At 61.1% G+C, this 225,986-nt stretch carries 224 protein-coding genes, 1 tRNA gene, 1 pseudogene and 1 riboswitch (2 of these 227 only partly in view); of the genes and pseudogenes, 125 read left to right on the top strand and 101 right to left on the bottom strand.

What is annotated here, in order from left to right; translation table 11 throughout:
- The 5 genes from uvrA to DWU99_RS04995 all read left to right on the top strand — a co-directional run.
- A protein-coding gene (uvrA, locus tag DWU99_RS04975) for an excinuclease ABC subunit UvrA (RefSeq protein ID WP_115476857.1) crosses the window boundary here: on the top strand, window positions 1-2,820 show its 3' portion. Its footprint begins 72 nt before the window's first position; 2,820 of the gene's 2,892 nt are visible here — the last part of the coding sequence; its start codon lies beyond the left edge, outside the window; it ends in the stop codon at window positions 2,818-2,820.
- Window positions 2,817-3,245 (top strand): acyl-CoA thioesterase, encoded by a 429-nt coding sequence (locus tag DWU99_RS04980; protein WP_115476858.1) that lies wholly within the window; start codon window positions 2,817-2,819, stop codon window positions 3,243-3,245. The genes uvrA and DWU99_RS04980 overlap by 4 nt, the downstream gene beginning before the upstream one ends.
- Window positions 3,246-3,304: 59 nt before the next feature.
- Complete coding sequence (gene yjdN, locus DWU99_RS04985) at window positions 3,305-3,730, top strand: VOC family metalloprotein YjdN (protein ID WP_115476859.1); 426 nt, start codon at window positions 3,305-3,307, stop codon at window positions 3,728-3,730.
- A 90-nt stretch (window positions 3,731-3,820) separates the two neighbouring features.
- A complete protein-coding gene (locus tag DWU99_RS04990) occupies window positions 3,821-5,281 on the top strand; it encodes a DUF4139 domain-containing protein (RefSeq protein WP_115476860.1) in 1,461 nt (486 codons plus the stop codon).
- 47 nt (window positions 5,282-5,328) lie between these two features.
- Window positions 5,329-6,084 (top strand): enoyl-CoA hydratase/isomerase family protein, encoded by a 756-nt coding sequence (locus tag DWU99_RS04995; RefSeq protein WP_115476861.1) that lies wholly within the window; start codon window positions 5,329-5,331, stop codon window positions 6,082-6,084.
- A 27-nt stretch (window positions 6,085-6,111) separates the two neighbouring features.
- On the opposite strand, the gene DWU99_RS05000 is transcribed toward DWU99_RS04995, so the two are convergent.
- From DWU99_RS05000 to bamJ, 3 genes and pseudogenes are all read right to left on the bottom strand, one after another.
- Window positions 6,112-6,960, bottom strand: coding sequence for a sulfurtransferase (locus tag DWU99_RS05000; RefSeq protein WP_115476862.1), 849 nt, complete (start codon window positions 6,958-6,960; stop codon window positions 6,112-6,114).
- Window positions 6,957-7,738: pseudogene (locus DWU99_RS05005) on the bottom strand (NUDIX hydrolase). Before DWU99_RS05005 ends, DWU99_RS05000 begins: the two are co-directional and overlap by 4 nt.
- Window positions 7,739-7,773: 35 nt before the next feature.
- Window positions 7,774-8,526: a BamJ family beta-barrel-assembly machinery protein gene (bamJ, locus tag DWU99_RS05015; protein ID WP_233510874.1), complete on the bottom strand. Its 753-nt coding sequence runs from the start codon at window positions 8,524-8,526 to the stop codon at window positions 7,774-7,776.
- A 174-nt stretch (window positions 8,527-8,700) separates the two neighbouring features.
- Here bamJ and DWU99_RS05020 point away from each other — a divergent pair, with 174 nt between their 5' ends.
- A complete protein-coding gene (locus tag DWU99_RS05020; RefSeq protein ID WP_115476865.1) occupies window positions 8,701-9,483 on the top strand; it encodes an enoyl-CoA hydratase/isomerase family protein in 783 nt (260 codons plus the stop codon).
- Window positions 9,484-9,534: 51 nt separating this feature from the next.
- Here DWU99_RS05020 and DWU99_RS05025 read toward each other — a convergent pair whose 3' ends face one another.
- From DWU99_RS05025 to DWU99_RS05045, 5 genes are all read right to left on the bottom strand, one after another.
- The gene (locus DWU99_RS05025) at window positions 9,535-10,458 is read right to left on the bottom strand and encodes a DUF1684 domain-containing protein (protein ID WP_115476866.1); all 924 of its coding nucleotides are present in this window, start codon (window positions 10,456-10,458) and stop codon (window positions 9,535-9,537) included.
- A gap of 70 nt (window positions 10,459-10,528) precedes the next feature.
- A complete protein-coding gene (mutL, locus tag DWU99_RS05030) occupies window positions 10,529-12,349 on the bottom strand; it encodes a DNA mismatch repair endonuclease MutL (protein ID WP_115476867.1) in 1,821 nt (606 codons plus the stop codon).
- A gap of 28 nt (window positions 12,350-12,377) precedes the next feature.
- Window positions 12,378-13,976 carry an N-acetylmuramoyl-L-alanine amidase gene (locus tag DWU99_RS05035; RefSeq protein ID WP_115476868.1) on the bottom strand — a complete coding sequence of 533 codons (1,599 nt, stop codon included), beginning with the start codon at window positions 13,974-13,976 and terminating at the stop codon, window positions 12,378-12,380.
- A 200-nt stretch (window positions 13,977-14,176) separates the two neighbouring features.
- Window positions 14,177-14,635, bottom strand: coding sequence for a tRNA (adenosine(37)-N6)-threonylcarbamoyltransferase complex ATPase subunit type 1 TsaE (gene tsaE / locus DWU99_RS05040; RefSeq protein WP_115476869.1), 459 nt, complete (start codon window positions 14,633-14,635; stop codon window positions 14,177-14,179).
- Window positions 14,628-16,109 carry an NAD(P)H-hydrate dehydratase gene (locus DWU99_RS05045; RefSeq protein WP_115476870.1) on the bottom strand — a complete coding sequence of 494 codons (1,482 nt, stop codon included), beginning with the start codon at window positions 16,107-16,109 and terminating at the stop codon, window positions 14,628-14,630. Before DWU99_RS05045 ends, tsaE begins: the two co-directional genes overlap by 8 nt.
- Before the next feature lie 33 nt (window positions 16,110-16,142).
- Between DWU99_RS05045 and queG the strand changes: the two genes are divergently transcribed.
- The gene (gene queG / locus DWU99_RS05050; protein ID WP_233510875.1) at window positions 16,143-17,222 is read left to right on the top strand and encodes a tRNA epoxyqueuosine(34) reductase QueG; all 1,080 of its coding nucleotides are present in this window, start codon (window positions 16,143-16,145) and stop codon (window positions 17,220-17,222) included.
- A 9-nt stretch (window positions 17,223-17,231) separates the two neighbouring features.
- On the opposite strand, the gene panD is transcribed toward queG, so the two are convergent.
- The 5 genes from panD to pcnB form a co-directional block, all read right to left on the bottom strand.
- Complete coding sequence (gene panD, locus DWU99_RS05055; RefSeq protein WP_115476872.1) at window positions 17,232-17,618, bottom strand: aspartate 1-decarboxylase; 387 nt, start codon at window positions 17,616-17,618, stop codon at window positions 17,232-17,234.
- Window positions 17,619-17,717: 99 nt separating this feature from the next.
- A complete protein-coding gene (gene panC, locus DWU99_RS05060; RefSeq protein ID WP_115476873.1) occupies window positions 17,718-18,563 on the bottom strand; it encodes a pantoate--beta-alanine ligase in 846 nt (281 codons plus the stop codon).
- A gap of 11 nt (window positions 18,564-18,574) precedes the next feature.
- Complete coding sequence (gene panB, locus DWU99_RS05065; RefSeq protein ID WP_115476874.1) at window positions 18,575-19,405, bottom strand: 3-methyl-2-oxobutanoate hydroxymethyltransferase; 831 nt, start codon at window positions 19,403-19,405, stop codon at window positions 18,575-18,577.
- Window positions 19,406-19,459: 54 nt separating this feature from the next.
- The gene (gene folK, locus DWU99_RS05070; protein ID WP_115476875.1) at window positions 19,460-19,942 is read right to left on the bottom strand and encodes a 2-amino-4-hydroxy-6-hydroxymethyldihydropteridine diphosphokinase; all 483 of its coding nucleotides are present in this window, start codon (window positions 19,940-19,942) and stop codon (window positions 19,460-19,462) included.
- Window positions 19,939-21,285 carry a polynucleotide adenylyltransferase PcnB gene (gene pcnB, locus DWU99_RS05075; RefSeq protein WP_233510876.1) on the bottom strand — a complete coding sequence of 449 codons (1,347 nt, stop codon included), beginning with the start codon at window positions 21,283-21,285 and terminating at the stop codon, window positions 19,939-19,941. The genes folK and pcnB overlap by 4 nt, the downstream gene beginning before the upstream one ends.
- Window positions 21,286-21,468: 183 nt before the next feature.
- On the opposite strand from pcnB, the gene DWU99_RS05080 reads away from it, so the two are divergent.
- A tRNA-Glu gene (locus tag DWU99_RS05080) sits at window positions 21,469-21,544 on the top strand.
- Window positions 21,545-21,592: 48 nt separating this feature from the next.
- Window positions 21,593-21,916, top strand: coding sequence for a ferredoxin FdxA (fdxA, locus tag DWU99_RS05085; RefSeq protein WP_115476876.1), 324 nt, complete (start codon window positions 21,593-21,595; stop codon window positions 21,914-21,916).
- 90 nt (window positions 21,917-22,006) lie between these two features.
- Here the strand turns inward: fdxA and DWU99_RS05090 are convergent, their stop codons facing one another.
- Both DWU99_RS05090 and dapA read right to left on the bottom strand, forming a co-directional pair.
- Entirely contained in the window at window positions 22,007-22,597 is a 591-nt protein-coding gene (locus DWU99_RS05090) for a hypothetical protein (protein ID WP_115476877.1), read from the bottom strand.
- A 52-nt stretch (window positions 22,598-22,649) separates the two neighbouring features.
- Entirely contained in the window at window positions 22,650-23,543 is an 894-nt protein-coding gene (gene dapA / locus DWU99_RS05095) for a 4-hydroxy-tetrahydrodipicolinate synthase (RefSeq protein WP_115476878.1), read from the bottom strand.
- Window positions 23,544-23,656: 113 nt separating this feature from the next.
- On the opposite strand from dapA, the gene DWU99_RS05100 reads away from it, so the two are divergent.
- The 8 genes from DWU99_RS05100 to DWU99_RS05135 all read left to right on the top strand — a co-directional run bounded on the left by DWU99_RS05100 (window position 23,657) and on the right by DWU99_RS05135 (window position 30,181).
- Window positions 23,657-24,220: a glycine cleavage system transcriptional repressor gene (locus tag DWU99_RS05100; RefSeq protein WP_199535696.1), complete on the top strand. Its 564-nt coding sequence runs from the start codon at window positions 23,657-23,659 to the stop codon at window positions 24,218-24,220.
- 376 nt (window positions 24,221-24,596) lie between these two features.
- A complete protein-coding gene (locus DWU99_RS05105) occupies window positions 24,597-25,058 on the top strand; it encodes a peroxiredoxin (RefSeq protein ID WP_115476879.1) in 462 nt (153 codons plus the stop codon).
- Window positions 25,059-25,128: 70 nt separating this feature from the next.
- Window positions 25,129-26,508, top strand: a complete 1,380-nt coding sequence (locus tag DWU99_RS05110; RefSeq protein ID WP_115476880.1) for a PhoH family protein — start codon at window positions 25,129-25,131, stop codon at window positions 26,506-26,508.
- A gap of 78 nt (window positions 26,509-26,586) precedes the next feature.
- On the top strand, window positions 26,587-26,853 hold the full coding sequence (locus DWU99_RS05115) for a GIY-YIG nuclease family protein (protein ID WP_325048460.1): 267 nt from the start codon (window positions 26,587-26,589) through the stop codon (window positions 26,851-26,853).
- A gap of 38 nt (window positions 26,854-26,891) precedes the next feature.
- A complete protein-coding gene (thiD, locus tag DWU99_RS05120; protein ID WP_115476882.1) occupies window positions 26,892-27,680 on the top strand; it encodes a bifunctional hydroxymethylpyrimidine kinase/phosphomethylpyrimidine kinase in 789 nt (262 codons plus the stop codon).
- 114 nt (window positions 27,681-27,794) lie between these two features.
- Entirely contained in the window at window positions 27,795-28,718 is a 924-nt protein-coding gene (locus tag DWU99_RS05125; RefSeq protein ID WP_325048461.1) for an aspartyl/asparaginyl beta-hydroxylase domain-containing protein, read from the top strand.
- A gap of 57 nt (window positions 28,719-28,775) precedes the next feature.
- Window positions 28,776-29,675, top strand: a complete 900-nt coding sequence (sigJ, locus tag DWU99_RS05130; protein WP_115476884.1) for an RNA polymerase sigma factor SigJ — start codon at window positions 28,776-28,778, stop codon at window positions 29,673-29,675.
- A 38-nt stretch (window positions 29,676-29,713) separates the two neighbouring features.
- Window positions 29,714-30,181: a carboxymuconolactone decarboxylase family protein gene (locus DWU99_RS05135; RefSeq protein ID WP_115476885.1), complete on the top strand. Its 468-nt coding sequence runs from the start codon at window positions 29,714-29,716 to the stop codon at window positions 30,179-30,181.
- Between the two features lie 112 nt (window positions 30,182-30,293).
- Here DWU99_RS05135 and DWU99_RS05140 read toward each other — a convergent pair whose 3' ends face one another.
- From DWU99_RS05140 to grxC, 3 genes are all read right to left on the bottom strand, one after another.
- Window positions 30,294-31,307, bottom strand: coding sequence for an isocitrate dehydrogenase (locus tag DWU99_RS05140; RefSeq protein WP_115476886.1), 1,014 nt, complete (start codon window positions 31,305-31,307; stop codon window positions 30,294-30,296).
- Window positions 31,308-31,499: 192 nt separating this feature from the next.
- A complete protein-coding gene (locus DWU99_RS05145; RefSeq protein ID WP_115476887.1) occupies window positions 31,500-31,892 on the bottom strand; it encodes a carboxymuconolactone decarboxylase family protein in 393 nt (130 codons plus the stop codon).
- Window positions 31,889-32,152, bottom strand: coding sequence for a glutaredoxin 3 (grxC, locus tag DWU99_RS05150; RefSeq protein ID WP_115476888.1), 264 nt, complete (start codon window positions 32,150-32,152; stop codon window positions 31,889-31,891). The genes DWU99_RS05145 and grxC overlap by 4 nt, the downstream gene beginning before the upstream one ends.
- Before the next feature lie 403 nt (window positions 32,153-32,555).
- On the opposite strand from grxC, the gene DWU99_RS05155 reads away from it, so the two are divergent.
- The 9 genes from DWU99_RS05155 (at window position 32,556) to DWU99_RS05195 (ending at window position 43,360) form a co-directional block, all read left to right on the top strand.
- Window positions 32,556-34,256, top strand: coding sequence for a M48 family metalloprotease (locus DWU99_RS05155; protein WP_115476889.1), 1,701 nt, complete (start codon window positions 32,556-32,558; stop codon window positions 34,254-34,256).
- A gap of 110 nt (window positions 34,257-34,366) precedes the next feature.
- Window positions 34,367-35,056, top strand: a complete 690-nt coding sequence (gene phoB, locus DWU99_RS05160; RefSeq protein ID WP_115476890.1) for a phosphate regulon transcriptional regulator PhoB — start codon at window positions 34,367-34,369, stop codon at window positions 35,054-35,056.
- 13 nt (window positions 35,057-35,069) lie between these two features.
- Window positions 35,070-36,368, top strand: a complete 1,299-nt coding sequence (gene phoR / locus DWU99_RS05165) for a phosphate regulon sensor histidine kinase PhoR (RefSeq protein ID WP_115476891.1) — start codon at window positions 35,070-35,072, stop codon at window positions 36,366-36,368.
- Window positions 36,369-36,404: 36 nt separating this feature from the next.
- Window positions 36,405-38,531, top strand: a complete 2,127-nt coding sequence (ppk1, locus tag DWU99_RS05170; protein ID WP_199535697.1) for a polyphosphate kinase 1 — start codon at window positions 36,405-36,407, stop codon at window positions 38,529-38,531.
- 72 nt (window positions 38,532-38,603) lie between these two features.
- The gene (locus DWU99_RS05175; protein ID WP_115476893.1) at window positions 38,604-40,121 is read left to right on the top strand and encodes a Ppx/GppA phosphatase family protein; all 1,518 of its coding nucleotides are present in this window, start codon (window positions 38,604-38,606) and stop codon (window positions 40,119-40,121) included.
- Window positions 40,122-40,199: 78 nt separating this feature from the next.
- The gene (locus tag DWU99_RS05180) at window positions 40,200-40,892 is read left to right on the top strand and encodes a peptidylprolyl isomerase (protein WP_115476894.1); all 693 of its coding nucleotides are present in this window, start codon (window positions 40,200-40,202) and stop codon (window positions 40,890-40,892) included.
- On the top strand, window positions 40,889-41,614 hold the full coding sequence (gene lpxH / locus DWU99_RS05185; RefSeq protein WP_115476895.1) for a UDP-2,3-diacylglucosamine diphosphatase: 726 nt from the start codon (window positions 40,889-40,891) through the stop codon (window positions 41,612-41,614). Before DWU99_RS05180 ends, lpxH begins: the two co-directional genes overlap by 4 nt.
- 277 nt (window positions 41,615-41,891) lie before the next feature.
- The gene (locus DWU99_RS05190; RefSeq protein WP_115476896.1) at window positions 41,892-42,644 is read left to right on the top strand and encodes a VOC family protein; all 753 of its coding nucleotides are present in this window, start codon (window positions 41,892-41,894) and stop codon (window positions 42,642-42,644) included.
- Window positions 42,645-42,742: 98 nt separating this feature from the next.
- Complete coding sequence (locus tag DWU99_RS05195; RefSeq protein ID WP_115476897.1) at window positions 42,743-43,360, top strand: glutathione S-transferase family protein; 618 nt, start codon at window positions 42,743-42,745, stop codon at window positions 43,358-43,360.
- Between the two features lie 82 nt (window positions 43,361-43,442).
- On the opposite strand, the gene DWU99_RS05200 is transcribed toward DWU99_RS05195, so the two are convergent.
- Window positions 43,443-44,429, bottom strand: a complete 987-nt coding sequence (locus DWU99_RS05200) for a malate dehydrogenase (protein ID WP_115476898.1) — start codon at window positions 44,427-44,429, stop codon at window positions 43,443-43,445.
- A 63-nt stretch (window positions 44,430-44,492) separates the two neighbouring features.
- Window positions 44,493-45,692 carry an aminotransferase class I/II-fold pyridoxal phosphate-dependent enzyme gene (locus tag DWU99_RS05205; RefSeq protein WP_115476899.1) on the bottom strand — a complete coding sequence of 400 codons (1,200 nt, stop codon included), beginning with the start codon at window positions 45,690-45,692 and terminating at the stop codon, window positions 44,493-44,495.
- Between the two features lie 204 nt (window positions 45,693-45,896).
- Between DWU99_RS05205 and DWU99_RS05210 the strand changes: the two genes are divergently transcribed.
- Complete coding sequence (locus DWU99_RS05210) at window positions 45,897-46,151, top strand: GlsB/YeaQ/YmgE family stress response membrane protein (protein WP_115476900.1); 255 nt, start codon at window positions 45,897-45,899, stop codon at window positions 46,149-46,151.
- An 85-nt stretch (window positions 46,152-46,236) separates the two neighbouring features.
- Here DWU99_RS05210 and DWU99_RS05215 read toward each other — a convergent pair whose 3' ends face one another.
- The 3 genes from DWU99_RS05215 to DWU99_RS05225 form a co-directional block, all read right to left on the bottom strand.
- Complete coding sequence (locus DWU99_RS05215) at window positions 46,237-46,668, bottom strand: YidB family protein (protein WP_115476901.1); 432 nt, start codon at window positions 46,666-46,668, stop codon at window positions 46,237-46,239.
- Between the two features lie 139 nt (window positions 46,669-46,807).
- Window positions 46,808-47,317: a peptidylprolyl isomerase gene (locus DWU99_RS05220; protein ID WP_115476902.1), complete on the bottom strand. Its 510-nt coding sequence runs from the start codon at window positions 47,315-47,317 to the stop codon at window positions 46,808-46,810.
- Between the two features lie 91 nt (window positions 47,318-47,408).
- Window positions 47,409-49,160, bottom strand: coding sequence for a 3-hydroxybutyrate oligomer hydrolase family protein (locus tag DWU99_RS05225; RefSeq protein WP_199535698.1), 1,752 nt, complete (start codon window positions 49,158-49,160; stop codon window positions 47,409-47,411).
- Between the two features lie 177 nt (window positions 49,161-49,337).
- Between DWU99_RS05225 and DWU99_RS05230 the strand changes: the two genes are divergently transcribed.
- The 3 genes from DWU99_RS05230 (at window position 49,338) to DWU99_RS05240 (ending at window position 53,241) form a co-directional block, all read left to right on the top strand.
- Window positions 49,338-49,625 carry a hypothetical protein gene (locus DWU99_RS05230; RefSeq protein ID WP_115476903.1) on the top strand — a complete coding sequence of 96 codons (288 nt, stop codon included), beginning with the start codon at window positions 49,338-49,340 and terminating at the stop codon, window positions 49,623-49,625.
- Between the two features lie 273 nt (window positions 49,626-49,898).
- The gene (gene typA, locus DWU99_RS05235; protein WP_115476904.1) at window positions 49,899-51,728 is read left to right on the top strand and encodes a translational GTPase TypA; all 1,830 of its coding nucleotides are present in this window, start codon (window positions 49,899-49,901) and stop codon (window positions 51,726-51,728) included.
- A 166-nt stretch (window positions 51,729-51,894) separates the two neighbouring features.
- Window positions 51,895-53,241 (top strand): carbohydrate porin, encoded by a 1,347-nt coding sequence (locus DWU99_RS05240; protein ID WP_115476905.1) that lies wholly within the window; start codon window positions 51,895-51,897, stop codon window positions 53,239-53,241.
- Window positions 53,242-53,285: 44 nt separating this feature from the next.
- Here DWU99_RS05240 and DWU99_RS05245 read toward each other — a convergent pair whose 3' ends face one another.
- From DWU99_RS05245 to DWU99_RS05265, 5 genes are all read right to left on the bottom strand, one after another.
- Window positions 53,286-55,157, bottom strand: a complete 1,872-nt coding sequence (locus DWU99_RS05245; RefSeq protein WP_115476906.1) for a beta-galactosidase — start codon at window positions 55,155-55,157, stop codon at window positions 53,286-53,288.
- Between the two features lie 142 nt (window positions 55,158-55,299).
- Window positions 55,300-57,294, bottom strand: coding sequence for an alpha-galactosidase (locus DWU99_RS05250; protein WP_233510877.1), 1,995 nt, complete (start codon window positions 57,292-57,294; stop codon window positions 55,300-55,302).
- A 118-nt stretch (window positions 57,295-57,412) separates the two neighbouring features.
- Window positions 57,413-58,342: a 1-phosphofructokinase family hexose kinase gene (locus DWU99_RS05255; RefSeq protein WP_115476907.1), complete on the bottom strand. Its 930-nt coding sequence runs from the start codon at window positions 58,340-58,342 to the stop codon at window positions 57,413-57,415.
- Window positions 58,339-59,280 (bottom strand): carbohydrate kinase family protein, encoded by a 942-nt coding sequence (locus tag DWU99_RS05260; protein ID WP_115476908.1) that lies wholly within the window; start codon window positions 59,278-59,280, stop codon window positions 58,339-58,341. Before DWU99_RS05260 ends, DWU99_RS05255 begins: the two co-directional genes overlap by 4 nt.
- Window positions 59,277-60,479: an AgaS family sugar isomerase gene (locus DWU99_RS05265; RefSeq protein ID WP_233510878.1), complete on the bottom strand. Its 1,203-nt coding sequence runs from the start codon at window positions 60,477-60,479 to the stop codon at window positions 59,277-59,279. Before DWU99_RS05265 ends, DWU99_RS05260 begins: the two co-directional genes overlap by 4 nt.
- A gap of 56 nt (window positions 60,480-60,535) precedes the next feature.
- Between DWU99_RS05265 and DWU99_RS05270 the strand changes: the two genes are divergently transcribed.
- The 3 genes from DWU99_RS05270 to agaR all read left to right on the top strand — a co-directional run bounded on the left by DWU99_RS05270 (window position 60,536) and on the right by agaR (window position 63,734).
- Window positions 60,536-61,453, top strand: a complete 918-nt coding sequence (locus DWU99_RS05270; protein WP_115476909.1) for a class I fructose-bisphosphate aldolase — start codon at window positions 60,536-60,538, stop codon at window positions 61,451-61,453.
- A 210-nt stretch (window positions 61,454-61,663) separates the two neighbouring features.
- A complete protein-coding gene (locus DWU99_RS05275) occupies window positions 61,664-62,935 on the top strand; it encodes an amidohydrolase family protein (RefSeq protein ID WP_115476910.1) in 1,272 nt (423 codons plus the stop codon).
- Window positions 62,928-63,734: a transcriptional repressor AgaR gene (gene agaR / locus DWU99_RS05280; protein WP_115476911.1), complete on the top strand. Its 807-nt coding sequence runs from the start codon at window positions 62,928-62,930 to the stop codon at window positions 63,732-63,734. The genes DWU99_RS05275 and agaR overlap by 8 nt, the downstream gene beginning before the upstream one ends.
- 12 nt (window positions 63,735-63,746) lie before the next feature.
- On the opposite strand, the gene DWU99_RS05285 is transcribed toward agaR, so the two are convergent.
- A complete protein-coding gene (locus DWU99_RS05285) occupies window positions 63,747-64,364 on the bottom strand; it encodes a class I SAM-dependent DNA methyltransferase (protein WP_115476912.1) in 618 nt (205 codons plus the stop codon).
- 161 nt (window positions 64,365-64,525) lie between these two features.
- Between DWU99_RS05285 and DWU99_RS05290 the strand changes: the two genes are divergently transcribed.
- From DWU99_RS05290 to DWU99_RS05300, 3 genes are all read left to right on the top strand, one after another.
- A complete protein-coding gene (locus tag DWU99_RS05290) occupies window positions 64,526-66,103 on the top strand; it encodes a DUF1800 domain-containing protein (protein ID WP_115476913.1) in 1,578 nt (525 codons plus the stop codon).
- Between the two features lie 9 nt (window positions 66,104-66,112).
- Window positions 66,113-67,315, top strand: coding sequence for a DUF1501 domain-containing protein (locus DWU99_RS05295; protein WP_115476914.1), 1,203 nt, complete (start codon window positions 66,113-66,115; stop codon window positions 67,313-67,315).
- A gap of 188 nt (window positions 67,316-67,503) precedes the next feature.
- Window positions 67,504-69,033: a DUF1800 domain-containing protein gene (locus DWU99_RS05300; protein ID WP_115476915.1), complete on the top strand. Its 1,530-nt coding sequence runs from the start codon at window positions 67,504-67,506 to the stop codon at window positions 69,031-69,033.
- A gap of 7 nt (window positions 69,034-69,040) precedes the next feature.
- On the opposite strand, the gene DWU99_RS05305 is transcribed toward DWU99_RS05300, so the two are convergent.
- The 5 genes from DWU99_RS05305 to DWU99_RS05325 form a co-directional block, all read right to left on the bottom strand.
- Window positions 69,041-69,508: a DUF1579 family protein gene (locus tag DWU99_RS05305; RefSeq protein WP_115476916.1), complete on the bottom strand. Its 468-nt coding sequence runs from the start codon at window positions 69,506-69,508 to the stop codon at window positions 69,041-69,043.
- 6 nt (window positions 69,509-69,514) lie between these two features.
- On the bottom strand, window positions 69,515-70,447 hold the full coding sequence (locus DWU99_RS05310) for a sensor domain-containing protein (RefSeq protein ID WP_115476917.1): 933 nt from the start codon (window positions 70,445-70,447) through the stop codon (window positions 69,515-69,517).
- Window positions 70,444-70,809, bottom strand: a complete 366-nt coding sequence (locus DWU99_RS05315; RefSeq protein WP_115476918.1) for a PadR family transcriptional regulator — start codon at window positions 70,807-70,809, stop codon at window positions 70,444-70,446. The genes DWU99_RS05310 and DWU99_RS05315 overlap by 4 nt, the downstream gene beginning before the upstream one ends.
- Before the next feature lie 422 nt (window positions 70,810-71,231).
- Window positions 71,232-72,797, bottom strand: a complete 1,566-nt coding sequence (locus tag DWU99_RS05320; RefSeq protein WP_147292890.1) for a HEAT repeat domain-containing protein — start codon at window positions 72,795-72,797, stop codon at window positions 71,232-71,234.
- Window positions 72,798-73,201: 404 nt separating this feature from the next.
- Window positions 73,202-73,675 carry a hypothetical protein gene (locus DWU99_RS05325; protein WP_147292891.1) on the bottom strand — a complete coding sequence of 158 codons (474 nt, stop codon included), beginning with the start codon at window positions 73,673-73,675 and terminating at the stop codon, window positions 73,202-73,204.
- A 219-nt stretch (window positions 73,676-73,894) separates the two neighbouring features.
- Between DWU99_RS05325 and DWU99_RS05330 the strand changes: the two genes are divergently transcribed.
- Entirely contained in the window at window positions 73,895-74,485 is a 591-nt protein-coding gene (locus tag DWU99_RS05330) for a hypothetical protein (protein ID WP_115476921.1), read from the top strand.
- A gap of 290 nt (window positions 74,486-74,775) precedes the next feature.
- Window positions 74,776-75,459 (top strand): phytanoyl-CoA dioxygenase family protein, encoded by a 684-nt coding sequence (locus DWU99_RS21430; RefSeq protein WP_158543233.1) that lies wholly within the window; start codon window positions 74,776-74,778, stop codon window positions 75,457-75,459.
- Between the two features lie 412 nt (window positions 75,460-75,871).
- Here DWU99_RS21430 and DWU99_RS05340 read toward each other — a convergent pair whose 3' ends face one another.
- The 5 genes from DWU99_RS05340 to DWU99_RS05360 form a co-directional block, all read right to left on the bottom strand.
- Window positions 75,872-76,732 (bottom strand): SDR family NAD(P)-dependent oxidoreductase, encoded by an 861-nt coding sequence (locus DWU99_RS05340; RefSeq protein WP_115476923.1) that lies wholly within the window; start codon window positions 76,730-76,732, stop codon window positions 75,872-75,874.
- Window positions 76,733-76,762: 30 nt separating this feature from the next.
- The gene (locus DWU99_RS05345) at window positions 76,763-77,143 is read right to left on the bottom strand and encodes a hypothetical protein (RefSeq protein WP_115476924.1); all 381 of its coding nucleotides are present in this window, start codon (window positions 77,141-77,143) and stop codon (window positions 76,763-76,765) included.
- Between the two features lie 41 nt (window positions 77,144-77,184).
- On the bottom strand, window positions 77,185-78,204 hold the full coding sequence (locus DWU99_RS05350) for an alpha/beta fold hydrolase (RefSeq protein WP_115476925.1): 1,020 nt from the start codon (window positions 78,202-78,204) through the stop codon (window positions 77,185-77,187).
- Window positions 78,205-78,757: 553 nt separating this feature from the next.
- Window positions 78,758-80,215, bottom strand: coding sequence for a nitrilase-related carbon-nitrogen hydrolase (locus DWU99_RS05355; RefSeq protein WP_115476926.1), 1,458 nt, complete (start codon window positions 80,213-80,215; stop codon window positions 78,758-78,760).
- Window positions 80,199-80,780, bottom strand: coding sequence for a TetR/AcrR family transcriptional regulator (locus tag DWU99_RS05360; RefSeq protein ID WP_115476927.1), 582 nt, complete (start codon window positions 80,778-80,780; stop codon window positions 80,199-80,201). Before DWU99_RS05360 ends, DWU99_RS05355 begins: the two co-directional genes overlap by 17 nt.
- 275 nt (window positions 80,781-81,055) lie before the next feature.
- Here DWU99_RS05360 and DWU99_RS05365 point away from each other — a divergent pair, with 275 nt between their 5' ends.
- The 7 genes from DWU99_RS05365 (at window position 81,056) to DWU99_RS05395 (ending at window position 86,242) form a co-directional block, all read left to right on the top strand.
- On the top strand, window positions 81,056-81,529 hold the full coding sequence (locus DWU99_RS05365; RefSeq protein WP_199535699.1) for a MarR family winged helix-turn-helix transcriptional regulator: 474 nt from the start codon (window positions 81,056-81,058) through the stop codon (window positions 81,527-81,529).
- A 51-nt stretch (window positions 81,530-81,580) separates the two neighbouring features.
- Complete coding sequence (locus tag DWU99_RS05370) at window positions 81,581-82,576, top strand: carbon-nitrogen hydrolase family protein (RefSeq protein ID WP_115476929.1); 996 nt, start codon at window positions 81,581-81,583, stop codon at window positions 82,574-82,576.
- Between the two features lie 51 nt (window positions 82,577-82,627).
- Window positions 82,628-83,545 carry an NmrA family NAD(P)-binding protein gene (locus DWU99_RS05375; protein WP_115476930.1) on the top strand — a complete coding sequence of 306 codons (918 nt, stop codon included), beginning with the start codon at window positions 82,628-82,630 and terminating at the stop codon, window positions 83,543-83,545.
- Window positions 83,546-83,900: 355 nt separating this feature from the next.
- Window positions 83,901-84,539 (top strand): FMN-dependent NADH-azoreductase, encoded by a 639-nt coding sequence (locus DWU99_RS05380; RefSeq protein ID WP_115476931.1) that lies wholly within the window; start codon window positions 83,901-83,903, stop codon window positions 84,537-84,539.
- Between the two features lie 139 nt (window positions 84,540-84,678).
- The gene (locus DWU99_RS05385) at window positions 84,679-85,083 is read left to right on the top strand and encodes a cupin domain-containing protein (RefSeq protein ID WP_115476932.1); all 405 of its coding nucleotides are present in this window, start codon (window positions 84,679-84,681) and stop codon (window positions 85,081-85,083) included.
- A 75-nt stretch (window positions 85,084-85,158) separates the two neighbouring features.
- The gene (locus DWU99_RS05390; RefSeq protein ID WP_115476933.1) at window positions 85,159-85,596 is read left to right on the top strand and encodes a hypothetical protein; all 438 of its coding nucleotides are present in this window, start codon (window positions 85,159-85,161) and stop codon (window positions 85,594-85,596) included.
- A gap of 133 nt (window positions 85,597-85,729) precedes the next feature.
- On the top strand, window positions 85,730-86,242 hold the full coding sequence (locus DWU99_RS05395; protein WP_115476934.1) for a tautomerase family protein: 513 nt from the start codon (window positions 85,730-85,732) through the stop codon (window positions 86,240-86,242).
- A gap of 32 nt (window positions 86,243-86,274) precedes the next feature.
- Here the strand turns inward: DWU99_RS05395 and DWU99_RS20965 are convergent, their stop codons facing one another.
- Window positions 86,275-86,445 (bottom strand): hypothetical protein, encoded by a 171-nt coding sequence (locus DWU99_RS20965; RefSeq protein ID WP_158543234.1) that lies wholly within the window; start codon window positions 86,443-86,445, stop codon window positions 86,275-86,277.
- A 444-nt stretch (window positions 86,446-86,889) separates the two neighbouring features.
- Between DWU99_RS20965 and DWU99_RS05400 the strand changes: the two genes are divergently transcribed.
- Complete coding sequence (locus DWU99_RS05400) at window positions 86,890-88,614, top strand: alpha-keto acid decarboxylase family protein (RefSeq protein ID WP_115476935.1); 1,725 nt, start codon at window positions 86,890-86,892, stop codon at window positions 88,612-88,614.
- Between the two features lie 158 nt (window positions 88,615-88,772).
- Here the strand turns inward: DWU99_RS05400 and DWU99_RS05405 are convergent, their stop codons facing one another.
- Window positions 88,773-89,171: a winged helix-turn-helix transcriptional regulator gene (locus DWU99_RS05405; protein WP_115476936.1), complete on the bottom strand. Its 399-nt coding sequence runs from the start codon at window positions 89,169-89,171 to the stop codon at window positions 88,773-88,775.
- A gap of 104 nt (window positions 89,172-89,275) precedes the next feature.
- Between DWU99_RS05405 and DWU99_RS05410 the strand changes: the two genes are divergently transcribed.
- On the top strand, window positions 89,276-90,136 hold the full coding sequence (locus tag DWU99_RS05410; protein WP_158543235.1) for an alpha/beta fold hydrolase: 861 nt from the start codon (window positions 89,276-89,278) through the stop codon (window positions 90,134-90,136).
- A 169-nt stretch (window positions 90,137-90,305) separates the two neighbouring features.
- Here the strand turns inward: DWU99_RS05410 and DWU99_RS05415 are convergent, their stop codons facing one another.
- Window positions 90,306-91,202, bottom strand: a complete 897-nt coding sequence (locus DWU99_RS05415; RefSeq protein ID WP_115477198.1) for an SDR family oxidoreductase — start codon at window positions 91,200-91,202, stop codon at window positions 90,306-90,308.
- A 93-nt stretch (window positions 91,203-91,295) separates the two neighbouring features.
- Between DWU99_RS05415 and DWU99_RS05420 the strand changes: the two genes are divergently transcribed.
- Window positions 91,296-92,141 carry a helix-turn-helix transcriptional regulator gene (locus DWU99_RS05420; RefSeq protein ID WP_115476938.1) on the top strand — a complete coding sequence of 282 codons (846 nt, stop codon included), beginning with the start codon at window positions 91,296-91,298 and terminating at the stop codon, window positions 92,139-92,141.
- Between the two features lie 1,088 nt (window positions 92,142-93,229).
- On the opposite strand, the gene DWU99_RS05425 is transcribed toward DWU99_RS05420, so the two are convergent.
- The 3 genes from DWU99_RS05425 to DWU99_RS05440 all read right to left on the bottom strand — a co-directional run bounded on the left by DWU99_RS05425 (window position 93,230) and on the right by DWU99_RS05440 (window position 94,804).
- Window positions 93,230-93,442 (bottom strand): cold-shock protein, encoded by a 213-nt coding sequence (locus tag DWU99_RS05425; RefSeq protein WP_115476939.1) that lies wholly within the window; start codon window positions 93,440-93,442, stop codon window positions 93,230-93,232.
- 243 nt (window positions 93,443-93,685) lie between these two features.
- Entirely contained in the window at window positions 93,686-94,225 is a 540-nt protein-coding gene (locus DWU99_RS05430) for a 2'-5' RNA ligase family protein (RefSeq protein ID WP_158543236.1), read from the bottom strand.
- 393 nt (window positions 94,226-94,618) lie between these two features.
- The gene (locus DWU99_RS05440; RefSeq protein WP_115476942.1) at window positions 94,619-94,804 is read right to left on the bottom strand and encodes a hypothetical protein; all 186 of its coding nucleotides are present in this window, start codon (window positions 94,802-94,804) and stop codon (window positions 94,619-94,621) included.
- 635 nt (window positions 94,805-95,439) lie between these two features.
- Here DWU99_RS05440 and DWU99_RS21170 point away from each other — a divergent pair.
- From DWU99_RS21170 to DWU99_RS05450, 4 genes are all read left to right on the top strand, one after another.
- On the top strand, window positions 95,440-95,610 hold the full coding sequence (locus tag DWU99_RS21170; RefSeq protein WP_233510879.1) for a hypothetical protein: 171 nt from the start codon (window positions 95,440-95,442) through the stop codon (window positions 95,608-95,610).
- An 89-nt stretch (window positions 95,611-95,699) separates the two neighbouring features.
- Window positions 95,700-95,963 carry a hypothetical protein gene (locus DWU99_RS21395; protein WP_115476943.1) on the top strand — a complete coding sequence of 88 codons (264 nt, stop codon included), beginning with the start codon at window positions 95,700-95,702 and terminating at the stop codon, window positions 95,961-95,963.
- A 37-nt stretch (window positions 95,964-96,000) separates the two neighbouring features.
- Entirely contained in the window at window positions 96,001-96,216 is a 216-nt protein-coding gene (locus DWU99_RS20780; RefSeq protein WP_147292892.1) for a hypothetical protein, read from the top strand.
- 244 nt (window positions 96,217-96,460) lie between these two features.
- Window positions 96,461-96,685, top strand: a complete 225-nt coding sequence (locus tag DWU99_RS05450; protein WP_115476944.1) for a hypothetical protein — start codon at window positions 96,461-96,463, stop codon at window positions 96,683-96,685.
- 58 nt (window positions 96,686-96,743) lie between these two features.
- Here DWU99_RS05450 and DWU99_RS05455 read toward each other — a convergent pair whose 3' ends face one another.
- From DWU99_RS05455 to DWU99_RS05470, 4 genes are all read right to left on the bottom strand, one after another.
- Window positions 96,744-98,342: a GH39 family glycosyl hydrolase gene (locus DWU99_RS05455; RefSeq protein WP_425476797.1), complete on the bottom strand. Its 1,599-nt coding sequence runs from the start codon at window positions 98,340-98,342 to the stop codon at window positions 96,744-96,746.
- On the bottom strand, window positions 98,342-99,904 hold the full coding sequence (locus DWU99_RS05460) for an alpha-N-arabinofuranosidase (protein ID WP_115476946.1): 1,563 nt from the start codon (window positions 99,902-99,904) through the stop codon (window positions 98,342-98,344). Before DWU99_RS05460 ends, DWU99_RS05455 begins: the two co-directional genes overlap by 1 nt.
- Before the next feature lie 167 nt (window positions 99,905-100,071).
- The gene (locus DWU99_RS05465; protein ID WP_115476947.1) at window positions 100,072-100,983 is read right to left on the bottom strand and encodes an SDR family oxidoreductase; all 912 of its coding nucleotides are present in this window, start codon (window positions 100,981-100,983) and stop codon (window positions 100,072-100,074) included.
- A 65-nt stretch (window positions 100,984-101,048) separates the two neighbouring features.
- The gene (locus tag DWU99_RS05470; RefSeq protein WP_115476948.1) at window positions 101,049-101,789 is read right to left on the bottom strand and encodes an SDR family oxidoreductase; all 741 of its coding nucleotides are present in this window, start codon (window positions 101,787-101,789) and stop codon (window positions 101,049-101,051) included.
- Window positions 101,790-101,907: 118 nt separating this feature from the next.
- On the opposite strand from DWU99_RS05470, the gene DWU99_RS05475 reads away from it, so the two are divergent.
- A complete protein-coding gene (locus DWU99_RS05475; RefSeq protein ID WP_115476949.1) occupies window positions 101,908-102,795 on the top strand; it encodes a LysR family transcriptional regulator in 888 nt (295 codons plus the stop codon).
- A 113-nt stretch (window positions 102,796-102,908) separates the two neighbouring features.
- Here DWU99_RS05475 and DWU99_RS05480 read toward each other — a convergent pair whose 3' ends face one another.
- Window positions 102,909-103,775 (bottom strand): NmrA family NAD(P)-binding protein, encoded by an 867-nt coding sequence (locus tag DWU99_RS05480; protein ID WP_115476950.1) that lies wholly within the window; start codon window positions 103,773-103,775, stop codon window positions 102,909-102,911.
- Window positions 103,776-103,910: 135 nt separating this feature from the next.
- Here DWU99_RS05480 and DWU99_RS05485 point away from each other — a divergent pair, with 135 nt between their 5' ends.
- On the top strand, window positions 103,911-104,828 hold the full coding sequence (locus DWU99_RS05485; protein ID WP_115476951.1) for a LysR family transcriptional regulator: 918 nt from the start codon (window positions 103,911-103,913) through the stop codon (window positions 104,826-104,828).
- A 35-nt stretch (window positions 104,829-104,863) separates the two neighbouring features.
- Here DWU99_RS05485 and DWU99_RS05490 read toward each other — a convergent pair whose 3' ends face one another.
- From DWU99_RS05490 to DWU99_RS05505, 4 genes are read right to left on the bottom strand one after another with little or no spacing between them, the layout of a single operon-like run.
- Complete coding sequence (locus tag DWU99_RS05490) at window positions 104,864-105,424, bottom strand: MarR family winged helix-turn-helix transcriptional regulator (protein ID WP_115476952.1); 561 nt, start codon at window positions 105,422-105,424, stop codon at window positions 104,864-104,866.
- Between the two features lie 32 nt (window positions 105,425-105,456).
- Window positions 105,457-106,155, bottom strand: coding sequence for a potassium channel family protein (locus DWU99_RS05495; RefSeq protein ID WP_115476953.1), 699 nt, complete (start codon window positions 106,153-106,155; stop codon window positions 105,457-105,459).
- The gene (locus tag DWU99_RS05500; RefSeq protein ID WP_147292893.1) at window positions 106,146-106,562 is read right to left on the bottom strand and encodes a response regulator; all 417 of its coding nucleotides are present in this window, start codon (window positions 106,560-106,562) and stop codon (window positions 106,146-106,148) included. The genes DWU99_RS05495 and DWU99_RS05500 overlap by 10 nt, the downstream gene beginning before the upstream one ends.
- A 29-nt stretch (window positions 106,563-106,591) precedes the next feature.
- On the bottom strand, window positions 106,592-107,218 hold the full coding sequence (locus tag DWU99_RS05505) for a TetR/AcrR family transcriptional regulator (RefSeq protein ID WP_199535700.1): 627 nt from the start codon (window positions 107,216-107,218) through the stop codon (window positions 106,592-106,594).
- 381 nt (window positions 107,219-107,599) lie between these two features.
- Here DWU99_RS05505 and DWU99_RS05510 point away from each other — a divergent pair, with 381 nt between their 5' ends.
- From DWU99_RS05510 to phbB, 7 genes are all read left to right on the top strand, one after another.
- Entirely contained in the window at window positions 107,600-109,162 is a 1,563-nt protein-coding gene (locus DWU99_RS05510) for a DHA2 family efflux MFS transporter permease subunit (RefSeq protein WP_115476956.1), read from the top strand.
- Between the two features lie 39 nt (window positions 109,163-109,201).
- A complete protein-coding gene (locus DWU99_RS05515) occupies window positions 109,202-109,645 on the top strand; it encodes a MarR family winged helix-turn-helix transcriptional regulator (protein ID WP_115476957.1) in 444 nt (147 codons plus the stop codon).
- Window positions 109,646-109,755: 110 nt separating this feature from the next.
- Window positions 109,756-111,237: an efflux transporter outer membrane subunit gene (locus DWU99_RS05520; protein ID WP_115476958.1), complete on the top strand. Its 1,482-nt coding sequence runs from the start codon at window positions 109,756-109,758 to the stop codon at window positions 111,235-111,237.
- Window positions 111,238-111,247: 10 nt separating this feature from the next.
- Window positions 111,248-112,438 carry an HlyD/EmrA/EmrK family protein gene (locus DWU99_RS05525; protein WP_115476959.1) on the top strand — a complete coding sequence of 397 codons (1,191 nt, stop codon included), beginning with the start codon at window positions 111,248-111,250 and terminating at the stop codon, window positions 112,436-112,438.
- Window positions 112,439-112,520: 82 nt separating this feature from the next.
- Complete coding sequence (locus DWU99_RS05530; RefSeq protein ID WP_233510880.1) at window positions 112,521-112,778, top strand: antitoxin Xre/MbcA/ParS toxin-binding domain-containing protein; 258 nt, start codon at window positions 112,521-112,523, stop codon at window positions 112,776-112,778.
- Window positions 112,779-113,098: 320 nt separating this feature from the next.
- The gene (locus DWU99_RS05535; protein ID WP_115476961.1) at window positions 113,099-113,551 is read left to right on the top strand and encodes a hypothetical protein; all 453 of its coding nucleotides are present in this window, start codon (window positions 113,099-113,101) and stop codon (window positions 113,549-113,551) included.
- Window positions 113,541-114,287, top strand: coding sequence for an acetoacetyl-CoA reductase (gene phbB, locus DWU99_RS05540; protein ID WP_115476962.1), 747 nt, complete (start codon window positions 113,541-113,543; stop codon window positions 114,285-114,287). The genes DWU99_RS05535 and phbB overlap by 11 nt, the downstream gene beginning before the upstream one ends.
- A 105-nt stretch (window positions 114,288-114,392) precedes the next feature.
- Here phbB and DWU99_RS05545 read toward each other — a convergent pair whose 3' ends face one another.
- Window positions 114,393-114,776 carry a VOC family protein gene (locus DWU99_RS05545; protein WP_115476963.1) on the bottom strand — a complete coding sequence of 128 codons (384 nt, stop codon included), beginning with the start codon at window positions 114,774-114,776 and terminating at the stop codon, window positions 114,393-114,395.
- 454 nt (window positions 114,777-115,230) lie between these two features.
- Here DWU99_RS05545 and DWU99_RS05550 point away from each other — a divergent pair, with 454 nt between their 5' ends.
- From DWU99_RS05550 to DWU99_RS05560, 3 genes are all read left to right on the top strand, one after another.
- On the top strand, window positions 115,231-115,761 hold the full coding sequence (locus DWU99_RS05550; RefSeq protein ID WP_115476964.1) for a VOC family protein: 531 nt from the start codon (window positions 115,231-115,233) through the stop codon (window positions 115,759-115,761).
- Between the two features lie 220 nt (window positions 115,762-115,981).
- Complete coding sequence (locus tag DWU99_RS05555; RefSeq protein WP_115476965.1) at window positions 115,982-116,824, top strand: CPBP family intramembrane glutamic endopeptidase; 843 nt, start codon at window positions 115,982-115,984, stop codon at window positions 116,822-116,824.
- 72 nt (window positions 116,825-116,896) lie between these two features.
- Window positions 116,897-117,298 carry a nuclear transport factor 2 family protein gene (locus DWU99_RS05560; protein WP_115476966.1) on the top strand — a complete coding sequence of 134 codons (402 nt, stop codon included), beginning with the start codon at window positions 116,897-116,899 and terminating at the stop codon, window positions 117,296-117,298.
- A gap of 45 nt (window positions 117,299-117,343) precedes the next feature.
- Here DWU99_RS05560 and DWU99_RS05565 read toward each other — a convergent pair whose 3' ends face one another.
- The 6 genes from DWU99_RS05565 to DWU99_RS05590 form a co-directional block, all read right to left on the bottom strand.
- Entirely contained in the window at window positions 117,344-117,988 is a 645-nt protein-coding gene (locus tag DWU99_RS05565) for a DNA-3-methyladenine glycosylase (RefSeq protein WP_115476967.1), read from the bottom strand.
- 136 nt (window positions 117,989-118,124) lie between these two features.
- Window positions 118,125-118,706 (bottom strand): hypothetical protein, encoded by a 582-nt coding sequence (locus DWU99_RS05570; RefSeq protein WP_115476968.1) that lies wholly within the window; start codon window positions 118,704-118,706, stop codon window positions 118,125-118,127.
- 203 nt (window positions 118,707-118,909) lie between these two features.
- Window positions 118,910-119,851, bottom strand: a complete 942-nt coding sequence (locus tag DWU99_RS05575; RefSeq protein WP_115476969.1) for an aldo/keto reductase — start codon at window positions 119,849-119,851, stop codon at window positions 118,910-118,912.
- Window positions 119,852-119,888: 37 nt separating this feature from the next.
- Entirely contained in the window at window positions 119,889-121,352 is a 1,464-nt protein-coding gene (locus tag DWU99_RS05580; protein ID WP_233510881.1) for an efflux transporter outer membrane subunit, read from the bottom strand.
- Between the two features lie 18 nt (window positions 121,353-121,370).
- Window positions 121,371-122,867, bottom strand: a complete 1,497-nt coding sequence (locus DWU99_RS05585; RefSeq protein WP_233510882.1) for a DHA2 family efflux MFS transporter permease subunit — start codon at window positions 122,865-122,867, stop codon at window positions 121,371-121,373.
- Complete coding sequence (locus DWU99_RS05590) at window positions 122,864-123,964, bottom strand: HlyD family secretion protein (protein ID WP_233510883.1); 1,101 nt, start codon at window positions 123,962-123,964, stop codon at window positions 122,864-122,866. Before DWU99_RS05590 ends, DWU99_RS05585 begins: the two co-directional genes overlap by 4 nt.
- A gap of 147 nt (window positions 123,965-124,111) precedes the next feature.
- Between DWU99_RS05590 and DWU99_RS05595 the strand changes: the two genes are divergently transcribed.
- The gene (locus DWU99_RS05595) at window positions 124,112-124,741 is read left to right on the top strand and encodes a TetR/AcrR family transcriptional regulator (RefSeq protein WP_115476971.1); all 630 of its coding nucleotides are present in this window, start codon (window positions 124,112-124,114) and stop codon (window positions 124,739-124,741) included.
- A 76-nt stretch (window positions 124,742-124,817) separates the two neighbouring features.
- Here DWU99_RS05595 and DWU99_RS05600 read toward each other — a convergent pair whose 3' ends face one another.
- Window positions 124,818-125,234 carry a hypothetical protein gene (locus DWU99_RS05600; protein ID WP_158543237.1) on the bottom strand — a complete coding sequence of 139 codons (417 nt, stop codon included), beginning with the start codon at window positions 125,232-125,234 and terminating at the stop codon, window positions 124,818-124,820.
- Window positions 125,235-125,618: 384 nt separating this feature from the next.
- On the opposite strand from DWU99_RS05600, the gene DWU99_RS05605 reads away from it, so the two are divergent.
- A complete protein-coding gene (locus tag DWU99_RS05605) occupies window positions 125,619-126,167 on the top strand; it encodes a hypothetical protein (RefSeq protein ID WP_115476973.1) in 549 nt (182 codons plus the stop codon).
- Window positions 126,168-126,183: 16 nt separating this feature from the next.
- Here DWU99_RS05605 and pdxR read toward each other — a convergent pair whose 3' ends face one another.
- Complete coding sequence (gene pdxR / locus DWU99_RS21490; protein ID WP_484488885.1) at window positions 126,184-127,803, bottom strand: MocR-like pyridoxine biosynthesis transcription factor PdxR; 1,620 nt, start codon at window positions 127,801-127,803, stop codon at window positions 126,184-126,186.
- Window positions 127,804-128,069: 266 nt separating this feature from the next.
- On the opposite strand from pdxR, the gene DWU99_RS05615 reads away from it, so the two are divergent.
- The 3 genes from DWU99_RS05615 (at window position 128,070) to DWU99_RS05625 (ending at window position 130,049) form a co-directional block, all read left to right on the top strand.
- The gene (locus DWU99_RS05615; RefSeq protein WP_115476975.1) at window positions 128,070-128,621 is read left to right on the top strand and encodes a carboxymuconolactone decarboxylase family protein; all 552 of its coding nucleotides are present in this window, start codon (window positions 128,070-128,072) and stop codon (window positions 128,619-128,621) included.
- Between the two features lie 38 nt (window positions 128,622-128,659).
- A complete protein-coding gene (locus DWU99_RS05620; RefSeq protein ID WP_115476976.1) occupies window positions 128,660-129,499 on the top strand; it encodes a helix-turn-helix domain-containing protein in 840 nt (279 codons plus the stop codon).
- Between the two features lie 115 nt (window positions 129,500-129,614).
- Window positions 129,615-130,049: an RrF2 family transcriptional regulator gene (locus tag DWU99_RS05625; protein ID WP_115476977.1), complete on the top strand. Its 435-nt coding sequence runs from the start codon at window positions 129,615-129,617 to the stop codon at window positions 130,047-130,049.
- A 13-nt stretch (window positions 130,050-130,062) separates the two neighbouring features.
- Here DWU99_RS05625 and hmpA read toward each other — a convergent pair whose 3' ends face one another.
- The 6 genes from hmpA to DWU99_RS05660 all read right to left on the bottom strand — a co-directional run bounded on the left by hmpA (window position 130,063) and on the right by DWU99_RS05660 (window position 137,464).
- Window positions 130,063-131,271, bottom strand: coding sequence for an NO-inducible flavohemoprotein (hmpA, locus tag DWU99_RS05630; RefSeq protein ID WP_115476978.1), 1,209 nt, complete (start codon window positions 131,269-131,271; stop codon window positions 130,063-130,065).
- 289 nt (window positions 131,272-131,560) lie between these two features.
- A complete protein-coding gene (locus tag DWU99_RS05635) occupies window positions 131,561-134,740 on the bottom strand; it encodes a TonB-dependent receptor plug domain-containing protein (RefSeq protein ID WP_115476979.1) in 3,180 nt (1,059 codons plus the stop codon).
- Window positions 134,741-135,388: 648 nt separating this feature from the next.
- Window positions 135,389-135,724, bottom strand: coding sequence for an ArsR/SmtB family transcription factor (locus DWU99_RS05645; RefSeq protein WP_233510885.1), 336 nt, complete (start codon window positions 135,722-135,724; stop codon window positions 135,389-135,391).
- Between the two features lie 8 nt (window positions 135,725-135,732).
- A complete protein-coding gene (locus DWU99_RS05650) occupies window positions 135,733-136,599 on the bottom strand; it encodes an MBL fold metallo-hydrolase (protein ID WP_115476981.1) in 867 nt (288 codons plus the stop codon).
- A 2-nt stretch (window positions 136,600-136,601) separates the two neighbouring features.
- Complete coding sequence (locus DWU99_RS05655) at window positions 136,602-137,036, bottom strand: YeeE/YedE family protein (protein ID WP_115476982.1); 435 nt, start codon at window positions 137,034-137,036, stop codon at window positions 136,602-136,604.
- Entirely contained in the window at window positions 137,033-137,464 is a 432-nt protein-coding gene (locus tag DWU99_RS05660; RefSeq protein WP_115476983.1) for a YeeE/YedE family protein, read from the bottom strand. Before DWU99_RS05660 ends, DWU99_RS05655 begins: the two co-directional genes overlap by 4 nt.
- A 761-nt stretch (window positions 137,465-138,225) precedes the next feature.
- Here DWU99_RS05660 and DWU99_RS05665 point away from each other — a divergent pair.
- On the top strand, window positions 138,226-139,248 hold the full coding sequence (locus DWU99_RS05665) for a glycosyltransferase family 9 protein (RefSeq protein ID WP_115476984.1): 1,023 nt from the start codon (window positions 138,226-138,228) through the stop codon (window positions 139,246-139,248).
- Window positions 139,249-139,386: 138 nt separating this feature from the next.
- Entirely contained in the window at window positions 139,387-140,013 is a 627-nt protein-coding gene (locus DWU99_RS05670; RefSeq protein ID WP_115476985.1) for a phosphatase PAP2 family protein, read from the top strand.
- Between the two features lie 73 nt (window positions 140,014-140,086).
- Here the strand turns inward: DWU99_RS05670 and DWU99_RS05675 are convergent, their stop codons facing one another.
- The 5 genes from DWU99_RS05675 to DWU99_RS05695 form a co-directional block, all read right to left on the bottom strand.
- Window positions 140,087-141,592, bottom strand: a complete 1,506-nt coding sequence (locus DWU99_RS05675) for a CehA/McbA family metallohydrolase (protein ID WP_115476986.1) — start codon at window positions 141,590-141,592, stop codon at window positions 140,087-140,089.
- A 56-nt stretch (window positions 141,593-141,648) separates the two neighbouring features.
- On the bottom strand, window positions 141,649-141,909 hold the full coding sequence (locus DWU99_RS05680; protein ID WP_115476987.1) for a hypothetical protein: 261 nt from the start codon (window positions 141,907-141,909) through the stop codon (window positions 141,649-141,651).
- A 136-nt stretch (window positions 141,910-142,045) separates the two neighbouring features.
- Window positions 142,046-143,173, bottom strand: coding sequence for a FecR family protein (locus DWU99_RS05685; RefSeq protein WP_115476988.1), 1,128 nt, complete (start codon window positions 143,171-143,173; stop codon window positions 142,046-142,048).
- Window positions 143,166-143,681 (bottom strand): RNA polymerase sigma factor, encoded by a 516-nt coding sequence (locus tag DWU99_RS05690; RefSeq protein ID WP_115476989.1) that lies wholly within the window; start codon window positions 143,679-143,681, stop codon window positions 143,166-143,168. Before DWU99_RS05690 ends, DWU99_RS05685 begins: the two co-directional genes overlap by 8 nt.
- Before the next feature lie 133 nt (window positions 143,682-143,814).
- Window positions 143,815-144,969 (bottom strand): lipase family protein, encoded by a 1,155-nt coding sequence (locus DWU99_RS05695; protein WP_158543239.1) that lies wholly within the window; start codon window positions 144,967-144,969, stop codon window positions 143,815-143,817.
- 491 nt (window positions 144,970-145,460) lie between these two features.
- Here DWU99_RS05695 and DWU99_RS05700 point away from each other — a divergent pair, with 491 nt between their 5' ends.
- The 8 genes from DWU99_RS05700 (at window position 145,461) to DWU99_RS05735 (ending at window position 154,360) form a co-directional block, all read left to right on the top strand.
- Window positions 145,461-146,051: an RNA polymerase sigma factor gene (locus tag DWU99_RS05700; RefSeq protein ID WP_115476991.1), complete on the top strand. Its 591-nt coding sequence runs from the start codon at window positions 145,461-145,463 to the stop codon at window positions 146,049-146,051.
- On the top strand, window positions 146,048-146,686 hold the full coding sequence (locus tag DWU99_RS05705) for a zf-HC2 domain-containing protein (protein ID WP_115476992.1): 639 nt from the start codon (window positions 146,048-146,050) through the stop codon (window positions 146,684-146,686). Before DWU99_RS05700 ends, DWU99_RS05705 begins: the two co-directional genes overlap by 4 nt.
- Window positions 146,687-146,754: 68 nt before the next feature.
- Window positions 146,755-147,963: a S8 family peptidase gene (locus DWU99_RS05710; protein WP_158543240.1), complete on the top strand. Its 1,209-nt coding sequence runs from the start codon at window positions 146,755-146,757 to the stop codon at window positions 147,961-147,963.
- A 24-nt stretch (window positions 147,964-147,987) separates the two neighbouring features.
- Window positions 147,988-148,668, top strand: coding sequence for a TorF family putative porin (locus DWU99_RS05715; protein ID WP_147292894.1), 681 nt, complete (start codon window positions 147,988-147,990; stop codon window positions 148,666-148,668).
- A gap of 242 nt (window positions 148,669-148,910) precedes the next feature.
- On the top strand, window positions 148,911-149,993 hold the full coding sequence (locus DWU99_RS05720) for an NHL repeat-containing protein (protein ID WP_115476995.1): 1,083 nt from the start codon (window positions 148,911-148,913) through the stop codon (window positions 149,991-149,993).
- Between the two features lie 103 nt (window positions 149,994-150,096).
- A complete protein-coding gene (locus DWU99_RS05725) occupies window positions 150,097-151,041 on the top strand; it encodes a peptidylprolyl isomerase (RefSeq protein ID WP_115476996.1) in 945 nt (314 codons plus the stop codon).
- Window positions 151,042-151,188: 147 nt separating this feature from the next.
- Entirely contained in the window at window positions 151,189-153,303 is a 2,115-nt protein-coding gene (locus DWU99_RS05730; RefSeq protein ID WP_115476997.1) for an AsmA family protein, read from the top strand.
- A 127-nt stretch (window positions 153,304-153,430) separates the two neighbouring features.
- Window positions 153,431-154,360, top strand: coding sequence for a DMT family transporter (locus DWU99_RS05735; protein ID WP_115476998.1), 930 nt, complete (start codon window positions 153,431-153,433; stop codon window positions 154,358-154,360).
- A gap of 4 nt (window positions 154,361-154,364) precedes the next feature.
- Here the strand turns inward: DWU99_RS05735 and DWU99_RS05740 are convergent, their stop codons facing one another.
- The gene (locus DWU99_RS05740; protein ID WP_115476999.1) at window positions 154,365-155,261 is read right to left on the bottom strand and encodes a LysR family transcriptional regulator; all 897 of its coding nucleotides are present in this window, start codon (window positions 155,259-155,261) and stop codon (window positions 154,365-154,367) included.
- 112 nt (window positions 155,262-155,373) lie between these two features.
- Between DWU99_RS05740 and DWU99_RS05745 the strand changes: the two genes are divergently transcribed.
- The 6 genes from DWU99_RS05745 (at window position 155,374) to mfd (ending at window position 162,817) form a co-directional block, all read left to right on the top strand.
- The gene (locus DWU99_RS05745; RefSeq protein ID WP_115477000.1) at window positions 155,374-156,015 is read left to right on the top strand and encodes an NAD(P)-dependent oxidoreductase; all 642 of its coding nucleotides are present in this window, start codon (window positions 155,374-155,376) and stop codon (window positions 156,013-156,015) included.
- Window positions 156,016-156,072: 57 nt separating this feature from the next.
- Window positions 156,073-157,014: a 23S rRNA (adenine(2030)-N(6))-methyltransferase RlmJ gene (locus tag DWU99_RS05750; protein WP_115477001.1), complete on the top strand. Its 942-nt coding sequence runs from the start codon at window positions 156,073-156,075 to the stop codon at window positions 157,012-157,014.
- Between the two features lie 38 nt (window positions 157,015-157,052).
- Window positions 157,053-157,568 carry a Slp family lipoprotein gene (locus DWU99_RS05755; RefSeq protein WP_115477002.1) on the top strand — a complete coding sequence of 172 codons (516 nt, stop codon included), beginning with the start codon at window positions 157,053-157,055 and terminating at the stop codon, window positions 157,566-157,568.
- A gap of 25 nt (window positions 157,569-157,593) precedes the next feature.
- Window positions 157,594-158,502: a cation diffusion facilitator family transporter gene (locus DWU99_RS05760; protein WP_115477003.1), complete on the top strand. Its 909-nt coding sequence runs from the start codon at window positions 157,594-157,596 to the stop codon at window positions 158,500-158,502.
- 142 nt (window positions 158,503-158,644) lie between these two features.
- Entirely contained in the window at window positions 158,645-159,259 is a 615-nt protein-coding gene (locus DWU99_RS05765) for a GNAT family N-acetyltransferase (RefSeq protein ID WP_199535702.1), read from the top strand.
- 102 nt (window positions 159,260-159,361) lie between these two features.
- Complete coding sequence (gene mfd / locus DWU99_RS05770) at window positions 159,362-162,817, top strand: transcription-repair coupling factor (RefSeq protein ID WP_115477004.1); 3,456 nt, start codon at window positions 159,362-159,364, stop codon at window positions 162,815-162,817.
- 16 nt (window positions 162,818-162,833) lie between these two features.
- On the opposite strand, the gene egtD is transcribed toward mfd, so the two are convergent.
- Window positions 162,834-163,811 carry an L-histidine N(alpha)-methyltransferase gene (egtD, locus tag DWU99_RS05775; RefSeq protein ID WP_115477005.1) on the bottom strand — a complete coding sequence of 326 codons (978 nt, stop codon included), beginning with the start codon at window positions 163,809-163,811 and terminating at the stop codon, window positions 162,834-162,836.
- On the bottom strand, window positions 163,808-165,064 hold the full coding sequence (gene egtB, locus DWU99_RS05780; protein WP_115477006.1) for an ergothioneine biosynthesis protein EgtB: 1,257 nt from the start codon (window positions 165,062-165,064) through the stop codon (window positions 163,808-163,810). The genes egtD and egtB overlap by 4 nt, the downstream gene beginning before the upstream one ends.
- Window positions 165,065-165,249: 185 nt before the next feature.
- Here egtB and DWU99_RS05785 point away from each other — a divergent pair, with 185 nt between their 5' ends.
- Entirely contained in the window at window positions 165,250-165,720 is a 471-nt protein-coding gene (locus DWU99_RS05785; RefSeq protein WP_115477007.1) for a DUF6491 family protein, read from the top strand.
- A gap of 65 nt (window positions 165,721-165,785) precedes the next feature.
- On the opposite strand, the gene DWU99_RS05790 is transcribed toward DWU99_RS05785, so the two are convergent.
- The 3 genes from DWU99_RS05790 to DWU99_RS05800 all read right to left on the bottom strand — a co-directional run bounded on the left by DWU99_RS05790 (window position 165,786) and on the right by DWU99_RS05800 (window position 168,956).
- Window positions 165,786-166,181 carry a hypothetical protein gene (locus tag DWU99_RS05790; protein WP_115477008.1) on the bottom strand — a complete coding sequence of 132 codons (396 nt, stop codon included), beginning with the start codon at window positions 166,179-166,181 and terminating at the stop codon, window positions 165,786-165,788.
- Window positions 166,182-166,245: 64 nt separating this feature from the next.
- Complete coding sequence (gene rlmKL / locus DWU99_RS05795) at window positions 166,246-168,432, bottom strand: bifunctional 23S rRNA (guanine(2069)-N(7))-methyltransferase RlmK/23S rRNA (guanine(2445)-N(2))-methyltransferase RlmL (RefSeq protein ID WP_115477009.1); 2,187 nt, start codon at window positions 168,430-168,432, stop codon at window positions 166,246-166,248.
- Complete coding sequence (locus DWU99_RS05800; protein WP_115477203.1) at window positions 168,429-168,956, bottom strand: alpha/beta hydrolase; 528 nt, start codon at window positions 168,954-168,956, stop codon at window positions 168,429-168,431. The genes rlmKL and DWU99_RS05800 overlap by 4 nt, the downstream gene beginning before the upstream one ends.
- Window positions 168,957-169,021: 65 nt before the next feature.
- Between DWU99_RS05800 and DWU99_RS05805 the strand changes: the two genes are divergently transcribed.
- From DWU99_RS05805 to DWU99_RS05820, 4 genes are all read left to right on the top strand, one after another.
- Window positions 169,022-169,588: an N-acetylmuramoyl-L-alanine amidase gene (locus DWU99_RS05805; protein WP_115477010.1), complete on the top strand. Its 567-nt coding sequence runs from the start codon at window positions 169,022-169,024 to the stop codon at window positions 169,586-169,588.
- A 61-nt stretch (window positions 169,589-169,649) separates the two neighbouring features.
- A complete protein-coding gene (locus tag DWU99_RS05810; protein ID WP_115477011.1) occupies window positions 169,650-170,516 on the top strand; it encodes an acyl-CoA thioesterase in 867 nt (288 codons plus the stop codon).
- 14 nt (window positions 170,517-170,530) lie between these two features.
- Entirely contained in the window at window positions 170,531-170,929 is a 399-nt protein-coding gene (locus tag DWU99_RS05815) for a hypothetical protein (protein WP_115477012.1), read from the top strand.
- A gap of 57 nt (window positions 170,930-170,986) precedes the next feature.
- Window positions 170,987-171,697, top strand: a complete 711-nt coding sequence (locus DWU99_RS05820) for an arginyltransferase (RefSeq protein ID WP_115477013.1) — start codon at window positions 170,987-170,989, stop codon at window positions 171,695-171,697.
- Between the two features lie 5 nt (window positions 171,698-171,702).
- Here the strand turns inward: DWU99_RS05820 and DWU99_RS05825 are convergent, their stop codons facing one another.
- The 3 genes from DWU99_RS05825 to DWU99_RS05835 form a co-directional block, all read right to left on the bottom strand.
- Entirely contained in the window at window positions 171,703-173,238 is a 1,536-nt protein-coding gene (locus DWU99_RS05825; protein WP_115477014.1) for an FMN-binding glutamate synthase family protein, read from the bottom strand.
- 67 nt (window positions 173,239-173,305) lie between these two features.
- Window positions 173,306-174,487, bottom strand: a complete 1,182-nt coding sequence (gene purT, locus DWU99_RS05830; RefSeq protein WP_115477015.1) for a formate-dependent phosphoribosylglycinamide formyltransferase — start codon at window positions 174,485-174,487, stop codon at window positions 173,306-173,308.
- 78 nt (window positions 174,488-174,565) lie between these two features.
- Window positions 174,566-174,952, bottom strand: coding sequence for a DUF423 domain-containing protein (locus tag DWU99_RS05835; RefSeq protein ID WP_233510887.1), 387 nt, complete (start codon window positions 174,950-174,952; stop codon window positions 174,566-174,568).
- Window positions 174,953-175,033: 81 nt separating this feature from the next.
- Between DWU99_RS05835 and DWU99_RS05840 the strand changes: the two genes are divergently transcribed.
- Genes DWU99_RS05840 through DWU99_RS05850 form a run of 3 tightly spaced genes read left to right on the top strand, consistent with a single transcriptional unit; the run spans window position 175,034 to window position 176,897 of the window.
- Window positions 175,034-175,651 carry an SCO family protein gene (locus DWU99_RS05840; protein ID WP_115477017.1) on the top strand — a complete coding sequence of 206 codons (618 nt, stop codon included), beginning with the start codon at window positions 175,034-175,036 and terminating at the stop codon, window positions 175,649-175,651.
- On the top strand, window positions 175,651-176,103 hold the full coding sequence (locus DWU99_RS05845) for a copper chaperone PCu(A)C (protein WP_115477018.1): 453 nt from the start codon (window positions 175,651-175,653) through the stop codon (window positions 176,101-176,103). The genes DWU99_RS05840 and DWU99_RS05845 overlap by 1 nt, the downstream gene beginning before the upstream one ends.
- A 23-nt stretch (window positions 176,104-176,126) precedes the next feature.
- A complete protein-coding gene (locus DWU99_RS05850) occupies window positions 176,127-176,897 on the top strand; it encodes a metallophosphoesterase (protein ID WP_115477019.1) in 771 nt (256 codons plus the stop codon).
- 7 nt (window positions 176,898-176,904) lie between these two features.
- Here DWU99_RS05850 and DWU99_RS05855 read toward each other — a convergent pair whose 3' ends face one another.
- From DWU99_RS05855 to DWU99_RS05885, 7 genes are all read right to left on the bottom strand, one after another.
- Complete coding sequence (locus DWU99_RS05855; RefSeq protein WP_115477204.1) at window positions 176,905-177,780, bottom strand: cytochrome c oxidase assembly protein; 876 nt, start codon at window positions 177,778-177,780, stop codon at window positions 176,905-176,907.
- A gap of 94 nt (window positions 177,781-177,874) precedes the next feature.
- Window positions 177,875-179,797, bottom strand: coding sequence for a GldG family protein (locus DWU99_RS05860; protein ID WP_199535720.1), 1,923 nt, complete (start codon window positions 179,795-179,797; stop codon window positions 177,875-177,877).
- 3 nt (window positions 179,798-179,800) lie between these two features.
- A complete protein-coding gene (locus tag DWU99_RS05865; RefSeq protein WP_115477021.1) occupies window positions 179,801-180,535 on the bottom strand; it encodes an ABC transporter permease subunit in 735 nt (244 codons plus the stop codon).
- Window positions 180,532-181,470 carry an ABC transporter ATP-binding protein gene (locus tag DWU99_RS05870; protein WP_115477022.1) on the bottom strand — a complete coding sequence of 313 codons (939 nt, stop codon included), beginning with the start codon at window positions 181,468-181,470 and terminating at the stop codon, window positions 180,532-180,534. The genes DWU99_RS05865 and DWU99_RS05870 overlap by 4 nt, the downstream gene beginning before the upstream one ends.
- 135 nt (window positions 181,471-181,605) lie before the next feature.
- On the bottom strand, window positions 181,606-182,979 hold the full coding sequence (locus tag DWU99_RS05875) for an SRPBCC family protein (RefSeq protein WP_115477023.1): 1,374 nt from the start codon (window positions 182,977-182,979) through the stop codon (window positions 181,606-181,608).
- A 223-nt stretch (window positions 182,980-183,202) separates the two neighbouring features.
- The gene (locus DWU99_RS05880) at window positions 183,203-183,844 is read right to left on the bottom strand and encodes a response regulator (RefSeq protein WP_115477024.1); all 642 of its coding nucleotides are present in this window, start codon (window positions 183,842-183,844) and stop codon (window positions 183,203-183,205) included.
- Window positions 183,845-183,926: 82 nt separating this feature from the next.
- Entirely contained in the window at window positions 183,927-185,150 is a 1,224-nt protein-coding gene (locus DWU99_RS05885) for a sensor histidine kinase (RefSeq protein ID WP_115477205.1), read from the bottom strand.
- A 250-nt stretch (window positions 185,151-185,400) separates the two neighbouring features.
- Here DWU99_RS05885 and DWU99_RS05890 point away from each other — a divergent pair, with 250 nt between their 5' ends.
- The 10 genes from DWU99_RS05890 to DWU99_RS05935 all read left to right on the top strand — a co-directional run bounded on the left by DWU99_RS05890 (window position 185,401) and on the right by DWU99_RS05935 (window position 192,539).
- Entirely contained in the window at window positions 185,401-186,024 is a 624-nt protein-coding gene (locus DWU99_RS05890; protein WP_115477025.1) for a GNAT family N-acetyltransferase, read from the top strand.
- Window positions 186,021-186,794, top strand: coding sequence for a septum site-determining protein MinC (gene minC, locus DWU99_RS05895; protein WP_115477026.1), 774 nt, complete (start codon window positions 186,021-186,023; stop codon window positions 186,792-186,794). The genes DWU99_RS05890 and minC overlap by 4 nt, the downstream gene beginning before the upstream one ends.
- Before the next feature lie 51 nt (window positions 186,795-186,845).
- The gene (gene minD / locus DWU99_RS05900; protein WP_115477027.1) at window positions 186,846-187,661 is read left to right on the top strand and encodes a septum site-determining protein MinD; all 816 of its coding nucleotides are present in this window, start codon (window positions 186,846-186,848) and stop codon (window positions 187,659-187,661) included.
- 5 nt (window positions 187,662-187,666) lie between these two features.
- Window positions 187,667-187,942: a cell division topological specificity factor MinE gene (gene minE / locus DWU99_RS05905; RefSeq protein WP_115477028.1), complete on the top strand. Its 276-nt coding sequence runs from the start codon at window positions 187,667-187,669 to the stop codon at window positions 187,940-187,942.
- Between the two features lie 44 nt (window positions 187,943-187,986).
- Complete coding sequence (locus DWU99_RS05910; protein WP_115477029.1) at window positions 187,987-188,466, top strand: hypothetical protein; 480 nt, start codon at window positions 187,987-187,989, stop codon at window positions 188,464-188,466.
- A gap of 32 nt (window positions 188,467-188,498) precedes the next feature.
- Window positions 188,499-189,602, top strand: coding sequence for a glycosyltransferase family 9 protein (locus DWU99_RS05915; RefSeq protein ID WP_158543241.1), 1,104 nt, complete (start codon window positions 188,499-188,501; stop codon window positions 189,600-189,602).
- A 31-nt stretch (window positions 189,603-189,633) separates the two neighbouring features.
- Window positions 189,634-189,709: riboswitch (Fluoride riboswitch) on the top strand.
- Between the two features lie 74 nt (window positions 189,710-189,783).
- Complete coding sequence (crcB, locus tag DWU99_RS05920; RefSeq protein ID WP_425476800.1) at window positions 189,784-190,164, top strand: fluoride efflux transporter CrcB; 381 nt, start codon at window positions 189,784-189,786, stop codon at window positions 190,162-190,164.
- Between the two features lie 18 nt (window positions 190,165-190,182).
- Window positions 190,183-190,545, top strand: coding sequence for a DUF190 domain-containing protein (locus DWU99_RS05925; RefSeq protein WP_115477032.1), 363 nt, complete (start codon window positions 190,183-190,185; stop codon window positions 190,543-190,545).
- Entirely contained in the window at window positions 190,542-191,660 is a 1,119-nt protein-coding gene (gene cfa / locus DWU99_RS05930; RefSeq protein ID WP_115477033.1) for a cyclopropane fatty acyl phospholipid synthase, read from the top strand. Before DWU99_RS05925 ends, cfa begins: the two co-directional genes overlap by 4 nt.
- Window positions 191,661-191,666: 6 nt before the next feature.
- A complete protein-coding gene (locus DWU99_RS05935) occupies window positions 191,667-192,539 on the top strand; it encodes a TraB/GumN family protein (RefSeq protein WP_115477034.1) in 873 nt (290 codons plus the stop codon).
- A 9-nt stretch (window positions 192,540-192,548) separates the two neighbouring features.
- Here DWU99_RS05935 and DWU99_RS05940 read toward each other — a convergent pair whose 3' ends face one another.
- The gene (locus tag DWU99_RS05940) at window positions 192,549-192,947 is read right to left on the bottom strand and encodes a hypothetical protein (protein ID WP_115477035.1); all 399 of its coding nucleotides are present in this window, start codon (window positions 192,945-192,947) and stop codon (window positions 192,549-192,551) included.
- A 172-nt stretch (window positions 192,948-193,119) separates the two neighbouring features.
- Between DWU99_RS05940 and parC the strand changes: the two genes are divergently transcribed.
- From parC to DWU99_RS05975, 7 genes are all read left to right on the top strand, one after another.
- On the top strand, window positions 193,120-195,360 hold the full coding sequence (parC, locus tag DWU99_RS05945) for a DNA topoisomerase IV subunit A (RefSeq protein ID WP_115477036.1): 2,241 nt from the start codon (window positions 193,120-193,122) through the stop codon (window positions 195,358-195,360).
- Between the two features lie 114 nt (window positions 195,361-195,474).
- Complete coding sequence (locus tag DWU99_RS05950) at window positions 195,475-195,960, top strand: hypothetical protein (protein WP_115477037.1); 486 nt, start codon at window positions 195,475-195,477, stop codon at window positions 195,958-195,960.
- A gap of 138 nt (window positions 195,961-196,098) precedes the next feature.
- Window positions 196,099-196,938, top strand: coding sequence for an alpha/beta hydrolase (locus DWU99_RS05955; RefSeq protein ID WP_115477038.1), 840 nt, complete (start codon window positions 196,099-196,101; stop codon window positions 196,936-196,938).
- A gap of 9 nt (window positions 196,939-196,947) precedes the next feature.
- Window positions 196,948-197,307 (top strand): EamA family transporter, encoded by a 360-nt coding sequence (locus DWU99_RS05960; protein ID WP_115477039.1) that lies wholly within the window; start codon window positions 196,948-196,950, stop codon window positions 197,305-197,307.
- Window positions 197,304-197,753 carry a DMT family transporter gene (locus DWU99_RS05965; protein WP_115477040.1) on the top strand — a complete coding sequence of 150 codons (450 nt, stop codon included), beginning with the start codon at window positions 197,304-197,306 and terminating at the stop codon, window positions 197,751-197,753. Before DWU99_RS05960 ends, DWU99_RS05965 begins: the two co-directional genes overlap by 4 nt.
- 256 nt (window positions 197,754-198,009) lie before the next feature.
- Window positions 198,010-198,264, top strand: a complete 255-nt coding sequence (locus tag DWU99_RS05970; protein WP_115477041.1) for an acyl carrier protein — start codon at window positions 198,010-198,012, stop codon at window positions 198,262-198,264.
- A 4-nt stretch (window positions 198,265-198,268) separates the two neighbouring features.
- Window positions 198,269-199,483, top strand: coding sequence for a beta-ketoacyl-[acyl-carrier-protein] synthase family protein (locus tag DWU99_RS05975; RefSeq protein WP_115477042.1), 1,215 nt, complete (start codon window positions 198,269-198,271; stop codon window positions 199,481-199,483).
- A 12-nt stretch (window positions 199,484-199,495) separates the two neighbouring features.
- On the opposite strand, the gene DWU99_RS05980 is transcribed toward DWU99_RS05975, so the two are convergent.
- Window positions 199,496-199,984 carry an NUDIX hydrolase gene (locus DWU99_RS05980; protein WP_115477043.1) on the bottom strand — a complete coding sequence of 163 codons (489 nt, stop codon included), beginning with the start codon at window positions 199,982-199,984 and terminating at the stop codon, window positions 199,496-199,498.
- A 94-nt stretch (window positions 199,985-200,078) separates the two neighbouring features.
- Between DWU99_RS05980 and DWU99_RS05985 the strand changes: the two genes are divergently transcribed.
- Together DWU99_RS05985 and DWU99_RS05990 are read left to right on the top strand one after the other, a co-directional pair.
- Window positions 200,079-200,891: a phosphodiester glycosidase family protein gene (locus tag DWU99_RS05985; RefSeq protein WP_233510889.1), complete on the top strand. Its 813-nt coding sequence runs from the start codon at window positions 200,079-200,081 to the stop codon at window positions 200,889-200,891.
- Window positions 200,888-203,302: a penicillin acylase family protein gene (locus DWU99_RS05990; RefSeq protein WP_115477045.1), complete on the top strand. Its 2,415-nt coding sequence runs from the start codon at window positions 200,888-200,890 to the stop codon at window positions 203,300-203,302. The genes DWU99_RS05985 and DWU99_RS05990 overlap by 4 nt, the downstream gene beginning before the upstream one ends.
- Before the next feature lie 50 nt (window positions 203,303-203,352).
- On the opposite strand, the gene DWU99_RS05995 is transcribed toward DWU99_RS05990, so the two are convergent.
- From DWU99_RS05995 to map, 8 genes are all read right to left on the bottom strand, one after another.
- On the bottom strand, window positions 203,353-204,003 hold the full coding sequence (locus DWU99_RS05995) for an MAPEG family protein (RefSeq protein WP_115477046.1): 651 nt from the start codon (window positions 204,001-204,003) through the stop codon (window positions 203,353-203,355).
- A gap of 29 nt (window positions 204,004-204,032) precedes the next feature.
- Window positions 204,033-205,184 (bottom strand): succinyl-diaminopimelate desuccinylase, encoded by a 1,152-nt coding sequence (dapE, locus tag DWU99_RS06000; RefSeq protein WP_115477047.1) that lies wholly within the window; start codon window positions 205,182-205,184, stop codon window positions 204,033-204,035.
- Window positions 205,185-205,189: 5 nt separating this feature from the next.
- On the bottom strand, window positions 205,190-205,549 hold the full coding sequence (locus tag DWU99_RS06005) for a Spx/MgsR family RNA polymerase-binding regulatory protein (protein ID WP_115477048.1): 360 nt from the start codon (window positions 205,547-205,549) through the stop codon (window positions 205,190-205,192).
- Window positions 205,546-206,319, bottom strand: a complete 774-nt coding sequence (locus DWU99_RS06010; RefSeq protein ID WP_115477049.1) for a ceramidase domain-containing protein — start codon at window positions 206,317-206,319, stop codon at window positions 205,546-205,548. The genes DWU99_RS06005 and DWU99_RS06010 overlap by 4 nt, the downstream gene beginning before the upstream one ends.
- 11 nt (window positions 206,320-206,330) lie before the next feature.
- Window positions 206,331-207,158 (bottom strand): 2,3,4,5-tetrahydropyridine-2,6-dicarboxylate N-succinyltransferase, encoded by an 828-nt coding sequence (dapD, locus tag DWU99_RS06015; RefSeq protein ID WP_115477050.1) that lies wholly within the window; start codon window positions 207,156-207,158, stop codon window positions 206,331-206,333.
- Window positions 207,159-207,240: 82 nt separating this feature from the next.
- Entirely contained in the window at window positions 207,241-207,744 is a 504-nt protein-coding gene (locus DWU99_RS06020) for a PepSY domain-containing protein (RefSeq protein WP_115477051.1), read from the bottom strand.
- 85 nt (window positions 207,745-207,829) lie between these two features.
- A complete protein-coding gene (gene glnD / locus DWU99_RS06025; RefSeq protein ID WP_115477052.1) occupies window positions 207,830-210,472 on the bottom strand; it encodes a [protein-PII] uridylyltransferase in 2,643 nt (880 codons plus the stop codon).
- A gap of 86 nt (window positions 210,473-210,558) precedes the next feature.
- Window positions 210,559-211,323: a type I methionyl aminopeptidase gene (map, locus tag DWU99_RS06030; RefSeq protein WP_115477053.1), complete on the bottom strand. Its 765-nt coding sequence runs from the start codon at window positions 211,321-211,323 to the stop codon at window positions 210,559-210,561.
- Between the two features lie 309 nt (window positions 211,324-211,632).
- Between map and rpsB the strand changes: the two genes are divergently transcribed.
- Window positions 211,633-212,526 carry a 30S ribosomal protein S2 gene (gene rpsB / locus DWU99_RS06035; RefSeq protein ID WP_115477054.1) on the top strand — a complete coding sequence of 298 codons (894 nt, stop codon included), beginning with the start codon at window positions 211,633-211,635 and terminating at the stop codon, window positions 212,524-212,526.
- Window positions 212,527-212,588: 62 nt separating this feature from the next.
- Window positions 212,589-213,470 (top strand): translation elongation factor Ts, encoded by an 882-nt coding sequence (tsf, locus tag DWU99_RS06040; RefSeq protein ID WP_115477055.1) that lies wholly within the window; start codon window positions 212,589-212,591, stop codon window positions 213,468-213,470.
- Window positions 213,471-213,543: 73 nt separating this feature from the next.
- Here tsf and DWU99_RS06045 read toward each other — a convergent pair whose 3' ends face one another.
- On the bottom strand, window positions 213,544-213,966 hold the full coding sequence (locus DWU99_RS06045) for a VOC family protein (protein ID WP_115477056.1): 423 nt from the start codon (window positions 213,964-213,966) through the stop codon (window positions 213,544-213,546).
- A gap of 384 nt (window positions 213,967-214,350) precedes the next feature.
- Here DWU99_RS06045 and pyrH point away from each other — a divergent pair, with 384 nt between their 5' ends.
- The 11 genes from pyrH to lpxB all read left to right on the top strand — a co-directional run.
- Window positions 214,351-215,073: a UMP kinase gene (gene pyrH, locus DWU99_RS06050; RefSeq protein ID WP_115477057.1), complete on the top strand. Its 723-nt coding sequence runs from the start codon at window positions 214,351-214,353 to the stop codon at window positions 215,071-215,073.
- A 170-nt stretch (window positions 215,074-215,243) separates the two neighbouring features.
- A complete protein-coding gene (gene frr, locus DWU99_RS06055; protein WP_115477058.1) occupies window positions 215,244-215,801 on the top strand; it encodes a ribosome recycling factor in 558 nt (185 codons plus the stop codon).
- A gap of 268 nt (window positions 215,802-216,069) precedes the next feature.
- Window positions 216,070-216,807: a polyprenyl diphosphate synthase gene (gene uppS / locus DWU99_RS06065; RefSeq protein WP_115477060.1), complete on the top strand. Its 738-nt coding sequence runs from the start codon at window positions 216,070-216,072 to the stop codon at window positions 216,805-216,807.
- 16 nt (window positions 216,808-216,823) lie between these two features.
- Window positions 216,824-217,645: a phosphatidate cytidylyltransferase gene (locus DWU99_RS06070; RefSeq protein WP_115477061.1), complete on the top strand. Its 822-nt coding sequence runs from the start codon at window positions 216,824-216,826 to the stop codon at window positions 217,643-217,645.
- Window positions 217,646-217,655: 10 nt separating this feature from the next.
- Window positions 217,656-218,831 carry a 1-deoxy-D-xylulose-5-phosphate reductoisomerase gene (locus DWU99_RS06075; RefSeq protein ID WP_115477062.1) on the top strand — a complete coding sequence of 392 codons (1,176 nt, stop codon included), beginning with the start codon at window positions 217,656-217,658 and terminating at the stop codon, window positions 218,829-218,831.
- Between the two features lie 36 nt (window positions 218,832-218,867).
- A complete protein-coding gene (rseP, locus tag DWU99_RS06080; protein WP_115477063.1) occupies window positions 218,868-220,217 on the top strand; it encodes an RIP metalloprotease RseP in 1,350 nt (449 codons plus the stop codon).
- A 224-nt stretch (window positions 220,218-220,441) separates the two neighbouring features.
- Complete coding sequence (gene bamA / locus DWU99_RS06085) at window positions 220,442-222,874, top strand: outer membrane protein assembly factor BamA (RefSeq protein WP_115477064.1); 2,433 nt, start codon at window positions 220,442-220,444, stop codon at window positions 222,872-222,874.
- A 144-nt stretch (window positions 222,875-223,018) separates the two neighbouring features.
- Window positions 223,019-224,047 (top strand): UDP-3-O-(3-hydroxymyristoyl)glucosamine N-acyltransferase, encoded by a 1,029-nt coding sequence (lpxD, locus tag DWU99_RS06090; protein ID WP_115477065.1) that lies wholly within the window; start codon window positions 223,019-223,021, stop codon window positions 224,045-224,047.
- Complete coding sequence (gene fabZ / locus DWU99_RS06095) at window positions 224,040-224,513, top strand: 3-hydroxyacyl-ACP dehydratase FabZ (RefSeq protein ID WP_115477066.1); 474 nt, start codon at window positions 224,040-224,042, stop codon at window positions 224,511-224,513. The genes lpxD and fabZ overlap by 8 nt, the downstream gene beginning before the upstream one ends.
- On the top strand, window positions 224,510-225,283 hold the full coding sequence (gene lpxA, locus DWU99_RS06100; RefSeq protein ID WP_115477067.1) for an acyl-ACP--UDP-N-acetylglucosamine O-acyltransferase: 774 nt from the start codon (window positions 224,510-224,512) through the stop codon (window positions 225,281-225,283). The genes fabZ and lpxA overlap by 4 nt, the downstream gene beginning before the upstream one ends.
- A 59-nt stretch (window positions 225,284-225,342) precedes the next feature.
- Window positions 225,343-225,986, top strand: partial view of a lipid-A-disaccharide synthase gene (gene lpxB, locus DWU99_RS06105; protein ID WP_115477068.1) — the 5' portion only. The gene runs 595 nt beyond the window's last position; the window shows 644 of its 1,239 coding nt (coding positions 1-644); it begins with the start codon at window positions 225,343-225,345; the stop codon falls past the right edge of the window.

The following is a 225,986-nucleotide window of genomic DNA, read 5'->3' on the forward strand; positions in this document are numbered from 1 at the left end:
CGTCTGATCGTGATTACCGGTCTGTCGGGTTCGGGCAAGTCGTCGCTGGCGTTCGACACCATCTACGCCGAAGGGCAGCGTCGTTACGTCGAGTCGCTATCCTCCTACGCGCGGCAATTCCTCTCGATGATGGAGAAGCCGGACGTCGACCATATCGAAGGTCTGTCGCCCGCCATCTCGATCGAGCAGAAATCCACCTCGCACAACCCTCGTTCCACGGTGGGCACGATCACCGAGGTATACGACTACCTGCGTCTGCTCTATGCCCGCGTGGGCACGCCCCGCTGCCCCGACCACGGCATTCCGCTGGAGGCGCAGACGGTCAGCCAGATGGTCGACACCACGTTGGCCCTGAACCCCGAAAAACGTTTCATGCTGCTGGCGCCGGTGATCCGCGAACGCAAGGGCGAGCATGTGCAGGTGTTCGAGCAGTTGCGCGCGCAGGGTTTCGTGCGTGCGCGCGTCGATGGCGCGGTGTACGACCTCGATGCGGTGCCGCCGCTGACCTTGCGTCAAAAGCATACGATCGAAGCGGTCATCGACCGATTCCGTCCGCGCGACGACATCAAGCAGCGGTTGGCCGAATCGTTCGAAACGGCACTCCGGCTGGGCGATGGCCTGGTGATCGTGGTGGACATGGACGATCCCAAGGCCAGCGAGCAGCTCTACTCGTCGCGCTACTCCTGCCCGGTGTGCGATTACTCGCTGCCCGAACTCGAGCCGCGCCTGTTCTCGTTCAATTCGCCGGTCGGCGCCTGCCCGGCCTGCGATGGCCTGGGCGTGACCCAGGTGTTTTCGCCGGAGCGCGTCGTCAGCCATCCGGAACTGTCGCTCGCCAGCGGTGCCGTGCGCGGCTGGGACCGTCGCAACGCGCATTATTTCCAGCTGATCCTGTCGCTGGCGAACCATTACGGTTTCGATGTCGATACGCCGTGGGAGAAGCTGTCCAAGACGGTGCAACAAGCGGTGATGTACGGCAGCGGCAAGGAAAAGATAGCGTTCCGCTATCTCACCGAACGCGGCGGCAAGGTGACGCGCGAGCATGCCTTCGAAGGCATCCTGCCGAACCTGGAACGGCGCTACAAAGAAACCGAATCCCCGGCGGTGCGCGAGGAACTGGCGAAGTACATCAGCGATCATCCCTGCCCCGATTGCGGTGGCCAGCGTTTGAACCGCTCGGCGCGCAACGTATTCGTCGCCGATCACGCGCTGCCTGTGCTTACGGCACGTTCCATCGACGATGCACTCGCGTTCTTCGACACGCTGAAGCTGTCCGGTTGGCGCGGCGAAATCGCGGTGAAGATCGTCAAGGAAATTCGCGAGCGTCTGAGCTTCCTCAACGATGTCGGCTTGAATTACCTCACGCTCGATCGCCAGGCCGATACGCTGTCCGGCGGCGAAGCGCAGCGCATCCGCCTCGCCTCGCAGATCGGCGCGGGCCTGGTCGGCGTGATGTATGTGCTGGACGAGCCTTCCATCGGCCTGCATCAGCGCGACAACGAACGACTGCTCGGAACGCTCACGCGTCTGCGCGATCTCGGCAACACGGTGATCGTGGTCGAACACGACGAAGATGCGATTCGCGCGGCCGATCACGTCCTGGACATCGGCCCCGGCGCCGGCGTTCACGGAGGCGAGATCGTGGCGCAGGGCACGCTGAAAGACATCCTTTCCTCGTCGCGTTCGCTGACCGGCCAATACCTGTCCGGCAAACGCGAGATCAAGGTTCCCACGGAACGCCGCGAACAGCTCGACAAGGATTCGTGGCTTTATCTCAAGGGCGCGAACGGCAACAACCTCAAGCATGTGGATCTGGCCGTTCCTGCAGGCTTGTTCACGTGCGTCACCGGTGTTTCGGGCTCGGGCAAATCCACCCTGATCAACGATACGCTGTTTGCTCTCGCAGCCGCCGAGTTGAACGGCTCGACGACGCAAGCGGCACCGTACAAATCCGTCGAAGGACTCGAACTGTTCGACAAGGTTGTCGATATCGACCAATCCCCGATCGGTCGCACGCCGCGTTCGAATCCCGCCACCTACACGGGCTTGTTCACGCCGCTGCGCGAACTGTTTGCCCAGGTGCCCGAAGCGCGTTCGCGCGGCTACACGCCGGGACGTTTCAGCTTCAACGTTCGCGGCGGACGTTGCGAAGCCTGCGAAGGCGACGGCATGATCAAGGTGGAAATGCACTTCCTGCCGGACGTGTACGTGCCCTGCGACGTCTGCCACGGCAAGCGCTACAACCGCGAGACGCTGGAGATTCTCTACAAGGGACACACCATCGCGGACGTGCTCGGCATGACGGTGGAGGATGCCTCCAAGTTGTTCGAGAACGTACCCGTCATCGCGCGCAAGCTCGATACATTGCGCGCGGTCGGTCTCGATTACATCAAGCTCGGACAAAGCGCGACCACACTTTCGGGCGGCGAAGCGCAGCGCGTGAAACTTTCCAAGGAGTTGTCCAAGCGCGACACCGGCCGCACGCTCTACATCCTCGACGAACCCACCACCGGCCTGCACTTCCACGACATCGAGCAGCTGCTCGACGTGCTGCACCAGCTGGTCGACCAGGGCAATACCGTGGTGGTGATCGAACACAATCTCGACGTCATCAAGACGGCCGACTGGATCGTCGATCTCGGTCCGGAAGGCGGCGCCGGTGGCGGACGGATTCTGGTCACCGGTACGCCGGAAACCGTGGCGGCGACGTCGGGTTCGCACACCGGCCGCTTCCTGGCTCCGCATCTGAAGCCAGCCAAGACGGCGCGCACCAATATCGAGAACGGTAAAGTCAAGGCCAAACGCAAAGTAGCTTCATGAATACGGCATCCGACTCCCTCCCCGCAAACATGCCCTTGTTGTGCATCGCCGATATCAGCGTGCGCTGGCGCGATCTCGACGCGTTCAATCACGTCAACAACTCGACCTACCTCACCTATCTGGAAGAAGCGCGCGTGCAGTGGCTGCAGCGCATTCCGGGACGCTGGGCTTCCGAACATGCCGTGCCGGTGATGGTGGCCAGCGAACTCAACTATCGCCTGCCGATCGAATGGCCGGGACAACTGCGCGTCGAACTGACTTGCGCGCGGCAGGGAAATAGCTCCATGACGATCGCTCATCGGATCGTCGATGCGTCCGGCGACAAGCTTTATTGCGACGGTCACGTCGTGATGGTGTGGATGGATCCGACCACCGGCAAATCCGTGCCGTTGCCGCAGGCAGTCAGAGACGCCGCGTCAGGTTGATCCAAGACCCTCGTGTTCTGCTTGCACAGAACACTTCTCAACCCTCAGGAGCCAAGCATATGGAAATTCAGCCCTATCTCTTCTTTGACGGTCGTTGCGAGGAAGCTATCGCGTTTTACCGCGATGCGCTCGGCGCGCAGGAATTGATGAAAATGCGCTTCAAGGACGCACCGCCTGGCGATGGATATCAGGCATCGCCCGAGGTTGCCGACAAGATCATGCACGCCGCCCTGGCCATCGGCAGCACGCACTTGCTCATGTCCGACGGTCAGGCGGGCGAGGAGAAGGTTTCGCACTCGGGTTTCAGCCTCTCGGTAACTGCGAACGACGTCGCTTCGGGCGAAAAGTATTTCAACGCCCTGAGGCAAGGCGGCAAGGTCACCATGCCGTTCCAGAAAACATTCTGGACCGATGGCTTCGGCATGTTGGTGGACAAGTTCGGCGTGCCGTGGATGGTCAACGTGCAGCACCAGAACAAGTCCTGAAGCGCGAAGGAACGGTCAACTGCGGCGGCACATACGCCGCCGCATCCTGCTCGTTATGATCGGCTGCATCATCCGCCAAGGGAGTGCACCATGACGATCAGGCATCGAACCGTTCTGGCTTTCGCCCTCGCTACGTTGTGTAGCGCGCCGTATGCCTGGGCTGCCGATGGCGCATCGATCACGCTGTATCGCAGCGACAGCCCGGGGTTATACGCGAGCAGCGGAGACAGCGATGCCAACGAGGGCTATGCCGTCGTGCGCGAACAACGCGGTGTCACGCTCGAATCGGGTCTTCACGACCTGGTGCTGAGCGATCTGCCGAACTATCTGGATGCCGAGGCGATGGCACTTGGTTTTCCGGGCGGCGAAGCCAAGGTCGTTTCACAACGCTTGTTGCTTGGCCAAGGCCCCAATGCGGCACTGACGGGTCTCACAGGCAGCAACATCAGCGTCCTCGGTGACAATGGCCAGCCGCTGGCAAATGGCACGCTGCTGCGCGCCGGCGGAGACGGACTCGTCGTTCGCGGCAGTAACGGCACAACGCTGATTCGCCAGTATGCCGCCGTGAATACGGAAGGCGGAAACTTCCCTACCGGTTCGAGTTTGCGCCTGCGCGTCGATGCATCGCGCAGCGGCCAGGCCAATGCCGTGCTGAGCTACCCCACCTCGGGTATCGGCTGGCGTGCGGCCTATGTCGCGACGTTGCAGCCGGGCAACGCATGCAACATGCAATTCGAATCGCGTGCGAGCATCGCGAACCGCAGCGGTCGCGACTGGAACGGCGCCAAGCTCACCCTGATCGCAGGCGAGCCGAATTTCGCGAAGGCGACGGGACCGCGCCCCATGTCGATGGCGTTTGCCGCCAAGGCGCTTGCCGCACCGGCGGCATTGCCTGAGCAATCCTCGATGGCCGATTACCGCAGCTATGCCCTGCCCGCGCCCGTCGACCTGCCCGATGGCAGCATCAGCCAGGTACCGCTGTACGCAGCGCGCACGATGGGTTGCGAACGCACCGCGCTTTACGAAAACGGCGGCAACTGGATGCCGCCGCAGCCGATGCTCAACCTCGATTTCAATACCGACAGCAACAACACCATCATCAGCACGCTGCGATTCACGGCCTTCGACAGCCTGCCTGCCGGATATCTTCGCGTGCTGACGGCCGATCGCAACGGCGTACCGCAATTCATCGGCGAAGGCCGCATCAACGACACGCCCAAAGGCAGCGATGCCACCATCACGCTGGGCACAGCCTTCGACCTGCGCGGCACCCGCGAACGCACCAGCTTCCATGCCGACCGGAACGGACGCACCATGGACGAAGCGTTTCGCATCACGCTGACCAACGCCGGCGATACGGCGCGCACGGTTACCGTGCGCGAGCATCCGAATCGCTGGCGGGAGTGGACGGTCGCATCGTCGAGCGTGAAGCCCAGCAAACAGACCACGGATTCTCTTGAATTCCGCGTCGACGTGCCCGCCAACGGCAAGGCCGTGCTCGACTACGGCGTGCGCTACACCTGGACCGCCGACGTCCAACCGCAACCCTGATCACCGGACATCGTTCGCGGTACGCTGTCCACTTTTTGGAGCCCGAAATGCTCAACCTCGTCAAGCACGACGCCGCCGCCGAAATTCAGCTGGCGCGTCCGCCCGTCAACGCACTGAATCTGGATTTGTTGCGTGCGCTGCAGGGTGCACTCGCGGACGCCGTGCGTGACGGTGCACGCGGCATCGTGCTGTCGGGTACGCCGGGCATGTTTTCCGCGGGCGTGGACGTACCGGAGTTGCTCACGAAAGATCGTGCCGACGTGCGCGAGTTCTGGCGCGAATTCTTCGTGACATGCGCAGCACTCGCGCATTCGCCCGTACCCGTTGTGGCGGCAATCACCGGCCATAGTCCTGCCGGCGGCGCGGTGCTGTCGCTGTTCTGCGATTACCGCGTGATGGCCCATGGGGCCTATCGCATCGGTTTGAACGAAGTGCAGGTAGGCCTGGTCGCACCCGACTGTATTCAGATGGCACTGCGACGCATCGTGGGCGCATACCGCGCCGAACGCTTACTGGTTGCCGGCTCGCTGATCGACGCCGAACAGGCGCTGGCCTGCGGTTTCGTGGACGAACTCGCCGCCGTGGACCAGGTCGTCACACGCGCATTGCATTGGCTCAACGAGACACTGGCGCTACCCGCGCACTCCATGCTGGCAACGCGCCAGATCGCGCGTGCCGATCTCATGAGCACGTATGCCAATGTCGATGCGTTGCCGATCGATACCTTCGTTGATGCCTTCTTCCATGCAGATACGCAGGCGACGCTACGGCAGTTGGTGGCACGCCTCAAGAAGAAGGATTGATGATTGCGACTGGACGGGCGGCCGGCTTCACCCGGCGCTCGTTTCCACGGGGCGCGACGGATCGCTGATCCATCCGCTCCACGACGGCGCATAAAGACGCGAACCCGCGAGCCCCGCGTATTCCATCGCCAACTGGTTATGGCAAGCGGTAACGCCGGACCCGCACATATGCACCACATGGTCCGGCTGGCGGTTTCCGATCACAGCGAGGAATTCTTGCCGCAACACGTCCGCTGGCTTGAAGCGGCCGTCAGCCTGCATGTTGTCAGTGAAAGGACGATTCGCCGCTCCCGGAACATGACCGGGCACCCGATCGAGCGGCTCGACTTCGCCGCGGTAACGCGGAGTCGCGCGCGCGTCGAGCAGCAGATCCGTTTTCAGTCCTCCAACGACCGCGTGGTCGAGCAACACCTGGTTTGCGTCATAGTGCAACGCCACCTGCGTCGCCTCGCGCCGTGGTGTTTCTTGCGACACCGGCTTGCCCGCGGCCGTCCACGCCGCATAACCGCCATCGAGCACGGCGACTTCGCGCGCACCCGTCAATCGCAACAACCACCACAGTCGCGACGCGGCCAGCGCGCCGTTGCCCGCGTCGTAGCACACGACTTGCAGACCCGGACGCCAGCCCCACCGCCCCAACAACGCCGAAAAGTTCTCTTCTAACGGCAAGGGATGGCGCCCCAGGCCCAGCGGCACGCGGCTGAGATCGGATAGATCGCGATCCAGGCTGGCGAATACCGCTCCGGGGATATGGCCTTCGCGATAATCGCGCTCGCCTTTGTCCGCATCGGACAGGTCATGACGACAGTCGGCGATCAATACATCGCCTGGCGAAAGCGCAGCCAGTTCATCGACCGAAATCAGCGTATTTTTCATGCGCTTTCCATCCTCTGCACCAGGTTCAGCAGTATCGCGGCGGTGGCGCCCCAGATGCGATGACCGGTGCGCTCGAACTCCACCATTTCGCGGCGATGGCCGCGGTATTCCATCACATAGCGTTTCAGGTTCGCTGGTTCAAGGAAGTGCGCCAGGGGTACTTCGAACACTTCGGCCACCTCATCGGGTGCCGGACGATAGCTCGCCTCGGGCGCGATGCGGGCGACCACGGGCGTGATGCAGAAGCCGCTGATGGTTTCGAAGCAATCCAGATAGCCGAGTGGCGTCACGAGCGCACGATCCAGGCCGATTTCTTCTTCGCTTTCGCGTAACGCCGTCGTCACGGCATCGCCATCGGCAGGATCGGTACGACCGCCCGGAAAGGAAACCTGTCCCGCGTGCGAACTCAAGTGATCCGTGCGCACGGTAAACACCAGCCGCAGTTGCTCGGCATCGCGAAAACCCATCAACACCGCCGCAGGGCGAAGCGGCGTATCGCCAAGCAGTTCGACCATCTGGGCGTGATTCCATCCCGGCGCTGTCGGCGGTTGCGACAGCGGCCGCAGCGCGCGCAACAGGGCATCCATCATGCGGACTCGCGTGCAGGCAACACTTCGTTCAGGTAATGGGAGCGCTCGGCATCGCTCATGCCGCGCCAGCGGGCGATTTCATCGCCCGTGCGATAGCAGCCGAGACAGTATCCGCGCGGATCAAGTTGGCAAACGCCGACGCACGGGCTCAAGATGGCTAGGAGAGGAAGCTGGGAATCGTTTGACATGCACCCGACATGCTAGCGCAGGCGCTATCGCCGCGTCAGGGGCCCGACACCTGCGGATTCGGCGGCTTGATGTCCAGAAGCTCGATATCGAACACCAGCGCCTGATTGGGCCCGATGCGTGGCAACGCGCCCTGCTCGCCGTACGCCAGCTGCGGCGGAATCACCACCTTCCAGCGATCCCCCACGTGCATGCGCGGAATCACGTATTGCCAGCCGCGGATGACCTTGTCCACGGGGAAGCTCGCCGGCTTGCCATGCGCATAAGTGCTGTCGAACTCCGTGCCATCGACCAGCATGCCGCGGTAATTCACCGTCACGAAACTATCGATACCGGGATTGATGGTGCCGTCACCCTGCTTGATGACCGAATACTGAATACCCGACGGCAACTGCACCACGCCCGGCTGCGCGGCGTTGTGCTGCATGTACTCGTTGCTCTTGCGCTGGTTGTCGGCGGCGATGCGTTTAAACTCGGCCATCGCCTGGTCGTGTATGCGCTCGCCCAGGCTCACCAGCTGGTCGAACATGTCCTGCTTGGACACCGCAGGAGCTCGCTTGGCGTAGGCGTCCGCGATGGCCTTCTGCAGCACAGCCATATCCACCGGAACATCCCCGTCGGAAAACTGGGTTCCGATGCGATATCCGATGGCGTACGAAAGTTTGTACTTGTCCAGCTTGACCGTGGGCGGTTGCTGCGGCGGCGAACTGGGTGCAGCCGGCCCCTGTGCCTGTGCCGCGAACGCAGCAAGCAACATGATGCCTGGGACCAGCCTACGCGTGTGTGCCATTACATTCTCCATGGCGGCAAGCATACGGCCAAAGCCGCCATCCTAAGCGGTTCCGCCGCTTCCTGCAGCTGTGCCGACCGATTGTCACTGTCAAGAGTCTGTCTGAGAACGCCTGGAGGCAGAAAAGGTTCCCGCTGCTAAAATCAGTGCTTTATCTTCAATACGGAGTCGAGCATGGCCTACCGCAATCTTGAAATCGGCAACCGCGATGCCGTGCGTACGATCACCGTCAACCGGCCCGATAAGCTCAATGCGCTCAATCGCGACACGTTGAACGAGCTGACCCTGGCGTTCACGCAGGCGGCGCAGGACGACGCGGTTCGTGCCGTTGTGCTGGCTGGCGCAGGCGAGAAGGCGTTCGTCGCCGGCGCGGACATCAGCGAGATGAACGGCTATACGCCGGTCCAGGCGCAAGGTTTTTCGCGCACCGGACAAAAGCTCATGAGCACGATCGAGCGGCTGGGAAAACCCGTAATCGCACGCATTCAGGGATTCGCTCTGGGCGGCGGCATGGAACTGGCCATGGCATGCCACCTGCGCGTGGCAAGCGAAAAAGCCAAGTTCGGCCAGCCTGAAATCAATCTTGGCCTGATTCCGGGGTTCGGCGGCACGCAGCGCTTGCTGCGTCTGGCTGGGCGCAGCGCCGCGCTGGAACTTTGCCTGCTCGGTAGCACGATCACCGCGCAGCGCGCTTACGAACTGGGCGTGGTCACCCGCATCGTGGCGCCCGAGGCGCTGGACGAGACGGTCAATGCGCTAGCCGACCAGCTTGCCGCGGCCGCGCCGCTGGCTGCCGCCGGCATCCTGGATACCGTGTTGCAAGGTGGCGAGACGTCCATCGACCAGGGCCTGGAATTCGAGACGCAGGCATTCGCGCTGGCCTTTGCGACAGAGGACATGCGCGAAGGCACCAGCGCCTTCCTAGAGAAGCGCAAAGGCGTGTTCAAAGGAAAATGATCTCGCGAGGGGTGGGTGCGTCATCGCGCCCCACCCTTCTTTATGCGGCCATCAATGTGCGCCGCGATATTTCTTCTCGCCGGCGGTGATGCGCAGATCCAGCCGGTTTTCCGGCGGCGCCAACGGACAGGTTGCGAATGACGTGAATGCGCACGGCGGGTTGTAGGCCTTGTTGAAGTCCAGCACGACCTTGCCATTCACCGGCAGCGCGGCGTAGAGGAAACGTGCCGCGCCATAGGTCTCGTGACCCGACGTACGGTCGGCGAGCACAAAGAACAACTCTCCGCCCGGCTCTTCCTGGTACGGCAGCAATTCGTAAGTGTGCCCATCGCGCTGGAACACAGCCTTGCCCGGCACCTTCACCGTATCGATGGTGCCGATCACCGAACCCATCTGCAGATCGTGCGGCGGGTTGAAGGGCACCCAGTCGGCCACGATGCGCCACGAAGCGTCGATCGGGAAGTAATCGATCCCGAGGAAATGTTGCCGCGCCGGAGCCGTGCTGTCTTTCACGCGCAGCGCCTTGCGGCCCTCGCGGTCGATCACGTAGAAGTTCGCGGTACCGAACGTCACCGTCGTAGGCGCGGCGTCGCCGGTGACGTGCATATCGTCGACCAGCGCCGCTTCGTGCACGGATTTGCCATCGACTTTCGCATCGCTGCCATCGGCCAGCGTGATGTGCAACTGCCCTTTTTTGTCCAGCGTCACGACACCCAGATGCGCGGGCCCTGCCTGCAACACGACGTCATTGTCGGAGGCGCTGCCCACGCGATTGGCGCCTTCCTGCAACCACTCCAGCCCGATCAGGCTGAGCCAGCCCGTCGGCCCGGTAAGGTTTGCAACGCGCTGTGCACGCCATTGCTCGATGCTTTGCTGATAAGCATCCGGCGCAGTCGTCTGGTTGGGGGTATCGGCATGCACGAGGGCGACTCCAGTACTCAGTATCAATCCGGCAAGAACAACATGACGCCACATGGGGGTTTGCTCCGCGCGATGCAAGGAGCATCCAGTATGGACGTCTCTTTGAAGGCGGTACAAGCGCCGCCTAACGACCACGCAGAAATAGCTTATCCAGTTCGCTCATGTTGACCTGCACCCAGGTCGGACGGCCATGGTTGCATTGGCCAGAGCGTTCGGTGGCTTCCATCTCGCGCAGCAATGCGTTCATTTCCGGCAGCGTGAGCCGCCGCCCCGCGCGCACGGAACCATGGCAGGCCATCGTCGACAGCAACTCGTTTTCCACTTCCTGCAATTGACGGGAGCTGCCGTGCTGGGCAAGTTCCGCCAGGACGCTGCGCGTGAGTTCGGCGACATCGGCGCCTTCGAGCAAGGCGGGAATGCGCCGCACCACCACGGCCGACGGCCCGCTGCGCGAAATTTCCAACCCCCAGTCGGCCAACGCCTCGCCATGCTCCTCGGCGGCCGCGGCCTCTTTGGCGCTTACCGCTACCGACAAAGGCACCAGCAGCATCTGCGAACGAAGATTGCTGCACACGCGACCGGACTTGAGCTTTTCGTAGGTGATGCGCTCATGCGCCGCATGCATGTCGACGAGCACAAGTCCGTGTGCATTTTCGGCCAGGATGTAGATCGTCTTGAGTTGCGCTATGGCATAGCCGAGCGGCGGCACGTCGCCGTCGTTGGCAGACGCCATGGACGGCAACGGTTCGGGCTGGCTGGCGGCAACATTCCCCAACAGGTTGGCGTAATCGGCCAGAGGCTCCTCTCGCACGCCAAGCTGCAGGTGACTTTGCGCAAATGCGCCGCGCCACCCCATCGATTGGCCGCCTGCCGACTGCGCTGCAGGCACGACTTGCACCGGTGCATTCGTCCACGCTGCGCTTTCAGTTTGAACACTTTGTCCGGCGCGCGTCTCCGCCAGCGCTTCATGCAAGGTGCGGAACAGGAAATCGTGCACCAGGCGCTGCTCGCGAAAGCGCACCTCATGCTTGGCCGGATGCACGTTGACATCCACGCCGGCGGGATCCAGCTCCAGATACAGCACGAATGCCGGATGCCGCCCATGGAAAAGCACGTCGGCATACGCCTGGCGCACGGCGTGCGCCACGACGCGATCACGCACCAGCCGGCCGTTGACGTAGAAATACTGCGCATCCGCTTGCGGACGCGATGCCGTGGGCAAACCCACCCAACCCGACAGGCGCATGCCTGCCGTGGCGTGATCGATGCGCAGGCTCTGCTGCGGAAATTCATCGCCCAGCACGTCGGCCACGCGCATCAACATGGCATGCTCATCGCGAGCTGCCTTCCACACGCGTACCGACTTGCCGTTATGACTCAAACGGAATTCGACATTGCTGCGCGCCAGAGACAGCGACTTGAGCAGATCGTCGATATGCGCGAATTCCGTGCGCTCGGCGCGAAGAAATTTACGTCGCGCGGGAACGTTGTAAAAAAGATCGCGCAGCTCCACGCTGGTGCCTTGCGGATGCTGCGCAGGACGCGCTGCCTGCATGCGCCCGCTGTCGACCTCAATGCGGAACGCGCTATCCGATCCGCGCAGACGCGAGGTCATGGCGAAACGCGCCACCGACGACATCGATGCGAGCGCTTCGCCGCGAAAGCCCATGCTCGCGACGTGTTCCAGATCGTCGAAACTGCCGATCTTGCTGGTGGCATGCGAGGCGATCGCCAGAGGGAGATCGTCCGGAGCAATGCCATCGCCATCGTCGCGCACGCGAATCAGCCGTGCGCCGCCGAGTTCGATGTCGACTTCGATACGCGTTGCACCGGCGTCGAGGCTGTTTTCGACCAGTTCCTTCACGACCGACGACGGCCGTTCGATGACCTCGCCGGCGGCGATCTGGTTGACGAGCTCGGGGGGAAGCGGGCGGATCCGGGGCATGCTGCAAGCTTAACAGCCGGCGCCTGCGTCAACTATCCGGAATCTCCAGCATCATGCCGGCGTGGACGCTGTCGCTGCTGATGCCGTTGATGCTCTTGAGCGAATCCACGCTTACGCCGTATTGCTTGGCGATGCTGCGCAGGCTCTCGCCTGCGGTGACACGATGCATATCGCGCACATCGGCATCGGCCGGCGCCGACGATCCATCCATGGCGACCTTGTTCTTAGCTTTGCCGACCGCGGCGATTTCGGTGCCTGCATCGACCACGACGCCCTTGCGGCGCGCGGCTTCCGCTGCGAACCAGGTGCCGGGCGGAGGGTTGCTCATGAAATAACCTTTCACGCCGTCCATCACCGCCGTGGCCAGCTGCTCCTGATGCGCCGGATCGTGCAGCTTGTGTTCTTCCACCGGATTGCTGATGAACGCGGTCTCCACCAGGATCGATGGCACATCCGGCGAGCGCAGCACAACGAAGTTGGCGTGCTCGACATAGCCCCGATGGGTCGGGCCTAGCGCGGATAGTGCGTTGAGCACGTTCTGGGCCACGGTTTCGCTGGCCTGTACCGCCCATCCTTGCTGCATGTCCAGCAGCACGGAGGCGAGGCTGTCGTTTTCGGCCGCCAGCGACACGCCACCGATCAAGTCCGAACTGTTTTCACGGTCCGCCAGCATCTGCGCCGCCACCGAGCTCTTGCCGCGCGAGGAAAGCACCCATACGGACGAACCACGCGCGTCGCTGCTGCTGTAGGAGTCGGCATGGATGGCGACGAAGAGATCCGCCTGGTTCTGCCGCGCGATCTCATAACGCTGCTTGAGCGGGATGAAGTAGTCGCCATCGCGGGTCAGGATGGCCTTCATGCCCGGCTGGCGATTGATCTGGGCAGCGAGGTCGCGAGCGACGGCCAGGGTCACGTCCTTCTCCAGCAGTCCGTCAGGACCGTGCGCGCCCTGGTCCTTGCCGCCGTGACCGGCATCGACCGCCACAACGACCTGGCGCTGGCTGTTCAGGAGCACGGCCGCCTGGCGAGTCGTCACGCCCTTGCGGGTGGTGAGCTTGCTAGCCGCATTGATGGTGACGGGGGCAGGAGCAGCAGCCTGTTCGTCGGCGCCACTGTCTGTCGCATCGTCGTGCGCGGGAGCCGTCGAGGCCGCCGGCGCGGGCGTTGCAACATGCTCGCGTGTTGCAACTGTATCCACCGCAGCCGGCTTGTCCGCTTTGGTCGCCGTCGTGGCACTGCCCGGATACAGATCGAGCACCAGGCGATAGCCGGACTGTCCCGAGGGACCAAGCATGAAGGTCTTGGGCTGGCTGTTGGGTGCCACGGAAGCCGTGAAACGCACGGAACCGCCCTGGCGCGTGCTGCTAAGGCCCTTGAACAAGCCCTGCGAAGCTGGCGCGAATTGGCCGGTGATGCGGCTGTCGCTCATCTCAAGGACGACCTGATCGCCTTCCTGGGTGAGCTTGTACTTGGCCGGACCAGAGAGATCGAAAACCACACGGGTGTATTCGGACCCCGCCCAAACGCGGGCATTCTTCACGTCGGCGGCGTGCAGCACGCCACTGGGCACCGCGGTGATGATCGCGGCGCCAGTCAGACAGATAACGCGGGTCAGGAATCCCCTCATGGCGGTGCATTGAAGCGCACGGCCTTCTTGAATGCAATAGGTTTTCCTTTAAATTTCCATAACCTGCAGGCCTTTTGTCACAGCGGCTCAAGCTATCGGCCCTAAGCCCCGCATTTCGCAGGCAAGCTGACCGACCGCAGGTCGTTCAGTTTTCCCAGGCGGGACGAATACTTAGCGCGATTCGGCCGATCGAAGGCGTTTCAGCGCAGACGAGCCAGCAGTCGTTCCCCCCGCTGCGTGCGCGACCGCAACTGCGCGCGGCGCCCCAGCCCCTGATAAGCGAGTTCCAGCTCAAGATCGGCTGCCGGCAGGGCGCCAGCTCCCCGTTCGGGCCATTCGACCAGCACCAGCGCTGCCGGATCGGCAAGCGCATCCAGACCCAGCCATTCCAATTCGCCTGGATCGGCGATGCGGTAGAGATCCAGGTGCCAGGCCGCTCGATCCCTGGCTTGGTAACCCTCGATCAGGCTGTAGGTGGGACTTTTGATGCGCTCTCCCACGCCCAGGGCAGTGAGCAACGCACGGGCGAAGCTGGTTTTGCCGGCCCCCAGTTCGCCACGCAGATACACCACCAATCCGTCGTCCAGCGCGCCAGCGAGCTGTGCGCCCAAGGCGCGCGTGGCGTCTTCGTCGACAAGCTCCCACTGCTGCTCAGACATGCTCAAGTCCGTTGCCGAGAGTGCGCAAGGGCTCCAGCAAATCGCTCGCCAGCAGGCCACGCTCACCGAGACGCGCAGCCAGATCGCCGGCACGTGCATGCAGCCCCACGCCCATGCGAGCGGCGTCCCATGCGGAACACCCCTGTGCCATCAGTGCCGCGACGATACCGGTCAGCAAATCCCCCATACCACCGCTCCCCATGCCTGGATTGCCCCATGTACAGACGTCCAGACGTCCATCCGGATGAGCAATGAGACTACCCGCGCCCTTCAAGACGACCACGGCGTGATAGCGCTGCGCCAGTGCGCGCGCCGCAGCGAATCTGTCACGTTGAATAGCCGCGGTCGTAGTATCGAGCAAGCGCGCCGCTTCGCCCGGATGCGGCGTCAACACGGCCGGGACGGTGAAGCTCCGCGTTTCACGCGCAAGCAAATTGAGCCCATCGGCATCCAGCACCAAAGGCTTGCCGCTATCGAGCGCCGTCAACCACAACGCGTGCCCCCAAGCGCCCTGCCCCAGTCCGGGACCCACGCCAAGCACCGTAGCGCGTTCCAGCAACGGCTGAAGCTCCTGTGGGCCGTGAACGGCGTGCGCCATCAATTCCGGGCGCGCACTGTTGAGCGCAATAAGGTTGTCGCCGCGCGTGGCGACGCTGACCAGTCCCGCCCCCGAACGCAACGCCGCCTCGCCGCAGAGGCGAATGGCTCCCGCCGTGCCGTGATCGCCGCCGATGGCCAGCACATGTCCGCTATCGCCCTTGTGGGCATCGCGCGTGCGCGGCGGCAGATGCATCGCTTCGAGCAACGTCGCATCGGTAGGCATGCCCTGCCAAAGGATGTCCGGCAAACCGAGAGTATCGATCTGCAACGCTCCGACTTTGGTCGCCGCGTGCCCGGTGTACAGCCCTCGCTTGGCAGCGATAAAACTCACCGTGAGCTGCGCATTGATCGCTGCACCGGGACAATCACCGGTGTCCGCATTCAATCCCGACGGTACGTCCAGCGCCAGCACGGGTACGCCTGATGCGTTGATCTGTTCGATCAATGCCGCCGCCGATTCGGGCGCACGATTCAACCCGGTGCCGTAGAGTGCATCGACATACACATCCGCATGAGGCAGCGATCCCTCCTGATGCCAGTGATGCGTATTGTCCGCGCTTCGCTGCCAGGTATCCCGCGCCGCAGCGGCATCACCGCGAGATGCATCGCTCAGTTCGATCACGTCGACCAGCATGCCCGAGCCGTGCGCAAGACTGGCCAGCAGGTATCCGTCGCCACCGTTGTTGCCGGGGCCGCAGAACACGACAATGCGCCGCGCCTGCGGCCAATGACGGCACAGGGCAGCGAACGCGGCGGTTGCCGCGCGGCTCATAAGCTCGAAACCGCTGATGCCAAGATCGTGGATAGCCCGCCGATCGAGCGCGCGAACTTGCTCGACGGTATAAAGATCGCGGTGATGCGCCTGTGCCTGCATCGGCCGATTATAGGCAGCGATTACAATAGACGCATGCCCGCCCACGCACAGCCCGATTACGCCGCACTCGCCCGCGATATCAAGCGCTGGGCGCGCGAACTCGGTTTTGCCGAGGCCGGTATCAGTGGCGTCGCGCTGGGCCAGGACGAACAACATCTCCAGAATTGGCTGGAAGTCGGCTATCACGGCGAGATGGAGTACATGGCCCGCCACGGCAGCAAGCGCAGTCGACCGGACGAACTCGAACCGGGTACGCAGCGCGTGATCTCCGTGCGCATGGATTACATGCCTCCCGGCATGACGCACGCATGGGATGTGATCAACGACGCCGAAGCCGGATATGTCGCGCGCTACGCGCTCGGCCGCGACTATCACAAGTTGATGCGCAACCGCCTGCAGAAGCTGGCCGAACGCATTCGCGGCTCCGTCGGCGACTTCGGTTACCGCGCTTATGTCGATTCGGCACCCGTGCTGGAAAAGGCGCTGGCGCGCAACGCCGGACTTGGCTGGATCGGCAAGCACACGGTATTGATCAATCGCCAGGCCGGCTCGTATTTCTTCCTCGGCGAGCTGTATACGAATCTGCCGCTGCCGATCGACGAACCCGCCGGCGCGCACTGCGGCACCTGCCGGAAATGCATCGACATTTGCCCGACGCAGGCCATCGTCGGCCCCTACCGGCTCGATGCGCGCCGCTGCATTTCCTATCTCACGATCGAACTGAAAGGTTCGATTCCCGAAGAGCTGCGCGCGCCGATGGGCAACCGCATCTTCGGCTGCGACGATTGTCAGCTGATCTGCCCCTGGAACAAGTTCGCGCAGGAAACCGTGGAGCCGGATTTCGCGCCTCGGCATCGGCTCGATGGCGCGAAGCTGGTGGAACTGTTTGCGTGGAGCGAAGCGGAGTTCCTGCAGCGCACGGAAGGCATGGCCATACGCCGTGCGGGCTACGAAGGCTGGCTGCGCAACATAGCCGTTGCGCTGGGCAATGCGCCGCCATCGATGGAAATTCTGCGCGCGCTCCAGGCTCGCAGCGACCATCCTTCAGAGATCGTGCGAGAACACGTTATGTGGGCACTGCGGCGTCAACAGGCTGCCGCACCGGCAGCCTGAGCATGCAGCTTAGGCAGCCGCCATCTGCTTCGGAATCGAGCGATTCGTGTGGCTGATGCGATTGCCTTCCTTGACGTAAACGAGCGTCGGCTGAAACTTCTCCGCTTCAGCCTCGTTGAGGTGCACAAACGCGGCGATGATGATCAGGTCGCCAGGCTGCGCACGATGCGCGGCGCTGCCGTTCACCGAGATGATGCCGGAACCTTCTTCAGCGCGCAGCGCGTAGGTCACGAAGCGCTTGCCGTTGTTGATGTTCCACGCATGGATCTGTTCGTACTCGCGGATGCCCGACGCATCGAGCAGCAAGCCGTCGATGGCGATCGAACCTTCATAGTGCAGCTCCGCGTGGGTCACGGTCGCACGGTGGATCTTCGCCTTCAGCATGTTGAGGTGCATGACTTCAATTCCAGCAGGAACTGCCTGCAGAGATTCGTATTATCGAACTGCCGCCGCTGCGTCGCAACATCGGCTATTGAGCGGCAACGTGGGGCCGGCTCAATCGAATAACAAGTTGTCGATCAGGCGCGTGCTGCCGAGCCGTGCGGCGATCAAGGCCACCAGACCGTCGGTATCGCCGTCGGTAGGCTCGGACAGGTCCTCGGCACGCCGGATCGCGGCGTAATCGGGGACGAAGCCTGCGCGTTCCAGCCTGGATGCCGCCGCCTGCTCCACCACCTTCCGGGCGTGTCCCTTGGCGATCAGGTCGCGCATCTGCTGCAGGGTCTGATAAATCATCACCGATTCCGCCCGCTCGTCGGCGGAGAGGTACTGATTGCGGGAGCTGAGCGCCAGGCCGTCGTCCGCACGCTGGGTGGGCGCGCTCATCACCTTCACCGGCAGGGACAGGTCGCGCACCATGCGCTCGATCACCTTCAGCTGCTGGAAATCCTTCTGTCCGAATATCGCGATATCCGGCTGCACCAGGTTGAACAGCTTGCAGACCACCGTCGCGACACCGTCGAAGTGGCCAGGGCGATGGGTACCCTCCAGGGTGTCGGTGATGTCCGGCACGTGCAGGCTCACGCTGCTGGCCGGCCCGAAGGGGTAGATGGTTGCCACATCCGGGGTGAAGAGCAGATCGCAACCGGCTTCGGCCAGCCCGGCCTGATCTTGCGCCAGCGTGCGGGGATAGCGTTCGAAGTCCTCATGGGGCCCGAATTGTGTCGGGTTGACGAACACGCTCGCCACCACGCGATCCGTGCGGGCCTTTGCCAGCTTGACCAGCGAGTAATGACCGGCGTGCAGGTTGCCCATCGTCGGCACGAAACCGACTGTCTGCCCTTGCGAGCGCCAGCCGCGGATCGTGGCTCGCAGCCCGGCTGCGTCTTGCACCATTTGCATGAACGTTTGCTCTAGTTGAAACCGTGTTCGGCGGCCGGGAATGCACCGCTGCGCACATCGGCGACGTAGGCTTGGATTGCCTCGGCCACCGAATGGCGCCCAGCGAGAAAATCCTTGCTGAACTTGGGACGCTTGCCAGGCGTGATGCCCAGCATGTCATAGATCACCAGCACCTGGCCGTCGCAATGGGGACCGGCTCCGATGCCGATCACCGGAATATGAAGCGCCTTGGTCACCCGCTCGCCCAGCACCGTGGGCACGCCTTCGAGCACCAGCAGATCCGCGCCGGCCTGTTGCACGGCCAAGGCCTCGCTGACCACGCGATCGGCCGCATCCTGGGCGCGCCCCTGGATCTTGAAACCGCCGAACTTGTGCACGGACTGCGGCGTCAGCCCCAGATGTGCGCAAACCGGTATCGCGCGTTCGGTCAGGGCATGGATCGATTCGAGAATATGCGGTGCCGCGCCTTCGATTTTCACCATCGCCGCACCGCCTTCGCCAACCAGACGCGCCCCTGCTTCCAACGCATGGGAAACGTCGCGATCGGCCATGAAGGGCATGTCTGTGACGAGCAAGGTCGCTGACAAACCGCGCGCAACGGCGGCCGTGTGGTAGACCATCTGATCGAGCGTCACCGGCAACGTGCTGCGGTGACCTTGAACCACCATGCCGAGCGAATCGCCCACCAGTGCGATATCGACGCCGGCCTGCTCCACTTGGGAAGCGAAGCTGGCGTCATACGCCGTGAGCATCACGATCTTGCGCCCTTCCGCCTTCATCGCATGCAGACCCGGCACGGTGACCGACTTGCGGGCGGGAGCGCTGGCGTTTTCCACGTACACGGCAGTTCCTTCAATGCTGCGGTGAACAATTATCCGGCGCGAAGTGGCAAAGGCTCAAGCGATGGCTTCGCAGCCTTGTGTATCAACGGCTCGCAGCAGTTCATCCACCCGCCCTTGACCCGGGATGTCGAGATCGGGGGCCACATCGCTCAACGGAAGCAGCACGAAAGCCCGCTCCGCGATGTGCGGATGAGGCAAGGTGAGTTTTTCGTCGCTGATCGCTTGACCGGCGACATGCAGGAGATCGAGATCGAGCGTGCGAGGCCCCCAGCGCAAACCGCCGCGCTGGCGACCCGCGGCGCGCTCGATATCCAGTAGCGCATCGAGCAATGCATGCGGTGGCAGCGGCGTTTCAAGTGCCACGACGGCATTCAGAAAATCCGGCTGATCGTGCACGCCCCACGGTGGCGTGCGATAAAAACGCGAGCGCGCCAGAAGACGCGTGTCCGGCAGGTTCGCCAATGCGTCGATGGCATGGAGCAACTGTTGCCGCGAATCGCCGATATTGCTGCCCAGCGCAACGTATGCGCGCATCAAGTCGCCCCGGATCTTCCGGCTGGCTTGCGACGGCGTTTGCGCTTGCGCGGCGTAACGGCACGGAGCGCGTCCATATTGACTGACGAAGCGGCGTGCTGCAGCGGCAAGGCCGCTGCCAGGCTTTCATGCGGCAACTGCTGGGCGTGCGCCCACCACTGCCCCAGTTCAGCGATCCCCGGCGATTCGGTCGCGCGCAGCAACAGGAAATCGAACGCGGCGCGGAAACGCGGATGCGCCAGCAATCGGAACACCTTTTTGCGCTGGATCTGCTCGAAGCGCGGCTGTAGCGACCAGATTTCTTCCATGGTGATGGTGAAGCGCCGCGGGATCGCCACACGCCGGCACTGTTCGTCCACGACGTGCGCGGCTGCGCGCGACCAGGCCTCGCCGGCGTCTTTGCCGTGCGTCGTCCAGGTGTACGCAAGATCGCGTACTTCGCCCCACAGCAGGACGGCGAACAGAAACGCCGGCGTCACCGATTTGCCTTCGGAGATACGCGCATCCGTATTTTCCAGCCCATGCTCGATCAGCTCGCGCAACGCCTCGTCGCCACGCTTCAGCGCGCGCGCCGTAGCCGGGAACATGAATTTGAGCAAGCCGCACTGCTCGAGCATGCGGAAACTCTTCAAGCCGTGTCCCGTCAGGAACAGCTTCAACGATTCATCGAACAGGCGCGCAGGCGCCACGCCGCTCAACAAAGGTCCAAGCTCGGCGAAGGGTGCCGCGGCTTCGGGGCCGATACGAAAATCGAGCTTCGCCGCCAATCGCGCCGCACGCAGCATGCGTACCGGATCTTCGCGGTAGCGCGTGGCGGGATCGCCGATCAGGTGCAGGACGCGATCGTGCAGGTCCTTCATGCCGCCCACGTAGTCGCGCACGGAGAAGTCGCTGATGCCGTAGTACATCGCGTTGACGCGGAAGTCGCGACGATGAGCGTCTTCCTCGATCGAACCCCACACGTTGTCGCGCACGATGCGACCGTCCACGACGTGACGATCGCCTTCACCCTGTTCCTCACTGGTGCCGCGGAAGGTCGCGACCTCGATGATTTCGTTGCCGTAGACCACGTGAGCGAGGCGGAAGCGGCGGCCGATCAGTCGGCAGTTGCGGAACAATTTCTTGACTTCGTCGGGTGTCGCATTGGTCGCGACGTCGAAATCCTTCGGATGACCGCCCAACAACAAATCGCGCACGGCACCGCCCACCAGATACGCGTCGTACCCGGCTTCGTTCAGGCGATAAAGCACGCGCAGGGCAGCTTTGCTGATGTTCTTGCGCGAAATCGTGTGCTGTTCGCGCGGAATGACGCTTAGCGCGTGACCAGTGCTGGCTTTTGGATTCAAGCGATTGAAGTCCTTTGGAGCATTCAACTTCCGATGGCACGGCCGAAAACACCGGGGTGCCGTGGCCTGATGTTCGACGGCCGCAAGCATCATCCTGAAGGCGTTCCGGCCCATCCGGGCCGCCGTCCGTCCGCGTTGCCGGACAGGACAATTCCGCTATACTACCGCGCCTCGCAGCAATACGCTCCCATCGTCTAGTGGTCTAGGACACCGCCCTCTCAAGGCGGGAACACGAGTTCGAACCTCGTTGGGAGCGCCACCATCCCATTATGATCGGCTTTCCGATCCCAAGCAGGCACACGGCAGCATGACCTTTGTCGTCACCGATAACTGCATCAAATGCAAATACACCGATTGCGTTGAAGTCTGTCCCGTCGACGCATTCCACGAAGGCCCCAACTTCCTGGCGATCAATCCCGACGAGTGCATCGACTGCACCCTCTGCGAGCCGGAGTGCCCCATCAACGCCATCTATCCCGAAGATGACGTGCCGGCCGGTCAGGAGCAGTTCACCGCGCTGAACAAGGAGCTGGCCAAGTCGTGGCCGGTCATCACCGTCCGCAAGGACGCCTTGCCCGATGCGAAGGAATGGGAAAACAAGCCGGACAAGCTCAAGCTGCTGGAGCGCTGAGCCAGCCCATTTCGTTCATGCATGCAAACAAAAACGCCGCCCGATGGGCGGCGTTTTTTTGTTCAGGCTCCGACAAAGCCGAGCAAATGCTCAGCCCTTGCCGCCCAGGCGCGACTTCAGGCTGTCGATCACCTTCGCGACGGCAGCCGCTTCGCCCTGCGCACGAACTGCGCTCGAACCCTCACCGCTGCCGCTGATGGTGACCATCACCGTGCGCGGCGCAACATTCGGACCGGGCGAGCCGCCGCTCTTGCCGAGCATACGGCTGAAGAAGCCGGGCTTCTCGGTCGGCTGGTCGGAAGCCAGCACGCTCAGGTTGTAGGTATGCGCAGCGTCGTCATGAGCCTGCAGCGTACCAATTTCGCCATTGCTGAGCGCCTCGCCGACGCGGCGATAGGTCTCGTCCACGCTATCGGCCAGGATGAAACCGTCGGTAATCGTGCCCGGCGTGCTGCCAACACGCGCCGTGGCGCCATTGGGAGTCGGCTGGTTACTACCCTGCGGCGGGATCACCAGGGCCGCGCTTGCGGAAGGCGTATCCATGCCCGGAGGGATTTCCAGCGGCGCCTGCTGTTTGGCGTTCTGCCAGGCACGTTCGGAACGGAACATGCCGCAGCCCGAAAGCAGCAGGCCAGTGAGAGCCAAGGCCGGCAGGGCAACGGCGAGGGAAGATTTCTTCATGTAGTGAGGTTCCGTAATGTTCCGTAGTTGAGTCGAGACAGCAGCCAGCCGGTCAGGCGGCGTCCGCCAAGGATGCCAGAGTCGCCAAGGCCTTGCGCAACTGTTCGCGCGCCGGCCCGTGTTCCAATTCCACCAAGGGCAGCCGGGGCGCGGCCGTTCCCAGTCCCAGATCCGGCAGACCTGCCTTCACCGCAATCGGATTGGGTGCGCAATTGAGCGCCTGCACCAACGGATCGAGCGCGGCATGGCAACGTGCGGCAGCGGCGCGGTCGCCCGCGGTAGCCGCGTCGCACAGTGCACGGAAAGCCCTGGGGACGAGATTCACCACCACCGAGATCGTGCCGGCGGCACCCGCCAGCATGGCCTCGGCCGCGCTGGCATCGTCGCCGGACAGATAGACGAAATCCGAGCGCACAAGTTCCGCAGTGCGCCTGATGCGCTCGGCATCGCCGCGCGCTTCCTTGATGCCGACGATGGCCGGGTGGTCGCGCAGGATGGCGGTGGTTTCCGGCGCGATGTCGCAGCCCGTGCGGGTGGGCACGTTGTACAGAAGCACCGGAAGCCCGCCGTGCTCGGCCACTTCGGTGAAGTGGCGGCGCAGCCCTTCCTGCGTAGGACGCACGTAATAAGGTGCGACGACCAGCGCCGCATCGGCGCCGAGTTCGCGCGCGCGTTTCGTCGCGGCCACCGTCTTGGCCGTACCTGCCTCGCCGGTACCGGCGATCACTGGAATACGACGGGCGACGTGCTCGACCGCAAAGGCCAGCAAACGGTCGTATTCATCGTGTTCGAGCATGTGGGCCTCACCGGTAGAACCGGCAACGACCACTGCCTGGGTGCCCCCTGCGATCTGGAAGTCGAGCAAACGGCCGAAGGCCGCCAGATCGAGCGCCCCATCCGAGGAGAACGGGGTAACCAGCGCGCAGATGCTTCCGCGAATGTTCATGGCGCAATCCGCACAAAACCAAGCCCAGCATGTTACTTGCGGGCCCGCTGGACGGGCAAGTAAGCTGGGGGTTCGCTCGTCGTCATCCCGCACGACGCGGGGTCGCACCGTCCATGTCCACGAACCCTTTTTCCGCGCGATCCAGCAACGACCACCAACTGCTGATCCAGACGCTGACGCCGGCGGCGCGCACGCCGCTGCTCGCGCTGGCGAGGCGCATCGCCGACGCGGGCTGCAATCTCTCCGACGCGCGCGTGTCCACCATCGGCACGGATACCTCCCTGACCCTGCTCGCCACCGGCGCATGGGACGCTGTTGCGAAGCTCGAAACAGCATTGACCAAGCTGGCGCGCGAAGAAGAGCTGCGCCTGACGCACTACCGCACCAGTCCGCGCGAGCCCAGCGGCCACCTGCTGCCTTATCTGGTGGAAGTGGTGTCGTCGGACCGTCCCGGCATCCTGGTGAAGATCGTGGATTTCTTCAGCCGCCATGAAATCAGCGTCGAACAGTTGAGTTCGATGCGCTACCAGGCCATGCAGACGGGCGCCGCGATGTTCCAGGCGCAATTCACCATCGGGGTACCGGACAAGCTCCACATCGCCGCGTTGCGTGACGATTTTCTCGAGTTTTGCGACGGCCTGAATCTGGACGCCATCATGGATCCGGTGAAGTTTTAGGGATGCGCTAACCCATTTTTCGCGGGCGGCATGATGTCCAGAAGGCTCGCAGGATGTGTTGCGCGGCGCAGGGAAGACTGGCCGTCTTTTCAAGGCGCGCGGCGCAGCATGCGAGCCTTCTGGACATCACCCTTCGGGCCAGCCCTGCCGGTCCACATCCCTTCGGTCCATCGGCTCGACAGACAGCCAGTCTGCCTTCGCCGATGCCCCTGCGGTCTGCGGACCGGCAGGGCTGGTGACGCCCGCGAAAAATGGGTTAGCGCATCCCTGAGGATGCTCCGCTCAGAGTGATCTGACAAGGCTGTTTTCCACCGCCCGACACGCGCTAGTCTCCGTTCCAGCAAGCGCAGAACTCAGTCAGGCTTCCGGAGAACTCATGCCCGACCTAGGTAAGAAAGTCCCCAAGCTGCAAGGCATCACCGGCGACGGCAGCACCCTGAAACTCGATGCACTGAAGGGCCAATGGGTAGTCGTCTACTTCTACCCGAAAGACAGCACACCAGGTTGCACCAACGAGGCGAAAGACTTTCGCGACCTGTATTCGAAATTCCGCAAGCGCCATGCTGAAATCGTCGGCGTTTCGCGCGACTCCGTTAAATCCCACGCCAACTTCGCCGGCAAGCAGGAACTGCCCTTCCCGCTCGTTTCCGACGCCGACGAAACCTGGTGCAACGCCTTCGATGTGATCCATGAAAAGGTGCTGTACGGGAAACGTCACATGGGCGTGGTACGCAGTACTTTTCTGATCGACCCCGACGGCAAGCTCGTCGCGGAGTGGCGGGGCGTGAAGGTGCCCGGCCATGCCCAGGCGGTGCTCGACGCCATACCAACCCGGTGATTTCCACGTCATACCCTCACGCAAACGTGCTACGTCCCTTCCACCTCCAGCCTCATGAGGTTCCTTCCGCATGACCGGAAGCAAGCGCATCTACGCTCTCGATACCAACGTGCTGTTGCATGACCCCACGTCGCTGTTTCGCTTCGAGGAACACGACATCTTCATCCCGATGACGGTGCTGGAGGAGCTCGACGAAAAGAAGAAAGGCGCGTCGGAAGTGTCGCGCAACGGTCGCCAAGTGAGCCGTTTTCTCAACGAGTTGATCGAACGCGGCAATGGCCACGGCATCAGCAACGGACTCGAACTCTCCAGTCCGGAAGGCATCAAGCTCAGGCGCGGCACGGGGGTGGGCCGCCTGTATTTCCAGCAACGCACCAGCAACGGTCACGGCAAGGCGGACAACCTCATCCTTTCGTCGGTGATCGAACTGCGCGACCAGAATCCGGGTCGCGCGGTGATCCTGGTCACCAAGGACATCAACCTTCGCATCAAGGCCAAGATCTACGGCATCGATGCGGAAGACTACGAGAACGATCGCGCCCTCGACGACTTCGCCCTGCTCTACACGGGCGTCATGGAATTGCCGGAAGACTTCTGGGACAAGCATCCGGAAGTGCAATCGTGGAACGAGCGTGGCCGCACCTTCTACAAGGTCGATCGTCACGATGACGAAGACTGGTATCCCAATCAATGCCTGTTCCTGCCAGGTGAAAACAGCGTCGAACTGCGTATCCTGCATGTCGATGAACAACGCGCGACCTTGGTGCTGTTGGACGATCACAGCCACAGCAACCACAGCGTGTGGGGTATCGCCGCACGCAATCGCGAACAGAACTTCGCACTGAATGTGCTGATGGACCCCGACGTCGACTTCATCACCCTGCTCGGAACCGCAGGTACCGGCAAAACGCTGCTCGCGCTTGCGGCCGGGTTGGCCCAGGTGATGGACCAGCAGCGCTATCGCGAAATCATCATGACGCGCGCAACGGTGTCGGTAGGCGAAGACATCGGCTTCCTGCCTGGCACGGAAGAGGAAAAGATGACGCCGTGGATGGGTGCGCTCACCGACAACCTCGAAGTGCTTGCCAACCCTGAAGAAGGCGGAAGCTGGGGTCGCCAGGCGACGAACGACCTGCTGGCTTCGCGTATCAAGATCCGTTCGCTCAACTTCATGCGTGGGCGCACGTTCCTGTCGCGTTATCTGATCATCGACGAGGCACAGAACCTCACGCCGAAACAGATGAAGACGCTGATCACGCGTGCAGGTCCCGGCACAAAGATTGTCTGTCTTGGCAACGTGGAGCAGATCGATACGCCCTACCTCACCGAAACGACGTCCGGCCTCACGTACGCCGTGGATCGCTTCAAGCACTGGGCGCATTCGGCGCATATCACGCTGCGGCGCGGTGAACGTTCGCGTCTGGCGGACTTCGCCTCCGAAGCCATGTAGTGCTTTTGATCGTCATTCCGGCGCAGGCCGGAATCCAGTGGAGACAACGCCATGGATTGGCGACAACCTTGCGTATATATGCTTGCGAGCTGCAAGAACGGCACCTTGTACATCGGTGTCACAAGTGACTTACTTAGGCGTGTCTGGCAACACAAAACCCGTGCTGTAGAAGGTTTTACTCATCGCTATAACGTTCATTTGCTCGTCTGGTACGAACTGCACCCGACCATGGAATCCGCCATACTTCGCGAAAAGACTCTGAAGGGGTGGAAGCGCGCTTGGAAAAATCGCCTTATCGAAGGCGAAAACCCTGAGTGGTGTGACCTTTACCCAGCGTTGTCGTAACTGGATTCCGGCCTACGCCGGAATGACGAGCGAAAAGCGTGGCGAATACGTTAACTCCACCCATTGCCCTCACCATCGCCGGATCCGATTCCGGCGGTGGCGCGGGCATTCAAGCCGATCTCAAAACCTTCCATGCGCATGGAGTGCACGGCCTCTCGGCCATCGCCGCCATCACATCGCAGAATACGCGTGGTGTAACTGCGGTGCACGCCGTACCACTCGCTCATATCCGCAGTCAGCTCAACGCACTCTTCGATGATTTCCCCATTGCCGCGGTAAAAACTGGCATGCTCGGCAACGCCGCCACCGTACGTCTGGTCGCGCGCGAACTGCGCAAACGCAAACCCGCATGGCTGGTCGTCGATCCCGTGATGATCTCCACCAGCGGCTCGCGCCTGCTCGATGAGGACGCTGTCGATGCCATGGTCAACGAATTGATTCCACTGGCCGACGTGCTGACGCCGAACCTGCCCGAAGCCGAAGCGCTGATCGGCGCCTCGCTACGCAACGCCAACCAGATGATCAAGGCGGGAGAGACCCTGCGCGCATTAGGCGCCGATTCCGTGTTGCTGAAGGGCGGCCATGCGTCCGGTGGTGAGATCGTCGATCGCTTCTTCGACGAGCGTGGCATGATGGAAATCCGTCACGCCCGTCTCCCGCGCGAAGGCCACGGCACCGGCTGCACCCTGGCGTCAGCCATCGCCGCCGAATTGGCCAACGGGCTCTCTCCGCGACAAGCCGTGCGGCGCGCCACCGCCTATGTGCTTCGCGCGCTCAAGCAGGGCTATCGACCGGGTGGTGGCGCCATCCATGTACTGCGTCACTGAGTGCCGGAATAGCCGTAAAATCCTTGACTTGCTGCCGTCCGGCCACATACTTCGGTACTGTCCCTGGCGCTATCCGAGCCGCTTTTCACGATGGATTTCCTCAGCCCCCGCTTTATCGCCCTCTACGTGCTGCTGGCCTTCACGCTATGCGTGTTGCTGGTACATCTGCGCGGGCGTGCGCGGCTGCGCTTCGATCGTCAGCTGGTCGATCACTCGGCGATCTTCGCGCCCTACAACCTGCTGATGTACGCGTTCTCCGCCGTGCCGGCACGGCCGATCCTCGATCGCCGCGGCTTTCCGCAGCTCGATCTCTTGCAGGCCAACTGGCAGACCATTCGCGACGAAGCGCTGCAATTGTTCGACGAAGGACATATCCGCGCTGCGCAGAACAACAACGACGCCAGCTTCAACAGCTTCTTCAAGCAAGGCTGGAAGCGCTTCTACCTGAAGTGGTACGGCGAACCGCTCGCCTCGGCCGAAGCGCTTTGCCCGCAAACGGTGGCACTGCTGAAATCCATACCCAGCGTCAAGGCGGCGATGTTCGCCACGCTGGCGCCGAACAGCAAACTCAATCCGCATCGCGATCCCTTCGCGGGGTCCTTGCGTTATCACCTTGGCCTGATCACGCCCAATTCGCGCGACTGCCGCATTTTCGTCGATGGCGAGGAGCACGCCTGGGGCGATGGCAAAGACGTCGTCTTCGACGAAACCTACGTGCACTGGGTCGAGAACAAGACCGACCAGACCCGGGTGATCCTGTTTGCCGACGTCGAACGTCCCTTGCGCACGCGTGTCATGAATGCGATCAACCATCGCGTCGGTGCGTTCATGGGCAAGATCACCGCGTCGCCGAATACCGAGTCGCCGGAAGAAAAAACCGGCTTCGTCAATCGCATGTTCGCGCTCAACCAGCGCAACCGCGAACGCAACCGGGTCCTCAAGCGGAAATATCCGCGACTGTTCCGCACGGTGAAATACATCGGCATGCTGATCTTCATCTGGCTGGTGTTTCTCGCTCCCTGGCCGTTCGTGCGCTAAGCCTGTCACGTTCGGAGAGCGTGGAACGTCCTGGTTCAAAGCGATCGGAAACCCGCCATGGACCTAGACACCGACTTTTTCCAACAACGCCGCTCGCGCCTGCTCGGACTCGCCTATCGCATGCTGGGCACGCCCGCCGATGCGGAAGATGTGCTGCACGACGCCTGGCTTCGCTGGCACGCCCAGGACAAAAGCGCCCTGGACGATCCGGAGGCATGGCTGGTCACGGTCACCACCCGGCTTGCACTGGACCGCCTGCGCCACGCCAAGGTGGAGCGCGAGCACTACACCGGCCCCTGGCTTCCCGAGCCGCTGATCGAAACCGGTGAGCAGCCCGAGGCCGAAGCCGAACGCGCTGAAACGCTCACGGTATCTTTTCTTCTGCTGCTGGAACGGCTCAGCGCCGAAGAGCGCGCCGCGTTTCTGTTGAACGAGGTGTTCGACTACAGCCACGCCGAAACCGCCGCAATGCTCGGCATCACCGAGGAAACCTGCCGCCAGCGCGTGCATCGTGCCCGGCAGCGGTTGCGGCAGGATCGCCCGCGCTTCCACAGCGACGCCGCGATGCAACGTCAGTTGCTTGAACGGTTTGCGACGGCGCTGGAGCACCCTACCGAACAGAATCTGCACGCATTGCTCGCCGCGGATGCCATACATGTCGCCGACGGCGGCGGTGTGGTCAGCGCAACGTTGCGTCCGCTGCATGGCGCCGAGAGGATTGCACGTCTTTACCTGCAGATCGCCCTCCATGAACAAGGCCATAGGATTCAGCGCGAACTCTGCGTACTGAACGGCGAACCCGCCCTGCTGACCTGGGCCGACGGCAAGCTGGTCACCGCGATCTGGATCGAGTGCGACGACCGGCAGATCGTCTCTCTCCAGGTCTTGCGCAACCCGGCCAAACTGGCCCGTCTGGCGGCAGTCACGAAATCGTCGGCTGGCACGTCCTTGCATTGAACGGCCAACAACGGCCGGCAATCCAAGAGGAAATCCCCATGTCAGCCCGTTTTTCGTATCAAGACAATCCCGAAGCCCTGAAACCGCTGTTTGCCATGAAGGCGTATATCGATCGCTCCGGCCTGGAGAAGGGCCTGGTGCATCTGATCACGATGCGCGCCTCCCAGCTCAACGGCTGCGCCTATTGCATGGACATGCATAGCAAGGAAGCACGCGCGGATGGCGAAACCGAGCAGCGCCTGTATTTGTTGCAAGCGTGGCGTGAAGCACCGTTCTACAGCGCGCGCGAACGCGCAGCGTTGGCCTGGTGCGAAGCCGTGACGCGACTCGATCCGGTTCACGGCGTGCCGGATGATGTCTACGAGCAGGTGCGTGCCCAATTCAGCGAACGCGAACTCATGGACCTCAACATGCTCGTGATCATGATCAACAGCTGGAACCGCATTGCGGTACCGTCGAAGACGGAAGCAGGTAGCTTCCAGCCCCCGAGCCGCAAAGTCGCCTGACGTTCTATCGCTGGCCAATGACGACTAAGACACTTCGTGTCGAATATAGGCAAGGCTGCATAAAGAAAAAGGCCGCCCATCGGCGGCCTTTTTTTGTTCGCAAACTGGCCGATCAGGCCTTGACGCGCTCGGCGATCGCCTCGCCAAAACTCTGCGTGGAACCTTTGCCGCCGAGATCCGGCGTAACGTGATCGCGATCGTTCGTCATCGTGTCGCGGATGGCCTGACGCAGCTTGTTGCCCTTGTCCACCATGCCCAGGTGATCGAGCATGTCGGCCGCCGCCAGCAGCAGCGCGCACGGATTGGCGATGCCCTTGCCTGCGATATCCGGCGCGGAACCATGTACGGCTTCGAAAATCGCCGCGTGCTCGCCAATGTTGTCGCCCGGCGCCAGACCAAGACCGCCGACCAGGCCGGCGCAAAGGTCGGAAAGAATGTCGCCAAACAAGTTGGTGGTGACGATCACGTCGAACTGTTCGGGACGCATCACCAGCTGCATGCAGGCGTTGTCCACGATCATTTCGTTGAATTCGATCTGCGGGTATTCCTTGGCGATCTCGCGTGCCACGTTGAGGAACAGGCCCGAAGCGGTCTTGATGATGTTCGCCTTGTGAACCGCGGTGACTTTCTTGCGGCCTTTCTTCACCGCCATCTCGAACGCATAACGCACGATGCGCGCGCTGCCCTTGCGGGTGTTGCGGATCATCGACGTGGCGACTTCACCGTCCTCGGACAAAGTCTGACCTTCGGCGAGATAGGCACCTTCGGTGTTCTCGCGCACGGTGATGATGTCGATGTTCTCGTAACGCGCCTTGGTACCGGGAAAGCTGATCGCCGGGCGCACGTTCGCGTACAGGTCGAAGTGACGACGCAGCGTGACGTTGATGGATGTAAAGCCACCACCCACCGGCGTGGTCAACGGCCCCTTCAACGCCACCTCGTGCTTGGCGATGGTCTCGAGCGTGGCCTTGGGCAGCAGGTCGCCGTGCTTTTCCAGCGCAATCATGCCGGCTTCGACGGTGTCGTAGCTCAGGCCGCAATTCAGTGCATCGAGCACGTGCAGCGTGGCGGACATGATCTCCGGGCCGATACCGTCGCCCGGGATCACCGCGATGGTCTTGCTCATGGGGGAACTCCTTGAAGTGAAGCAGATAAGCGGCGCGCGGGGGGAAGCAGCGCCAGGCTGAAATCTTTTCAATTATCGCCGATGAGCGTGTCGGCGAACAGCCCGAAAGGGCTGCGGAGCGTTGCAAATCCTCGCATGGAGCGTTGCATGAACTCGCATGAGGAAGCCCGACCGAGGTGGCCGGGCTGGGAGCTAGGCGTGGTCCTTACAGCTTTCGCCTTGGGCGTCCGAGTCCCCCGACTCAAGTCGATCGAGAAAATCCACCGCGCGGCGCAGATGCGGAATGACGATCGAGCCGCCCACGACCAGTCCGACGCCGAACACCTCGAAGAATTCCTCGCGCGTCACGCCGACGTCCTTGCATTGCGCCACGTGATAACTGATGCAGTCGTCGCAGCGCAGCACCATGGATGCCACCAGACCAAGCATTTCCTTGGTCTTCACATCCAGCGCGCCGGCCTTGTAGGTCTGCGTGTCGAGTGCAAAGAAGCGGCGCACGACCTGATTGTCCTCGGACAGGATGCGCTCGTTCATGCGATGGCGAAAAGCCGTGAATTCGGCGACACGATCTTTTTCGCTGCTCATGCCACTTCCCCCAGCAACTGCGCCAGCTTGCCGCTGCGGTCGGCGGCGACCAGGTCGTCGTAGCCGCCCACAAGCTGATCGTTGATGAAGATCTGCGGCACGGTGCGGCGACCGCCGCTGCGTGCAAGCATGGCGTCTCGCTCGGCCGGATCGGTATCCACGCGCACTTCCTCCCAGGCAAGGCCCTTGGCCTTGAGAAAGTTTTTGGCGGCCACGCAGTAAGGGCATACCGCGGTGGAATAAACTTCGATCTTGGGCATTGCGAAACTCCGAAATTACCTGCGCCGTAAGTGGCGGTAGCGACTTTCAAAAACAACCCATTTGGTGCTGAACTGCGACCTATGGGAAAGGTCTCTAAGGGTGCGCTGAACCATTCTACGCAGGCGGCATGATGTCCAGAAGGCTCGCAGGGTGTGTTGCGTGGCGCAGGGAAAGCCGGGCGCCTTTTCAAGCCGCGCGGCACGCCCTGCGAGCCTTCTGGACATCACCCCTTCATTAAAATTTGAGCGGTGGGGCCGGCTCTGTCCGTTCGCATCCCTTCGGCCCATCGTCTCAACAGACAGCCAGTCTGCCTTCGCCGATGGTCCTGTGGTCTGCGAACGGACAGAGTCGGTGACGCCTGCGTAGAATGGTTCAGCGCACCCTAAGTATTGTCGTTCATCTATGACCATGGCACCACGACATCTACGTAAACGCTTGCTGACCGCGCTGGTCCTGGGCGGCCTGACCCTGACCGCAGGCGCCCAGGACAAGCCCGACGACGTGCGCCTGCCCGACCTCGGCAGCTCGGCCAATGCGCTGATTTCGCCCCAGGAGGCGCAGGACTACGGCGCCATGATGCTGCAGCAGATGCGCGCCATGGACATGACCGTCAACGACCCGCTGCTGGACGATTACATCAACAACCTGGGCTTCCGCCTGGTCGCGAACTCGGCCAAGCCGAAGGACCACTTCGCGTTCTTTATCGCCAAGGATCCGGTGATCAATGCGTTCTCCGCACCCGGCGGTTACATCGGCATCGACTCCGGGCTGATCGTCATCACGCGTACGGAAGATGAACTGGCCGCCGTGATGGCGCACGAAATCGGCCATATCACCCAGAATCACCTGCAGCGCGCCTACGAACAGGCGAAGAAAGACACGCCGCTGATGGCGCTCGTCGCATTGGGCGCCATCGCCGCTGGCGGCGCGGCGGGCGGCCAGGCCGCCGCCGCCGCCCTGCTGGGCGGCCAGGGCGCCCTGATGCAGAAGGAAATCAACTTCACCCGCAAAGACGAAGCGGAAGCCGATCGGACCGGCATCATGACGCTCGCCAAGGCGGGCTTCGATCCGAATGCGATGGCGGAATTCTTCCAGCGCATGGAAGACGTGATGAGTGCCGACTCCGGCGGCATCAATGTTCCTTCGCTGCTCGAGGATCACCCCGTCACCGCCCAGCGCATCAGCGACGCGAAGGCTCGCGCCACCTCGCTGATCGCGGAAGAGAAGCAGAAACCCAGCGGCAACCTGCTCGACAAGTCCACGTGGGCTCAGAAGACCGCGCCCATCGCCTACGTGAAGGATCCCACCACGCTGCTCGCTGCCAATAACAGCGATCCATCCCCCAGCACTTATCTGCTGATGCGCGAGCGCGTGCGCGTGCTTTCCGACGACGCCTATCGCATGAGCACGTTCTACGGCTCGTTGATCGGTCAAAAACCCGGCTACGACACCCCGGAAAATCGCTACGGCTACGCGCTGGCGCTGACTCGCACCGGCCAGGGCGCCAAGGCCATCGCCGAATTGCAGCCGGTGCTGACGAAATATCCGGACAACCTGGTACTGCGGCTGGCCATGGCCGATGCCCGCCTGCAGGCAGGCGAGCGCGCCGCAGCGTTGGATATCTACGCTGCGTTGAATACCCAATCGCCTCGCAACAAGGCGATCGGGCTGGCTTACGCCAATGCCCTCACCCAAGGGGGCACCGCCAAACAGGCCGCCCAGGCAGCCGACATGCTGCGCCCGATGCTGGACAACACCGACGAGCCGGAGATCTTCACGGCTTACGCCCACGCGAGCGAGAAAGCCGGCGACACCGTCCGTGCCGGCGAGGCCTATGCCCAGGCCAGCTACCTGTCCGGGCGCCCCTTCGATGCCATGGAACAGCTCAAGACCCTGCTCAAGCGTCCGGACCTCGATTACTACGCCCGCGCCCGTATCCAGGCCCATATCTCCGAGCTCACCCCGCTGGTGATGGAGCTGCGCAAACGGCGCGTCGCCACGGACGACAACCCCGACGGAACCAGCCAGACCCCGCAGCAACTGAGCTCCAACGCGGCATGCGCCGGTAAGCTTTGTTTCAGCCTAGGTAACGGTCGCCCCTGAAAACACGTTAGATTGTGGCCATTGAGACCCCGTTTTTAAGCGGTGTCATCGGCACGTAACATTGCACCGCTGCAATATTTGCGTCATAGGCCACCCCCAACGGACTCCGCGTGCACAAACGCATCCTTATTGTCGAAGACGAAGCCTCCATCCGCGACATGGTCGCTTTCGCCCTGCGCAAGGCCGGTATGGATACCGCTCAGGCTGCCGATGCACGTACGGCGCAAATGTCCATCGCGGAGCAAGTGCCCGACCTGATCCTGCTCGACTGGATGCTTCCCGGCACCAGCGGACTGGATCTCGCCCGCCGCCTGCGCAAGGAAGAACTGAGCCGCGAAGTGCCGATCATCATGCTCACCGCACGCGGCGAGGAGATGGATCGCGTCAACGGCCTGGAAGCCGGCGTCGACGACTATGTCGTCAAGCCCTTCTCCACGCGTGAACTCATCGCGCGCATCAAAGCCGTGCTGCGCCGCAGCCAGGGCGACGATGGCTCGGGCATGGTCGAGCTTGGCCGCCTGCGCATCGATGGTCCGGCGCACCGCGTTTTCGCGGGCGACGAGCCAGTGCCGATCGGCCCCACCGAATACCGCCTGCTGTACTTCTTCATGACGCACCCCGAACGCGTCTATTCCCGCGCGCAGTTGCTCGACCATGTGTGGGGCGGCAGCGTGTATGTGGAAGAACGCACCGTGGACGTGCACATCCGCCGCCTGCGCAAGACGCTCGAACCCTGGAAGCTCGAAGACATGGTGCAGACGGTGCGAGGTGCAGGCTATCGATTCTCGGCCAGCCCCTGACGCGGTCCTTCCCATGAATCGCCCGGTCGAAAGCGCCTCGAAACTTCCCTTGGCGCTGACCGGCGGCTTGGTGGTGGGCGGTCTGGCGGGCTGGTTGGCAGGCGGACATGTCGCCACCGGCGTGGCGCTTGTTGCTATCGCCGAGATTGTCTTGCTACTGACGCACTTGCGTCACATTGCTCAGCCCATGATGAGTTCGTCCACGCCCTCCCCCAGCCACGACCCCGATCAACCCCGGCACGACCGATTCATGATGCGCTCCCGACGCCTAGCCGCCAACTTGCATGATCTGCGCCGCGCCGCCGGCAATTTGCCGGATGCGATCGTGTTGCTCGATCAGGACCAACACGTACGTTGGTTCAATCACGCCGCAGAAAATCTGCTTGGTTTGCGTCGCCCGCAGGATCGCGGTGTCGTGCTGCGCGAAAAACTGCACAATTCCGAGCTCGCCGGCTGGCTGGAAGAGCCCTCGCCGGAACCGCTGAACGATGTCAGCGCACCGGGTCAGCCCAGCCGCCATATCAACGTGACACTGCTGCCCTTCGGTCAGCGCCAGCGACTGCTGCTTGCGCGCGATATCAGCCACATGTCGCGCCTGGAACAGATTCGCCGCGACTTCGTCGCGAATGTCTCGCACGAACTGCGCACGCCGCTCACCGTAATCCACGGTTATCTCGAACTGCTCGATCCGGAAGACGTACCGCATCTCGCGCCGGTGCTGGGCGAAATGCGCGCGCAATCCAAGCGCATGGGGCAGATCGTGGAAGACCTGCTCATGCTCTCGCGCCTCGAAACGCAGGATCATGTCACCGACGAACGTGTGCCGATGGCCCCGTTGCTGGCGACGCTGCGCAAGGAAGCCGAAGCACTGAGCCAGGGACGTCACAGCATCACCGTCGAGTCGACGGCAGAACTGGACCTGCTCGGCTCGCCGAAGGATCTGCACAGCGCGCTGTCCAACCTGGTGAGCAACGCCGTGCGCTACACGCCCACCGGCGGCCGCATCACGGTCCGCTGGGAACGCACTGCGGAAGGCGCCAACTACTCGGTCATCGACACCGGCTACGGCATTCCCGCCGATCACCTGTCCCGGCTTACCGAGCGCTTCTACCGCGTGTCGTCGAGCCGTTCGCGCGACAGCGGCGGCACGGGCCTGGGGCTATCCATCGTCAAGCACGTGCTGGGGCTGCATCAGGCGCGCCTGGATATCCGCAGCACGCCGGGCCAAGGGTCCACCTTCACCTGCTGCTTCGGCCGCGAGCGTCTGCTGACGCCGGAAATACACGACAGCAAGAATATGGACGGCAACTGAGCAAAGCCCGGGAAACGATAGGCGCAACCGTGCCTGATGAGTAAGAATGGGCGGATGCCACGCCGCCAAGCCAATCAGCCCGTCGTCAAAGAAATGCCCCAGCCCGAGCTATTCCTGAATCGTGAGCTGGCCGCCCTCGAATTCAACTTCCGCGTGCTTGCGCAAGCACGCGACACCAGCATTCCGCTGCTCGAACGCCTGCGCTTCCTGAGCATCGTCGCGAACAACCTCGACGAATTTTTCGAGGTGCGCGTCGCCATGCTCAAGCAGCGCCACCAGTTCGGCTCGGCCCAACCGGGCCCGGACGGTATGACGTCCGCGGAACTGCTGCCGCGTATCCGTGAACGCGTGCTTGAACTGGTGCGCGCGCAATACAGCACCTGGCAAGACGAACTCGGCCCCGCGCTTGCCGCCGAGGACATTCATTTCCTCACGCGCAAACAGTGGACTCCGCATCAGCGGCGTTGGCTGCAAGGGTATTTCGAGAACGAAGTGCTGCCGGTGCTTTCGCCGCTCGGCCTCGATCCCGCACACCCGTTCCCGCGCATTCTCAACAAGACGCTGAACATCGCCGTGGTGCTGCAGGGACGCGATGCCTTCGGTCACGAAGGCCACATGGCACTGGTGCGCGCACCGCGCTCGTTGCCGCGCATCATCCGCATTCCCGAGGAAGTGAGCGGCAAGGGCGACAACTACGTCTTCCTGGCGGAGCTGCTGCAGTCTTTCGTCGACATGATGTTCCCCGGCTTCAAGGTGGCCGGCTCGTACCAGTTCCGCGTGACGCGCAACAGCGAACTGATCGTCGAGGAAGAGGAAGTCGAAAACCTGGCCCTGGCGCTCAGCGAGGAATTGCTCGGCCGCGGTTACGCGCGCCCCGTGCGATTGGAAATCGGCAGCGACTGTCCGCAATCGATCGTCTCGATGTTGATCAGTAACTTCGAGCTGGAAGAAACCGACGTCTATCGCTGCGATGGCCCGGTGAACATCATCCGCGCGGGACTGGTGTACGACGAACTCGAACGCCCTGCCCTGAAATTTCCGCGCTTCGTACCCACCTTGCCTACAGCGCTGGGCAACGGTAGAAAGATGTTCGAAACGCTCAGCCAGCGCGATATTCTGCTGCATCATCCCTACGAGTCGTTCGGCGCGGTGGTCGATCTGCTGCGCGAAGCCGTGCAGGACACGGACGTGCTGGCGATCAAGCAGACGCTGTATCGCGCCGGCAAGGACACCCCGCTGGTCGACCTGCTGGTGGAAGCCGCGCGTAACGGCAAGGACGTCACCGTCGTGATCGAGCTGCGCGCGCGATTCGACGAGGAAGCCAACATCCGTCTCGCCACGCGCCTGCAGGAAGCGGGGGTTCAAGTCGTTTACGGTGTGGTCGGCTTCAAGACACACGCCAAGATGATGCTGATCGTGCGCCGCGAAAGTGGCCATCTGCGTCGCTATGTGCATCTGTCGACCGGCAACTACCACCAGGCAAACAGCCGTCTTTATACCGATATCGGCTTGATGACCTCGCATCCGGAAATCGGCGAGGACATCCACAAGGTGTTCCAGCAGCTGTCGGGGTTGGGGCCGATGATCAGCCTCAAGCGGCTGCTGCATTCCCCATTCACGCTCTACAAGAGCGTGCTCGAGAAGATCGAACGCGAAGCCGAGCATGCCCGCCAGGGTCGCCCCGCACGCATCGTCGCCAAGCTCAATGCGCTGAATGAATCGCACGTGGTCGAGGCGCTTTATGCGGCGGCGCAGGCTGGCGTCGAAATCGATCTGATCGTTCGCGGCGCCTGCGCGCTGCGTCCGGGATTGCCTGGCATTTCCGAGCGCATTCGCGTGCGTTCCATCGTTGGGCGCTTTCTAGAGCACAGCCGCGTCTATTGGTTCGCCAACGATGATGCGCCTGAGATCTACTGCGCGAGTGCCGACTGGATGGAGCGCAACCTGATGCGGCGGATCGAGATCGGCTTTCCGATTCTCGATCCGGCACTCGCCGCACGCGTCTACGACGAAACGCTGGCCAACTATCTCGCCGACAACACGCAGGCATGGCTGCTCGACAGCGATGGCCACTACACGCGCGCCACGCCCGGCGCCGACGCACCGCACAGCGCACAGCAGACGCTGCTGGAACGCCTGTGCGGTGCGACATCGTCCAACTGATTCATCGCACAACTTGCTGGCCGACCACTTACACATGCGAGAATCCGCCCCAGTCCCGATCAGAGTATTCCCATGAGTCTCGGCGACCAGATGCAGATCAAGGATGGCGAGCTGATGGCTGCCGTCGACATCGGCTCCAACAGCTTCCACATGGTGGTGGCGCGCATGGAACACGGCGAGCCGCGGGTGATCGATCGCCTGCGCGAGACCGTTCGCATGGCCGCTGGCCTGCGCGCTGACGGCACGCTTGACGCCGAGCACCGCGCACGCGCGCTGAACTGCCTGGCGAAATTCGGTCAGCGTATTGCCGGCATTCCCACGGTTCGCGTGCGTGCCGTGGCCACCAACACCGTGCGCCGCCTGGCCTCGCCGCATGCCTTTCTCACTTCGGCGGAAACGGCATTGGGTCATCCGGTGGAAGTCGTGTCGGGTCGCGAAGAAGGTCGCCTGATCTTTCTTGGTGTTGCGCACGATCTGTCTGCGTCGCGCGAGCCGCGCCTGGTGATCGATATCGGCGGCGGCAGTACCGAATTTATCATCGGCCGCGGTCTGGCGCCGATGCATACGGAAAGCGTGCAGGTCGGTTGCATCGCGTCCACGCAGCGCTTCTTCCCCGGCGGCAAGCTCACGCGCAAGCGCTGGCAGCGTGCGCGTGGCGAGATCGGCGTCTTGCTTCAGCAATTCTCCGAGGAATATCTCGAAGCCGGTTGGACAGATGCTTACGGTTCCTCCGGCAGCGCCAAGGCGATTGGCGCGGTGGTGCAGGCGATGAAGCTCTCCGATCACGGGGTGACGCCAGCATCGATCGCCACGCTGCGCGACGCCATGCTCGATCAGGGCCAGATCAGCACGCTCAAGCTGCCGAGTCTGGCGGAAGAACGTGCGCCGGTCTTCGCCGGCGCCGTGGTGATCTTCGAGGCGGCCTTCGCGGCGCTGGGCATTCAGCGCCTGCAGGTCTGCGAAAGCTCGATGCGCGAAGGCCTGCTGTGGGACCTGATCGGCCGCGCCGGCGGCAGCGACCCGCGTACGGCCAGCATCGACGCCTTGGCCAACCGCTACGGTGTCGACCGCGCCCAGGCACGGCGCGTCGAATCGACCGCGCTGATGTTGTTCGACCAGGTCGCGGCCAGTTGGAAACTCGACACCGAAGCCCGCGAATGGCTCTCCTGGGCTTCGCGCGTGCATGAGATCGGCCTGGCGATCGCGCACAGCCAGTATCACCACCACGGCGCGTATATCCTCCGCAATGCCGACCTGGCCGGCTTCTCGCGGGAGGAGCAGCAACTGCTGGCCGCCATCATCCAGGCGCATCGCCGCAAACCGGACAAGGCGATCTTCTCCGCCCTGCCCCAGCGCTACCGTCAGCTGGCCAAGCACATCACCGCCCTCCTGCGCCTGGCCGTGCTGTTCCGCCGCGCACGGCGCGCGGAGTCGATACCGCCTCTGCGCCTTGCAGCGACCACGCAGCGCCTTAGCGTGCAGCTGCCGGCGGCGTGGCTGGAGCAACACCCACTCACTGAAGCGGACCTGGAGCAGGAAATCGCGCCGATGACCGAGCTGGGCCTTACGCTGGCCCTGTCCACGATCTGAGGCTTATTCAGGACAAGTGAGCCATATCCGCTCCCGGCCGCGTATCATGCGCGGATATTTCTGCCGCGTCCGACCGACATGCCCAAGTTCCTGCTGAGAGCTTCGTCTTTTCTGCTGGCCATCCTGCTCGCCGCTCCGCTCGCCATCGCGCAGACCGCCAAACCCGCTGCGCCGCCAGCGGCAGCACCGGCTGCCGACAATCCCAGCGTGATCATCCATACGTCGGAAGGGGACATCACGCTGCAGCTGTTCGCCGACAAGTCGCCCAAGAGCGTCGCCAACTTTCTGCGCTACGTGCACGAAGGCTTTTATGCCGGCACAATTTTTCACCGCGCCATTCCTGGTTATCTGATTCAGGGCGGCCTCTACACCAAGGAACTGCAGCCACGCCGCACGCATTCGCCGGTGCAGAGCGAAGCGGACAACGGGCTGTCCAACCTTCGCGGCACGATTGCCGTGGCGCGCGGCGCCGATCCGAATTCAGGTACGGCGCAGTTCTTCGTCAATCTGGTCGACGATCGCCGCCTGGACTACGTCGGCAGCCAAAGTGGCCTGACCTGGGGCTATACCGTCTTCGGCAAGGTCATCAAAGGCATGGATGTGGTGGATAAGATCGCCGGCCTGCCCACGCGCGCACTGGGTCCGTTCGCCGCCGATGTTCCCAATCCCCTGGTGGTGATCGAAGGCGTCGACGTGGTGGGCGAAGCATCGCCTGCGCCGGCCAGCTCCCCCGCGACACCGGCCGGCGGCGCCAAGCACAAATCTCCATGAGCTCGCTGTTCATCGCCGACCTTCATCTCGACGACAGCCGTCCGCAGATCACGCAGTTGTTCGAGCAGTATCTGGCCGGCGACGAAGTTCGCGGTGCCGATGCGTTATATATCCTGGGTGATCTCGTCGAGGCTTGGATCGGCGACGATGACGACGCCGAACTGCCCCGCCGTATCGCCCTGGCCACGCGCGCGGTACGCGATGCGGGTGTGCCGGTGTATTTCATGGTGGGCAACCGCGATTTCCTGCTCGGCGAAGCGTTCGCCGAACGCGCAGGTCTCACGTTGCTGGACGACGGCACCGTGCACGACCTTTACGGCACCCCCACCCTGCTCATGCACGGCGACGTGCTTTGTACCGACGATGTCGCGTATCAGGCAGTGCGGCGCAGCGTGCGCACTCCCGAATGGAAATCACAGGTGCTGGCCATGTCGCTGGACGCCCGCCGCGCCTTCGCGGCCAAAGCGCGCCAGGACAGTCGCGCACACACGGGCAGTACTCACGAAACCATCATGGACGTAAACGCCGGTGCGGTTGCCGAAGCCCTGCGTACGGCAGGTGTCCGACACCTCATTCACGGCCATACGCACCGCCCCGCCATTCACCACTTCGATTTGGACGGCCAGACGGCCGAGCGGATCGTCCTCGGTGATTGGTACGAACAGGGCTCGGTATTGCGGGTGACCCCGGAAAAGCGCGAATTGCGGGCATTGCAGAGCTAAAGCTAAAGAATGAATCGCGCCAAGCTGGGCGCGCTGCAAAAAAGCACCTGCTCGTTTGGCCGAGCTCGTCACATTCGGTGCGTCGATCCTGGACACTTCAGCCACGAGGCATTCACACCGCCATCGCATATCGGCTGCGCGCAAAAGAGACGATTCCGTCGAAATTTTAGGAATAGACCTATCGCATTTCGACCCCATGACCGTTTCTCATAGGGCAATGACGCGCTAGCAAATCAAAGAAAGCGCTCTCACTGCACTTATCGCGGAAGGATCCGTCATGCACTACGCCCACGGGAAATTTGTCTGGTTCGAACACCACTCGAACCAACGCACTGAAGCACAAGCGTTTTACCGCGCACTCTTCGGCTGGCATTTTGAAGAGAATCCCATGCCGGATGGCTCGCTTTACACCATGGCCAAACACGGCGACCACGGCATCGGCGGCCTGCGCGTCTCGGCGCAAGAACGTGGCCATTGGCTGGGTTATGTCTCGGTGCCGGACGTCGACGCCGCCACGCACACGGCCGTGAAACACGGCGGTAACGTTCTGACGCAGCCCATGGACTATGGCCCGATGGGGCGCGCCTCCGTGATCGCCGACCCGCAAGGCGCCGTCTTCGTTCTCTGGAAATCCGCTGGGGGCGACGCGCCCGATGCGCCAATGCCTGCAATAGGGAGTTGGTGCTGGATGGAGTTATTGACCACTCACGACAAGGCCGCACTCACGTTTTATTCCGCCGTAGCCGGCTACGCGCACGACGTGAAGGACATGGGGCCGATGGGCACCTACTACGTGCTCAAGCACGATGGCGTGCAACGCGCCGGTGTGTTCCAACCCAGGGACATCCCGATGGCCATCTGGGTGCCTTACGTCAACGTGCCCGACTGCGATGCCGCGGCTGCCAAGGCCGGGCAGCTTGGCGCAACGATCACGCTGCCGCCGACGGACATTCCCGCCGTGGGCCGCTTTGCCCTGCTGACCGATCCGACTGGCGCATCGCTTGGCGTCATCGCATTCGCGGGCGCGTGATCTCCCTCACCCCATAGCGAAACAGTTTGCCGGGGCCTGGCGCGGCGAGCGACGCCCGCCGCATACCCCGCGTACTTCACCCTTGTTCGAGAGCCATCATGAAACTTCACTGTGTTGCTGCTTCCCCCAACGCTCGCAAAGCTATCGCAGTCGCGAAGGAACTGGGCGTTCCACTCGATATCGTTCCCTTGAACATACCTGCCGGCGATACCAAAAAGCCGGACTATCTCGCACTCAACCCGAACGGCAAATTCCCGACCCTCACCGATGGCGACTTTTCGCTATGGGAATCCAATGCCATCATGAAATACATCGCTTCGAAAAAGCCCAACACCTTGTGGCCCGACGATGCTCGTGAGCAAGCCGATGTCGATCGTTGGCTGTTCTGGGAAGCGGCGCACTTTACGCCTGCCTGCAGCCCGCTGGTGTACGAGCGCTTCGTCAAATCCGTCATTTTCAACCGTGGTCCGGCCGACCTGGATGTCATCGCCAAAGCGGAAGGCACCTTCCATCAGTATATGAAGGTTCTGGAACATCGACTGGCCGCGCACGACTATCTGGTCGGCAACCATCTCACGTTGGCCGATCTGGCCATCGCCCCGATCCTCGATTACGCGGAAATGTGCCAGTACCCCATGGCCGACTATCCTCATACGATGCGATGGTTGAACCGCATGCGCGAGACGGCGATCTTCGCGAACAGCAAAGCCGCCTGATCAAAAACATCGACTCCACGCAAAACAAAACGGCCATCCAATCGGATGGCCGTTTGCTTCGCACGATGGCGACAAAGAGGACTTACTTCTTCGCGAACAGATGCTCGACGCCAGCGCGCTCTTCGCGCAGTTCCTTGTCGGTGGCGTCCATGCGGGCGCGCGAGAAGTCGTTGATCGCCAGACCCTGCACGATCTCGTACTTGCCGTTCTTCACCGTCACCGGGTAGCCGTAGATCACGCCCGGCTCGATGCCGTAGGAGCCATCGGACGGAATGCCCATCGACACCCAATCGCCCTCGGCCGTACCCAACGCCCAGTTGCGCATGTGATCGATCGCGGCCGAAGCGGCCGACGCCGCGGAGGATGCGCCGCGCGCCTTGATGATCGCCGCGCCGCGCTGCTGCACGGTCGGGATGAAATCCTTCTCGTACCACGTCTGATCGACCAGGCTCAGCGCTGCCTTGCCGTCGACGGTGGCGTGATGCAGATCCGGGTACTGCGTGGAGCTGTGGTTGCCCCAGATGGTGACCTTCTTGATGTCGGTGGTGTGCTTGCCGGTCTTTTCGGCGAGCTGCGACAACGCACGGTTGTGGTCGAGGCGCACCATCGCGGTGAAGCATTTCGGATCGAGATCCGGCGCGTTCTGCTGTGCGATCAGCGAATTGGTGTTGGCCGGATTGCCGACCACCAGCACCTTCACGTCGCGCTTGGCGTGATCGTTCAGCGCCTTGCCCTGCGGCGAGAAGATGGCGCCGTTGGCTTCGAGCAGGTCCTTGCGCTCCATGCCCGGGCCACGCGGACGCGCACCGACCAGCAGCGCGTAATCGACATCCTTGAAGGCGACGTTCACGTCGTCCGTGGCGACCACGCCAGCCAGCGTCGGGAATGCGCAGTCGTTGAGTTCCATCACCACGCCCTGCAACGCAGGCAGTGCCGGGGTGATTTCGAGCAAATGCAGGATCACCGGCTGGTCCGGACCGAGCATGTCGCCGGCGGCGATACGGAACAGCAGGGCGTAACCGATCTGGCCGGCAGCGCCGGTCACGGCAACACGAACGGGGGCTTTCATCGTGGCAACTCCTTCAGGTGCACAAAACAAGGCCCGCATCCTCGACGCGGGCCGGTAAAGGGATTAGCTCAGTTCAGTAAAAAATTCGGTAATGCGTGCGAGACCCGGTTCGAGCTGAGCGGTGGGACAGGTGTAGGAAATGCGCATCGCGCGCGGTTCGCCGAAAGCCGATCCCGGCACGCAAGCCACGCCCTTGGCGCCGAGCAGTGCTGCGCAGAAATCGACGTCGTTCTCGATGCGCGTGCCGCTATGGCTCTTTCCAAAAGCGACCGAGATATCCGGGAACGCATAGAACGCGCCCTGCGGACGCGGGCAGACCACGCCGGGAATTTTCCCGAGCACGGCGAGCACGATGTCGCGCTTGGCCGCGAATTCCTTGCACTTGGCCTGCGGAACGTCTTGCGGACCGCCGAACGCGGCAACCGCCGCGGCCGTGATCACTTCCGGCACGCTGGTGATGTGATTGGAATTGAGCGTGGTGACGGCCTTCGCCACCGACTCCGGCCCCGCGATCAGACCCACGCGCCAGCCCGGCATGCCGTACGTTTTGGACACCGAATCGACGAAGATCAACCGATCGCGCAATTCAGGCCGCGCGAACACGAAATTGTGGTAGCCGATTCCGTCGAACACCATCGAGTTGTAGATGTCGTCGGTGACGATCCAGGTGTCCGGATACTGCACCAGCACCTCGGCAAGCGCGGCGATTTCTTCGCGCGTATAAACCATGCCGGTCGGATTCGACGGATTGTTGAACAGGAACACCTTGGGCTTGCGCGCCAAGGCATTTTCCAACTGTTCGGGTGTGAGCTTGTAGTTCTGCGACGGTCCGCAGTGCAAAACGTTGGCTTTGGCGCCCACGATGTCGGCGATGTCGTGGTACGTGGTCCAGTACGGCGCCGCAAAGCAGATTTCGTCGCCTTCGTTGAGCAGCGCTTCGGCCAGGTTGTACAGCACCTGCTTGGCGCCGATGCCGACCGAAAGATTCATGCGCGTGTAGCCGGCAAAACCGAGCGCTTCGATGTGCTTGAGGAAGGCGTCCAGCAGCGCATCGGAACCGCGGTTGCTGCCGTACTGGCCGCTGTCATGCGAGAGCGCCTCGCGGGCCGCGGCATAAACGTGCTCGCCAGGCAGGAAGTTGGGGACACCGATGGAAAAACTGATGATGTCGCGGCCGGCAGCCTTGAGCTGCTTTGCCGTTTCGGCAATGACCATGATCGCGCTGGGTTTGGCGCGGCCGACACGCTGGGCAAGCTGGGGCATGGCTTCCTCGGGTGGGGGATGGAAACAGCAAACTCGCGAATTTTAGCATGCGGCGCTGCGTCATCAGCCTATCTTCACCCCAGGCCGAAAAACTCCTATTGATCCGTCACGTTCCGCTGGCATGATGCGGATGCCGCCGCATGGCCGGGCGGAGGAACGTCATCCGAACACCAGTCTCGACACAGACTCAAGGAGTAGACGCCTATGTTCCACATCATCTGGTCCATCATCGTTGGTTTCATCGTCGGCGTTATCGCGCGCTGGATCGTGCCAGGAGCCGAACATTACGGATTCATCATGACCACCGTGGTGGGCATCGTGGGTTCCATCATCGGCGGTTTCATCGGAACGCTGTTCAATAAACCGGCCCCCGGCCAGAAATTCCACACCGCAGGCTTCCTGATGTCGATCGTGGGTGCCGTCATCCTCTTGTTCTTGCTGCGTTTTATCGTGCACTGAAAGCGGCACGCATTGCACAAAAAAGCACGGCGGGTCGCCCCGCCGTGCTTTTTTATAACTAACGTGTTTTGGCTGACGTGCGCGCTCAGGCGCTTTTGGCGGCAAGCAGCTTTTCGGCCAGCCCGCCCAGCATGGAAAGGTCCAATCCGCCACCCGACGGCGCCTGCCCGTCCGGCGTCAGGTGATCGACCGCATGGGGCAATACCTGTGCGAGCTGGCCCATCAGCTGACCCGGGTCCACGCCCAGCTTGCCGGCGGCGTTGTTCACCACCGAATCCAGGCCGGACTTCTGCAACACCTGGTTGAGCTGGTCGCTGGAAATGGCCTGGTTCGCGCCATTGCCGATCCATGACTGGACCGCATCGCCCAGACCGTGCTGCTGCAGCGTGCTGGCCAGTCCCTGCACACCACCTGCCTGCTGGATCAATTGGCCTGCCACGGACACCAGCGAGGACGCTCCGCCCGCATCGCCCTGACCGCCGCCAAACAGACTGCCCAGATTGCTGAGTAAGGACATCATTGCACTCCTTTGAAGAGGGGGATCCAACCGCTTGATCTTACGTCCGCGTCGGCTACACGGTGGTAACAAACTCGTGAAAAAAAGGCCGCCAGGGCGAACCGTGGCGGCCTCTCGTTTTCGCTGCGGAATGCGTCGATCAGCCGCGCTCGTCGAGCACGCCGTTCCACTCTTTCACGCGATCGGCCTGCTTGGCCAGCAGCGCATCCACGTCGCCTTCCACGGTGACTTTTTCGATCGCGTCGCCCTGCTGGATAGCATTGACCACGGCCAGGTCTTCGGCGCCGATCACTTCGCCGAACACGCTGTGCTTGCCGTCCAGCCACGGCGTGGCGCCGTGGGTGATGAAGAACTGGCTGCCGTTGGTGCGCGGGCCGGCATTGGCCATCGACAGCACGCCCGGTTTGTCATGGCGCAACGAGCCGTGGAATTCATCTTCGAACCGGTAGCCAGGACCGCCGCGGCCGCTACCCTCGGGGCAACCGCCCTGGATCATGAAGTCGGCGATCACGCGATGGAACGAGAGACCATCGTAGTAACCACGGCGCGCCAAGTTGACGAAGCTCGCCACCGTCACCGGTGTCTTGTCGTCATGCAGGCGCAGGTGGATCGGGCCGCGGTTGGTGGTGATTGTTACGTTGATGGCCATGGATATTCCTTGTCTGTACCGAAACGAGGCGCCCGGACAACGGGCACACTGAATCGGTAAGAATACCCCCAGCCTGCCCTCTGCAACAGGATCACTGCAGACCGAGCATCCCTGGCTGCAGCGCTCCGGCGCCGCGTGGCGTACCGGCCGGCGTCGGGAGATCGGCCGGCCAAGGCTGGCCCTGGTAGAGGTGAGCCCAGAGGCGGTCCAGTGCCGCATAGCCATAAGGCAGCAGCGGCAGATGCCTGTCGCCGAAGCCCGGAAGCATCAGGAAGGCATCGAAGTGCTGCGCATGCGGTACCTTCCAGTACAGCGGCCGACACCCTTCGGCGCGCAGCCAGTCGATATAGGGTTCCGACGTAAACGCCGTCGGAAGCAGGCCGTCGTCCGCCCCATGCAGCACCCACAGAGGCAGATCCTTGCGCGGCAGCCGGGCGGCAAGTGCCTGGACGGACGCATGCAACTCGCGTGCATTCGCGTCGTCGCCGGTCCACAGACGGCGCAAGCATTCGGAGCCGGCCAGCTGCGGATCGGCACTGTCATTCGTCCCGCCTAACAACCCCACGCCGTTGCCGGGAGGAATACCTGATGCATCCGCCCACCAGCTTGCGCGCGTTGCCTCGTCGGCGACACCGGGCTTGCCGTCTGCAAGCAGCGCCTCGTAACGATAGCCGCAGGGCATGTCGTCGGCACCACGTCGCAGATAAGCCGATGCGTAGGCTGCACCGATGACACGCCAGAGATCGAATGCGGTGGTCGATGCCGCAGTGGCCATCGCCTGATCGGTCCAGCCGGACTTGCGCAAGCGTTCGTATGCCTCTGTCGCCTGCGCTTCGGGTGTCGTCGCTTTCAACAAGCCTTGCTCATGCAAACTTGCGCAGCGTTTCACCCACGCGGCATGCGGCGCGCCATGCGCATCGCGTGCGAACGGTACGGATGCAAAGCGCGCATCCGTCAACGCACAAGGCAACCACACGGCAGCTTCGGTCACATAGTCGTACAGCGCACGCCCTCGACCGGGCGTATGCACATTAGGCTCAAGCGCCACGACGCCCGCGAGCATGTGCTGATCGTCGATGCCCGCAGCCTGCAGCACCGCACCGCCACCGTTGGAAAGGCCCGTTGCGATGATCCGCGTGTTCTGCGGCGTGAAAGGCGCCTGATCGGGGAATGCGCGATCCAGCATCGCCAAACCGAATTGCGCGGCCTGCAGCACATGGCGTCCCCAGTCGGCTTCGGGGTTGTCGCCCGAATGTGCGTGCTTGATCGCAATGCCCTCGCCCTTCGGAGCCGTGGGTTCGAATTCGAGCATGGCAGTTCCGCGCTTTGCGCGTTCGCCATTCAATGTCACGCCGCTGTCGTCGGAGAAATCGAAATAGCCCGAGCCCGCACCCTTGTCGGTGTAGGCCACGGCACAACCACGCGGCAACCCCCACGCCCCGGCCAGCGCAATGGCGCCGTAAATGCCACGCGAACCGGATGAGGCCGTCACGACCAGGCAGCGATGCGCCTGGTCGAAGTTGTCGGGCACCTGCACCAGTACGCGGTGCGGTGCATGTGCCCGGGGAAGTTTTGCGAACGCCTGATATTCGACGCCAGGAATATTCGGAACCGCGCCGTACACCGCGCCATAACCGCCGAGCGGGCCCAGATCGGCGATCCCTTTCCAACTCGTCTGAATGGCGCGTCGACGCAACTCCTGCTCAGTCGGATGCTTCGAGTCTGCGAAAGGCGCGAGCGAGTCTTTCAATCCCGTCAGACCAAGCCCTCCGCTAAGCAGATCGTCGTGATCGCGATGCGTGGTGACGCTGACCTCGCCTTGCACGACATGAATTTCCTGCATGAAAAACTCCCTTAAAGACGCCGGTACGAGACGGTTGCAAGGATCGGTATCTCAACACTAGCGCGGCGTGCGCGGATATTCATCTGCTCGCCAACAACGTTACGAATGTGAGCACACGCGCTTGCGATCGTCACGAACGCCGTGCAAGCTTCCGCGTTTCCACTACGCGGAACCGTCATGTCCAAGCAAACGAATATCCTGCAGATTCTTCCCGCCACAGGCTGGGTGGCTGTCTATGACGAAAGCGGCGAGGAAAGCGCCGCGAGCCTGGTCTGTTTCGCCCTGGTGGAAACGCTCGACAACGGCAACAGGCAGCAGGAAGTCCGTCCGATGCACGCCAACGGCAAGCGCATCGCCTTTGCCGACGAAGCTGCCAACTTCCTGCGCGTCGAAGAGCTGGCCGAATTCACGGGCGACGAAGAGGACGACGAAGAAGAGGAAGCCGAGGACGAAGTCGACGCCTGATGACCGTCGCGGCGTTTGCCACAGGCTGCTTGCCTACACGGCGAGCATCCTGAACGGTATTCGTTTGGAGCTCGTCATCCCGGCATAAACCTGATTCGGGGACTTTCGAGCCAAAACCGCCAAGCCCCGGCCCGCGCTGGGGCCTCGGACAGGCTGCCATCGAGGCTTGGCGTAAGCCGGGCAAGCAAGATGTCACATTACCCCGTATAATCCGTAAGTTAACCCTACCGAAACCTGCGCGGCGGCCCTACGGCTCGCCCAAGTCCTTTATCCATGTCCATCGAAAATCTGCGCAACATCGCCATCGTCGCTCACGTCGACCATGGCAAAACCACTCTCGTCGACCAGCTTCTGAAGCAGTCGGGCACCCTGTCCGAGCGCACCGTGCTGGCCGAACGCGTGATGGACAGCAACGACCAGGAGAAGGAACGCGGCATCACCATCCTGGCCAAGAACACCGCCATCACCTGGCGCGGAAACCGCATCAACATCGTCGACACCCCAGGCCACGCCGACTTCGGCGGCGAGGTGGAGCGCGTGCTGTCGATGGTGGATACCGTGCTGATCCTCGTCGACGCGATGGACGGCCCGATGCCGCAAACGCGCTTCGTGACGCAGAAGGCATTCGCGATGGGCTTCAAGCCGATCGTGGTGATCAACAAGATCGACCGTCCGGGCTCCCGTCCGGAATGGGTGGTGGAACAGGTGTGGGATCTGTTCGACCGCCTCGGCGCCACGCCGGAACAGATGGATTTCCCGATCGTCTATGCCTCGGCGCTAAACGGTTATGCCTCGCTCGACGAGAATGCTCGCGAAGGCGACATGACTCCGCTGTACCAGGCCATCATGGATCACGCGCCGAAGCCGGAAGTCGATCCGACCGGCCCCTTCCAGATGCGCATCAGCCAGCTGGACTACAACAACTTCGTCGGCGTCATCGGCATCGGCCGCATCCAGCGCGGCACGCTGAAGAAGAACATGCCGGTGGCGGTGATCGATCGCCACGGCAAGAAGCGTCAGGGCAAGGTGCTGCAGGTGCTGGGCTTCCTCGGCCTTGAGCGCATCGAGCAGGACACCGCCGAAGCGGGTGACATCGTCGCCATCTCCGGCATCCAGGAACTCACCATTTCCGACACCGTCTGCGCGCTGGACACCCCCGAAGCGCTGCCGGCGCTGACCGTCGACGAACCGACGATCAGCATGACCTTCCAGGTGAACAACTCTCCGTTCGCCGGCAACAAGGATTTGTCGGGCGGCAAATTCCTCACCAGCCGCCAGCTGAAGGATCGCCTGGATCGCGAGCAAGTGCACAACGTGGCGCTGCGCGTCGAGCAGGGCTCGGATGCCGACAAATTCCTCGTTTCCGGACGCGGCGAATTGCACTTGTCGGTGCTGATCGAGAACATGCGCCGCGAAGGTTATGAGCTCGCCGTGTCGCGTCCGGAAGTGATCATCAAGGACATCGAAGGCCAGAAGATGGAGCCGATCGAGCAGCTGGTGGTCGATGTGGAAGAAAACCACCAGGGCCCGATCATGGAGCGCCTTGGCGTGCGCAAGGGCCAGCTCAAGAACATGGAGCCGGACGGCAAGGGTCGCGTTCGCCTCGAATACATGATCCCTGCGCGCGGCCTGATCGGCTTCCAGAACCAGTTCAAGACCCTTACCCAGGGTTCGGGCCTGCTGTTCCATGTGTTCGATCACTACGGTCCGAAGGAAGAAGGCCAGATCGCCAAGCGCCTCAACGGCGTGATGATCGCCAACGCCGCCGGCACCACGCCCGCCTACTCGCTCGGGCCGCTGCAGGAACGCGGCAAGCTGTTCGCGGCGGAAGGCGACTCCGTCTATGAAGGCCAGCTGGTGGGCATCCACGCCAAGGACAACGACCTCACCGTCAACGCGATCAAGCCCAAGCCGCTGACCAACATGCGCGCCTCGGGCAAGGACGATGCGATCCAGCTGACGCCGGCGACCAAGTTCTCGCTGGAACAGGCGCTGGACTTCATCGACGATGACGAGTTGGTTGAAGTGACGCCGAGGGAAATCCGTTTGCGCAAGAAGCATCTGACGGAGAATGACCGCAAGAAGGCTTCGCGCAGCGCTTGATCGTTGCACGGCGCGATAAACGAAAGGCCACCGCAAGGTGGCCTTTTTCTTTTCTGCATCTGGTTTTATGAGATGAAAGTAAAGACGGCTGGACGGTCGTTGACAGATCCTGCGTCAGCCTGCAGCATCACCGACGCACTAGCGGTGGGCGCCCTTTATTTCCCTCATGATCAGAACGCAAGAACGTCGCGCCTTTCGCAAGCTTTTATCGTGCCTGCTGATCGCCGGAATACCTCTGGTTTCGCACGCCGATGACGCCCCGTTATTTGTGCCGCAGTGGCTGGGCGCGCAGTACACATTCGTAGATCAGAATCAGTCGCGTGTGCATTCGCCTTATCGAGGGCCGCTCAGCCTGAATCCGAATGGATCGACGGCGCGCTCGCACACCTTCGGCGCCTATTTCGGCGTCGCCCTTCCCTGGCACTTTCAGTATTACTTCGACGTGGAGATGTTCAAGGGCGAAGGCGTGAGCAACGCCACCGGCCTGGGTGGACTCACCAATGGCGACATCATTCGTTCCGGCGTGGCCAGTCTTGGCAAGCGTCCTTACGTGGCACGCAACTACGTACGCTGGGTATTGCCGCTAGGCGACCAGACCACGTCGCTGGAGCGCGGACAGGACCAACTGCCCGGCAGCGAGGCCATCGAACACATCGAAGTCAAAGTCGGATTCATGGCGGTCAACGACGACTTCGACAAGAATCGCTACGCCAATTCCACGCGCACGCAGTTCATGAACTGGTCGTTGTGGAACAACACCACGTGGGATTTCGCGGCGGATACGCGCGGCTACACCGATGGCGTCATGGTCGGCTGGATGATGCCCGGATGGGCTCTGCGTTATGGCATCTATCGCATGCCGGTCGAAGCCAACGGGCAAGCGCTGGTGAAATCCCTCAGCGCATCCAGCGGACAACAACTGGAATTGACCCTGCAACCGCAGCCGGACGGATGGGCGCTGCGTTTCCTGGGTTTCTACAACAAGGGAAACCTGGGCATCTACCAGCAAGCGATCGATATCGCCGCGATGACCGGGCAACCGCCCGACATCCACGCCGACGATGCTCCCGGTCGCCACAAGTTCGGTTTTGGCATCAACGGCGAACTGCCCGTGGCCGACAACGGCGACACCGGTTTCTTCATGCGTGCCGGCTGGAACGACGGACACACGGAGTCTTTCATCTTCGCGGAAGTCGATCGCTTGCTGAGCGGCGGTTTTCAGCTGTCGGGTACGCACTGGAATCGGCCCGACGATCGCCTTGGCGTGGGTATCGCCATCGATGGTTTGTCGCGCGTCCACGCCCAGTATCTGGAGATGGGCGGCGATGGCTTTCTACTCGGTGACGGCACGTTGCGCTATGGCCCCGAGCAGATCGCCGAGGTTTATTACAACATCGCGGTGATCGATCACCTTTCGATCAGCCCGGACCTGCAGTTCATTCGCGATCCGGGATACAACCGCGATCGCGGGCCAGCGCGTTTCGCAGGGTTACGCGCGCACGTGCAGTTCTGACTATGGCGCCCTTCCCGGTTTGCAGGGAAGGGCGTTGCTCAATCTCACCACTTCAAACGATCGCTGCTGCGAATTGCCGTCGGCGTGACGCGATGCATGTCGAACACGAGCAATTCGTTGCGTCCGCGAGAAAACCATGACGCCGGGCAATACAAGCGCTGCTGCGGCCCGATGCGCCAGTAGCGGCCGAGCAGCTTGCCGTTCACCCACACGTAGCCCTTGTCCCAATCGCTCATGTCGATATAGCAATCGCCGAGCTTGTCTAGCATGACGATCGCCTTGAAGAACATGCCGGGCCGAATCGTCGAATTCTCATTCATCGGCGGAAGGCCCGCCACGTAGGCTTCGTCGATCGGCAAGCTGTGCGCCTGCCAGCCATGCAACTCCTCGCCATCGAGCGTCACCGCGCCGACGATGCCTTTGAAGTCGTACATCGCCTGTCCATAACCCACGTGGCCGAAGCTGTCGACAAGAATATCCACCGTCGTGCCCGCGCCATTGGCCGGCTGCGGAATGTCCACGTAATGCTGCACGTGCAAGCCGGGCTTGTTCACGCGCGAGACGTAATCGAGATACTTGCCGTCGCTGAACACCGTGCCGTAATCGCGCAGGCCTTCCATGTTCAGCATTCCGCCGCGGAGCAGCGTCTTGCGATACAGCACCATGCCGTGATCCTGCGCGAACAGGATTTCGTTCGGGTCGGGCTTCTTCACTGTGTGCGCAGGCACCGGCAAGTTGTCCCAGATCGACGCAAAGGGACGCGCGATCACCTGGGTGAAAGCCATGGTCGGTGGCGGGGGCGGTGGCTCGGGAAGGGGATGAGATACGTGCGCGGCAAGCAATGCGCGGAACCTGCGATAGTCAGGCGTCGCTTCGCCACGCTCGTTGATCGGCGCACCGTAGTCGTAGCTGGTAATCACCGGTTCGAAATTGGCGTAATCGTCACGCGCATTGGCGCCGGCGGTGAACCCGAAATTGGTGCCGCCATGCACGACGTACATGTTGAACGAACGCCCTTCGGCCAGAAGCTTGCGCAAGGTCGCCGTGAAATTGCCGATCTGGAAGTCCGGATCGCCCCAATGCGTCAGCCAGCCGGGATAACCCTCGCCCATCCATACCGGCGCTTCGCCGGCAATCGCCTGCGCGGCCTCGAAGTCGGTGTCGCCATCCAGGCCGAGTGCCGCACCCGGCACATATGTTTTTTGTTTCTGGATCTGTCCCAAGCCATCGGAAATCGAGAAGGGCCCCTCGATTCCGTGCGCCTGCCACATCGTACGAAGGCGCAACAGATAGTCGAGATCGTGACCGAACGAGGCGTACTCGTTTTCGATCTGCATCATCAGGATGGGACCGCCACGGTTTGCCATCAACGGCGCGATCTTTGGCGCGATCGCATCCATGTAGCGCTGCACCGCCTGCATATAGCGCGGGTCGTCCTTGGTGCGCACGCGAATGGACGGATCGCGCAGCAGGTACGCCGGCAACCCGCCCAAATCCCATTCGGCGCACACGTAAGGACCGGGGCGCAGATACACCCACATGCCTTCCTGCTGGCAAAGCCTGATGAAGCGAACGAAATCGCGACGCTCCGTCGTGAAGTCGAACACGCCGGGCTCGCTCTCCAGGTAGTTCCACATCACATAGATGGCGATGGTATTGAGCCCCATCGCCTTGGCCATGCGAATGCGGTGCAACCAGTATTCGGCGGGGATGCGCGCCGGATGCATTTCGCCGCTGCGAATCTGGAACGGCGTGCCGTCGAGCAGAAAGTGCTGATGGCTGAGTTCGAAACGATGCGGCTTTCCGTCAGGAATCGGTTCAGTGCCTGATGGCTTGGCGGTTTCGCCATAGGCAAGCGGAATGCTTGCTGCCAACGGTGTCAAAAGCGCAAATCGAAGAAAGTCGCGTCGCTGCATGGAACCCTCACCCAATCGCCATACCTAACCGTCGACATGCCCTACCCCCTCGCCTACGTGCAGCAGGAGAGGGAGTGAAGTCAGCACGATGGCGGCGCCCACGATTGCGCAGTCCACCATGCAACGGACGGCGGAGGGTACATCAAGGCGTCAATTCAAGGGTCAATACTTCAAACGGCGCGAGCGTGACTGTGCTCACATGATCGGCATCCAAATGCCGGGGCACGTCGCCTCCGGTGTTCCACGCATCGCGCACGCTGAATTGACGGGCCGCACCGGCAGGCAATTCGAGCTGCCGCTGCAGGTCGATCACCGCGGCCTGCGGATGCGCATCGGGGTTGCGCAAGGTAATGATCGACTTGGCCGGCGACCACGCCGCCCAACCGTAGACATCGAGCCGGCCCGGATCGCCGCCGACCCAGTGCGAATCCCGCAGCACATCGGCATTGGCACGCGACCACTTGGCTGCATCGGCCAACGTATCCCAATCCTGCCTGGTCAGCAGCGAGGGCGTGATGTACATCTCCTGCAACTGCGTGCCCGTGGCGAAGTAGGAATGCACTTCGTTGGCGAAGTCGTGCCCCGGGTCAGTGTTCAGGCGCTTGTTCATCTGCGCGTAGATGATGCCGTGAAGCATCAGCGAGTTGATCGGGAACAGCGGCCCCTGGACCACGATGTTTTCGTAAGTCTGCTGGTCGCGATAAGTGATCCACTGTTCGCGCTCCGTGCCTACGCCTGCATGCCAGTCGTCTTCGCCACCGCGCCAGATCGAATCGGCATAGCGCAGCCAGAACGGCGAAGCCCACGTGCCGGTGGTGAGATTGATGTAGGTGTCCGGCTTGTCAGCGCGTATGTCCTTGATCAATTCGATGGCCGCCGCAAAGTCGCTGTCGAAGCGACTGCCCGGAAACACCTTGTCGGCATTGCCGGTACCGTCGAACTTGAACTGGTTGATGCCGTCCTTGTCCACCAGGTCCATCACCACATCGTGGAAACGCTGGTAATATTTTGGACCGGAGAGCGCCAGCCCACCGTCGATGATTTCGTAACCGGCCGCCGTGCCGTTCTTGACGCGCTCCTCCTTGGGCTTGCTGTAACCGCCCCACGGCGACAGCCACATCCCCGGCGCCGCATCGTACCTGGCTGCTGCTTCGCGCAGCGGAACAAAGCCATGCGGGAAATCCTTGCTGAAACGCCAACTGCCGGAACGATCGTCCCAACCGTCGTCGAACAGGAAGGAATCAAGCTTGACGCCACGCTTGACGCTGAGCTCCTGACCGAAGGCGTTGATGCGGTCCAGTGCCTGGGTTTCGTTGTACGGCGTGAAATAGCCGATGTCGTACCACGAGTTGTAGTGCAGGAACGGACGATAGGGATGCGCGCGTTCGCGCTCGACATAAGTCGCAAAATCGCGACGCAGCTGGCCGGCACGAACGACGCCGGCCACGGCGGAATACGTGATCGACTGCCCCTTACGCAACGGAAGGCTGCGCGCCATCGTCAGCGTAATATGCCCCCATGCATTGCTATCGGAGAGCGGGTCTTCGAAGCCAAGGTACATCTGGCCCGCAACCACCGGCGAACCTTTCACCGTGCCGTCCACTTCGGCGTGATCGGCGGTGGAAGGCAGCAAGGAAACGCTGGTCAACGGCTCGTCCTGCTTCAGCGCCGTGATCGTGACGATCTCGCGCAAATAGGCCGAACCGTCGCGCTGCACCAGTCGCCAGTCAACACGAAAACGCCCATCGGCATCGTTGAACGTCGCGCTGATTTCCTTGCCCGGCAAGCGCTCCGCGAGATTCGATGCATGCGCATCCACCGGCAACGCGTGCATCGCCGGCGCAGCGGTCAGATGCATGTCGCTTGACTGGATGGTCCGTTTGCCCGGCAGATCCAGGACAAACAGTGCATCCACTTTCAATACCTGATGGTTATCGCGATCGGTGACGGTCAAGCCCGAAAGTTTTCCATCCAGGACATTCCAGTTGCCGACGATGGCAGCATTGCCGAAGTTGGCCTGTCCATCGTGCGCGGCGTATACCGGCGAACCCGGATCGACGATCGTGGCATCGCTGGCGCAAGTCACGCCGGCACTTCCCAGCCAGATACCGAACATGCCCAGGGCAAGGCTCTTCATGCGTACACGCGAGCGAGATGGAATACGCGTCTTATCCAGCGAAAAGCGGTGCCGATGGAGCATTGAGAACCTCTTGAGCAGGGGGTGGGAGGCGCCCGAAAAGGAACGCACTCCTCGATTACATGAGACGGCGCACCTCTACCGCGGCGAGCAGCGCATCCACGCTGCTTCGCTCCACGAAACCCGTTTCTTCCGACTGCGCGTTGGCGACACCGCAGGCCACGCCAAGCCGCAACGCATGTTCCAGCGGCATATGCCGTTGCATCGCCACCGCCATGCCGGCGAGGAAACAATCGCCCGAGCCGACGCTGTTTCGCACCTGCGCCGCTTCGAGACGCGCGTGCCAGACACCACTGTCGTCTGCCGCGACCGCACCCATCCCGCCCAAGGTCACCACGGGCATGGCTATACCCTGATCGCGAAGCGCGAGAGCAGCCTCTTTGGCCGCGCCAAGATCCTCGACGGCACGGCCTATCCACTCGCTGATTTCGTCGCGGTTGGGTTTGACGAGAAAAGGCTTCGCAGCGACCGCATGCCGCATGACATCGCCGCTGGCATCGACCAGGCAGCGCTTGCCCGCGCTTTTGACGTGATCGATCAGTTCCGCATACACGGTCGTCGCAAAACCGCGCGGCACGCTACCGGAAAGAATCACCAGTTCGCTGTCTTCGACGCTGCGCCGGAAACTCAGCAACAACGCATCGTGTTCCGCCTGCCCCAGCAACGGCCCCTGCCCCAGCACTTCGGTGATGGTGCCTTCGGCGTCCTGCAGGGCCAGGCAATGACGCAGCTCGCCAGCGACCTCGACACCATGGAACAGCACGCCGCGTTCGCTCATGCGCCGCTGGATCAGATTGCGATGCGGTGCGTCGATCAATCCCACCAGCTGCACGCGCTCGCCGAGCGCCGCAATGGTCTGCGCCACATGCACGCCCTTGCCGCCCGGATACACCTGTTCCCCGCGTGCGCGGTGAACCTGGCCTGGAATCAGCGCATCGAGATGGATGAAGCGATCGATCGCAGTGTTGAAACCGGCGACCGTGATCATGACTCGCCTGCCACCAACGCAAGCGCTTCGCTTGCCGTCGCCTGGCTGGTCGTACCACCGATGCCTCGCGTCGACAGACTGCCGCACGCACTGCCCCAGCGCATGCAATCGTGCAACGGCATGTCGCGCAGCCACGCATGCAGGAAGCCTGCATCGAAGGAGTCGCCCGCGCCGGTGCTGTCGATGGCGTCGACGACATAGGCCGGCACATCGAGCCATTGGTCCTGGTGCAGCGTGGTGCATCCTTCACGACCACGCTTGACGATGGTCTGGGTGCGCCCGTTCTGCAGGAACGCCAAGGCATCGCGCACATCGCTGCGACCGGTAATGGCCTGCAGTTCCTGTTCGTTCGGCAGAAAGATGTCGACCTCGCGCAAGGCATCGAAGAGATCGTCTTCCCATCGCTGCTCGGGATCGAAGCCCGGATCGAGCGACGTGGTCAGGCCCGCCGCCGCGGCACGCGCGAACAGATCGCGACAACCCGGGCGCAATGCCTTTTGCAAATAGTAGGAGGACACGTGCAGATGATCGGCCGCCGCCAGCCACTCGTCCTTGACATCCTCGGCGCGCAATTCGGCGATGGCACCGGCGAAGGTCACCAAAGCCCGATCCTGCGGCGTCGACAAGGAAGCCGTCACTCCCGTGCGCAACGCACTATCGGGATGCAAGGTCGCCACGTCGATACCCGCTTCGCGCAACGCCTGCAGACAGAACTGGCCCGATGCATCCACGCCAAGCAGCCCATGGAAAGCGACCCGATTGCCCAGACGCGCAAGCCCCATGGCGCAGATCATCGACGAACTGCCCGGCGTCATCACGAAATCATCGGCCAGCACTTCTCTGCCCGGCATCGGCAAGGCATGACAGCCCTTGAAAACGAAATCGACGTTGATCTCGCCGACGACCAGGATGCGTGGCGGACGATCGAGCGAGGTCACTGGCTCACCCCGTGGATGGCGAAGTCTTCAACGACACGCGTCAGCACGCCTTGCGAAGGTGCGTCAGGTCGGCCACCCAGTGCCAGGCAACGGAAAAAGGCCAGCGATTGCGCAACGACGACACCCGCCAATATCGATGGCATCTCCGTATCGGAGCGCGAGACCGATGGCGTGATGCAGACGTCCGTGGCACCAGGCACGTCGGCTGGCACGTCATCGCCGACCACGATCTTCGCCATGCCGAGCTGCTTGCGCGAAAGCTCGCGCAGCACGTCGCATTCGTACTGACGTACCGCAGGATCGGGGGAAAGCAGCGCCACGATCACGGTCGAAGGCTGGATGAAGGACATGGGCCCATGACGCAGCCCGAGGAACGTCTCGGCCAGGGTGACGACCTTGCCGCCGGTCATCTCCAGCATTTTCAGCGCGCCTTCGCGCGCCGCGCCGAAGGCGGCGCCACTGCCGAGATAAACCGCCGACGTAATATCGCGCTGCGCCAGCGAGGCCAGCGCGTCGGATTGCGTATCGAAAATCCGCTGTACGCCGGATGCGGCACGAGTTACATCGTTTGCCGTCAACGCCGCGCGCGTGTCGTTGAGCAATCCCATACCGCCCAACAACAGATTGGTGAAACTGCTGGTCATGACCAGGCTGCGATCGTTGGTGCGCTCATCGAGCACCAGCACGGTGACGCGCGGGTCGTCGCGATAAAGCGTGGCCAGCTTGCCGTTGGCATTGCAGGTGATCACCAGATGCCGCCACGCCGGCGCGTGCGCCAGCAAGGCGCTCACCACGCCGGCACTTTCCGGGCTGTCGCCGGAACGGGCGAGCGACACCAGCAAACCCGGCCCCGGCGGCAGTACGCTGGACCCATGCGTGAGCAAGGTGCCGGCGGCAATCGCCTGAACCGGCACTCCGAGGCCCGACTGCAACAAGGGCGCCAGGGTTTCACCGATGTACATCGAGCTGCCCGACCCGGTCAGCACCACGTGGCCGGGCTGGGAGCCGAGGGCTTTCGCCAGCCGCTGCCGCGCCGCCGCGCCGCGCAACAAATCGAAAGTGCCCTGCCAGGTGGCCGGTTGCTGCAAGATTTCCTGCAAGGTGTCGGCATAACCCGCATCCTGTTGTACTTCGGCCGGCTGCCCCTTGAGTGCATCCAGCATCGATTCGTCTTTCGTTTTCTTATGAAGTATTGACATTTTGCTCAATTCGAACGAATGTGAAACCATCCGATGACGCTCTCAGAGTATTCGAAATGAAAGATCACTTACAACACCTTTCGAAAGCTTCCGAAAAGTTTTCGCGCCTCTCCCTGTCCCACGGCAAACGTACCCGCCTGTGGCGCTTGATGTACGGACACGGCCCGCGCAACGGCAGTCTGCTGGTATTGCCGCTGGACCAGGGCCTGGAGCACGGCCCGACCGACTTCTTTCCCAACCCTCCGGCCATCGATCCGGAGTATCAGTTCCGGCTCGCCGTGGAGGGTAATTTCTCCGCGATCGCATTGGGTGTCGGGCTGGCCGAAAAATACATGGGCGAATGGTGCGGACAGGTTCCGCTGATTCTCAAGCTCAACGGCAAGACCAACATTCCCAGCGACGCCGAGGCCACCTCGCCCCTGTTCGCATCCGTCGAAGATGCCGTGCGCCTCGGCGCCGATGCCGTCGGCTACACCATGTATGTCGGCTCGCCGCGCCAGCACGATGAATTCCGCCAGTTCGAGAAGGTGCGCCAGGATTGCGAGCGCTTCGGCATGCCGCTGGTGTTGTGGTCGTATCCGCGTGGCGCAGCCATCGATGCCAAGGGCGGCAAGGGCAGCCTGTACGCCCAGGATTACGCCGCACGCGTGGCACTCGAGCTGGGTGCCGACATCGTCAAGCTGCATGAGCCGGACGACAACCGCACCAACGTCCCGGCACCCTACAACCAGCTGCAGGAAGACGCTTCCGCCCGCACCCAGCGCGTCGTGCGCTCGGCGGGACGCACGATGGTGCTGTTCTCCGGCGGCGAGAAGAACGACGACGACGCAGCGGTGTTGCGCAAAGTCGAGTTCTACATGGCTTCGGGCGCGAACGGCGTGATGTTCGGCCGCAACATGTGGCTGCGACCGCTCGACCAGGCCATCGCGCTGGTGCAGCAAGTGCATCAGATCATGGCCAAGTATCCGCGCTGAACTACAGCCCCCTTACTGTAGTTGCATCGGCGCGGCGCCACTCCCTCTCCCCGGCGGGCCACCCCCAAGCCCCCGCCGGGGAGAGGGCCAGGGCGTTGGTGCACGATGCAGCGCTTCAATCGCGGCGCGCCTGGATCGACACTATCGCAGGCCCTGCCCTCGTTCCGATCCTTTACCTTGTTGCCAAGGTGAAGAGGAAAACACCAAGCGATGACGCACAGCAAACGCAAACCGCAAACTACCCGGCACGAGCCCTGGTCGTTCCGTCAGCAGACTCGCGCCGGCTGCTTCTGCTGCGCGCCGCCTGCCGGCGCGGGCACCATCCAGGCCGGCAGCGGCAAGAATCCGCTGCAGACGGCGCCGGATCGAAGCAAATCCGATCTGCCTCTCAAGGACTTCAAGCCGCGCAGCATGCTGCGCGTTCCGAAGACGCGCATCGAGCGTCCGCGATTTCCAGTGATCGACGCGCATACGCATCTCACCTGGTCGAGCAGGGTCCGCAACGGCGTGTCGGTAGGTGAAGAAATCACCGTGTTCGCCAAGCCCGAAGACCTGCTGCCGGTGATGGATCGCAAGGGCGTCCGCACGCTGGTCAATCTCACGGGCGGCGTCGGTGCCGGTCTTGAACAGACGATACGCATGTTCGACCAGGCGGCGCCGGGGCGCTTCATCACGCTCACCGAGCCCTCGTACGAACATTTTCCCGAACCGAACTATCCGCAGTTGCAGGCCGATGCGATGGCGCACGCCCATCGGGTTGGCGCACGCGGCTTGAAGCTGCTGAAGACGCTGGGCCTGTATTTGCGCGAGCACATCGATGCCGGCCCGCTGGTGGCCGTGGACGACAAGCGCTTCGATCCGATGTGGGAGGCCTGCGCCGCGTACAACATGCCGGTCTTCCTGCACGTATCCGATCCGGAGGCGTTTTTCCTGCCCACCGACGCATACAACGAGCGCTACGAGGAACTGGCCAAGCACCCCGACTGGTCGTTCTACGGCCCCGAGTTTCCCAGCAACGAGGAGATCCTGGCCGCGCGCGATCGCCTGATCGCTCGCCACCCCAAGACCACCTTCGCGCTCATGCATGTGGGCAACTGGGCGGAAAACCTCGACGCGGTGGCCGATACCCTGGACCGCTTCCCCAATACCCTGGTGGATATCAGCGCCCGCATCGGCGAACTGGGGCGCCAGCCGCGCACGGCCAAGCGCTTTTTCGACCGCTACCAGGACCGCATCCTGTTCGGCACCGACGCAGTGCCCTCGCCCTATGGCGACGATGTGCCCCAGCAGCTGTTCGGCGACGAGCTCTACGAGATCTACTACCGCTTCCTCGAAACCGAGGACGAATACTTCGACTATGCCCCGGCCGAAACGCCTCCCCAGGGGCGGTGGTCCATCTACGGCCTGGGTCTGACAGACAGTATTCTGCGCAAGATATACCATGACAACGCCGCCAGACTGCTAAGCATCCGATATGAATGAACCCCGCGCCTCCGTCCCCTCCCAGCGCCTACTGGTCGAGGAGCGTCGACGCCTGATCGTCGAATACGTCGAGAGCAACGGCCGCGCCACGGTCGAAGAGCTGGCTGCGCGTTTCGGTACATCCTCGGTCACCATCCGCAACGATCTGGAAACGCTGGCGCGCAACGCCATCATCGCGCGCTCGCATGGTGGTGCGCTGCCGGTCACGCAGGCCACGGCCACCGACATCCCGCTGAACATCAAGGAGACGCGCTCGCATCCGCAGAAAGTGCGCATCGGGCAGGCCGCCGCCAAGATGATCCGCGACGGCGAAACGATCATCCTCGACTCCGGCTCCACCACGGTGGAGATCGCCCGTCAGATCCGCCAGATGAAATTCGAATCGCTGACGGTGGTGACCAATGCGCTCAATATCGCGCTCGAATTGTCCGGCCTGCCGCATGTGCGCGTGATGATGCTCGGCGGCATGCTGCGTCAAACATCGTATTCGCTGGTGGGACCCGATGCGGAACAAGCCTTGTCGCGCATTTCCGCCGATCGCCTGTTCCTCGGCGTCGACGGTCTCGATCCGGTCGTGGGCGTCACGACACCCGATCCGCTGGAAGCGTCGCTCAATGCGCTGATGATTCGCGTATCGCGCGAAACCGTCGCGGTGTTCGACGCCAGCAAGCTCGGCCAGCGCAGCCTCTCGGTCATCACGCCCGTGCAAACGCTCAACACGGTGATTACCGACAGCAGTGCAGCGCCTGACATGGTCGAAGCGCTGCAAGAAGCCGGCGTCACGGTGATGCTCGTCTAGCTAAAGCGCGGCCTACTTATCACCTTTGTAAAGCTGCGCACGCTCCAGCGCAGCGATGTGCCGCTCCAGTCGCGGCCCCAGGTAACAATGCGATCCGCATGGCAGCAGCCCCACTTCGCGGAATGCTTGCAGGTACCAGGACGGTGAACGCAGATACAGATCCTGGTGATCGCCGTCCACGTCGTCGCGACGGGTGAACACTTCGAGAAACGCCACGCCTTCCAGCATTTCGCCGATGCCGATAAGCCCCGCGCGTATTTCCGCCGGGCGCAGGTAATGCAACACATCGGTGCAGACGATCAGATCGAAACGCGTATCGAAGCGAAGCTCCGCCAGTTGGTTGAAACGCGCCAGGCCGATATTGCGGCTGCGACCGAAACGGCGCACCACATATTCGCTGGCGTCCAGGCCGCGATAGTGGACATCCGGCCGTAACGCGCGAAGCGGCGCACGCCACACGCCTTCGCCACAGCCGACGTCGAGCACGCTGCGAATCGGCCGCCCCAGGTAATACTCCGCCTGCGCCACCACCATGGCCACCTTGCGTTTCAACACCGCCGCCGATGTCACGGCGTGCTTGGGGTCGCGGTACCACTTGTCGAAATAGGCCTGGTCGTAAGTTTTGCGCATGCTTGGGCTCCACCGGACCCTGCATGGTAACCGTGTCTTAACTCTCCGGCCGTAATTTTGTGAATCACAGCGGAATATTTGCGTTTTGCAGAGGTGCCCGCGTCAGCGTCTTGCACATCCGGACGTTGAGGCGGTAAGACACACAACAGGGGAACCTCGTCATGCAAGCAGATGGAAACCAGCACAAGCGCAGGCGACCCGCCCGATGGCTGGGGCTTCTGCTGCTCGCCGCACCGCTCGCCTGCCCCATGCTGGCCCAGGCCCAAGGCGGCAAACCGCTGACCGCCGATGACATTGCCTGGCTGCGCCGCGACGGCTTCGGCCTGGATACCGCGACTATCCAGCGCTACCAGGAACTGGGCCGTACACGCTTTCTCGACGAACAGCTGGCAGGCGGCGACGACCCGCTGCCACCGGCTGTCGCCCCGCTGATCAACAGCTACGAAGTCTTCAACACCTCGCCGGCCAAACTCGTCGCGGATTACCGCGATGAGCAGCAAAAAGTGAAAGATGTCGACGCCGCCGACGCGAACGCCAAGGAGATGGCGAAGAAAGACTTCCAGAAATATCGACGCGACCTCTATAAGCAGAGCGCCGAAGTCGAATTGCTGCGCGCCATCTACGGCCGGAATCAGCTGAAGGAGCAGATGGTGTGGTTCTGGCTCAACCACTTCAGCGTCTACGCGCCCAAAGGCGGCGTGGGACTGTTCACCACGGATTACGAGGAAAATGTGATCCGTCCGCATGCGCTCGGCAAGTTCAAGGATCTCGTCATGGCCACGCTGGAAAGCCCGGCCATGCAGCTGTACCTGGACAACGCTCATAACGTGCGCGGCAAAACCAACGAAAACTACGCGCGCGAGCTGATGGAATTGCACACGCTCGGCGTCAATTCCGGTTACACGCAACAGGATGTTCAGCAGCTCTCCTTGATCCTCACCGGTGCGGGCGTGATTCCGCAGCGCGGCCCCAACGTGGTCGACGGCATCGATGGAAGCTTCCTCAATCAACGACCGGGCGTGATACGCAACGGCCTGTTCGTGTTTCTGCCCGGACGGCACGATTTTTCCGACAAGCAGTTCCTTGGGCACGACATCAAGGGCAGCGGGTTCGACGAGATCGCGCAAGCCGTAAATCTGATCGTGCAACAACCGGCCTGCGCAACATTCGTATCGCGCCAGATCGCACAGTACTTCGTCTCGGACGATCCGCCCCCGGCGCTGGTCGATGCGATGGCTAAAACGTTCCAGCGCACCGACGGCGATATCGCTGCGGTGCTGCGCACCATGTTCCTGTCGAAATACATCACGGTCGGCAATGGCAAGAAGTTCAAGGACCCCACTCAATTCCTTGTTTCCGCCATGCGCCTTTCCTACGACGGCAAGCCCATCACCGACGCCGATCCCTTGGTGAACTGGCTCAATCAGATGACCGAACTGGTGTACGGCCATATCACGCCGGACGGCTGGGCATTGGACAGCACAAGCTGGTCCAGCTCGGGACAGATGGCCAAACGCTTCGACGTCGCCCGCGCCATCGGCAGCGGACGCAATCGATTGTTCGCCGACGGCGACGGTCAAGTCACGCGTGCCGATCCGCCCATGCTCAACTCCGCGTTGTTCCAACAGACGATCGAACCGACCTTGTCGGACGCCACGCGCGATGCGCTCGGCAAAGCCACCTCGCAAGTGGAATGGAATACCTTTCTGCTGTCTTCGCCCGATTTCAACTATCGCTGAGGTGATCTCATGAACCGCCGCGAATTTCTTCTAGCCGCCGCCACCTCCGCCGTGGCAGCACCTGCGCTCTCATTCTCAGGTCGACTCTTTGCCGCACCAGCAAACTCACCGCGGTTCCTGTTCGTGTTCCTGCGCGGCGGCTACGACTGCAACAACTTCCTGGTGCCCTACAGCAGCGACTTCTATTACGAGTCGCGCCCGACCATCGCCATCGCCAAGCCCGATGCCAACAATCCCAATACGACGATACCGCTCGACGCCAATTGGGGCATGAATCCGGTGCTGCGCGACTCGATCTACCCGCTGTGGCAGAAAAAGCAGATCGCATTCATTCCGTTCGCCGGCACGGACGATCTCTCCCGCAGTCACTTTGAAACGCAGGACAACATCGAGCGCGGCGATCCATCCGATCAGGGCAGCAACTATCGTTCGGGCTTCCTTGCACGCCTGTCCGGCCTGCTCACCGGCGTGCCCGCCATCGCGTTCACCAACAGCCTGCCGCTCAGCTTCCAGGGGGCCGGCAAGGACGTCCCCAACATCTCGCTCAAGGGCGACACCAAGGCGCACTTCGACGAACGCCAGTCCGCGATTCTCGCAGGCATGTACAAGAACACATCGCTGGCGTCCGCGGCCGCGGACGGTCTCAGCCTTCGCTCCACCGTGTCGATGGATCTGCAGAACGAGATGGTGGCCGCCAGCCGCGGCGCGCCGAACGCGTCGGGCTTCGCGCAGGAAACGCAGCGCATCGCCACCTTGATGCGCGATCAATATCGACTCGGCTTTGTCGACGTCGGAGGCTGGGACACGCACGTCAACCAGGGCAATGTCACGGGTGGCCTTGCCAACAACTTGCGCAATCTCGGCGAGGGTCTCGCCGCTTATGCGGCGGCGCTCGGCAACGAATGGAACAACACGACCGTTGTCGTCGTATCCGAATTCGGCCGCACGTTCCGCGAAAACGGCGACCGCGGCACCGACCACGGGCACGGCACCGTGCACTGGGTATTGGGCGGCAAAGTCAACGGCGGCCGCATCGCCGGCGAACAAGTCGCGGTCAACCAGCAGAACCTGTTGCAGAACCGTGACTACAAGGTGCTGAACAATTACCGCGATGTGTACAGCGGCCTGCTGGCTCGTGTCTGGGGCTTGCGCGGCGATCAACTGCAGACTGTGTTCCCACAGGCGCGACCGCGCGATCTGCAACTGGTCTGACAAGCACAGCGATTACCTTTTGACCGTGCGCGACGCGATTCCGAACATTCTCGGATCGGAGTGAAGCGATGTTTCAGCGCCATGCCTGTCGCTTCGTTTGCCCTCGCTCGAACGAACCTGCTCTAATCAAAACCAAACCTGTTCAAGCCCTGCGCACCCGACCACCGACCCGCCGTGGAATCCATCGTATGCGTCCATTCGCCGTGACTGCGCTGTCGTTGACGTTAGCCTTGCTGATGACCCCAGCAGTAAGCAGGGCATCCGGCAAAACCAGCTTCAGCCAGGAAGACGCTGCATGGTTAAGGCGCGACGGCTTCGGACTGGATACGGCAACCGTGACGAGATATCGCGCGCTCGGCCGCAAGGCGTTATTGGAGAAACAACTCGACGATAGCCTCGGCGATACGCTTCCACCCGCCATCACCGCGCAACTGGCGTCCTACGAATCGTTCTCCACGCCGCTGGAACAACTGCTCACGTCGATACAACAGCAACAGCAGCAAATCAAAGCCATGCCCGACGGCCCTGAAAAAGCGGCCGTCAACAAGGCGCTGCAAGCGCACGGGAATCAGATCGGGCTGGAAGCGCAACAGGCCGAGCTGCTGCACGCGATTTACGGCCCCAATCAACTGAAGGAACAACTGGTCTGGTTCTGGCTGAACCACTTCAGCGTCTATGCGCCCAAGGGGCGTGTGCGATGGGAACTGGCCGACTATGAAGAAAACGTGATCCGTCCGCATGCGCTCGGCAAATTCCGCGATTTGGTCATGGCCACGCTGCAGAGCCCGGCCATGCTTGAGTATCTCGACAATGCACAAAACGCCAAGGGGCATGTCAACGAAAATTACGCCCGTGAACTGATGGAACTGCATACGCTTGGCGTCAACTCGGGCTACACGCAGCAGGACGTTCAACAACTTGCCCTGATCTTGACGGGGGTCGGCATCGCACCCGTCAACGGCCAACCGGAAAAGTTCGGCCCGAAAATGGCGCCGCTGGTCGTTCGCAACGGACTGTTCGAATTCAATCCGCAACGGCACGACTTCGGCGACAAGGTATTGCTCGGCAAAACGATTACGGGCAGCGGTTTTGACGAAGTCAGACAAGCCGTTGACCTGATTGTGCGCCAACCCGCCTGCGCTCAATTCGTCTCGCGGAAATTGGCGGAGTATTTTGTTTCCGACAATCCACCGCCTGCGCTGGTCGCGAAGATGGCCGCCACCTTCCGTCGCACGGACGGCGATATCGCGCAGGTCGTTCGCACGATGTTCGAGTCGCGCGAATTGCTTGCCGGCTCGGGAAAGAAGTTCAAGGACCCCATGCAATTCGTGGTGTCGTCGGTACGCCTGGCTTACGACGGCACGCCTATCGCCAATGCGCAACCGCTGGTGGGCTGGCTCAACCAGCTCGACGAGCCGCTGTTTGGCCGCATCACGCCCGACGGCTGGCCGCTCGACAATGAAAGCTGGTCCAGCTCCGGGCAGATGGCCAAACGCTTCGATATTGCGCGAGCCATTGGCACCGGCAACAACCAGCTGTTCACGCCCTTGGGCAGCACAGCGCGCGGCGCGGGCTTTCCGATGCTGACAACGCGCCTGTATTACGACGCCATCGAGCCCACCTTGTCGCAAGCGACACACGACGCGCTGGTCAAGGCAACCTCGCAACAGGAATGGAACACCTTCCTGTTGTCGTCGCCGGATCTCAATTACCGCTGAGCAGATTTCAACCGACGTGATCCACGCGACGATATTCGCCGCGCATCACCTGCTCCCAGTTCACTCCGCCATCGAAGGAGCTTTCCAGCCTCAGGCGATAACTTCCATCGCCGGGAACGTCGTAGGTATGCCTGGTCTGCCCTCGTGACGAAGTTCGAAGGAACACCAACCGGTTTCCGTCCCAATGGCCAAGCGCCGGCTGCGCCGGCGCGTAACCGTAACTGTCGAACCAATACAGCGCATATTCGCCAGGCTCAGGACCCGCCATGAACACCGCATGCGCTTGCAACGATGAAGCACCATCGCGTTCCTCGCGATAATCCTGCAACAGCACCTTCCCGCACAGATCGAAATGGGCATTGACGCGTGCGGTCGCCGCGCCACCTTGTCCCCACCGCGTGGTGGCGATCAGTTCGTCGCCCGCCCAATCGCCGGCCAGCGCGGCGAGCACATCGTTTCCTTCCAGAGACGTCATGGGCCACTACTCCTTCGTGGCGTCGGCAACCAACAAGTGCCTTGCAATCTGTCCGTGCAGATAGCCGAGAGCGCGCACCATGTGCAAGGTCACAAACAGCAGCACCACACCCAGGGCACACACGAAGAAAGCACCCGGCCACCCGTTGAGCCAATTCACGGAGTTGCAGATCCAGACCGAGGCGTCGCACGTGTTGTTGTAGTCGAAATGGTAAGTTTCCGCTGCCAGCTTCACGATCGGCGCAGCCGCAAAACCGATCGAGATGCTCAACATCGTGATGGTGAGGGTGAAATAAACGATGCCCAGCGGCAGCATCATCAGCATGTAGAACAACGTGCCCCATGTGCGCGGATCGCTGAACATCGTACCGATGCGCTTCCAGAACGACATCCCGTGCGTGGAAAACGACGGCCTGCGCGGCATGCGCACGCCAAGCATGGTTTCCACGATGCGCCCTTCCACCAGCGATAGCACCCGCACCGAGCCAAAAAACAGCACGATGAACGGGATGCCGATAATCAGCACCGCCAATCCAAAAGACAGCGAAATGCCCGTAACCGCCCAGGTGAAATAGAAGATGCCGGTCGCCAACGCCAGCACCATGTAAAACAAGGCACCGTAGGTTCGCGGATCCGCACCAACACCGAAGAAGCGCCCGAAGGCGGAACGATGCTTCCGCGGCAATGGCGGACGCAGCGCGCGCTGGATCTTGATCTCCTGATCGCGATAAATGGCCGCGACTTCTTCCGGAGCGCCATAGCTGCCCACTACTTTGGCGAGCATGTCGGCTTCGCTACGGCCCGGCTGTTCGGCCAGCTCGGCACGCAGATGTTCCTCCGCGTCGTACAACGCATCCTGGATCAGTGCAGGATCGGCGCCGCGCAGAGCCGCCCGCAGCTGATCCAGATATTCCGTAATCGTTCGCGGTGTGTCTGTCATCGCAACTCTCCTTGCAAAACCATGTCGACCGAATCGCGTGTGGCCTCCCACGCTGCGATCCACTCACGCAGTACTTCACGTCCAAACTTCGTGATCCGGTAATAGCGGCGCGGCGGTCCGCTCACCGACGGCTCCACCTCGCTACCCAGCAATCCGTTGGCTTCGAGATTTCGCAGCACCGGATACAACGCACTCTGCTTGCCGGCCAGCGCCCCTTCCCCAAGCTCCTCCAGCCGCTTGGCAATCTGGTAGCCGTACAACGGCTGCCGCGACTGCCCAAGCACGGCCAGCAGCACCAGGGAAACCGTGCCGGTCGAAAGCTCTTTCTGAAACTTCTTGAGTTGGCCCGCGCTATCGTCCACGGCTGACCCGCTCTTCCGCTTATGTTGGAGTGCACTGTAGTGTGAAGTAAATACTAGTGCATGGGCCTGAAGTCATGGCTGGCACGGCCCAGGTGTATGGGCATGACACCAATGTATGTACACGTTGTACAAACATTGGTGTCAGAGGGGGTGCCTTATAACCATAATGGCAATCCATCACCGTCAACGTCGGTGCGCTCGGCGCTACCACATATCCCGACTCTGTTGCTTTGAGCGCCATATCTTCAGAAACGCCCCGACGTTTCATGACGTCAACAAACTCCGTGGCCAGCTCTTTTAACATCGCCCCCCTTATGTGTAGTTACTGGGCTACCACTTGGCGTGGCTTGCTGTATTACTCGGCACAATCGACATCGCCCCGAAGTTGAACAGCACAAAGCTTCAGAACCTCTTGTCCCGCCTTAGAGGCGGCTAATCGATTCCTGAATTGCCTGAAATGTTTGACTGTCCATTTCAGCACGACGACTTTGAAGTAGATCTAAGAGGCGTGTCCGCGTACTAGATCCTAGGGGCGCATAACGGTTGCTATCCACAACCCAATCGCCTAGCAATGTCACGAACCATAGGAGTTCAGATTCTTTGGAAGGATGGAAATCCAAAATCAAGCTCAGCCTATCCCAATGGTTCAGTTCTCGAAGCAGGCCTCGTAGATGATCATGTGTCGTGGATGTTGCCGCATCGGAAGTAACTGTGGCCAACAAGCGGCGCTTGTCCAACGGAAGTGCACCCTGCCTTACCGCAATAGCAATTGCGCGCTGCACTCGTAAGCCTTTGCTGGTTACGAGTCGCAAGAACTCTTCGTCGGAAAGCGTCCCTCCTGCTTTGGTAATACCGTTTAAGCAGAGCATCCGAACGATGCCTTTGGGATAAGCAAGCCATCGCTTGAGCCGCACGACGTCTTCGGCTTGCGCGTTGTCCGCGACCCCTGCCAAGGCACCAAGCGTCGGTCGCTCTATGTCGCCATCGATGACTGAGCGCCAATAGTCGATTGCCTGTTCGCCGCACCTTTCGCGCAACAGAAAAGCTGCAAAGGACCGCACACCTGCTGATGGGTCACATAGCATTCGGTGGAGCAGCTCTCTGGGCACGTCTGAGTCAAGTGTTGCCAGCGCACGAAGCGATTCACGCCTAACTACAGGATGGGGCGCCTCTACACCAAAATTAGCTAACGCCTTTGTTCGCGCTTCATCGCAGCGATGCAACGAGTAACGAAGCGCATGAAACGCGATCCGAGGATTAGGATCCCTGATTGCCGAATCCAATAGATCGATCGATAGCGAGACATTACCCTCGATCGATTTTTCGTACGCCCATGCCCTGACGGATGTATTCGGGCTATGAAGAAGACTCAGCAACCATGGCAATGAATCCTGCCGCAGCATCCACCCCTCGATGTGCTCGCTAAACCAATCCTTGGCAACCCGGCCGCGGGATTGGAGTCGGATCGCGAGCGGCCAAACCGCTACAACATCACTATCCGTGCAACGATCAAGAAGTTGGCTGGCGACCCATTGCGCGGCCTTCCTAACTTCAGGAACCCAGTCCGCGCATCGAATCAGTGCGGCAGCCAAAGTCAATCGCCCCGAATACTTTGGGAGTGATTCAAGCACCTCTTGTCGAACTCGCCCATTGCTATGACTGGCAGCAACAAAGAGCAAAGACTGCCTCAGCGATGAGGTCATATTCGACGAGGTGATATCCGCCACTGCGGTAGATGGCCAATTACGAAACGGCGTGCCGTAGTAAGACCTTAGTCGCTCATCGATATCGAAAAGCCGTTCGGCTGGTAGATCTTCCAGGAAGGCAAGTACTTGAACCCGGTCTCCCTGGGCATCAGCAGGCAACATAAATCGAAGCGCCTGGTCCAAGAGCACTCCGGGTAAGAAATTCCCGGTATCCAAGTGCTCGCCCTTCGGCACCTGTGGATCAAGGAATTTAAAGAATCGCTTCCAGTTCATCGATGACACACGCTCTCCCAACGGCGACTCCAATTCCCGACTCCTAAGTTAGCTATCGGAAGGAATTCCGGAAAGCGGCACACCGCAATGCATGCACCTTCGCGCGAACCCATTGGACCACCAAGAAACAAAGAATAGATGTCTGCATCGCGGACAGGAGCTATAGCCATAGGCGATACCTGTCAATGCGAAGAGGCCCATGTACGTCAGCGCGACATATTTCAATATTTGCTCAGATCGAAGCGTGACTGACGCGATTGCCATGAACGGCAGCCACGCGGCGAACATCCCAAACGCAATTCGGCGTCGCAACCGAATACGCCGGAGCCCTTCCTCCACGGCGGGCGAAATCGCGTCGCCATTTATATATTTTCCGTTCATACGCGCTCCCCACTTCACGTACTGATCAATGTCTATTGAGCCTTTAACCGCTCAATGAAGTATTCACGACCTGAAAGGTTGGGGTAAATGACAAGCTTACGCCCCTGATAGAAGTGAAGAATCATCTGCCGACCTTTCGCCTCCATCGACTGGAGTTGGTCCAGGCCATATTCCACTGTGCTCAGCGGCCACCGTCTTATTTCAATGGTTCGCGCTCTCAGTATCACTCGATAACTACTGAAGTAGGTCGACATGACGAAGCAGAGGATCGCGATCGCGATGGGGGTGTAAGAAAGTATCTCTAAGTTGCCGGCATAGCGGTGGTTGCGCGGCTCAAACCACTCGTAAACGCCAACGCCTAGAAAAATTAGCCCCATGATCGGCATGAGAAACTTTGGCGCCACGTAACGGAGAGTGGGATTGCCATCTGCGTCTTCCTCTCTTTCTCGGCCCCAAACAGCCAGCCACATCAGGAAAGAGAACAAAGCCGATCCGATGGCGCTCAATAGAATTGCTCGTAGCACTGGTCCCCCTCCCTGTCCTTAACTTGGACACAAAATCGGCACACAGGCCGTATAACCCGCCGCCGTACGTCGCCTGCCTCTCCCGGTCAAAAGCGGACTGCATGAGATTGCCGTTTGGCCGCCTTGGACGCAATGGCCACGAGGCGCCCAAGGCAAATATTCCTGTATTCTCGGCAAATTAACAGGATGGGGAGTTATCCAATGACGGTTCGGGAACTTGTTTCGGTTGGGCTGCGATTCTTTGCGCTCTGGTTGCTACTCGCCGCGTTCCAGACATTTGAAATGCTGATGTCCGTGCAGAGAACAATGCACGCGGAAGCGAACTTAGTAGGCATTCGAACAGTCGTGAGCAGCATTGGACTGGGGATTGCTTTACTCGTTGCCACGGCAGCACTGTTATGGATTACGTGTCGCCCGTTGGGGTACGTGATCACGCGAGGCGCAGTGTCACCTCAGAACATACATTTGACGCCCCACGGCATCGTTACCGCAGGCTGCGCCCTATTGGGCCTTTGGGGACTGAAAGAATCCTTGATTCCGCTTATAAAAATTTGGGTATTGGGCGCACTTAACAGTCAGCTGTCCGACACATCAATCTTAGGCACGCTCTCAATAGAACAAAAAATCAACGCAACTTCTCAGCTAGCAGAACTGGGCTTATCTTTGTTCTTTCTCTGCCGCCCTTATCAAATCAGTGCGCTTGTGCTCCGTGCCGGGAGCAAAAAAAACCCACTTGCGCCTGCCAATGCACCTCTGCATGACACTTCTCATCCTTCTGAATCGCAGGAATAAGGTCTGAGACAAGGCAAACACAGTCGCCCGTCGAAGCGACTCAATAAGAAATTAGTTGAGATCCGTCGAGACCATGGAAGAACAGATCCCCTATAAAAATCGATCTCCCTACGGCTGGTGGATAGCTACGTATGTGCTTAGAGCAGCGTGGGACGACCAGGAGCCGCCCGCAGACGACAGCAAATGCTGCGCGTGGGAGAACACAATCGTCTTGCAGGCTTCGGATAGCGTTGTCGATTGAGCATGGACCTAAAGTCTAGTCACAAACCATATAAGGGCAGCACCTGCGAGTGAATGAAGCGGAATCAACTTCAGCTGCGCTTGAGTCCGATGGATTTGCGATCCTTTCATCGCTCGTATCTCACGCCGAGTGCGACAAACTCATCGAAGCTATAGCTGCGAACCCCGTTCGCGGGCCTGGTTCGCGAAGCCTGCTCGGCATCGAACCTGTCTTACGCACTGGCGTCACGATTAAACGACATTCGTCGATAGAGGCCATTCTCAGTCCTCACTCGCAGCTCGTTCAATGCTCATTGTTCGCCAAAGAGACGACAACCAACTGGTCTGTTACCCCACACCAAGACTTAAGCATCCCAGTGCGGGAGCGTGTAGATAGTCCAGGCTGGACGGGATGGTCGAGAAAAGAAGGGGTGTGGTACGTCCAGCCACCTGAGTATGTTTTGGAGCAGCTCGTAGCTGTAAGACTTCAGCTTGATGATCACTCGTCGGAAACAGGGCCGCTTGAAGTCGTCCCGAAGACCCATTCACAAGGTCGGCTTTCAAACCCGGACATTCTTAAAAGCGCGTTGAGTGGAAAATGTAGTTGCGTTGTTCCACGCGGCGGCGCAGTAGTCATGCGCCCATTGCTAATCCACTCGTCGGGTAGGAGCCGCTCAGTTCGACCTAGGCGGGTATTGCACTTTCTGTTTGGCCCGCCTCTACCATCCAACTTAGCGTGGGCCAACGCGTTCTAGAGAGCAGCTCGTCAACGGCAGCTTCGATTGGACGAAGCTGCTTTGACACGTACTGGCATCTCGGTTTGCGATTGATCTGACACATACTTTGGTTGTCAAACGGCTAAATTTGCCAAAATTTGAACTTCCTAACCAATTGTTTTTCCTACCCCTGCACATACTTTGCTGTCAAACAGCAAGCAAAGTATGTGCACAGACGCTCAAACTGCACACACTTTGGTTATCAAAAGTGCACATACTTTGATGTCATGCCCATGAGTGGGCATGGCACCAATGTTTGTACCCGGTGTACAAACATTGGTGCCAGCCAAACTGACGCAGTTGCGACGTTCTGCGCTGATCGGCGCGGCCATTTCACAGGAGCCATCGCCACGCGGACAGCACCTGAGAAGCACGGCGGCCACAATCAGCGTCAGGCGGCAGGAACCGGCGGAATAGGTCCGGCGTTGAAATCTGCTGAGTGACTGATGTCCCGCCAACGCTCGGCCTCGCTGGAGCGATGTGCCTCCACCATGGCGTAGTAGTCGCAAGCGCTGGTGCCGATGAGAAGATGTGCAGGTACCTGCCCTGCATCGGCAAGGCGCAGCACAATCTGCGCGATGCGCGCGGGATCGATGGGTTCGTTACCCCACAGGCCTTCCATGGACTTGATGGCCGCCCCAACAGAGGGTTCATAGTCCGGCATGATCGCCGGCCGCTGCTGTGTCGCACGCGTACCCCAGTTTGTTCGAATGGCCGCGGGCTCCAGTGCAACCACCTTGACTCCGAAGGGTGCCGTCTCTTGCGCCAGACTCTCGGTGAATCCACTGACCGCCCATTTCGCCGCGTGATACGACGCCGAGCCGGCGGTGGCGAGGCGCCCACCCACGGAGGAGATCTGCATGATCGTTCCGCTACGCTGCGTGCGCATGATCGGCAGCGCAGCACGCGTCAGATTGACGACACCATAGAAGACGGTGTCGACCAGGGTTTTGAAATCCGCCGAACTGGTTTCCTCAAAGGGGCGAACGTCGCCGTAGCCGGCGTTGTTCACCAGAACATCAAGACGTCCAAAGCGCTCAACCGCCAAGGCGACGGCCGCCTGCGCCTGGGCTTCATTCGTGACGTCGAGCTGCGTGGTAAAGATGTTCTCCCCGTATTGCTCGCACAACTCAGCGAGCGGGTCCGTGTTTCGCGCGGTGGCGAGAACCTTGTGGCCGCTCGCGCAGGCCACCTCGACGATGTCACGACCCAAGCCGCTTGCGCTTCCTGTTACCAACCAAACTTTCGACATGAAATGCTCCACTACAGACTGACTAGGCAGTCATTTAATGATGTTTAAAAAAAGCCATTGGCTGATGGCTTTCCAGAAGGTCTCGAAGCCTGCTTCACGATAGTGCGCCGCATGTTTGGGCTCGCGAATCATGAAGTCCATTGTGGTGGCGGCCATGGCCTCGACGATGGCGCCAACGAAAGCCAAACTCCTGCTTTTCAAAACGCCTTGTTGTCGTACTTGATCAATAACACCCAGCGTCGGCGCGACAGCCTTCAATGCGCGCTCTCGCGATGCCGCAGAGATCTCAACGGAAACGGTAAGCTGTGCCAGGACCTGTTGCTTTTCAGAAAACGCGACACCCCAGTCGCTCCATCGCGTCCAGACGTGATGGAGCTGTTTTTTGGGATCTTTCTCGGGCAGTTGGGCCAATACCTCCGCCTCTCCCCAGGGAGTCGACAGTTCGATCTGTATTACAGGTGATCGGCATCGATGACGGCCTGCGTGAACGCCTGCGGTGCTTCTTCCGGCAGGTTATGGCCGATGCCACCGGTAATCAGGCGGAACTCATACTTGCCCACAAATTTTTTGGCATACGCCTCTGGCTGCGGGTGCGGTGCGCCATTCGCATCACCTTCCATGGCGATCGTGGGTACCGTGATGGCAGGGAATTGAGCCAGCTGCTTTTCCTGGGCTTCGTATTTCGCTTCGCCCTTGGCCAGGTTCAACCGCCAGCGATAGTTATGGACGGTGATGGCAACCTGATCCGGATTGTTCAGCGCGGCCGCACTGCGCTCGAAGGTGGCGTCGTCAAAGCCCCATTTCGGTGAGGCCTGCTGCCAGATCAATTTGGCGAAGTCATGGCGGTATTTGTCGTAGCCGATTCGGCCACGCTCGGTGGCGAAGTAATACTGATACCACCATTGCAGCTCGGCCTTAGGCGGTAGCGGGGTTTCGCCGGATTCCTGGCTGCCGATGAGATAACCGCTCACGGTCACCAACGCCTTCACGCGCTCCGGCCACAGCGTCGCGACAATGTCCGCCGAGCGCGCACCCCAGTCAAAGCCGCCAAGCACCGCACGCTTGATATGCAACGCATCCATGAAGTCGACAACATCCCTGGCCACCGCGACGGGCTCGCCGTTGCGCACGGTGCTATCGGACAGGAAGTGGGTGTCGCCGTACCCACGCGTGTAGGGGACAAGCACTCGATAACCCTTTGCCGCCAGCGCGGGCGCGACCGCTTCATAGCTATGGATGTCATAGGGCCACCCATGCAAAAGAATCACGACTGGACCATTGGCCGGTCCCATCTCCGCGTAAGCGACGTCCAGAACGCCGGCGTGGACATGCTTCAGCGGCCCCCAGGGGTCCTGTGATGTAACGGGTGTCGTAGCCGGCTGAGGTGATAGGCCTTCGGCATGTGCAACCGACGTGAGGCCGGCCAAGCTGAGGGTAATGGCGGCCGTGAGTGCCAAGTACGTGTGCTTCATGGTGATCTCCGGAATGCGTGCGTGGTTGCAAGGGCAGATTTAAGAAGTGCTTCCCTGTGCACATAGGAAACCGCGGCGACGTATCCCGACTATGTCCGGGAGAGGCCAAAAGCCATCAGAACGTGTCTCAGGCAGGCTCTGAAACATTTCGATACAAAACTCACAGCCGAAATTACGGACACTACTTGCCTGGACTGCCCCGGAAATGACGGTGCTTCCAGCCTAGGATTGGACTGCCAGCGTTGATGGTCGTACCAGGCCACCCGAGCCTGAGTGGCCAGTTCGACATCCTAGATGCGTGGCCAGGAGCGGGGATGGGTGAGCTCGGCCTTGTAGAGTCCATTGATGGTCTCGCCCAGCACGTTGCCGTTGCAGACGCGCACGGGCGTAAAGGACTCCATAGTCTCTACCTAGCCTGCTTCGATACCGGCTAGAAGAAGTGAACGGCTGGATCAGGATGCGCGTTGCGCGCATCCTGATCTTTCATATGACCAACGTTCCACAAAAATTGCTCGAACGCTTGAATCCCGAGTCAGTGCCGACTCTGACTCGTTCAAGCGCGAGCCGGATGCGTTTGACCGAGGCTTTCTACCGGTGCTTTGTGCGGAACGAAAGCCAATACCAGCCATGCCGTCAGCGCGATCAAGTCCAACCATGCCAGCCAGTCTCCCCATTGCGCATAGAGCGTGTGCGTTTCGTGCAGCGGAAGATCGCCCACCAATTCGGCATCGGCGCCTTCGCTGGAAGCCTCTGCCACGACACGGCCGCGGTCGTCGCTGAGCGTGAGCCGGCCGGCATGCGCGGCGCGCGCGACGGCGAAGCCGCTTTCCACGCCGCGCATGATCGCAATGCGACTGTGTAGCCAGCCATCCACCGTAAAATCCGACGCAGGCACCAGCAACAGTTGCGCGCGGCGTGCGGCGTAAGCGTCGCCAATGTCATGGAAATCCATGTCCTTGCAGATCGCCAACCCGATGCGCGGACCGCCTTGAAGCATGGTGTAGTTGTCGCCCGGTATAAAAGGGTCCATGCCGGGGAGCAAATGGTGTTTGTTGTAGGTGGCCGGAGATGTGGCGCCAGGTTGAAACACCATCAGCATGTTGCGATGTCCGTGCGGATCGCCGTAGAAATCAACGCCGGAAGCCACGATCAGATCGCGCTGTTTCGACATTTGAGAAAAGGCGGGAATGCTCGTATCCGCGGCGGCGAATGTCGTTTCCGTATCCAGCACGATATGTGCGCCGTCGTTGGCGAGACGACCGAATGCTTCCATGTAACGTGCTTCGAGAGCTTGCCCCTTCGGCTCGCTCAATGCCGCATCGGTCGGCTTTTGCAGCGATACCAGGCCAATGCGCATCGTTCCGGTCGCCGGAGCCTGAAGTCGCCAGCCGCCATACGCCACAGTGCCGGCCACCAAAATAGCCGCAAGTACGGCCACCGTGACACAACTGCGTTTGGAAGCGTGCGGCGTCGCCTGCAACGCGATGGCCGTGGGCACTAGCAGCAACAGAAAACCGATGCCCCAAATGCCGGTTATCGCCGCAATTTGAATGACGGCCAGCGCATCCATTTGCGTGTAGCTGATATTGGAAAACGTGGCGTGCGGCGAAAGCAGATTGGTAACGTATTCGATGGCTACCCACATCGTCGGCACCGCCAATGCGGCGGCCAGCGTATGACCGCGCAGCAGCAATCGCCGATACAGCAGCACGCACAGCATCAACATGACGCCCGATGCGCTAATCGCATACACATCGAAAAGCCAGGGCAGGCCGATATACGTGTGGAGATAAGTCCAGACGCTAAACGAGCCTGCGGTATACGCGACAAAAGCCGACAAGGCGGCCGAACGCGCTCGAACCCGTGGTGCGAGCCATAGCACAGGCAACGGTGCGAGCCATGTCAGCCACCACCGCGGATGTATACCGCTACCGAACCACCAGCACAGCGCGGAGAGGGCGGTCGCCGCAAACCAGGTCTGCAGCGCGGAGTAATCATGCTTTGATGCCATCGAGCAACCTCCTCAAGGATTGCAAGTAGAAGGCGCGAAACTGCGCCTCGTCATAGCTGAAACGTCCGGCGCGATAGAGCGCGATCAAGCCGTGTTGATGCGCCCAGATCGTCATCGTGACGTCGTGCGGATCGTCTTGCTTCAACAAGCCTTGGGCCATGCCTTCGATCACGGCGTCAAGTGCGACATTGAAGGTGGGTGAAAGGCGCGCATGAAAATCTTCCGGGTAACGCCGCGCATCGTCGCGACGCACCGAAAAGGCGTGATCGAATAAATGCGGATGCGTCAGCGCGTAATCCAGATAGGGTTCCATTAACGCGTTCAGCCGCTTGAGCACGTCCCGGCTTCGCGCGCGCGATTTCCATTCGTGCGCGACGCTTTGGAAGCTGTCGTCGGAAAGCTTTTTCAGCAGCGCGTCCCGATTCGGAAAATGGCGATAGATCGCCATGGGCGTAATGCCCACCGCATCGGCTACCCGGCGCATGGTCACCGCGTCGGCGCCTTCGCGTTCAAACAGCGCGTGCGCAGCCTTGAGAATCTTTTCGGGGGTCGTCAGGCGGGTCATGTATACACTGTATACATGATGGCCGCGACGCGGCAATACTTACTAATGGGCTAGTCGGGTCGGGTCACAAAGCGACCGCTGGGGAAAGGCGAGCCGCGACTTTGGAGGCAGTTTGTTGGCCGCTAGAGGCGGTTTTTTGTTCGCTCGGGCGTTCCAGGCCAGGTACGCCCCGAATCGGTAGATACGTGAAGGTGCGCGCGCCTTGAGGGGACTGGAAATAACCTCCTTTAAGTAGGGTGTTGACAATATGGTGTATATGCACCATAGTTCTGTGCATGAAGACCAAAGCACCCGTTAAGTCCGAGACTCTCACCTCCATGGTCAGCGAGGTAACGGAGTACTGCCTGATGACGCGCAGCCGTCGTATTTCGCGCGTTGTGACGAGCATTTATGACGAGGAACTTCGACCGTTCGGCTTGAGTTCCTCGCAGTTTTCTCTGCTCGTACTGATTGCCAGGTTGAGCGGCGCAAGCCGCGCCGAAATCGGCCGCGCCAACTTCCAGGAGCGCTCCACATCCACCCGCAATCTGCAATTGGTGCTGGATGAGGGATGGGCAGAAGAAGTGATGCCTGAAAAGGGCCGCAGCCGCCCTATCGTGATTTCCAAAGCCGGACGCGATCTGCTTGCCGTGGCCATGCCCGCGTGGCGAAGCGCACAGGCGCAGGCTCGGCAGTTACTGGGCGATAACGGCGCTTCTGCCATAGTCCAGCTATCCGCCCGCTTGCCGGTTGAAGAACTGGCTGGCTAATTTTTTTCCTGATATTGATGTATCTACAACATACCATTTTCGAGATATCCCATGACCCTCATTAAAGCCGCCGCCGTACAAATCAGCCCCGTCCTCTATAGCCGCGAGGCGACCGTCGAAAAAGTCGTGCGGAAGATCCACGAACTCGGTCAGAAAGGCGTGCAGTTCGCCACCTTCCCGGAAACCGTGGTGCCTTACTACCCGTACTTTGCGGCCGTCCAGACGCCTCTGTCGCAACTGATGGGCGATGAGTATCTGAGACTGCTCGAACAGTCCGTGACAGTACCCTCGCCCACCACCGACGCCATTGGCGCGGCTGCCCGGAAAGCCGGCATGGTGGTGTCCATCGGCGTGAATGAGCGCGATGGCGGCACCATCTACAACACGCAGTTGCTGTTCGACGCCGATGGCACCTTGATCCAGCGTCGCCGCAAGATCACGCCCACGCATTTCGAGCGCATGATCTGGGGCCAGGGCGACGGATCGGGCCTGCGCGCGGTCGACAGCAAGGTGGGCCGCATCGGCCAGCTTGCTTGTTTCGAGCACAACAATCCATTGGCGCGCTACGCGCTGATGGCCGATGGCGAACAGATCCATTCGGCCATGTACCCGGGCTCCGCCTTTGGCGACGGGTTTGCGATGCGGATGGAAATCAACATTCGTCAACACGCGCTGGAATCCGGCGCGTTTGTCGTGAATGCGACCGCCTGTCTGGATGCCGAACAGCAGGCGCAGATCATGAAGGACACGGGCTGCCAGATCGGCCCGATCTCGGGCGGTTGTTTCACCGCGATCATCGCACCCGATGGCACGATTCTGGGTGAACCCCTCCGCTCTGGCGAAGGTGAAGTCATCGCCGATCTCGATTTCTCCCTGATCTATCGCCGCAAGCAGCAAATGGACTCGCGCGGTCACTACGCGCGTCCGGAACTGCTGAGCCTCCTGATCGACCGCACGCCGACGTCGCCGATGCAAGAGCGTGGAGCACGCCCCGTTGTCGATGTCGCGCGAGCTGCAGATGCCGCGCGCACCATCGAGATCGTGTAACGCGTCGCCACCGAGCCCTCCTCCCACTTTCAAAACTTGTACGAGATATCCATGACAACCGCGCATAACGCTCCCATCCTGGTCACCGGCGCAGCCGGCGCCGTCGGCGGCATCGGCCCCAACGTCGTCGCCATGTTGATCGCCAAGGGACACAAGGTACGCGCTCTTGTTCGTCGCGATGACGAACGCGCGCAAAGTCTCCGCCAGCTCGGCGCCAAAGTCGTCGTTGGCGATCTTACTGATCTGCCATCGCTGCATCGCGCCATCGAAGGCTGCAAACGCATCTACTTCGGCATGTCGATCTCGCCGGCCTATTTGGAAGCCACGGTGAATTTTGCCGCTGTAGCGCGCCACCATGGCGTAGAAGCCATTGTGAACATCTCGCAGATGACCGTGTCGGAGATGGGCATCCATGACACCACGGATAGCCCGCAACACAAGCTGCACTGGCTCGCGGAACAGGTACTTGAATGGTCGGGACTGCCGGTGGTCACGGTGCGTCCCACCGCCTTCATCGAAGGCTTCTTCCTGCGCCTTGCTGCCAACGGGGTGCGCGAATCCGACGAACTACTGTTGCCGCTCGGCAAGGCCAAAACCTCGCCCATCGCGGCGTTCGACGTAGCACGCGTGGTAGCCGCGATTCTCGATAACCCAGCGCCGCACATTGGCCAGATCTACAACCTCACGGGCCCCGAGTCGGCCGGTGTCGATCACTACGCACGTGCATTCTCCGAAGCGCTTGGCCGCACGATTCGTTACCGCAACGTGCCGGTCGCACCGTGGTCCGAAAAGCTCCGAGAGCTCGGCGTGCCGGCGCATCTGATCGGCCACCTTTCGGTGATGGCCGAGCTGCACGCGCAGGGGCGGTACGACCGCATGACCGACGACGTGTTCAAGCTCACCGGCCAGAAACCCATGGGCATGACTGAATGGGTGAAGCGACACGCTACCGAGTTCACCAGGGCCTGACATCGCAGTTCGACGGGCGCCGCCTCTCGTCTTTTCCAGACATCAAACGAGCGGTCGCGACAGCATGAAAGTGCGACCGCGCAGTCATCTCATTACTCGATTAATCCAGTTATTACCAACGTGAAATTGCCTTCACCCATCAGTTCCATCGCGATCGCGCTCGTCGTCTTGGTGGACGTTCCACAAAATCATGCTCGCGTAACGCATCAACGATAAGCACCCCTGCCGAGTACGCGGCCGCGCCTCCGGACTTGGCAGAACCACGTTTGAAAAAGGCGCGCACGAACCACTACCCAACATCTACCCAGGTCGCAACACGACCACGTAACCCTAAGTACATTTCAGGAGCTCATCCATGGCCAAGTTACTATTTGTCATCGCGTCGCCCCGGGGCGACGAATCGAAGTCGACTCAGGTCGCCAACACCTATGTGGCGACTTTCAGGGAGCTCAATCCGGGATTCGACGTCGATATCCTGGATTTGTGGAAGGAAAACCTCCCGGCCTTCGACGGCGACAAAAATGCGGCAAAACTAAAGGTGTTGCTGGGCCAGGACCTGAATGCCGCGCAAAAAACGCACTGGGATGAGGTCCTGGAAGTGGCCGATCGCTTCATCTCGGCGGATCGCTATGTGTTCTCCGCGCCGATGTGGAACGACGGCATCCCTTACCGTCTCAAGCAATTCATCGATATCGTCCATCAACCCGGCATAACGTATCGCCTGTCGCCAGAAAATGGCTATTCCGGCCTCCTCCAGAACAAACACGCCACCCTTGTGCTGACATCAGGTGCCTATGCCGGACATTTTCCGTCGCCTAATTTTGGCACCGATCATCAATCGACGTATCTTCGTTCGTGGCTCAACCTGACGGGCGTATCGGAGGTGGAGGAAGTGCTGTTCCAACCCACATTCCTTACTGCCGACCGGGAGGGTGATTTCGCGCGCGCAAAGAGTCGAGCCGTAGAGCTGGCGAAGAAACATGGACGTATTTGACCCGCTGGGTTCTTGATGACAAACGTCCGGTGTCCCGTCATGCAGCCGAGGACATCGGGCTATCAGGTTGCGAATGAAGGTGGCCCTGGCGTAATCGACTCCGATAACTCCACCCACGCCGATCAGCGAGGAATATCACGTGAAAGCATCGATCATCGGGGCCGCTGCCCTGCTCACCTTCGCAAGCACCTTGGCGCCCATCGCGGTACAAGCGCAACAGCTGCAAGGCACGCACCGCAAGGAACTATCCCGCAACCATCTCAGCATACCGGGATGGGAAGAAGTACAGCTGCGCGTCGATATCGATCCGGGCAAGACGGCTCCGAATCATAAGCACCCTGGCGAAGAAATCATCTACGTCATCGAAGGCACCCTGGAGTATCGGCTCGAAGGCAAGCCTCCGGTCACGCTGAAGGCCGGCGATGTGTTGTTTGTGCCGGCCGGCGTCGTCCACAGCGCCAGGAACGTCGGCGCGACCAATGCGGCGGAACTGGGTACGTACATCGTTCCCATCGGCAAGCCGCTGGTCGAGGTGGTGAAGTAGTCGAGCGAGCTTCATCGCTCCCAGGATTTCATTTGTTATTAGCTGCAACACACTCAATCAGATCAAATTTTAGTCATGAAATTCATTAACACCGCACCAATACTTCCGCGCCCCAGTGGACCACCGCCATGGCTTGCAAAGCTCGCGCCGGATGCAACGCTCGAAGGCGCTGTACTGAAGCGCGCCGTGCATGGCAAGGAAAACATCCTTGCGCTCATTTCGCATGCGCGCACGTTGTATCAATTCCAGGACTACACCTACTACGGCAACGTGGGCAATCAATTTTTTCTGGAATCTTATCGGTCGAGCGTAAACGACGTTCCCATCGAATGCTCCCTCATCGTCCACATGAACGATGCCGGCGAAGCCGATTCCATCCTGATACATCACTATCCGCTCGAAGGCACGCTGGAGTTCTCCCGTCTGATGTGGGAGAAATTCGGCGATCGATTCGGCGACCTGTATCTAAGCCAAGCCCAAGCGGACGGCGTAGCCAAAGCATCACGCAAGTAATCCCACGTATCGCGCGCAAGGCGGCTTAAGTTGCTCACTGCCCTGGCGCGCACTCTCCCACGTCAACTTTTATGGCGGCTCCATACCCATGGATGCGCGCCAGACCCCATTACTTAAAATCAGGAGTGGCGCCATGCCCATGATCGATGCACTCATCCCCGAAAATGCCCTGACCCCCGAAGCGGAACGACGTCTTCTCAAAGAGATGACCGATATTCTGATCCGGGCGGAGGGATACGATCCCGGTAACCAGAATGCACAACGGGTGTCCGTGCTTCATCTGCACCGGCCCGCCGCGGTCTTCGTCGGTGGAGAGCCGTCGAAATTCCCGCGCTACCGGATCATTCCTTCGGCCCCCGAAGGGCAATATACGGACGAAGCACGCGCCACGCTGGTGAGAGAAATCACCGAAGCGGTGGCGCGCGCCGAAAACACGCCGTTCAAAGACATCGCTCCGCGAGTGTGGGTATTTCCATCCGAGATTCCGGACGGCGAGTGGGGTGCGAATGGTGTCATCAATAGGTTGCCCGACATTCATGCCATGCTCGTCGGCGAGCCCGAGCGGAGCGTCGGCGCAGAGCGACTTGCGCGGAGTCGGCGCGAAAAAGCACGCATCACACTGGAAGCCGCTCTCGACGCCGCATGACCGCACGACGACCGCGGCGGATAAGGTACGGACTACCCCAGCTCGGCGAGCCCGAAAGCATTGCGCGCAAGGCTCGCGATCACGATTGTCAAAATCGCAAAGACAAGCCGATGCGGGAAATACGCATCAAGCAGAATGGCCGCTGCTGCCGAAGGCAAGAGTGACCATAAGCGGCGGCGGCTCGCCCAGACACCCTGCGACATTGCTGATCTCGTATCGATCGCTGCCCTTCTCCCCTCGGTGCAACTTTCTCTCACGCGTGTAACGAAGAGCATCCAGCTATGAAAGCGGCGCCAGACCATACGCGCAGCTATGCCGGTGGCACTCAATGCAACCGTCGTGCCACGCAAGGTATGTCGAAAAGATTTATACAGTTTCGCGCCAAACCGTCAGCGTTCAACTTGAACACCATCCTGATGTTCGTATAGTCCCTGAGAGTGGAGTCTTAGGATCGGCGTTGGCCCGGCCAGCCACCATCGACATTGGATTGATCCAATGATGAAAATCGTCAGCAATGACGGCGATTTTCTCGGAGTTGCCCCGATACGCCGTTGGCTCGGTAAGTCACCGATACCTTCGTGCATGGGATTCCCCCGGCCCGCGGACTAATTATTCGCCGCATTCCTCCAACGGCCCAGGAGTCTCCCATGGCAAGCAACATCCAACGAATGAAGATTGGCGACTTCCTTCTTCGCCGTCTTGAAGAGGCCGGCATTCGGCATCTGTTCGGCCTTCCCGGTGACTACAACCTCACCATGCTGCAGCAACTGCACGACGCGGGGAGAATGAAATGGATCGGCACCACCGGCGAGCTGACTGCCTCTTATGCGGCGGATGGTTATGCACGATTGAACGGATTGGGCGCGCTCCTCGTCACGAACGGGGTCGGCCCCTTAAGCGCGATCAACGGGGTGGGTGGCGCTTATGCCGAACACGTTCCAGTGATTTGTATCGCCGGCTCGATCCCGCTGAGATCCATCGACCGTGGTTTGGGGATGCACCACACCATGGCGGATGGGAATTTTGATCACTTTCTCAATGCATACAAGCCGGTGACGGTGGCGCAGGCGCGGATTACGCCACGCAATGCGGTCACCGAGATCGATCGCCTTATCCTCACTGCGTGGCGTGAGAAGCTTCCGGTGTACATGGAGTTTCCGTCCGACATCGCCTACCTCGATATCGAAGTGCCTGAAGCACCGCTTGTGCTCGCCGAACCGCCAAGCGATCCGGAGCGGCTGCGTTCGTGCGTCGCTGCGGTTGCGGAACGTCTGTCTGCGGCAAAGTCGCCGGCGATCCTGGTCGATACGGACGCGGATCGGTTTGGTGTTGCTTCCGAACTCATGGATCTGGCCAACAAGCTGCAGGCTCCGGTGGCGGTGATCAACGCAGCCAAAGGTGTGATCGATGAATCGTTCCCGCATTACGTTGGCATGTACGCCGGCAAGGCCAGCGAGCCGGGTGTGTGCGAGACGATCGAGAGCAGTGATTGCCTGCTCGCTATCGCTTACCGACCGATCGAAGTGACCACGGGTGATTTCTCGGCGTCGCTGCCTGCCAACACGATCCATGCCCGCGCACACTCGTTGGATATTGGCCATGACAATTATCAAGCGGTGACGCTCAAAGAAATACTTCGTGGCGTCATCAATGCCGTTCCCGAGGTCAGTCATCGCGCTCCGCGACATGTCGTGGCAGCGGCAATGCCGAGCACAGACATCGACGCCAATGCCAAGCTGACTCAGGCTTTTTACTGGCCTGCCATTCAACGCTATCTGCGACCCGGTGATGTTCTGTATGTCGACAACGGCACGTCATTTTCTCTTCTAGGCCTCAAGCTTCCGCCGGGCTGCACGTTCATTGGCTCGATCAACTGGGGTTCGATCGGCTATTCGGTCGGAGCGTTGCTTGGTGCGCTGACCGCGGCGCCCGAGCGTCGTCATATCCTGTTGATTGGCGACGGTTCATTCCAGGTCACGGCGCAGGAGCTATCGACCATTCTGCGACACGACTACAAGCCGGTGATCATGTTGATCAACAACGGCGGATACACCATCGAACGCGGTTACCTCGGCAAGACCGAACCGTACAACGACGTCGCCAATTGGTCCTACGCCAATTTGCCGAAAGTGCTTCGGCCTGACACTTCGGCGCGATCGTTCGTAGCCAGAACCGGTGCGGATCTGCAAAAGGCCCTCGATGCACCGAACGACACGTTGATCTTCGTCGAATCGATCATGGATTCCTGCGACGCCCCCGCCCTGGTCACTCGAAGCAGCAACCTGGGAGCCGAGCTTGACTACGGTCCTACAGGTCCACAACACCGTGAAGGTTTGCAGCTTCGGCCCGCGACATCGCAAATGACGGCATGATCGATGCGAAGAGTATGCCCCGCGTTGCTGACATCCGTGCAAGATGGCATCACGACGCCCCAAAGCAGCCGCTGGCGTCACGCAGAAGGCACGCCTTGGCTCGTTATTCGGAACTGCGGGTCGCTATGAGGTGGCGCAGGACAATCTAAACAGGCTATTTATTTCGCCGACGATGTTTCTTTATGGGGGTCTCGTGCGTCCGCCCAGTCGAGGAGAGATAGAAAGACCGTCCTCAATCCTTTCCCCTGATCGGTCAGGCGATATTCGACCCTTGGGGGAACCTGCGGGTATATCGTCCGTGCAATGATCCCGTCTCGTTCCAGTTCACGAAGATGCTGTGTGAGCATTTTCTGCGAGGCTTGTGGAATCGCTCGCTCGAGATCCGAAAATCTCATGGTCTCTTCTGCACTCAGATGGGCCAGGATAGGCATCTTCCAGCGGCCATCGATAGAGCGAAGCACATCCGCCAAACGGGATGCGCAGAGCATTCGGTACCTGCAAAGCTCCGGGTCTTTTGCGTCTTCCGGATTTTCCACTTTGATTGTCGTGCTTACCATTTCGTGGGTACCCCACTTAAAAGTGCGTACTTCTCTTCTGTTCGATGGACATCTACGTTAGCCACTTAGCCGATTCTTTCTATCGGCACAGAATCGAGAAGACAATGAAATTCACACTGGCGATTTTACTCTTGTACGCTTTGAGTGTGCCTAATGCCTTTGCTCAGGCTATGAAAAGTGGGTTTATCAAAACCTCCGATGGCGTTCGTATCCATTATGTTGAGGCGGGAAAAGGAAGGGCCATCGTCTTTATCCCCGGATGGATGATGCCTGCCTGGATTTGGCAGAAGCAAATCGACGAGCTGTCCAAGAAGTATCAGGTGATTGCCGTCGATCCGCGCTCGCAGGGCGACAGCGACAAGCCGAACTATGGGCACCTCCCCGAGACTCGCGCCCGCGACTATAAGGAGCTCGTGGATCAGCTCGGGTTAAAGCAGCCAGTACTGGTCGGTTGGTCGATGGGATGCGGTGAACTACTGAGCTACGTCGAACAATTCGGTGAGGGTGGAATCAGTGGCTTGGTGTTGGTAGATGGCATGCTTCCGGCGAAGCAGAATCCAGCCGTGCTTTCGGTGCTGGCGGATTGGACCGACCAGCTTCAGCAGGATCGGCAGAAAGAGGCCGATGTATTCGTGCGAGCCATGTTCACGAAGCCTGAGCCAGAGAACTACATTCAAAGACTTAAGCAGGCAACGTTGGAGGTTCCGACCGATACCGCGGTCGCGCTTATCTACAACATGATGTCGGTAACGGATTTCTCCAACGCGCTCACCAAGATCGATCGCCCCATGCTCTTTGCGTATGAGCCAGCGTTGCAGCCAAGTGCGGACTTCCTGGAGGCAAAGCTTGGCGACAAAGTTCGATTTGAGCGGTTCGACGAGGATGGACACGCGCTGTTTGTCGACGATCCGGTGAAGTTCAATCGCATGATTGACGACTTCGTACAAAGCTTGCCAAAGCGATGAGCTCCAACGCGCGCGCAGCCTGCACGGCCGCGCGTGCGTCCATGTTGTTTGAGCGGAAACAGGGCAAGACTCGAAGTCGATGCAACACACTTCCGCCCAGGCCGTGCATGCAGAATTGCCAGCACGATGAGATCGTTAGCTGTCTACAGCGCAGTAATTCTCAGAAAGATCAGGTTTCAGAAACGCGCAGCTGTTGAAGATCGGCAATCAACCCGGGTCCGTTCGGATGCCATCCCAGCTTTTGCCGCGTTTGCTCGCTGGATGCGGGAGAATCGCGCCCGGCAAACATGGCGAGCCATCCGAAAAAGGCTTCAGCTTCGTCTGCTGCGATGGATTTGACCGGCAGGTTGAGGCGTGCACCAATGGTTTGTGCGATATCGCGCATCGATACGCCCTCTTCCGCAACGGCGTGATACTTCGCGTTCGGCTCGGCTTTTTCAATCGCCAGTCTGTATAGGCGAGCTACATCGAGAACATGTGCTGCTGGCCAGCGGTTGTGCCCTTCTCCGATATAGGCACATGCACCCTTTTCACGAAATACCGTAATTGCATAGGTGATGAGGCCCTGCTTGACCCGGTCGTGAACTTGCGGAAGGCGCACCACCGACACATTGACGCCGTCCGCAGCGACAGCGGCAGCCGCTTCTTCTGACGCCGCACGCGGAATGACGTTTGAGGCGATCGTCGCATTGTCTTCCTTGGCCGGCCGACCGGGCACCGTGTTGGCCAATCCGCTTCCGGAAGTCACAATCAACGGACGGTTAGAGCCAGCGAGAACCGAGCCGAGTGCCTTGATCACACGTCGGTCATTTTCGCAATTCGCGACGAATGTCGAGAAATCGTGCTTGAAGGCAAGATGGATGACGCCATCGCATTGGGCGGCACCCTTCTTGAGGCTATCCAAGTCCTCAAGCGATCCGTGATAAACCTCTGCGCCGGCAGCAGCCAGATCCGCAGCCTTGTCATTCGAACGACAGAGACCGAGCACCTGATGGCCTGCCTCAATCAACTCGTTGACGACGGGCATACCGATAAATCCCGTAGCACCTGTGACGAATACACGCATGATCAACATCTCCAGAGTTCTGTGGAGACAAATCTCCATGCTTGATCTATGCTAGTAAAGTAGTGAGATTATCCTGTTATAACGGTTAATAGGATGAACACGCAGGTCACGCACGAAAACCAGCTCGGCATCTATCTGAAGAACCGGCGCCTGAGGCTCGATCCGGCCGCATTCGGTTTTTCCGCTGAGCGACGCCGTACGCCAGGGCTGCGTCGCGAGGAAGTGGCGCAGCGCGCCAACATCAGTTCGACCTGGTACACATGGCTGGAGCAAGGCCGAGGCGGCGCGCCGTCGGCCGATGTGCTCGATCGAATCGCTCATGCCTTGATGCTCACCGACGTCGAGCGCGAGCACCTGTTCCTGATCGGGCTCGGTCGCCCGCCGGATGTGCGCTATCAAAAGAATGAAGGCGTCACGCCGCGACTGCAGCGCGTTCTCGACGCGTTGAACCCCGTACCCGCCATCATCAGGACCGCCACGTGGTACGTCGTTGCGTGGAATCGCGCAGCCACCACGATGATCATGGACTATGGATCGTTGCCGCCCGAAGAGCGAAACATCCTGCGCTTCATTTTCCTCGATCCGCGTCCTCGCGCATCGCAGTACGACTGGGAAAGCGTGGCGCGGTTCGTATTAGGTGCGTTCCGAGTGGATGCAGCCCGCGCGGGAGCCGCGGAGGAAGTGGAACCGCTTGTCGAAGAACTCTGCCGGCTTAGCCCGGAGTTCAGAGCGATGTGGCGCGAGAATGACGTTCAAGGCCCGCATGGCGAGAGAGTCAAGCACATGCGGCACCCGGTACTCGGCCCGATCTCTTTTGAATATTCGGCTTTCGCAGTGGACGGCCGACCAGATCTCAGCATGGTGGTCTATAACCCCGCAACGCCTGCGGATGCCGAGCGGATTGCGTCACTGATGGACGCGCAGTCATCCGCGAGTTAGCGAATGTGCTCCTCCTAGCCGCACCGAACGGTGACATCGCCCGAACTCACCGAGGCATCCATGCCCTCTTCGGAGACTCCTTCCCAGTGAGGGCGTCCCTGCCTAACCGAGACGCATCACGTACAGGGAGAAAGTCCCACTGAACAATCGGCGATCAATACCTTTTCTTCCTGTTCAACAAATCGGAGCGTTGCGTCGAACGTTCTGAATGCGCCGGTTCGCGTACATAAGCAGAAGTCCTCGAATATCGAACTGCCTCTGTAACAGCCTCCCTACTCTTGGACGCCCCATCGGATGCATAGACAGCATGAATCTGCGCCGCTGAAAGCGGCTCACTATTACGGGGCATGATCGACCTACCTGAAAAAGACAGTCGCGAAAGTGCGCGACGGCACTGGAGAGGGCCCGTGCATAGCAAGAAGCAGGGCAAGACTCAAAGGCGATAGCATGCGGTCGCAGGTGAGATGCTGGGCTCGATACGCTCCCAACATGGTTTGATCATGCGCCCCCGTAGCTTAAATAGCAATTTTTGGAATTCGCTACGGATTCAACAACATCCTAGTTTTTGCAGATAGAAGTCGCGTGCCTGATAGCCATCGACAGTGAGACATATGCACGCAACAAACGCATCCGCCGATTAACCATCTACGAAAGCGGGGCGTACCACATAACACTATAAAAGTAACATTTGATATCGAGCAAAGGAGTATGGTGATGGTTGAATTTGGTCATTACCCATCCCAGTAGCGTGCACGGATGCGCGTCGTGCATCAAAGTCATGCAAACTCATCCATTTGACGGTTTGACGTGTGGACAGTGGACGCTGTTGCGAGAAGTTGCACGAAGCTGCCCGTTGTCGCTAAGCACCATAAGTTGCTTTATCGACCTCCGCCACCTCGTCGAAAATGACTTCGTCATAGTGAGGCGCGCCAGAGTATTTGCGACGCGTTCCGGCATAGAGGCGCTTTGGTATCACCGCCTCCACTAATCCATTCGCCAATGAGTTCGATGACTGGCTGCCGGAACGACGAGAGCAGAAATGAAAAAGCCCGGCTCAAGACCGGGCTTTTTCCACACACCAAATGAACTCAGATGACTTGCACCTGGTCAGCCTGCAGGCCTCTTTGGCCTTGGGACACGGTGAAGGACACCTTTTGACCTTCCTGGAGGCTCTTGAAGCCCGAGGATTGAATCGAGCGGAAGTGAACGAACACGTCGTCGCCACCCTTATCTCGACTGATGAAGCCAAAGCCTTTGGCGTCGTTGAACCACTTCACAGTACCGGTTTCAGCTTGGGACATGATTATTTCTCCTTGGAGCAGATGAGGCCGCATCGCGGCAAAAGCTGGTTACAAGGAGGAAGCGGGTACAACGGTGTAGGGAAACTTCTATCTACAGCATCGGGCCACAATTCAAGGTGACCCTTGAAACTCAGCTCATGCACAGTAATGGTCATTGTCCTAAAAAGCAAATGAAAGTCAGCTTTTTGTTCAGATTGGCACATAACGCGCATTACTTTTATCGCAAAAAGCGCCGCTGACTCGTCAATGGCGAGGTATGTAACCCAACGCGAAGCTTTGAGCCGTCATCCACTGACCATCTTCGAATGCCATGAGTGACAACTCACTGCATACGGTAGTTAATACATTGCGCTGCTTAATCCGTTGTTCCAAGGCCGCGCCTAACGCTACTGCCTGATCGGGTAGCAATCCTTTCGCCATCGACACCTGAGGCATGAATGGTTGTGCCTCTGAGCGGTCAGATGGAAAGCGTTTCGATACCCGCATTTCCAGCCTGGAGATGGGGGCCGTAGGCTCCGGTGCCAGATAGACCGTCCTGTGGAAATAGCCAACCCGTGCCAGTGCGATTTCAAAGGGCGCTGTAAACCTGCAGACCGAAGCCAGGAATTGCAGGCTTTCTTCAGTCCCTCCGCTGGGCGGAGGCCAGTTGGGGTGAATGGCAATATGGGCTCCAAACGAGCGCTCTGGCGACGTGTTGTAGCGATTGCGTAAGTCACCGAACAGCAAGTCGACTTCTGGAAGACGCAGCGCCAGCAAATGACGGGCGGCGGGAAGGCTATGCATGGCGGCTTCCGGTGGAGATCGGGCTGGCAGTTGTCTGCTCCACGTATTCGGTGCCGTGGGCATATGAGTATGGCTTGAGTCGATGAAGTCGCGACGGATGAATAGTCATCCGCGGCTTCAATTCATCTCTGCCAGAGGGTCCGGACGGCCGGTTTCACACGTTGGGGAGATGCGCTAAAGCGTCGCCGATGCGAACTTGACGCCGAGCGTCGTGAGTCTCCAGTGCCCGCTCTCGCGAACGATAATGCCTTTCTGTTGTAGCCCGAACATTCGCGCTGCCGTCATGTTTTCGCGATCCCAACTGGTCAGGGCGTGCCTCATGAGCGAACGCACAACACGACGCTCCAAAGCCGTTAGATCCGAGCTATCTATAGCCATTGCCCACTCTTGCCCCTACGCATCCTGTTCGGGAGTCTCGACAATCGTCAGGGTTGGCGGCACGTTGCCGGGCGCCTGAAACAGCTCGACAAGAACCGCGCCACTGCGCAAGGGAGGCACTAGGTGCAGCCTCGGGACAAGCCGAACGATTTCCGCAGAACCGCTGCGCGTGCCCCCATCATGGGAGTCTTTGATTTTCATGACTGTAATCCAGGAACGAGTTGGCGTGATGCCAGCTTCATAGACAAGGAATCGGCTGAACTTTGTGTGCTTGCACACGCTTGCGACGGAGTGAGCAACATGCAATGCATGCGTACAAAGAGAGACATGCCACCCTTAGGCTGGATGGATCATCAGTCTTTCTTTTTCTTACTTGTCGATTGTGGAATCGGCGGCGGATGCCCCGGATGATCCGGATCACGTCCCGAGAAAGAAGTTTTCGAATAGCGAGTCACCTTGATTTCACTCGCCTTACTCCTGGGTTCCACGTTGGAGGAGTAAACACTATGAATCTGTGCCGCCGACAGCGGCTCAACATGGTGCGGCATGATTGATCGGCCTCTAGGTAGCGAAAGAAGCGCTACACAATGGTGATGGAGCGGGTCCTTGCAGGGCGCGAGCAAGGCAACAACTCAGAGGCGAGGAAATATTCGCAGGTGAGATGGCGGGTTCGATACGCACCCGGCACCACCTCATCATGCGCCTATATCCGCTAATTAGCAATTCTCCGCGGACTCCAGCACTGATCCGACAATACCTCGGCGCGCGCTGATTACGGCCTCAAGCGAGCTCCAACGCCTATGAGCTCACTGCATGCGTTACCGTTTAGGAGTATGGTGGGCAAGTTAATCCATCGTGTAGACATTGAATCCATCGATATAGTCGGCCTTTATTTGGTTGCCGGTATTCATTCGATTTTTACGGACGGCAAGTTCTCCGTCGCCGAGAAAGCCAAAGATTTTCGATCTGGAAAACGTTTGGCGCGCAATGCCTCGCATATGGACTAAGTACCAGTGAAGTCAAAGGTCCAAATGAGACCGCTTCTGCAACCGTGTTCGCTTGATCACCATCATCCTGAAATGTGAGGACCTCTCTCATGTCTAATACTCGCCTACGCGACACAAATGGATCGCCGCTCACCATTCCCAATTCTGCTACGCGCTCCGCTACCAGGGCGACATCTGACAAGGCGCTGACCAGTGAACGCATTGCTTCGGATATTGCGGCCTTCAACAAGGCCGGCGGCCGTATAGAGGTACTTGGCAACACCCCGTTTCTTCGTAAGCCTGGACCGGCGGAGTCCACGGCAGGCGCACCTGGCGCCACCTTGCCCGCGAAGATAGATTCGAGTCAGAAGTAGACGTCCAAACGTCGGACATTCGCCAGTGGAGGTCGCTGTGCCCCTCATTTCGATCGATGCATGGGCGGATGGCCCCGATTCCTTGGGCCACTGGCGTGGGTGCTGGCGCTTATTGCGTGATGGCCTGGCGATCAAAGGCCGATTCGGGATCACCGGCGAATGCTTCCCGAGCGAAGCGCAGGCAGTCTTTGCAGCGCTGCGCCATGGCACCTCAGACAAGCGAAACGTCCACGAGATGGAGAAGCCTTCATGAGGCTTTCCCTTTGATTCTCGCCGTTGTGCATGCGGTGCCGAGAACGGAAATCCGCATACCGCACTGAGATCTTGCAGAATGATTTGACGCGCCCTTCTCATCTTGCTTTACCCGTGCGTTCATTCGAACAAGCAGGTCACGTCCGCCACCTGGGAATCTGGTTCGGCGAGCTCCCTGCCGGCGATATCACGCCGCCTTGCCGATGCTGCGCTATCCTTTCGGCTGCACGCCGAGGAGGAGCCCCATGGCAACGACCGGTCATTTATTCGAGCATGCAGGGCATCGCTTCTACTACACGCTGACCATTGATCACCAAGGCTTGAGTGCCCATGTGACCTGTGATGGGAAGGCGCTTAATCGGTTCCATTCACCCTTTAGCGGGCACGGCGCCAGCCACGACAAGGTGCTGATGACATGTAAACGATTGGTCGAGGTGTCGATCCGGGAGAACCGGATCAAGTGGCACTGAGAACCAGGCGGGCCCACCTTCAAGACGGGTGGCATCCAGCGCCGGTAGCTAGGAATATTCAATGATTCCAGGTGGAAGCCTGGCGCTTGGCGAGAACTTCCACCAAGACGACATCATTGGATCGCATGGAAATGGGCAAGCTTGCTATGCCATTCGAACTGATCGCCAGCGCGCGCAGTTCGGGACGATCCGCGGTCGTGACCTGCAGTTGCCGCAACTGGTCGTCACTAAGTGTTGCGGGTGAACCCATGCGCAAGTAAGCCGAATAGGCATCGTTGGCATCGTAGCCCGTCCTATAGATGGCCACCTGGTAGTTGCCTGGCTGCATATGCTGAAGATCGAGGCTCACCATTCGCGCCGGTTGCGATGGAAAAACCTTGGTATAGAACGACCGATCGCTCTGCTCCTGCTTGGGCGAGACGAAATCCCAGACCAGCGCCTTGAGCACATGGTCGTTCCACGTGACATGACTTTGCGCATCGTCGGTTTTCAGTTCGGTGCGGCCCAGGCGATGCAGGTATTTGTAGGCGAAATAAGCCGGCTTGCGTATGCCTTGTGGATTCAGCAAGCCAAACCCTCCCTGGAATGGCGCGGTCGGCGGGCCGGGCTCTTCGAACAAATCGCTGAAGGTCCAGTAGCTCATGCCTTGCGCCATACCTTCACAGGCTTTGAGCTTGCTGAGAATGTACGCAGCACTCACATACGAGTCGTGCACCGGGTCGCGCGGCGTGTAGCTGGTGCTCCATTCGGTGAAGTAAAGCGGCAACCCGGGCCTGGCGGAACTGTCGATCTGCGCGCGCACGCGACGCACGTCGCCGACGATCGCATCCGGAGACGGCGACAGCTTCGTGTCGCTTTCGCCATGCTCGTCGAGGAACCCGCCGTCCACGCCGTAGGTATGTGTGGTGATGAAATCGAGCGGCACGCCGGCCTGCACCGTGTGCCGTATCAACTCAGGCACCCATGCCGCACCGGCGGTGGCTGGTCCACCCACTCTCAACTGCGGATCCACCTGCTTGATGGTTCGCGCGGTGGCATCGTAAAGATCGAAATACGCCTTTTGATCACCGCCCTGCCAGAAACCGGGCAGGTTGGGCTCGTTCCAGACTTCGAAATACCAGGTCCTGATTTCTTGTTGTCCGTAGCGTCGTTCCAGATGACGGACGAAGGCCTCGACCAAGCCTGTCCATTTGGGAAGTTGCGGACGCGAGGTGTTGCCCTTCCAGTAGAAGATGTGCTGGTCGGATGTCTTCATCGCCTCCGGGGTAAATCCCAGCTCGACGAAAGGCCGGATACCTATCGCAAGCAATCTGTCGTAAAGGCGGTCGATCTTCGTCCAATCGTAGACCGGCTTGCCGTTCACTTCCCGATACGTGCCCAGCACATCGTGAAAAATGGCATGGAAGCGGATATAACGCGGACCCAATTCCTCGCTTACGGTCTCGAGCTGAGCGAGGCTGTCCTCGCGCATCAGCGTTCCCGGATAGTCCGAGCCGATGGACAATTCGTAGTAGCGATCAAGCGGCGATGACGCACCATCGACGTCAACAGTGATGTGCCGGACATGTTGATCAGCGTGTGCCGCAGGCGCCATAACGCAAAGAACAATCGCTGCCAACGACACGCGCAACATAAGGTTCATCCGTCGGGCGCGCATCAGTGAAGATCCAGCACGACCACGGATTTCGGCGGCAACACAACCGTCACCACTCCGTGCTTGAATGTTGCGCCATCAAAGGCGACTGGCCTGACCCGATCCGGATGATCGAACGTGTTGATGGCGTTGATCTCCGAGGCAGTCAGCTCGCGCCCCTGCACCGCCGATCCTTTGACGCCCAGGACCGTCAGGCGAACAGTGTCTGCGTGGTGCGGGTCGAGATTCACCAGCGCCACATGCACGACACCGGCAGCATCGCGTCCCGCCGTGGCGTGGACACCCGGCACCGAGACATTCCCGTAGCGATACACCGGTGCCTGCACGTCGACCGGCAGATAAGTGGCACCCTGGAACACCTTGTACATGTCGAACACGTAATACGTCGGCGTCAACACCATCCTCGACTGGTCGGTGAGGATCATCGCCTGCAGCACGTTCACCATTTGCGCGATGTTGGCCATGCGCACGCGGTCTGCATGCGCCTGGAAGATGTCCAGCGTGACGGCTGCCGAAAGCGCGTCGCGCAGGCTGTTCTGCTGATAGAGCGCGGCGTCGCCCGCGCCGGGGTCCCGATCCATCCAGTTACCCCATTCGTCGACGACCAGCGCCACGCGTTTCTTGGGATCGTATTTATCCATCACCGCGCTGTGCCTCGCGATGAGATCGTCCATGCGCAAAGCACCCTGCAGCGTGGACATCCATTCATCCTCGCCGAACTGCGTGGCCGAGCCTTTGTGCGACCAGTCGCCGGTCGGAATGGTGTAGTCGTGCAGACTGATCGCATCGATCTGGCTGCCCGCGATCGACATGACGGTATCCGTCCAGCCAACGTCGCCGGCATTCGCGCCACTCGCGACCCTGACGACAGGCGCGTTGCTCGGTGCGTGCACGAATGTTGCGTACTGACGGTAGACGTCGGCATAGAACTGCGGACGCATGGACCCGCCGCACCCCCACATCTCGTTACCGATGCCGGCGTAATCGAGCTTCCATGGCTTGTCGCGTCCGTTCGCGCGCCGCTGCTGCGCCAGGCTCGAATGGCCGTCCGCGGTCATGTATTCGATCCATTGGCTCATCTCACGCGGCGTACCCGTGCCGACATTGATGTTGACGTAAGTCTTGGCGCCGATCAGCTCGGCGAAATCCATGAACTCATGCGTACCGAACTGGTTGCTGTCCTCGCCGCCCCAGGACGCATTCATGCGCACGGGCCGCTTGTCACGCGGGCCAATGCCGTCGCGCCAGTCGTATTGATCGGCAAAGCAGCCGCCGGGCCAGCGAATGACCGGCACCTTGATCGCCTTCAACGCGTCGACAACGTCCTTGCGATATCCCCTGATATTGGGAATGGAGGAATGTTCCCCGACCCAGATACCACCGTAGATGCCGCGCCCGAGCTGTTCGGCGAACTGGCCGTAGATTTCCGGATGGATGACCGGCCCGGGCCGATCTGCATGCACGATGACCTGGGCCTCCTGCGCGACATCTGCGTATCCATGACCCGATGCCAGCACCAGCAAGGTGAAAAGGCCGCCTCTCCACGCCCGAACCTTTCCCTTCATGAGCATCTCCCCACAGTCATAGGGAGAGTCGAGCAAATTCCGGGTAATGATTTCCAGAGGGAGGCTTTTATGATTTTGATCAGAGCCCCATCAGAGGGAACGATAAAAACGATAAAGGAGACGGCACAGAGTCCGTGCCGTCTCGTTCTGCCTTGGTTGGGTTTGCCTCAACTCGCCGACTGCACGAGTTCTCGCGGGTGAAGCAAATCCTCCAGCCCGATGCGCCGAAACATCTCCGCACGAACGCGATCGGCGACACCGTTGACGATCTCGCAACCGTCCTGTGAAGGGTCGATATGCGTGCGGAATGGGCGTTTTCCGAATGGCGTATCCACCACATGCACGATGGCGTCCGCGACAGCACTGACATCGGCATCGGCAGGTTCCAGCGAAGCGAGACCCTTGAGGCTTTGCTCCGGAAGACCGGCGTAAGGGCCCTGATCGTATTCGGCCGCGCGGGCTTTATCGGAAGGCGAGCCCGAATGAGCGAAATGATGGGTGCCTTTCGTAAACGCTCCCGGCACGATGATCGAGGTTTCGATGCCCCAGCGCGATAGCTCGCTGGCGTAGCTGACAGCAAGCGAATCCATCGCGGCCTTCGCGGCAAAGTAAGGTGAAAGATAAGGTGGCGTACCGCCGCGTGCACTGCTGCTGGAAACCCAGATCACCAGCCCCCGCCCTTGTTTGCGCAACTGCGGAAGTGCGGCGCGATTCACACGCTGCGTGCTCAGCACGTTGATGTCGTAGAGCTGCGCGAATTGCTCCGGCGTAAAAGCCTCGGCGGGACCAAACGACATATGGCCGGCGTTATGGATGATCACATCAAGACGCCCGTGCGCCGCGATAATCTCCTGGATGCCCGCTTCGCAGGATGCCTCCGAGGCGACATCCAGTTCGACCGTACGCAGGTCGACAGCATGCTCAGCCGCATACTGTTGCACGGCGGCAACCTGAGGCGCATTGCGGCCCGTGGTTTCACGCATGCTCGCGTAGACGGTGTGCCCGGCGTGAGCAAGGGCTCGTGCGGCAAGCGCACCAAAGCCACTGGATGCCCCGGTGATGACGATGACTTGTTTCATGATTAGGTTTCCTTGCGTTGAACGTTGGAAAATGCGCGACGGTGCGCGCCGATATCCGCGCGCGATCAGATGATTCCGCCATTGGCGCGCAACACCTGGCCGTTGACCCACCCACCATCCGGGCCTGCCAGGAAAGCGACGGTATTGGCGATATCGCCGGGCTGTCCCAGCCGCTCCAGAGGCGCCAGCTTGGCCAGACGATCGACCACTTCCTGCGGCTTGCCCTTGAGGAACAGATCCGTCGCAGTCGGACCCGGCGCAACGGCATTGACGGTGATGTCGCGCCCACGCAACTCTTTGGCGAACACGCTCGTCATCGCTTCGACACCGGCTTTGGTTGCGGCGTACACCGCATAGGTCGGCTGCAACAACGCGACTACGCTCGAGGAAAAATTGATGATGCGGCCGCCTGCGCGCAAACGCGTCGCCGCTTCGCGCAGCGTGTTGAACGTACCTTTCAGATTGACGGCGATCTGGCGATCGAACGAGGCATCATCGGCATCGGCGATGCTGGCAAGGTTCATGATGCCGGCGTTGTTGACCAACACATCCACACCGCCAAAAGCGGTCTCCGCGGCATCGAAAAGCCGACGGACATCGGCGGCATCGCTGACATCGGCCTTTGCCGCCAACGCATGCCCACCCGCCTGCTCGATCGTGCGCACCAGGGCTTCGGCCGGCGCGGCGTTTTCTGCGTAGTTGACGATGACCGTGAAACCGTCGTTCGCCAGGCGTTGTGCGATGGCGGCGCCGATGCCACGCGAAGCGCCGGTCACCAGGGCGACTTTCTGAGTTTGCTTATTCATGAGTTTTCTCCGGGTCCGGCACCGTGCCGGCTTGGAAGAACTCTAGGCTTTCAACTTGGATGAATAATCAGTGCTAATCTGGTAACAGAATTCTCCATCGGCGAACAATGAGGTCGATATGGACCGCCTGGACGTCATGCGGTTATTCACCCGGATCGTCGAGCGTCAGAGCTTCACCCTGGCCGCCCAGGACCTCGAATGGCCTCGTTCAACGGCCACGCAAGTCATCCAGGATCTGGAAAAGCGGCTGGGGGTGCGGCTGCTGCAGCGAACCACACGCCACGTAAAAGCCACGCTCGACGGCGAAGCGTATTACCGCCGTTGCATCGCGATTCTGGGCGACGTCGAAGATGCCGAGGCGGCCTTCAGCGATGCCAAGCCACGAGGTTTATTGCGGATCGATGTCCATGGCACGCTGACGCGCCATTTCGTGTTGCCGGCGCTCCCCGCTTTTCTCGTCAGGTATCCGGATCTTCAACTGCATATCGGCGAAGGGGATCGCCTTGTCGATCTGGTCCGTGAAGGCATCGATTGCGTCCTGCGCGTGGGCGACTTGCACGACAGCGCGATGATAGGGCGGCGCGTTGCATTGCTCGAAGAAGTGACGTGCGCGAGTCCTGCCTATGTGGCGCGTTACGGCAACCCGATCAGCATCGACGATCTCACGGGGCACGCCAGCATCGGCTTCGTATCATCGGCCAGCGGCATGGCACTGCCGCTTGAGTTCACCGTCAACGGCAATCTGCGAAACGTCGCACTGCCCTCGACGGTGACCGTCACCAGTGCGGAGACCTACGTCGCGGCGGCCAAGCTTGGGCTCGGATTGATCCAGGTGCCTCGCTACCACGTACAAGCAGATCTGGCTGCGGGAACACTGGTTACTGTTCTTCCCGATTTTCCACCCTCGCCGACGCCGGTATCGCTGCTTTATCCGCACAGCCGGCAACTCTCGCCACGCGTCCGCGTCTTCATCGAATGGGTGACACAAGCATTCGCCCAGGCATAAAAGTCACGCAGCGCCGGTCTCCTTGATACGTGGCACGTTCCGTTGAGTCGAAAGCAGGCATCGACCACCGTCAACACAACGGCGTCATCCATCGTCGATGCCATCTGCCTGCGCTAGCGTGCGCCTTCGACCAGTGCACGGACTGCCTGATCCAGATCGACCCGTCCCTTGCGAATGCTGGTGTCTTCGCCTTCGAAAGTGATCCAACCTTCGTTGAAGCCATCCAGCATCTGAATCCGCGGCACGGGGTCGTTCATGCCCTGCGCGCGGAAGAGCCCGGCCCAGTCTTCCCGTGGCACGACCTCGGTACGGACGGTGCGGCCAAGGATTCTGGTGAACGCTGCGGCGATGTCGTTGGCAGATACGCGGCGCGGTCCTTCCAGCTCAACGATACGGGTGCCGGCCCATTGTTCCTGGATGAGCTCCGCCGCGACGCGTCCGACATCTTCTGTCGAGACCATCGGGAACGTCGCATCGACGGGCTGCAGGAAGCTATGGATGACACCATCCCGTTGTGCTGATTCGACATCCCATTGCAGATTGTCGAGAAACCAGCTGGGACGCAGTACCGTCAGCGGCATCGTCAGGCCGGTCAACGCCTCTTCGAGGATCGTGCGCTGGGTCAGCAGGTTGGGTTGTTTCGCCTGGGCGCCAATCGTCGACAGGCACACCACCCTTCCCGGAGCTGCGGCACTAAGCGCCTGCCGGATGGTCGCCGCACCTTGGCGAGCTTCCGGGAAACCCGGCGCCGGATCGAAATTGGACGGCGGCAGGATGAACACGCCCTCGGCACCTCGAAATGCGGCGGTCAGCGATGCCGCGTCGTCCATGTCGGCGATGGCCACCTCACAGCCTTTTTCGGCAAATGCCCTGCCCTTCTCAGCATCGCGGACGATGGCTCGTACAGGCTGGTTGGCGTTCAAGAGGGCGCGTGCCATGGCACTGCCGACTTTTCCGGTGATTCCGGTAATCGCGTACATGGATTTCTCCTTGGTCAAAAGCGGTATGGGGGACGAAGCGAGTCCCGGTGCTGCGTAAGGTAGTGACTAACCACCATTGACTGAAGTGAAATCAGATCAAATAATTGATGACATATAGTCAAAGGACATTTTCGAATGGCGTTTGATGGGCGCGTGATCTCGAATGTCGGGGTGCTGGCGGCGATCATCGAAAGCGGCGGCTTTTCCCGCGCCGCCGAAACGCTTGGCCTGTCGCCCTCGGGCGTGAGCCGGGCGATATCGCGGCTGGAGGCACGCATCGGCGTAAGGTTGCTGGACCGCAATACGCGGTCGGTATCGTTGACGGACGAGGGCCGGCGATTCTTCGAAAACGTTGCGCCGCTATTGAACGGCATCGAAAACGCGGTGGTGATGACCGCCGGCGCGGCCGAAACCGTAAGGGGGCGCCTGCGCGTCAATGTCGACGCGTTCTTCGCCCGCATGATGCTGGCCCCTCATGTCGCGCGCTTCATGGACATGCATCCGGACATTGCGCTGGAACTTGTCGTCAAGGATCAGCTTGGCGACCTAGTCGGTGAAGGTTTCGACATCGCCGTCCGCTTTGGTGAACCGCCCGAGTCCTCGCTCATCGCCCGCAAACTCGCCGAGACGCGCACGATCACTGTCGCCGCGCGGGCTTATCTGGAAAAACACGGTACGCCAGCGAACCCGAACGATCTGGCACAACACGAATGCATCCTGGTGCGTAACTCACTCACCGGACAACTGATGCGGGATTGGCACTATCGGCGCAACCGGAAAACGCTCACGGCAAGTGTGCATGGACGACTGGTAGTCAACGAAGCCGGAACCCTGCTGGGCGCATGTCTGGCGGGTGCAGGAATCGCGCGCATGAAAGCCATCGGCATCCGCGACCAGCTCGCCGCCGGCGAACTGATCGAACTGTTACCCGATTGGCAATGCGAGGGTTTCCCTCTCTATGCCTTGTATCCGTCGCGCCATCTTCCCGCGGCCAAGGTTCGGGCCTTCATCGATTTCGTCGTTACGTCGGTGCTTGAGCCAACGAACAATTAGTGCCTGAAGTTCGCCTGGATCTGCATAGCGCAGCGTTACTTGCATGCTGCAAGCGGCACCTTATCGGCCATTCCCTCCGCATGGAGGGAAGCTGCCTCCTCGGCTGCGCGCGCATTCAAGGCGATGTGCTTCAGGCAATTTTGAAAAATTGCCAAATCCGCGTCACGAATCCCGTCCGTCAGCGACTCCATGGTCGTATCGAACAAAGGTCCCAATTGATCTGCCAATGCCGCGCCGTCATCCGTAGCGCGAAGGTAAGCGACGCGCCTATCGTGATCGCTGGGAACGCGTACCACCAAGCCCCTCTGCACCAGGCGATCCACCAATCCCGTGATCGAGCTAGGCTGCACCTTGTACTGTCGCGCGAGGTCGATAGAGGTAACGTCGCTGCGGTCCCTTACCAGCAGAAGAACGCTTGCCTGCATCCCCGTTATGCCGCCGAGCGCGTAGGTATGCTGGGTGATGAACGACCATATGGCCATGTTGGCTCGCCCCGTAAGATGGGCCAGACTTTGCGATAGGTCGGAAACGTGACAGGCGGCTCGTGAAGGGATCATCACCGTTACTCCAATCAAATGCTTCAGGTTCTTTGCCATGGGTAGAGTTGCGCGATCCTTGAGGACAGGGATCAATCTCCTCGCACGCGCATGATTTTGGTGACCGCGCGGGCAAGAAGCGTTGCGGGATACAAATGTCCGACGGAAGCCTCCAGCACGGACAAACTTCTGGCGATGGGGCTCACGGGAATGATGTCTCCAAATCCCACCGACGTCAGAATGGAAAACGAAAAGTATTCAAGGGCCGCGCGAAGCGCCGACTGGTCCGAATTGGGCGGCAAATTCGCGAACGCCCCGGGTGACACCGTGTTGATCAATCGAAAGACAAGGCCGAAGAGCAGCCCGATATTCAGATAGAGGGCAATCGAACCCAATACGCGATGTCCCGTAAAACGCCCGGGAGCGAATACGGCTCTAAAGACCGCAATCGTCAACAACATGAACGTGGCGATCGCCAAGGCGTCTTCGGCCACGAGAAAGTCTTTCAGACTGTTGAAGCGCTCCAATACGGCAATGATGGCCGACAGCAACAGTGCCGCCAGGCCAATCATGAGCGGCGATCCCTTGTGGGTTGCAAAGATCACACACGAAGCGAAGATCAGCGGCAGAACGCCTACGACACTTGATGGAAGCCGCGACGATGTCGCTGCAGCAGGCACAACGCAGTAAATCGTGAAGCACTGCATCACCAACAGGAACGATAGTGCCGGATCACGCCACTTATCGCGCTGTTGCGACATGCGATCCGCGAGCTGCCTGATCATCCACATGACCGGGCACCTCCCAAAGCTGCTTCATGGCCCCTTTTGACCGCGATATCGCGCATGATCCGTTGCAGGCCGCAAAAGTCGAGAGGCTTTGTGAAAAGCGGCAGCGAAGCATACGGGCCAGATAGCGAAATCGACGGGTCCGTGGAAACGCAAACAGTCGGTACGCCTTCGGCTCGAAGGAGATCCATCATCGCGTACGTCGTACTACGCGGATGACTGATGTCCACCACGGCGACGGCCAGCAAGTGATCCTGCCTGATCAGCGACACCGCACCCGAGGAGTCGTTGACGGAAACGAGCAGTGTGAGCAGGCCTTCCGACTCGATGGCGTCGCACAGGTCCGCAGCCACCGGCAAGTCGTCCTCCAGCACGAGAGCGCAACTGAGCGGAATGGAAGGTACGGCCATGATATTCAATGCGTGCACGTCGGCTCGGTTCATTTCCTTTTGGCGGTCTTTGCCGCGACGCGATTCTGATCAGCAACTGGTTGCGAAGCCGCACTGATGCCATACAGAAAGATGTCGACAGCCGACGTCACGTACTTCTTGATTTCTTTTTGGCCGGGTGGCGGACTAAGACCGAGGGCAACGCGCAGATGCAAGTTGTCGCGCAACATGCCAAGCAGATGGCCCGCGGCGATGTCGCAGTCCTCCAGGCGAATCTCCCCACGTTCTTTGGCGTGGTTTAGAACTTGCGCAACCCGATGCTGAGCCTTGCCAGGCCCGTTGACGTAATACGCCTTCGCTAGCTCCGGGAACCGCAGCGCTTCGGTGAGGATGGATCGATAGACACCAATGAAGCCCGGGGATAGCAGCGCGCTCGTCACATCGCACCCGAACTCAACAAGGGTTTCGCGCAAACCTTGATGCTCGATGCGCGCGTCATCCAGCGCAGCCATCGCCAGATTGGCGCTTTCAGAAACGAAGGCGACGAAGAGCCCTTCTTTGCTACCGAACTCTTGATAGATCGCGCGCTTGGATCCGCCCACGCGCTCGATGATCGAGTCGATGCTGGTTGCCGCGTAGCCCTGCAGGAAAAAGACTTCGCCGGCCGCCTGCAGCATGGCCCGGCGCCGATCCGCTTTGGCTTGACGCTTTTTGGGGGGGTGATTCATGGCTGGAATGGCCGTCGATTTGTGGTAATGTACGTTACCGTACCACAATGACAAGACGGGTAAAAGTACGTTCTCGCGCCACACGGTCCCGGACCGGACGCCCGCCCTCACCTGTTCGCACATTCTCGGCTTGGGGTATTGCATTTATCTGCAAAGTCAGATACTGTATTATCAGAATATGGCAAACCGCTCTGATAGCCGGCAGATGTAACCCGCCATCCTCTGCCCACCTCCTGGCTGTTTTGCCCGTTTTTTTTAACTATTTATCTGACTTGTCAGACAAGTTATCCGAACTCAATCCTTCGTACTCGTTAAGGCATCAGGCACTTTATGAACTCCCAAACGACCCCAGCGACGCCGGCCCCGCTCACGGGCATCCGCTTTGCGTTGGGTGCGTTCGCGGTGGCGCTTGCCACCTTCATGAACGTACTGGATTCCTCGATCGCCAATGTCGCCATCCCCACCCTCTCCGGCGACCTGGGCGTATCGGTGGATGACGGTACGTGGGTGATCACGATGTTTTCCGCCGCCAACGCCGTGTCGATTCCGCTGACCGGCTGGCTGACGCAACGTGTGGGCCAGGTAAAGCTGTTCGTGGCGGCGATCCTGCTGTTCGTGATCACCTCGGCGATGTGCGGTATCGCCCCCAACCTGCCCGTGCTGCTTATCGCGCGCGTGTTGCAAGGCGTTGCGGCAGGCCCGCTCGTGCCTCTTTCGCAAGCCTTGCTGCTCACTACTTTTCCCAAGAACAAAAGCGCAAGCGCCTTGTCGTTATGGGCCATGACGGCCACGGTCGGCCCCATCGCCGGCCCTTGGCTCGGTGGCTGGATTACCGACAGCTACAGCTGGTCATGGATCTTCTATATCAACGTGCCGGTCGGCCTGTTCACCGCAGCCGTGGTCTGGGCGCTCTATCGCGACCGCGAGACCCCATCGCGCAAGCTGCCTATCGACACCGTCGGCCTGATCTCGCTGGTCTGCTGGGTCGGCTCTCTGCAGATCATGCTGGACAAAGGCAAGGATCTGGACTGGTTCAACTCGCCGGTGATCTGCGCGCTGGCCGTGTTCGCCCTGCTCAGTTTCGTGTTCTTCCTCATCTGGGAATTCACCGAGGAAAAGCCGATCGTGGATCTGCGACTATTCAAAGGACGCAACTTCCTGGGCGGCACCGTGGCGATTTCCGTGGCTTATGCGGTCTTCTTTGCGAATCTGGTGCTCCTGCCGCAGTGGATTCAGGAATACCTGGGATACCGCGCCATGGATGCAGGCAAGGTAACGGCGCCGCTTGGAATCTTTGCGGTGATACTCGCGCCGGTGATGGGCAAGATCATGCCCAAGTCCGATGCACGCATACTGGCCACCCTGGCTTTCCTTGGGTTCGCTGGCGTCTTCTTCATGCGGGCCAATTACGTACCCAATCTGGATGCCTATACGCTAGTACTGCCGACGCTACTGCAGGGTATCCCCATGGCGCTGTTCTTCGTGCCCCTGACTGCGATCATTCTTTCGGGGCTTCCTCACGACAAAATTCCTGCCGCTGCCGGACTGTCGAACTTCGTGCGCATCTTCGCCGGTGCCGTGGGGACGTCCTTGTTGACCACGGGCTGGAGCGACCGAACGATCCTGCATCATGCCAGGCTCATCGAGCAGGCCAATGCGTACAACCCGATTTACACGCACGGAATCGCCCAGGTTCAGTCCACACTCAACGTCGGTGCGTCCAACGCGCTGGCCTTCTTCGAATCGGGCCTGAGCGCACAAGCGGCCATGCTTGGACTCAACGACATTTCCTGGCTATCCGCCGTGCTTTTCATAGTGATCATTCCATTGATCTGGATCACTCATCCAAGCAAAGACGCGGTTGCCGGGGCCGCGACGGCTGGCGGTCATTGAGCCATGCAAACAAGCATTCAAAAACATCCAGGACATCGTATGAATCACTACACCAGCAAAAATTTCGTGCTCACCAAGAGCATCGGATTCCTGTTGAACAAGGCTCGCAACATTGTCGTGACCGAGACCGATGCTGCCTACAAGGATCTGGATATCACCGCTCAGCAGATGGGCATTCTGTTCTCGATGAAAAGTGGCCTGGCAGCAACGCCCTTCGAATTGTCGAAGCTCTTGAGCATCGATACCGGCCTGATGACGCGCCTGCTTGACAAGCTGGAGACGAAAGAACTCCTGAAACGCGTCCGCAGCGTCGACGATCGCCGCGTGGTCAACCTTAAGTTGACCGCCAAAGGCGAAGCTGCCGCAGAACAGATTCCCGACATCTCGCCGCCGGTACTCAATGCACGACTGAAGAACTTCACCAAGGCCGAATTTGAGGAACTGCTCCGACTTCTCCGTAAATTCATCGGCGATAGCGCGTAACGCCAGACCTCAAGACTCATCACACCCCATCGTTCACTTCACGCCTGGAGCGCATCGTCGATGCGCTTCACGGCCTAACTCATCCCTTTGACTGCCAGAGATTGAAATTTATGCGTGCACATATCCTAGCGGCTGCGGTCGGAATGACCCTCGCACTGGCGGCTTGCGCCAGTACGGGTGGCCTGCGTCCGGACGGCACGCCGATCGACCCAACCTCCCTCAAGACCGAGCAAAGCCTGGCGAATGTGACTCTTTCGCCGGCAGCCTGGCCAAAAACCGATTGGTGGACATCGCTGGGCGATCCACAACTGAATGCATTGATCGCCGAAGCGTTACACGACAATCCGAGCCTGGCCGAAGCCGATGCGCGCGCTCGCGCGGCGCAAGCCGAAACGGGTACTGCCGATGCCGCGCGCAAGCCCACGGTGGATGTCGGTGGCAGCGTGCAGGAAGCAAGAATTCCTACCACCATTCCTCACCTCGGCAATGGGCATAACGAAACCGCCAAATACGTCGATGTCGATTTTCACTGGGACCTCGACCTGTGGGGCGGCGAGCGCGCGACATGGCAAGCTGCGCTTGGCCAGGAACGCGCCACCGAAGTCGATGTCCAGGCTGCACGTATCGAGCTTTCCGCCAATGTCGCACGCGCCTATGTGCAGTTGGGCTACGCCTATGCAGACCAGGATGTCACCGTCGCGGAACTGCAACGCGCGACACAGGTGCTTGCGCTGACGAAGCAGCGCGTCGACGCCGGCATCGACAGTGATGTGCAACTCAAGCAGAGCGAATCCGAAGTCGCCGCGGCGCAAGGCCAGAAGGCATTTGCCGATCGCGAGATCGACGCCGCACGCTCGGCATTGGCGATCCTGCTCGGCAAGGGCCCGGATCGTGGCAAGGACATCGCCCGTCCGAAGTTGCTGCCCCCGGACTCGCTCGACATTCCCGCCGATCTTCCGGTGGAACTGCTAGGCCATCGTGCCGACCTTGTCGCTGCGCGCTGGCGTGTCGAAGCCTCCGCGAAGGACATCACGGCCGCCAAGACCGAATTTCTACCGAACGTCAACATCAGTGCGGTGGCCGGACTGGTCATGGTCGGCGGCGGCAATCTGTTCCAGGCCAAGTCGCGCTTCTACGACGCCGGCCCTGCCTTCAGCTTGCCGATCTTCGACGGTGGCCGCCGCCGCTCCAACCTCGATAGCAAAGACGCGGGATACGACCTTGCTGTCGCGAAATACAACGAAACGCTGGTACGCGCCGTCAACGAAGTATCCGACGACAACGACGCTCTCGCCTCGCTGAAAGTTCAGATCGATGCGCAGCAGCGCGCGGTGGATGCCGCCAACGACGCGTGGACGCTCGCGGAACAGCGCTACCAGGCCGGTATCGGCAGCTATCTGGAAGCACTCAGCGTGCGTCAGGAGCTGCTCGTTGCCGAACGGCGCATGGCCGAGCTCCACGCGCAGCAGGCGGACACCGACGTGCAATTGATCCAGGCGCTCGGCGGCGGTTATCGCCCCGGCCAATCCGCTCCGGATGCAGCCACTTCCGCTGCCGAAGCGTCTTCCCATTCCCTTATCAATCATTCCTGAGGCATCTCTCATGTCCACTGAAACCTCAACCACGGCCGAGCGCCCGGCGGAACAGAGTAAAGGCAGCAAGCGCGGTTTTCTGATGCGTATCCTTGGCGCAACCACGCTCGCCGGCGCGATAGCATTTGGCGCGTGGTACTACCTCGACGGTCGCTGGTACGAAGGTACGGACGATGCCTACGTCAACGGCAACATTGTGCAAGTCACACCGCAGATCACGGGCACCGTCGTTTCCATTGGCGCCGACGACGGCGATCTGGTGAAGCAAGGCGACGTGCTGATCAAGCTGGATCGTTCCGACGCCGACGTTGCTTTACAGCATGCTTCCGCCAACCTTGCCAACACCGTGCGCCGGGTACGCGGTCTCTACAGCACCGTATCCGGCGCGCAAGCTGCCGTCGCGGTTCGCCGCGTGGCCGTGGAAAAGGCGCAGCTCGATTACAACCGTCGCCGCGATCTGGCCAAAACGGGTGCCATCTCGGCGGAAGAACTGTCTCACGCACAAGATGCGCTGACCGCCGCGGAAAACGCACTGACCGATGCACAGCAACAGTTGCAGACCAACAAGGTGCTGGTCGACGACACCGTGGTCGCCTCCCATCCTGACGTGAAAGCCGCGGCGGCGGCTTACAGAGCCGCGTATCTTGACGATATTCGTACGACCATCGCGGCGCCTGTCACCGGCTATGTCGCCAAACGCACGGTGCAGGTCGGTCAGCGCGTGCAGCCGGGCGCGCCCTTGATGGCCGTGGTGCCTTTGCATGATGTGTGGGTGGACGCGAACTTCAAGGAGACGCAACTCACCGACATGCGTATCGGCCAGCCCGTCGAGATCACGGCCGACGTCTACGGCCAGTCCGTGAAATACCAGGGCAAAGTGCTCGAACTGGGTGTCGGCACAGGCGCCGCGTTCTCCTTGCTGCCGGCCCAGAACGCGACCGGCAACTGGATCAAGATCGTTCAGCGCATGCCCGTACGCGTCGTGCTCACGGACCCCGCGCAGCTCGATCGGCACCCGCTGCGCATCGGCATGTCCATGAATGCGGAAGTCAATCTTCGCAACCAGACGGGCCCCATGCTCGCCCAGCAGCCGCAAGTCGATCCTCGCTACAGCACCGATGTATTCCAGCAAGAGCTGGCTCATGCCGATATCAACATCGCGAAAATTGTCCACGCCAACATGGCTGGAAGCGTCGATTGAAAGAATAGCTTTCTCGCAACACGCATTTAGTTCTATCGCATAAGAGGTGGTAACTCCCATGCACAAACAACCGAGCAGGTTCGTGGACATTGCGAAGGATGTCGCAGAGGTCGAATCACTGCATGAACGTTCAAGGATCAAAGCATTCGAATGGCTTGAAACCTACGCGCCGTCGCTGGCAGGTGCCGCCTTGCTGATGTGTGGTGGCCGTGATCGCGCGGCGAGATGGATGTGCGTAAAGCACCGCATGCTGGACGGGCATTCCGCTTACGAGGCGCTGGCTCAAGGCGAACTGGACCAGGTATGGGATCTGCTCATCGGCGCAGGAAAAAGGACTTGATCCAGGCACGGCCACGAGCAGAGACATACCAAGATCAGATGTGTGCACCACCCGGATCGCCATCGCTGTGCACATATTTCACCGGCAAAATTTTTCATCGGCAACAACGATGATAATTTGAGCAATTATGCAACCAAAACTACCAGGCTCGTTTTGAAAAGCATGTGTTGGCGCAACAGGTATTGGTTGCATGCGCATTCGAGGTGTACAGTTGCCGTCGTCGTCCATAAAAAACGTCGCTTACTGTCGTTCGTTGTCGCACCAAATACAACTCAGTGCTTTGACACAAGGAATATCTCTTCGTCCCCAGAGGAGGCACCATGCCTGTCACCGCTCACGCCCACATCCCTTTCGAACTTTATAAAGCCAACCTTCAATTTACGCTGCGCACAAGCAAGCTGTTGAAGGAATGCGGACAGCACTGGCTCAGCACCTTCGGTCACGCCTTCGGTGAAAATGTCGCCGCCACGCAGGAACAGATCGAAAAAATCTCTCTGAACGACAACTGGTATTCGCTGGCGACGATTCCGAACGAGGCGTTTTTGCGCCTGACGCAAGCAAGTGCGGGTGATGAGTCGTCGATCGCAAAGGCTGCCGTCATCAATCGAACCCGATTCCTGACCGGGATGCAGGATGCGTTCTCGCTCTGGCAGCGCGATACCACCAAGGCCGTGGGCCATCTCGAAGCCGCCGACTCGCTCAACACGGCGATGGCCGATTTTTTCAACCTCTTCAACAACGCCGCCAATCCAAAGTACGCCGATGACCACTGAACATGTGGCCTTGGTGACCGGTGGCATGGGCGGTATCGGCGAGGCGATTGCCAGGGCCTTGCACGATGACGGCTGCACGGTGCTTGTCACGCATTCTCCGCACAACGACCACGTCGATGCCTGGCTTGAGGATCAGTTCGCGAAGGGCTATCGCTTCAAGGCCTACGGCGTCGACGTGGCCGACTTTTCCTCATGCCGGGATATGGCCGAGAAGGTCGCCAAGGATGGTCACGAGGTCGACATTCTGATCAACAATGCCGGCGTGACGCGCGATCGACGCTTCCTCAAGATGAGCAAGGAAGACTGGGACATCGTGATGCGCACCGATCTCGATTCGATGTTCAACGTGACCAAGCAATTCTGCCAGAGCATGGTCGACAGCGGCTGGGGGCGCATCGTCAACATCGGGTCGATCAACGGCACGAAAGGTCAGTTCGGGCAAAGTAATTACGCAGCGGCCAAGGCGGGCATCCATGGCTTTACCGAGTCGCTCGCGCTGGAATTCGCGCGGCACGGCGTAACGGTCAACACAGTGTCGCCCGGCTATATCAACACACATATGTTGGCGTCGGTGCCCAAAGACGTATTGGAAAATAACGTGATCCCTCAGATACCCGTGGGCCGACTGGGTCAACCTGAAGAGATCGCGGCACTCGTTGCCTTCATTTGCAGCGATGTCGCGGCCTTCATGACTGGCAGCGACGTCGCCATCAATGGCGGTCAGCACATGTATTGAACGGGCGGGGTCGGCTTTCACGAGCCGACCCTCGATGGAAGAGCGGCAGTGTGGACATCGGTAACCGGCGCTCTTCAGTGGGACTTGTAAGCGGATCCGCCTTCTTCATTGCCCCGAGGGCGGCTGCCAGAGTTCTACCTTGTTGCCTTCGGGGTCGATAACCCAGCCGAACTTGCCGTACTCGGATTCGTCGACCTTGTCTTCGACTTTGCAGCCTTCGGCCCTGAGAGCAGCCAGGAGCGCATGCAGGTCTTCAACGCGATAGTTGATCATGAAGCTCGCCGTGCTCGGGGCAAAGTACGACGTGTCGCCCTTGAAGAGATTCCACGCCGTGGTTCCGGCACCATTCGTATTGTCTTCGGCCCATCGGAAAGCGACACCGCCCCAGCCTTCGAGTTTCAGGCCAAGATGCACGCGGTACCAGTCGGCCAATGCCTTGGGGTCTTTCGCCTTGAAGAACACTCCACCAATTCCAGTAACCCGTCTCATGGTGTCTCCTTGATCGAGCGATGGGGCTCAGGGTCGTTTCGCGTGGCCTAACGCTGATTTGGCCGCACCGAAAAACGCTGCCGGCGCGGTGTAACACGCTTGCCGATGCGGCAAGCCAAGCTTCCGCAATAGGAACATATCGCCAGATACTTTCAGCACATACGCTGCTTGTCAAAGCACCCGATTGGGAATCGAGAAAGCAATCCTAAACAATTGTTTCATCTGGGCCGGCACATATTTTGCTGTAAGGCGCCAAGCAACGTTTGTACAGACGTTTCCACATCGCACAGACCTTTTACACTTGGGCATGGAGCCCATGCATGCACAGGCTGTACGAACGTGGCTGTCAAAGGGATGTACAAATAGGGTTGTCAGTCTGGTTCCACCCTGTTCTGATTTTTATCCACGCAGATATCGCAGATGAGCTCGCACAAAGTCTCGGGAGGAGGATCGCATGAGCTTTCAAAGGCGCCAATTGCTTCAAATCCTGTCATACGCATTCGGGGCCGGCTTCATGCTGTCCCGGAACGAATCGGCCATGGCGGCACAGAACCCGACGCAGCCGGCAAATCCTGTTCCGCCTGCGAAGGCAGTTGCCAAACATGTATCGACCGGAACGGAGAGGGAAAAAGTAGCTGGAATCGGCGGGTTATTCTTCCGCGCGCATGATCCCGATGCGTTGGGACTCTGGTACCTGCAACACCTGGGCATCGAACTCACGCCAACCAAGGAAGACTCTCCCGTTTGGCAGCAAGAGGCTGGACCGACCGTCTTCAGTCCCTTCCCCGAAAAGACCGGCTATTTCGGAGATCCTCACAAGCTCTGGATGGTGAACTTCCGAGTGCATGACCTCGACAAAATGGCCGCCCAGCTACGAACGGCAGGCATTGAGGTCAAGGTCGACCCGCAAACGTATCCCAATGGGCGCTTTGCTCATCTGCATGACCCTGAGGGAAATCCCATCGAATTGTGGCAACCCTCATAATCATTGAGTGGCGCCGCGAAGGACCTTGCGGCGCGCTGCCGTGCGCGCACAAGACGCTTCATCCACTTCATCGAAACATGTGCCGCGACGCCTCCTGCAAGCCTCCCGCAAGGAGTGCCTTTTGGCAGTTGAGCTGTGATCGCGGACTGGGAGAAGCTGCATCGGCAAGCCATCGTCGTGCCAGGGGCACAACCGTGAGCAACGTAAAGAGGGGGCATCCATGCATTCGTCTTTTCGCACACCGGCGTGGTTTTACTTCAGTCTCGCATTCGGCATCGCGTGGGTGCTGTGGCTTTTCCCGATGCTGGCGAGTCGCGGTATCTTGCCGCTCGGGCAAGTCGCGCAGCTGGCATGTCTGTTTGCCGGGTCCTTTGGGCCTTTTATAGGTGCCTTTGTAGCGGTTTATCGCGATGGTGGCTGGTTGGCAATGCGCGAATTTGCCGGTCGAAGCCTGCGCTACCGCATGGGACCCATCTATTTTCTCAGTGCCATGCTGCTGACGCCGCTGGCGGCAGGCTTGTCGATGCTATGGCTGGCCAGTCACGGCGGCCCGCCGTTCGCCACCGGCGTTTCCCTGAGCCACTTTCCCCTGCTGTATCTCGAATTGTTCCTTTTCGGCGGCTCCGTCAACGAGGAATTCGGTTGGTGCTACGCGATCGATCGCCTGCAGCAGCGGCACAACCTGCTCCGGGCTGCGGTAGTGCTGGGCGTGATCTGGGGCTGCTGGCACATCCCGCTGTTTTTCATTGTCGGCCTGACGCAGTCGTTCATGCCCTTCTGGGCGTTCCTGATCTTTACGATCGCGCTGCGCGTCGTGATTGTCTGGGGTTATGCGAGCAATCGCAAAAGCATCCTGGTTGCCTTGCTCTTTCACACGGCGAGCAATTTCGCCTTCAACCTCTTTGCCGTGGTGGATCGCTCGCCGCAGCACGATGAGCGCGGCTTTATCGGCTTTGCGTTGATCATGCTCGCCGTTTCGCTGCTGGTGGCGCTCACCGCACGCTGCTATCGCCAGGCTCCAACGGATTCGATCGCAACCACGGATGTCGACACGAGTTCGTGAGGGCTAAGTCGACGGATCTGGGCGCATTTGTGTTTGCACAGACAAGCATGTCGAGTGAAAGGGAGGCCGATCATGCACACGCAGAACATTCGGATCGCCATCGATCGACATTGGGCTGCATCCGCTGCGGGCGATCAAGTTGCGGAGCATGACATCTATCATGACGACGCCGTGTGCGAGTACCCGCAGTCGGGCGAGGTCATCCACGGCCGACATAACCTGCAAGCACTTCGCAGTCATCACCCCGGCAGACCGTCGGGGTTCACCGTGCGACGCATCGTGGGAGAAGGCAACCTCTGGATCACCGAGTATGTGATTGCTTACGAGGGCAAGCGCGCATACACCGTGAGCATCATGGAGTTTCGCGGCGAAAAGGTGTCGCACGAAACGCAATACTTCGCCGATCCCTTTGATGCGCCCGCCTGGCGTGCCCAATGGGTCGAGCGACTGAACGCCACCGACCGCATCCCATAACGACATGCACTCGGTGCATCTCGACGGCGCGGTGGATATGAAGCGTCAGCGCTGCCGCGATGCAGCTCCTGATACGAGACGTCCTGATACGTAACGGCTGCCCGGCACACTCCATCGCCAAGGGAAATCCTTGCCCACGCTGAGGCCGATGCGCGGCCCTCCCACCAGGTTCTCAGGCGGAGCCATGCCATCGTCGACAATGGCGAAGCCTTCGCGGGCATTCACCAAATCAATGCCATCCTGGGCTCCACTGATGCCCATCGCTTGCGTCAGGCGTGCGGGTCCGCGGCACAAGTCACGATCATTCGCTATCCGCGGGCGAGCGGCGCGCATTTGCGCAAGTCCCTGCAGGGGCTCCAGTGCTCGAATAAGCACGCCGGAACCAACGCCCACGGAGCCGCACACGCAATTGCAGCACCAGTGCATGCCATAAGTGAAATAGACATACATGTGCCCCGGAGGGCCGAACATGGTTGCATTCCGTGGCGTCTTCCCGCGGAACGTATGTGCAGCCGGATCGACAGCGCCCACATAGGCCTCCACTTCAACGATGCGCCCTGCCCGACCGTCCGCCGCCGCCAGAATTTTGTTGAGAAGCTGCGGCGCGACGTCGGGAGCAGACCGATCGAAGAATGCGCGCGGCAAGGGCGTGCCTGGCCACGCGATCGACGCCTTCTGTTTTCCAATCACCCTGGCCTCCTATGGCCTTGTCGATACATGTTGTGTCGACGCACGCTCGAAGCTCTGACGATGGAATGGCCTGCCTACATCGTTGCCATTCGGAGAAGACATGATGAGCGTCAGCGTCGACACGAGGCAACAACCTTCAGCCATTGCCATACTCGGCTGGCTCGACCTCTTCATTCATGTTCAAGCCAAAAAGAAGGCGGCGCTTCATCGACTTCATGATCGACACCATGCCCTGGTTCTGGATGCTAACGCTCTGGACGTCTCGCGCAGTTAAATCAACAAGACGCGGACCATCGCATAGTGCCGCCACCATGTGGACGGCGGCATCCCCGGTCGTGGCAGGCTGCACAACGGGGAACGCATCACAGTACGTCTCGCGGGCCGGATTCTGATCTGTGCCGACGTAAAGAACGATGCGCGGACGGGTTGCGAGTTTTCCCTGGCCATCGGTGGTGGCAGCGTATTGGCGAGGCGTCGTTCCATAAGGGATCAGCTTCGCCATGTCATCGGAACCAAGCTGCTGAATACCGCCGTGAACTTCTATCGGCAACGTCTCCATCTGTGGTTTCCAGTGATAATACGTGTCGTCCTGAGTCACCGACCGTGTTTGCATTGTTCCACTGCATCCTGCAAGGAAAAGAGCCAGCGGGATGAGAATCATGGCGACAAAACTCGCCCTTACGCCCCTTGCGGGACGTGCTTTCAAGCTTGCTTTCATTGGGTTATCTCCAGTTGTACCAAGCCAGCGAGCGATCAGTAGTGCTACGCCGGCATCAGGCTTTCTTCATGCTCTTATCGAGACTCCGTTACCCGAATGCAGAGAAAATAAAAATGCATTTTCCATTACGCACATATCGAACGAACTCATTCAAAAGCGCTGTCGATCAGCGACTGACTATTCACGATTCCAAGGCGGCTTAATCACTTTGACCGAGGAACAAATCCCGGCACGCCGGTATCCACCACCGGGTTCAATCGGATGCTTGTCGTGATGCGATGGCGCATCTCCTCCATGGCGTCTTGAGGCAGGGGAGAAATGTCGAAGTTCTCCCTGATGTGAGCCGGGTTGGTCGACGTGGTCAGGAATGCCGTACCGCGCTGCGCAGCCCACGCCAATGCGACTTGCGTCGGAGTCTTGCCGACACGCTGGGCGATGGCCTTGATCACCGGGTCGTCCGTTACCCTTGGTTCCATGGTGTGACCCAACGGCGCGAACGCCACGAACACGATGCCGTGTTGCTGGCAGAACTCCAGCAGCTCCCATTCGGGAAGATAAGGATGGCACTCGACCTGCACCACGGCAGGCTTGATGCGCGCCACCTCGACAATCTCTTTCAGCGTCTCCAATGTGATATCGGATAGTCCGATGGACCTGACCCTGCCTTCATCCACGAGGCGCTCCATCTCCCGCCACGTTTCAATCAACGTGACACCTGAGTCGTAAATCAGCTCTCCACGTTCGTTTGCGGGGAACAGTTCGTCGCCAGGCTTGAACGCAAACGGCGTATGGATCAAATAGCTGTCGAGGTAGTCGAGCTGAAGTCGACGCAGACTGGCCTCGAAGGCGGCCTTGACCCGCTCGGGACGGTGGTTGTTGTTCCACAACTTCGTGGCGACGAACAATTCCTCTCGCGTCACCGTCCCTGCCTCCAAGGCCTCCCTGATCGCCTCGCCGACCGCGTCCTCGGTGCGATAGAGCTCGGCGCCATCGATGTGCCGGAATCCCACTTCCAAGGCGTTTTTGATGGCCTGCTTGGCCGCGGCGCGATCAGGAATCAGCGAACCGAATCCGACGGCCGGAATGGCTCCGGTTCCATGGACGAGAGGAATTTTTGAATTACGAAGATCGTTGGAAGTGCGCATGTTCGCGTTCTCTTTAAGAAGGGTATTCAAAGCACGCTCATTGTTTTTCGCTGTACGCCACGCGCTGCCCGGAAGCACCGTTGGCATTGCCACCGAGTGCAATGGAAAGCTGCACCGTGTCGAGATAGCGCGCTGTCTTCGCCTGAATCTGACCGATCAATGCGCGCTGATAGCTCCGTTGGGCATCCAACACTTGAAGCACGCCGGTTTCGCCCACCTGATAGCCCTGCTGGTTCAACTGCAGGCTGGTCTGGGCGGCGTTCAACGCGCGATTCTGCGCGGCATATTCCTCGGTGTCGTGGTTGACGGCCTGCAATACATCGGCCACCTGACCCAGGGATTGGATGACGGTCTGTTGATAGTCGGCGAGCGATGCCTTGTAGCCATCGACGGAACCACGACGATTCGCCTGAAGCGTTCCACCCGCGTAGAGCGGTCCAGCCAAACCGGCGGCGACACCCCAAAGCGTTCCGATACCGGAGCCGGTAAGCGAGGCCGAGAGCGTCAGGTGCGGGTACATATCCGCGGTAGCGACGCCGACCGCGGCACTGGCTGCATGCAGTTGTGCTTCTGCTTCGAGAATGTCCGGCCGGTTGCGCGCAAGTTCGGAAGGCAGACTGACGGGCATGTCCTGCGGCAGCGTGAAATCGCTCAGATCAAAGTCCGGCGCTGTCCACTCGCCAGGGCTCTTTCCCACCAGGATCGACAACGCGTGCCGTGCCACGTCGCGTTGCTGAGTGAGTGGCGGCAGCAAGGTTTCGTCTTGCGCAAGCTGCGTGGTGGCCAGCGCGATATCCACTTGCGTCGCGCTGCCGTACTGATGAGCCGCGCGAACGAGGTCGAGGTTCTTCTTGTCGTCAGCGATCAGCACCTGCACCGCGTCAATCTGCGCCCGGGCGGATGCGAGCTGGATGGCCTCGCTGGCGACGTCGCCGGTGACGGTCAGATAGGCCGCGTCATAGCGATGCTTCTGCAGTTCGGCTTGCGCCGAGCGTTCCTCGACCAGCCGTTTGGTGCCGCCGAAAATGTCGAAATCGAAGCTCACTTGCGGCCCGACTCCGTAGTAGTTGGACGTGGACACGGCCCCGCCATTGGCCGCGCGCTGACGGCCGCCCTGCGCTCCAAACCCTACCTGCGGACGCAGACCGCCCGCGGCAGCGGCGACGGCTTCGTTGGCTTGAGCGATCGTCGCATCCGCGGCTTCCAGATCGAGATTGCCGACCACGGCCTTCTGCATCACCGTGTCGAGCTTCTCGGAGCCAAGCGTCGACCACCAGTCGCCATGAATGCTCTTGCCGAAGTCGGCATGCGGCGCATCCGCCGTCGTGTTGGCCGTGCTGAGTTTCTGCTCGGCCTGCGCGTCGTAATGTTGCGCGGCGGGCGTAGCCGGTCTTTCAAAGTTGGGTCCGACCATGCACGCGGATAGAAGCGCGGACATGGTGGAACCAAGAACGAGCGTCCTGGCGAAGTTTCCCAACGAAATCGATCGAATCAGTTTCACGTTGCGACTCCAGGAGTGTCAGTTGGCAGGACGCGGTTTGCGGAGGAACAGAACAAGCGGACTCGCGATCAGCGCGACCACCAACAGGATCTTGAATTGGTCGAGGATGGCGACAATGGCGGCCTGCCCCGTCACCAGATCGTTCATCGTGGCCAGCCCCTGCACCGACAGAGAGCTGCCCGTGTCGCTCGCGATGACGTATGGCCGGAGGTTTTTTGCGAGCGCCAGGTGCATGGCCTGGGTGTTGTTGAAAAAGTAGATCTGCACAATCGCAATGCCGATCGTGCTGCCGTAGAGCCGCGACAGATTGAAGAGCACGTTGCCTTCCGGCCGAAATGCCGGGTCCAGCGTGCTGAAGGCAGCCCGCGTGAGCGCAGCCATCACGATGCCCAGGCCAGCGCCCTGGATGGCGCCCGCCCAGACCACCGTCCACAGATACATCAGCGGCGAGTAGCCCACCATCCGCCAGTTGCCATAGATCACGAGTGCCAATCCACCGATCACAAACAGCCGGTTGTCGATGCGTGCCGGCGGACGCCACGTGAGGAGCAATGCGCTCACCAACGCAATGCCTCGCGGAATCGTGACGTAGCCCGCGGTGTGAGCCGGGTAGCCCAGCAATTCCTCGAGCATCGGCGAGGTCAACGCCAAGGTCGGCAGCAGGACGAAGCCGAGCGCGAAGTACATCGCTGTCGAGACAGCAAAGTTGCGATCCTTGAACAAAGCCTTGTTCAGAAAGTGCCGGTCTTTCGTCAGCATGTGCACGATGAAGAGATAGAAACCGAGCGCGGATGCGATGGCGTCCGCCCAAATCTCTGTCGAAGCAAACCATTCCATGCGCTCGCCGCGATCGAACAGCATCTGCAGCCCCGCCATACCCATCGAGAACGTCGCCAGCCCGAAGAAGTCGAACGACGGGCTTTTCTCAGCCTTCTTTTCCTTCAGGTACAGACCCATCGCCGACGCGATGAACACGGCCACCGGAACGCTGAGGTAGAAGATCGAACGCCAGCCGACATATTCGCTGAGCCAACCGCCGATAGCCGGGCCACTCAGCATTCCAAGCAGCGACATCACGCTCCACACCAGACCGATGCGCGCATGTCGCTGCGGCGGCGTGACTTCAAGCAGGATCGCCATCGATATCGGCGCGAGCGTGCCGCTCGCGGCGCCCTGGATGATGCGGGCGCTTACGAAGGACAACGGTGTCGTCGCCAGCGTGTCGAGTACGAGAGCCATGATGAAAACGACGATCGAGACCTGGAAGACCGCCTTCCTTCCGTACCTTCCCGCCAGCCAATTCGTCATCGGCATCACGATGGCACCGGCGGCGATGTAGGCGGTAAAGATCCAGCCGATCTCGTCGTCGGCCATCGAAAAGGTGCCCTGCATGTACCCAAGCGCCGCATTTGGAATCGAAATGTTCATCGACTGCATGAAGGTCGCAAGCAGCGCGGCTATCGCCAGGAATCGACGAGGCGTCGCTTCGGCCGTGCTATCGACGACGGCGTTCACGAACCCGCTCCGAAACCAGGATTCGCGTGCCGGGTATCGACCCGCGCGGTGACGCTCATGCCCGAGTAAAGCGGCCACGTCGGATCGATGCTGTCCAACTCAAGCCGCACCGGCAAACGCTGCACCACCTTCACCCAGTTGCCGGTAGCGTTCTCAGGCGGCAACACCGCGAATTCCGAACCCGTCCCGGGGCTGATGCTGACCACATGCGCCTTGAAACCATGTCCGGGATAAGTGTCGACGTTGATGATCGCCGTCTGGCCCGGCCGTATGTACGTCATGCCGGTTTCGCGAAAATTCGCCTCGACCCACATATGCCGGCTCGACATCATTGAGAACTCCGTGGCGCCGCTGCTGACGAAGTCGCCGACCTGAAGATCGTCAACCTTGGTGACAACGCCATCGTCCGGCGCTGTCACCGTGGTGTAGGAAAGATCAAGCCGCGCGCGATCCAATTGCGCCTGCGCTTCACGCACCGTCGGATGCTGATCCACCACGATATTGGGATTGCCATCCAATTCGGCGACGGTGTTGGACACCTGCTGCTGGGCCGACGCAATGTGCTGCTGCGCGACCATCAGATCCGTTTCGGCCTGTTCGTAGGCGGAGCGCGAGGTGAAATCGGTGGCGAGCAGCGCCTTCTTGCGCTGATATTCGCGCTCGTCGAACTCAGCCGTCGCCTTGGCCGATTCCACATCGGCCAATTGCTGGCGGTAAGTAGCCTTCAGCGCTTCGATCTGCAGACGCGCGCTGCTGAGCCGCGCCTCGTCTTGTTCCACCGCAATCTTGTAAGGCTCGGGATCGACCTGGAACAGCAACTGGCCTGCGTGGACCTGCTGGTTGTCCCGCACCGCGATTTGCACCACCTGACCAGGGACCCGGGCATTGATGGAAACCTTGGCGGCCTGGACGAAGGCGTCGTCGGTCACGACGACAGGCGCTCCGGCCAGGTACTTGGCGCCGCCGCCGATCGCCAGCAACAGCGGCACCCCGGCCATCAGGGGCAGGCGCAGCCTCGCCTTGATACTCCGGACGGCCTTCTCGGCACGAGCGCCCGAGGCCGGCCCTTCAGCTATTTCATCAGATTGTTGGCTCATGACAGATTCCTAAAATGACTGCAGGAATGACGCGGTGACCGTCGGCTCAGCCCAACCCCCGACCAGCTCCACGCCTGGATTCCGTGCGTGTTGAATTTTGTACCGTTTCGAATAATAATCATCGGAACACGAAAGTCAAGGATTTTTATGCGATCTAGTACAAAAAAAGATGAGCCTGGGAAAAAGCCGCGCGGGCGCCCCCGCGCCTATGACCCTGAGACGGCCCTGCGGCAGGCGGCGGAGGCGTTCTGGAAGACCGGCTATTCCGGCACCTCGCTCGACGACATCTCCGCGGCAACAGGCATGAACCGGCCGAGCCTCAGTGCGGCGTTCGGCGATAAACACGAGATCTACGTCAAGGCGCTGAGCGCCTACTGGGATTTCAAATTCGCGGCGATGCGCGAAGCGCTCGAGCGCGGTGGAACCTTGGCCGAGACGTTGATGAGGATCTACGACGCCACGCTATCCATTTACTTCGCTGGCAACGATCAGGCGCTCGGATGTTTCGTGGTCGGCACGGCCATTACCGAGGCGCCCGGCGATCCCGAGATCAAGCGTATCGTTGCGGAGGGCTTTCAAAGGCTCGACGCCGATTTCGAAGCGCGCTTCAAACGGGCACGCGCTGCCGGTGAATTGAAACAGGATGCCGATCCCAAAGCGCTCGCTCTGCTCACCACGGCGACGATGCACACACTCGCCGTCCGCGCTCGCTCCGGCAGCTCGCAAAACGAACTGAGGAAGCTCGCGCAGAAAGCAGTAACCGTGATTTGCGGGTGACCGGCGGATGCGACCGACATGTGCGAAGTCGGCAACGGTGCGTCTGAGCATCGGCCTCAGACGCATCCGAACGCCATCACTTAACTCGCGTCAAATAAGCTTTGAACGCGGTTGCCCATGTTTGGCCACCGTCGCGGGAATAGGAAATCTCGTAGCGATGCGAGTTGGCCGTGATGTCTGACCAGACTCCGCGCACAAGAACCGTGTGGCCCTTATACGTCGTGGTGCCGAACAGCTCGCCACGGCCGTCCTTGAAGCCGCCGATGGTCGGGGCCTCGATCTCGCCCGAAGCGCTGTCGATATAAGTTTGACTCCATTGCCCTGCCTTGGCGTTATAGACGAAGAGCGTCGCGCCTTCCCAATGCCCATCGGGACCGTCGGCCTCGATTTCCTCAAGCCACGCGCGACCATTCCAAACCGGTCGCGCTGTTTTCCTGCCGTCCATCGTCACCGTGTGGGTTCCACCATCGAACGGATCGAGCACTTGCGTCACATGCGTATGCCAAGCCCCGCGACAGAAGTCGAAATCATGAGAGCCGTCTCGAGGCGACTGGGCCCATGCATTCAACGATCCGCACGCAACAACACCCGCAATCACGATTCCACGTAGCAACTGCCTCCACATCGTCGTGCTCTCCGTATGGTCAATCCGGGATCAGACTTTAGGAAAAACCCGCAGCGGCAGTAGGGCCAATCGGAGAAATTTAGGGTGGGCCACTTCGCTGGAGTGTGCCGGCCTTCCCATCGAAGTGGCACGGATGTTTTTCCGGGAAGTGGCACCTGTGATGCCGGGCGTAATGGAAATAATGGGCCCCATCGTCGACCGGTTCATTCAAGGCGACACAGCCCGGTTTTATTCAACGCATAGGTAACCTCCATGATGAAGCATGCAAGATCACTGACAAGCTTGGTTCTATCGGCGGCGATCCTTCTCGCTGCCGCTGCGCCGGCAAGGGCAACGGAACGAGATGGCCAGCACGACTTCGACTTCAATTTCGGCACGTGGAAGACCCACGTGTCGCGGCTCGTGCACCCGCTCGCAGGCTCCACAACCTGGACCGAGTACGACGGCGTGTCGGTCGTTCGCAAGGTTTGGAACGGAAAAGCCAGTCTCTTCGAACTCGAAGTAGCGGGTCCGGCCGGCCATATCGAAGGTGTCGGACTTCGCCTGTACAACCCGCAGTCCCATCAGTGGAATCTGAACTGGACGAACAGCAGCATCGGCATGCTGGACGGAGCGATGATCGGCGAATTCAAGGACGGACGCGGAGAATTCTATGCCCCGGATACCTTCAACGGACGAAGTATCCTGGTGCGAAACGGCTTCTCCCATATCACGCCAAACTCGTCGCGCTTCGAGCAGGCGTTTTCCGCGGACGGAGGCAAAACGTGGGAGACGAACTGGATCATGACGTTCACCCGCTAGAGGTGCCCGGCTGACACTAGAGCACGCGCCGCAACGCCTTCAGGCCCTGCTCGATATCCTTGAGGTCAACGGCGCCGTAACCGAAAACCAGACCTTCCGACGTGGGTGCTCCGAAAAAATAGCGCTCGAATGAATGCAAATGCACGTTCGATTCCAACAGTCTCGCGGTGACGCGTTCCAGGCGCTTGGGTAGCGTCGAGAACGCCGCCACATGCATGCCGTAATGCGACTGCATCGGCGACAGCTCGCCTGCGAAGTCCGACCGAAGTATCTCCCACACGAGATCGCGCCGCTTCCGGTACACGTCACGGAGCTTTCGCACGTGTTGTGCCAGATGCCCATCCGCGATGTAACCGGCAACCGCCATTTGCGTCAACGTCGGGCAGTGCCAATCGAGACAGTTCTTTGCCGTAGTGAGCGCTGGCATCGCCCACTGGGGCGCCACCAGGAATCCCAGCCGCAGTGCGGGGAGCATGCACTTGGAGAACGTGCCGACATAGAACACGTCTTCCGCGGTCGCCGTGGATCGCAGCGCCTGCAGCGGCGTGCCGTCGTAGCGAAATTCTCCGTCGTAATCGTCCTCAACGATGACCGCCCCATGCTTGCGAGCAAAATCGAGCAGCGCCGCCCGCCGCTGCGCCGACATCGATACGCCGAGCGGAAACTGGTGTGAAGGGCACACGCAGACGATCTGCACAGGAACCGGCAGCGCGTCGACCACCAGCCCCTGCGCATCCACGGGCACCGGCACAAGCTTGGCACCGGCAGCGAGAAATGCGGCGCGCATCGGTGGGTAGCCGGGATCTTCGATGGCGACCGTCGTGACGCCAGGCGTCACCAATACGCGGGCGAGAATATCGAAAGCCTGCTGTGCGCCGGCCGTAACCAGCACATCATCGGGCTCGCACACGACCGCGCGCGAGACGCCGATGTGCGTCGCAATGGCCGTCCTCAGAGGGAAATGACCCTGGTTACCTTGCGGGCTCTTGAAGGCAGGAGGCTTCAATTCCATTCGCCGAAGCTGCTTGGCACTGACCCTGCGAAATATGTCGAACGGAAATAGCCGCGGATCCACCAACGCGGGCCGAAAATCCAAAAATGCGGCCGCCGCCTTTGACGACGTTGTGCGCTGATTGTCGTGCCAGAAGTTGAGTGCCTGGGCGAGCTCCGGTCTCTCCCACAGCGAATTCAGGCGTGAATCGGGCGCGCGCTGTGCCGGGAAGTGTTCGCGCGATGGGCGCCTTTGCTTCGGCGCGACGTACGTTCCCGACCCTCGCCGGGACAGCACCAATCCCTCGATCGCCAGCTTCGCATAAGCGCGAGCAACCGTGTTCCTGGAGACACCGAAAAAGACCGCCGACTGGCGCTCCACCGGGAGCTTGGACCCGGGAACCAATCGACCATCAAGAATGGCGGCGCGCAACTGCGCGTAGACGGATTCCGCAGATCGGCGGCTCCCTCTAGGCGGGGGATCAAAGGCAATTTCGAACAGACTGCTCTTACCCTCCACATCACTTGCCACGGCTTTTTCCCTCCGAAGCGGCTTCATGGCGCGAGATGTCCAAGATGTTACCGGCAGCTTCAATCCATGGCTGGCATGTAGGCATTCGTGGTGTCCCTGGCTGACCAAGAACATCTTAACGATCTGAATTCCAGCCTGCTAAGCCGCTTGAGCCGACCGGCCGGGGCTCGCCATTTGCCCAATACCTGGAAAGGCCAACCCCAGCCCGCTCTGTGGGAAAGAAGTCAAATGGACAAATCCCGTTTCTTCATCGGTGAGCCGTTATTACCTCGGACGTAATTGAGACGATGAGGCTATGAGCGCACATTTACGGTCACTCGGACACACGCCTCCGAGCAACACCCCCCCAATTCGTTCCATGTCATTTGAGAGATGCAGCCATGTCCAACTTCCCCATTCACTCGCCCAGCTCCGCTCCCGAGGCATCCAAGCCGGCCCTGGAAGCGCTTCAATCGGCGTTCGGATTTGTTCCCAATTTACTGGGCGCCATGTCGACGTCTCCGGTATTGATCAACAGTCTTGTCGGACTTTTCAAAACCGTTCACGGCGGCAGTTTTTCCGAGCTACAAGTTCAGACGCTGCTTCTTACCAACGCGGTCACCAATGGATGCACGTGGGCTGTAGCGTTCCACACCTTCCTTGCACTGAAGGAAGGAGTCGAACAGACTGACGTGCAGGCCATTCGCGACGGGGATCTTCCCAAGGACGCCAAACTCGCGGCCCTGTCCCGACTCGCAAAGACGTTGATCGAAAAGCGCGGACGCATCAACACTGGCGACAAGGAAAGGTTTTTGCAGGCCGGCTTCGGCACCGACGACCTTCTCGAAGTCGTGGCCGTGGTTGCCGCGTCGACCATCACCAACTACACGGGAAGTGTGACGCAACCGCCGCTGGAACAGGATTTCCGGCCGTATGAATGGAGTGCCTGCTAAGCGTTCATTGTCGAGACGTATCACCGACGGATAGCATCATGAGCCCTGCGCCACATAAAAACACCCTCCCCTCCTCAACTCAAAATGAGTTGGGCCCGCTGATGCGGTACTGGCGCGGAAAAAGGGGAAAGAGCCAGTTTGACGTATCGCTCGATACGGGCATTTCACAACGCCATATCAGTTTTATCGAAAATGGCAGAAGCGCTCCGAGTCGTCAAACGCTCATCGATATTGCGCAGGCACTCGATGTTCCTTTGCGTGAGCGAAACACCTTGCTTCAGGCGGCGGGCTACGCGGCGATCTATACCGAAAGCCCGCTTGAAGCATTGGAGATGCAGGGCCTGCGCAAGGCCCTGGATCGCATGCTGCGTCAACACGCCCCCTTCCCTGCCCTCGTGATGGACAGGTACTGGAATGTGCTGATGACCAACGACTATTCGCCTCGCTTTTTTGGATGCTTCATCGACATGTCTTCGCGCAAGGAACCGCGCAACATGCTTCACCTCATTTTTGATCCGCAGGGCATGCGTCCGTTTGTCGTCAATTGGGAGCAGACCGCGCAAAGCCTGATACAGCGCGTGTATCGTGAATCCGTTGGGCGCGTCATTGACGAAAAGACCGATGCATTGTTGCAAGCATTGCATGCCTACCCCGATGTCAAAACGGAATGGAAGACGCCCGCCATCTCCACCATGGCACCCAATACGCCAATCATTCCGCTGAGCTTCGCAAAGGATGGCGTCGTCATGAACTATTTTTCAATGGTTACGACCGTGGGCACGCCTCAAACCATCAGTGCGCAGGAACTCCGCATCGAATGCATGTTCCCTGCTGACGATTCGACCGAATCGAAGCACATTCAAATGTTCAGCCACTGACCGCACATTCGCCCAGCGTGACGCAGGACAGGCTCCCTGCGCCAAATGATGTTGCGAATACACGGCTGCAACAAAGGGGCGCCGCGTGTAGCATGGCTACCAACGGGAGCCAGCGATGCGATTGACCTACCAAACCGACTATGCCTTGCGTCTGCTCATGTACCTCGCCGTGCAGGGCGATCGCCGGTCATCCATTCGCGAGATCGCCACCCAATACAACATCTCCGAAAATCACCTGATGAAGGTGACGCAGCGATTGGCCGCGCTTGGTTATGTCGATGCCTTGCGTGGCCGGAACGGCGGTTTGAAACTGGCTTATCGTCCCGAGCGAATCAAAATTGGCGACATTGTTCGCGACATGGAACCCGATTTCGCATTGGTGGAGTGCTTTGGCCCTGATAACGGTTGCAACATCACGCCCGCGTGCTCGCTTCGCCATGTGCTGGACGAAGCTCGAAAGGGTTTCATGAGCGTTCTGGACGGTTACACGCTCAAGCAACTGGTGGCGCGACCCGCCAAGCTGCGGATCGCGCTCAACATCGTGGCGTAACGACGGCAGCTTGCTAGCTTAGCGAGGCGCCAAAGAACTCGGCGTGTATGTTCGAATCCGACACACCCGCCTCTTTCAGTGCGGCAATTTGTGCGGCCATGAATCCGCGCGGCCCGCACACGTAGTAATCCGCATCGACGAGATGCTCTTTGGCGGCAATCTTTCCCGCATCGATTCGGCCTTGCCTGTCGTAGTGTTCACCCATCACGTCGCATTCACCGATCTCCTCGTAGTAGACCTCCACCTCGAGCGCCTCATGCCTGGTTTGCATCGCCCTCAACCAATCGTTCATCGCATGCACATGCCGATTGCGTGCCGCATGCGCAAAGTGGATCGAACGCTCGGGTTGCTCCTTGGCAATATGCGCAAGGAAACCCAGCATGGGTGTGATGCCCACACCGCCACTGAGTAGAACGACAGGCGTGTCCTTATCCTGGTCGACGACGAAGTGCCCCTGCGGAAACGACAACTCCAGGATGTCGCCTTCAAGCACGTTCGCATGCAGCGTCGTCGATACCTGCCCGGCCGGCGCGTCCTTGCCTGCATCCTGACGTTTGACGGTCAGCCGCAAATGATCGTGGTGCGGCGCATCTGAGAGACTGTACTGGCGGATGTGCGTCATACCCATCGCATCGATGATGCGAACCGAGACGAATTGACCGGGCAGGAAAGGTGGCAACGATCCGGCATCGGTTGGCTTGAGGTAGAACGAGACAATTTCGGTGCTTTCGCGCACCGTGCGAGTCACTTGGAACGGCCGCCAGCCCGTCCAGCCGCCTGGCGTCGTCGCCGCATGCGTATACAGGGCCTGCTCGGCTTCGATCAGCATATCGGCAAGCTGTCCGTAAGCCGCTGCCCAAGCCTCCAGCACGGACTCCGTGGCTGCGCTGCCCATCACGTCGGCGATGGCAGCGAGCAAGTGGCGCCCGACAATCGGATAATGCTCGGCGCGGATACCCATGCTGGCGTGCTTGGCCGTTATCACCTGAATCACAGGCGCCAGCACCGACACATCGTCGATATTCTCCGCATAGCCCAACACCGCGAGCGCCAAGGCCTGCTGTTGTTCGCCCGTGGCCTGATGGCTCATGTTAAACAGATGTTTCAGCTCGGGATTCGCCTCGAACATGCGCGCATAGAAGTTTTTTGTAAGGTCCAGGCCATGCGCCTTTAACGCAGGCACACAACTCTTGACGATCTCGCGTTGAATCTGGCTCAGCATGGCTTACATAGTCCACAGTCATAAAGATGTATTTAGTATGCATCTTTATAATTGCAGCGCAGCATGCTGCGACGCCTTGTCACAGAGGCCGCTCCGTGAAACATTTACAGCCTTCAAAACGTCATGGATTTTTGTACAAGCGGATAGGCCATCACGCGCCATCGGCGGCAGGTTGAAAACAACGATTCAAGCGTTCGGCGACAAAACCGCAAAGGGCGCGAATAATTCGCGCCCTTTGCCATGTGCAACGACCCGGCAACATGCTGCCGGCATGAGGTAACGAGGGCGGTTAGAAAAACTTCTGCTCGTATTTGAGGTAAATGACACGCCCGATATCGTATTGCGGATTGTAAGGAAAATCGCCGTAGCCATCCGTTCCCGTGGGTCCCAGCGGGCCCGCCACACTGTATACGCCAGTATAGGAGGGCGGCGCTTTGCGATTGAAGACATCGGTGGCACCGAACGCGATACGCCCTTTCCAGGGCGCTTCCCAACTCAGCTGCAAATCATTGAAAGCGAGGCCGCCCTGCCGATTCAATCCGTTCGGCGAGTTGGCCAGGTCCTTGTTGGGTTCGTTGCAGGGGAGAACCTCGCTCAGCGCCGGGTTGGGCGGGATGCACGGTTCCGACAGCGACGAGTAATAACGGATCGTCCATGTCGCAGCGAATTTCTTGTAGCTCCAATTCAAATTGACCGTCGAGCGAAAACGCCACAGCGGACCGAGCACCGTGTCATACGCGCCAAGCGTGTTGGAAATGATCGGACCGCCGGCCGTGGTTTGTTCCCTCACTGAATTGATATATGTGCTCGTCGAGTCGATCTTGAACTTGCCGACGGGCGTATCCGGAAAGAGATAGCTCAAGTCCAGATCTTCGCCCCGCTCTTCCACAAAGCCCTGGTTTACCAGCGCCTGCAACAGATTGATCACTTGTCCATTGAAGGGTCCACCCGCCGTCGAGCGCTGGAATTGATCGCACTGCTCCGTTTCGCCCAGCAAGTAGCAGTTGTCGAGAATGCTGCTGGCCGTCGGCAAGGTGATGACGTTGGCGATCCTGATGCGGTACCAGTCCAGCGTCACGTTCAGGCCAGGCACGTAATGCGGGCTGTACACGAAGCCCGCTGTGTAGCTCCTCGACGTTTCCGGCTTCAGATTGGCATTGGCACCCGTGAAAAACGGCGTCGTACTTGTCGTATTGGGCGCGGGGATCGGCTGGGCGTTGGGATTGAGCTGCGTGAAACCGGGACCCACCGCAGGCAGGCCGGCAAATCCATTCAAGCAACGCTGCTGAACAATGGGAATGCCGGTCAGGCCAAAGTTGACGTCGCAGGGATCGGTATAGTTCGTGAAGCTCTGCAGTGTGCCGCCATACAGATTGGCGATGGCCGGCGCACGGAAACCCGTGCCGTAGCTCGCGCGAATCAGCAGATCGTTAATCGGCTGCCATGACAACTTGAACTGATTGTTGTTGGTATTGCCAAAGTTGGTGTAGCGCGAGAAGCGATGCGCCAGATCGATATCCAATAGCTGCGCACCGGCCATATCCTTCAGCAAAGGAATGTTCACCTCGGCGTAAGCCTCGTTGAGGCCGTAAGAGCCGCGGCCTATGTTCTGCTGCAAATTGGTGTTGAGGCCAAGCTGCGTATATTGATCCGGGATGGCACCACCGGAGATACCGCGGTGATCGGCGCCCACCGCAAACGTCACGTCGCCCTCTCCCATCGATTGCGGGAGCGTGAACACGTCGCCGGACAGATTGACGTCCGCGGTTTTCATTTCGCTGTAGGACCGCGTGCCGGCAACGATGTTGAGATAGTTGATCTCCGCCGGCGTAAGGCCGCCCGAACCGGAAAACGGATTGAGCGGTACGCAACCGGCGATCACATTGCCTGGCGTGCCGCATTCCACGACGCCATTGGGACCCAGGAAGGATGGGCCAAGCGCCTGCTCCACGTGAACCAGGTTGAGATTGCCCGGGCCGAAGCTCGATTGGGTGTAGCGATAGTCGCTATAGCCCGCGTCCCAGTTGAACTCCCTCTCGCCGAGCGAGAAATCGCCTTCCAACCCCAAACGCCAACCGTATTGCTTGACTTTGTTGTACACGACACGATTGGGATATTGCAGCGGCAAGTTGAACTCGAGATTGTTGCCCGGCAACGGGTTGTAATAGCTCTGCGAAGATAGCGACGGAAAGTAAACCGCCGGGAACGTACCCACGGGCAGACCGAGCGCTTCCGCCAGATGCGCACCGTTGGCCGGCGTCAGCGAGCTGAGCGGATAACCGCTGATGCTCGTGCTCGAATCGTTCGAGTTGTACGTGCCGATGAAGTTCGCCGTGATGTGATCGGTCACCTTGTAATCGCCTTTCAACAAATACGACTTCAGCCGATTTTGCGGCATCAGCGTTTCGAGGAAAGCCGAGTTCTGGTAGTCGTTGTTGAAATAAGGCGACGGATACTGAGCGCCGAATGTGTTGACGTGATAGTTGGCGATATCGCGCCCGTCCTGCCCCATGTTGACGGTGATCGGGCCATTGGCCAATTGCGGCAGGCTCACCGGCAGGCCGGTCGCCGGGTCGAGCGCACCGGTGATGGTGCCGAAAGGCGAAGGGACGGCCTGGCTTTGGGGATAGTTGGGCCCAAAGCTGAAAAAGCCGTACTTGCTGAAATCGCGATCGTTAGCGGTCAGCCCATCGGTGTTTTGGATGGTCACGTTGACCAGGAACGCCCCCCTGGAGAACTTCTTGCCGCCAGTGAGACTGAACTGGCTGTTTTTCCCATCGTTCCCCGGCGAGTACATGCTGTTGTAGGTATCGAGTTGCACACCATCGAAATCCTTCTTGGTGATGATGTTGACCACGCCGGCAATCGCATCGGAACCGTAAATCGCCGACGCGCCGTCCTGCAGAATTTCAATGTGATCGATGACCGAACTTGGGATCGTGCTTAGATCGGTTTGACCGAAAATGTCCGTGGCCCAGCGTTGGCCGTCGACCAGTACCAAGGTGCGCGGTGCACCCAGGCCGCGCAGGCTGACGTACTGGCCCACGATATTGCCCAAGGCACTTTGGCTGCTGGTGCCCGAAGAACCGACGGAAGAAACGTTCTGCAGAATCTGGCCGACACTGACAAAGCCCTGTTGCTGCAGCGCTTCATGCGACAGCTCGGTCACGGGTTGCGCCGTTTCCACATCGATGCTTCGAATCATCGAACCGGTAACCGTTATGCCCTGCAAGGTCACGGTTTTCTGCGGGGGCGTTGGATTCGTTCCGGTTTGCGCTTGCGCTGGCTGCGATGGCGTTCCAGCCGGTGAAGACGAGGTGGTTGGAGGAGTCGTCGTCTGAGGATTCGCTGTGGGGGATTGTTGTCCGGCCGTTACGGTTTGTGCCACCGCTACCGTCGTCAACACACAGCTCCCTAGAGCCAATGCCATGCGTATGGCCTTCGCCATCTTTTGGTGTCGTGCGTTCATGGTAGATACTCCCTCTTCACTTTGAGTGTGACTACGCGTCTGCTAACTCCCGTGGTTGTTGGCGCTCACGCGCTGGGCGTGGCGGTATCGCCGGATCCTTTGCCGGCGGGGATCATCAACACGTTCAACGGCTCCGATGCGCCGCGAAACTTCGCATTGCGCATTGGAGGGACCACCGTGAACGACGGTGGCATCGTCGGAAATCGCCGCAGCTACAGCACTTCTTGCGAGCGCCGCCTTCGTGGCGCGGCCGGACATTAAATATTCGAAAAGCGGCGCCATGCGTGGATCATTGGGCAACGGCTGCGGCGCCCAGGCCGTTGCGCCGGCGACGTGTGCGCCGGGCGAGCACGACGTGGCTAGACAGCTGAAAAAATGAACTTTTCTTTGCATCTTTCCGCTCCCTTGTTCCGTTCGCGCGGAAGGCATTCGGGTGCGCACTGCCCTACCAGGCGTGACTGCGCGTCAAGCCCGACAGAACCCTACTTTTGAACGACGAATGGGAAAACGAAAAATCGACATCCGTTTCATCTGCCACGCACACATCAGGTGGGGCTGGTGGCGATGGGCGTCGATCCAGGCCCCGCAGCGCAAGTAACAAGCACGTTGCCGCGGTGATAGGGACGCGATATGCGAAGGCTTACTCGCCTAGTCGTCGGCGCAGAAGATGCCGAAGAGGGTTTCCATCAAGACATGCACGCGGCTATCGCTGATGGAGTAATAAATGGATTGCCCCTCGCGTCGTCCTTTTATCAGTTTGTCCCGTCGCAGAACCGACAGGTGCTGCGAGACAACGCTTTGCGCCAGGCCGAGGGCATCGGCCAGATCGTTGACGGAGCGCTCTTCATGCACCATCTGGCAAAGAAGCAGCAGGCGGTTTTGGCTGCCAACAGACTTGAGCAGGGCGACCGCATCTTCGGCACGATGCTGCATCGTCTGGATGTCCAGCTTGAGCTTCTTTACCTTGTCTGTGCGCTTCTTCACGAGGGGAGTCATAGGGTGTCGAGGGGGATCTTGATATACCGAATGCCGTTGCCCTCGGCGGGAGGGAAGTAGCCCGCGCGCATGTTGACCTGTATCGAAGGAAGCAGAAGACGAGGCGTGGCAAGCGTGGCGTCGCGAGCTTTTCGCATTTCCACAAAGGCCTCTTCGCTTATCCCTTCGTGGAGATGGATGTTGGAGCGCCGCTCTTCGCCAAGGGTGGTCTCAAAACGGTATTCAGTTCGGTCCGGCGTCTTGTAGTCATGACACATGAAGAGCCGGGTGTCGTCGGGAAGCTCGAATAATCGTCGGACGGAATGATAAAGCGCACGAGCGTCTCCGCCGGGAAAGTCGCATCGAGCGGAGCCATAGTCCGGCATGAATAGCGTGTCGCCCACGAACGCGCAGTCGCCTATCAGGTGGGTCATGCAGGCAGGCGTGTGGCCCGGGGTATGCATTGCCGTTGCTTCAATGCTTCCGATGCGATAGCGCTCTCCATCCTTGAAGAGATGGTCGAACTGGCTGCCATCTCTCTGAAACTCGGTGCCTGCGTTGAATAATTTTCCAAAGACGTCTTGAACAGTCCGGATGTGTTCTCCAATGGCGATTTTCCCGCCCGTCTTGGATTGAATATACGGGGCCGCTGAGAGGTGGTCTGCATGCGCATGAGTCTCGATGAGCCACTGCACGTCGAGGCAGGCCTCCCTGATGAAAGCCACCATGGCATCCGCCGAAGCGTGCCCCGTGCGCCCTGACGACGCGTCGTAATTCAAAACACTGTCGATGACGGCCACTTGCCGTTCTTGGGGATCCCAGACGACATAGCTAAAGGTGTTCGTTGGTTCATCAAAGAATGCTTTGACTTCAGGCTGGCTCATGTTCAAGAACCTCGCATTACAAAGCGCGACGGAGACAGGATATGGCTTGCCAGCCACCAGCCGAATGTCATGGATGCCACGAATAGCCAAACTGGCAAAGAACCACTCGAAAGGGACACAAGTGCGGGGCCCGGGCAGTAGCCGGCACCTCCCCAGCCGACGCCGAACAATACAGCGCCCGCTATCAATGTGAGGTCGGTACGTTTTGATTTTGGCAGATGGAACTGGTGATCCAGCCACGGCTGAGCGCGACGCAAGACCAGGCGGTAGCCAACCATCGTGGTCAGTACGGCACCTGCCATGACAAAGAGCAGTCGCGGGTCCCAGGCACCGCATACATCTAGAAAGGCCTGGACGATCGCAGGTTGCGTCATGCCACCCAACACAAGGCCAATACCAAACAACAAGCCCGCCAAACCCGCGATGACATGCTTCATGGGTGCGCTGTTCCGAAGAGATGATGGGTGACGAAAACGGTAACCATGCCAGAGAGCATGAAAACCAAAGTCGCCACGATCGAGCGTGGCGACAACCGTGCGATGCCGCACACACCATGACCACTGGTGCACCCGCTTCCAAGCCGAGTTCCAATTCCGACCAAAAGACCCGCTGCCGCCATCCAGGGCCAACTGACGGTCGGTTGGCCAATGCCGCTTCCTCCAGAAAGAACGCTCAATGCAAAAGACGGCAAAATCAATCCAATGAGAAAGGCTAAACGCCAACCCGGGTCCGACACGCTTGGTGTGGACGCGAGCCCTCCAACGATGCCACTGATGCCGGCGATACGGCCGAGCGATCCCATCAGGAGCACGGCAGCCAGCCCGATCAGTACGCCGCCTAGGGTAGAAAGCAGCCAAGGAAACATGACTATATAAATTCGTATATTAGATTTATTGAATATATAACTCATCAATCAGATGGACAAGCGCCCTCGAAGGCCCTCAAGGCGTTCAACGCTGCCCACGGCGCACATTCCGCCTCGCTTCTCAGGAGGTGCGGTCATGGGTCGTCGACACCGCCGATCGACTACCCAACTGAATCGTTCACAACAGCAACGGCGGCTCGTCGCAATGAGATTCGCCATTCACGTAAGGCACAAGCAAGCTCTTCGCCGCCGCCATTCCCACACCGCAGACGGCGTTCGCGTGGAATACATGGGCACCGGCCTGTGCCGGAAAATCGACGTCAGTACGCGCCGAAGCCCGGAAGGCAACCGCCATTGCCGTAGATTTGGATCGAGACAAACAAGCTCTGCGCGCGCCTGCGCCTCAAACGCCATTACATCGCTATATAGCGAGCCCGCCGGCCATCCGCTCGGCTTGATCGCCTTGCCATCAAACGCGCAATGAATGTTCGTTGAAAGTCGAATGGATTACAGTGTCTTTATGCAACGCTAAGCCACAGCTAAGTTTGGACGGACACACTCGCTGCACGTGAGAACAAGGACGTGCTGCCAACCGACCGCAAGGCAAGCTCAAGCGAACCGCCCGTCGGAAACACTCATGCACCATCTTCTTATCACGGTGACCCTTGAACGCGCTTTTAGCCGCCGCCCATACCGCGGAAATTCCACCGGGCGAGATTCGTCGCATATTGATATGCCGGCCCAATCATCGGCTCGGCAACATGTTGCTGATCACTCCCCTGGTGGCGGAGCTGGAGCGCACTTATAAAGGGGCGGAAATCGATATCGTCTCCGAAGGCGCACTGGCGGCGGATATTTTCGCAACGTTCTTCAGTGTGAAGAACATCTATTGCCTCCCACGACGCGGATTCAAGCATCCCCCGAGTTTCCTGTCGCTGATTTTCAAAATCAGGAAAACCCATTACGACTTGATCATCGACCCGAGCTTCGGATCGGGCTTCAGTCGCACGCTGACCCGCATTTTCAAGGGACGATACAAGCTTGGATTCAGCGATTCGGCGACATCGCCCGAATTGACGCACGCCGTGCCTCAAAGCATGGCCCCCAAACACATGGCGAAAAGACCAGTCGGCCTCGTTCGCTGGCATTCCCCCGTTACGCATAACGAGTCTCCCGGCTTTCCGGCCATGGATATTCGATTGACCGCTGACGAACGATCCAACGGCAAGATCGTGATCCAGCAATTGCTTGGTGCGAGCGCAGCCTCTCCTGTGCCCTGCGTTATCGGCATTTTCGCCGACGCCACCGGATCCAAGCGCTATCCCACGACGTGGTGGAACGAATTCATCGCATCGTTGCAGGAGCTGTCGCCGCACGTCGCCATCATCGAGATCGTGCCCATGCACGGAAAGTCGATGCTTGGTTCGGCGTGGCCGAGCTACTATTCCAGCAGCATACGGCGCATGGCCGCGGTCATGTCGGGGCTCGACATGGTGATAAGCGCCGACTGCGGTGTCATGCATCTTGCCGCTGCATCGCGTGTTCCAACCCTTGGCATGTTTTGCGTCACCGATGCGAATGTGTACGGCCCGTACGGCGACCTCAACAGCTCGCTCGTAACAAAGGAACTTACTCCTGACGAGGCCGCCAGGCGGGTTTTGGACAGCGCTCCCGCCTCGCTGAAAGAATCGATGAGAGGCACGAGGATCACGCATCGCGTCGCAACAAACGCACAGGCATCGAACGAATCCATCCTGTCGGACAGTTTCGACCAACACCCGTAAACATTTCGCGCTCGAAGGGACGTCGAATGCATGCACACGCGCTGCACGGCATTTTTATGTTTCGCTAAGCGGATTCAAAGGCAAGTGCTTTAAAGTATTGGCCCCCTCCGGGGATGCTGGCTACGTGGGAGTATTCCCATGATTAGACTACGCACTCTGACCTCTATCCTCGTCGCAGGCCTGGCTTCGGCCAACGCATGGGCCGGCGGAGGCTTCCTCGGCATCGATCATCGCGTTGCGTACGACAACTCCGGTATTTGGAACCGCAACATCCAAACCGGCATTCTGTACGGCACCATCTTCACCGTCGGCGCAAGCGCCCTGGCCTTCGGCGATGAGGACAGCTTCGGCGACACTGCGTGGCGTTCGGTGGATTCCATGGTGCTTACCGGCGTGACGACGGAAGCCATGAAATACGCGTTCCAGAGGGAACGTCCTTCGGAGACGTCCAATCCGAACCGCTTCTTTCAAGGAACTCGCGCGCAGAGTTTTCCCAGCGGCGAAGTCGCCGCCATATCGGCAGCCGTGACACCCTTCATGGCCAGGTACGGGGAGGATCATCCCGTCGTGTATGCCTTGGCCTTACTGCCCGCCTACGATGCGGTGGCGCGCGTCAAGACGCGGGGACATTGGCAGAGCGACGTTCTGGTCGGCGCCGCCGTGGGTGCAGGCTTCGGGATCTGGTCGTCCCGGCGGAACTCCCCGCTGATCCTCAGCTGGTTGCCGGGGGGCTTCAAGATAGGGTTTATCCATTACTTCAAGTGAAGGGCTCGAAACACGCCGTCCAAGCCCTTCAAATCAGTGGCGCCGATATCGTGCGCACCGGGAAGCAACGACATCATCCATTGATGTAGACAGGGTTTCCCACCATCAGCAACTCGCCGCCCGCGCCGCGCACGTCGGCCCGAATCCAGTGCCGCTTGCCGTCGCTCGGCCAATCGAACGAAACGGTTTGCCGCGCATCGTGTATGGCGAAATCGGCATTGGTTTGCAGAGGTTTGCCGTCGACGATCATATCTATGTGATCGCCCGCCAACGCGGCCACGGAAACGGTGACATGCACGGTGCCTCCCGCCGGCGCGGACAACGTATCCCCCATTTCCGCCGAACGATTGTCGATCCGCGCCGCGAGATCGAGCATGCGGTCCCGCGTACCCTGCACGTCGATAAATACATGGCCTGCACGTATGCCTTCCAGAATCGCCGGCATGGAAAGTTCGCTGGCATGCACGACGGTCGTGGGCGTACCGATCAGGCTGCTGCCGCCCGGAGTCGGAAGAACCAGCTTGGCGTCGTGGTTATCGCTTCCGCCCACGGCGGTGAGATGAAAGCCCTTGTTGAGCTGATCCTGCCAGAACGAAACGCCCGACAAGGCCGGCACCATCGCATCCAGGCCATTCACCGCTTCGATCGCCTGCACCAGGTGCATATCGATAGGCTTCGCCGACGCCCAACCGCAACCCATGCAGCTTTCGTCGTCGGCGCGAATGGGATGATTGATGGATATCAGCCCATGCAACGGCGCCACGTTGCGCAACAACGTATTCCAGTCCGGCACGCTGGCGCTTCCGACGCGAAAGTCGACCGGCTGGATGACGCCGAACAGATTGGCGTGCCCCTGGAACGTCGTGATCTCGCGCGCCGGTATCAGGAGGAGACGATCGAAATACGGTTGCAACTCACGGATGTCGTTGAACTGCGAGATGGTGTTGTGATCGCTCAGCGCAATGAAATCCAGGCCGCGCGCCACGGCTTGATTGACCGTGACGAACAGCGGGCAAGGAACGCGCTGGGTACCGCTTTGACTGGTGCAACTGCCGTCGCTGTGCGCACCATGCATGTGCAGATCGCCGCGATACCAGCCGGCCTGGCTACGCAATGGCAAGTTCAGGGCATCCGGCCCCCACGCGCCCGCCGCATCGTGCGCGAACCAGATGCGCGCGGTGTATTGGGCGTGCGCGTTCGGGCGAATATTCGGTATCCCGAGCAGAAGCGTCCACTGTCCCGGCCGTATGGCTCCAGGCAGGAATGACGGCGTGGCGTCGGTGGCCGATACAGTAAAGATGTGTTTGCTTCCGCCGCTCCATCCGCGAAAACCGTCCTGCCCGCGAAAGCCGTCGGGGCCGAGCAGTCCGAGATCGATCGTGGTGTGTTGATCTTTGCCGGTGTACTGGAAATCGACGGTGATGCGGGTAGTGCCCGCTGGCACGTCGAACGGCACGTTGCGATAGGTGTGGTTATCCCGCCCGCTGATTTCTCCATGCAGGACGCGATCGGGTAATGGCGACTGGGCCATCGCGCATACACTGAACGCGACCAGGACAAGGGCAAGCAACACACGCATGAGTCTACGCCTCGCAAAGCAGCTGGATACAAGTACGACATGATTGGAAAAATGCTTTAGAACCGATACATGACGTCGGCACGAAACAAGCGACCGATCACCGGCCGCGCCATGAACACATCGGCATCGGCCCGATTGACGGGAGGCTCGTCCGAACGAGGCCAGCCTTCGGTCAAACCCGGCGATGGCTTGAAGTCATCCGTGCACACAGCCATGGTCGCCGCGCGCGACGACGTCGTGGACGTACCTGCATACGAAAGACATGAAACGCCGGTGGCACACACGAAGGCAATATGCAGGGCAAGGCGACTACGCATGTCCGGTGGGACCTTTGATGGAATAGGCGATCAAGTCGACGCGCGCGCCTAAGGCACGCTGCGCCGACCGATACCCATCTAAGAGTCCGTGGCATGGCAACCGGGTACCGCCCATTCCGTGAATTTTTTCTTACAGTCAGCGATGGGCCGTGCGGCCGACTTCCGACGCGGCGACGATGCGCACGCGATCGCGGTCGCGCACGACGCTTACCCCGGGGAATGTTGCCAGATACGCGACAAACGATTCGGGATTGTCGGCGTGGAAAACGCCGCTGATCCGCAGTCCGGCAAGTTGCGGATCTTCGATGACGAGCGGAGTCGTCGTATACGCGTTGAAGCGGCGTGCGACCTGGCCGATGGTTTCATGCTGGAAACGAATGTCCGTCGGCATCCACTCGGTTGCCTTGGCGATGGTCGCCGCGCGTATGGATCCGGTAGTCCCCGCCGCACTCAGCCGGAGCTCCTGTCCGGCTACGAGATCGGCCACGGCGTCGCTACTGGTCTGCGAGTCGCCCACGTAGGCCCTGATTTTGCCGATCCATACATCCGATGCCTTCCAGACACGAACACGGCCGCTGATGACGGTCAGCGTATCGCCATCTGCACCGCGCTGGACGTCGAAAACCGTGCCGATATCCTGCAGGACGTGGCCACCGACGCCAACGAACATCGGCCGCTTCGGATCCTTGCCCACGTCGAACAATGCGTTGCCACGCACCACGTCGATCCTGCGGGCAAGCGCATCGAAATGCACGTCGATCACGCTGTTCTGCGCGAGGTGGACAAGACTCCCGTCCGGGAGATTCACTTCCCTGACGTCTCCCTGCCCGGTGGCATAACGCTGTTGAACCGCGCCTTCGGCCGGATTCCAAAGACGCCAGGCGCCAAACAACCCCAATACGATCAACGCAGCCGCCGCGGCAAACCGCCAGACGGTGTATCTGCGCGAACCTGCCGCCTGCTTGTTGTCGGGTGCTTGCGGCATGACACGCGGAAAGGCGACGACCGGCGTCTCGCGCCGGACCTGCTCCGCCAGCTCCATCATGCTCATCGTATCGATCGCCGCGGCCGCCTTCATGTCGCCGTGCATCTGCGCGATGGCAAGGTATTCGGCGACGTGCGCGGGCGAGGCGCGCAACCACGTCAGGAATGCGGCCTGCTGTCGCTGGCTAGGATTGTCTTGTTGCTCGAGATACCACGCGGCGGCCTGCTCGGTGATCCTGCGCGCGCGGCGCCTGGTTTCGAAGTTTCCGGGCTTATTCATAGTCGGCCATCCTTTGCCGGCATGCTGCCAGTCCTTTCACGATGTATTTCTTCACCATGTTGGGCGAAATGGCCAGCTTCTCGGCGATTTCGCGATACGACAATTCGTCCCGGTAGTGCATCACCAGCACCGCCCTGCATTTGGGCGAGAGCTTCTTGATCAAGGTGCCCAGTCGCTGACGGCGCAATTCGCGATCCACGCCCGCGGCGGCCTCGCATGGCGTGCTCCATTGCTCCAGCACTTCTTCCAGGCCGTCGCTGCCGAGCGGCAATTGTTGCCGCATGACCGCATGTTCCTTGACCAGGTTGGCGGCAACAGTAAACAGATAGGCTTCCGGATTGCGGATGTTCGCCGCATCGGATGGCTCGATTCGAAGCAGGCGGAGATAAACCTCCTGCACGAGATCCTGCGCGTCCCACCGGTGCGAGACGCGCCGGAGGAAGTAATTGCTCAGCGTCGCGCTTTTTTCCGCAAACAACGCAGACCAGCCTTTGTGCCTATCGTGCATGGCGCCCTCCTCGACCGCCTTCGTCGCCGGAGGACACGGCAATACGATGATCCGGCATCGTATGACCGGCTTGTTACGCATTTATGAAACGCCATTTGTGAAGCGTCAGGGATGTGAGAAGCGTCCATTTCCGTCATCGCGCTTCGGTCGCGCATCCTGCCGCGACGGCAACACCCTGAAATCTGTCTTGCGTCCAATGGAAGAGATCTGTTTCCAATCGCGATCCGGCGGCCACCAGCGACAAGTGATCTTTGTTGGCATAGGTCACGTATGCAATCGATTGTCCGCGCTCGCAAGCGCTTCGCACGAAAGCGTTCTGGATCGATGGTGCCACCAGTTGGTCGGCAAGGCCTTGTGCGATGAGCAAGGGCGCCTGAATCTTTCCGTTCGGGATATTTTCGCGCAGGCGCGCTCCAAGCGGTCCCGATGCGGGGTCCGCCTTGAAGATCGAACCGCTGATAAGCCAGGCATCGGCAACAGCAGGCAGGGCGCTCTTGCCATCGAGACACCTGCGCGACATATCGCGGGCCGGAAACAACGCACCGACGCGCACCATCCCCGGCCACGAGACATCCGGGTATGTCGCGCTATATCCATCCACGATATAAGACGAGAAAATCCTGCCGACCAGCATGCCTTGCGTGTAATCCTCGAGCGCGGGGAGATCGGTGGCCGGCGCCAGCGCGGCGACACCTTCTATCCGAAGCTCCGGTGCATAGCCGCTCGCGATCATGCCGGTCCACAAGGCCGCATGCCCGCCTTGCGAATATCCCCACACGACGACGTTGTCGGACAACTTCAACGCATTCATCTGGCGCGCAGCCCGAACGGCATCCAACGTGGCATGCGCTTCGTCGGCACCGACTAGATAAGCATGCGCGCCGGACGTACCCAGCCCCGCATAATCGGTCGCGACAACCACCCAGTGCGCTTGCATCGCCAACGCGAGCGCCGGCGTACCGTCGAGCGGCTGTTGTGAAAGCGAAGGTGCGCACGCCGGGACGACACCGGTGGTTCCGTGCGCCCAGGCAATCACCGGGCTGGGTTCGGCAGCGTCGACGGAAGACGCCACGACAATGGCGCTGGCCAACGCGGGCGATCCATTCCCTTGTGTTGTCGTGTAGAGGATTCGCCAGCTCTTCGCGCCCGCGGGGATACCTCGCGCGAACGGCTCGGCGCGCAAAAGCGTTCCGGGCGTTGCCGGAACCTTCGCGGACCATGTGTAAAACGCATCCGGCGGTGTCGGCAAGGTCACGTACCAAACCACGATCAAAGCGACGACGAACAAGCAAGCGAGCCCAACAAGCGTGCGTAGCAACCACTTGAACAACCTGCCGGAAGAGATCATCGGCCGCCCCTGCGCTGTCCAGTTTTGTAGCTTTCAGCATGGCACAACGAGAAGACGGCACTTTTAAAAAGTGCCGTGCCGGCGAACTGGGGGAGATCCTCGCCGGCACGGTGAACGCCCACAACCTGTTGCTGCGACCGTTCGGCGAGTCTGCTCAGCCGACCGGCTCATGACCTGCATATACATCAACCGATCGCACCCGTTCACACGGTCGTAACGCGATTGCTTCATCTGCCGCGCATGGAACGAGCGCCACACGCGGCCTGTTCGGCTGGGAAGCAGCCTTCATGCCCGGCTGCCGGGGAAGGGGTACGATTCACAGGGCCATCGTGAATACCCGCACCCTGTGGGACGGTTCAAAACCCGATTGAACCAAACGGGCCCCGGCGGGTATCCACGTGCATGCAGGGGTACCGTTCCTGGGAGCCGCCATGCGCGACAGGCATGTTGACGACGAAAGACAAGGCAACGCCGTCTCGACCGACGACGAAGTGCTTCTGTTGAGTCGCGTCGCCGCGGAGGAAATCGACGCCTTCGAAACGCTCTACCGTCTCTATAGTCCGCGCCTGCAACGCTTTGTGCGCGGCATCACCAAGCAACCGATGCTGGTCGAGGAAATTCTCGACGACACCATGATGGTGGTATGGCGCAAGGCGTACACCTTCAACCACACCGCGAAAGTCTCCACGTGGATTCTGGCGATCGCCTATCGCCAATCGCTGAAGGCACTCAGGCGGCACGGCGAGCCCGTGGACGAGGACGTGCGCGACCATGCGGATGTCTCTGCCGTCGGCCCCGACGACGCATTGGAGCAGCAGGAGTTGCGCAAGCATCTGGATGCCGCGCTCGGCACGCTGTCGCCCGAACAGCGCGCGGTGATGGAGCTCACTTATTACTTCGGATATGCCTGCCGCGAAATCGCGCAGATCATGGGCTGTCCGGTCGATACGGTCAAAACGCGCATGTTTTATGCGCGACGCAAGCTCAAGACCTGGCTTGCGTCGCGCAGGGAGGCCATATGAATGGTCGGGTGATCAAGTTCGAAGGGCCCGTGCACGCGGAGGCCGATCGCCTTCTGCCTTGGCTGATCAACGGCACGCTCGACGACGACGAACGTCGACAAGTCGAACAGCACGTGGCGGAATGCGCGCAATGCCAGCGCGAAGTCGCCTGGCTGCGCACACTACAGTCGCAGTATCGCGACGATGATGCCGATGCGGACCATGTACCGCACGCCATGAAGCGGCTGCGCCATCGCATGGGAAAGGTCGGCATCAAGAGGGCGACACCGGCCTCTCTCTCCTCGGCGTGGCGGCGACGCGGACGCCGGCTCGCCTGGCTCGCCGCCGCGCAAGCCGCGATCATCTTCGCCATGGGCGTGGTGCTGCTTCAGGATCGTCACGCCGCGTATCACACGCTGAGTGCCCCGGCGAGCAAGGGCTCGCTGCTGGTGGTCGTGTTCGATCCGCGCATCAGCGAAGCGCAAATGCGTCGATTGGTGCGCGCCGGCGATGGCCGCATTGTTGGCGGCCCCACGGAGACGGGCGCGTATCTCCTCAGCGTGCCTGACGAACAAGCCGCCTCCAGCCGAAAGATGCTGCACGATTCCCCGTCCGTGACCATGGTGGAAAATCTCCAGGCGGGTGGAAGCCCATGATGCGATGGCGAACCATCGGCCTCATGCTTGCCGTCCTTGGCTTGGGAGGTTGCGCGTCGACAGGCGGGATGACATCGCGTCCCGCGCAGCTTCCCGATGCGACGCGTTCGCAAGTGCTCGTCATGCTGCGTGTTGCGCCACCCCATCTGCACGCGACCAACGACTACGTCGGCGACTATGCGTCGACGCCCGACGAAACCGCACGCAAACACATTGCGCAGAAGCTCGCGCATCAATACGGGTTGCAGTTGATCGGCGGCTGGCCAATGCCTGCACTGGGCCTGGATTGCTTCGTGATGCAAGCGGGCCCTGGCCTGTCGACGCAACAGATTACCCGGACGCTATCGCAAGATGCGCGCGTCGAATCGGCCGAGCCGATGCAACTTTTCCATGTGCTCGGCAAGGGCGATCCGCTCTATCCGTTGCAACCCACCGCCACACAATGGCATCTGGCCGAGCTTCACACGATCACCACGGGCAAGAACGTGACCGTGGCCGAACTCGATAGCGGCGTGGATGTCTCGAACCCGGATCTGGCCGGACAGGTTGCGCAGACGCAGAATTTTGTCGACGACAGCGCCTATCGCGCCGAGATGCATGGCACGGAAGTCGCGGGCATCATCGTCGCGCGCGAAGGCAACGGCGTGGGCATTGCGGGCGTCGCGCCGCACGCGCAGCTCCTGGCATTGCGTGCCTGCTGGCAGGCATCGAGCGATGATGCGGCCGCGAGCTGCAGCAGTTTTACGCTGGCCAAGGCGCTGCAATACGCGCTGCGAAGCGATGCCACGGTCTTCAATCTCAGCCTGGCGGGCCCTCGCGATCGACTGCTGGAACGTCTGTTGGATGCCGCGTTGGCGCGGCATATCACCGTTGTCGGCGCCGTGGACGGCGCCGCGACGGATGGCGGGTTCCCGGCCTCCTATCCGGGCGTGATCGCCGTGGCCGACGAACATACCGAACCCGTGACCATCGAAGGCGCGTTACGGGCGCCGGGTGTCGATGTCCCGACCACCCAGCCGGGCGCGCACTGGAACTTCGTGACCGGCTCGTCGTTCTCGGCGGCCGAGGTCAGCGGACTGGTGGCATTGGTGCGGGAGCTGTCCCCCGACATCACGCCCACGCAGCTGCATGACGCCTTGAACGCAAAAACTGCGCTAGGCTTGGCTTCAATGCGGCCAGCGATGATCGATGCATGTGCGGCCGTGGCGCGGGTAAGCGAAAGTTGCACGTGCGACTGCGCTACGGCGAATGCCTCACTGACGGTGCCGCGCCGATGAGAACGTCCCGTGTTACGAGCCATCGTGGCAGTCGCTCTCACCTTGTTCGTGATGCAGGCCCGCGCGCAGTTCGCGGGCAGCATCACGCTGAGTTCCGATTACCGTTTTCGCGGAGTGTCTCTCAGCGACGACCGGCCATCTGCGCAATTGGCGTTCGACTACGACCTGCCCTCCACCGGATGGTATGCGGGAGGCATGATGGCTAGCGTGCGACTCGACGACCCCAGGCAGGCTGCGCAGTGGCTGGTCTATGCCGGCTACGCCAGTCGCCTGACAGCGAACCTGAGCTGGGACGCGGGCGAACGATACACACGCTTCACCGGACCGGAATCGTATGCGTATGCCGAGACCTACGTCGGGCTGACCTACCAGCAGCTGGTGGGCCGCGTTTACTACGCACCCGACTATTTCAACTTCGGTTATCCCGCGTGGTATGCCGAACTCAACGACAGCCACACCCTCGTCGGCAGATGGTACGTGTTCGGACATGTGGGTTATCTGCGGCGCGACGGCGACGTGGCGGACTATCACGCCAGCCGTTATCGCTCGGACTTGCGCGCAGGCATCGGTCTTGCGCTAACCCCGTGCGATGTACAGCTGAGCTGGTCCACCGTTCGTGGCGCGAGTTACGAAGTGTTCGGCTATCCGGCGAGCCAGGGCGTGACTCGCAATGCGTGGATTCTGAGTTTTTCCTATGCATGGTGACGATATCGACACATGCGTTCGTTGCAGGCATCGATGGCGACGAAAGTTTTGAACGAGACGCCTCGCTGACCCGGTAAAGAGGACGTCTGCAAACAGGCAAGAACAGGAAGCTGCGTTCGCGGCAGGGAGTCGTTCGCCCTTGAAAAAGCTTCCTGCACATGCGCGTCGCGAAGCGATACGTTTCGCCTATCGCCGGCGGCGCGCACGGAATTGCTTCCTCACCCCCAATGGAGGAGTTACCCATGGCACGCGCTCTGTTCCAAAAACCGATAGTTCGACAACTCATCACAGCCATGGTCGTGGCTGGCGTGGCTGCCGGCGTGTTCTACGCACGCGCGGCCGCCGCGCAGGACAACGGCCCCATACTCATCGCCGATCAGTTCAACAATCGCGTCGTGGAAGTGGATCGCGCCACGCATCGGGTGATCTGGCACTTTGGCAATGGCTCGGACATACCCGGTCCGCATAGCGTGGTCGGCACCAACGACGCGGAACGCTTCGGGCCTCTTACCTTGATCTCGGGTACCGGCACGCCACCGGGATTGCCGGGTTGCTCCGATACGGTCAACGGCTGTCCTGACAACCGCGTCTTCATCGTCGATCCCAACGGCAACATCATCTGGCAGTACGGCCAGGCGGGTGTCTCAGGCTCAGGTCCGAACCAGCTGAACACACCGGTGCAAGCGCTGTTTCTGATCAGCTTCCCCGGCCATCTCGGCGCACACGTGCTGATTACCGATCAGGTCAACGAGCGCATCATTCTCGTCAACTTGAACCATCAGATCGAATGGCAATACGGCCAGACAGGCGTGGCCGGCAGCGGTCCGGATCAGCTCAATAATCCGAACAGTGCGGAGGTATTGGAAAACGGTCATATCCTCATCGCCGATGAAAACAACAATCGCGTGATCGAGATCAAACCGAATGGACAGCTCGTCAAGCAATTCACCGCGCAGGGCACCGTCAACGGCGCGGCCTTCGCCAGTCGCCTCCCTGACGGCGACACGCTGATCAGCGATTCGAACAACAACCGCATCGTGGAGGTCAACGGCAGCGACCAGGTAGTTTGGCAGTACTACACAAACACCCAGGCAGGCAGCAACCCCACGCCTTTGCCGACGCGCGCGGTGCGATTGGCGAACGGACATACGCTGATCAGCGATCAATTCAACGATCGCGTGATCGAAATCAACAAGGCTGGAAAGATCGTATTCCAGCAAGGTGCGCTCAACTCGCCCGGCGACGGGTTCAACGAACTCAACGGTCCGTACGACGCCAAGCAGATCGGCGACTTTACGGGCCTCACGCCGCCCTTTGATTTCTAGCGCGCGGAAGGTCGCGCACTGCCGCAAGCAAAGCCCCGCCAACCCGGCGGGGCTTTTCTGCTACCTTGGCAAACCAGTTCATCCGATCCATCAGGGGAAGCCCATGCACGTGCGTCATATCTCGGCCGCGCTGGCCGTCGCGATCAGCCTGTTGACCCTGCCGGCTGCTGCCGACACGCCGAAGGCGACACCCACCGCGAAAGAATTGATCGCCAAGTCCAAGCCGCAGGAATGGCGCACGCCGGATCCGGAAAACCTGCTCTACATGCAATTGCCGCAGGGCCGCGTGGTGATCGAGCTTGCCCCTGATTTCACACCGCTGCACGCCGCCAATATCCGCACGCTGGTGCGCGAGCACTATTTCGACGGGCTGGCGATCATCCGCGTGCAGGACAACTTCGTGACGCAGTGGGGCGATCCCAACGACGACGACAACGGTGACAAAAGCAAGATCAAGTCGCTGGGTACGGCAAAGAGCAAACTGCCGCCGGAATACACGCGCACGGTCGATTCCAAACTGCCCTGGACTCCCCTGCCCGACGGCGACGTTTATGCGCCGCAGGCAGGCTTCACGGAAGGCTTTCCCGCAGCGCGCGATCCCGCCACGGGACGCGAATGGCTGACCCATTGCTACGGCATGGTCGGCGTGGCGCGCGATATCGCACCTGATAGCGGCAGCGGCAATTCGCTGTATGCGGTGATCGGCCAGGCGCCCCGTGGACTCGACCGCAACCTCGCCATCGCCGGTCGCGTGATCGAGGGCATGCAGTACCTCTCGGCCTTTCCGCGCGGCACCGGGCCGCTGGGCTTCTACACGCAGGCGGCGCAGCGCACGCCGATCGTTTCGGTTCGCGTCGCGGCCGATCTGCCGCCGTCGGAGCGGGAAAAACTGCAGGTGCTGCGCACCGACAGCGCGACGTTCGCCGCCATCGTCGAAGCCAAGCGCAATCGCCGCGATGCGTTCTACACGCTGCCGGCCGGCAAGATCGATGTATGCAACATCGACATTCCCGTGCGCACCGAACCCGCCGCAAGCGCCCAGCATTGAGCGACATCCACAACCAGGGATGAACCGCGTTGCGCTCATGAATCCGGCCTGAGCGCAAACACGCATTACACGATATTTTTGCCTGCGCCGTAGTTACGTGTCGGTGTGCCGGCTGTATGGTCGGCGTCGTAACGGAGGCACAGAAGCATGAAGCGCATTTACAAATTGCTGGCCTGGATCGCGGGTCTGCTGCTGGTGCTGCTGGTCGCACTGATTCTGGTCGTCGCGCTGTTCGACTGGAATCGGCTGAAGCCGGTTATCGACGACAACGTCAGCGCTGCGATCGGCCATCCGTTCGTCATTCAGGGCGACCTGACCGTGGCCTGGCAGCGCGAACCCGCACAGCAAGGACTGAGCGCGTGGGTGCCGTGGCCCACGTTCACCGCGCGCAGTATCCAGATCGCCAATCCATCCTGGACGAAGCAGCCGCAGTTTGCGCAGCTCGACGCCTTGCAGTTTCGTTTCTCGCCGCTCGGCCTGCTGGTTCATCACATCGATGTGCCGTCGGTGCAATTGGTGGGCCCGCAGATCGATCTCGAACGCGACACGCACGGTCAGGCCAACTGGCTGTTTACGCTACCGCAAACCACGACACCTTCAGCCTGGCAATTGAATCTGGGTGCCATCGGCTTCGACCAGGGTCACGTTGCACTGGACGATGCCCAGAACCGGCTGAAGCTTCAGGTGACGATTACACCGTTGCAGCAAGCCATTCCTTACGACCAGATCGTGGCGCAAGCGACGGATGAAGCGCGTGCCGATGTCGGCCATGGCGTCGGAAAGACGGCCGAATCCAACAAGACGCAGCCGGACATGTCGGCCGGCGCCGCCCGCACGAATTACCAATTCGCGTGGACGGCCGACGGCAGTTATCAGGGCACGCCAGTTACCGGCACGGGCAAGTCCGGCGCCATGCTCGCTCTGCAACAGACGGATCAGCCCTTCCCCGTGCAAGCGCGCATGCACATCGGCGACAGCAAGATCGCCCTGGTCGGCACATTGACCGATCCCGTGCATCTAGGGGCGCTCGACCTGCGCGTGTGGTTCGCCGGCACCAGCATGGCCAAGCTGTATCCCATCACGGGCATCACCCTGCCCGATACGCCGCCCTACGGCACGGAAGGCCACCTTGTGGCCGAGTTGCATCCGCACGGCAGTCGTTTCGACTATCGCGATTTCCGCGGTCGCGTCGGTCAGAGCGATCTGGGCGGCCATGTCCAGCTCGTCACCGGCGGGGACCGTCCGAAGCTAAGCGGCGATATCCACTCGCAGCAGCTGCGCTTCGTCGATCTCGCCCCGCTGATCGGTGCGGACAGCAAGGCCGAAAAGCAGCAGCGTGGCGACACCACGCAGCAACCCGCCGACAAGGTTCTGCCGGTAGAAACATTCCGCACCGATCGCCTGCGCACGATGGATGCAGACGTGACCTTCAGCGCCGCACGGATCGAACACCCCACTTCGACGCCCATCGACTCGCTCAGCGCCCGCGTATGGCTCGACAACAGTGTGCTGCAGATCGATCCGCTGCATATGGGCGTCGCGGGCGGCACGATCGATGGCATGTTGCGCGTCGACGGTGGTGCACAACCCATGCGCGGCGCGCTGCAATTGAACGCGCGGCACCTTCAGCTGAAACAGCTATTCCCGACCTTCGGCCCGATGAGCAGCAGCTTCGGCGAGATCAACGGAGACGTTGCCTTGAACGCGCACGGCAATTCCGTGGCGGCGTTGATGGGCGATGCGAACGGCGACGTGAAGCTGCTGATGAACGACGGCGCGATCAGCAAGACGCTGCTGGAGACGGCCGGCTTGAACGTTGCCAACGTGGTCGTCGAGAAAATGTTCGGCGACAAGACCGTGAAAATCAATTGCGCGGCGGCAGACCTTGGCGGCAGCGACGGTCTTTTCAACAGCAAGCTGTTCGTCTTCGACACGGACGACGCGACCGTCAATGTGGACGGCACGGTCAATTTCGCGAACGAACACATGGATCTGAACATCACCCCGCATACCAAGGGCTTCCGGGTCTTTTCGCTGCGCTCGCCGCTCTACGTCAAAGGCACCTTCAAGAATCCGGACGTGGGCGTGCATGCGGGGCCGCTGCTGCTGCGCGGCGGCGGCGCGGTCGCGCTCGGTGTCCTGGCACCGCCGGCGGCACTGCTGGCCCTGGTCGCACCCAGCCACAGCGACCACGCCAACACCTGCCAGCAGGTGCTTTCGTCGCTGCGCGATGTACCGCCGCCCCGTTCCATAAAGCGGTAAGGCCTCCCTGCTGCAACGGTAGCCGCGAAGTGACGAATCGACGCGGTCGATTGGCCATCCGAATGTATCCAAAGGGGAGGCGCGAGCCGGATAGAATGGCGAACCCTTCCCATCCACCCCGGTCATCATGCAGTCCGTCAACAAGGCCCGCCTGCAAATCCACTTTTGCGTGCTGCTGTGGGGCTTCACCGCCATCCTCGGCAAACTGATCACCCTGCCCGCCCTGGCACTGGTGTGGTGGCGCATGCTGCTGGTATCGGGTGCATTGCTGCTGATACCCGGCGTGTGGCGCGGCCTGCGCGCAATGACGATGAAGTTGCGTCTGGCCTATGCAGGCATCGGCGTACTGGTGTCGCTGCACTGGCTGACGTTCTACGCCTCGATCAAGCTCGCCAATGCTTCCGTCGGCGCGACCTGCATTGCGCTGGGGCCGGCTTTCCTTGCGTTTATCGAGCCATGGGTGGCACGCCGCCGCTTCGATCCGCGTGAGTTGCTGGTCGCCATGGCCGTGGTGCCGGGCGTGGCGATGGTGGCCGGTGGCGTACCGCCCGGCATGCGTCTTGGCATTGCCGTGGGCGTTCTCTCCGCTTTGTTTGTCGCGCTGTTTGGCTCATTCAACAAACGATTGGTGGAGCATGGCGACCCTCTCACCGTGACGTGCATTGAACTCGGCACAGGTGCGGCGTTCCTTACGCTGCTTGCTCCGCTGCTGCCTCACACGGGACCTGCGTTCGTTTTGCCCAGTACGCACGATGCCGTGTTGCTGCTGACCCTGGCCTTCGGCTGCACGCTGCTGCCCTTTTCGCTGGCACTGGTCGCGCTGCGCCATATCAGCGCGTTCGCGACGCAGATGATCACCAACCTGGAACCTGTCTACGCGATCGTCCTGGCGATCCTGTTGCTTGGCGAACAGCGCCAGCTCGATATCTGGTTCTACGTCGGTGTCGTGGTGATTCTGGCCGCGGTGTTTGCGCATCCGCTGCTGCATCGGGTTGATCGCAAGGCGTCGCAGCCTGAGTTGCTTGGCACCGCCGAAAGCCACAACGTGGTGGATTGATGCTTCAGCGGGACGCGAGGCGATCGCGCATGAAGTCGATGAAGCCGCGAACTTTCGCGGGCGGTTGCGGATCCGGATACACCGCGTAGATGCCGCCTTCAGGCACGCGATACTGCGCCAGCAGTACTTGCAGACGGCCTGCCTGGATGTCTTCCTGCACAAGGTAATCGGGCAAGACCGATATGCCCGCGCCATGAAGTACCAACGCGCGGACCGCCGCGGCATTGTTGGCCTGCATGGCTTGACGCATCCGCACGACGCGACGGGTGCCGCTGCCGCGCGTGAATGTCCAGCGCAGCGGTGCGTTCAAGGCGGACATGGCGATCCACGGATGCGCGGCGAGATCCTCGGGCCGTCGCGGCACGCCATGTTCGGCCAGATAAGCAGGCGTCGCCATCACCAGTTGGCGAAAGCCGCCCAGGCGCGCGGCACGCAAACTCGAATCGCGCAGCCAGCCGATGCGGATCGCCAGATCGAAACGCTCCGCGATCAGGTCGCTGATCTGGTCGTTGATCACCAGATCCATGCTCAGCTGCGGATGCAGCTTGCGGAAATCCGCCAGGGCGGGCGCGACGACGGCCATGCCGTAATCGGTCGACGTCGTCAGACGCAAGGTGCCGGTGGGTGTGTTGCGCCGGTCGCCGATTCGTTCGATGGCGGCTTGCGCCTGTTCGAGCAGTTGCACGCAATCGGCATGGAAAGCCGCTCCTGCTTCGGTCAGCGCCATGCGTCGCGTGCTGCGCACGATCAGCGTGGCGCCCAGCTCCTGTTCCAATCGAAGCAGGTGCTGACTGACCATCGCCTTGGTCATGCCCAGTTGGACGGCCGCCGCCGTAAACGATCCGGCGCGCACCAGCGCCACGAAGACGGCCAGGCGATTGAAGTTGACATCGCGCTTCATGCCCGAATGATTGTCAAATATAGCTTGACAGTCAATTATGGATTGGGACGTTTATCGAGCCAATGCAAGCGCGCATGCTTTGCTCCATCGACTTCCTTGATGGAGATATGCCATGAAACTGGTTCTGTTCGGTGCCACCGGCCACATCGGCCACGCGATCCTTGAAGAAGCACTCGCGCGCGGCCACGACGTGACGGCGGTGGTACGCGATGCCGGACGCCTCGCGACGCGCAACGCGAAGCTGCATGTCGTAGTGGGCGACGTTGCCCAACCCGGCAGCTGGCGTGCCGCGGCCCAAGGTGCCGGCGCCGTGATCGCCAGCCTGTCTGCACGCCGCGACGGCAACCCGGACAATGTCCCGAACGCCGCAAAAGCCTTGCTCGATACCCTGCCCGCCATCGGTGTGAAACGTCTGCTGTGGGTGGGCGGTGCCGGCAGCCTGGAAACGGCGCCGGGCGTCAAGGTGATCGACGATCCGAATTTCCCCGCGGCGTGGAAACCGGAAGCCGAAGCCCAGGCACGCACGCTGGACATCTTCCGTGCCAGCAAGGCCGACATCGATTGGACCTATATCAGCCCCGCCGCCCTGATCGAGGATGGCGCACGCACCGGCAGCTATCGCCTGGGCGGCGACAAGCTGCTGACCGACGCCAACGGCGTCAGCCGCATCACCGTGCCCGACTATGCCGTGGCCTTGCTCGACCGCCTGGACGAGCACGACGCACCGCGCCAACGCATTACCGTGGCGTATTGAGTCGGCCTCGCAGCAGGCTGGGATCTATACTCATCACCCCAGCCTGCAGCGACCGCCATGAACTACCGCCACGCCTACCATGCAGGCAATTTTGCCGACGTCCTCAAACACAGCGTGCTGTTCGCGCTGATCCAGGCGCTGCGGGTCAAAGACACGCCTTTTGCCCTGATCGACACCCACGCGGGCAGCGGCTGTTACGCACTCGACAGCGAGGAAGCCGGCAAGACCGGCGAATATCGCGAAGGGATCGCACGCCTGCTGTTTCCCGATCTGCATCACTCGGCGCATGCATCCGGCGCGGCACTGCCGCCGTTGCTACGCCATTGGCTCGACACGATCCTGTCGCTGCCGGGCAACGAACATGGCCTGAAGCTTTATCCGGGTTCGCCACTGCAAGCCGCTCGCGCCATGCGCGATACCGACAGCGCGCAACTGTGCGAACTGCATCCGGAAGAAGCGGCGAGCCTGCGAGAGCTGTTCCATCATGATCGTCGCGTGCACGTGCATAACCGCAACGGTTACGAAGCGCTGAAGGCGCTGCTTCCGCCCAAGGAGAAGCGCGGGCTGGTGTTGATCGATCCGCCCTATGAAGCACAGGAAGCGGAATATCGGCTGATCGACACCGCCTTGAAGGCAGCGCTGGAACGCTGGCCCACCGGCATTTACGCCATCTGGTATCCGATCAAGCTTCGCAGCCAGGTGCAACCGTTCCTGCGCGGATTGCAGCACGGCTCCGCGCGGCGCGTGCTGCGCGCGGAGCTGCTGGTGCATCCGGACGATTCGCCGCTGCGCCTGAACGGCTCGGGCATGGTCATTCTCAATGCACCCTGGAACCTCGACCAGGTGTTGCGCGAACCGCTGCGGGCGATGGCGCAGCTTTTGTCGCAAGAACGCGCGGCGGAATGGCGACTCGATTGGTTGAAGCAGGACAACGACGCGCAAGCCGAACCGAAACCCACGCACATAAGCCGACTACCGCCACCGAAGCGGGCCCGCTAAGCTCGATCCCTGTCAGGCTTCATGCAAGGATCATCGTCATGCCGATTCGCCTTTCACTCCGTTCACTGCGTTGGTTCGCTCCACTGTTTGCACTGGCGCTATCGGCGTGCGCACCGGCACCGATCTACAAGGTTGCTCCCGGCACGCTCGCCGTCCTGCCCGCCCAGGTTGCGCAATCGCCCGAGCAATACGGCAACGGCCAGGTGATCTGGGGCGGCAGCGTGATCAACGTGCGCAATTTTCCCGATCACAGCGAAGTGGAAATCCTGGCTTATCCGCTGGACTCCTCGCAGCGGCCTCAACCAAACGCGCATGCAGCGGGTCGCTTTATCGCGATCTTTCCGGGCTATGTCGAATCGTTCAATATTCCAGGCGGTTCGTTGATCACCATCAGCGGACAATTGAACGGCAGCCGCGCGGGGATGGTGGATCAGGCGGCCTATGTCTATCCGCTGGTCAGTGTCGCGCAATCGCATGTGTGGACGGCGGCGGAGATGAGCCAGGGTCATACGGATTTCCATTTCGGCGTGGGTGTAGCCGCAGGCTTCCGCTGATATCGGATCGGCAAGGAGTGGATGCGTGTCGGGCCATGCCAATTCACTGAAGGCCATCCTGCTCGCGCTGGGCGCGAATTTTGCGATTTTCATCGCCAAGCTTGTCGCCGCGATCATGACCGGCTCCGGCGCGATGATGGCCGAAGCCGTGCATTCGCTGGCCGACTGCGGGAATCAGGGACTGCTGTTGCTGGGCATGCAACAGGCGAAAAAGCCGTCCTCCGAGGAGTATCCGCTCGGCTGGGGACGCGCGATGTATTTCTGGTCGTTCGTGGTGGCGATGCTGCTGTTCGCGGTCGGCGGCCTGTTTTCTATCTACGAAGGCACGCACAAACTTACCGAGCCCCAGCCGCTGAAATGGCCGTGGCTGGCACTGGGCGTGCTGCTATTCGGCATCGCAGCGGAAAGCGTCTCGATGCGTGGCTGCATGCAGGAAGTGAATCGTGCGCGCGGCGAACAGGGCTTGTGGCAATGGTTTCGCGAAACGCGCTCCAGCGAGTTGCTGGTGATCTTCGGCGAAGACCTTGCCGCACTGATCGGCCTGTGCCTCGCCGCGGTGGCGATTGGCGCCACCATGCTCACCGGCAATCTGCTGTTCGATGCACTGGGAACGATCGCCATCGGCGTTCTGCTGGTGGTGGTGGCGTTCGCACTGGCGATCGAGGTGAAGGCGCTGCTGATCGGCCAGGGCGTGGAGCCGCGCCGGCGTGCCGAGTTGCTCGCCTTTCTCGCGAGCCGCCCCGAGGTTGACGAGGTGCTCAACCTGATCACCCTGCAGATGGGACCGGACGTGATGGTGGCGGTCAAGGCACGCATGGCGCCAACGCCGGATAATCTGAGCCTGATCGAGGCGATCAATACCGTGGAACGGGCCATGAAGGCCCACTTTGCCGAGATACGGTGGAGCTTCTTCGAACCGGACGTTGCCGACTGAAAGACATGCTGTAACGCAGCACAAAACCCAAAAGCGCCTCGTTTCAAACGTTCACCGGATAGCTGAAAGCCATGGATAGACGCGAGTAGAACGGTTGCTGCGCATTCATGTTGCAGTGCACACAGTACGCTATAGTATGGTCATGCCCATGACCTCTGCCTGCGAATCCGATTCCACCACGCGCCACGCCCAGCTGCCGCCGCGCAGCAGCGAGCGCTTTGCCTGCCCGCGCATCGTCACCACGCCTCACGGCGAGGTCGTGCACACGGCCGATGGCCGCGAACTGGTGATGCGCGACATCGAGCCCGGCGACATCGCCGCCATCCAGCGCTGCTTCAAGCGTTTGTCCCCGCAAGACGTGCGCCGTCGCTTCATGCATGCGATGTCGGAGCTGCCACCCTCGATGGCTCAGCGCCTGTGCCGCATCGATCCGGCCATGGAAGCGGCCTATGTGCTGATGGACGAAACGGTGAAGCCCGCCGAATTGCGCGGCGTGGGCCGTATCTACGTCGACGAGGCCAGCAACACCGCCGAGTTCTCCGTGCTGGTGGAACTGGAGTGGACGCGCATCGGCCTCGGCGCGCTGCTGATGCAGCGCCTGGTCGACGAATCCTGCCGCCGCGGCCTGAGCGAGCTGTGGGGCTATGTGCTGATGGAAAACCGCCCGATGCTGCAGCTCTGCAAGGAGATCGGCTTCGTCGCCAAGATGGTGCCCGGCGAAGCGGGCACGGCGCAGATCAGCCTCGCGCTTCAATAAGCGCTCCAAACGACTGTCACGGCAGGCCCCAGGTTCGACGCGCTACACTTGCGCGCTCGATTGGCGCGCCACGAGGGCTGCGCCCGCCTACGTCGCCTCTCCATGCCGAATCCGATCAGTCACCCGCCCCTTCCCACCACTCCCAAGCACCGCCGCTTCTGGACCCCGCCACACGGTTCTGCGCGGGCCCTGCTGGTCGCCGAGGCCGCGCAGTCGCACGACGGCCTGCTGGTGGTGGTGACCCGCGATACGCAGCGCGCGCACGCGCTGGAAGACGAGCTGCGCATCTTCGCCGGTTCGCTGCCGGTGCTGCATTTCGCGGACTGGGAAACGCTGCCCTACGACGTCTTCAGCCCCCATCCCGATATTGTTTCCCAGCGTGTCGCCACGCTGTATCAGCTGCCGAGCGTGAAGCGCGGCGTGCTGGTGGTGTCGGCCGCCACGCTGATGCAGCGGATCGCACCACGCACGCATATCACCGGCTCCGGCCTGATGCTGCGCAAGGGGCAGAAGCTGGATCTGGCCGCCGAACAGCGCCGGCTCGAAGCATCCGGTTATCGCCATGTTCCGCAGGTCGCCGAACCCGGCGACTTCGCGGTGCGCGGCGCCTTGATCGACATCTATCCGATGGGCGCGGCCGAACCCTATCGCATCGAGCTGTTCGATGACGAAGTGGAATCGATCCGCAGCTTCGATCCGGAAACGCAGCGCTCGCAGCAACAGGTCGAGAAAATCGAATTGCTGCCTGCACGCGAATTTCCGGTCACTGACGAGGCGGCCAAGGCCTTCCGCAGCCGCCTGCGCGAACGTTTCCCGATCGACGTGCGCCGCTGTCCGTTGTATCAGGACATGAAGGAAGGCGTGACGCCCGGCGGCATCGAATACTACCTGCCGCTGTTCTTCGAGCAGACCGCCACGCTGTTCGACTATCTCGCCGACGATGCGCTGTTCGTGCTCGGCGAGGGAACCGGCGAAGCGGCCGAACAATTCTGGACGCAGACGGCCGAACGCTACGATCAGCGCGCGCACGATATCGAGCGTCCGGTGCTGCCGCCGCTTGAGCTGTACCTCTCGCCCGAACAACTGCGCGAGCAGCTCAACAAGCGCCTGCGTGCGGAAGTGGTCGACAGCAGCCACGAACACGCCGTCTCCGTCGGCACGCAGCCGGCCCCGGAATTGCCGCTCAATCGCAAGGGCGAAGAACCGGGCACGTCGCTGCGGCACTTCATCGACAACTATCCGGGACGCGTGCTGATCGCCGCCGATTCGGCCGGACGGCGCGAAGCCCTGCTCGAACAACTGGCCACTGCCGGCCTGAAGCCGCAGATCGTCGAAGGCTGGCGAGCCTTCCTCGACGACGCCACCCGGCTTGCCATCAGCATTGCGCCGCTGGAACAAGGCTTCGCGTTGACGAAGCCCGCGATTACCGTGCTCACCGAACGCGAATTGTTCGGCGAGCGCGTGCGCACCGAACGCAAGCGCCGGCGTGGCGCGGCGCGCGATCCCGAGTCGATCATCCGCGATCTCACGGAACTCTCCGTCGGCTCGCCCATCGTGCACGTCGATCACGGCGTGGGTCGTTACCAGGGCCTGATTTCGATGGAACTCGGCGGCATGGAAGGCGAGTTCCTCACCATCGAATACGCCAAGGGCGACAAGCTCTATGTGCCGGTGGCGCAGCTGGGCCTGGTCAGCCGCTACTCCGGCACGGCGCCAGAACTGGCACCGCTGCATTCGCTGGGTGGCGATGCATGGGAGCGCGCTCGCAAGAGAGCTGCCGAGAAAGTACGCGACGTCGCCGCCGAGTTGCTGGCGATTTATGCGCAGCGAGAAGCACGCGGCGGCGAATCGCTGCCGATCGACCGTCAACTGGTCGAGGAATTCGGCAGCACCTTTCCGTTCGAGGAAACGCCGGATCAGCTCTACGCCATCGATGCCGTATTGAACGATCTGGCCGCGCCGCGCGCGATGGATCGCGTCATCTGCGGCGATGTGGGTTTCGGCAAGACCGAAGTCGCACTGCGTGCCGCGTTTGCCGCCGCGACAGCGGGCAAGCAAGTGGCGGTACTGGTGCCGACCACCCTGCTCGCGCAACAGCACTACCGCAATTTCGCCGACCGCTTCGCCGACTGGCCGGTGCGGGTGGATGTGCTGTCGCGCTTCCGCTCGACCAAGGAAGTGAACGAAGCACTGAAGCGCCTGGCGGACGGACACATCGACGTGATCGTCGGCACGCACAAACTGCTGCAGCCGGATATCAAGTTCAAGCAGCTCGGCCTGGTCATCGTGGACGAGGAACAGCGTTTCGGCGTGCGCCAGAAGGAACAGTTGAAAAAACTGCGCGCCGAAGTGGACCTGCTTACCATGACCGCCACGCCGATTCCGCGCACGCTGAACATGGCGATGAGCGGTCTGCGCGATCTGTCGCTGATCGCCACACCGCCGGCGCATCGCATGGCCGTGCGCACGTTTATTTCGGCGTGGGAACCCGCGCTGATTCGCGAAGCTTTCCAGCGCGAACTGCAGCGCGGTGGTCAGGTATATTTCCTCCATAACGAAGTGGAAAGCATCGAACGTACCGCACGCGAATTGCAGGAACTGATTCCCGACGCGCGCATCGGCATCGCCCATGGCCAGATGCCAGAACGCGAGCTGGAACAGGTGATGGCGGATTTCCATCGCCAGCGTTTCAACGTTCTGGCGTGCACCACCATCATCGAAACCGGCATCGATATTCCCACGGCCAACACCATCATCATCAACCGCGCGGACCGTTTCGGCCTCGCGCAGCTGCACCAGTTGCGCGGACGCGTGGGACGCTCGCATCACCGCGCCTATGCGTACCTGATCGTGCCGGATCGCAAGGCGATCACCGCCGATGCGGAAAAGCGACTGGAAGCGCTCGCATCGTTGGAAGAACTGGGCGCCGGTTTTACGCTGGCAACGCACGACCTGGAGATTCGCGGCGCGGGCGAATTGCTGGGCGACGAACAATCCGGCCAGATCCAGGAAATCGGTTTCGGACTCTACACGGAACTGCTGGAACGCGCCGTGCGTGCACTCAAATCCGGCAAGGTGCCGGACTTCGATCTGAGCAGCGAACACGAAACCGAAGTAGAACTGCACCTGCCTGCGCTGATCCCTGACGATTACCTGCCCGACGTGCACACGCGCCTGACGCTGTACAAGCGCATCGCCAGCGCACGCGACGAGGAAACGCTGCGCGAACTGCAAGTGGAAATGATCGATCGCTTCGGCCTGCTGCCCGATGCCGTCAAGCAATTGTTCGCCATCGCCGGGTTGAAGTTGATGGCTACGCCGCTGGGGATTCGCAAGCTCGACTTTGGTGCCAATGGTGGACGCGTGACGTTCCGCGAAAAGCCCGATGTCGATCCGATGGCGGTGATCCGCCTCATCCAGAGCCATCCGCGCGTCTACAAGCTGGACGGACAGGACAAGCTGAAGGTGAACATGGAATTGCCCGGCGGCATCGAACGCATCCGGGCGGCCGAGGATATTCTCGGCCGGCTGGGTGCACGCAAAGTGGCCGCGGCTTGAAGGCGCGCGAACAGGCCTAGTTCGCGCCGCTTCGCGTCAGGTATTGCAGGCTGAACAAGCCTTCGGGATCCGTCCACACATGCTGGACGGCAAGTCCGGCGATCGCAGCCAACGCAGCGAAATCCTCAAGCGAGTATTTGCAGCTGTATTCCACCAGCATCGCTTCGTCTTCGCGAAACAACACCTGCAATCTCCCCACGCGCACGCGTTGTTCGCGCTCGCTGACGATATGCGTTTCGATGCGTCCGGCCATCGCGTTGTAGCGCGCACGATGGCGGAACGCGCCGAGCTCGAAATTGCAGCCCAGTTCGCGATTCAATCGCGCGAGCATGTTGAGCGTGAATGCCTCGGTGATGCCGGCGCGATCGTTGTAAGCGGCCTCGATGATGGCGCGATCCTTCTTCAGATCCGCGCCGACAAGAATGCCGCCGTTGTCGCCCATTTCACCGCGCATCTTGCGCAGCAGCTGTGCCGCTTCGCGTTCGTCGAAATTGCCGATGGTGGAGCCCGGAAAATAAATCACCGTGCGGCGCGGTGCGCGCGGCGGCACGGGCAGCCGCAACGGCCGCGTGAAATCCACGGAAAGCTGTTGAATGGGCAGCTCCGGGAAGTATTGCGCCATGCGCTCGCCGCTGAGCCGCAACGCTTCCGAGGCAAGTTCCACGGGCACCCAGGCCACCGGCGCTTCGAGACGTTCCAGCAACAGTCGCGTCTTGATCGCATGCCCGCTTCCATATTCGACCAGACGCGCGTCCGGCCCCAGTACATCGGCGATATCGCCGGCGTGTTCTTTCAACAACGCGATCTCGGCACGCGTGAGGTAATACTCGGGCTGTTCGCAGATCTGCTCGAACAACGCGGAGCCTTGATCGTCGTAGAACAGCCAGGATGGCAATCGCTTGGGCTGCGAACGCAAACCGCGCTGAACAACCTGAAGCAAGGCGTTATCGGGCGGACGTTGTTCGTCCCGCACGAGATAGGCTTGTACGCTCATCGGTCCTTTCCCAATCGGATGCCCGCAAACTGCCAGCGGGCATGGGGCGGAAAAAAGTTGCGGTAGCTGGTGCGAATGTGGTCATGCGGTGTTGCGCAGGAACCACCGCGCAATACCCATTGGCCGTTCATGAATTTGCCGTTGTACTCGCCCAGCGCACCGGGCAAGGGTTTGAAGCCCGGATAGTTCACGTAGGGCGAAGCGGTCCATTCCCACACGTCGCCATACATTTGCTGCAGGCCTTCACCGTGCGCTGGGGCGATGGGATGAAAATGATGTGCTTCCTGGAAATTGCCCTTCACGGGCAGATCCGCCGCGGCGTCTTCCCATTCGGCTTCGGTAGGCAAACGCGCGCCTGCCCAGCGTGCGAACGCGTCGGCTTCGAAATAGCTGATGTGGCATACCGGCGCCTGCGGGTCCAGCTCGCGAATGCCGGCGAGCGTGAATTCGCTGGACAGATCCTCTTGCCAGTACAGCGGTCGTTGCCAACCTTCGCGCTGTACGGTCGCCCAACCATCGGAAAGCCATAGGCTGGCTTCGCGATAACCGCCTTCGCGCACGAATGCCAGGTATTCGCTGTTGGTAACCAGGCGGTTGGCCAGCAAATGGGCCGTCAACCAAGTGCGATGCCGCGGCGTTTCATTGTCATAGGCAAAGCCGCTGCCGTCGCGATGGCCTATCTCAACCGGACCTTCGCGGCCTGGTAGAAAATGCAAGGGCGAGGATTTGCTCCCGCTCGCGGGTGCGGTTGTATCTCTGTAGACAGGACGCAACGGATTGGACCAGAACGCATGCTTGAGATCGGTAAGCAACAATTCCTGATGCTGCTGCTCGTGCTGCAGGCCCAATTCGATGCGGTCGGCAAGCGCCGCATCGAGGCCGCGTGCGATGAGTTCGCCGACCGCTTCATCGATACGCGAACGGTAATCGCGCACTTCTTCCAGCGCCGGGCGCGACAGCAAGCCGCGTTGAGGACGCGCATGCATCGGCCCTACCGATTCATAGTACGAATTGAACAGGTAATGCCATGCGGGATGGGGCGATCGATAGGCGGGGTCGTACCCCAGCACGAACTGTTCGAAGAACCACGTCGTGTGCGCCAGATGCCATTTGCCGGGACTGGCGTCGGGCATAGATTGAACCATGAGGTCCTCGGCACCGAGCCCGGCGCACAGCGCAAGCGTCTGCCGGCGAATGCGCATGAAACGCGCGATGCCATCCTCAGTATGTACGGCGAATGTGGAAGCAGTCATGACACAGGGGAAATCTGGGCGGACTTGCTGCGATACACCTTGTGGAGGGCGAACCAGCGCACGATCATACTCCTCACCATGCCGGAAGTATTGTTCACATTGTGTGATATAGGCATGGCAGGAATATGGCCGCAGCGATACGCTAGGCGATCATTGCGCATCAATACAGCATTGAGGTGACCGTCATGAAACCCGTCATTTCTGTACTGCTGGCTTTTGCTCTTGCATCAGGCATCGGACCGGTGCTCGCACAATCGCAACCCGCACCGCCGCAATCCGCGCCTGTTGCAAGAAACATATTGCCTTTCAGGGACTGCATTCGTACCGACCAGATCAACGAATGGCATATCGTAGACACGAAGACCGTCATCGTGCGCACCGGTCCTTACCAGCGTTACCTGGTGAATCTACAGGCGGATTGCCAGTGGCTGGGCGTGGGCTATCCAAGCATATCCTTCATCCCGAACAACTCCGAAAAGGCGATGGGTTATCGCATTTGTGGTCAGGTAGGCGAAAAGGTTCGCAATAGAATTCAGCCGCCTTGCGGCATTCAGTCGGTCAGCCTGATCAGCGAAGCCCAGTTCAACAGTTACCGCGCGCAGGCCAAGTACCACAGCGTCAGGACACAGCAGCCAGCCAATAACCAGAAGCCTTGAGCTGAAGGTCACACAGAAAAAGAACCCGGCGATGCCGGGCTCTTTTTTCGCTTGGATCACTACGATCAGTAACCGGTGGCCGGGCCGATGTAGCGGGTCTGGTACGGATCGGACGTCACCACCGTGGTCACTACCGGCGGCGGTGCTGCCTGATAGACCACCGTGCCAGGGGCGTAGACGACGGCCGGCGGCGGTGCTGCGTAGTACACGGGCGGACCTGCAACAGCCCCGGCTACGACACCGGCCACCACGCCACCCACGATGGCGCCGGCAATCCAACGGCCGCCGCTCCAGTAGCCGCCACGGTAGCAGCAGCCACCGCGATAACCGTAACCGCCATGATAACCACCGTGCCAACCACCACCGCCCCACGGATGGGCGGAAGCCCCAACCGGCAAAGCCACAGCCGCGGCCAGAGCCAGGCCGATTGCAACGAACTTGCCGACATTACGTTTGGACATGACACACCTCCGTCAAGATGGGTCCAATGGTCGGCCTCGGGGGCTTAATCGGTACTGAAGGTTTTCATTTCTTTACGCGCGCATTTTCCCACGGATTTACCTGCCCCTCAGCCGGACGCAACCGCAGCAGCCAACAGTCGTGGATGTTGGCGCGGCGCGAGAAATCGAACGGGATGCTTCCAGCCCCCCAGTTCTCGATCGTGAGGCGTTCTTCAAGTGCCGCGCTGTCGAGTGTGAAGCGGCGGAAGTTGTTGGAGAACACGATGACGCCATCGCTGGTGAGGCGATCCGCGCAGGCAAGCAGCAGCGCGACGTGATCGCGCTGCACGTCGAAATCGTCCGCGCGTTTGGAGTTGGAGAACGTCGGCGGATCGACATAAATCAAGCCGAAGTGCTCGCGCGCATGCTTCAGGAAACTTGTGGCATCCGATTGCACCAGCCGATGTTTTGCCCCGGAAAATCCGTTCAGCGCAAGATTGCGCGATGCCCACTCGAGGTAGGTCGCTGAAAGATCCACGCTGGTGGTATCGCGGGCTTGACCGGCCGCGGCGTAAACGCTCGCCGTGGCGGTGTACGCGAACAGATTGAGAACCCGGCGCCCCGCAGCCAGCTCGCGCAATTTCGCGCGAACGAGGCGATGGTCGAGGAACAGGCCGGTGTCCAGGTAATCGTAGAGATTGACCTGAAACCTCAGCCCACCCTCCTCCACTTCGATGAACTCGCCACGCTGGTCGAATTGACCGTATTTGGAACCGCCTTTGCCGCGCTCGCGCGTCTTCAGTGCGATGCGTGCGCGTGGCGTTTCGAAAACCTCGCCGGCGACACGGGCGATTTCACGCATGCGCGTGCGGGATACTTCGACAGGCACGTCCGCCGGCGCGCGGTACTCCTGAATGTGCAGATGGGTGGTGCCGGCGATGTCTTGGTATACGTCGATGGCAGCCGCGTATTCGGGAAGATCCTGGTCGTAGGCGCGCCACGCATGAATGCCCTCGCGCTCCAGCCGCTTGCGCAGATGACGGACGTTTTTCTCCAGCCGGTTTTTCAGCATTTGCGCGCCGGCTGACAAGGGCGCCTTTTCGCGCGGCGTCTCATCGCGCGGATGCAGTTCGAAAGTCAGCAACACGGTTTCGAGTGCGCCGTTGTACAGCGTGTACTTCTTGTCGGCACGCAGCGTGGTGGCGCGTCCCAACTCCGCGTCTCCCGCAAGGATGGCGGCGCGCCAGCCGGTAAAGCGATCGCGCAGGGTTTCGCCCAGCATGCGATAGAGCTTGGGCATGCTTTCGCGTTCCCCAAGCCGTTCGCCGTAAGGCGGGTTGGTGATGACCAGCCCCTGGGTGACGCCCGGCGGAGGCGCCACATGCTGCGCATCGTGACGATCCAGCGTGAAGAACCCTGCCACACCCGCTTCCTGCGCGTTGCGCTTGGCCGTCTGCACCATGCGCGGGTCCGTATCGGAACCGAAGAAGCAGGTGCGCAGCGCAGGCAGCCCGGCTTCCGCGCGCTTGCGCGCTTCGTCGAGCAAGCTTTTCCACAACGGAATGTCATGCTGCTTCCAGCCGAGGAAGCCGTAATACGAACGACGCAAGCCCGGCGCGACGTCGGCCACCATCAACGCGGCTTCGATCAACAGCGTGCCCGAGCCGCACATCGGATCGAGCAGCGCGCCGCCCTGCGCATAGATCGCCGGCCAACCCGCGCGCAGCAGCATGGCGGCGGCCAGGTTTTCCTTCAGCGGCGCCTCGCCTTGCTGTTCGCGCCAGCCACGCCGATGCAATGGCGCACCGGCCAGGTCGATGGACAGCGTGGCGCGATCGCGCCGCAGGCGCAGGTTGATGCGGACGTCCGGCTCTTCGGTATCCACGGCCGGACGCTCCTGCCCGCGCTGGCGGAACTGATCGACGACCGCGTCTTTCACGCGCTGCGCGAGAAACTGGCTGTGCGCCATGTTGCTTTGCGTGGTGTTGGCGTCCACCGCCAGCGTGGCATGCAGTGCGAGGTGTTCGGACCAGTCGATGGCCTGCACGCCTGCGTAGAGCGCCTCATCGGAAGCGGCATCGAATTCGGCGATGGGCAACAGTACGCGGCTGGCAAGGCGCGACCACAGACAAGCGCGATAGGCCGTTTCAAGGCTGCCGGAAAAACGCACGCCGGCCAGCGCCTCGTGCACGTCGGTGCCGCCCAGGGCCATCAGTTCGTCGCGCAGCAGGTATTCGAGCCCCTTGGGGCATGTTGCAAAGAAGTGATTCAAGCGCGTGTCGCCAGCTGTTCCAGGAAGAAGCCGAACTGTCGGCCGATGGCATCGACATGTGCGGCAAGACGGTGATCATCGTCCACCACGAGCAACGGAAGCTGACGGCGACCGGCAAACTCGTAGATGTCGTCGAGCGGGCAGACGTCGTCCTGCCATCCGTGGATGAGCAAGGTGGGGACGTCCAGCCGCACATCGAACGTGAAATCGCTGCCGGGAATCAAGGCGGGCGTGGCAAGCAGGAACAGACCGGCCACGGGCAGCTCCAACGAAGCCAGGCCGGAAACGAAGGCGCCCATGCTCGACCCCACCAGTACCGGCTGCGCGTCGCATGCGGCAATGCGCTGGTGCAGGCGCGCGATGCGCGGCGCTACGGAACCCGCATGACCCAGCGCGTCGTCTTCGCGGTAGTCCGGACGTTCGGTGCTCCACCCCATCGACTCGGCGATCTTCGCCAGCGCGCTGACCTTGGTGGCATCCGGACCGGAATCGGAACCATGGGAAAGTATGATGTGTCCGGGCATGGCGATCTCCGTCGAGGGGCCCAACAGGACGCGCATGATAGCCCTGCTCATGCGAGACTGCCGTCATGCCGATGCTCACTATTCATGACCAGCCGCTTCCCTACGTGGCAAAACTGCCCGAGCGGCCAGTCAGTTCCGTGACATGGGTGGTCATTCATTGCACCGAGCTGCCCGATCTGGCAACCGCACGCGAATACGGCGAGAAGGTGCTGTATGAAAGCGGCACCGGCAACAGCGGCCACTATTACATCGACCGCGACGGCACGGTCTATCGCTACGTTCCAGGCAATCGCGTCGCCAATCACGTGCGCGGCCACAACCCGCAGTCGATCGGTATCGAACTGGTCAACCGGGGACGCTATCCGAACTGGTTCGACTCGCACCGTCAAACCATGACCGAGCCCTACACCGCGGCACAGATCGCTTCGCTGCGCGCCCTGCTTGCGCAATTGCGCTCCGAATACCCCAACCTGCACGAGATCGCCGGCCACGAGGATCTGGACCTGGCCCGGGTGCCGGCCAGCGACGATCCCCACAAGGAAGTCCCCCGCAAACTGGACCCCGGACCGCTGTTCCCATGGGACGAGGTACTTGCCGGCAGCGGTCTGGCGCGTATTGGCGCGAGTCCGTAGTCCACCAGTATCGGCCTCACCCTATAATCGCGAACCTCCTTACGCCACCTGGGCTATCGGCATGCCGGAAACACACGTCAGCGAACTGGTCGAGCTGTTGGAGCTCGAGCGGCTGGAAGACAATCTTTTCCGCGGGCAGAGCCGGGATATCGGCACGCGTTTCGTGTTCGGCGGGCAGGTGCTGGGCCAGGCCCTGGCGGCGGCGCAGCAGACGGTCGATTCCTCGCGCGAGGCGCATTCGCTGCACGCGTATTTCCTGCGGGCCGGCGATATCGATGCCCCCATCGTGTACAGCGTCGAACGCGCGCGCGACGGCGGTACGTTTTCCTCGCGCCGCGTGGTGGCCATCCAGCACGGCCAGCCCATTCTCAACGGATCGATTTCGTTTCAGGTTCCCGAGAAAGGCGTCGAACATCAGTCCAGCATGCCGGAAGTGCCTGCGCCCGAGGACCTGGAGCCGATGCACCGGGTACCGCGCGAGGAGTTGGCGCGTCTCCCGGTAAAACTGCAGCGCTGGCTGGGTAGCGACGGCCCGTTCGAATTCCGCCAGGTGTGGCCGCGCGATGAACTTCATCCGGCCAAGCGCCCGCCGATCCAGCACATCTGGTTCCGCCTCACCGCGCCGGTGAATGGCTCGGCCGGGTTGCATCGCGCCTTGCTGGCGTATGCCTCCGATTTCCACCTGATCGGCACGGCGACGCTGCCGCACGGCATTTCCTACGTCACCCACAACATCCAGATGGCCAGCCTCGACCATGCGCTGTGGTTCCATCGTCCGTTCCGGGTCGACGAATGGCTGCTTTATTCCTTCGACAGCCCCACGGCGCAGGGCGCGCGCGGACTGGCACGCGGACAGATCTTCAGCCGCGACGGGCGACTGGTGGCCTCGACGGCGCAGGAAGGGTTAATCCGGCTGCGTGGCGATTGACTTAAACTGTCCTTATGCGACTGCTCTATACGTCACCCCGTCAGGAAAACATCGACCGCGTTGTCGCCTACATGGCCGAGAACGGGGTGGAAACGACGATCACCAACCGTTCCAACTGGAACCGTCCGAGCTACCAGCGTTTCAGCTACCAGCAACGCAGCGAAAGCCGCGACAGCTGGCCCCAGGTCTGGATCACCCGCGCGGACGACTACACCAGGGCTCGCGAGTTGCTGCGCCAGCTCGGCATCGACCCGACGGTCCGCCACGCCGAGGAGCTGAACATCGCGCGCAATCCGGAGGCCTCCCTCTACGTCCGCCGCGAACACACGGTGGCCCGGGCGCGGCGCATCACGTTGCTGGCCATCCTGGGCGTGTTCATGGTGCTCGGGCTCCACTACCTGCACGTGCTGTAAGAGCCTGCAAAATCTAACGCTTGCCACGGCAGCCGGCGGCGGTCATAGAATCGCCCCATGCGCTCCGATCACGTCCGCCTGTTCCAGACCTTGCCGCACAGTTGCGGCTATTTTGCTGGGCGCACGGCGCAAAACCTGGTGATCGACCCCGCGGCGCCCCAGCTGGACCGGCTGTACGGGGCGGCTCTGGATCACGGCTTCCGCCGCGCTGGCGGGCATCTCTACTTTCCGCACTGCCCCAGTTGCCATGCCTGTACGCCGTGCCGCATCGACGTGGCCAACTTCAAGCCGGATCGCTCGCAGCGCCGCTGCCTGAAGCAAAACGCCGACCTCACCGTGACCGAGCGCATGGCCGGCTACAACAGCGAACGCCACGCGCTCTACTCGCGCTATCTGCGCACCCGCCACCCAGGCGGCGGCATGGATGAAGCCGAGGCCAGCGACTTCCGACGCTTTCTCACGGCGCCGTGGAGCCCCACGCTGTTTCTCGAGATGTATCTGAACGACCGTCTGCTCGGCGTCGCCGTGACCGACGTGTGCGCAACGGGCATTTCGGCCGTCTATACGTTTTACGATCCCGACGAACAGCAGCGCGGCCTGGGCACCTTCGCGATCCTGCAGCAAGTGGAGATGGCGAGGCGCAACGGCATACCGTGGGTCTATCTCGGCTTCTGGATCGACGGCCATCCGAAGATGGACTACAAGCGCCGATTCCAGCCGTTGCAAGTGCGCACAGTGGAAGGCTGGACTGCGCTCAAGCGCCGCTGATCAGTTCACGAACGTCCTGCCGTTGCCGGCACCTTGCTCGCGGCACCTTGCGGATAGGGAAACAGCTTGATCAGCGGCACGGAGATGCCGTCATCGCCGACGACGCGACAATGCGTGCGATCGAGTTCGCGCGGATCGTCCACACCGCAGCTGTGCGCGATGATGCCCACTTCGTGCATCACGTTCTTTGCGTAGTTCGCGACACGCACGCTCTTGTCCGTCACCACCAATCCGCGTTGCAGCCGCGGGTTCTGCGTGGTGATGCCGGTGGGACAGGTGTTGCGGTTGCATTGCAACGACTGGATGCATCCCAGCGCCAGCATGAATCCGCGCGCGGAATTGACGAAATCCGCGCCCATGGAAAGCGCCCAGGCCACGTCGTACGCCGTAATGCACTTGCCTGAGCAGATGACCTTGATGCGGTCGCGCAGGCCTTTCTCGATCAGCGTGTTCACCAGCGCAGGCAACGCTTCATGCAGCGGCAGGCCGACGCCTTCCATCAGTGTCTGCGGCGCCGCACCCGTGCCGCCTTCGGAACCATCGACGATGATGAAATCCGGCGCGCTTTCGATGCCGCGCTTATGGACCTCGTCGCACAACTCCTCGATCCACTCCAAGCCGCCGAACACGGCCTTGAAGCCGGTCGGTTTACCGGTGAGATCGCGGATGTGTTTGATCGCATCCATCAGTTGCGGCACGTTGGCGATATCCAGGTGCCGGTTCGGACTCTGCGAATCCTGGCCCACCGGAATACCGCGAATCGCCGCGATTTCCGGCGTCACCTTCGCCGCCGGCAACAAGCCGCCCATGCCCGGCTTCGCACCCTGGCCAAGCTTGATACTGACCATCCTCACCTGCTTGTGCGCGCAGATGGCCAGCAACTTCTGATCGTCCAGCTTGCCATCGGGCGTGCGGACGCCGTATTTCGCCGTACCGATCTCGAACACGATGTCACAACCGCCTTCCAGGTGATACGGCGCGAGGCCGCCCTCGCCCGTATCCATCCAGATGCCTGCCTTGGCCGCGCCGATGGAAAGCGCACGCACCGCCGGCGCGGAAAGCGCGCCGAAGCTCATCGCGGAGATGTTGAAGAACGCGGCGTGGTCATAGGGCTCTCGCGCATACGGCCCCATGCGCACGGGCTTGGGTTTGACGTGATGATCGCCCAGGGCCGGAAACGCCGCATTGACGAAAAACGGCACGCCCTCTCCGCGCAGATCGCGCGTGGAGCCGAAAGCGTTGGTGTTTTCCGTATTCTTCGCCGCGCGATAGACCCACATGCGTTCGGCGCGGTTGAACGGCAATTCTTCGCGATCGCTGGAGAAAAGATACTGACGGAAAAATTCGCCCAGGTGCAGGAAGAAGTAACGGAAATGCCCGATCACCGGATAGTTGCGCAGCACCGAATTGTGCGTCTGGTTGCGGTCGACCACCCAGACCACCAGCACCACCAGAATCGCGATGACCAGCAGCAGCACGAATAGCAGCGCAAAGGTTTCCACCAGCACCACCAACCAATGCGAAAAGCCCGTCGATTCCATAACCGCTCCCCGTTCAGCGACCGCTGTAGTGATCTAGCCGTGCGCACACCGCAGGCACCTTCGGATTCTACAACTCCGTGCGAATGGCTTTCGCGGCGCGAATCGCCTTCGCCTTGGCTGCCTCGATATCCGTATCGCGCGCCAGCGTGACAGCCATGCGACGACGCCCTTTCACTTCGGGTTTGCCGAAGATGCGCAATTGCGTATCGGGCTCGACCAGCGCATCGGCGACGCCGTGATAGCGCGGCGCACGTCCCTCGCCTTCCACCAGCACGGCACAGGACGCGGACGGACCGCTCTGGCGGATCACCGGGATCGGCAGGCCGAGAATGGCGCGCGCGTGTAGCGCAAATTCGGACAGGTCTTGCGAAATCAGCGTGACCAGCCCGGTGTCGTGCGGACGCGGACTGACCTCGGAGAAAACGACGTCGTCGCCCTTGACGAAAAATTCGACGCCAAAAACGCCCCATCCGCCCAGGGCGGTGGTGATCGCCTCCGCCTGACGTTGCGCCTGGGCCAAGGCCGCGGAACTCATCGGTTGCGGCTGCCAGGATTCGCGATAGTCCCCGTCTTCCTGACGGTGTCCGATCGGCGCGCAGAACTGGGTGCCGTCCTTGTGCCTGACGGTGAGCAACGTGATTTCGTAATCGAACGGCACGAATCCTTCGACGATTACGCGGCCCTTGCCCGCACGCCCGCCGGACTGGGCATAGTCCCACGCCTCCTGGACCTCGGACGCATCGCGCACGATGCTCTGACCCTTACCCGACGAACTCATCACCGGCTTGATCACAAAGGGGTAGCCGATGGCGGCGATCGCAGCGCGATACTCCGGCTCCGTCTCGCAGAAACGATAGGGCGAGGTGGGCAGTCCCAGTTCCTCGGCAGCGAGCCTGCGGATGCCTTCGCGGTCCATCGTCAGCCACGCGGCGCGGGCGGTCGGGATCACACGCAGGCCTTCTTTTTCCAGCTCCACCAGCGTGGGCGTATGAATGGCCTCGATTTCGGGAACCACCAGATCGGGCCGTTCCTGGGCGATCACGTTGCGCAGCGCGGTGCCATCCAGCATGTCGATCACATGGCTGCGGTGCGCCACCTGCATGGCGGGCGCGTCGGCATAGCGGTCGACGGCGATGACCTCCACGGCGTATCGCTGCAACTCGATGGCAACCTCTTTGCCCAGTTCGCCCGATCCGAGCAAAAGCACCTTCAAGGCATGGTCGGAATGGGGCGTGCCGAACGGCTTCATCGAGGTCTCCGGTAAAAGCCCCATTCTACCCCTGGGCTTTGATGTTCACGATTCGACTGCAAAGACACGGTGCACGCATTACTGAATCGATTGGCTTTTCGCATGCAACGCCAACCCCAGCGCAATCCAGCCCACGATAAAGGCCACTCCACCAAAAGGAGTGGCAAGGCCGATCGTGCGATATCCGCCCAGAGCCAGCGCGTAAAGGCTGCCGCTGAACAGTACGATGCCAAGCCCGAAAGCGAGCGAAGCGATGCGAGCCGCTTTTTGTCGCCCGCAAAGCACCGCCAACCCAAGCGCCAGTGCATGCCAGAAATGGTATTCAACGGCGGTGTGCCACAACTCGTAATGGGCAGCGTCAAGCGTGCCGCGTAAACCGTGCGCGCCGAAAGCGCCCAGCAGCACGGCGCTGGCACCTGCGAGACCCGCTAGCAAACCATCGCGATGACGGACAAGTTGTCGCACGAAAACCCTTCCTTCGCCTGAGAAAACCATGGATCGCCACGTGTGGCGTATGCTCGCAGGATCGACCACCGGGATTCTTGCATGAAGCTGTTGCGTCTCGCCCGCCTGATTTGTCTTTTGACGATATTGCTTGCAAGCCTGTCGATGAGTGCCTGCCATCAGGATCAACCGCCACCGTGGCAGCTATCGGATATCTCAGGTCACATGCCCGACCTGTCCTTCCAGCTGACCGACGATCAGGGCAAGACCGTCACCGCTGCCGACTATCGCGGCAAGGTTACCCTGTTGTACTTCGGCTACACGCATTGTCCCGACGTATGTCCATTGACGCTGGCGCATCTGCATGTGGTGATGCAACAGCTGGGCAAGCTTTCCGATGGCGTGCGCATTCTTTTCGTAAGCGTCGATCCGACGCGCGATACGCCAGCGGTGCTGCACGGCTACGTCAGTGCGTTCGATCCACATGCCGTAGGGCTTACCGGCTCGCCTTCCGATGTCGAGGCGCTGACCAAACGCTATCGCGCCGCCTTCACCCGCGAGCCCGGCAAAGCCGATGGCAGCTACGATGTCAGCCATAGTTCGGGCATCTATATCTTCGATGGCAACGGCAAGGCGCGGTTACTGGCCACGCCCGCCGATACGCAAGACAAGCTGGTGCACGATCTGCATCTGCTGCTCAGCCCCGGAGACACGACGTGATGCTATGTCGCCTGCTTTTTTTGCTGGCATCGGGCGTGATGCTTGCGGGTCGCGCACAGGCCGCGGAAGCCGATCACGTCACGGCAAGCCACGCATGGATTCGCCTGCTGCCGGGCGAACTGCCCGCCAGCGGCTACGTTGCCTTGCGAAATAATGGCGTATCGAACGCCGTATTGGTCGGAGCACATAGCAAGGCCTACGCGTCGGTAATGCTTCATCAAAGCACGCAGGACGCCGGCGGCATGGATCGGATGACCACGGTGAGCCGCCTCGCCATTCCGGCACAGGGCGAGGTATCGCTGGCCCCGGCGAGTTACCATCTGATGCTCGAGCAAGCAGCCAGTCCGCCCAAAGTGGGTGACACTATCGACATCACCCTCGACTTCGCCGACGGCAGCCACTTGCCCGTAGCGTTTCTTGTTCGTCCCGCCAACGCAGCCGATGCGAACTGAGCCGCCATTCATACAAGTCTTCCATGCGCGTCTATGCCGTCTCTGACCTGCACCTGGACTACGCCTCCAATCGTGAGTGGCTGGAGCAGTTGTCCCGGCGCGAATACCAACACGATGCGCTGATACTCGCGGGCGACATCTCGGACAAGCTCGCTCTGCTTGCGGAAGGGTTCAAGGCGCTGAAAGATCGCTTCTCGGCGGTCCTGTACGTACCCGGGAATCACGATCTATGGGTGTCGCGCGATGGCATGCGCGACTCCATCGAGAAATTCGAGGCAGTGCGCGACGTCGCCATCCGGCATGACGTTCACGTCGATCCTTATCGTCACGGCGATCTCGCCATCGCTCCGCTGCTTGGGTGGTACGACTATTCCTTCGGCGAACCCGACGATTTTCTCAAGGGCGCATGGGTGGACTATCGTGCCTGCCGCTGGCCGGAAGGTTATGACGATGCGGCAGTGACGCGGTTCTTCACGGACCAAAATCCAGTCGCGCCATCGTCAGCGATCGACGGTGCGAGCAAGATCATTACCTTTTCGCATTTTCTGCCACGCATCGATCTCATGCCCGAACGCATCCCGACCCGGCATCGCAAGATCTATCCCGTACTGGGCTCCACCATCCTGGAAACGCAGCTCAGGCAATTGGGCTCAAGCATGCACGTGTACGGACACAGTCACGTGAATCGACAGCTTACGCTCGATGGCGTCACTTACATCAACAATGCCTTTGGCTATCCGTCGGAAGCCCATTTCACCGGCCGCCGCCTGCTGCACATTCACACTGAACCTTAGAGACTTTTCAACCGTGACTGCCTGCAGACGCAGCGCTCACCTGCGACTGAGCAGCACGCGACTGGCGCCGGATACGGCCGCTGCGCGAAAGACGCAGCCATTGCCGCATCGCCAGCAGGCCACCGATGGTCTCGATCGTCGCCGCCGGTACCCAGATGATGATGCCGCCGATCAATTGCCCGGTGAAAACGTTGAAGTCGAAGGCACGGCCGCAAATCTCGAAAATCGGGTAGAGATCGCTCTTGGAGAAGGTGATGATGGCGCCGGCGAGGATCTGCGGTGTCATGGTGATGCCGGGCGAAAGCACACGCAAACCCGGGATCATGCGCCCTGGCGGACGCGGCCGGTGATCGAGCACCAGCCACCAGTAGACGAAGCCGCTCACGATCATCGACCAGTTCATGAAGCGATAGACGCGCCAGTCCAGCATCGCCATCGTCTGCATGGAAGGGATCAGCCAGATCAGGATGAAGGCCACGAACAGGATCGTTGCAATCGCAGGATTGAGCAGTACCGCACTCACCAGGCGCCATGGCCACGTCCGCAACGCGGGGCGAAGCATGTGCACGCGCCAGCTCAACGGCATGCCCGCGCGCAAAACCGACCCCGGATAGGAAGCCATGATCACCAGCGGTGCGATGTGATGCAGCAGCAATTGCTGGATGCGGTGCATGAAGAATTCATGCTCGGCATAGAAATCGAAATACGTGTGAAGCGTCAGATAGACGATCGTCATGCCTGACCAGAACGCCAAGCGGCGCCCGCCGCTCACCGGCAACTTGCGGCTCCCACGCCAATACAGCACACACACGGCCAGGAATGTCCCGAGGAAGACCCACGAGAATTCCCAGGGAATGATCCATTTCAACAAGACGGCGATCATCGACCCGATCCACATCACCATGTAGCGGCAACGACCCAGCTTAAATCACGGCAACTTTTACCCGGCAGGATGCGCTTGCGGCATATTGCCACCTTCATGTGCGCTGGCGCCGGTTGCGCCGCGTGCGACGCCAGCCATACAGCAAGCCGATCGCCGTAATCAGCATGGGCAGCAGCACGATGTTGATCATCTTCAGCTGCATGCCCAGCGCATCGATTTCGGCATTCAACTGGTGCTGCACATCGCGCAATTCCTTGCTGATTTCCAGCTCGCGCTTCAGGAATTGCTCGATCTCGTGCTTCTGCTCGGTGCTGGTCGAGTCATCGCGCGCCCCCTTGGCCGGCTGCAACTCGTCCAGTCGCTGCTTGGTGTCGGCCAGTTCGCTTTCCAGTTCCTGTTCCTTCTGCAGGAATTTTCGGTCGGCAGCGCGTTTCAGTGCGAGCACATGGCTGAAGGGACGCTGTGAGCTGGAACGGCCGCGAATGGAAAGCAGTGCCGACGAACCGCTGAGGTTGTCCACCAGATTGGTGATGAAATCGCCATTGTTCGCAAGCGCGCTCAACATCGGCTGCCCCAGGAGGAAGGTCTGCGTCTCCACCCAAAGGCGGTCGGTCAGCAGATCCGTATCGGCAACCAGAATGATCTCGGCATTGGTCGCCGATTCCGCCAGATGTCCAGGCTTCTTGGCGAGTTCGGGGAATGCGCTGACAAAGGGACCGCGCAGGCGCGCCGCGATCACGTAGTTCTGCCCTTGCGGCTGATAGCCCTGCAGCAGGCTGGTGGGGTTGTTGCTCGCTTCGATCACACGCTGCGTAGGAACGACTTCGGCATCGGCGCTACTTTGCACCAGCGGAATCAATCGCGTGGTGGCGTTGGGCAGAAGATCGAAGTGCCCTGCCGAGGAAACGTAGATGCGCTGCAGGCTGGAGGTCACGACGTCGTCGCGATTGAGCTCCTGCGCGCCCAGGCCCAGCATCGCCGGATGGGCCAGATTCGCGCCCGCCAGTTCGATCTGCAGCGCGCGTCCGCGATCGAGTACGACCTGATCCGGACTGTAAGAAACGCCCCAATCGGCAAACAAACGCGGCAGGTTGGAGCTGTGGTTATTGGTGGCGCTTGTCGCATCGTCGACGAACGGAGTGGGATCGGATTCCGCCAGCGGATCCACGAAGACCACCAGATGCCCACCTTCAAGCACGTATTGATCCAGCGCATATTGCGCATCGTTTGGCAGATTCTTGGGATGGATCAGCAGCACGACCTGGATGCTCTTGTCGATCTGCTTGAGTTTGTCCGGACTCAACGTCTCCACATCGAAAAGCTGCTGCAGCTGTCGCATGACCGTCCATGGCTGTGCGCCTTGCGGAGGGTCTCCCATCACCGGGAGGCTGCTGATGACGCCGATGCGCGGCCTCTGCGGTTCGCTCAGCTGATACAGCAACTTGGCGATGTCGTACTCAAGGAACGTTTCACGGCCTGGATCGAAAAAAGGAATGGCCAGGCTGCGGTCGGTCGATTTTCCATCGATGTCGTCCGGCAGGTCGGCGGCCACATCCGAGGGATTGTCCGCACCGGTTTGTCGCGTGGCACCGACGAGACCGAAGAAGATGCGCTCCCCGTTGGTGCCGCCGCTGATCGGCGTGAGGCCATTGCCCTCGGCACTCGCTTCATCGTCGGAGTAAGGCACCGGATCGACCACTTGCAAGCGGATGCGCCCATGAGAACGCGCCACCATCTCTTGCAGCATCTCGTTGACGCGCTGCTCGTAACTGCGCAGTTGCGGCAAATCGCGTGTCGCGTGCTGGGAAAAGTACAGCGTGAGCCATAGCGGGCGGCGCGCGCTGTCGATGATCTGCTGCGTACCTGTCGAGAGCGTGTAGAGATGGTCTTGCGTGAGGTCGAACCGCTCGGGCTCGAGCCACCGGCTGGTGACCAGCGCAAGGGTGCAATACGACACGATCAACGCGATCAACGCACTGAACAGGAGGGTACGCCGGCGGAATAATGGGCGCGGTATCACTCAATGACTCCGCTTCATATCGAGCACCAATACGCCAGCCGTCAGCCACGCAGCGATGGTGAGCACGAAATACAAAAGATCGCGCACATCCAGCACACCGCGCGCGATCGCCTCGTAGTGACGCACCATGGACAGATGCGCCACGGCATTCACCAGTCTGCGAGGCAGCGCGCCCTGGAAGAAATCCAGCACCTGCGACTGGCCGACGAGAATCAACAACACGCACACGACGGCCGTGAGAATGAAAGCCACCACCTGGCTGCTCGTCAGCGTGGACAGGCATGCGCCGATGGCAAGAAACGCACCGGCCATCAACCAACTGCCGATGTAGCCTGCGACGATGATGCCGTTGTCCGGCGATCCAAGGTAATTGACCGTGATCCAGATCGGAAACGTCAGCAACAACGCCAGCCCCACGAAAAACCACGCGGCCAGGAACTTGCCGAGCATCGCCTGCCACAGCGTCGCTGGCAGGGTCATCAGTAGTTCCAGCGTTCCGCCTTTCGCCTCTTCGGCCCACAAGCGCATCGACACTGCCGGCACCAGAATGAGATAAAGCCAGGGGTGCATGACAAAGAACGGTTGAAGATCGGCGATGCCCCGATCGTAGAAGTCGCCTGCGTAGAACGTCAGGATGCCCGACAGCACCAGGAAGATCACCAGAAACACATACGCAACCGGCGTGACGAAATAACTGCGCAGTTCGCGACGCATGATGGCCATCGTGGGACTCATGGCTGTGTCTCCACGTCGGCGCCAAGCGTTATCTGGCGGAACACCTCGTCCAGGCGCCCGCGCTCGAGTTGAATTTCCGAGACTTCCAGGCCTTGCTGGCGAAGCAGCGTTTCCACCGGCTCCAAGATCCGCTCGCCGGGTTTGGGAAATACCGTGATGCGGCCATCCAGCGGATCCACTTCGATACCGGCGACTTGCGGCAGGCGTCCGAGCATTTCCTGCGAGATGGCACTGCCTGCGGCGCTGAACGACACGGCGCCGTGGTACCGCGAACGCGCTTCGAGCTCCGCCGGCGTCGCATCCGCGCGCAGCCGTCCGCCGGCGATGATCACGACGCGGTTGCACAACGCATGCACTTCCTCGAGCAGATGCGTGGAAATCAGAATGGTGCGCTCGCGGGCCATCGCGTCGATCAACTGACGGACCGTGTGCTTCTGATTGGGGTCGAGGCCGTCGGTGGGCTCGTCCAGCATCAGCACCGGCGGATCGTGCACGATGGCCTGCGCAAGACCGACGCGTCGGCGCAAGCCCTTGGACAGCGTGTCGACGCTGACATTCAACGCTTCTTCCAGTTGCAGGCGACCCACGACTTCATCAAAGCGACGGCGCCCCACATCGGAGCGCAATCCGCGCATGCGCATGACGAAGATCAGGAATTCGCGCACGGTCATCTCACCATAGCTGGGCGCGCCTTCCGGCAAATAGCCGAGCGCGCGCTTGGCTTTCAGCGGCTCCTTGATCACATCGTGACCGCATACGCGCGCCGTACCCGCAGTGGGAGCGAGAAAGCCGGCGATCATGCGCATCGCCGTGGTCTTGCCGGCGCCGTTGGGACCCAACAGGCCCAGCACCTGTCCCGGCTCGGCGTAGATGCTCAGCGCATCCACGGCGGTCAAATGGCCATAGCGCTTCGTGAGCTTGTCAGTCTCGATCATGTCCGGTCGCAAAAGGAACTGTCGTGCAATGTACCGCAAGCACCGCGCAAAGTTCGCTGCGCATGGCGAGACCCGAATCCGGAAACAAAAAAGCCCTCCCGGAAGGGAGGGCTTTTGAAAGCGACAAGCGGGTGCTTACTGGCCGCTGGCTGGAGCCGCAGCGGTGCTGGCAGGAGCCGGCGCCGTGCCGCTCGAAGCAGGCTGAGCGCTCATCACGCCAGGCTGCTTGACGCCGGCGATCTGCTCCGGCGTCTGCTGCGGCAGCGCGGCACCTTCGGCAGAATCGCTGATCGGCAGATACACGCCGTACTGCGCATAGGTCGTGATGTTGCCGCCGGCATCCTTCACTTCCGGCTGGGTCAGGATGTCGTACAGACGGTTGGTGATTTCGTCGAACTTGTAGCCGTGCGTCTGCGCGTAGGCCTTGAGCATGTCGCGGGTCTGCGGCACGCCGGCAGCGGTGCCGTTCCACGGCGCTTCCAGCGCTGCACCACCGTACGCCAGCACGCCGCGCACGTTGTTGTCGATGACCAGGCGACCGTAGCGATCCTTGCCGCCCGGCTGGTTGTTATCGGCCGCGGGTGCGGCAGCGGTGCTGCTGGAAGCCGGAGCGCCGCTGTCGTCGAGCGACGGCGGTGTCGCAGCCGCCAGCTGATAGCTCTGGCCGCCCACGGTGAGGCTGGTGGCATCGATCGGCATGCCCACATCGAAGGTGTAGGTCTCGTCACCATAGTTGGTGGTGAAGATGACGCGCGGACCGGTGATGTTCACGCCCAGTTTCTTGGCGGCGGCCTGGATCTCGCCGACCGCGGTATCGGTCGCTGCATTCAGGCCATCCAGACCGTCCTTGCGCTTCATGGACGTGGAAACGACCAGCATAGGCGTCGGCTTCGTCTGGACGATGTACGGAGTCAGCGCGCTGTAATCGATGTTCGGCACACCCGCCAGCACGTTCTGCAGATTGTTCATGCTGTACTGGATGAACGCGTCCGGCGCGCCGTGGATGTACATGTTGGAGTAACGGTTGAGGATGCTCATGCCGTAGCTCACGTCATACGACCAGGTGATCTTGGTCAGCTTGCCGGTGCTGCCCTGACGCAGGAGGTCGAGGGTGAAGTGCTTGTCGTTGCCGCGCCAGTCGTTGTCGACGTTCCAGACGATCTCGGCACTGTTGACCGTGGTATCGATCTTGTCGAATTCCGGCGTGGTGCTGGCGACGGTCAGCTTGCCCTCGCCCACTTTCGGATCCAGGCTGCTCCAGCTGATCTCCGCGCCCGGGCCATAGGCATTGCCGGACAAGGTGTACTTGGTGCTGGGATCGTACGCGCGCAGCACGCCGTAGTCGGGGAAGGTACGGAAGTTAGCCACCACGTCGTAGACCTGGCGTAGATCTTTGCCAACCGTCAACGACCGCTCAACGTGGCCGCTACCGGGCATGATGAAGCCCACAGCGACGCCAAGTACGGCGACGATGATCAGGGCAACGATGAATTCCAGGACACGCGTCATTCCAGGTTTCTCCGAGACGTCTCTCTAGTGCAGTGGAAAGCGCAGGTCGGAACGGGTCCGCCTAGAGATGGCTTCCTTGGGGAAATCGCATCAGACGGGGGGTCGGCCGGCGCCTAAGCTGCCGATGGTACTTGCTCACGCGCAGGAACGCTACGGGCCGAACGAGCCCTTTGCCACGCTGCTGCGCAGCATTCCCGGCATCTGGCGAGCCGAACCGGAGACGTCAGACGATGCCCAATTCCAGCGCCTTGAGAACGGCGCGGGTACGATCGCGCACGCCGAGCTTGGAGAGAATGTTGGAAACGTGGTTTTTCACGGTCCCCTCGGCCACCTTGAGAGAATTGGCAATTTCCTTATTGCTGTAACCGCCGGACAAGAGGCGGAGGATCTCGGTTTCGCGCTCGGTAAGCGGATCGGGTTGTTCCAGGCTGGTGAACTGGTTATGGATGCGGCCGACACCCGCAAGCAGGCGCTGGGTCACCATCGGCGCGACCAGCGAGCCACCGCTCGCGACCGTGCGCACGGCTTCGACGAGTTGTTCCAGCGAGACATCCTTCAGCAGATAACCGCGCGCTCCCGCCTTCAGGCCCTGCAGCACAAGCTGGTCGTCGTCGAAGGTGGTGAGAATGATGGTGGGGGGCAGTTCGTTGCGCGCCGAAAGCGCCTGGAGCACCTCCAGGCCGCTCATGTTCGGCATGCGCAAGTCCAGCAGCACCACATCCGGCTTGATCCGCGGAATGTCCTGCACGGCTTGCACGCCATCGGCACATTCGGCCACGACGCGGATGTCCTCGGCCAGATCGAGCAGGGAACGCACTCCTTGCCGAACCAGGTTCTGGTCGTCGACGAGACAAACGGAAATCATCGTGAATCCTCGCAACGTTGGTGGTCCGTCATTGACCACATAGATACAACGGACAAAGGCGACTGGTCATTCTTGCAGGGCATCATGTCAGGCTCAACGCAGGGGGCTCGAAACGTGAAGGGGTGTGTGCCAAGACCGAAGGCTCACCCAGGGGTAGACGTAGTTGAAGTGCAAAACCCTGCCCTGCTTCGCTCTCAACCGTCACATCGCCGCCAAATTCCGCCAGTCGCTCGCGCATGCCGGACAGACCATTTCCCGGCAGGATCGTCGCGGTGCCGCGTCCATCGTCCCGCGCATTCAGGTTCAGCCGGTTTTCGTCATCGTAAGCGAAGCTCAGCCACAGGTTCCGTGCGCTGGCATGCTTGGCGGTATTGGTGATGATCTCTTGCACGCAACGCAGCAGCATCTGTGCGCGGCGGGGATCTTCCACGCTGAAACGCGGCGGCGTGGTCAGATGGACGTGCATGCTGGGCACACCATCGATAAGACTTTGCAATGCCTGAGTCAGATCGATGGCATCGTCCTGACGCAGTTCGCTGACCGCTTCGCGCACGTCCGCCAGAAGCAACCGTGCCGTGCTCTGCGCCTTGCGGACATGTACCGCCGCGGACTCATTGCTGAGGTGGCTGGCCACTTCCAGATTGAGGCTGAGCGCGGTGAGGTGATGACCGATCAGATCGTGCAGCTCGCGCGCAATGCGCATGCGTTCGGCGATGCGGGTCGATTCGGCGAGCAGCGCACGCGTGGCGCGCAATTCGGAATTGAGCCGCCGCTGGGCTTCGCGCTCTTCCGCCTGCTGGCTGGCAACCATGGAGGCCACGAAGCCGAGCATGGAAAACGCGGTGTAGATGCTCGCCTGCAATACGCCGAGCAGGGCGCTGTGCTTGAATTCGCCAAAGGTGGAGAACAGCACCGCCAGGCATAAGGTCTGAAAGACGATCCATGCCATGCCGACCCAGAACGGCACCAGCCACGGCAGCACCACCGCCACGACTACCAGCAAGATGGCCGACAATCCGCTATGGCTGTACCAGCCCACCATCAGAGCGGCCACGGTCAGCAGCAACAGGCCGAACAGTCGCGCCGCCATATTGGTGCGCGCCCCGAGATTGTTGGTGATCAATAAATAGACAATGCCGAAGATCAGGTAGAAAAGCGTGCACAGCAGCAGCGCGAAATTGGGGCTATGCAGCAAATCCAGCCGCTCGGTCGCCCAATTGGTGAACAACGGGGTACCGTCGCACAGGTAGGCGATCAGTCCCGTGATACGCAGCAGCCGGATATGGTTGAAATTGGTCATTGGCATGACCTGCATGATAGGCCCGCAGCCCAGCCCTGGTATGCGCGGAAAGTCACCCTCTTCATCGGGTGGAGGGAATCAAAAGCCAAGACCTCGACGCTGCGCATACGGTTGCCGCCTTGCCTCAACCCCCGGCTTTACAAAGGTTTTACATGCCGCAATACGGGATGTGCCGCCTGATGTCACATGCCATAATGCGCCTTGAGCTGGGCCGTCAGTCGGTCTTAACTAGCAACCCATCACTGCGGAGCAACGAATGGCCCTTGCCATCCGCGACGTGCGCGAGCACGACCTGGATGCCGTACTGGCGCTCAACAATACCGCCGGTCGCTCCATTCTGGTCCTGGACGCGGCGCAGTTGCGCTACTTCTACGAGCACGCCGACTACTTCCGCGTAGCCGAGATCGACGGCGAGTTGGCCGGATTCCTGATCGCCCTGCGTGACGGCCGCGACTACGGCAGCCCTAACTATCGCTGGTTCAGCGAACACTACCCGTCCTTCGTCTACATCGACCGCATCGTCGTCGCCAACGCCTATCGCCGGCATGGCCTGGGGCGCATCTTCTATTGCGACGTGAACAGCTTCGCGGAGGTGCGCGTGCCCCTGCTTACCTGCGAGGTGTTTCTGGAACCGATCGACGATGTCGTGGTGCTGTTCCACGGCACCTACGGCTTCCAGGAAGTCGGCCAGCAGCGAATGGGCGAACATGGGCCGCAGGTAAGCCTGCTCGCCAAGGACCTACCCAGTTTCGCCTACGTCCGCGACACGTATCTGGAACACGGCGGCTTGCCCGACCTACCCTGGCTCGCAAGCCGCGTTCCTTATCTCACTCACAACGATTCCAAGCCGCGCCGCCTCGCCGGAGAGCGGCGCTCATGAATGCAAAAATGGATACAACTGAAGCTTGCGACCTTCGCTTTGGCCAGGTCGGTATTGCTTGCGTACGCGTAAAACGACCGGATGCGGCCGCCCTCTGCGAAGAACTCGAACGCCGCGTGCGCTCTGCGCCGCAGCTGTTCTCGCGCGCTGCGGTTGTGCTGGATCTCAGTCACCTGCCGAACTTGCCGGATGACGGCATCGTCGATGCGCTGCTCGAGGCCGTACGCAGCGCCGGCATGCTGCCCGTGGGCCTGGCCTATGGCACCAGCGCCACGGAAGCACTCGCACAGCGCATGGGCTTGCCGCTGATCGCCAAGTTCCGCGCCGCTTACGAGCCGGCCGACGGCGGCAGCATCGCGCCACCCGCACCGAGCGCTACGCCTGCACCCGCGCCAGCACCGGTGCGCGAGGCGGTACTTTCCGCACCGGCGCCCGGCAGCATCCTCGGGGCACAGCATCACGATGGCGCCGTGCGTTCAGGACAGCAGATTTACGCTCGCGATCGCGACCTCGTGCTCACCGGCGCCATCGCCAACGGTGCAGAAGTCATCGCCGACGGCAGCATCCACATCTATGGCAGCCTCAAGGGCCGCGCCATGGCGGGTGCGCAGGGCGATGCGAAGGCGCGTATTTACGTCTCGGACTTTCGCGCCGAACTCGTGGCCATCGCCGGCCACTACCGCGTGTTCGAGCAGATTCCGAAAGACCTGGAGGGTCAGTCTGTGCAATGCTGGCTCGATGGGGAAAAATTGCTGATCGCGCGTCTTTGAAAAGACTGCGAAACAAAACGACTATTACAAGAACACCAGCGGAGATGAGCCTTGAGTGCTGAGATTATCGTAGTGACGTCCGGCAAGGGTGGCGTCGGCAAGACCACCACCAGCGCATCGCTTGCCACCGGCCTCGCCATGCAAGGCAAGAAGGTGGCAGTGATCGATTTCGACGTCGGCCTGCGCAATCTCGATCTGATCATGGGCTGCGAACGCCGCGTGGTATACGACTTCGTGAACGTCATTCACGGCGAAGCCTCGATCAAGCAGGCGCTGATCAAGGACAAACGCTACGACAATCTCGCGGTACTCGCTGCCAGCCAGACGCGCGACAAAGATGCGCTGACGCAGGAAGGCGTCGAGAAAGTGCTCGAGGACCTGTCCAAGGACGACTTCGACTACATCGTCTGCGACTCGCCCGCCGGCATCGAAAAAGGTGCGCACCTGGCGATGTACTTCGCCGACCACGCCGTGGTGGTGGTCAACCCGGAAGTCTCTTCGGTGCGCGACTCGGACCGTATCCTGGGCCTGCTGGCCAGCAAGACGCGTCGCGCCGAACGCGGCGACGGTGCCGTGTCCCAGCACCTGCTGCTCACCCGCTACAACCCCGCGCGCGTCGAGCAGGGCGAAATGCTCAGCGTGAAGGACGTGGAAGACATTCTCGGCATCAACGTGGTCGGCGTGATTCCGGAATCGGAAAACGTACTCGCCGCATCCAACTCGGGTGTGCCGGTAATCATGGACGAAAACTCGAACGCCGGGCAGGCCTATCGCGACACCGTGGCCCGCATCCTCGGCGAAACACGCCCGATGCGCTTCCTTGACGCACCGAAGAAGGGCTTCTTCCAGCGCGTATTCGGAGGTTGATCGCGATGGGTATCCTCGATTTTCTGAAGCGCAAGCCGGAACCCACCGCTGTGGTCGCCAAGGAGCGTCTGCGCATCATCGTCGCGCAGGAGCGCTCCACCCGGGGTGCGCCTGACTACCTGCCGTTGCTGCGCAACGAGTTGCTCGAGGTCATCAAGAAGTACGTGAACGTTGACCTCGACGCGATCAACATCAACGTCGAACGCGACAGCGGGCACGAAGTGCTAGAGCTCTCCGTCGCCCTGCCCGACGGCAAGCCTGCCGGCAACGCCGCCACCTGATCCTGTCTTTCCTGCCCCTCTCTCCCGAGGGGAGAGGGAGCACGATGACCGCTTCTATCCTGCGCATCGCCGACATCGACCGCACCGCCATCGAATCGTTGCTCGCGCACTACGGCCTGACCCTGGCGCAGGTTGCTGATGGTGCAGCCATTCCCGGCAGTTTTTGGGGCGACGAGGAGGCCGGCATCATCGGCAACACTGTTTACGCACGCGGCGACACTCCCGTGCATTCGGTACTGCACGAAGCCGGCCATCTGATCGTGCTGCCGCAAGAGCGCCGCGCCGACGTCCACACCGACGCTACCGACTCGATCGAGGAAGAAGACGCCGTCTGCTATCTGCAGATCGTGCTGGCCGGCTCCCTTCCCGGCGTGGGCAGCGCGCGCCTGATGGAGGACATGGACGCCTGGGGCTATTCCTTCCGGCTCGGTTCCGCCCAGGCGTGGTTCGCGCACGACGCGGAAAACGCCCGTGCATGGCTGATCGCCCGCGGACTGCTTACCCAAGCCGGCGAACCGGTATAGTCGCCGTCGCCCAATTCCGACCAAGACCCATCGTGCTGAAGAACACGCGTTACTACGACCCCATCAACGACTTCCGGCGCCGCGTGGCGCGCCGGCTCATGCGCATGGTCTTCGGCAACCACGGGCAGCCCACCTCGGAGCCGCTGCCGGCCAAGGGGGTCTATCGCATCCTTGTCTGCCATGTCAGCCACAGCCTCGGCAATACGCTGTTGCTGACGCCGTTGCTGTCGGAGCTGGAGAAGGTTTACCCCGCCGCGGAAATCGACATCCTTACGCGCAGTCCGATCGCGGACGAGGTCTACGGCCGGTTCTTCAACGTGCAGCGCATCTTTCGTCTTCCTGCACATGGCGTGGGACATCCGTTTCAGTTCTGGGGCACCATGCGCCGCATGCGCAAGATTCGCTACGACCTGGCGATCGATGCCGATCCCTTGTCGCAGACGGGCCGCCTGCTGATGCTGCTGTCCAACTCGACGTATACGCTCGGCTTCAGCAGCCCGAAGAAACACGGCGAAATCACGCACGCCGTTCCATTGCCGCCGAATATCGAGAGCAAAGGCCGTCGTCCGGTCTATCTGTTGCGCAGCGCGATGGGAAACGACATCGCGGCCGATTATCCCGTTCCGGATATCCGTCTCGGCGCCGTCGAACGCGAACAAGGGCGCGCAGCACTGACCCGCTCCCTCGCTGCCGCGGGCATCGAGTCGCCCGGCCACGGCATCATCGGCATTTTCGCCAACGCCACCGGCCCCAAGTTGCTGGGCGAAGCATGGTGGACGCGTTTCATCCAGGTACTGGAAGCGCAGCACCCGGAACATCGCATCGTGGAGATTCTGCCCGCATCCGGCCAATCGATGCTCAGCTCGAAGTATCCGGCGTACTACTCCAGCGATCTGCGCAAGCTCGCCAGCGTGCTCTCCGGTTTGGCCGTCTATATCAGCGCCGACTGCGGGATCATGCATCTGGCCTGCGCCTCGGACGTACCGACGATGGGCATCTTCACCGCGACCAGCGCGTCCGAGTGGGGTCCCTACGGACCGGGCAGGCATGTCATCGCCGGCTACGAGAAGTCGCCGGAAGACATTGCGCGGATGATCGCCGCCATGCCCGAGCTCACGACCGGAACCCGCATTTGACCTGACCCCACCGGCATCGGCTAGCATGCCGCTTCATGAGGGAGATGGCATGCCTCCCGCTCCCGCGCGGAGCGAACCACCGAAAGGTTGATGATGCCTGCACCACCGGTTTCCGGCGGCGCGGGCGTGCCTGTTGCCGTGGAAAAGATCCATCGCAATCAGGAGACGATACAACGTGAGCATGACTGGATTCCTCGCCGTCGGCCTCGGCGGCGCACTCGGTTGCTGGCTGCGCTGGATTCTCGGCGTGCTGCTCAATCCGATCTTCCCCACCGTTCCCCTGGGTACGCTCGCGGCGAACCTGAGCGGCGGCCTGATGATGGGCTGCATGATGGGCATCTTCGAGCACTTCCAGACGCTGCCGCCCGAATTGCGGTTGCTCATCATGACCGGCTTTCTCGGCGGCCTGACGACATTTTCGACGTTCTCCGCCGAAGCCGACACCTTACTGCTGCGCGGACAATATCTGTGGTTCGGCGCGCATGTGGCCGTGCACTTGTTCGGCAGTTTGGCCATGACCATCCTGGGCATCTTCCTGACGCGCGGCCTGCTGCGCCACTGAAACGGAGTCGGCAACGTCATGAGTAACGAAACCTCCTTCGGCACGCATCCGGCCAATGGCGTCTTCCTGCGGTTTTATACGCACGTGCACGCCAAGCACGATGGGCTGCTCATTTCCGAATGGTTGTTGGGATTGGCCAAACGACACCAATTGGGCGGCGGCTCGGTATTCCGCGCCACGGCGGGATTCGGGCGACATGGCGTCGTGCACCACGAAGCCTTTTTCGAACTCGCGGACGACCTTCCGCAGAAAATCGAATTCCTGCTCAGCGAACAGCACGCACAAACTCTTTTACAGCTCGTCCGTGATGCTGGCGTTAACCTCGTTTATGCATGGTCGCCGGTACACTTCGGCATATTGGGCAAGGATCGACATGCATGAGCCAGCAATCCCTGAGGCAACGCGCGGCCGAACTGCTTGAGATCGCCGGCGTGCACATCGACGGACGCGCCACGACCGACATCCGTGTCCACGACGAGCAACTTTATGCGCGCGTCTTCGCGCACGGATCGCTGGGTCTAGGCGAAGCCTACATGGACGGCTGGTGGGACGCCGAAGACCTGCCCGGCTTCTTCACCAAGATCCTGTCCACGCATCTGGACGAGCACCTCAAGACACTCGATACGCTGATCGCGCATCTGAAAGCGCGCTTCGTCAACATGCAACGCGGCCAGCATGCGTTCGACATCGGCAAGGTGCATTACGACCTCGGCAACGATCTGTTCAAGGCCATGCTCGGCAAACGCATGATGTATTCCTGCGGTTACTGGGCCGAGGCGACCAATCTGGATGATGCGCAGGAAGCCAAGCTCGACCTGATCTGCCGCAAACTGCGACTGAAACCCGGCATGAAGGTGCTGGACGTCGGCTGCGGCTGGGGCGAGGCGCTGAGGTTTGCGGCGGAACGCTACGGCATAAGCGGCGTCGGCATCACCGTGTCCAACGAACAGGCGGAACTCGCGCGCGAACTGTGCCGCGGCCTGCCGATCCAGATCCGCTTGCAGGACTACCGCGAACTCGACGAACCGTTCGACGCCATCATGTCCATCGGCATGTTCGAGCATGTCGGCGGAAAGAATTACCGGGAATACTTCGAGGTCGCGCGCCGCTGCCTGAAGGATGACGGCTTGTTCCTGCTCCACTGCATCGGCACCAACCAGTCGCCGGGACGGCCCGATCCCTGGATCGAAAAATACATTTTCCCCAACTCGATGATTCCTGCGGCCAGCCAGGTTGCCGCCGCGTTGGAAGGTTTGTTCGTGGTCGAAGACTGGCATAACTTCGGAACCGACTACGATCGCACGCTGATGGCCTGGCGTGCTAACGTCGATGCGGCATGGCCCGCGCTTTCGGCGCGTTACGACGAACGTTTCCATCGCATGTGGCGTTTCTATCTGGCGGTATCGGCCGCCGTTTTCCGCAGCCGGCGCAATCAGCTCTGGCAACTTACCCTGAGTCCGCACGGCGTGCCCGGCGGCTATCGCGTTCCTCGCTGAGGCATCATGCGCACCTATCGCCGTTTTCTCGTCGCACTGCTTCCCCTGCTTTTCCTGCTGTGCGGCAACGTGTCGGCGCATCCTGCGCTGTGGCAGATCAAGAGCGGAAACAGCACCATCTATCTCTTCGGCACCGTGCATTTGTTGCCGAACGATACCGATTGGCATTTTCCGGCGTTGAACCAGGCGCTGGCGCAAAGCCAGACGCTCTACATCGAACTCATTGACGACGATCAGGCGAACATGGCCTCGCTTGTGATGCAGTACGGCCTGGACACGGCACATCCGCTTTCCACGCAGCTGACCGAAAGCGACAACGCCGCACTGGCCCGGGCCGCGCAACTGGCCGGATTGCCCGGCGGCGCAGCGACCTTGCAGCCCATGAAGCCATGGCTGGCCGCACTGACACTATCCGTAGCACCCCTGCTGAAAGCCGGCCTCGATCCGGCCGAAGGCGTGGACAAGCAGCTGAAGTTGCAAATGACCAACGCAGGCAAACCCGTGCACGGGCTGGAAACTGCGCAGCAGCAGATCGAGTTTCTCGCCGACCTGCCCAACTCGCTGCAACTGGCCTTTCTGCGCGATACCTTGCGCGACACCGACAAGGACGCCGCCGAACTGCGCTCCCTGGTCGACGCGTGGAAACAGGGCAATGTCGCCGCCATTGCCAAGCTCGAGAACGATGAGCTGAAAACCCAGGAACCCGCGCTCTATCAGGAACTGCTCGTCCAGCGAAATACAAACTGGGCCGCGAAGATCAAGGACATGCTCAAGCAGCCGGGCACCGTGTTCGTTGCCGTGGGCGCCGCGCACCTGGCCGGTCCGGACAGCGTGCAGGCCCAGTTGGCGAAACTGGGCATCACCGTTCAACCGGATTGAAGTACGCGATCAGAAATGCGCCGTCACCGGCTTCGGCGACAGCGGCAGGCGCGGGATGTGGATGGTGTAGGCATCCATTTTCCCGAGATCCACGTACGAGGCCGTCAGCGCCGTACCGTTGAAAGCGACGTCGACGCGATAAACGTGTCCTGCTTCCACGTTGTCGATCTTGAACCAGGGACGGTTGACCAGATGCGAGTTGGAGAGCGTGAGCTTGATCACGCGGGTACCCGGCAAGACGCGCACCCAGGGTGTCTTGCCGCCGTCCCAGCGGGTCCAGGTGCCCACATCGTCCACGCCCGTAATGCCGCATATGTATTGCGGCTGCTCCGCACAGGCGACGATCGCGGTATCGGACTGCGCATGATCCTTGTCCTTGTAGCCGCGGATGGGGTGCCTGCCACCCATGAGGGCGCATCCCGCGATCAGGACGCAAGCCGCCGCAACGGCCACTGAGCGTTGAAATGGCATGGTTCGAGGCTACCCCACAATGCTTGCGCTCCGGGCATTCTAGCCGAACGCGCCCGCCATCTGGCACCATCCTCCCGCCCACGGCGCCCCTGCGCCCAGATGATTACCCATGAACCTGCAAGCCAATTACGAACAGATCCCGCTCAAGGAATACGCCGAGCGGGCCTATCTCGATTATTCGATGTACGTGGTGCTGGACCGTGCCCTGCCCTTCGTCGGCGACGGCCTGAAGCCGGTACAGCGCCGCATCGTCTACGCGATGAGCGAACTGGGTCTGGCTGCAAGCGCCAAGCCGAAGAAATCCGCGCGCACCGTCGGCGACGTGATCGGCAAATTCCATCCGCACGGCGACAGCGCCTGCTACGAGGCGATGGTGCTGATGGCGCAGCCGTTCTCGTATCGCTATCCGTTGATCGACGGCCAGGGCAACTTCGGTTCGCCGGACGATCCAAAGAGCTTCGCGGCGATGCGTTACACCGAATCCAAGCTCAATCCGATCGCCGACGTATTGCTGGGCGAACTGGGCCAGGGCACGGTGGATTTCGTGCCGAACTTCGACGGCACGCTGGAAGAACCGAGCTGGTTGCCCGCCCGTCTGCCACATGTGCTGCTCAACGGCTCGATGGGCATCGCTGTCGGCATGGCCACCGACATTCCGCCGCACAACCTGCGCGAAATCACCAGCGCCTGCATTCGCCTGCTGGACGATCCGGACGCCACCATTGCGGATCTGTGCGAACACGTGCGCGGGCCGGATTATCCGACCGAGGCGGAAATCATCACGCCGCGTAACGAACTGATGGCGATGTATCAGACGGGCAACGGCTCCGTTCGCGCCCGCGCTGTCTACACGCACGAAGACGGCAACACCGTGATCACCGCGCTGCCGCATCAGGTGAGCCCGTCCAAGATCCTCGAGCAGATCGCCGCGCAGATGCGCGCGAAGAAACTGCCGATGCTGGAAGACCTGCGCGACGAATCCGATCACGAGAATCCCATCCGTCTCGTGCTGGTGCCGCGCTCGAACCGCGTCGACGCGGACGAGATGATGCAGCACCTCTTTGCTACCACGGATCTGGAAAAGAGCTTCCGCGTCAATCTCAACATGATCGGCCTCGATGGCCGCCCGCAGGTGAAGGATCTCAAGCGCATCCTCACCGAATGGCTGAGCTTCCGCATCGATACGGTGACGCGTCGCCTCAGCCATCGCCTGGCCAAGGTCGAGCGCCGCCTGCATCTGTTGGAAGGTCTGCGCATCGCCTACCTCAACCTCGACGAAGTGATCCGCATCGTCCGCACCGAGGACGAACCCAAGCCGGTGCTGATGGCGCGCTTCAAGCTCAGCGAGGAGCAGACCGATTACATCCTCGAAACCAAGCTGCGCCAGCTGGCGCGCCTGGAGGAAATGAAGATCAACGCCGAGCGCGATCAGCTCGAAGAAGAGCGCGCCAAGATCAACGTGCTGCTGAAATCGCCAGCCAAGCTCAAAGGCCTGATCAAGGAAGAACTGCGCGCCGACGCCGCCAAGTACGGCGATGATCGTCGCTCGCCGCTGATACAGCGCGAAGCCGCGCAGGCGCTGGACGAAAGCGCCTTGGTCGCCAGCGAGCCGGTCACCGTGGTGTTGAGCCAGAAGGGCTGGATCCGTGCCGCGAAGGGACACGACATCGATGCCGAAGGGCTCTCGTACCGCGAAGGCGATAACCTGCTCGCCACGGTGAAAACGCGCACGACGCAGCAGGTAGCCGTGATCGACTCCACCGGCCGCAGCTACTCCACGCCCGCTCATACCCTGCCCTCCGCGCGCGGCAACGGCGAGCCGCTGACGGGTCGCTTCACGCCACCTGCCGGCGCGCGCTTCGACGCCATCACCGCCGGTGACAACGACACGCGCCTCGTGCTCGCCACCGACTTCGGCTACGGCTTCGTGACGCGCTTCGAAGCGCTCACCGGCCGCAACAAGGCCGGCAAGCAGATCATCACCCTGAGCGACGACTCACATGTGCTTGCGCCGCAGGTAAGCGCCGATCCGGCACGCGACCGCATCGTGGTCGTCACCACCGAAGGTCACCTGCTGATGTTCTCGGTCGCCGAACTGCCGGAACTCGACAAGGGCAAGGGCAACAAGCTGATCGAGATTCCGAAAGCGAAGCTGGGCAGCGGCGAAGAACGCGTGGCAGGTGTCGCGGTAGTAACGGAAGGCAAAGGCGAAGTCACGCTGTTCGCCGGCCAGCGCAAGTTGACGCTCAAGTGGTCCGACCTGGTGGAGTACGGCGGCAACCGCGCCACACGCGGCGGCCTTCTGCCGCGCGGCCTGCGTCGCGTGGAGCGGATCGAAACGACCGGCTGACGGCTTGAAAGGAACTTCGGTGAACCGCAAGTCATCCAAGGGGCATGTGCACGGCAGGGCCCTGCCGTGCGTTAGATGCATACATCCCCGGCGTCACGCCCCACCGGAGCAACTATGAACAGACGAGCCATTACCGCCCTGACTACAAGCCTGCTGGTCACCGCGGCATGGGCGCAATCGGCCAGTCAACCGTTGAACCTGAAGCTGCCACCCAACAGCAGCACAGCTTCAGCGGCGCCTGCCAAGCCGCAGCCAGCCAGCGCTTCGTCCAGCCAGCCCAATCCCAGCGCCATCACGATCAACGGCGCGCAACCCACCGCGAGCAACGCGCCCGGCGTTTATTACGGCGATCACAGCGGCGCGCGCGGTGGCGACACCGCCCAAGCGGGTGCTCCGACGTGTGACGACTCCACCTACAACAAGCCCCAGGTTCATGGCGACGTTGGCGTGGGCGTAGTCGGCGGCAGCCATATCGGTACCGGCAGCTACCAGTCGGGGAATGTCAGCGTGGTGCAGAACACCGGCAGTTGTGACCATCCCACGGGCTCGGTGGGTATTTCGATCGGCGTAAGCAGGTTTGGCGGGTTCAACGGTCACTGAGAGGGCCGTTAGCTTGAGTTAGCGGATTGCGTACTTGCGCCCTCCTGGCAGCCCTTGCACCCAGGCCGAAAGCGCATGGAAAGCCACCCCCCGCAGACTGTCGGACCATTCCGCCGTTAGTCCTGCGTTGAGCTCCCAGTGATCCAGAATGTTGAATTCCGCTTCGAAGGCGGCCGTTGCGGTGTCCTTCTCATTCACGGATTGACCGGCACTCCCACCGAAATGCGCCTGGTCGGCAAGGGGCTGAGCAACGCCGGCTTCAGCGTCTACGGCATGCAGTTGGCGGGGCATTGCGGCAACGTGCAGGACTTGACCTCCACCGGCTGGAAAGACTGGTACGCGAGCGTGGAAGCCGCGGCGGAATCCTTCCGCCATGAGGTCGATCACCTGTTTGTGGCGGGCCTGTCGATGGGCGGCATCCTCGCATTGAAGCTCGCCGCCGAACGTCCCGAGTGGATCCGCGGCGTGGGTGTCTACGGCGCCACATTCCGCTACGACGGCTGGGCGATACCGTGGTACGGGCGCTTTTCCTTCATGTTGCCGCTCCTGCATCGCCTTGGTATCGGCAAGCACCGCATGGTGCATGAAAACGAACCTTACGGTTTGCGCGACGAACGCCTGCGCGCACAGATCAGCGGCTTGATGCTGGGTGGCGACAGCGCCGCGGCAGGCCTGCCCGGCAACCCGTGGCCGTCGCTGGCGGAGATGTACAACATGGCCGCCGTGGTGCGGCGCGAGTTGCCGAAGGTGACGGCGCCATGCCTGGTTGCGCATGCCACCGAGGATGACATCGCCAGCGTGGAAAATGCCTATCTCGTGGCGCGCTCGGTGTCGGGTCCGGTGGACATGCTGTTGCTGGAAGACAGCTACCACATGATCACCATCGATCGCGAGCGTCGCACGCTGATCCATCGCTCCGCCGAATTCTTCTCCAAGGTCGCCGCCAGCTGGGCACCTAGCGCACGCGCCATCGCCTGAGGAGAACGCGTGTCTCCTCTCGTCGCCACGCTGTGGCTGGTCAACGTGACGCTCGACACGGGCGGCCAGCTTGCCTTCAAGGCCGCCGCCAGCGATCCGCGTGCCGGCGACGGCCTGGCGCGCTGGCGCTACATGGCAAGCAGGCCGTGGATCTGGCTAGGCATTCTGGCCTACCTCACGCACCTGCTGTCGTGGATCGCCTTCCTTTCGCTGGTGGACTTGTCCCAGGGCGTGCTGCTGGCATCGATCAACATCGTCGCGATCATGATCGCCGGCCGCCTGTTGTTTCGCGAAAAGCTGACGCCGCTGCGTGTCGCGGGCATTCTTCTGGTGAGCGCGGGCGTGGCGATCGTGGGGATGAGCGGATGAACACCTCGGTACGCACGTGGCGCTTCTATCTGTCCGGCTTTGCCTTTTTGCTGGCCTTCGATACGGTCGTGCAGCTCAGTTTCAAGTACGCCGGCGCACACGCCTTTCCGCCGGAAGCGAGTTGGGCGTGGATGGTTCGCATCTTCGGCCATCCGTGGATCTACATCGCGCTCATCGGCTACGTCGGCAACTTTTTCACCTGGATGAGTCTGCTCAAGCACGCACCGATCGGTCCGGCTTTTGCCGCAACACACTTGGACGTGGTCACCGTGATGTTCGCCTCGGCGTGGTTGTTCCATGAAGCGCTGACGCCCACGCGGTTGCTTGGTGCCGGCATCATCGTGCTCGGCATCGTCTGCCTTGCTTTCGCCGAAAGCGGCGCGCATCCGGAACACGACGCGCCGACGGAAGCCAAGGGTGCACTGGGCGTCGCGGCTGGCGACTGAACGAGCTGAATGCCGAGTCCACAACATACTCATCAGTTTGGTAATCGCTGCACGCGCAGGGACGGCTTCACTTCACGCATGCGCGCCGTTGCTCCACCATCGACATAAATCAATCACTTGTCAGGAAAGGCGTGACAAGGTTGGCGAAAGGCAATCTCGGGACGATGCCCGCAAGTAACTGCGCCGGCCCGCCGTCTGGACAATTCGCAGACATTTACGTCACGCTTGTCGCGAGGATTAACCGGGGAAACGATACATGAGCAATGTGCAGCAGGACGTTTTCGAGATCATCGCCAAGCAGGCCAAGATCGACATCGCCACGATCAAGACCGAATCCACGCTCAAGGATCTTGGTGTCGCTTCGCTGGATGCCATCGAAGTGATCTTCGACATCGAGGAACACTTCAACATCAATCTGCCCAATGAAGACACGGATTTCGATGCCGGCACCGTCGGCCATCTGATCGAAGCCGTCGAGCGGCAGCTTGCACAAAAATCAGGTAACAGTTGATTCCATGCGCCGTATTGTGATTACCGGCATGGGCGCCATCTGCGCGCTCGGCCACAACGCCACCGACATCTGGCAGGCCATGACGGAGGGACGCAGCGGTATCGGCCCGATCGGTCATTTCGATACCAGCTCGTTGCGTACGCCTCCCATCGCTGCGGAAATCCACGATTTCGAGCCGCGCGCCTACATCGACGAGGCGCGCCTGCCATTTCTCGATCCGCTGAGCCAATACGCGTTGGTGGCGGCAAACGAGGCTGTTCGTCAATCCGGCCTGGCATTCAGGAACGAACGCGCATCGCGCACGGCTGTCGTGGTGGGCGTCGGTTCCGCTGGCGAAGAAACCCGCGAAGGCCTTTATCAGAAGCTCTACGGCGAACATGCCGGCCGCTTCCATCCGCTGGGGATCGTGCGCATCATGAGCAATGCGCCCGCCAGCCAGATCAGCATGGCGCACGGCATTACCGGACCCACCTTTGTGGTGGCCAGCGCGTGCGCATCGTCCAATCACGCTATCGCGCAAGCCGCGCTGATGATCCGGGCGGGACTGGTCGACAACGCGATCGTGGGCGGTACGGAAGCGTGCATCACACTCGGCATTTTCCGCGCATGGGAGGCCATGCGCGTATTGGCGCCGGATGCCTGTCGTCCTTTCAGCATCAATCGCCGCGGACTTGTGCTGGGCGAAGGCTCGGCCATGTTCGTGCTTGAGACGCTCGAAAGCGCGCAGGCACGCGGCGCCACCATCCTCGCGGAACTCGCCGGTGTCGGCATGAGCGCGGATGCGGGCGACATCGCCGCACCCTCCGATATCGGTGCGGCAGCGGCGATGACTGCCGCCTTGCAGGACGCAGGCATGCAACCCGGCGAGTTCGATTACATCAACGCGCACGGCACGGGCACCGCCGCCAACGATTGCACGGAAACCCGTGCCATCCACAGCGTCTTCGGCGAACATGCGCGTCGACTGGCCATTTCCTCGACCAAGCCCATGCACGGTCATGCGCTGGGTGCCGGTGGGGCGCTGGAATTGGTCGCTACGCTCGGCGCGCTGCGCACCGGCATCGTGCCGCCGACCTTGAATTATCTCGGCCCCGATCCCGCGTGCGATCTCGATTACGTGCCTCACGAAGCGCGTGCCATGCCCGTGCGCGCGGCATTGAGCAATTCGTTTGCCTTCGGTGGACTCAATGCGGTGGTGGCGGTACGGCAAGCTCCGTAACCGCGCGATCGCTCACAATCGCGTGAACGACCACGATTGCATGCGGCCATCCTTGTACGGCATCACGCCGTGGAACGGCCGCGGATCGCCGTCGAACACCAGCGGCAGAAAGTGCCGATCGCCTTCCCACATGGGCAACCCCAAGATGTGATCGACATCGACCCATTCCAGGGTGCCTTCGGGATTCTGCGTATAGGGTTCGCCGCTGAACGTGTCGACGATGAAGATGAAGCCGAGCCAATCCTCGCCCTGCTTGCCGAAACCCGGCCAGTTCAAGGTGCCGCGCAGGTGCATCGATTCGCACTCGATGCCGGCTTCTTCGCGGATTTCGCGGCGCATGCATTCGGCGATGTCTTCGCCGGGCTCCATCTTGCCGCCCAGGCCGTTGTACTTGCCCAGGTGCTGATCGTCAGGCCGCGCATTGCGGTGAATCATCAAGACCTTGCTGCGGTCCGGCGACAGCACATAGCCGAGCGTGGCGACGATAGGTGTGTAAGGCATGGGGCGGCGCACAAGGATGCAAAAGCTGAAGTTTAAGCCTTAAAGGCACAAATTGGTCTTGCATCGGCGACCGCTACCCGGCGACCATCATTGCATGCTCCCGACCAGGCCCGCTCAACGGTTGCGTCGCAACCTGATGCCGATTCTGCTTGCCCTGCTGGGGACGGCCCTGCTGGTGGCGGGCTGCGATTATCAGGTGCACCCGATGGAAAGCCGCGAGGTGTCGTTCCAGGGCCAGGAATTCACCGTGGTCAGCCTGGACCTGCACCGCGAATCGCTCAGCCTTCATTGGCGCAATCCGGACAACGACCAACCCTTCGGCGACATCCAGACGCTGCGCGAATGGGGCGCCGCCAACGGCAAGCGCTTGATGTTCGCCGCCAATGCGGGCATCTACGATCAGTCGTACGCGCCGCTGGGGCTGTACGTGGAGCACGGGAAGACGCTCGTGCCCTTGAACCTTTTCCACGGCAACCCGGCCGCGGGCAATTTTTCCATCCGCCCCAACGGTGTGTTTGCGATCTACGCGGACGGTCATGCCGCGGTGCGCACGAGCACGGATTTCAAGACAGACGGCAAGCCAGCGGACTGGGCCACGCAATCGGGCCCCATGCTGGTGATCGACGGACAGATCAACACACAGTTCCTCGACGATTCCAACAGCACCAAGTGGCGCAGCGGCGTCTGCGCGCACACGCCTTATCAGGTGCTATTCGTGGTGAGCGAATCGCCGGTCAATTTCCACACGTTTGCCTCGCTGTTCCGCGACAAACTCGGCTGCCGCGATGCGCTGTATCTGGATGGCAGCATTTCGCAGTTCTACATCGACGGCACCGGCTATACGGGTGCCCCCACCTTCATGGTCAAGCCCTACGCGGGCATTTTTGCGGTGTTTGCGGACCAATGACTACGAATCGTCGCTTCGGCTGGTTTCGTGCATGCCTGATTTTCATTGTCGTCGTTCTGATCGCTCTTTTCGCCACCGGATGGTGGCTTCTGGCCGGTAGCCGCGCCCAGCTCGACGGCGAGCAGCGCATGGCCGACCTGGGCCATCCCGTCACCATCGAACGCGATGCGCTTGGCACTGCCACGGTGACGGCGCAATCGCGCGACGACATCGATTTCGCGCTCGGCTACCTGCACGCGCAGGAGCGCTTCTTCGACATGGACCTTATGCGCCGCGTTTCGGCGGGCGAGCTGTCCGAGCTGGTCGGGCCTGCCGCGCTGGATACGGATATCCTCCATCGTCGCCATCGCCTGCGCGCCGTTGCGGAAGCTGCGTATGCCGCGATGCCCCCGGCACAGAAACATACGCTTGATCTTTACCGTGACGGCGTGAATGCGGGCCTGGCGCGTTTGCGCGTGCAGCCCTGGGAATACCTGTTGCTGGGCAGCAAGCCGCAACCCTGGCGATCCGAAGACACGCTGCTGGTGATCTCGGCCATGTACCTGGATCTCAACGGCGACGGCCTCGACAAACGCGAACTGGACATCGCGCGCATGCACGCCGTGCTGCCCGATGCACTCGCCAAATTCCTGCTCGCTCCGGATCCGAACTGGGAGGCTCCCTTGAAGGGCGACGTGTCGCAATCGCCCGTGGCTCCCGGTGCGGATGCCTACGATCTTCGTCATGTCGGCAAGCAGACCGATGCGGAAAAAGTCGCCGCAGCATCGAGCGTGAAAGTGGATGAGGCCTTCCCCGGCAGCAACAGCTTCGCCATCGCCGGCAACCTCTCGCACACCGGATCGGCCATGGTGGCCGACGATATGCACCTGACGCTGCGCGTGCCCGACATCTGGTTCCGCGCGCGCCTGCGTTACCCCGACGCCACGGCACCCGACGGCAAGCGCGACGTCGTCGGCGTCACGCTGCCCGGTACGCCTGCCTTGGTGGTGGGTTCAAACGGGCAGATCGCCTGGGCCTTCACCAACAGCTACGGCGACTGGCTCGATTGGGTTCGCGTGCTGCGCGACCCGCACGATTCCACTCGCTACAAGGTGCCGGAAGGTTGGGCCACGATCGAGAAGCACGAAGAGATCATCCGCATCAAGGGCGCACCGTCGCACACGCTCGAAGTGGAGGACACGCGCTGGGGACCGATCATGGCCACCGATACCGACGGCACGCCGCTCGCCCTGGCGTGGATTGCCGACCTGCCCCGCGCTTACAACCTCGCGCTGATGCAACTCGAGCATGCGACCAGTACATCGGCCGCTCTGGATCTCGCACCCACGCTGGGCATGCCGCCGCAGAATTTCGTCGTCGCCGACAACGCCGGCCACATAGGCTGGACCATCGCGGGCAACAGCATCCCGCTGCGCACAGGATTCGATCCGCAACGTCCCTCCGATTGGTCGCAACCGGATACAGGCTGGACCGGCTGGGCCTCTCCCTCGCAGTACCCGCGCATCGAGAACCCCACGGATGGGCGGCTGTGGACGGCCAACAATCGCACCGTCGGTGACGATGATTTGAATCTGCTCGGCAACGGCGGACACGATCTTGGTGCACGCGCTCAGCAAATCCGGGACGACCTGCACGCGCGTGCCGACTTTGGCGCGGGCAATATGCTCGACATCCAGCTCGACGATCACGCTGTCTTTCTCACGCGATGGCAGCAGCTATTGCAGCAGACGCTGCTGGGCCCGCAGAACGGCGACCTCGACCAATTGCGCCAGCTTACGTCCAACTGGCGGAATGAAGCCGCCGTCGACAGTGTCGATTACCGGCTGGTGCATGCGTTTCGCGACGAAGTGCACAAGCTGGCGCTCACGCCATTCGACGCTCAGATCAAGCAGCGATTCCCCGATTTCGAGTGGCCCGGGCCAGGCAACCAGGAAGCGGCCGTGTGGGCGATGATTCAAACGCAACCGGCGAACCTGCTCGATCCGACCTACCACGATTGGCATGCGCTACTGCTGAAGGCTGCGCAAAATGTCGCCGACGACCTCGGCAAGCAACCCGGTGGCCTCGCGGCACGCACCTGGGGCGAGGTCGATCACGCGCAGGTCAATCATCCGCTTTCGCGCGCCCTGCCCGGTTTCCTGGGACGTTTGCTCAACATGCCGGACGACGAATTGCCCGGCGACCACAACATGCCGCGTGTTGCCGCGCCTTCGTTCGGCGCTTCGGAACGCTTCGACGTTGCGCCGGGACACGAAGACCAAGGTATCCTCGAGATGCCGGGCGGACAAAGCGACAACCCGCTCTCGCCGTTCTACGGCGCCGGCCACGAAGATTGGGTGCATGGTCGCCCCACGCCACTCTTGCCGGGAAGCGCGCAGCACACGCTGACGCTGGAACCTGCCTCGGGTTGATTCTCTGCCATGCACGGCCGCTCCACGCGAACCGTCGTGCATGGCCGTCCTCAGTCGGATGAGGGTCGCGAGAAGCTCAGGTACACCAGAAACGCTTCCACCCCGAGAAAGATCGCCCAGATGACTGCTTCGCCGGCGACGCCCGCCACTTCGCGCCCGAAGCGATCGCAGACATAAAGCAGCACCAGCATGCTCTGCACCATGCCAAGCATGCCGGCCGCACGAAAACGCGGCGCAATCTGGTAACCGATCCAGAACGCAAAGCGCGTGACGATCCACACAACGGTTGTCGCAAGCACCATGCGCATCGATCGTCCATTGGCGCAGTAACCGGCCAGCGCCAGCAAGCCGGGAATGAAAATCAGCGTCTGCTCGACGGTGTTCCGCAGGCACCGCTGAGTCACATTCATGCGCGCCGATTCCAATCCGACAAGCGGATTGATGGCCGACGTGTTCAAGCGCAAATGCGCCACCATCTCGACGCCCAATACCAGGCACAGCAATACCGCCACGCAGCAACACTTGATCGCGAACCACAGGCGATTCCATGGATCATCCATGTTGGGAATCGGCGGCGTCAGGGTGGCCACCGCAAACCACAGACCCACTGTAATCGGAGCAGCGATGGAAACGCCAAGCATGACCGTCCGCCGCTCGCTGCGAACATCCACGACACGACCGGCATCGGATTCGACGTTCATGACACACCCTCACTCGAGCGTGAACGACGTTACATCACCAGCATGCGCTCGCAGATCGCGCGATACAAATCCGGAAGACGTTCCAGTTCGGCCACATCCACGCACTCATCCACCTTGTGGATGGTGGCATTGACCGGACCCAGCTCGACGACCTCCGCGCCCAGTGGCGCAATGAAGCGACCATCGGACGTACCGCCTCCGGTGCTTTGTTCCGGCTCGGTGCCGCACAAGTCGCGGCATACCGACACCACCACCTCGCGCAGATGACCGCCTGGCGGCGTCAGAAAAGATTCGCCTGAAAGATTCCACTCGATCGCGTAGTCCAGGCCATGACGAGCAAGAATCGCCTCGGCACGCCTACGTAGATCGTCCGCCGTACTCGCCGTGCTGTAGCGGAAATTGATCAACGCGGTGAGCGAGCCCGGTATCACGTTGTTGGCGCCGGTACCGGCGTTGAGGTTGGATACCTGAAAAGACGTCGGTGGAAAATCCGCGTTGCCCTCGTCCCAGCGCTCGGCAGCCAACGCGGCGAGCGCTGGCGCAAACGCGTGGATCGGGTTGAGCGCTTTCTCAGGGTAGGCCACATGGCCTTGCACGCCACGCACGGTCAACGTGGCGGACAACGAGCCGCGACGGCCGACGCGAATCAGATCGCCGAGTTTTTCCTTGGCGGAAGGCTCACCCACGACGCACCAGTGGATACGTTCTCCGATCGAACGAAAATAGTCGGCGACGCGTCGCACGCCGTCGAGATTGGTGGGACCTTCCTCATCGCTGGTAAGCAGCAGGCCCACGCGGCCTGGGTGATCCGGATGCATCGAGACAAAACGCTCGAGCGCCACCACCATCGCCGCCACGGAACCTTTCATATCCGCCGCGCCGCGACCGTATAGACGGCCATTTCTGACCGTCGGCTCAAATGGGGGACTTTGCCAGGCTTCTTCCGGGCCGCTGGGCACGACATCGGTGTGGCCGAGAAAGATCAGCAATGGACCCTGCCCCGGCGCGTTGTTCGCGCCGTGCGTCGCCCAAAGATTCTCCACGTCGCCATAGCGCAGATGCTCGATGCGAAATCCCACTCGCCCCAGACGCTCGCCGATCGACGCCAGGCAGCCGGCATCTTCAGGCGTCACCGAACGTCGGCGGATCAGGTCTGTGGCGAGATCGAATACTTCGGACATGGCAGTCAGCGTCCAAACAATTTCTTGAAACCGTTATCGGTGAAGCCGACGCTCACCGCACCATCGGCTTGCACGACGACAGGACGGCGAATCAGCGCCGGATACTCCTTCAGCAGCAACGCCCATTCCGGATCGGAGCCCGGATTCTTGCGCTGCGGCAACAGGTTCCGCCACGTGGTGCCGGCCTTGTTGATCAGCTTCTCCCAGCCCCCGAGTTGCTGCGCCCACGTTTTGAGTGTCGCTGGCGGCACCGGATTGGCGCGGTAGTCGACGAACTCGTGCGCGATCTCGAAGCGATTGAGCCAGTTGCGCGCCTTCTTGCAGGTATCGCAATTGGGGAGCCCGTAAAGCGTGGTGACTGTCATCGATCCTGATCCGTCTTGAGTTGTTGTCGCTGCAGCATCCGCAGGATGAAATAAAACGCAGCAGCCGCAACGAGGTGCTTGATGGTATGCCCGCTGATGATGCCGGTCGTCCACCGAAAAATCTCCAGATCGAGTTTTTCGCTGACAAACGCCACCGCGTAGCAGAGCAATGCCGGCCACAGCATACGGCGTTCCGTCCATGGCGTCGGCAACAACGCCATGGCCAGCAGGATCAGCAAAACCGCCCCGCCCTGCGCCAGCAGATAGGGCATCAGGTTGTCGCTGTATTTCCAGTACACCACGCTGCCGACGCCCAACGGCGTGAGCACGAGCAAGAGCAGATCCGATCGCAAACGCAGACGTTCGGCAAAGGTGGCCGCCATCAAGGGCATGAACACCACGGTCATCGGCAACCGGTCCCACACCAACCGCAGGTCCGAAGGCGCCCAGTGGTAGTAAGCGGAACCGAATGCCGTGAAGACCAGGCCAAGGAACATCAAGCCATAGGCATGCCGCGGCGCCGATTCCATGGCACGCACCGCGGGCGCGCGCATGGCCGCAAGGCCGATCAGCCCGACCACCAGAAACATCACGTTCGATGCGACGTTTCCGTAGTTGGGGATGCCCAACCACCCGCGCGTATCTGCAAAGTCGTGATAACTCTGCGGCTGCGCAAACGGGTGCAACACGAAAGCCAGTATCAACAGCAGCGCACCCAGCGCGGCCAGTGCGTAAGCACGACCTCGCATGCGTTGGGCTGGCATTGCCATGGAGCTGTTACTCACTCGCCGCTGCGCAACAGTTCATTGATGCCGGTCTTGCTGCGGGTCTTTTCATCCACCTGCTTGACGATGATCGCCGCATAGAGACTGTGCGTGCCGTCCTTGGCCGGCAGGTTTCCCGCCACGACGACGCTGCCTGCAGGCACGCGACCATAGCTGATTTCGCCGGTGGCGCGGTTGTAGATGCGCGTCGACTGACCGAGAAACACGCCCATGCCGATCACGCTGCCCCGCTCCACCACGACGCCTTCCACCACTTCGGAACGCGCGCCGATAAAGCAGTTGTCTTCGATGATGGTCGGATTCGCTTGCAGCGGCTCCAGCACACCACCAATGCCGACGCCGCCGGAAAGATGAACGCCCGAGCCGATCTGCGCGCACGAGCCCACCGTGGCCCAGGTATCCACCATCGTCCCGGCACCTACGTAGGCACCAATATTCACGTAGCTGGGCATCAGCACCGCATCTTTCGCCACGTGCGCGCCACGACGCACGAGTGCGCCGGGAACCACGCGCGCGCCGAGACCCTGTAGTTCTCCATCGCTGCCGTGCGCGAAACGCAAGGGCACCTTGTCGAACGCAAGCGCCGGGCCGCCGTCGACGACACGGTTCTGATTGATGCGGAAGTACAGCAGCACCGCTTTTTTCAGCCATTGATTGACCTTCCAGCCGCCGTTGCCATCCGGCTCGGCGACGCGCAACTCACCCGATTCGAGCAGTTCGATGACCTGCCCCAGCGCGGGACGCAGGTGCGTTTCGATTTCGCTCTGGCTAAGTTCGGTACGACGCTCGAAGGCATCGTTGATCAGGCTTTCGATGGACTGCATGAGAAATGGCTCGCTTTCGGATCAGTGCTGAAGATTACAACCACGCGCCCCATGGGGACGTGTATTTCGTGTCACGTGCAACTTAGACGAAAGCGAGCACGATGGGCAGCAGAACACCGGCCGCCAGGATGACAGTGATCAACCCGGGTTTGCGGGAATACCGGTATGCCATATACAGGCCGATCAAGGTCGACACGAACAGGCCCAGCGCGACGAACGCAAAGAAGATCTTCAGCAGGATCGGGTGCCGCGCATCGTCGTGCTGGCCATCCGGCTTCACCTGCATCGGTGCGATTGGATTTGCCGCTGCATTCGGCGCAGCGACGACCGGAGGGGCCGGATGGTTATCGGCATCCGCCGGTCGCGCCTTATGCACCGGGACGACCGCGGTCTGCTTCTTGTGCACCTGGGCCAGCGTGACCAGCCATGCCGGCGGCTTGTAATCGCTGCCACGGGTGGTTTCGTGCAGGCTGAAAACCTGCAAACCGCCGGTGAGTGCAAAGAAGAGTAAAGCCGGTGCGATGAAAACACCGACGTAAAGATGAATCTGACGTACGAGCTTGAGAAATTGATGGGATGCGGACATGCGCGTGCGACCTTATCGGCTTGCCAAGCCGAATGGGGAAAAGGGGATTCTCAATGACAGGCCGCTGAAGCGACCCGGCGGGAAATCATTCCTTGGCAGGTCCGATCCGCTCGACTAAAGCCTGCCACAGACGCTGTTGCTGTGTCTCGCCCAGCGGCGCATTGCGGCGGTCGGTCAGCTGGAAGAAGTCTTCCACCCGCTCGCCGAAGGTCGCGATGCGCGCGTCGTGCACACGCACCTCGCAGGCCATCAGGACCTGCGAGACAGCGGCCAGCAATCCTGGGCGGTCGCTGCATACCAGGGCCATCTGCGTGCGTCCGCCCGCCTGCTTGAAATCGATGCGCGGCGCCATCTGGAAGTGCTTGAGGTGACGCGACATGCTGCGGCGAGGCGGCATGATCGGCGCCGATTGCGCGAGCGCGCGCTGCAGGCGCTGATGCAGTTCTTCCGCGCGCTCCTGGCTTGCAGGCCTCTGGTTTTCCGCTTCCAGGAGCAGAAAGGTGTCCATGGCCTTGCCGTCGGGCGAACTGAGTACGCGCGCCTCCATCACGGAAAAATGCAGGCGGTCGAGCATCGCCGTGACGTTGGCGAACAGACCGTCGCGATCAGGGGCGCACACAAACAGTTCGGTACTGCCGCGCACCGACATCGGGTGCACGGCAATCAACGGAAGCTTGCCATCGGCCTTCAGGATGGCGTCCGTCTGCCAGGCGACCTGCTGCGGATGGTGCCGCAGAAAACTGAGATCGGGAAACCCCGCCCACACTTGCGCGACCACGGCTGGATCGTGCCCTTCGGACGTCAATAGCGCCAATGCCTGTTCGCGACAATTCGCGATGCGCGCCGCGGCATCCCGCGACGGTTTGGCATCGCGGCGCAAGGCGTAGCGAGTCGCGGTATAGAGATCCGCGAGCAGGCGATCCTTCCACGCATTCCACAAACGCGGGCTGGTGCCGATGATGTCGGCGATGGTCAGCAGATAGAGTTGACCCAGCCGCTCGCGGCCGGCCACGACTTCAGCAAAACGATGCACGACATCGGGATCGGTGATGTCCTGTCGCTGCGCCGTGGTGCTCATCAGCAAGTGCCAGCGCACCAGCCACGCCACGCGCTCGGTATCGTCTTCCTGCAGGCCGAGCTTCGTGCAGAAGGCGCGCGCATCTTCCTCGCCCAGTACGGAGTGATCGCCGCCGCGACCTTTCGCAATGTCGTGAAACAGCGCAGCCAGCAACAGCACTTCCGGCTTGGGCAAGGTCGACCACGCCTCGCAAGCGAGCGGGAATTCCGCCTGTGTGGCCGGATCGGCGAAACGCGCCACATTCCGCAGCACGCGCAGCGTGTGTTCGTCCACGGTATAGACGTGAAAGAGGTCGTACTGCATGCGTCCGAATACTTGGCCGAACGCAGGCAATATCGCCGCAAGCAGGCCGTGACGATTCATGCGCCACAGCGCATCCACCGCAGGCGCGCCACGCCGCAGCAACTGTAGAAAGGAAACCAGCGCCTGCGGTTCGTCGGCGAGCGCGGTGCCATGTACGGCCGTGGCCTGATGAATGCGCCGCATGGTGTCGGCACTGAAGCCGATCAATCCCTTCTCATCCAGCCGCGCGATGAAGATATCGACCAGCGCAGCCGGGCGTCGCATGAAAAGATCCGGGTCGCGCGCAGCCAAGCGCGCACCGTAACGGATGAATTCCGTACCGACAGGCTGAGGCGCACTCGGTGCCTCGAGCATTTCCTCGAAGCGATCGGCGATCTGGATGCCCAGGCGTTCCACGTGACTCGCCGCGCGGTAATAGCCTTGCATGAACTGTTCGACGCCGAGGTTCTTTTCGTGTTCGTCCTCGAAACCGAGTTGTGCCGCGATACCGCGCTGATAGTCGAACAGCAGGCGCTCTTCCGCGCGCCCTGCTTCCAGATGCAACGCAAAGCGATAACGCCGCAACGTGGCTTCTGCGCGCAGCAAGGTGTCGCATTCGGCGGGATCGAGCAGGCCTTCGCTCACCATGTCGGGAAAATCGTTCGCATGCGCGATGCGCTGTCCAAGCCAGCGCAAGGAATCGAGCGTGCGCAAACCGCCCGGGCCATCCTTGATGTTCGGCTCCAGATTGTTGGCGGTGTCGTCGAAACGCGCGTGCCGTGCGTCGCGATCGGCTAGACGAGCGCGCAGATATTCGCGCGGCGGCCACATGCCGGGCGCGTCGATGATGTTTCGCAGGTGCGCATCAAGCGCAGGATCGCCGGCCAATCGCCGTGCGTCGAGCAAACTGGTGAACACGCTCGCATCCGCCGCGGCCAACGTCTGGCACTGCGCGGGATCGCGCACGGCGTGTCCCACTTTCAAACCGATGTCCCACAGCGTCGCGAAGCATTGCTCCAGTGCGCGCAACCGTGCCGCATCCGATTGCTCGACCAACGCCAGCAGATCGATATCCGAATACGGAAAAAGCAGGCCGCGCCCGAAACCGCCAATGGCAAACAAGGCGGCGTGGCTGACGTCGCCCAGACATGCTGTCCACACATGCGCCACGATGCGCGTGACGGATTCGCCGCGTCGGCGAGCCAACGCCGTGGCATCGGCGCCATCGCGAAAAGCCACCGCGATGGCGCGGTCCAGATCGCCGAGCAACTGCCGCAGCGCGCGTCGCGCCTCGCCGGATACGCCGGAGCGAGGCACTGCAACCGGCAGGCGCGGTATGGGAGGAAGAGGGATGGCGGACAAGGTCATCGGTAGGAGTCTGCTACATCCGCGATCCGGAAACTTACCCTATCGTCATTGGCCCGTTGCGCTGGTCAATGACGACTTCGTGCGGATTACGCATCCGGCCAGGGCGTGAGGATCTCGTAGCCATCATCCGTCACCGCAATGGTGTGCTCCCATTGCGCGGACAAGGAATGATCCTTGGTGACGACCGTCCAGCCATCGGGCAATTGCTTGGTATGCGGCTTGCCCGCGTTGACCATCGGCTCGACCGTGAACGTCATGCCCTTCTGCAGCACCACGCCCGTTCCGGGCTTGCCGTAATGCAGAACCTGCGGCTCGTCGTGGTAGACCTTGCCGATGCCGTGGCCGCAATACTCGCGCACCACCGAAAAGCCCGCCGCCTCGGCGTGCTTCTGGATCGCATGACCGACGTCGCCCAGCGTCGCGCCGGGACGCACGGCCTCAATACCGCGCATCATGGCCTCGTGCGTGGTATCCACCAGCCGCCTGGCCAGCACGCCCGGCGTGCCGACGAAGTACATGCGGCTGGTATCGCCGTGCCAGCCGTCTTTGATCACGGTGACGTCGAGATTGATGATGTCCCCATCCTTGAGCACCTTGCCGGGACTGGGGATGCCGTGGCAGATCACATGGTTGACCGAGGTGCACAAGGTCTTGGGGAACCCGTGGTAGCCCACGTTGGCCGGGATCGCCTTCTGCACGTTCACGATGTGCTCGTAGGCGAGCCGGTCCAGGTCCTCGGTGGTAACGCCCGGCTTGACGTGTTCCTTGAGCAGGGCCAGCACTTCGGCCGCCAGCTGGCCGGCGACGCGCATACCTTCAAGATCTTGGGCGGATTTGAGAGTGATGGTCATGGTTTCACTGTGATATGGCGGCAAAGTCTCAAAAAAACCAGTGACTTGCCGCGAAGTCTCGGCCCCGGCTATAATTTCCGGGTTTTGCAGACCCCATCCAGCCTCTGAGGCTCGATCGGCGCAAAGCGAAGCGGGATTGTAACCGTCTCGCGTTACAAGCCCAACCAATGCCACACACGTATCGGCACCGTCTTCGGGGTGCTGCGTTCGTCCTTCCCAAGCCTCAAGGACAGCGCGGTCGAAGCCGGGGATACGTGGAGGTCCCAACCCCCGGGCCACTAAAAAAAGGCCCACTGCAGGAGTATCACCATGGCTCAAGTCACCATGCGCCAGATGCTGGAAGCTGGCGTGCATTTCGGTCACCAGACCCGCTACTGGAACCCGAAGATGGCCCCGTACATCTTTGGCGCCCGCGGCAAGATCCACATCATCAACCTCGAAAAGACGCTGCCGCTGTTCACCGACGCGATGAACTTCCTGTCGGCGATCGCCCAGAAGCGCGGCACCGTGCTGTTCGTCGGCACCAAGCGTTCCGCTCGCGAAGCGCTGGCCGAAGAAGCCGCACGCGCCGGCATGCCCTTCGTCACCGCCCGCTGGCTCGGCGGCATGCTCACCAACTTCCGCACGGTGAAGCAATCCGTTGCTCGCCTGAAGGAGCTGGAAGCCGCTGAAACCGATGGCAGCTTCGAAAAGCTGGTCAAGCACGAAGTGCTGGCCCGTCGTCGCGAACGCGAGAAGCTGGAAAATTCGCTGGGCGGCATCAAGAACATGAACCGCCTGCCCGACGCGCTGTTCGTGGTCGACATCGGCCATGAAAACATCGCCGTGCAGGAAGCCAAGAAGCTCGGCATCCCCGTGATCGCCGTGGTCGACACCAACTACAACCCGGAACTGGTCGATTACGCCATCCCGGGCAACGACGACGCCATCCGCGCGATCCAGCTGTACGCCCGCGCCGCCGCCGACTCGATCCTCGAAGGCAAGGCCGCCGCTCCGGCTGCCGCCCAGGGTGACGCCAACGAATTCGTCGAACTCGACGAAGCAGGCAACCCGGTCGCCAAGGACGAAGAGCGCCGCGCTGCGCCGCCCCGCCGCAATGCGCCCGCCAAGAAGGGTGCTCCGCGCGGTGGCGACCGTGACGATCGCCGTGGCGGTCGCGGTGGTCGCGGCGGCCGTACGCACGAGACCCCCGACGCCGAGTAAGCCTTACCCGCTGCCGTGGCGGCCCACCGCCACGGCAAACCAAGATTTCCGAGGAACTCTCAATGGCTGAAATTTCCGCCCAATTGGTCAAGGAACTCCGCGAGCGCTCCGGCGCTGGCATGATGGAGTGCAAGAAGGCGCTGGTCGAAAACCATGGCGACATCGAAATCGCCATGGAATGGCTGCGCAAGTCGGGCCTGGCCAAGGCCGACAAGAAGGCCGGCCGCGTGGCCGCCGAAGGCCGCATTGTCGCCGCCCAGGCCGCCGGCAATGCCGTGCTGGTCGAAGTGAACAGCGAAACCGACTTCGTCGCCAAGGACGCCAGCTTCGTGAAGTTCAGCGACACCGTCGCCGACGTCGCGCTGAAGTCCGGCGCCAAGGACGTCGACGCACTGAAGGCCGCCGCCTACCCGGGCGCCGGTTCGGTGGAAGAGGCCGCCAAGGCACTGGTCGCCACCATCGGCGAAAACATCCAGGTGCGCCGCATGGCACGCGTGTCGAACGACGGCGTGATCAGCAGCTACGTCCACGGCAACCGTATCGGCGTGCTGGTCGCGCTGAAGGGCGGCTCCGAGGATCTCGCCAAGGGCATCGCCATGCACGTGGCTGCCATGAACCCGGCCTACGTGCGCGCCGAAGACGTACCGGCCGACTTCCTGGCGAAGGAAAAGGAAATCGCGCTGAGCCAGATGTCGGACAAGGAAAAGGCCAAGCCGGCCGAAATCCTTGAGAAGATCATCGGCGGCAAGGTCAACAAGATCGTGTCCGAAGTCACCCTGCTCGGCCAGCCCTACGTGATGGATACCAACACCTCCGTGGGCGACGTGCTGAAGAAGGAAGGCGCCGACGTGATCTCCGTGGTCCGCCTGGCCGTCGGCGAAGGCATCGAGAAGGTGCAGGACGACTTCGCCGCAGAAGTGATGAAGCAGGCGGGCCTGGCGTAATTCGCCAGTCATCCGTTTGTGAAAAAAGGCCACGGGAAACCGTGGCCTTTTTGTTTGCGCGGCGTGCGCGATCTCAGACCGATCGCAACTGCACGGTTTCAGCTTTTTTGGTGGGCTGCAGCAAATCCCAGCGATTGCCGTAGAGATCCTCGAAGACGGCTACCGTGCCATACGGTTCCTGACGCGGCTGCTCCAGAAAACGCACGCCGCGTGCGCGCATCACGTTGTAACGCGCGTAAAAGTCATCTACATGCAGAAACAGGAAAACGCGCCCACCCGCCTGCTCGCCCACACACACGTCCTGCTCCGACGTGCTGGCCAGGGCGAGCAGCAATCGCGTCTCGCGCGCTCCTGGCGGGGACACCAGCACCCAACGCTTGCCGCCGCCCAGCGGCGTATCTTCCACCAGCTGGAAATCCAGGCATCCCGTATAGAACGCGATCGCCTCGTCGTAGTCGCGCACCAGCAGCGAAACAGCGGCGATAGCATGCTGCATGACAAAAAACTCCTTCGAGCCTGCTTATGATCTTTACGTGGCCCGCGCCGGGATCTGTTTGCGCGCAGGGCAAGGAAGAACGAGTGAAGTGTATGTCGATACATGAGCGAGTGATGACGCGGCCATGCGGGCAAACAGACCCGGCCCGAAGGGTTGTGTCTGAGTGGCCGTTAGGCAGTAGCGCGCGGCTTGACCAGACAGCCAGTCTGGCGCTGCGCCGCGCACTACTGCCTAACGGCCACTCAGACACAACGCGGGCTACGTAAAGATCATAAGCAGGCTCTCGAGTGACCACGGGGTGAAGCATAGACCGTTGGCGCGCTGACGTTCGCGTCGGCGTCCGCTACAATGCACGCGTTTTGCGCCAAACAATCCGGAGCCTCCATGAGCGACCAGCTAAAGTACCGACGCATCTTGCTCAAGCTCTCCGGTGAAGCCTTGATGGGCGAAGCCGATTACGGCATCGATCCCAAGGTGATCGGCCGGCTGGCGAACGAGATCATCGAGATACAGCAGGCTGGCGTGCAGATCGGCGTGGTGATCGGCGGCGGCAACATCTTCCGCGGCGCCGGTCTGGCCGCTGCTGGCATGGACCGCGTCACCGGCGACCACATGGGCATGCTGGCCACGGTGATGAACGCGCTGGCGATGCAGGATGCCATCGAAAAACGCGGTGGTTTTGCCCGCGTGATGAGCGCCATCCAGATTCACGATGTGGCCGAGGACTTCATCCGTCGCCGCGCCATCCGCCATATCGAAAAAGGTCGCATTGCGCTGTTTGCCGCAGGCACCGGCAATCCGTTCTTTACCACCGATTCTGCCGCGGCACTGCGTGCGGTCGAAGTGGGCGCGGACCTGCTGCTCAAAGCCACCAAGGTCGACGGCGTGTACAGCGCCGATCCGGCCAAGCACAGCGATGCCAAACGCTTCGAGCGGCTGGATTACGACCAGGTCATCGAGCGCAAGCTCGCTGTCATGGACACCGCCGCTATCGCACTGTGCCGCGACCACGGCATGCCGCTGCGTATTTATGACATGACGGTACCCGGCAACCTGATGCGCATCATGCGCGGCGAGCAGGTCGGTACGCTGGTCGACGCCGACTGACCTCAATCCAGGTTCTTCCCTGGCGCCATGACGAGGCGCCACCCACACCAGGGTGTGGCGCGAGGGGTGGATGGCAAGCAGGAGGCGGTTTCCCTGCGACTTTTCCAGCCCCAATGCGCGTCTTACGCCCTGCTATACTTATCGGCTTGCACGCCACTGGGTGATTTCTCATGCTCAACGACATCAAACACGATGCCCAGACCCGCATGGGCAAGAGCATCGATGCTCTCAAGCACGACCTGTCCCGCCTGCGCACGGGCCGCGCGAGCACGACGCTGGTGGACCACATCAAGGTGTCCTATTACGGCTCGGATACCCCGCTCAATCAGGTAGCCTCGGTTTCGCTGGCCGATGGCCGCTCGATCGTGATCACTCCGTTTGAAAAGAACATGGTCGCGCCGATCGAGAAGGCGTTGCTCGCCTCCGACATCGGCATCACGCCGACCACGGCCGGCACGGTGATCCGCCTGAACATGCCGCCGCTGACCGAAGAACGTCGCCGCGAACTGGCCAAGCACGTATCGCACGAAGGTGAGAACGCCAAGATTGCGATTCGCAACGTGCGCCGGGACGCTTTGCAGCACGTCAAGGATCTGCTCAAGGAAAAGCAGATCACCGAAGACGAAGAGCGCAAGGCCGACGACGAAATCCAGAAACTCACCGACCGCTTCGTGAAGGAAGTGGATACCGTCGCGAAAGCCAAGGAAGAGGAACTGATGGCCATGTAATGGTCATCGGGAGCCGCGCCGCAGAAACTTGCACGGCGCGGACGATTCCCGTTCTCCTCGGGGGAGAGGAAAAGGGTGAGGGGCCAATCTTGCACGATCGCAACATTCGCACAGGCCATGGCCAACCGGGCGCCATGGGATCTCGTCTCGCCGCAATCCCCTCCCCGAAGAGGCGCGAAAGCGCACGGAAGTGGCTATTTCATGACAATCACTTCTTCTGCATCCCTACCCACGAGGAAGACGTCGCCATTACGGCTACCCTCCATCGATGACCACCACTGAGCACAAACACGTACCACGCCATATCGGCATCGTGATGGACGGCAACGGCCGCTGGGCCAAGGCACGCCATCGCCCGCGCAGCTTCGGCCACAACGCCGGGCGCAAGGCTGTGCGCGAAGTCGTGGAAGGGTGTTTGCGTCAGGGTGTGGAGTCGCTCACCCTGTTTGCGTTCTCCAGTGAAAACTGGCTTCGGCCGGAAGACGAAGTCAGTGCATTGATGGATTTGTTCGTGCGTGCGCTGGACAAGGAAGTCGATGAGTTGCACAGCAACGGCGTACGCCTGCGCTTCATCGGCGAACTCGATGCCTTCGAGGAGCCGCTGCAAAAACGCATGCTTGTCGCCATGAAGCGCACCGCAAGCAACGACAAGCTGCACATGAATATCGCGGTCAACTACGGTGGCCGCTGGGACATCGTCCAGGCCGCGCGCAAGGCCGCCATTGCCGTAGCACGCGGGGACTTGCCGGTGGAGGCAATCGACGAGGCCGCCTTCAATCGCTGGACCTGCCTGTCCGAGCTACCGCCACTGGACTTGTTTATCCGCACCGGCGGCGACCGCCGGGTCAGCAACTTCCTTTTGTGGCAGCTGGCCTATGCGGAACTCTATTTCACCGATACGCTGTGGCCGGATTTCAACCAGGTCTCGCTGCAGCATGCCATTGATGACTTTGCCCGTCGTGAACGCCGCTTCGGCCGCACTGGCGATCAGGTCGCCCAGGCCTGACCGCTAAGGAACATTCATGCTGCGCCAGCGAGTCATCACCGCCCTGCTCCTCGCTCCCTTCGCCATACTGCTCATTCTGCTGGTGCCGACGAGCGTCTTCGCATGGCTGCTTGCGGCCGCGTTCCTGGCAGCAACTTGGGAATGGTCGAGGCTAGCCGGCCTGAACAGCCATGCAACCCGCGGCGTGCTGCTTGCGGGCGCAGCGGTTCTGTTTGTCGTGCTTTGGTGGCTGCGGGCTTCGACCTGGGTGTGGCATACGCTGATCGTTGCCGGCGTTGCATGGTGGCTGCTGGTGTGCGTGTGGCTTCGTCATTTCGCATTCGCCGCAGCGCCGACATCCGAGAACCGCAATCTGAAACTGCTGGCCGGCGCGTTCGTGGTATTTCCCGCATGGGTTGCCGGATTGAGCATCCATGGCAGCGAGCCGCATGGTCATGTCTGGGCATTTCTTGCGATATTGCTGGTATGGGCCGCCGATACCGGCGCCTATTTCGCGGGTCGCTTTTTCGGCAAGCGCAAGCTTGCTCCGCAGATCAGCCCGGGCAAGACGTGGGCCGGCGTGTACGGTGCATTCGCTACCAGCGCGGTGGTTGTCATGGTCGGCGGCTGGCTGCTCGGCGTACGCGATGTACGCCTGCTTGGATTGGCGGTTCTTTCCGTGCTGACGGTCGCCAGTTCGATCATCGGCGATCTGCTGGAAAGTCTGATGAAGCGCCACGCGAACGTGAAAGATTCCGGCGCGCTGTTCCCTGGACACGGCGGCTTGCTGGATCGACTCGACAGCGTGTTCGCGGCGATGCCGGTATTCGCACTCGGCAAGTGGCTGCTGGGGCTCTGATCAGGTCGATATGGTCCGAAGCGTCGCCGTTATCGGTGCTACGGGCTCAGTCGGGGCAACCGCGCTCCAGGTCATCGGGGATCATCCGGACCGTTTGCGCGCCGGCGTGCTCGCGGCACATCGCAGTGTCGAAGCGCTAGCCGCGCTTTGTGCGCGCCACCAGCCCGATGTCGCCATCATCGGTGACCAGACGCTGGAAGCCTCGTTGGCACGCCGACTGGCCGCTGCCGGCGTGCGTTGCGACATTGCAAGCGGCGCTGACGCGATCACCCAAGCGACCATGTCGGACGGTTGCAATACCTTAATCGCCGCCATCGCCGGGGGCGCAGGCATAGCCTCCACGCTCGGGGCCGCGCGGGTCGGCAAACGGTTGCTGCTCGCGAATACGGAATCCACGGTCATCGCCGGCCCTCTGCTGGCACAGGCGCTCGGGCAGGGAGGCGGCCAGCTGATCCCCCTGAATCGCCGGCAAAACGCCATCTTCCAGTGCCTGTCCGATGACAGCCTGAACCTGAACGCGGATCGCCTAAGGCTTAGTCTGGTCGGCTCCGGAGGCGTCTTCCGCGGCCGCCACCGCTCCGATCTCATGACCGTCGGTCCGGAAGACCTCCGCATGTCGGTGGGAAATGCGAGGAAGCCGCAGGTCTTGGTCAATGCCGCCAGCTTGATGGATCTGGGACTGGACCTTATCGAGGCGCACCATCTGTTCCGGGTGCCGCCGGATCAGCTGGAAATCCTGCTGCAACCGGAGGATCGGGTGCAGGCCGTCGTTGCGGGCGTCAGTGGCTCGGCACCCGTCCAACTCCGTGCCCTCGACGCTCATGCGGCCATTTCCTCGGCCTTGTTGTGGCCGGAGCGAGCCGACAAGGCCGGATGGCTCCCGGAGCTCTCCAGTCCCGCGGCATTGGCCTTCGAAAAGCCGGATATGGGTACGTTCCGCTGCCTGGCGCTCGCGCTCCAGGCGCTCCAGGCGGGCGGCGACGCAACGACGATCCTGAATGCCGCCAACGACGTGGCCGTCGCGGCCTTCCTGGCCGGCGCCCTGCCGTTCCTGTCCATCGCCGACCTGATCGAGCAGGTTCTGACGGAACTGCCGCCGCAACCTGTGGTCGATATTCAGACCCTCAGCGAACGCGACCGGACAGCCCGTGAGGCCGCCCGGCGGGTACTTCGCAACGCTTGCTGATAAGCTTTGAGTTCCCTAGAGACGTACCTAGATTTGATGAATCCCTTTTTCGGCTCGGTGTTCTGGTTGGCGGTCACGCTCGGCGTGCTGGTGACCTTTCACGAATTCGGACACTACTGGGTCGCACGACGCTGCGGCGTGAAGGTGTTGCGCTTTTCGATCGGCTTCGGTCGCGCGATATGGAAGCGCGTCGGCCGCGACGGCACCGAATATCAGATCGCATCGATTCCGCTGGGCGGCTACGTCAAGATGCTCGACGTGCGCGAAGGCGACGTCGACCCCGCGCTGCTCGGCGAGGAATTCACGCATCAATCGATCTGGAAACGCATCGCCATCGTGGCCGCGGGGCCGGGCTTCAACATCATCTTCACCATCGCGGCATTCTGGTTGATGTTCGTGATGGGGCGCACCGACTACGCGCCTGTCGTCACCGCCGCGCCGCAGAGCATCGCCGCGCAAGCCGGCATACGAGCAGGCGATCGATTGCTCAGCGTCGGCGGTACGCCCGTCGCAACCTGGACCGACTCGTTCGAAGTCATCGCCAACGCCATGCTCGGCCGCACTCCGCTTGCCGTTACGGTACGCGGTGCGGACGGTGCGGACCGCTCGCTCGTGCTGCCGCTCAACAAGCTGCCAGCGGGAGAGGATGTCGGCCACTACATGGACAAGCTCGGCTTGTTGCCCGCGCCTGCCCTCCCGATTGCCGCCACGGTGCAACCGGGTCAGCCGGCATCGCTCGCCGGCATGCAAGGCGGGGATCGGATCGTCAGCATCAACGGTAACACCGTCACGACTTTCGACGATCTGGGCAAGCAGATCGCGACCGCCGCCGCACATTCACCCGCGTTATCGGTGGACGTGCGGCGCAATGGCAAGCCCATGCATTTCATCGTTACGGCGCGCATGGAATCGCTGAACGGGGAAGCCCCGCGCTGGGCCATAGGCATCGCCGCGCCGGCAGCGGAGACCGCCATCCAGCGCTACAGTCCGTTCAAGGCATTGATCGCGTCACTTGAGCTGACCTGGCAGCGCACCACCGAAACCTTCACGATGGTCGGCAAGATGCTTACCGGCGAGGCTTCCACCGGCAATCTCACCGGCGTGATAGGCATCGCCCAGGTCGCCAATGCCGCAGCCCAGATGGGCCTGGACCGGTTCCTGGATTTCCTCGGCCTGGTCTCCCTCAGCCTGGCCATCATCAACCTGCTCCCCATTCCGATCTTGGACGGCGGGCACCTGCTGTATTACCTTATCGAGCTGGTCAAAGGCAGCCCAGTCAGTGAGCGGACCATGATCGCGGGCCAGTACGTGGGCATCGCCTTGCTGGTCACGCTGATGGGGTTGGCTTTCTACAACGATATCCATCGCATCATCCTGCCCTCGTGAGACGGATGCGCGCCGCCGACAACATCATGTTGCCTGCTGGCCGCGGTTTCCTCATTGCGTGGCAACCCACCCGCAACGCGGCACCCGGTGTCCTGTCACCGGATCTGCCCAGTGCGAGTGCGCATTAAAACTTAAGGGGTCGGGGGACGTTCCGGCTTCAGAAAAAAAATACAGCGAGGCGGTCGGATAGGCCGTCCCGTCCGAATAACACAACGGAATCGACGATGAAGCGTATCGCCGCCCTGATCCTGCTTGCCTCCCTTTCAACGGGTGCATTCGCACTCGAACCATTCGTCGTTTCCGATATCCGTATCGAAGGACTCAACCGCATTTCTGCCGGCACGGTGTTCAACTACCTGCCGATCAACAAGGGCGACCGTCTCACCAACGAGGAAGCCCAGCAAGCCATCCGCGCCCTGTACGGCACCAAGTTCTTCAGCGATGTCGAGCTCGAACGCGACGGCAACATCCTTGTGATCAAGGTGGTGGAGCGTCCGTCGATCGCCAAGCTGACGATTCGCGGCAACAACGACATCAAGACCGACGACCTCAAGAAAGGCCTGAAGGACATCGGCCTGACCGAGGGCGAAACGTTCGACCGCCTCGCGCTGGACCGCGTGCAGCAGGAACTGATCCGCCAGTACTACAACCGCGGCAAGTACAACGTGTCGGTCAGCCCGCACGTCACGCAGCTCGATCGCAACCGCGTCGCGATCGACATCGAAATCCGCGAAGGCAAGGTCGCCAAGCTCAAGGAAGTGAACATCGTCGGCAACACGGCGTTCACCACCAAGGACATCGAGAAGGGCTTCGAATCCGGCACCACCAACTGGCTGTCGTGGTATTCGAAGAACGACCAGTATTCGCAAGACAAGCTGTCGGGCGACTTGAAGAAGCTGCAGTCGTATTACATGGATCGCGGCTATGCCGACTTCAACCTGGACTCCTCGCAGGTGACCATCTCGCCTGACAAGCGCGCGATGTACATCGCCGCCGACGTTATTCAGGGCGACATCTACCACATCTCCGACACGCACCTGCTGGGTCAGCTGATCCTGCCGGAAGACACACTGCGCAAGCTGGTGTTCGTGCACAACGGCGATCTCTTCAACCGTCGTGCCATCGAGGCGACATCGGATTCGATCAAAGCACTGCTGGCCAACATCGGCTACGCCTTCGCCAAGGTGAATTCGGTTCCCAAGCTCGACAAGGTCAATCACACCGCGGACATCACCTGGTACATCCAGCCGGGTCCGCGCGTGTACGTGCGCCGCGTCATCTTCCAGGGCAATACCCGCACCGAAGACGACGTGCTGCGTCGTGAAATGCGTCAGCTCGAAGGTTCCTGGTATTCGCAGGCGGCCATCGATCGTTCGAAGATCCGCATGCAGCAGCTCGGCTACTTCAAGACCGTCACCATCGACAAGCAGACAGTGCCAGGCAGCGACGACGAGGTCGACCTGACAGTGAAGGTGGAAGAACAGTCCGCCGGCAGCCTCACCTTCGGCGTGGGCTATTCGCAGTACTCGGGCATCATCCTGTCGAGCTCGGTGTCGCAGAGGAACTTCCTCGGCACCGGCGATCAATTCAGTGTAAGCGCCGAACGCAGCGACTACCTGACGCAGATCAGTGCCGGCTACTCCAACCCGTACCTGACCGACAACGGCATCGGCATCGGCTACAACGCGTCGTTCTCGCGCGCGGACTACACCGACCTGGGCAGCCAGTACGCCAGCTACTCGAACAGCACCAAGTCGTTCTCGACCACGCTGGGCTTCCCGATCACCGACTTCGACCGCTTGAGCGGCAGCCTCGGTATTGGCAGCACCAAGATCAACACCTATGTGGGCTATACCCCGCAGGTTCTTGTCGACTACATCAATGCGCTGGGCCACAACACCATCCATACCTGGACGGGCTCGCTCAGCTGGGTGCACGACACGCGCAACTCCTACTGGGCACCGACGCATGGTGGCCAGCTTACGGCGTCCGTAAACGTCGCGCTGCCTGGCTCCACCGTGCAGTACTGGACCTTCAACGGTGAAGCCAACCATTACTGGCCGATCGGCAAGGGCTTCGTGCTTTACCTGGATGGCAAGCTCGGTTACGGCAGCACCTACGGTAACCAGAAGTACGAGAACACGACAGCGGATACCGCCCTTGGCCCGGGTATCGGCTATAAGGCCGGGCAAACCGTTGCGTTCCCGTTCTGGATGAACTTCTACGCCGGCGGCGTGACCGACGTCCGCGGCTTCCAGGACAACACGCTGGGTCCGCGCGCCTGTGCGGGCACCTCGGCGAACGGCGGCCCGATCGCTGCCGCACCGAACGGTTTCTGCTCGGGCAGCACCTACTCCTATGCACAGCCGATCGGTGGTGCGTTCAAGGTATTGGGCACGGCTGAGTTGTACTTGCCGTTGCCATTCCTAAAGGACATCAACACGGCACGCGTTGCGTGGTTCGTTGACGTCGGCCAGGCCTATAACTCGATCAGCAACTTCCGCACCAGCACGCTCGACGCCTCCACGGGTGTCTCGCTGCACTGGCAAGCGCCGATCGGTCCGCTGATCATCAGCCTCGGCTTCCCGTTCCGCACGCAGCCGGGTGACAGTCAGTACGAGGAGCGCATCCAGTTCACCTTCGGCAGCCAGTTCTAATTGGATCGACATTCGTTCGGTCTACAAGGAACTGCCCAAAGAAAGCGCGGCCATGCCGCGCTTTCTTTTAGATTAGATCCGCAAAATCATGCGCGCCTCAGGGTGTTGACCCCCTACAATGCGCCACATGCCGGGGAGGCTTGCATGAGCACCGTCCAATACAGCATCGCCGAACTTGCCAAGCGGTTCGCCCTTGAGTTCCAGGGCGATGGCGATCGCATCATCGACGGCGTCGGTACGTTGTCGGGCGCGGGCCCGAGCCAGCTGAGCTTTCTCGCCAACAGCAAATATGCCGCGCAGCTGTCGGCGACACGCGCAGGCGTCGTCGTGCTCGGCAAAGACGCATTGCCCAACTGCCCTACCTCGGCGCTGATCGCCCGCGATCCTTATGTGGCGTACGCGCAAATCGCGGCATTGTTCGAACGTTTGCCGGCCGCCGCGCCGGGTGTGCATCCCTCCGCCGTCATCGCGGCGGGTGCGCGCGTAAGCGCCACCGCAAGCATCGGCCCTTGCTGCGTTGTTGAAGACGGCGCCGTCATTGAAGACGGTGCCGTGCTGGGGCCGCATTGCATCATCGGCCCCGAATGCACGGTTGGAGCGCAGTCGCGACTCGTGGCCCGCGTCACGCTGGTCACTCGCGTCACGCTCGGAAAACGCGTACTGGCGCATCCCGGTGCGGTCATCGGCTCTGATGGATTCGGTCTGGCCTTCGACCGCGATCACTGGGTCAAGCTGCCGCAGCTGGGCGGAGTGCGCATCGGCGACGATTGTGAAATCGGCGCCAATACCACCATCGACCGGGGCGCGCTGGACGACACCGTGCTGGAAGAAGACGTGCGCCTGGACAACCAGATCCAGATCGCCCATAACGTCCACGTCGGCGCGCACACCGCCATGGCGGGCTGCGCGGCCGTCGCCGGCAGTGCAAAAATCGGCCGCTACTGCATGATCGGCGGCAACGCCGGCGTGCTGGGGCATCTGGAAGTGGCCGACCGGGTTACCATTACGGCCAAGAGCCTGGTGACACATTCCATTCGGGAGGCCGGCGAGTATTCCTCCGGCGTGCCGCTACAGGAAAACCGTCAGTGGCGCCGCAATGCAGCGCGCTTCAAGCACCTGGATGAGTACGCGCGCCGACTGTCGGCGCTGGAAAAGGATAAAAACGATGACTGACAACACCGCTTCGATCACGCTGCCGGTGAACGTGGAGCAGATTCAACAACTGCTGCCGCACCGCTACCCCTTTCTGCTGGTCGATCGCGTGATCGAGATCGTGCCGGATCAGAGCGTGGTGACGCTCAAGAACGTCACCATCAACGAACCGTTTTTCAACGGGCATTTCCCCGGCCATCCCGTCATGCCGGGCGTGCTGATCGTGGAAGCCATGGCCCAATCCGCCGGCTTGCTGACGCAAATCAGCGAACGCATCAAGGGCAATGCCGCAAGCGCACTCTTCTATCTGGCGAAAGTGGACAACGCGCGCTTCAGCGCGCCGGTGGTGCCGGGCGATCAGCTGCGCATGGAAGTCAAACTCAAGCGCCTCCTGCGCAGCATGGGTCTGTTCGAAGCCCGCACCCTGGTCGATGGCAAGGAAGTGGCGAGCTGCGAGCTGATGTGCGCAGCGAGGGCGGAAAAATGATCCATCCGACCGCGCAGATCGATCCTACCGCTGTCATTGGTTCGAACGTTCGCATCGGTGCTTACACGGTGGTCGGTGCCGAGGTGCATATCGGCGATGGCACGACCATTGGTCCTCATGTGGTGATCGAGGGCCCCACGCGCATTGGAAAGGACAACCGCATCGCCCAGTTCGCGTCGCTCGGCGGCGATCCGCAGGACATGAAATTCAACGGCGAGCGCACCGAGCTGGTGATCGGCGATCGCAACCTCATCCGCGAATTCGTCACCATCAATCGCGGCACGGGAGACGGTGGCGGCGTCACGCGCATCGGCAACGACAACTGGCTGCTGGCCTATGTGCATGTCGCGCACGACTGCCAGATCGGCAATCACACCATCTTCTCCAACTATTCGGCGCTGGCCGGTCACGTGGAAGTGGGCGATTGGACGGTGTTCTCCGGCTATTCCGGCGCGCACCAGTTCTGCAAGATCGGCGAGCATGCCTTCATCGCCATGGGCTGCCTGCTTGGCGCCGACGTGCCGCCGTTCCTGATGATGGCCAACGACCAGGGCGGACGCCCACGCGGCTTGAACACCACAGGCCTCAAACGTCGCGGATTTGAATCCGATCGCATCACCGCCATCAAGCGCGCCTACCGCACGCTTTACACCTCGGGCCTGTCGCTGACCGAGGCACGCGAGCAGTTGGTCGAGCAAGCGAAAGAAAGCGAGGACGTACGCGCCATGCTCGAATTCATCGATCGAAGCGAGCGTGGCCTGGCACGTTGACAACGTGGCCGCGCCGACCAGCGCGACCATGCGCTCCACACGACGTGGGAGGTTTCGATATGCAGGCCCCTGATGTCGTCGAAAGTGACACTCCCGATGGCCAGCCGTTGATCGTGTTGCTGGCCGGCGAGGATTCCGGCGACCAACTGGGCGGCGATCTGATCGCCGCCCTGCGCCGGCACTATCCACATGCACGCTTTGCAGGCATCGGCGGCAAGCGCATGCAGGAGCAAGGCTTCGATTCGTGGTACGACATCCACGAACTCTCGCTGTTCGGTTTCGCCGAAGTCGTCAGCCATCTGCCGCGCCTGCTCACATTGCGCAAAGCGCTGGTAGCGCGCCTTATCGCCGCAAAGCCGGTGGTCGTTGTCGGCATCGATGCGCCCGACTTCAATCTCGGCGTCGAGCGCCGTCTCAAGGCAGCGGGCATTCGCACCGTGCATTACGTCAGTCCATCGATCTGGGCGTGGCGTGAAAATCGCGCGGAAAAAATCGGGCAGAGCGCCAATCGTGTGTTGTGCCTGTTTCCGATGGAGCCGCCGATCTATGCCAAACATGGCATCGATGCACGCTTTGTCGGTCACCCGCTGGCGGATCGCTTTCCGCTTGTCTCCGATCGCATTCCCGCAAGGCGCGCTTTGCAGCTGCCGCTGGATGTGCCCGTCCTCGCGGTGCTGCCGGGCAGCCGGCATTCGGAGCTGGA

Source organism: Dyella psychrodurans (assembly GCF_003363265.1).
Taxonomy (GTDB): Bacteria; Pseudomonadota; Gammaproteobacteria; order Xanthomonadales; family Rhodanobacteraceae; genus Dyella_B; species Dyella_B psychrodurans.

What these genes read in the sequence shown, in the direction of transcription:
- DWU99_RS04980 (WP_115476858.1), top strand. Translation starts at nt 2,817, where the DNA reads ATGAATACGGCATCCGACTCCCTCCCCGCAAACATGCCCTTGTTGTGC.
- yjdN (WP_115476859.1), top strand. Translation starts at nt 3,305, where the DNA reads ATGGAAATTCAGCCCTATCTCTTCTTTGACGGTCGTTGCGAGGAAGCT.
- DWU99_RS04990 (WP_115476860.1), top strand. Translation starts at nt 3,821, where the DNA reads ATGACGATCAGGCATCGAACCGTTCTGGCTTTCGCCCTCGCTACGTTG.
- DWU99_RS04995 (WP_115476861.1), top strand. Translation starts at nt 5,329, where the DNA reads ATGCTCAACCTCGTCAAGCACGACGCCGCCGCCGAAATTCAGCTGGCG.
- DWU99_RS05000 (WP_115476862.1), bottom strand. Translation starts at nt 6,960, where the DNA reads ATGAAAAATACGCTGATTTCGGTCGATGAACTGGCTGCGCTTTCGCCA.
- bamJ (WP_233510874.1), bottom strand. Translation starts at nt 8,526, where the DNA reads ATGGCACACACGCGTAGGCTGGTCCCAGGCATCATGTTGCTTGCTGCG.
- DWU99_RS05020 (WP_115476865.1), top strand. Translation starts at nt 8,701, where the DNA reads ATGGCCTACCGCAATCTTGAAATCGGCAACCGCGATGCCGTGCGTACG.
- DWU99_RS05025 (WP_115476866.1), bottom strand. Translation starts at nt 10,458, where the DNA reads ATGTGGCGTCATGTTGTTCTTGCCGGATTGATACTGAGTACTGGAGTC.
- mutL (WP_115476867.1), bottom strand. Translation starts at nt 12,349, where the DNA reads ATGCCCCGGATCCGCCCGCTTCCCCCCGAGCTCGTCAACCAGATCGCC.
- DWU99_RS05035 (WP_115476868.1), bottom strand. Translation starts at nt 13,976, where the DNA reads ATGAGGGGATTCCTGACCCGCGTTATCTGTCTGACTGGCGCCGCGATC.
- tsaE (WP_115476869.1), bottom strand. Translation starts at nt 14,635, where the DNA reads ATGTCTGAGCAGCAGTGGGAGCTTGTCGACGAAGACGCCACGCGCGCC.
- DWU99_RS05045 (WP_115476870.1), bottom strand. Translation starts at nt 16,109, where the DNA reads ATGCAGGCACAGGCGCATCACCGCGATCTTTATACCGTCGAGCAAGTT.
- queG (WP_233510875.1), top strand. Translation starts at nt 16,143, where the DNA reads ATGCCCGCCCACGCACAGCCCGATTACGCCGCACTCGCCCGCGATATC.
- panD (WP_115476872.1), bottom strand. Translation starts at nt 17,618, where the DNA reads ATGCACCTCAACATGCTGAAGGCGAAGATCCACCGTGCGACCGTGACC.
- panC (WP_115476873.1), bottom strand. Translation starts at nt 18,563, where the DNA reads ATGCAAATGGTGCAAGACGCAGCCGGGCTGCGAGCCACGATCCGCGGC.
- fdxA (WP_115476876.1), top strand. Translation starts at nt 21,593, where the DNA reads ATGACCTTTGTCGTCACCGATAACTGCATCAAATGCAAATACACCGAT.
- DWU99_RS05090 (WP_115476877.1), bottom strand. Translation starts at nt 22,597, where the DNA reads ATGAAGAAATCTTCCCTCGCCGTTGCCCTGCCGGCCTTGGCTCTCACT.
- dapA (WP_115476878.1), bottom strand. Translation starts at nt 23,543, where the DNA reads ATGAACATTCGCGGAAGCATCTGCGCGCTGGTTACCCCGTTCTCCTCG.
- DWU99_RS05100 (WP_199535696.1), top strand. Translation starts at nt 23,657, where the DNA reads ATGTCCACGAACCCTTTTTCCGCGCGATCCAGCAACGACCACCAACTG.
- DWU99_RS05105 (WP_115476879.1), top strand. Translation starts at nt 24,597, where the DNA reads ATGCCCGACCTAGGTAAGAAAGTCCCCAAGCTGCAAGGCATCACCGGC.
- DWU99_RS05110 (WP_115476880.1), top strand. Translation starts at nt 25,129, where the DNA reads ATGACCGGAAGCAAGCGCATCTACGCTCTCGATACCAACGTGCTGTTG.
- DWU99_RS05115 (WP_325048460.1), top strand. Translation starts at nt 26,587, where the DNA reads ATGCTTGCGAGCTGCAAGAACGGCACCTTGTACATCGGTGTCACAAGT.
- sigJ (WP_115476884.1), top strand. Translation starts at nt 28,776, where the DNA reads ATGGACCTAGACACCGACTTTTTCCAACAACGCCGCTCGCGCCTGCTC.
- DWU99_RS05135 (WP_115476885.1), top strand. Translation starts at nt 29,714, where the DNA reads ATGTCAGCCCGTTTTTCGTATCAAGACAATCCCGAAGCCCTGAAACCG.
- DWU99_RS05140 (WP_115476886.1), bottom strand. Translation starts at nt 31,307, where the DNA reads ATGAGCAAGACCATCGCGGTGATCCCGGGCGACGGTATCGGCCCGGAG.
- DWU99_RS05145 (WP_115476887.1), bottom strand. Translation starts at nt 31,892, where the DNA reads ATGAGCAGCGAAAAAGATCGTGTCGCCGAATTCACGGCTTTTCGCCAT.
- grxC (WP_115476888.1), bottom strand. Translation starts at nt 32,152, where the DNA reads ATGCCCAAGATCGAAGTTTATTCCACCGCGGTATGCCCTTACTGCGTG.
- DWU99_RS05155 (WP_115476889.1), top strand. Translation starts at nt 32,556, where the DNA reads ATGACCATGGCACCACGACATCTACGTAAACGCTTGCTGACCGCGCTG.
- phoR (WP_115476891.1), top strand. Translation starts at nt 35,070, where the DNA reads ATGAATCGCCCGGTCGAAAGCGCCTCGAAACTTCCCTTGGCGCTGACC.
- ppk1 (WP_199535697.1), top strand. Translation starts at nt 36,405, where the DNA reads ATGAGTAAGAATGGGCGGATGCCACGCCGCCAAGCCAATCAGCCCGTC.
- DWU99_RS05175 (WP_115476893.1), top strand. Translation starts at nt 38,604, where the DNA reads ATGAGTCTCGGCGACCAGATGCAGATCAAGGATGGCGAGCTGATGGCT.
- DWU99_RS05180 (WP_115476894.1), top strand. Translation starts at nt 40,200, where the DNA reads ATGCCCAAGTTCCTGCTGAGAGCTTCGTCTTTTCTGCTGGCCATCCTG.
- lpxH (WP_115476895.1), top strand. Translation starts at nt 40,889, where the DNA reads ATGAGCTCGCTGTTCATCGCCGACCTTCATCTCGACGACAGCCGTCCG.
- DWU99_RS05190 (WP_115476896.1), top strand. Translation starts at nt 41,892, where the DNA reads ATGCACTACGCCCACGGGAAATTTGTCTGGTTCGAACACCACTCGAAC.
- DWU99_RS05195 (WP_115476897.1), top strand. Translation starts at nt 42,743, where the DNA reads ATGAAACTTCACTGTGTTGCTGCTTCCCCCAACGCTCGCAAAGCTATC.
- DWU99_RS05200 (WP_115476898.1), bottom strand. Translation starts at nt 44,429, where the DNA reads ATGAAAGCCCCCGTTCGTGTTGCCGTGACCGGCGCTGCCGGCCAGATC.
- DWU99_RS05205 (WP_115476899.1), bottom strand. Translation starts at nt 45,692, where the DNA reads ATGCCCCAGCTTGCCCAGCGTGTCGGCCGCGCCAAACCCAGCGCGATC.
- DWU99_RS05210 (WP_115476900.1), top strand. Translation starts at nt 45,897, where the DNA reads ATGTTCCACATCATCTGGTCCATCATCGTTGGTTTCATCGTCGGCGTT.
- DWU99_RS05215 (WP_115476901.1), bottom strand. Translation starts at nt 46,668, where the DNA reads ATGTCCTTACTCAGCAATCTGGGCAGTCTGTTTGGCGGCGGTCAGGGC.
- DWU99_RS05220 (WP_115476902.1), bottom strand. Translation starts at nt 47,317, where the DNA reads ATGGCCATCAACGTAACAATCACCACCAACCGCGGCCCGATCCACCTG.
- DWU99_RS05225 (WP_199535698.1), bottom strand. Translation starts at nt 49,160, where the DNA reads ATGCAGGAAATTCATGTCGTGCAAGGCGAGGTCAGCGTCACCACGCAT.
- DWU99_RS05230 (WP_115476903.1), top strand. Translation starts at nt 49,338, where the DNA reads ATGTCCAAGCAAACGAATATCCTGCAGATTCTTCCCGCCACAGGCTGG.
- typA (WP_115476904.1), top strand. Translation starts at nt 49,899, where the DNA reads ATGTCCATCGAAAATCTGCGCAACATCGCCATCGTCGCTCACGTCGAC.
- DWU99_RS05240 (WP_115476905.1), top strand. Translation starts at nt 51,895, where the DNA reads ATGATCAGAACGCAAGAACGTCGCGCCTTTCGCAAGCTTTTATCGTGC.
- DWU99_RS05245 (WP_115476906.1), bottom strand. Translation starts at nt 55,157, where the DNA reads ATGCAGCGACGCGACTTTCTTCGATTTGCGCTTTTGACACCGTTGGCA.
- DWU99_RS05250 (WP_233510877.1), bottom strand. Translation starts at nt 57,294, where the DNA reads ATGAAGAGCCTTGCCCTGGGCATGTTCGGTATCTGGCTGGGAAGTGCC.
- DWU99_RS05255 (WP_115476907.1), bottom strand. Translation starts at nt 58,342, where the DNA reads ATGATCACGGTCGCCGGTTTCAACACTGCGATCGATCGCTTCATCCAT.
- DWU99_RS05265 (WP_233510878.1), bottom strand. Translation starts at nt 60,479, where the DNA reads ATGTCAATACTTCATAAGAAAACGAAAGACGAATCGATGCTGGATGCA.
- DWU99_RS05270 (WP_115476909.1), top strand. Translation starts at nt 60,536, where the DNA reads ATGAAAGATCACTTACAACACCTTTCGAAAGCTTCCGAAAAGTTTTCG.
- DWU99_RS05275 (WP_115476910.1), top strand. Translation starts at nt 61,664, where the DNA reads ATGACGCACAGCAAACGCAAACCGCAAACTACCCGGCACGAGCCCTGG.
- agaR (WP_115476911.1), top strand. Translation starts at nt 62,928, where the DNA reads ATGAATGAACCCCGCGCCTCCGTCCCCTCCCAGCGCCTACTGGTCGAG.
- DWU99_RS05285 (WP_115476912.1), bottom strand. Translation starts at nt 64,364, where the DNA reads ATGCGCAAAACTTACGACCAGGCCTATTTCGACAAGTGGTACCGCGAC.
- DWU99_RS05290 (WP_115476913.1), top strand. Translation starts at nt 64,526, where the DNA reads ATGCAAGCAGATGGAAACCAGCACAAGCGCAGGCGACCCGCCCGATGG.
- DWU99_RS05295 (WP_115476914.1), top strand. Translation starts at nt 66,113, where the DNA reads ATGAACCGCCGCGAATTTCTTCTAGCCGCCGCCACCTCCGCCGTGGCA.
- DWU99_RS05300 (WP_115476915.1), top strand. Translation starts at nt 67,504, where the DNA reads ATGCGTCCATTCGCCGTGACTGCGCTGTCGTTGACGTTAGCCTTGCTG.
- DWU99_RS05305 (WP_115476916.1), bottom strand. Translation starts at nt 69,508, where the DNA reads ATGACGTCTCTGGAAGGAAACGATGTGCTCGCCGCGCTGGCCGGCGAT.
- DWU99_RS05310 (WP_115476917.1), bottom strand. Translation starts at nt 70,447, where the DNA reads ATGACAGACACACCGCGAACGATTACGGAATATCTGGATCAGCTGCGG.
- DWU99_RS05330 (WP_115476921.1), top strand. Translation starts at nt 73,895, where the DNA reads ATGACGGTTCGGGAACTTGTTTCGGTTGGGCTGCGATTCTTTGCGCTC.
- DWU99_RS05340 (WP_115476923.1), bottom strand. Translation starts at nt 76,732, where the DNA reads ATGTCGAAAGTTTGGTTGGTAACAGGAAGCGCAAGCGGCTTGGGTCGT.
- DWU99_RS05350 (WP_115476925.1), bottom strand. Translation starts at nt 78,204, where the DNA reads ATGAAGCACACGTACTTGGCACTCACGGCCGCCATTACCCTCAGCTTG.
- DWU99_RS05355 (WP_115476926.1), bottom strand. Translation starts at nt 80,215, where the DNA reads ATGGCATCAAAGCATGATTACTCCGCGCTGCAGACCTGGTTTGCGGCG.
- DWU99_RS05360 (WP_115476927.1), bottom strand. Translation starts at nt 80,780, where the DNA reads ATGACCCGCCTGACGACCCCCGAAAAGATTCTCAAGGCTGCGCACGCG.
- DWU99_RS05365 (WP_199535699.1), top strand. Translation starts at nt 81,056, where the DNA reads ATGAAGACCAAAGCACCCGTTAAGTCCGAGACTCTCACCTCCATGGTC.
- DWU99_RS05370 (WP_115476929.1), top strand. Translation starts at nt 81,581, where the DNA reads ATGACCCTCATTAAAGCCGCCGCCGTACAAATCAGCCCCGTCCTCTAT.
- DWU99_RS05375 (WP_115476930.1), top strand. Translation starts at nt 82,628, where the DNA reads ATGACAACCGCGCATAACGCTCCCATCCTGGTCACCGGCGCAGCCGGC.
- DWU99_RS05380 (WP_115476931.1), top strand. Translation starts at nt 83,901, where the DNA reads ATGGCCAAGTTACTATTTGTCATCGCGTCGCCCCGGGGCGACGAATCG.
- DWU99_RS05390 (WP_115476933.1), top strand. Translation starts at nt 85,159, where the DNA reads ATGAAATTCATTAACACCGCACCAATACTTCCGCGCCCCAGTGGACCA.
- DWU99_RS05395 (WP_115476934.1), top strand. Translation starts at nt 85,730, where the DNA reads ATGCCCATGATCGATGCACTCATCCCCGAAAATGCCCTGACCCCCGAA.
- DWU99_RS20965 (WP_158543234.1), bottom strand. Translation starts at nt 86,445, where the DNA reads ATGTCGCAGGGTGTCTGGGCGAGCCGCCGCCGCTTATGGTCACTCTTG.
- DWU99_RS05400 (WP_115476935.1), top strand. Translation starts at nt 86,890, where the DNA reads ATGGCAAGCAACATCCAACGAATGAAGATTGGCGACTTCCTTCTTCGC.
- DWU99_RS05405 (WP_115476936.1), bottom strand. Translation starts at nt 89,171, where the DNA reads ATGGTAAGCACGACAATCAAAGTGGAAAATCCGGAAGACGCAAAAGAC.
- DWU99_RS05410 (WP_158543235.1), top strand. Translation starts at nt 89,276, where the DNA reads ATGAAATTCACACTGGCGATTTTACTCTTGTACGCTTTGAGTGTGCCT.
- DWU99_RS05415 (WP_115477198.1), bottom strand. Translation starts at nt 91,202, where the DNA reads ATGCGTGTATTCGTCACAGGTGCTACGGGATTTATCGGTATGCCCGTC.
- DWU99_RS05420 (WP_115476938.1), top strand. Translation starts at nt 91,296, where the DNA reads ATGAACACGCAGGTCACGCACGAAAACCAGCTCGGCATCTATCTGAAG.
- DWU99_RS05425 (WP_115476939.1), bottom strand. Translation starts at nt 93,442, where the DNA reads ATGTCCCAAGCTGAAACCGGTACTGTGAAGTGGTTCAACGACGCCAAA.
- DWU99_RS05430 (WP_158543236.1), bottom strand. Translation starts at nt 94,225, where the DNA reads ATGCATAGCCTTCCCGCCGCCCGTCATTTGCTGGCGCTGCGTCTTCCA.
- DWU99_RS05440 (WP_115476942.1), bottom strand. Translation starts at nt 94,804, where the DNA reads ATGAAAATCAAAGACTCCCATGATGGGGGCACGCGCAGCGGTTCTGCG.
- DWU99_RS21395 (WP_115476943.1), top strand. Translation starts at nt 95,700, where the DNA reads ATGTCTAATACTCGCCTACGCGACACAAATGGATCGCCGCTCACCATT.
- DWU99_RS05450 (WP_115476944.1), top strand. Translation starts at nt 96,461, where the DNA reads ATGGCAACGACCGGTCATTTATTCGAGCATGCAGGGCATCGCTTCTAC.
- DWU99_RS05455 (WP_425476797.1), bottom strand. Translation starts at nt 98,342, where the DNA reads ATGCGCGCCCGACGGATGAACCTTATGTTGCGCGTGTCGTTGGCAGCG.
- DWU99_RS05460 (WP_115476946.1), bottom strand. Translation starts at nt 99,904, where the DNA reads ATGAAGGGAAAGGTTCGGGCGTGGAGAGGCGGCCTTTTCACCTTGCTG.
- DWU99_RS05465 (WP_115476947.1), bottom strand. Translation starts at nt 100,983, where the DNA reads ATGAAACAAGTCATCGTCATCACCGGGGCATCCAGTGGCTTTGGTGCG.
- DWU99_RS05470 (WP_115476948.1), bottom strand. Translation starts at nt 101,789, where the DNA reads ATGAATAAGCAAACTCAGAAAGTCGCCCTGGTGACCGGCGCTTCGCGT.
- DWU99_RS05475 (WP_115476949.1), top strand. Translation starts at nt 101,908, where the DNA reads ATGGACCGCCTGGACGTCATGCGGTTATTCACCCGGATCGTCGAGCGT.
- DWU99_RS05480 (WP_115476950.1), bottom strand. Translation starts at nt 103,775, where the DNA reads ATGTACGCGATTACCGGAATCACCGGAAAAGTCGGCAGTGCCATGGCA.
- DWU99_RS05485 (WP_115476951.1), top strand. Translation starts at nt 103,911, where the DNA reads ATGGCGTTTGATGGGCGCGTGATCTCGAATGTCGGGGTGCTGGCGGCG.
- DWU99_RS05490 (WP_115476952.1), bottom strand. Translation starts at nt 105,424, where the DNA reads ATGGCAAAGAACCTGAAGCATTTGATTGGAGTAACGGTGATGATCCCT.
- DWU99_RS05495 (WP_115476953.1), bottom strand. Translation starts at nt 106,155, where the DNA reads ATGTGGATGATCAGGCAGCTCGCGGATCGCATGTCGCAACAGCGCGAT.
- DWU99_RS05500 (WP_147292893.1), bottom strand. Translation starts at nt 106,562, where the DNA reads ATGGCCGTACCTTCCATTCCGCTCAGTTGCGCTCTCGTGCTGGAGGAC.
- DWU99_RS05505 (WP_199535700.1), bottom strand. Translation starts at nt 107,218, where the DNA reads ATGCTGCAGGCGGCCGGCGAAGTCTTTTTCCTGCAGGGCTACGCGGCA.
- DWU99_RS05510 (WP_115476956.1), top strand. Translation starts at nt 107,600, where the DNA reads ATGAACTCCCAAACGACCCCAGCGACGCCGGCCCCGCTCACGGGCATC.
- DWU99_RS05515 (WP_115476957.1), top strand. Translation starts at nt 109,202, where the DNA reads ATGAATCACTACACCAGCAAAAATTTCGTGCTCACCAAGAGCATCGGA.
- DWU99_RS05520 (WP_115476958.1), top strand. Translation starts at nt 109,756, where the DNA reads ATGCGTGCACATATCCTAGCGGCTGCGGTCGGAATGACCCTCGCACTG.
- DWU99_RS05525 (WP_115476959.1), top strand. Translation starts at nt 111,248, where the DNA reads ATGTCCACTGAAACCTCAACCACGGCCGAGCGCCCGGCGGAACAGAGT.
- DWU99_RS05535 (WP_115476961.1), top strand. Translation starts at nt 113,099, where the DNA reads ATGCCTGTCACCGCTCACGCCCACATCCCTTTCGAACTTTATAAAGCC.
- phbB (WP_115476962.1), top strand. Translation starts at nt 113,541, where the DNA reads ATGACCACTGAACATGTGGCCTTGGTGACCGGTGGCATGGGCGGTATC.
- DWU99_RS05545 (WP_115476963.1), bottom strand. Translation starts at nt 114,776, where the DNA reads ATGAGACGGGTTACTGGAATTGGTGGAGTGTTCTTCAAGGCGAAAGAC.
- DWU99_RS05550 (WP_115476964.1), top strand. Translation starts at nt 115,231, where the DNA reads ATGAGCTTTCAAAGGCGCCAATTGCTTCAAATCCTGTCATACGCATTC.
- DWU99_RS05555 (WP_115476965.1), top strand. Translation starts at nt 115,982, where the DNA reads ATGCATTCGTCTTTTCGCACACCGGCGTGGTTTTACTTCAGTCTCGCA.
- DWU99_RS05560 (WP_115476966.1), top strand. Translation starts at nt 116,897, where the DNA reads ATGCACACGCAGAACATTCGGATCGCCATCGATCGACATTGGGCTGCA.
- DWU99_RS05570 (WP_115476968.1), bottom strand. Translation starts at nt 118,706, where the DNA reads ATGAAAGCAAGCTTGAAAGCACGTCCCGCAAGGGGCGTAAGGGCGAGT.
- DWU99_RS05575 (WP_115476969.1), bottom strand. Translation starts at nt 119,851, where the DNA reads ATGCGCACTTCCAACGATCTTCGTAATTCAAAAATTCCTCTCGTCCAT.
- DWU99_RS05590 (WP_233510883.1), bottom strand. Translation starts at nt 123,964, where the DNA reads ATGAGCCAACAATCTGATGAAATAGCTGAAGGGCCGGCCTCGGGCGCT.
- DWU99_RS05595 (WP_115476971.1), top strand. Translation starts at nt 124,112, where the DNA reads ATGCGATCTAGTACAAAAAAAGATGAGCCTGGGAAAAAGCCGCGCGGG.
- DWU99_RS05605 (WP_115476973.1), top strand. Translation starts at nt 125,619, where the DNA reads ATGATGAAGCATGCAAGATCACTGACAAGCTTGGTTCTATCGGCGGCG.
- pdxR (WP_484488885.1), bottom strand. Translation starts at nt 127,803, where the DNA reads ATGTTCTTGGTCAGCCAGGGACACCACGAATGCCTACATGCCAGCCAT.
- DWU99_RS05615 (WP_115476975.1), top strand. Translation starts at nt 128,070, where the DNA reads ATGTCCAACTTCCCCATTCACTCGCCCAGCTCCGCTCCCGAGGCATCC.
- DWU99_RS05620 (WP_115476976.1), top strand. Translation starts at nt 128,660, where the DNA reads ATGAGCCCTGCGCCACATAAAAACACCCTCCCCTCCTCAACTCAAAAT.
- DWU99_RS05625 (WP_115476977.1), top strand. Translation starts at nt 129,615, where the DNA reads ATGCGATTGACCTACCAAACCGACTATGCCTTGCGTCTGCTCATGTAC.
- hmpA (WP_115476978.1), bottom strand. Translation starts at nt 131,271, where the DNA reads ATGCTGAGCCAGATTCAACGCGAGATCGTCAAGAGTTGTGTGCCTGCG.
- DWU99_RS05635 (WP_115476979.1), bottom strand. Translation starts at nt 134,740, where the DNA reads ATGAACGCACGACACCAAAAGATGGCGAAGGCCATACGCATGGCATTG.
- DWU99_RS05650 (WP_115476981.1), bottom strand. Translation starts at nt 136,599, where the DNA reads ATGAGCCAGCCTGAAGTCAAAGCATTCTTTGATGAACCAACGAACACC.
- DWU99_RS05655 (WP_115476982.1), bottom strand. Translation starts at nt 137,036, where the DNA reads ATGAAGCATGTCATCGCGGGTTTGGCGGGCTTGTTGTTTGGTATTGGC.
- DWU99_RS05660 (WP_115476983.1), bottom strand. Translation starts at nt 137,464, where the DNA reads ATGTTTCCTTGGCTGCTTTCTACCCTAGGCGGCGTACTGATCGGGCTG.
- DWU99_RS05665 (WP_115476984.1), top strand. Translation starts at nt 138,226, where the DNA reads ATGTTGCTGATCACTCCCCTGGTGGCGGAGCTGGAGCGCACTTATAAA.
- DWU99_RS05670 (WP_115476985.1), top strand. Translation starts at nt 139,387, where the DNA reads ATGATTAGACTACGCACTCTGACCTCTATCCTCGTCGCAGGCCTGGCT.
- DWU99_RS05675 (WP_115476986.1), bottom strand. Translation starts at nt 141,592, where the DNA reads ATGCGTGTGTTGCTTGCCCTTGTCCTGGTCGCGTTCAGTGTATGCGCG.
- DWU99_RS05680 (WP_115476987.1), bottom strand. Translation starts at nt 141,909, where the DNA reads ATGCGTAGTCGCCTTGCCCTGCATATTGCCTTCGTGTGTGCCACCGGC.
- DWU99_RS05685 (WP_115476988.1), bottom strand. Translation starts at nt 143,173, where the DNA reads ATGAATAAGCCCGGAAACTTCGAAACCAGGCGCCGCGCGCGCAGGATC.
- DWU99_RS05690 (WP_115476989.1), bottom strand. Translation starts at nt 143,681, where the DNA reads ATGCACGATAGGCACAAAGGCTGGTCTGCGTTGTTTGCGGAAAAAAGC.
- DWU99_RS05700 (WP_115476991.1), top strand. Translation starts at nt 145,461, where the DNA reads ATGCGCGACAGGCATGTTGACGACGAAAGACAAGGCAACGCCGTCTCG.
- DWU99_RS05705 (WP_115476992.1), top strand. Translation starts at nt 146,048, where the DNA reads ATGAATGGTCGGGTGATCAAGTTCGAAGGGCCCGTGCACGCGGAGGCC.
- DWU99_RS05710 (WP_158543240.1), top strand. Translation starts at nt 146,755, where the DNA reads ATGACATCGCGTCCCGCGCAGCTTCCCGATGCGACGCGTTCGCAAGTG.
- DWU99_RS05720 (WP_115476995.1), top strand. Translation starts at nt 148,911, where the DNA reads ATGGCACGCGCTCTGTTCCAAAAACCGATAGTTCGACAACTCATCACA.
- DWU99_RS05725 (WP_115476996.1), top strand. Translation starts at nt 150,097, where the DNA reads ATGCACGTGCGTCATATCTCGGCCGCGCTGGCCGTCGCGATCAGCCTG.
- DWU99_RS05730 (WP_115476997.1), top strand. Translation starts at nt 151,189, where the DNA reads ATGAAGCGCATTTACAAATTGCTGGCCTGGATCGCGGGTCTGCTGCTG.
- DWU99_RS05735 (WP_115476998.1), top strand. Translation starts at nt 153,431, where the DNA reads ATGCAGTCCGTCAACAAGGCCCGCCTGCAAATCCACTTTTGCGTGCTG.
- DWU99_RS05740 (WP_115476999.1), bottom strand. Translation starts at nt 155,261, where the DNA reads ATGAAGCGCGATGTCAACTTCAATCGCCTGGCCGTCTTCGTGGCGCTG.
- DWU99_RS05745 (WP_115477000.1), top strand. Translation starts at nt 155,374, where the DNA reads ATGAAACTGGTTCTGTTCGGTGCCACCGGCCACATCGGCCACGCGATC.
- DWU99_RS05750 (WP_115477001.1), top strand. Translation starts at nt 156,073, where the DNA reads ATGAACTACCGCCACGCCTACCATGCAGGCAATTTTGCCGACGTCCTC.
- DWU99_RS05755 (WP_115477002.1), top strand. Translation starts at nt 157,053, where the DNA reads ATGCCGATTCGCCTTTCACTCCGTTCACTGCGTTGGTTCGCTCCACTG.
- DWU99_RS05765 (WP_199535702.1), top strand. Translation starts at nt 158,645, where the DNA reads ATGCCCATGACCTCTGCCTGCGAATCCGATTCCACCACGCGCCACGCC.
- mfd (WP_115477004.1), top strand. Translation starts at nt 159,362, where the DNA reads ATGCCGAATCCGATCAGTCACCCGCCCCTTCCCACCACTCCCAAGCAC.
- egtD (WP_115477005.1), bottom strand. Translation starts at nt 163,811, where the DNA reads ATGAGCGTACAAGCCTATCTCGTGCGGGACGAACAACGTCCGCCCGAT.
- egtB (WP_115477006.1), bottom strand. Translation starts at nt 165,064, where the DNA reads ATGACTGCTTCCACATTCGCCGTACATACTGAGGATGGCATCGCGCGT.
- DWU99_RS05785 (WP_115477007.1), top strand. Translation starts at nt 165,250, where the DNA reads ATGAAACCCGTCATTTCTGTACTGCTGGCTTTTGCTCTTGCATCAGGC.
- DWU99_RS05790 (WP_115477008.1), bottom strand. Translation starts at nt 166,181, where the DNA reads ATGTCCAAACGTAATGTCGGCAAGTTCGTTGCAATCGGCCTGGCTCTG.
- DWU99_RS05800 (WP_115477203.1), bottom strand. Translation starts at nt 168,956, where the DNA reads ATGCCCGGACACATCATACTTTCCCATGGTTCCGATTCCGGTCCGGAT.
- DWU99_RS05805 (WP_115477010.1), top strand. Translation starts at nt 169,022, where the DNA reads ATGCCGATGCTCACTATTCATGACCAGCCGCTTCCCTACGTGGCAAAA.
- DWU99_RS05810 (WP_115477011.1), top strand. Translation starts at nt 169,650, where the DNA reads ATGCCGGAAACACACGTCAGCGAACTGGTCGAGCTGTTGGAGCTCGAG.
- DWU99_RS05815 (WP_115477012.1), top strand. Translation starts at nt 170,531, where the DNA reads ATGCGACTGCTCTATACGTCACCCCGTCAGGAAAACATCGACCGCGTT.
- DWU99_RS05820 (WP_115477013.1), top strand. Translation starts at nt 170,987, where the DNA reads ATGCGCTCCGATCACGTCCGCCTGTTCCAGACCTTGCCGCACAGTTGC.
- DWU99_RS05825 (WP_115477014.1), bottom strand. Translation starts at nt 173,238, where the DNA reads ATGGAATCGACGGGCTTTTCGCATTGGTTGGTGGTGCTGGTGGAAACC.
- purT (WP_115477015.1), bottom strand. Translation starts at nt 174,487, where the DNA reads ATGAAGCCGTTCGGCACGCCCCATTCCGACCATGCCTTGAAGGTGCTT.
- DWU99_RS05840 (WP_115477017.1), top strand. Translation starts at nt 175,034, where the DNA reads ATGAAGCTGTTGCGTCTCGCCCGCCTGATTTGTCTTTTGACGATATTG.
- DWU99_RS05845 (WP_115477018.1), top strand. Translation starts at nt 175,651, where the DNA reads ATGCTATGTCGCCTGCTTTTTTTGCTGGCATCGGGCGTGATGCTTGCG.
- DWU99_RS05850 (WP_115477019.1), top strand. Translation starts at nt 176,127, where the DNA reads ATGCGCGTCTATGCCGTCTCTGACCTGCACCTGGACTACGCCTCCAAT.
- DWU99_RS05855 (WP_115477204.1), bottom strand. Translation starts at nt 177,780, where the DNA reads ATGATCGCCGTCTTGTTGAAATGGATCATTCCCTGGGAATTCTCGTGG.
- DWU99_RS05865 (WP_115477021.1), bottom strand. Translation starts at nt 180,535, where the DNA reads ATGAGTCCCACGATGGCCATCATGCGTCGCGAACTGCGCAGTTATTTC.
- DWU99_RS05870 (WP_115477022.1), bottom strand. Translation starts at nt 181,470, where the DNA reads ATGATCGAGACTGACAAGCTCACGAAGCGCTATGGCCATTTGACCGCC.
- DWU99_RS05875 (WP_115477023.1), bottom strand. Translation starts at nt 182,979, where the DNA reads ATGACGCGTGTCCTGGAATTCATCGTTGCCCTGATCATCGTCGCCGTA.
- DWU99_RS05880 (WP_115477024.1), bottom strand. Translation starts at nt 183,844, where the DNA reads ATGATTTCCGTTTGTCTCGTCGACGACCAGAACCTGGTTCGGCAAGGA.
- DWU99_RS05885 (WP_115477205.1), bottom strand. Translation starts at nt 185,150, where the DNA reads ATGCCAATGACCAATTTCAACCATATCCGGCTGCTGCGTATCACGGGA.
- DWU99_RS05890 (WP_115477025.1), top strand. Translation starts at nt 185,401, where the DNA reads ATGGCCCTTGCCATCCGCGACGTGCGCGAGCACGACCTGGATGCCGTA.
- minC (WP_115477026.1), top strand. Translation starts at nt 186,021, where the DNA reads ATGAATGCAAAAATGGATACAACTGAAGCTTGCGACCTTCGCTTTGGC.
- minE (WP_115477028.1), top strand. Translation starts at nt 187,667, where the DNA reads ATGGGTATCCTCGATTTTCTGAAGCGCAAGCCGGAACCCACCGCTGTG.
- DWU99_RS05910 (WP_115477029.1), top strand. Translation starts at nt 187,987, where the DNA reads ATGACCGCTTCTATCCTGCGCATCGCCGACATCGACCGCACCGCCATC.
- crcB (WP_425476800.1), top strand. Translation starts at nt 189,784, where the DNA reads ATGACTGGATTCCTCGCCGTCGGCCTCGGCGGCGCACTCGGTTGCTGG.
- DWU99_RS05925 (WP_115477032.1), top strand. Translation starts at nt 190,183, where the DNA reads ATGAGTAACGAAACCTCCTTCGGCACGCATCCGGCCAATGGCGTCTTC.
- cfa (WP_115477033.1), top strand. Translation starts at nt 190,542, where the DNA reads ATGAGCCAGCAATCCCTGAGGCAACGCGCGGCCGAACTGCTTGAGATC.
- DWU99_RS05935 (WP_115477034.1), top strand. Translation starts at nt 191,667, where the DNA reads ATGCGCACCTATCGCCGTTTTCTCGTCGCACTGCTTCCCCTGCTTTTC.
- DWU99_RS05940 (WP_115477035.1), bottom strand. Translation starts at nt 192,947, where the DNA reads ATGGGTGGCAGGCACCCCATCCGCGGCTACAAGGACAAGGATCATGCG.
- parC (WP_115477036.1), top strand. Translation starts at nt 193,120, where the DNA reads ATGAACCTGCAAGCCAATTACGAACAGATCCCGCTCAAGGAATACGCC.
- DWU99_RS05950 (WP_115477037.1), top strand. Translation starts at nt 195,475, where the DNA reads ATGAACAGACGAGCCATTACCGCCCTGACTACAAGCCTGCTGGTCACC.
- DWU99_RS05965 (WP_115477040.1), top strand. Translation starts at nt 197,304, where the DNA reads ATGAACACCTCGGTACGCACGTGGCGCTTCTATCTGTCCGGCTTTGCC.
- DWU99_RS05970 (WP_115477041.1), top strand. Translation starts at nt 198,010, where the DNA reads ATGAGCAATGTGCAGCAGGACGTTTTCGAGATCATCGCCAAGCAGGCC.
- DWU99_RS05975 (WP_115477042.1), top strand. Translation starts at nt 198,269, where the DNA reads ATGCGCCGTATTGTGATTACCGGCATGGGCGCCATCTGCGCGCTCGGC.
- DWU99_RS05980 (WP_115477043.1), bottom strand. Translation starts at nt 199,984, where the DNA reads ATGCCTTACACACCTATCGTCGCCACGCTCGGCTATGTGCTGTCGCCG.
- DWU99_RS05985 (WP_233510889.1), top strand. Translation starts at nt 200,079, where the DNA reads ATGCTCCCGACCAGGCCCGCTCAACGGTTGCGTCGCAACCTGATGCCG.
- DWU99_RS05990 (WP_115477045.1), top strand. Translation starts at nt 200,888, where the DNA reads ATGACTACGAATCGTCGCTTCGGCTGGTTTCGTGCATGCCTGATTTTC.
- DWU99_RS05995 (WP_115477046.1), bottom strand. Translation starts at nt 204,003, where the DNA reads ATGAACGTCGAATCCGATGCCGGTCGTGTCGTGGATGTTCGCAGCGAG.
- dapE (WP_115477047.1), bottom strand. Translation starts at nt 205,184, where the DNA reads ATGTCCGAAGTATTCGATCTCGCCACAGACCTGATCCGCCGACGTTCG.
- DWU99_RS06005 (WP_115477048.1), bottom strand. Translation starts at nt 205,549, where the DNA reads ATGACAGTCACCACGCTTTACGGGCTCCCCAATTGCGATACCTGCAAG.
- DWU99_RS06010 (WP_115477049.1), bottom strand. Translation starts at nt 206,319, where the DNA reads ATGGCAATGCCAGCCCAACGCATGCGAGGTCGTGCTTACGCACTGGCC.
- dapD (WP_115477050.1), bottom strand. Translation starts at nt 207,158, where the DNA reads ATGCAGTCCATCGAAAGCCTGATCAACGATGCCTTCGAGCGTCGTACC.
- DWU99_RS06020 (WP_115477051.1), bottom strand. Translation starts at nt 207,744, where the DNA reads ATGTCCGCATCCCATCAATTTCTCAAGCTCGTACGTCAGATTCATCTT.
- glnD (WP_115477052.1), bottom strand. Translation starts at nt 210,472, where the DNA reads ATGACCTTGTCCGCCATCCCTCTTCCTCCCATACCGCGCCTGCCGGTT.
- map (WP_115477053.1), bottom strand. Translation starts at nt 211,323, where the DNA reads ATGACCATCACTCTCAAATCCGCCCAAGATCTTGAAGGTATGCGCGTC.
- rpsB (WP_115477054.1), top strand. Translation starts at nt 211,633, where the DNA reads ATGGCTCAAGTCACCATGCGCCAGATGCTGGAAGCTGGCGTGCATTTC.
- tsf (WP_115477055.1), top strand. Translation starts at nt 212,589, where the DNA reads ATGGCTGAAATTTCCGCCCAATTGGTCAAGGAACTCCGCGAGCGCTCC.
- DWU99_RS06045 (WP_115477056.1), bottom strand. Translation starts at nt 213,966, where the DNA reads ATGCAGCATGCTATCGCCGCTGTTTCGCTGCTGGTGCGCGACTACGAC.
- pyrH (WP_115477057.1), top strand. Translation starts at nt 214,351, where the DNA reads ATGAGCGACCAGCTAAAGTACCGACGCATCTTGCTCAAGCTCTCCGGT.
- frr (WP_115477058.1), top strand. Translation starts at nt 215,244, where the DNA reads ATGCTCAACGACATCAAACACGATGCCCAGACCCGCATGGGCAAGAGC.
- uppS (WP_115477060.1), top strand. Translation starts at nt 216,070, where the DNA reads ATGACCACCACTGAGCACAAACACGTACCACGCCATATCGGCATCGTG.
- DWU99_RS06070 (WP_115477061.1), top strand. Translation starts at nt 216,824, where the DNA reads ATGCTGCGCCAGCGAGTCATCACCGCCCTGCTCCTCGCTCCCTTCGCC.
- DWU99_RS06075 (WP_115477062.1), top strand. Translation starts at nt 217,656, where the DNA reads ATGGTCCGAAGCGTCGCCGTTATCGGTGCTACGGGCTCAGTCGGGGCA.
- rseP (WP_115477063.1), top strand. Translation starts at nt 218,868, where the DNA reads ATGAATCCCTTTTTCGGCTCGGTGTTCTGGTTGGCGGTCACGCTCGGC.
- bamA (WP_115477064.1), top strand. Translation starts at nt 220,442, where the DNA reads ATGAAGCGTATCGCCGCCCTGATCCTGCTTGCCTCCCTTTCAACGGGT.
- lpxD (WP_115477065.1), top strand. Translation starts at nt 223,019, where the DNA reads ATGAGCACCGTCCAATACAGCATCGCCGAACTTGCCAAGCGGTTCGCC.
- fabZ (WP_115477066.1), top strand. Translation starts at nt 224,040, where the DNA reads ATGACTGACAACACCGCTTCGATCACGCTGCCGGTGAACGTGGAGCAG.
- lpxA (WP_115477067.1), top strand. Translation starts at nt 224,510, where the DNA reads ATGATCCATCCGACCGCGCAGATCGATCCTACCGCTGTCATTGGTTCG.